Source organism: Aquirufa sp. Wall-65K1 (assembly GCF_054558475.1).
Map to the genome: position 1 here is coordinate 290,080 of NZ_JBPXKD010000002.1, position 183,715 is coordinate 473,794.

Here is a 183,715-nt window from a genome sequence, read left to right on the forward strand (position 1 = left end):
AAGCAGCGTCCATAAAAGCTAGCTATAACCGTTTGTCGCAATATGTTCACTTACTGTCCAATACTGCTGCTTCTACGCCTTTGGATGTTTGGACAAGTTCAACGAATAATATCAAACCCCAAATTGCGGATCAGGTAGCTTTAGGATTTTTTAAGAACTACGGAGAAAGTGGAAATGATTACGAAGCATCTGTAGAGGTATATTACAAGAAAATGCAAAATCAAATCGATTACGCTGACAGAGCTAATTTATTTTTGAATCCTTATTTTGAAAAAGATTTATTATTTGGTGAAGGTAGAGCTTATGGATTGGAGTTTTTTGTGAAAAAGAACGTCGGAAAACTGACAGGTTGGATGAGTTATACCTTAGCTAGAACAGAAAGAAAGATTGATGGTATAAATAACGATGAATGGTATACCAGTCGATATGATCGTACTCATACCTTAAATTTGATAGGGCAATATGCCTTGAGTGATAAATGGTCCTTTGGGGCAAATTTTGCTTATATAACTGGTGTTCCATATTCCATACCAGTTCAAAAATATATATATGAGGGCATAGCCTATCCACAGACTTTACCCGGTACCCGTGGAAATATCCGAGTTCCAGATTATCATCGTTTAGATATTTCGGCTACCAAGAAAAATAAAAAGGGATTATTCGGAAAAGGAACATCTGAATGGGTATTCTCGGTCTATAACTTGTATAATCGCAAGAATCCTTTTTCTGTTTATACCCGTCCTAATGAAACAAATGCAGCTCAAACAGAGGCGGTTCAATTATCCATTATTGGTTCATTCGTTCCAGCGGTAACTTATAACTTCTCGTTCTAATATGAAAAATAAAGCTATTTATATCTTAAGTATTTTATTGACTGTACTACTTAGTTCTTGTGAGGACGTTGTTCAATTAGAAAGTCCAAGGTCCAATAATTACCTGGTAGTAGAAGCAACATTGACTAATCTACCAGGACCTCAAAAAATTATTTTATCTAAGTCGCAAGCTTATTTTGATAATTCTGTGAGTCCAAAAATCAGTGGAGCAGAAGTTAAAGTTAGAGATAACGCAGGTCAAGAATATGTATTCCTGGAGCAAAAAGACCAGGCAGGTACTTATGTTTGGCAACCTAAATCTCCTACGGATATACTAGGTAAAATGGGAATGACCTATCAATTAGCAATCAATTGGTCCAACGAGCAATTTACCGCTTCTGCCACCATGCGACGAGTGCCACTAATTGATTCTTTGTTGTATCAGTTTGATGAGGCTTCAGGAAGACAACGTGGTGATGATAAGCCTAAAGAAGGATATGATGCTCAGTTTTTTGCCAAAGACTTTTTGGGATTAGGTGACTGCTACCGGGTTAAGACCTATAAAAATGGAAAGCTTTTTAATGATCCTTCCAATATTTCTGTCATTTATGATGGTGCATTTCAACAAGGAGCAGCTTCCGATGGATTGGTGTTTAATTTACCAATTCGTAGATCCATCTCCCCTGAGTTGTATGTTGAGAATGATTCCATTAAAGTGGAGTTGTATTCGATTTCCCAGGATCAATATAATTTCTATTCTCAAGCTAGATTGGAATTGAATAATGCAGGATTATTCTCTCGACCAGCAGCCAATATTCCTACGAATATTCAAAATCTAAAAAGTAATTCATCTATTCAAGGTGCAGGATGGTTCGGAGTTTCTGCTGTTAGTGTTATTGCCACTAAAGTTGATCCCAAAAAGGCTAGAAAAGGTTTGAAATAAGCTACTCGAAATTAATGTACAAGGTGACATTATGGGTGTTCAGTCGACTTACTTTGAAATAAGGATTCGTTGAAACAGACGGAGCTGAATACAGGTTTGCCAAACCATGTGAAAATCTAATTTCAGGGGTAAATTTGAAATACTTAAAAAAACTCTCGAAGCCAAAACCATATTCTAATGCAAAATCTACAGTTTGAGCACTTAAAGCAGCACTATTTTTTTTCACATTAGCCTCAACTCCAAACTTCGATCCAGCCAAAACATACATTCGGTGATTCATTCTTCGAATGGATTTGAATTTTAATAAAACCGGTATTTCGAACCAAGTAGATTCTCTTGTGATGTTCAGTTCCTCTTTAGGTTGTATAAAAGTAACTTCTCTGTCATAAAGTGCAATATTCACTCCAGATTTTAATTCCAAAAATCGATTAAAGGAATAATTGGCCAAGCCTCCAATTTGAAATCCAAAATTTCTAGGGGAAATAGAGGGGGATAGACTAGGATCAGCCTCCATGCTGAAATTGGTTGAGCTTAATCCAAAAAGGAATCCAAAGTGTACTCTTTTATCGTCGTAAAACTCATTATTAATACGGATGTATTTATTCCCTTGTGCTAAGGAAAAAAAGCCAATCATACTGAAAATGAAGAGTAGAAAAGGTTTTTTCAATTTTCTATTTTAATTTTTGGCCTAAATAAATGGAGCAAATACCGCCCGTCATAGGAATCCATTGAGTGTTGGTATAGCCCACCCGTTTATAAATATCTAGGAAGTCTTGACCATCCGGAAAGGCTTGAACAGACTCTGGTAAATAAGTATAAGCTGCAGGGTCTTTGGATATCATTCTCCCTAATAGAGGCAAGATAAATTTCGAATAAAAGGCATATAACTGCTTCATAGGGAATTTTCTAGGATTGGAAAATTCTAGTATTAAACAATATCCACCTGGTTTTAGGACACGCAACATATCACTTAAACCCCTTTCTAGGTTTTCATAATTACGCACCCCAAAACTTACCGTTATGGCATCGAAACTCTGATCAGAGAAAGGTAATTTTTCTGAATCACCTAGTTGTAAATGGATTTTATCCTCCAAACCCATTTTTTTGATTTTCTCAATTCCAAAGTCTAACATTCCTTGAGAAATATCCACCCCAATGATTTTTTCTGGCTGAATTTTTAAGGCTTCAATGGCAAAATCACCCGTTCCAGTGGCGATATCGAGTAAGGATTTGATACCCTTATTCTTTAATAAATTAATCGCTTTTTTCCTCCAAATGATATCGATTCCTCCACTAAGTAAATGATTTAAGAAATCATACTTTGGCGAAATGGAATTAAACATTTCTGCTACTTGTTCCTTTTTTCCTTGCGATTGATTTTTGTAGGGTACTACCATTTTTGATTGATTGCTTTATTTCCAAACGTAATTTAATGCCATTTGTTTCTGCAAATTACCAAAATTATTTGGTTAGGCGGCAGCCATTTTGAATACAGCTACCAATATCCACATGAGAGTAAAGCTTATCAGCATGGAAAAATTCACCAATGCACCTGCAATGGAGGTGTCAAAATTTAATTCATCGGAATAGGTAATGAGTGTCATACCTACGGGTAATATGATGCATATTAACATCATATTTCTAAAGTGGGAATCAAAGGGAAGACTGTAAAACAATAATAAACCAATCGATAGCCCCAATAAATAACGTATTCCTAGCACTTGGAATACTTTTAAAAATGATTTTTTGGGAAGTCTAACACTGAAATAAATCCCCATCAGTAATAGCACCAAGGGTTTATTTCCTTGGGCAATTGTATCAACGATACTGGTTAGGAAAACAGGCAATGGGATTTCAGCTACATTGACAATTAAACCTATCACCATGGCTTGAAAAGGGAAAAGCGACATAATGCGCTTAAAAACATGCTTCCACATATTACCTTTTTTTGCTTGGGCAGAAAGATAATTTCCCATGCCATAGGTAAGGATGAAATTGATAAATGAATTGCCAATATCAAACATGGCCGCATACGTTAAGCCTTTCCAACCCCAAATTCCCTCAATCAATGGATAAGCGAATAAACCTAAATTATAACCCGAGCATCCCATGGTTAAGATTCCTCGATATTCGGGACCTTCTTTTTTGAAAATATGAAATCCAACAAAGGAACAAAGTATGGCAAATAATATACAGATCAGTGGTAACCACAAAAGCTCTGAAGTAAATTCTACTTTGATCATGGTGGTGAAAACCAAAGCAGGGAAAGTGGTGTGCATTAAAAACTTTGATATGTTTTTAGCATCATGGGTAGTAACATATCCTAGACTTTTTAAGGTGTAGCCTATGGAAATGACAACTAATGCTGATCCAAAAACAAAATTGGGGGAATTCATGCTTGAATGGGAGGCTTAGGTAAGGATATCCGGAAAGTACTACCCTTATTAATTTCGGTTGATTTCAAAATAAGTTTTCCCTCATGATAGTTTTCCACAATTCGTTTGGCCAGGGTGAGCCCTAAACCCCATCCTCTTTTTTTAGTACTAAAGCCTGGAGAAAATATTTTGGACATATTTTTATTGGAAATACCTTTCCCACTATCCGTAATATCGATATAGATTAGATTGTTCTTGCCTTCTGATAGTACAATTTGTATATCTCCGCTTCCACTCATGGCATCCACTCCATTTTTGCAAATGTTCTCTATTACCCACTCAAAAAGATAGCGATTGACCTTTGCTAGTTGATCCGGCGCCAGCATACTAATCACTTCAATATGTACTTTACTTGATATTCGGTTTTTTAAATATTGCAGGAAAGTGTTAATTAACTCTTCTAAATTTTCCTCTTTCAAAATAGGAGCTGAGCCTATATTAGAAAAACGCGTGGTAATGGTTTCTAGGCGTTGAATATCCTTACTTAATTCAATAACAATGTTGGGATCCACCTTGGGTTCATTTCTTAAAATTTCAACCCAGGCTGTCAGCGATGAGAGGGGAGTACCTAATTGATGAGCAGTTTCTTTTGCCAAACCTACCCATACTCGGTTTTGTTCCGCTCTTCTTGAATAGGAGAAAAAGATATAGCCTAAGAATCCAATAATCAGGACAACAAGTAATTGAGAGAGGGGATAGTACCGTAATAACTTTAACAATTTTGAATTTCCATAATAGATGTATTCTTTCTGAAAACCCATGTCCATTTCAATGGGTTTATTGTTTTCAGCAATAATTTCAGCTAGTTTTTGCTTAAGCATGAGCTGCTTTGCCTCCGTGGGAAGCTGGTTGGGCATGGAGATATTGATGGAATTTAAATGTCCGGATCCATCTTTCCATATCACGGGAATGGTATTGTTCTCATTAATTTTTTTAATTCTTTCGAAAAAGAAATTAATATCCGCATTCTCATCACTGGTCATGACATAGCGGATAGTCTCTGCATATAATTCAATTTGTTGCTTTTCTCTTTCCTCTAATTTGGTAACTAATCCATCAGTAAAGTACAGTGAAAATCCAGCCATGAATACACAAACAGCAAAAAAAGCCACCTTAAGCCAAGTGTCGCGGTTATAAAAGGCTAGAGGTAAGGAGACTTCTTTGAACATGGTATTTTTTTTCGAACCTAAAAAAGGCTATTCATCACAAAATAGTCACCGTTTATCCAAAAATCAAAAAAAAAGTTTCTAAGGTACTATGCAATACAAAGTACCTTACGTAGTTTTGTATCACATTAAAACACAGAAACCGATGGATATTGAAAATGCCAAGGTGCAGATGAGGAAAGGAATTTTGGAATTCTGTATTCTGCAGATTATTTCGCGAGGCGAGGTGTACGCATCCAACATGTTGGAAGAATTAACCTCTGCAAAAATTATGGTCGTGGAGGGAACCTTATATCCTCTGTTAACCCGCTTGAAAAATGCTGGTTTTTTAGATTACAAATGGGTGGAATCCTCCTCAGGCCCGCCGCGTAAATATTACGTATTAACAGAAAAAGGAGGAGAATTTTTAGAAGAACTTCATTTAACATGGGATGAATTACAAGGATCTGTACTTCAGATAACCAATCCCGCCACCCCCAATTCATAAATCTATCATTGTATGAAAAAGACCCTATCAATTAATATCGCAGGGATTATCTTCCACATTGAGGAGGATGCGTTTGCCACATTGGATGCATATATCAAGTCCATCCATGCATACTTCGAGAATTTCGAAGGTTCAAAAGAAATTATTGCTGACATTGAAGCAAGAATAGCCGAGAAATTCTGGGGTATTCGGGAAGATGAAAAAACGGAAGCTATATCCTTGGATCATGTAAATGCCTTAATTGCATCATTAGGTACTGTGGCTGATTTTCAGGCATTGGAAAGCGAAGAGGACAAAAAAGAGAATAGTTCTTCCAGCTCATATTCAAAGCAAACTGAAAACACCATTCCTCAGCAAAAAGTATTTAGAAGAGATTTGTCAAGAAAAATGATTGGTGGTGTAGCTTCAGGTTTGGCTCGCTATCTACATGCTGATCCCATCTGGGTACGTTTGTGTATGATCGTTGGATTTTTTGGACTAATCCCATTGTTTCATGCAGCAAATGTTATTTTCTGGGGCTATATCATTTGTTGGATTGCGATTCCAGGTGAAATAAACCTGGAAGAAGATAAATCCTTTCGCAAATTTTACCGCGACCCAGAAAAGAAGGTAATCGGTGGTGTAATCGCTGGATTTTCAGCTTACACGGGATGGGATTTAGGATTATTGCGAGTTTTAGCTGTTCTATCGGTCTTGTTTTTTGGATCAGGAATTGTGGCCTACCTGGTGATATTAGTGATATCACCAGAGGCTAAAACCCTGACAGATAAAATGGAAATGACCGGTGAGCCGATCACCTTGGAAAACATTGAAAACAACATCAAAAAGAATTTCCAAAAAGAAGGTGAGGCAGAAGAAAGTGCTTTAACTCGTATCTTATTAGTGCCTTTCCGACTAATTGCCGCTTTCTTTGGCGCATTTAAAGGTTTTTTTATTGCCATTCGATGGATTGTTCAAATAGCCTTTGGAATCATTTTAACCGTATTTGGTTTAGGAAGTATCATCGCTTTAATTACGGTTTCGTCGGTAGGATTTTCTGGTTTAGATCATGGACAAGTTCAAATTGCTTTTGGAGAAGCCATTCCCCTATACTTATTAGCAAATGATTTGCCTTCCTGGACTTATTTAGCCTTTATCGCAGCCATTTTGCCTATTTTAGTTTCTATCATTATCTCTGGTATTTCATTATTAGCCAACCGTAAATTTTATAATAGAACCTATAAATACATTGCTACTACTCTTTGCATCATTGGTTGGGTGGGCTTATTTGTAGCCTTGCCTACTGTAGGAAGAAATTTTTCTAGAACAGCTTCTGTGAATCAAGTGAAAGATATTTCCCTTACAGCAAAACCATTTGTCTTTGATGTGAAAAAAGAATCTCAAGAATCTATTTGGGAAAAGATGCTCGGAAGCCGTGAATTGGTTGATGAGATTTTGGATGATGAAGATTTGCATGATTATAACCGTGAAGGTTTTACTCGGGCACAAATCACCATCGAAGGATATTCAGGAACGAGCATTCAAGTCATTGAGTTTTCTAAATCCAACGGTAAAGATCGTTTAGATGCAGAAAAAAATGCCCGAAGTATCAAGTATGATTATGCTGTTCAAGGCGACAAAATTTTGTTCGATAGTCATTTTGGAATTACTAATCAGCGATTCAGAAATCAACGACTTCGTGTGAAGGTATTAATTCCATTTGGACAAAGTTTTGGAATGACCCGTGATTTTGCTACTTACATTGAAAACGAAATTGATGGTGGATATTTCAACGAAAGCAATGGAGACTTATTTGTAGGTTCCATGTGGAATTTTACTCCAGAAAAGGGATTGACTTGTCTTAATCGTGAGCCTATTGAGGATAATAATGAGTCATTCCAGGATGATCGCTCAAATGATGAGCTAGGAGCTAATTTTTCTATCAGTAAGGATTTGGAAAATTTCCAAAGCATTGAAGCCTTGAATACAGAGGGAGCTAGCATTCAAATTGTTCCAGGAGATAAATATGTTATTCGGTTTGAAGGAAATGATAAACCTAGTTTTGTAACGGAAGCCAAAGTGGTCAATGGTGTTTTGAAATTGGACAAAGTTCAATCAGGAGTACAAATTGAAATACAGTCGCCAAAGCTTTCAAAAGTTGAGTTAGGAGGCAATGCCCGAACAGAAATAAAAGGATTCAATCAAGCTAAACTAGAAGTGGTTTTACATGACTTTCATAGTGTGAATGTAGATGGGACTACGGATTTATTGGTGGCATCTACGGACCAAAATGCTGAGCTTATAGCACCTAATTTAATTGTTCAAAAGGCAGTGGTATCACTAAAAGACCAATCTAAAATGGATTTACATGTCATTAAAAATTTGACGGGTAGTAAATCGGCAGATGCACAATTGGTTTACCCGAACATGAATAATCTAAAGGTGATCTTAAAAACACAAAAATAAAATAATGTACATGCAACCTTTTTACTAAAGCGTTCATCTTATCTACATTCCAAAATAATAAACACATGAAAACAAAATTTCAATTATTCATTTTTCTAGGAGCATTATTTATGTCGGTAGTGGCATTGGCATCTCCAGAGGATTTTTCAAAAAAATTCAAAGTATCGGGTTTTCAAAATTTAGACTTAGGTCATGCTTTTGAAATTAAAGTAAGCAAAGGAAGCGCTTATTCCTTGGCCGCATATGGTCGCCAGGAAGACGTTGAAGACTTAGAAGTAGACATCGATGGAAATACCTTGAAGGTATATTATAAGGATAGAAATTGGGGATTTAATTGGGGTAAAAACCGTAAGAGAGTCAAAATCGTAATCACTATGCCTCGTTTAGCTAATGCTGAGTTTTCTGGAGCCTGTAAAGTTGATGTAGAGGGATTTTCAAATGAAGAACAAATGAATTTGGTATTTACGGGTGCCTCCAAAGGTCAATTAACCCAGATTAATGCCGATAAATTAAACCTTGAATTATCCGGTGCATCTAAGCTTAATGTGAGTGGTCGTGCGGGTAAATTAAATGTAGACGCATCTGGTGCAAGTCACTTAGAAGGTAGCAATTTAATGGCTCGTGATACGGATGTAGAGGCCAGTGGAGCAAGTCACGTTAGTATTCAAAGTCAAAAAACCTTACGAGTTGAAGCCTCTGGTGCTTCCAAAGTATCTTACAGGGGTGTACCCAACATTTCAAAAGATTTGTCAGGAGCAGCCTCGATTAACCAAGTAAACTAGTTTTTTTCCCCAGCGGGTATTCTAAAATTCAGTTGATTGCTCGCTGGTGGAACAGGACATGCATATTCCGGGTTGTACGCACAAAACGGAAAGTAAGCCAAATTAAAATCCGCCTTAAGTATTTTACCGTTTAGATTTATTAGGGGTATATCTAAGTACCTACCGCCTCCATAGGTTTCTGTGGGGGCGGTTTTGTCTTTAAACGGAAGAAAAAAGTCCCCATTATCATGTTGATATAATTTCAATCGGACATTTTGCCCATTTATTTGAGCTTTAATATCTCCTATATATATGATTTCTTCCTTCGTACCGTCGCTCATCGGCATGGAAATTTTTTCAACCTGCTTATTTTTTTCTAATTCAAATTCAATTTTCCAAGCGCTCTCGTATGGGAAATAATGTAAACCTATAAAGGATTCTTTATCCTTTATAGGCGAATCTTCTTGTTCTTTCATGGAAATATCTTTTTCTTTTCGATATTTCACGAGGGCCAAAGAATCCTCTTGAGACTTAGTGACCTTATTGGTTTCATTTTTTGGAAGACTGATGAACACCAAGACGATGGCGCCAAGTATAAGAATCAAAATCCATTTATTGAATTTCATAAGATTGGGTGTAATTTTGAATTTAGGCAAAAATATAAAAATTAATTCGATGTTTACAGGCATAGTGGAGGCCATGGGTACCTTAGAGAATCGCTTCGTTCAAGGAACTAATATTGATTTTTGGTTTAGTTCTCCTTTTACTCATGAATTGAAAATAGATCAATCCTTGGCCCATAATGGGGTTTGTCTAACAGTTGTTGAAATTAAAGACAAGCAATATCGAGTAACAGCCATTGAAGAGACCTTGAATAAAACTAATTTAGGAGATTTGACTTTTGGTCAAAAAGTTAATTTGGAGCGTTGTCTTGCTGCTACAGGCCGATTTGATGGTCATATCGTACAAGGACATGTAGATACGAAAGGTATTTGTACCCAAATTATTGCCAAAGAAGGTTCTTGGGAATACTATTTTGATTACCCTCCATCCACAGCGCACATTACGGTTAGCAAAGGTTCAATTTGTGTCAATGGAACTAGTTTAACGGTTGTTCATTCAGGCCAACATGATTTTTCTGTTGCCATCATTCCTTATACCTATGAAAATTCCGTCTTTCATCAATTGAAGGTAGGCGATTCCGTTAATTTAGAATTTGATATTGTCGGAAAATATGTTCAAAAAATGTTAGCTAGCCAATAATCGAGCTATGGCATGATTGACTTGATCAAATCCAAAACGTTGATATGCCGTATCTTTTTGAGCTTGAATTAAATCAAGGCCTAAATTTCCAATACTTCCTAAATGCGTATGGTTGAGATTTCGTTGGCTACCATCAAACTGTTTTTCTTCAATCATTTTACCAATTTGCTGGTATGCTTCCCGGAAAGGAACACCTTGTACCACCAAGCGATTTACTTCTTCCACACTAAAAAGTAAATCGTATTTATCATGATTTAGTAAATCCGATTTCACCTTCATGTGCTCTACTAGGTAATGGGTAATTTCCAAGCCATCTAAGATTTCTTCGATAGCCGGCATTAATAATTCTTTCGTCAATTGAAACTCCCTGTGATAGCCTGAAGGTAAGTTGCTTGTCAATAAGTGTAATTGATTAGGTAGGGCTTTTAATTTATTGGCTTTTCCTCTTAGAAGCTCAGCTACATCTGGATTCTTTTTATGCGGCATGATGGAGCTGCCGGTAGTAAGTGAATCCGGGAGTTCTATAAATCCAAAATTTTGTGAGTTGTATAGGCAAACGTCCATGGCCAATTTACTTAAGGTACTGGCTATTTGGCTAATGGCAGTTAGAAGGTAAAATTCTGTTTTACCTCTAGACAATTGGGCATTGACCACATTGACATGCGGGCTTTCAAAACCTAATAAATCAGTTGTTAATTGGCGATCTAAAGGGAAAGAAGAGCCATATCCAGCGCCAGAACCAAGTGGGTTTTTATTGGCTAGGCGGAAGGCGGCTTCTAACAATTCAACATCTTCCACTAAACTCTCCGCATAAGCGCCAAACCATAATCCAAAGGAAGAGGGCATGGCGATTTGCAAATGGGTATAGCCTGGAAGTAAATCTTTTTTATGCGCTTCACTTTTTTGAAGTAGAAGATTAAAGAGCTTTTCTACTGCTTCGGCAATTTCTTGGATTTCAGCGCGCATGAATAATTTCAGGTCAACCAAAACTTGGTCATTTCTGGAACGTCCCGCATGAATTTTCTTACCTAAATCACCTAGTTTTTTGGTCAATAAGTATTCAATTTGTGAATGAACATCCTCCATTCCTGGTTCAATTTCAAAGTCGCCAGCCTCAATGGAAGCTAAAATGACTTTCAACTCACGACATAAGGGACTTAATTCTTCCTTTTTTAAAAGGCCTACCTCTGCCAACATGGTAATATGGGCCAATGAACCCAATACATCATAACGAGCTAATTGTAAATCATAAATAGGATCATTCCCTATTGTAAATTTTTCAATTTTAGCATCTGTCGTCTGATTTGCTTTTTGCCAAAGTTTTGCCACGTTTCTTATGATTTATGTTGGTATTGAATACTGGTTTCTACTAATAAATTTTGGTAGGTTTGGATACCTTGTTTGATTTCATCCAAGTAAATAAATTCATCAGCCGTATGTGATCTGCCCGAATGCCCCGGTCCGATTTTCACTGATGGACATGCCAATAGTGACTGATCAGAAAGGGTAGGAGAGCCAAAGCTTACAATGCCCAATTTCTTGGCTGCTTGGCAAACAACATGATCTTCATCGATTTGACTAGGTTGTAATCGGATGGATCTTGGTGTTAAAACGGAGCTTAATTCATTTTGTAATATCTTCAAAATTTCCTCTAAGGTATAACATTCATTCACCCGACAGTCGATGGTAAATTCACAGGTGTCTGGAATGACATTATGCTGCTTACCCGCATGAATGATAGTAACCGTCGATTTTACAGGTCCTAATACCGGAGATACTTTTTCAAATTGAAAATTTTCAATTTTCTCAATGTCTTTCATTGCCACATAAATGGCATTAATGCCCTCATTTCTAGCCGCATGGCCAGCTTTTCCATGCGCCACTGCATCAATGACCATAAGTCCTTTTTCCGCAATGGCTAGCTGGCAATCCGTAGGTTCACCCACGACGGCCCAATCAATTTGAGGGAAGTCGGGGGAATTGATTAAAGCTTCAATGCCATTTTTACCTGAAATTTCCTCTTCAGCTGTAGCAGCTATCAGAAGGTTGAAAGGTAAATTTTTCTCTTGATAAAAGGAACAGAATGTTTGAATTAAACAAACTAAACTAGCACCTGCATCATTGGCACCAAGTCCAATTAGTTTACCATCTATTTCTGTAGCCTTCCAAGGGTCAAATGTCCAAGAGGCATTTGCCTTCACTGTATCGTGATGAGAATTTAGTAAAACAGTTGGCTTATTTGGGTCAAAATGGGCATTTTTTGCCCAAACATTATTTAAAAATAAATGGGATTCAATGCCTTTACGCGTGAAAAAATCTTGGATAATTTTAGCCGTACCGGCTTCTTCTTTGCTCAATGATGGACAAGCAATCAATTGAGAAAGTAGCGATTTAGCTTCTAAAAAATCCGATTCTTTATACATTTATGCGCTAATTAAAGTGCCACCGCCAGGGTTTAATACTTGACTGGCATGGCAAAGTTTGACGGTATGGACACCTTGTGAAATGGCTTTTAAAGCATTTTCTAGTTTGGGTATCATTCCCGCAGTCACGATTCCACTCTCTTTTAATTCCAAAAAAGAGTTTTGGTTAATGTGGGAGATGACGGAATTATCATCATCAGGATTACTTAAAACCCCATTTTTTTCGAAGCAATAGGTTAACGTAACCTCGAAAAAATCGCTTAATGCTATGGAAATAGCTTGTGCCATGGTGTCTGCATTGGTATTCAATAAATGCCCTTGTTTATCTGCTGTAATGGGGGCAAAAACGGGGCAATAGCCTTGATGTATAAAAGTACTCAAAGCCTGTGCATTGACATGTTCAATATCTCCTACCCAACCATAGTCAATAGGTGTAGGATTTCTTTTTTTACTTATCACTAATCCAGCATCTGGTCCCGTAAAACCGATGGCGTTCTTATGTTTAGCTTGCAATTGGGCTACCATGGATTTATTGATCCATCCTGCGTACACCATGGTGACTACCCGTAAACTGGCAGAATCTGTGACACGGCGCCCATCAATCATTTGACTGTTAATACCCAATTCTTTAGCCATTTCAGTCGCAATCTTACCTCCACCATGAATCAGTACAATTGCTTCTGGAATGCTTGCTATGTCCGCTAAAAACGCTTCTAATAGGCTAGGGTTATCAATCACATTACCCCCAATTTTAATTACTTGAAGCTTTGGTAAAATATGACTCATAGCATTAGAATAAATAAGGGCTTTCTTTTTTCGCAAGAGATAATAACATCTCTTTTAAAACAGTTTGAGCGGCCCAAACGCGATTTCCCGCCTGCTGAATTACAATTGAATGATCTGAATCTAATACGGCATCTTCTACCACCACATTTCTGCGAACGGGTAGGCAATGCATGAATTTGGCTTGATTGGTCAATTTCATTTTTTCCATCGTTACCATCCAAGCAGGATCCGAGTTCAAAATTTTTCCATATTCTTGGTAGGAAGACCAGTTCTTGGCATAGATGAAATCAGCTCCTTCAAAGGCCTCTTTTGGATCATGGCAAATACGAGCGTTACCACTAAATTCGGGTGCCAATTCGTATCCTTTGGGATGTGCGATGGTAAAATCAACATCTGAATGATTCATCCATTCAGCAAAAGAATTAGGCACACACTGAGGTAAGGCTTTCACATGTGGGGCCCAGGTTAAGACAACTTTTGGTCTTGCTGTTTTTTTATGTTCTTGAATCGTAATTAAATCCGTTAAAGACTGTAATGGATGTCGGGTGGCCGACTCCAAACTTAAAATGGGTCTACCTGTATATTTCATGAATTGATTCAATACCAATTCAGAGTAGTCTTCCTCACGGTTTACTAAGCTAGGGAAGCTTCGCAAACCTACGATGTCACAGTATTGACCAATAACTGCCGCAGCCTCTGACACATGTTCTGCTTTATCACCATTCATGATGACCCCTTCGTTCATTTCTAATTGCCATGAATCAGCTCCTACGTTCATGACCATAACATTCATTCCTAAATTTTGGGCAGCCTTTTGGGTAGATAATCTGGTTCTTAAACTTGAATTAAAGAACAGCAATCCGATGGTTTTATTCTTGCCGATGAAACAATCAGAATGGGGAGCTCTTTTCATTAATAGCGCTTCATTGACCAATTGAGGAATGTTGTAAGCGTCATGGATGGAGGTGAAATGATGCATATGATAGGGTCCTTTGGGACTTTAAGCATTTATAATTCAGTAAAATTACCGAAAAATGCTCGAAAGGAAATAAAATAGGAGAATTATGTTCGATTGACCTGAATGAGCCGTTTCCAAGTGAAAACTTCCATCCCCTCAGGTTGCATTAATTTCTTTTGTCCTGTTTTTACAAAATCATTTTTTAATAGGACGGATTGAGAAGCTAGGTTATCTATGGGAGTCTCGGCGACGAGATAGTGAAGTCCTTGATCCTGACTGGCCCATTGTATGAGGTATTGTAAGGCTTCACTGGCATAGCCATGACCCCTGAATTTTTTATCCAAACAATATCCAACCTCAGTGAAGCCCTGATCGTTAGGAAGTCCAGCCATACCAATTCCCCCTATAGAGCAGGACTTTTCTGTTAGGATTATTTCCCAATTTGTGTACCAAATAAAATCGAAGGGAAATTTTTTAGTCATCGGAAGCCAATAGTCTTGTAAGGCCATTTGGGTTTCTTCTTGAAAAAAAGCTTCTATTTCCCAGGTATTATGTTGTAAACCTATTTGAATTTCTAGGGCATCACGGCCCTGGTCTGCCCAAATTGTCAATAAGGAATGGTCAAGCGGAATTAATTGTAAACGTGGTGTTTTAATAGCAATCATGTTTTATTGACGTTTTGCATCAGTGAAATTGACCTACAAATTATGACTATTGGTCGCAAAAAAGAAATTACTCAATGGAATTACTTCAGTTTTGCATTCGATTTTACAGGTATAAAATCAAAAGCCAATACGTAAAAAAATTATGAAAAAATTATTCGCCCTTATTGCCTTAGTAGTATGTGCTTTACAGCTTAACGCACAGGTTCCTGCTGGAGGACCTGGTGCACCAGCTCGAAGAGAAGCAGCAGCTCCAACTGGAGGAGCATCAGGCGCACCAGTTCGAAGAGATGCAGCAGCAGCTCCAGTGGTAGCAACTCCCAAAGGTTCAGCTAAAATTGTGGGTTATGCCTTAGATTCAACAGACAACAAACCTGTAGAATTTGCCTCAGTGGCTTTAATCAATAAAGCGACCAATAGACCAGTAGATGGTACGGTGGCCGATCAGGTGGGTAAATTTACTTTGACTAAAGTTGCGGTAGGCAGCTATAAAATAGTGATTTCTTTCTTGGGTTATGAAAGCAAGACCATTTTCATGGACATAACCGCCAAAAAAGATGATCATGATTTGGGAGTAATCAAAATGCAGTCTTCTACTAAGATGTTACAGGAAGTAACTGTTGAAGGCCAAAGAGCTATGATTGAAGAAAAAGTTGACCGTACGGTTTACAATGCCGAGCGTGATCAAACCAATCGTGGTGGTGATGCGACAGATGTATTAAAAAAGGTGCCGATGTTATCTGTCGACTTAGACGGAAATCCTTCGCTCCGTGGTTCTACTAATATTAGGGTATTAATTAATAACAAGCCTTCTTCCATCATGGCATCCAATGTGGCTGATGCTTTGAAGCAGATTCCGGCCGATATGATTAAAACGGTTGAGGTTATTACTTCACCTTCCGCTAAATATGATGCTGAAGGATCGGCAGGTATCATCAATATTGTTACCAAGAAAAATACCTTACAAGGTTTAACCTTGGGTTTTGATAGTAGCGTGGGAGTTCGTGGTTCCAATTTATCTTTGAACGGTAATTTCCGCAATAAGACTTGGGGTATGTCATTGGGAGGCTTTGGTCGTTCTCAGTATAATGTGACAGGAAAGTATGAAAATATGCAAACCACTAGAAGCCAAGGAGCAGAAACAATCAATGTTCAAACAGCAGAAAGTAGAACTAATAATTTATTTGGTAATTATCAGATAGGTTTTGATTGGGACATCAATAAGCACAATTCCATCACGGCTTCATCCAGATTTGGAGTAAGAAATGGAAATAACTACCAAGATAACTTGCAGCAGATTCGCAATGGTGTTTTAACTAGTTTGAGAAATACAAATTCTTCGGATATGTCAGGTAATGTGGATTTGAATATTGACTATTCTCATACCTATGATACTCCACAAAAAGAGTTTAGCATTTTGTCCATGTATAGCCGTAGTAATCGTACAAGTGATTTCTATAACGATATCATGAATCCAAATGCCACAATGAGTCAAATCATGAGTTCGATTAAAAATGAGAACTTGGCATATAATGAAGAGGCTACTTTCCAATTGGATTATCAGACACCTATCCTTAAAAATCAAATGATTGAATTTGGAGGAAAAGGTATCATAAGAAATGCATCTTCTGATTATAAGTCATTTATTAACCCAACAGGTAATAATCTAGCGGGTTATAACCAAGTGAATTTGGCTACTTTACCAACCAACGTTTTTGATTATAATCAAAATATTTGGGGTACTTACGCTTCTTATACCTTAACCACTAAAAACAAATGGAGTGTTAAAGCTGGAGCTCGTTATGAGCATACAGATATTTCGGCTAGTTTCTTGAAGAAAGAAGGTCAAAACTTGTCTATTCCTCCTTATGGGGTTTTTGTACCAAGTTTTAATATGTCTAAGACTTTTAAATCAGGAACTTGGAGATTTAGTTATAATAAACGAATTCAGCGTCCATCGGTTCAATTCTTGAATCCAAACGTGAATTCTACTAACCCATTGAACATTTCAACGGGTAATCCAAATTTGGCTCCGGAGTTTACCAATAACTTTGAAATAGGTTATAGTAAGTATATCAAGTCATTTTATATTTCATCTGCAGTATTCGTAAGAAATACGACGGGTGCCATTAACCAAATTCGCCAGGTAATTGGAGATACGGTGAAGACACGTTCGGTGAACATTGGAAATGAAGATGCTTATGGATTGAACTTAAATATCAATGCTAATTTAACCAACCGATTGATGATTGGTGGAGGTGCTGATTTTTCTTATTTGAAATTGGCTAACAATGTACCTGATCCATTATTGAATGCTAAGAATGAAGGCTTAGTTTCTAACTTCCGTATTTTCGGTAACTACAATTTAGGCGGAGGCTGGGGAGCTCAATTGTTCTCTTTCTACCGTGCTAATGAAATACAGTTACAGGGTAAGCGTGGTGGATTTGGAATTTACAGCTTAAGTTTCAAAAAGGATTTCAAGAACAAAAAGGGTAGCGTAGGATTCGGTGCTGAAAACTTCTTCACATCTGAAATGGTCATTCGTAGTGAAACAAATACCCCAGTTATCTCACAAGTAGGATTCAACACCATGCGCAACATGAACTTCAAAGTTAATTTCTCCTACAGAATTGGAAAAATGACATTTGGAGGAACAAAAAGAAAGAAATCCGTAAATAATGATGATCAGAAAGACGGAGGAGGAGATGCAACACCACAGCCAGTACAAGCTCAGCCAATGGGAATGCCAGGTGGAGGAAGAATGGGCGGCGGAGGCGGCGGAATGGGTGGCGGACCTAGATAAGATTTTGTTTTAAAGTAGTTTAGTGCTTAAAGCTGGAAACCGATGGTTTCCAGCTTTTTATGCTTTTATAAATTGAGGTAGTTTATTATACTCGGCTTACTTATTTCTTTCAATGGTATATCCCAATAAATCATGAAGAGAATTCCGATACGGTGATTCTGGGAATTTATGTAAGATATCTCTGGCTTCTTGAGCAAACTCGTGCATTCGTTGGGTGGCATATTCTAATCCACCGGTATTTTTGACAAATTCAATGACTTCACGAATGCTTTTTGGGTTTTCAGAATCGTTTTTGATTAAATGAATAATCCTCTTTTTAGTACTGGAGGTGGTGTGTTGTAAAGAGTAAATTAATGGTAAGGTCATTTTTTTCTCTTTGATATCAATACCTAGTGGTTTACCGATTTCGGCGTCACCATAATCAAAAAGGTCATCTTTAATTTGAAAGGCTACCCCTACACGATCACCAAAGTCACGTGCTATTTGAACATATTCCTCACTAGCCCCCACGGATTGTACACCTACGGCACAACATGCGGAAATGAGTGTGGCTGTTTTTTTTCGAATAATATCAAAATAGATATCCTCCGTAATGTCAAGTTTCCGAGCTTTTTCTATTTGGAGTAATTCCCCTTCAGACATTTCCCTTACCGCTGTTGAAACAGATTTAAGTAGATCAAAATCATCATTTTCAATGGAAAGAAGTAATCCTTTGGAAAGTAAATAATCACCTACTAAAACAGCAATTTTATTTTTCCAAATGGCATTGATGGAAAAAAAACCACGGCGGTAATTAGAATCATCTACTACATCATCGTGCACTAACGTGGCTGTATGTAATAATTCGATTAGTGCTGCTCCTCGATGTGTTTTTTCATTAATTTCACCCATAACTCCCGCAGAAAGAAATACGAACATAGGTCGCATTTGTTTTCCTTTACGTTGGATGATATAATTCATGATGGTATCCAAAAGCATCACTTTGGAACGCATGAATTGGCGAAACTTACCTTCGAAAGCTTTCATCGGTTCCGCTATGGGTACTTGAATGGATGAAAGCGAATAGGACATATTATGTATAGTAGAAGCTTTAGGCTGATTAATTGTGTAAATTTATAACAATTTGGGACAAATAGTCCTTTCAATATTCAAATTTATGAGTAAGATACTGGCATTATCTGGAGGCTCTGTTAAAGGTGCTTTTCAGGCGGGTGTAATTCGGGCATTATTTGAGAGAGGATATAAACCTGAATTGATTTATGGAATTTCAGCGGGAAGTTTAAATGCGGCTTATTTGGTTAATCAATTAGGTCGACAAAAATTGAATGGTGAGCCATTAAATTTTCCTCAAGCTGGCCAGGATTTATGGGATTTTTGGGAAACTAGAATCACTCATCCTGAATGTTTATCTAAACCCTTTAGCTTATGGGAATTGGGATGGACAGCATTGACCAAAAAATTCAGAGGTTTAGTGAGTACCAAGCCTTTGAGAGAATTAGTAGAGTCCGTTCTGGATATCCGTAATTTGAAAGCTAGTCCTATCGAAATGCGTATTGGGGCAGTTAATATTATTGATGGGGGCATTCATTATGTAGACCCTAGTTACGAGCATTTTTATGATTATTTATTGGCTTCCTCAGCCGTACCAATTCTGATGCCTGTTGTCCAAATTAATCAAGAAAAGCGTCGTAGTTTTTTAGACGGAGGATTACGTGATGTGGCACCATTACAAAAGGCGATAAAAGACGGGGGAAAGCATATTGTTTGTATCAGTTGTCATACTCAAACCATCGAAGGAGGCATATTCGAAACAGGAGATTTATTGGCATTGGTAGACCGAGTTATGGACATTGCGGTGAATGAAATTTTGAATGCAGATTTGAAGGAAGCATTATTAATTCAAAATCAGCGTAGTGATTTATCTATTCATTCGATAAGGCCAATTCAACCCATTGCCATTGATATTCAAAACTTTAATAAATTGGATATTCGTCGGATGTTGGAGATTGGTTATGCCATGGGTAAATCAGAAGCGTATTTTTAGGGAAATTTAAATCAGCAAAGTCCTTGAAATAAAAAAAGCTGAACCTAAGGTTCAGCTTTTTTATGCAATAGTTCAGAGATTATACCGACATGATATCTTTCTCTTTATCTAAAAATATTTGATCAATTTTGGCTACAAAGGCATCTGTTAACTTTTGGATGCGTTCTTCTGAGGCTTTGATATCATCTTCAGCCACGCCTTCTCCTTTCATTTTTTTGATGCTATTATTGGCATCTTGGCGAGCATTACGAATATTGATTTTAGCTGTTTCAATTTCTTGTTTTACTCTTTTTACCAAATCTCTTCTACGCTCTTCAGTTAATGGCGGGATAGATAAACGAATCAATTCTCCATCATTCATGGGATTTAAACCAAGGTTTGAGTTACGAATTGCTTTTTCAATTTCCCCAAAAATTCCTTTCTCGAATGGTTTGATGGCGATGGTTCTAGCATCAGGCGTAGTGATGGATGCAGCTCCTGTGATCGGGGTAGGCACACCATAGTACTCAATCATTAATCCATCTAACATACTGGTACTCGCTTTACCGGCTCTAATTTTAGAAAGTTCAATGTTTAAGTGCTTGATTGCACCTTCCATTGTTTCTTGTCCAGCATCTATATAAAATTCTAACTCCTCCATTTAATTTGATTGCTTATTAACTGATTAAGGTTCCTACATCTTTTCCAGAAACGAGGTCACATAAGTTCCCGTTTTTGTTCATGTTAAATACGATGATCGGTAATTTATTTTCTTGGCATAAGGTGAACGCCGTAGTATCCATGATTTTTAAGCCTTTTGAAATAGCTTCAGAAAAACTTAATTGGGTATATCTGGTGGCTGTTGGGTCTTTCTCAGGATCCGCTGTATAGACTCCATCGACGCGCGTTCCTTTTAATACGACATCTGCTTCAATTTCAATAGCACGAAGAGATGCTGTGGAATCTGTGGTGAAATAAGGATTACCTGTTCCAGCTCCAAAAATAACGATTCTACCTTTTTCAAGATGGCGCATGGCTCTTCTTCGGATGAACGGTTCGCACACAGCTTCCACCTTAATGGCTGTCATCATGCGGGTGTACAATCCATGTTTTTCTAAAGAGGCTTGGACAGCCATACCATTGATGACAGTGGCTAGCATTCCCATGTAATCACCTTGAACACGGTCAATACCAGCTTTAGCGGCACTAGCACCACGGAAAATATTTCCTCCTCCAATAACGATGGCTACTTCAACTCCCAAATCGTGGACTTTTTTGATTTCTGCTGCGTATTGATCTAAAATGCTTGGATCAATGACTTCCGTAGGAGTGGAAAGGGCTTCACCAGAAAGTTTTAATAAAATTCGCTTGTATTTGGGTTCTGACATTGGAATATTCGGGTCGATTTAGTGCGCTGCAAATTTAGAAAAAATATTCATCTATCTAGTAGAAATTTGGCTGTTTTGCTCCTTTGCTTCTGCTAATTTCCACCAGGGTAAATAGGGTTTATCGTGATGCTCATAATGGTAGCCAAAGTTATAGCAAGAAATGAATGCCCAAATATGATTTTTGGCTTGGCTTCTGGACTGATGTTTATTCCCAGGATCATGTTCACCACGATGGGGTAAATAGGTACCAAAATAGAATAATTGCAAAGTGGCTAATATAGCAGGGACCTCCCAGATAAGTATGATATTATTCATGGGAAACCAAATTTTCAAGACATTGTAGGTGATCGCCATGGCTAGAATCTGCGTCCAATGCACGTATTGAAACATAAATTTGAACCACCAAATAAAGAAGTTTCCTTGATGTACATCTGGGTCTTCCTTGGTATTCACATAAGCATGATGATGGTGGTGTTTTTTGCGTAAAATCGTATAATTATTGAAGGCAAAAAGAGTCGCACAAAGTCGGCCTATGGCGTGGTTAAGCCGGGGATGTTCTTTAGAAACCACCCCATGAATGGCATCATGGGAACAAATGAAAAGACCTGTATATAAATGGGTTTGGACTAAAATAGCCAAGTAAAACCAAGGGTTTTTGAAATCGAATGGATCTTGAATCCAAAAACCAAGATGTAAACCCCAGAGTAGAATGATCAAGCCTGCACTCATTAGACCAGTATATTTTTTCATAGGGGCATTAAAGACTTTGTCGATGTAAAATTGGTATTTTTATCGAGATCAATGTGTATTTTGGTCAATATTTTCTACAAGTAAACATGAAATCTAGATACTTAACATTGATATTGGCCTTTTGTTTGGCCTATTATTCATATCCAGTATTGGCTCAAAGTACCTATTGTAATCCGATGAATTTAGATTATGGATTCACTCCAATTCCTAATTTTTCGGAAGCCGGCCGTCATAGGGCTACGGCAGATCCAGTTATTACTTATTTTAAGAATAAATATTATTTGTTTTCAACGAATCAGTGGGGTTATTGGTGGAGTCAAGACATGTTGAAATGGAATTTTGTGTCAAGGCGTTTCCTACAACCTTACCATAAAGTTTATGATGAGCTTTGTGCTCCAGCCACCTTTGTTATGGGGGATAGTTTGTATGTGATTGGGTCCACCTATGCCAAAGATTTTACACTTTGGTCGAGTCATTCACCCGAAACAGATACGTGGCGGGAGTCGGTGCATGCTTTTACCGCTGGGGCATGGGATCCAGCCTTTTTTTTAGATGATGATGGTCGGCTTTATTTATACCATGGTTCTAGTAATTTTTATCCCATGTATGGGCAAGAGATTGACCGAAAGACCTTACAGCCGATTGGAGAAAGAAAAGATTTAATCCGATTGAATGATGAATTACATGGTTGGGAAAGGTTCGGGGAATATCAGGATAATACCTTTTTGAAACCCTTTATGGAGGGAGCTTGGATGAATAAATACAAGGGTAAATATTACCTACAATATGGAGCACCTGGTACAGAGTTTTCAGCCTATGGTGATGGGGTTTATACATCGGATAAACCCATGGGACCTTTTACTTATCAATCTCATAATCCATTTTCATTTAAACCAGGAGGATTTACCCGAGGTGCTGGCCACGGGGCAACTTTTGAAGGTCAATATGGTAACTGGTGGCATGTTTCCACCATTACCATTGCAGTAAAAAATAGCTTCGAGCGTCGGTTAGGACTATGGCCTAGCAAATTTGATCAAGATGGGATTTTATATACGGAAACAGCATATGGAGATTATCCGTATAGTATGCCAAAGTCTACATTTGATAAACCTTCCGATTTATTTACTGGCTGGATGCTGTTGAATTATAATAAACCCGTTAAGGTATCTTCTAGCCTAGCAGGTTATGGACCCAATTATGCCGTTGATGAGCAGATGAAGACATATTGGTCTGCCAAAACAGCCAACAAAGGAGAATATATTCAGTCGGATTTAGGCGAAATATCCACCATTAGAGCTATTCAAATTAATTATGCTGATCAAGATGTGGACTCAAGTTTTTTGGGGAAAATACAAGGTATATATCATCAGTATCGTGTTTTTGCCAGTAAGGATGGCAAGACTTGGCAATTAATCATTGACAAATCAAAGAATAAAACGGATGTTCCACATGATTATGTGGAACTAGCTAAACCTTTGGAAGCAAGGTATGTCAAATTGGTAAATGAACATATGGCGGCGGGGAAATTTGCTATTAGTGGTTTGAGGGTATTTGGTAAAGGGCATGGCGCCTTGGCTAAAGAGGTAAAAGATTTTGTGGTTTTACGTGGAGAACATGATAAAAGGTCGGCTTGGTTGAAATGGCGACATGATCCACAGGCAACAGGTTATGTAATTTATTCGGGGATTTCTCCTGATAAATTGTATACCTCGGTACAGGTATTTGGTGCCAATGAATATTATTTTAAATCCATGGATAAAGACAAAACCTATTATTTTCAGATCGAGGCATTCAATGAAAATGGGATTGGAAAACGTGGACCTATCATTAAGTCAGAGTAGAATTTCCTGGCCTACGGAACAGCTAAGGCATTTTTTTGTTTGGCAATAGTGTTTGTGCCAATGAAGGCAGGCTTGAGAGTCGTGCGCATTGTTAATGGCTAAACCTAGCTGAGCATATATGCGCGTGATCAAATTATTTTCTGCTTCCATTTCAAATAACCACCGATAAGCCTTATCGGTATATTTCTTGTCATTCTTGACAAAGGAATAAGCTAGTAATATGGGAATTAGGGCATTGATACAAAGAGAATAAAAGGCAGATTTTCCTAATTGAATACTTCCTTTTTTACTCACTTTACCAAAGTGATAATGTTTTTGCCAATAAGGCGAGGGGCTAATTTCAAATAGGTTTTGAATGACTTTCAAATCTTGAATTTCCAATAATATAGATAATAGGGAACAATTATTTCGAATGATTTCGGCAAATTGAGCCATGCGTATGGTGGGAAAATTTGCAGGCCTTAATCGTAGGAATTTCCAATCGGATGCTTGCAAATATGCCTTCTCCCATTGGTATTTTTTTTTGAGGTGAATGAATTCCCTTCTTAAGTTCCATTGGTATTCATCTTTTATTGGTTCTTCAAGTAGTCCTGCGAGTCCCATCATGGCCGCCTCAATACCTAAAGGTCGATCCCTATTTCTCAAGATCAGTTTTAGCGGTATAGCTTGGGTTAGTCGAAGCATGGGATCCGCATTTAATCCAAATCCAAAGCTTTTCCCCAAGGATTGATAAAATGTTTCTTCCCAATCCTCTTGATTTTTATGCCAAAGTTCCAAAATGGATTCATACTTAATTTGCATGCGTTCTTGAGCACAAAGGTTTAGCATATAGGTTTTTTGTACATGTGAAATTTCAGGGAAAAATTTGTGGCAGGGAATGGAATCAGGTTGATGGATAAAGGATTCTACCATGCTTGTTTCCGGTACACGATGGCATAATTCAAGGGTGGGTATTTCTCGGCCATCTTGGTAATAGATGGCCAGGTCGGCCTTCCAAACCACATGAAGAATGACATTTTCAAATGACGCATCTTGGTCATGCGCATGAGCTAGCCAATCGGAGGCATTGACATGTAATTCTACGGAGCCTATCCAGGCAAAATCATTTAATAGGATGTGTGCTTCTTGGAAATCTGCTCCAGCGTGCTTATTCAAAAATCCTGGATGAATGATTTGAAGGTAGTCTCCTTGTTGGCTTCGTAAATTTTTATGATTAAAAATTTGTTTATTCCAGATTTGACTCAGTATAAGTTCGTTCATAGATTGATTTGGGACAGATGAATAAGTCCGAGCAATCTACATGTCAATTCTAAAAGTTATTTGATAATCAAATCAGCCTTGGTGAATTTGAAAATTTTATCAAGATTTTGAATTATTGACTTGATATACTCCCCAAAGTAAAATGAACATAAACACTATCTGGGACCAATAAATGGTTTCTCCATCAAAAAGTCCCCATGCCACGGCCACTATCGGAATAAGGTAAGTAACCGAACTCGCCACGATGGCACTGGTCCATTTGATTAATTGATTAAACAGCACCATGGCAATGGCCGATCCAAACAAGCCAAGTGCGATAGCTGCTAGTAGAGGCCACATTTGTGCATGATCAGACCAGGGTCTTTGGAAAAAACCCGAGTAGGCTAGCAAGCCTAATGCCAAAGGGCCTATCATCATGAATACTCCAGCAGTAGAAGTCAACGGGTGTAAATCAGCAAATTTTGATTTGACAGTATGCAAATTGATGCCATACAAGAAGGTCGCTAAAATGACCCAAAGGGCATGATAATTAAATTGTAAGGAGAAGCTTTTTCCTGCAACTAATAATCCAATGCATCCAATTAAACCTAAGATGATACCACCTGTTTGTTTTAAGATGAATTTTTGTTGGAACAAAACGATTCCGATGATTAGGGTAAATAAAGGTGTAAAGGCATTTAACATGCCTGATAGAGCACTTGGAAGGTGTTCTCCCGCAATGGAAAAGAGGATGGCAGGTAATAAATTCCCTGTTAGACCAGCTAGCAAGAAGGAAGGCCAATGCTGTTTTTGGATGTATTTTCTTCTTTTGAAAAAGAATGGACAAAAGAACAATGCTGCGGAGGCAATACGTAATGCACCTACCTCCATGGCAGTATAAGTACTAAGGCTTTTTTTTACTAGAATAAAGGAGCTACCCCAAATTAAAGAAATAGCCACGATGGCTAAAATGACCCAAAGGGTAGGTACTTTTTGTGTTGATGTCATGTTTTATGCAGGTGAAATTGCTTGGTAATGTTCCGCAATTTCTTGAAGTGTTAAACTTATTTCCTCGTAAGAATGAGAAGTTACCAATCGACTTCTAAACGGTTTAAAATGGTCCATGCCCCGGAAATAATTGGCATAATGGCGACGCATTTCTACGATACCTCCGTGATTTCCTTTCCATTTGATGGAGAAATCAAGGTGGCTTTGGCATACGCTAATTCGCTCTTCTAAGGTAGGAGGAGCGAGGTGTTCACCGGTTTTAATAAAATGTTTGATTTCATTAAAAATCCAAGGATAACCAATGGTAGCTCGACCAATCATTACCCCATCAACGCCATATCTGTTTTTATATTCCAATGCTTTTTCTGGAGTGTCAATATCTCCATTTCCGAAAATGGGAATTTTTATGCGAGGATTATTTTTGACTTTGGCAATTAATTCCCAATTGGCTTCTCCCTTGTACATTTGAACACGAGTGCGCCCATGAATGCTCAAGGCCTGAATTCCAATGTCTTGAAGTCTTTCAGCTACTTCCTCAATGTTTTTGGTTGATTCATCCCAGCCTAATCGGGTTTTTACAGTAACGGGCAAATGGGTGGAATTTACTACCGCTTTGGTCATAGCGACCATTTTGGGGATATCTTGTAAAAGTGCTGCTCCTGCGCCTTTGCAAGCAACTTGCTTTACAGGACAACCATAATTGATGTCAATTAAATCAGGGCCTGCTTGGGTAGCTATTTCTGTGCAAGAGGCCATGGTTTCAATGGAAGAACCAAAAAGCTGAATACCAATAGGCCGCTCATACTCAAAGATGTCTAGCTTTTGTACGCTTTTTGCAGCATCTCGAATAAGGCCTTCGGAAGAAATAAATTCCGTATACATCAAGTCCGCCCCATTTTCCTTACATACGGCTCGAAACGGTGGGTCTGAAACGTCCTCCATGGGTGCTAAAAGTAGCGGGAAAGAGCTTAATTCGATGTTGCCTATTTTTACCATTCTCATTAAAAATTCAGTAAATTTACGACCATTATGGAAGAAAACTATATTTCTGGGCCAGCACGTTGGTTGGGTCTATTTTCAAAGTTACTTAGCCTATTGGGATTTTTTCTGCTTGGAAGCTTTTTGGGGCAGTTTTTGGGCTTAGTAGCGGTAGTTTTAATTATGGAATTTCCTACTACCAATGTGGTAGAATTTCAAAAGCTGGTATTGAATTTTATGGCTAGTCCCGAGAAATACGATGGTGCATTTAAGGGAATAATGGCCTTACAATGGTTTGTTTCCTTATTTACATTTGTAGGAGGCTCTTGGGCTTATTTGAGATTTATAGAAAAAAAGTCATTATATGAATTAAGTCCACTCGAGGCACCTTCTTGGCGAATATTTTCATGGTCGATTATTGCATTAATTGTTTCTATTCCCATGATGGAGTACATCATTGAATGGAATCAATCGATTATACTTCCGGCAGGTTATGAGGAATTAGAAACATGGATGCGGTCCTCAGAGGATAATATGGCTCGTTTGACCAAGTTTTTATTACATTTTGAGACACCCATGGATTTTTTGACAGCACTTGCTGTCATAGCTGGTATGGCTGCTATTGGAGAGGAATTGTTTTTTCGTGGTGTTTTACAAAATCTCTTGGAGCGATATCTAGTCAATGTTCATGTGGCCGTGTGGCTTTCAGCGGCTATTTTCAGTTTCATCCATTTCCAATTTTATGGATTCCTTCCTAGGATGCTTTTAGGAGCTTTTTTTGGCTATCTGTACATTTGGTTTAGGAATATTTGGTTGCCTATTCTTGCGCATTTTTTCAATAATGCTTGGACATTAACTTTATCATACCTGCATCAAGAAAAGTTGATTGATTTAGATCCTGAACAAGTAGGGGACGTGATTCCTTGGTGGTCTGCGGCCATTTCATTGATGTTTCTTATTTATTATATTCGTTTAATGTATCAACAAAGAGAGGAAATATGATCAAGGATTGGGTTTTGTTGGGTTCTTCTCAAAATGGCATTGATTTAGAGTTGTTGAAGTCGATGCTTGCTGATAGCTATGAAATTCCAGCCGTGGTAATTAACAAGAAAATAAGCCCTTACAATTTAGGGGTATTTGAATTATACGTACACCAAGATCATGTCGATCAGGCTAAATTAGCCATCGCTGAAACCAAGATTTAACATCAACCTATGGGCTTGTCCAATTTGAGTAATTTATGGCAAAGGATTATTGCGGCGGTGATTGCCGTTCCATTTTTGCTATTTTGTATCAATTTTAATGACTATACTTTTTTAGGATTATTCCTGTTGATAGGTGTTTTGGCTCAATTGGAATTTTATAAATTAGTGGGAAGTTTAGAAGGGAATTTACCTTTGACTTTTTATGGAACCTTTTGTGGGGTTATTCTCCATTTACTGACATTTTTTATCGAAAAAGGGATGATAGGCTACCATAATTATTACATTCTATCGCCATTGTTAACCATTATCTTTTTTATCAAGTTGTATAAATCAAATGATGGAAAACCTTTTCAGAATATTGCTTTTACCTTTTTGGGAATAATTTATGTGGCATTGCCCTTTGCCTTATTGACCGTATTGGCTTTTATGAGATCGGGTGCTTATGATGCGAACATTATTATGGGTTGTTTGTTTTTATTATGGGCGAGTGATTCTGGGGCTTATTTTGCTGGAACTTATTTTGGTAAAACTAAATTGTTTGAAAGGGTTTCTCCCAAAAAGTCTTGGGAAGGTTTGGTAGGAGGATTATTGAGTGCTATGTTGGCAGCATATTTTATTTCCATATATTTTACCAATTACCAAGTATGGGAATGGTTTGCCATTGGAGGCATTATTGTAGTAGCAGGGACTTATGGTGATTTAGTAGAATCTTTATTTAAGCGAAGCATTAATATCAAGGATTCTGCAAATACAATTCCTGGGCATGGTGGTTTTTTAGACCGATTTGATGGTTTATTATTATCCATACCATTTATTATTACTTTTTTGAAATTATTTTAAGCTTCATTCGTTTAGGAATGGATCAATTAAAACATAAAAATATTATTTGCAGCTCAATGAAAATTTGCAAACAAGTCATATTGGGACTTTTCTTTTTAGTTGCAGGCCTCAGTCAAGATCTTATGGCTCAAGGCCAAGATAAGACGGTATTATTTCTAGGAAGGGTAGTTACAGCAACCAAAGCTGAAGACTTACCTTTAGCCTATGTATATAATCCAAAGGCAGGTAGAGGGGCTTTGAGTGATAATTTTGGTATGGTGGAAATGTATGTTTTTCCCGGAGATAGTTTGGTGTTTACTTATGTAGGTTATCAAAAAAAATATTACATCATTCCTAAAAATACGGACCAAGTCCATAGAGCAATTATCTCCTTGTCAGAGGAATCAAAGATACTATCTGAAGTAAAAGTTTTTCCGCATAGTTCTGAGGAGGAATTTAAGCAAGCGTTTCTTAATATGCGTTTAAGGGATGAGAAACAAAGGGGTATTTTGGCCAATAATTTGGAACAATCCAAACTCAATGTTTTTGCCTTACAAGCTGGTATGGGAGCTTCCTCAAATTTCAGGAATTTCTCAGATCAAATGGTTGCTGCACAGGCTAACAGAACATTTTATGCAAGTCCTATTTTATCCTTAACAAATCCTTTTGCTTGGATTAATTTCATTCAATCCATCAAAAATGGGGATTTAAAGAAAAAGGAATGGAAAAAAGCCTACGAGTTTTTGCCCAAAGAAAATATTTCAAGACAACAGTTTTTACGCGACTCGAACGCCAAATAGTATTTCACCATCTCAGTTGAACGCCTAGATAGAAAATTCTTTTCTGGTAAAATTCTTGAAAGGAAAATTGGTAATCTTGGTTGTAATTCATGGCTCTAACATTGTCCTTGTTGACTATATTACCGACAGACAAATAAATGATCCATGAAGATTTATCGGTTTTTTGAATGATTTTACTAATCATGGCATCCATCCTCCAATAGGGAGATAAAGTCTTGTTGGCCACGTTTTCAAATTGTGGAATATGGATATTCAAGTCAGGGTCATATGTAGAAGCTACTAGAGATTTATAATAATTTCCCGAGCGGATGATTTGGCTGATACTTACATCAAACCAAGGCCATTTCCATTGTGATTGGGTACGCAAAAAATAGGGAATTTGGAAGGGGGATTTTTGAATAATAGATCCTGTTTGAATTTCACTCCAATGGCTGCCAATGCCAATTTCATGTTTTGATTTCGCCCTTAAAAGACTGTAGTTTAACTCTGTTCCCCATGCTTTTCCTTCATTTAAGACGGATTTTTCTGTTTTATAAAAAGCATTAAAACTCCATTTGGATAATTCTTTTTCATGAATAATATCCCATGATAATTGCTGGGTATTGACCCAGATGTAACCTTTTTCGGTATGGAATAGACTGGCTATTTGCTTGCTCCATGCTAGGTTGGTATAGGTTTTAGAATCGTGAATATACCATCTTGTGTGAAGCTGATGCGAAAAAAGCGATAAATTTTCAGGACTAGAATGAGTGAGTTTAAGGCCAGCGCCTATCCTAAATGAATTCGATATTGAATAGTTACTGCTGATAAAAAGTTCATGTTGTGATAGTTTAGATTTATTGGAATAGGGTATAAAACGTGATTGTGGTCGATAATCAAAGTTATAAAAGGGAATTTTTATTTGGTAATTGGTTTTGGCTTGTAGCCATTGATAACCCATTTTTATAGTCCAACTTTCTTTTGGAAATAATTGAAAATCGATGCCACTGAAAATGTGAATCGATTTAGGTCGGTATACATAATTCCCTGTGCTATCCTGTTGTTCAGACTCATGTAGTCCAAATTTGAAAGTCCATTGAGCACGTTCAAGCAGTTTCGACAGATTGATCGTTTGAACATGTCTAGTTTTTTGATATGTAAATAAACCCTCATAGGAGGGATGCCGAAATAGACTTGCATATTTTTCCGTCATAAATAAATTAAAGAGCTTAATTCTCCAAAGGTTTTTTGTTTGAAAATGGGCATTTATTCCCCAATCACTTTCATTAAAATAGGGCAAATCAAGAAAAGACTTTGGGTTAAGGTGTTTTAATAAAGTACCAAACTGATGATGCCCAAAAACACTTATTCCATTGTTCCCTTTAACCCAAGGAGTCCAATAAAGACCTGCTTGTCCAAGGCTAAGATCTAGTTCGACTTTTGGCTTATTGAATGATTCAATGGTTTGAATTTGAACGACACCGGTGCTCGCATTCATCAGGTCAATTGGAGGGTTACTTGGGAAAATAAGTAAATCTTTAAGCGTATTGATGGGAATAAGGCTAAAAGTTCCTATGCTCGACATTTGGGTGAACTTGACTGGTTCAGGTATGGGAATATCATTGATATAAATTTGGCTTAATTGGGGATTACTGCCACGAAAACTGATGGTGGCAGATTCTCCATAAGGACTAGCAGCAGTGGAGGATTGTACAGCCAATAGGGGATCTGCTTTTGAGGAAGCATTTAATACCAAATCTAAGAAATTTAATTTTTGATTTACAAAATCTTCCGACATAGGAACACTTGCTTTTACTTTAATTTCTGAAAGCGCATTAGGCTTATCTAAGGCAAGTTGAATGTTTTTAAATAGATAATCCGTGATGGGGATTATTCGTTTTTTGTAACCTAGAAGGGATACAATTAATGTATCTGGAAGTCCTTTGTTTAATGGCTTGAATTCAAATGAGCCTGTGGAATCGCTGATTGAGCTGAGTTTATTTTGGATTAAATATATGCTTACATTTTCCAAATAGATTTGGTGGTAGTGGTCAATTATTCTTCCCTTAATTCCAGATTGTGCATTGGTCAGGATTGAAAAAGCTAAAAAACAAAGGAGGAAACTTATTCTTTTCATGGTAGAATACTAATGAAATAGGGAAGGATTATCCAAAGAGCAAGTAGGCAGTAATAGGCTGTAATAAAGCAATAGCTCATTAAGATATAGGCTAGGTAGATATAGTCTTTGGTAAGTAATACTTTAGCTTCCCTTTGAAAGATGGTCGATTTGAATTTTTGAAATGAGCGACTAGCTTCATGAAATAGTGCTGGTTCTTTTAGCCAGTCTGATACTAAAAAATATCCATCTGTTCCGGGGATAAAAGGAATACTATTAAATAGAACACGGAAAGCAATAAAGCCTTGTATGAATTGCCAATGAGATAGCCAGACTTTGTCAAGATTCAAGTTCAAAATAAAATTTATGCCCAAGAATAAGGAAAGGTCTAGTAGGATACCTGCCAATATCACGATTCTTTTATGGGTATTATTTTCCCAGAAATGAAGCGAGTTGGTAGTAATATGAATAAATGGAATGAACCCTAGTACCCAGGAAAATCCTAAATCTGCTACCATTCCACCATATCTCAAGTAGGTGGTATAATGGGCTAGTTCATGTAAAAAGCTTGTAACTAATAAGCCGACAATTAAAAAAGGTAGTAGCATCGAACTTTCACCCCATAATTCGAACGATAGCCATTGCTGAAGAAATTGTGCATTGTTAACTATTGGGTAAATACCCATGGTGAATAGAATTATATTCAGGGAAATAAAGGCATATTGAAAGATAGAATTCTTTGCTAAAACCTCGATCCAAGTATTCTCCAATGGAATTTTGGCAATTTTATAAAATCGTAGATTCCCACTACCAATGAATTCAATGGGTATAGATAGTAGAGAAAATAGTTTAATAACCCCCATTTTCCAAGTTGAAATACCTTGCTTAATCTTCTGATGCTTTTGGTTCAAGTATGCTTCATAGGATTCCTCTGGAATCAGTAATTCGATTTCTAGGGAATACTCTATTAATTGATGTAGGATGTTATTATCTGCCTCATAACTTTGCCTCAAGTAAGCCAATGTTTTATGTTGATCTCGATGCTTGACCAAATGGGATAGTATTTCCCATTCTAATTGACTGATTTGAATAAGACAATCCTTCCAAGAATGCTTAAAAAACAGATCTTCAGAACTTTCCTTCTGATAAATCAGCTTAAAGTCAGGATTAAGTAGGTAGCTCATGTTATTTTCCTAAGGCTAGAGCTAAGAGTGTAATTTGACTTGGATTTTGATAGCCGATTAACTGAGCTAAGGCTTCATCATTGAATCCCCCGATAGCACAACTTCCCAGGTCTAAAGATGCGCTTGCTAAATACATGGCTTGCACTATTTCTCCTGCCTCTAGGATAGCCCAGCGAATGCCTCTGTCTAGGTATTTGAAACAAGATCTCTCTAATTCTGCCCCTAAAACTAAAAATGCACTGGCATGGCTATAATCTATATCATTTTTTTGTTGAGCAAATAGGGTCTTATTTAATGCTTGATTTAGCGATTCTTGATGGTCATAAGCATGCAATAATTTAAGTTTATTGGTAAACAAGTCGTATATAAAGACACCTAAAGGAAGCTCGGTAATATGTTGGTTTATGAGGTACACATCGATAGGGTATAAGCCTCCCCCGGATGGTATATTTCTACGTGGAGGCATTAATAATGATGCGTCAAACCGTTGGGTTATGGTATAGCTCAGCTGAAGAAAATGGGAAAGGTCTTGCAAAGATATTTTGTTGATTTGGTCGTAATTTCTTTGGCTATTTCTTAGGCGATTTAATTGATTCAAGGCTTGCGCCAAAGGAGGTATTTCATCCATTTTCAATAAATCATATTCTTCACAAAATCCCAACTCAATGCTATGCTGACTGATATGGCTCATGAAATAGTCACTGGACATAACCGCATTAAGTCGCTCACTATATTCCTTAGCTTGAAAGCTATAAAGTTTACTTTGTTCCAAAAAATCATAGGAAACATCAGTAATACACGGTTCAAATAATAGGTTTCTGACCTTTGCCATGGTGTTAAAGTTTATACTGAAGAAATAAGGTATTATTCGGAAACTTGGTTTTGGCCTCTTGCAAATAGTGTAATGCTTTAGCCTTTTGATTTTCTTCCTTTAGATATCGAATGAGGAATAAATAGGATTCCGTGATTCCCCATTGTGGTTCCTTCGCGTTTTCAGGTGAGCTTAAAGGGAGTGAAATGGCTTTGCTCAGATTTAATTCTACGATTTTTCTACCTCCATACATTTTTGGGGTATAAAAATCATAAATCGCTAATGCATAATAAGCACGAGGATTTTTGGGATTTAATTCGATGGCTCTTTCGGCTAATTTACCCACCTTTCCGGCTTTAATAGGCAATAAAAAGACATTGGTAAAATTGAGTTTCAAGCCATCTATAAGCGACTGCAAAGCCAGGGTTTCAGAGTTAGATTTGGGTATTTTGCTTAAGTATTTGCTGGCTTCTTCTAGGCATAACTGTGCTTTTTTCTCTTCGGCAGGTATCGATAATTTATAATTGAAATAATCCATATAATGTGCATAGGCATTCCAATACCAATAGTAATAGTCGTTGCTGGGATGGTTATTCATAGAGGATATGATTTTTTGTAAACTATCTTTAGGTGTCTTCCAAGTTATTTTTTGAATATCTTGAATGAAGGATTCTAAATTGCCTTGTGACCAGCAAATGCTTGGTAATAGGAAGGTGACGAGTAAAAAAATGAATCTTGTTTTCATGATTTATGGGAAAGGATGTGGATAGGTAGTAAATAGGTTTTCACCTACTTGTGGATGTAAATTTTTCAAAAAGGGCTGAGTGTGTACTCCGGTGAGTAAATTCCACCCAGGGACAATCACTCGGACTACTTCAAAACCTTGGGATTGTACATCTTCTGTGCTTAAGGGTACGACCAAAATATGACTTAAGCCAAGCTGGTTTACTTCTTCCCAAGCACGAATTTTTTTCTTTGTTTTTTCATTTTTTGGAAAGAAGGTATCCAACAAGGAGGCGGCTTGAAGTATGGGAGATTTTACTCTCCAATGAGGAAAGAGATTATAAAATGCAAAATGCTTGTCAAAACTATTGATGGAAACAAATCCTTCCTGATCTAGTATCCAGTCAGTAGGTTTTTGACTTAATCCAATGGCATATTCAATTCCTTGGTAAGCTTCCAAGCATGCTTTGATGATGGAATCTTCCCGATTAAATCGAGCAGCACAGCCCATGGATTGGAGTATTTGTCCTTTGTACGGGAAAAATAAAACAACCACGTGCGTTTCAATCGGACTAATTGGAGATAAATCAAATAGTTGGATTTGAACTCTCGTATTATCAAATAAATGCTGGATGTTTGGGTTTGGGTAGGCCTTTAATACTGAGCTTTGATTCATTCGTCTAATGCGATGTATCCAATAATCTTGTCGGTACCAAAATTCAGCAAATGCATTTCTTTCAGCGCATTCCAAAAAGCCTCCTATCATGGATTTTTGTAAGTTTTCTCCTGCTGATATTCCTGTGGAAGTTTGAAGAACATAGGACTTTTTTTGATCCCAATCCGTATTATGGGGTAAATGAACAGCGAAGGCTGGTACCAAAATGGACTGTTGGTTCAATATATTTTTACCTTCAATCCAACTAATTTTAGCCTCTTTATTCCAAGGGTGATATGGTAAATCTTCTCCATATTGTTCTGGAAGAAAGGGAATGTAGGATTCAACAGGTAAAATTGATTTGTGCTGACTTTTTAATTCATCTTCCGTGGCAAATACCAAGTCCTTGAAATCTTGATGAGAGGCAGCATATCTTTCTACCCATTCACCTATGGCTGAATTATGAGCCTCAATTTGATTAAAACCAATTCCTGAACCTTGGATCTTGTCAGTATTCGAAGCCAATAAATTGAGATGCGAGGCTTCAACATAGCTTTGAAACAAGCCAGTAGGTAAGCACCTTCTTGTTGGAATTTGGTATTGATTTCCATGGATTAAATCACCTTTAACCCAATTTATTGTTGGATTCTTCATCTTAATTATTGAAAGTCATGGATTGATTCTTCTTGCAGCAAATGGTGCAATGAGGCACTTTTAGGATTTTGCTTTTTTGTATTTCTAATGACTGTCCATTTACATAATAGCTTTGACCCAGCAGAGGAGAATTGGACAAGTTGGAGTAGAAAAATTTTTGAATTTCACGACCCAGGAAATTCACGAAGGCAGCATAATATAATTTATGTTTAAGGGATGGCTTGAAAATATATTCGTGGTTTTGCGCTTTTTGTAGGGACGAAAAAGCTTTGGGATTTTTTAACATCACTTGCTTTCTATCGGCAAAACAATTCAAGCATGGGCTTAACAGATCGGAGGAAATAATAGGACCAATCGTGAAGGACGAACGATCAATTTCTGAATACAGCAGTGGGATTTTTGTTTCATAACTAAGTTGGGCTAATTGCTGGATTTTTTTGCGTTGATTTAAAAGTGAACCTACAAAAAGGATTAAATCGGCATTCTTGAGGGAGTCCTCCTGGATGTATTCTATTTGATTTTCATTTACTTGATTTAGGGAATCAATGAGGTAGGCGGATTGATTAGTTGGGAAGGAATCAATTAATACATGAATTTTAATTTTTTGAATTTGGGCTGATTGTTGGATTAGTTGTTTATCCAACATCCAATCTATTAATTCTTGAAATGAGGCATTATCGTTTTCAAATTGATCTTGGTGGATTTCGAAAATACTTTTTAGCGAATGCTCCTGACTAATTTCTTTAAGAATCTCTTTGATAAGGGAGGATGATTCTCCATTGATTTCTATTAAATTTTGGTCACCATCTAAGATGAATAGAGAATCTGGACCACAAAATATGGCTTGGTGGGGTATCGTAGTTTTCATGTGTGGAAAGGTATTTTATAAAAATGGGTGGAGATAAAAATCTCCACCCATATCAATAATTAGGCAGTTGCTTCTGCAGGTGCATCATTGTTTGATTTGCAACAAGTACAAGTACAGGTACAAGTTGATCCAGCAAGGGCAACTTCGTTTGATCCTCCGAAAGAGGCATCTCTGTTTTCTAAAACAGTTAAAGTCAATTTTAACTTTTTCATTGTGTTTAGGGTTAGGTTGATTGAATTATTTCGAAGGCAATTTCAAAAAAATGCCTTAATTACCCAATGCTTGTCAAGGCATGATGAGCACAATATCAGTTTATAGATAATTTGAAAGGTTAGAATCTGTTTGAGGAGCCCCTAAGGAGGCATATTTGGAAAAGTCGAAGCCGAGTAGATTTCAAAAACTTGGTAAAAATTTAGTCTTGAAAACCAGCAAAAGCTAGCATTCGGCCGGTAATACCTTGCTCTTTTCGATGCGAAAAAAAGTGTTCGTTATGTTCAACCGTACACCAAGGAGATACTTCTATGTGGGAAATCCCTAGACCCTCTAATTGATTTACCTGATGTTTTTTTAAATCTACATGCCATTTTAGGCCAGGTTTTTGTTTACAATCATCAGGAAATTGGGCAGCCACTTCATCCCCAACCTCAAAATGAGTTAAACTAATGCATGGTCCAATATAGGCCAAAATATCTTCAGGTTTGCTTTGGTATTTATCTAATAAAACATGGGCCGTTTTTGTAACTATGCCTAATACGGACCCTTTCCATCCTGCATGGATAGCAGCAGTAATTTTTTGAATGGGGTCGACTATTAATATGGGACAGCAATCCGCTATTCCAACAGCTGAAAATATTTGTTTTTTAGTGCTGATGATGGCATCATATCCACTCAGATAATCTGGACTTTGGCATTCCCAAATTTGATCTTGATGAGTTTGATAAGATCTAGCAAAGTCTTGGGGATTGATACCCAATGATTGACATAGAAGCTTTAAATTTTCCTGAATGATGTGAGGGGAGTCGTCAGTATGTACCCCTAGGTTTAGGGAATGATAGGGAGCTTGACTTTTTCCTCCGTGGCGGGTACTTACACCCGCCACTAAATGAGGAATATGTTTGAAAATTTCCGGTTTAAGATATAAATCGGAATGTTTAATCATCGTAAGATAATCCGTATTGCTTTAATACGTCATCAGGAACACCCTTCCATTCGTTTGGTGTGTTGCCTTTATAGGCTAAATCGTCCAATCCGATTCTAGACGTATAGAATCCTGTGGCTGTTAAATTTCTCATCAAAGAAAAGAAACTAACACCTTGAGAAAACTGCGGCTTAATTTTTTCAGGATAGGCGATGTCCTCGACAATCTCAATACGTTGCTTAGGGGTAATTTCAGTGAATACTTTACTGAAACGACGTTTAGATTCACCATCTAACCATCTTAATCCACCTCGCATAGGTGTTTTAAATTCTGGCTTATCCTTAACAATAAACTCGATAAACTTAGTCACTCCTGCTTGAGAAGCGCTTCCTGATTTACCGTCTGCCGGGATAATAATATCTGATAATATGGTGATCGTCGCTAATTCATGCGCATTTAGGAACTTCTCAGCCATTAATTTGGCATCACGTTCCGCTTCATCTAAGGTTCTACCATTGGGTACTTTAATCGGAGCGACTTTTTTAGGATCGGGTGCCCCTTCTAAAGCCTCCATGGCTTTTACTTGAGGATTCAATGCAGCTAAGCCCAATGAACTTAAGCCGATATTTTTTAAATAATCTCTTCTTTTCATTACAAATTGGCTTTTTTACGTTGATCAATAATATATTCGGAAGTACGCATCGATAAAGCTAAGATGGTCCAAGTGGCATTTTTATCCCCTTGAGACACAAATGGTGCAGCATCAGCTAAGAACAAGTTCTTCACATCATGCGCTTGACAGTTAGAGTTTACCACGGATGTACTAGGATTGTTACCCATACGAGCAGTTCCTACTTCGTGGATGATACGTCCTGGATCAGCTAAACCGTAATTGGAATCAGCACCAGGTTTCTTACCCATCGGCTTTCCACCCATCGCATCGATAATTTGTTCAAATGTATCTTGCATGTGCTTAGCTTGCTTGATTTCGTAATCGCTCCACTTATAGTTGAAACGTAGTACTGGTATACCATATTTGTCCACTACGTTTGGATCAATTTCACAGTAGTTGTCTTCTCTTGGTACAGGTTCTCCACGACCAGCAAAGCTGACATAAGAACCATAGAAGCGACGGTAATCTTCCTTCAAGGTCGCTCCATATCCACCGGCTGCTTTTTTCAAACCATCACGGGTGAAGTTTTCACGTCCATTTAATCCTTCAATACCCCAACCAAAACCATAGCTAGGCATACCCATACCACCACCGTATTCAATATGGTATCCACGAGGGAAATCTAATTTACTGTTATCACCCCACCAAGGAGAGTAGATGTGAGATCCACCCACACCATCTTCATTGTATGTTTTACGATCAAATAAAGCCGGTATAATGGCCGAGCGAGAAGCTCCTGTTGAGTCGTTGATGTATTTACCTACCACTCCACTGGAGTTAGCGATGCCATTCGGGAAGCGAGAGCTTTTTGAGTTTAATAATAAACGTGCCGTTTCTCCTGCAGAGGCCGCTAATACAACAATTTTACCTTTTACTGAGTATTCTTGCAAGGTTCCTGTGTGTACATAAGAAACGCCAGTGGCTAATCCTGAAATTGGATCTGTCATGACTTCTCTGGCCATGGCATAAGGCAATAAGGTTAAATTACCTGTTGCTGCAGCGGGTTTAACTAATACCGAAGATGAAGAGAAGTCGGCATAGGCCTGGCAAGCTCTCGAGCATTGTGCACAATAGAAACATTGTCCACGCTCATTATTTATGGGCTTTGTTAAAATAGATAAACGAGAAGGAATGGTTGGAATACCAATGGCCTTATTCGCCTTTTTAATCATTAATTCGTGCAAACGCGCCTTAGGAGGAGGCAAGAAAATACCATCTGGATTATTTCTCATTCCTTCATTGGTTCCAAAAACACCAATTAAACGGTCTACTTTATCGTAATATGGCTTCATGTCATCGTAGCCAATAGGCCAGTCATCACCTAAACCATCAATACTTTTTCTTTTAAAATCATCTGGACCAAAACGCAAAGAGATACGTCCCCAGTGGTTGGTTCTACCTCCCACCATACGGGATCTAAACCAATCAAATTTGGTTCCCTCTTTACGCGTATAGGGTTCACCATCAATATCCCAGCCACCATAGGCTGCATCAAAATCACCAAATGGGCGAGTGGTGTTTGCACCACGGCGCGGCGATTCATAAGGCCATTTTAATTGGGTAATATTTTTGGGATCAGCTGGGTCATAAGGTTGACCTGCTTCTAATAAACAGACTTTCGCTCCTGCTTTGGTTAACATATGGGCAGCCATACCACCACCAGCACCTGAGCCAACAATCACCACATCAAAAACCTCTTGTTGAGATTTGATGTATATGGAAGAATTAATCATAGTTATGGGTTTCGAAATTATTTGGCAAAATAGGGAAATAATTTTTCAATTTCTAATTTTCTTATCCTGAAAAATAGCTTACCTAAGAATATTGAACGCTAATTTATTTGTCTTCTTTCGGTAGGTTTATTTAACGGAAAATTATCCATTGTTCAGTTTTTGTATTTCGTTAAAAAGCTATTTTTTCTCAACCAAAATACTTTCATTTTTGTTTGGATTTAAGCTTCAAAATTAAGCTGAAGGATGAAATAATTCGGGCAAAATTCTTATTTTTACCTCCCTTATATTATTCTAATTTGGCCAGAAAAGCAGCAGATGGACAAGAGCCTTTAAAAAAAGGTGAAACTCCACTTTCCCGACAATTTAATCAAATCAAAGCCAAGTACCCTGGAGCGATTTTGCTTTTCAGGGTTGGTGATTTTTATGAAACTTTTGGGGAGGATGCAGTCAAGGCTTCAAAAATTTTAGGAATTGTTTTAACGCGTCGTAATAATGGAAATGCGGATGATCATCTGGCAGGTTTTCCTCATCATTCATTAGATGTGTATTTGCCCAAATTGGTTCGGGCAGGACAGCGAGTAGCTATTTGTGATCAACTGGAAAATCCTGCTGAGGCGAAAGGAATAGTCAAACGTGGTGTGACAGAATTAGTTACACCTGGCGTTTCTTTTAATGATCAAGTCTTAGATAACAAAAGAAATAATTACCTGGCCTCCATTGCCTTTCCTTCAACTACCCAAAATCTATTTGGATTGGCCTTACTGGATATTTCCACTGGAGAGTATATGTGCTCTCAGGGGCCATTAGCCTATATTCAAAAGCTGATTCAAAGTTTTTTGCCAGCTGAAATTCTGTATCCCAAAAAATGTAGAAATCAATTTTTGGATTCCTTTGGCGATCAGTTTCATTCTTTTAGTTTAGAAGAATGGATTTTTACACAGGATTTTACCTATCCATTATTAACACAGCATTTTAAAACCCAAAATTTAAAGGGTTTTGGAATTGAAGATATGCCCTTGGGTATCATAGCTGCTGGGGTAATTCTCCATTATTTGGCAGAAACGGAACATAAACAAGTAGCTCATATTTCTTCCATTCAACGCATTGAGGAAGATAAATATGTCTGGCTAGATCGGTTTACCATTCGTAATTTGGAGTTAATTCATCCCTCCCAAGAAGGGGGTGTTCCTTTGATATCCTTAATGGATCAAACGCTCACAGCCATGGGAGCTCGCCTACTACGCAAGTGGATGGTGCTACCCCTTAAACAGCTGGCTGAGATTCAAGATCGGCAATCTGGGGTTGCGGAACTGGTTCAAAACAAGGATTTACTGGATTTATTGCTCAGTTATTTGAAACCAATAGGTGATTTAGAGCGATTGATTTCAAAGGTGGCAGCTAGTAGGATTAATCCCCGAGAGTTGGTTCAATTAAAAAGGGCATTGCAACAAATTCCCTTAATCAAGGAATCATTATGGGATAATAGCCAAGGAAGTTTGAAAAAATGGGCCGAACGGTTAAATCCTTGTGCCCTTTTAGTAGAAAAAATTGAAAACGCCTTGCGTGATGATGCCCCTATGTTAGCACATCAAGGGGGAATAATTAAAACAGGATTTTTGGCAGAATTGGACGAGCTACATTTACTCTCGTCCAACGGGAAAGGATATTTACAAGATTTACAAAAAAGAGAAATAGAACGTACCGGGATATCATCCTTGAAAGTGGCATATAATAAGGTTTTTGGTTATTACCTAGAAGTAACCAATTCCCATAAAGACCGTGTACCACCTGAGTGGATTCGAAAGCAGACGCTAGTAAATGCTGAGCGATACATTACGGATGAACTAAAAATTTACGAAGAGAAAATTCTGACCGCAGAGGATCGTATTTCGCAAATTGAATATGGAATATTTCAAGATTTGATTCGTGAAGCTTTGGATTATCTGGAACTTATTCAAGTGAATGCTCAAGGAATAGCAACCCTGGATGTGTTACAAAGTTTTGCTAGTATAGCCATAAAGCATCAGTATGTGCAACCTGAATTGTTGGAAAATGATACGATTGATATCAAAGAAGGTCGTCATCCTGTCATAGAACAGCAATTACCCGTAGGGGAAAATTATGTTCCCAATGATGTTTATTTGGATAATGAATCTCAGCAAATCATGATGATCACAGGTCCCAATATGGCTGGTAAATCTGCTTTGTTGCGCCAGACCGCATTGATTGTTTTGATGGCACAAATGGGTTCCTTTGTACCTGCCCAGGCAGCTAGCATTGGTTTGGTAGATAAGGTGTTTACACGAGTAGGTGCCTCAGATAATTTATCCAAAGGGGAGTCTACCTTTATGGTCGAAATGACAGAGACGGCAGCTATTTTAAATAATTTATCGAGCAAGTCTTTGGTCCTTTTAGATGAGATAGGAAGGGGTACGTCTACTTACGATGGGGTATCAATGGCTTGGGCCATTGCTGAGCATTTACATAACCATCCAAAGAGTCGGGCTAAAACCCTTTTTGCAACCCACTATCACGAATTGAATCAGTTGTCGGATGATTTTCCTAGAATCAAAAATTTCCATGTTTCTGTCAAGGAAATGGGGAATAAAATCATTTTTCTAAGAAAATTATTACCAGGAGGTTCAGCGCATAGCTTTGGTATTCATGTGGCTCAAATGGCTGGTATGCCTACGGCATTGGTACTTAGGGCCCATGAAATTTTACAACATTTAGAAAAAGATCATATCAAAGAGGATCATGACCAAAAGTTAAAAGATATGCCCAAAGCTAATTATCAATTAAGTCTTTTTGGTGCCGAAATACCAGCAGGCCTAAAAGAGGTTAATGATCAATTGGAAAAATTAGATGTCAACTCGCTATCTCCAATCGAGGCATTATTGAAGTTAAATGAACTCAAGAAAATGATTCATTAGGAATTGTTTATTGAGGTGATTGAATCAATCAAAAATACCTTGATTCCATTAGTTTCTAACGTCCAATCCCCAATTTAATTTATTTCTTAAGGTTTGAAGGAAATCATCACCTGGGATTTTAATTAATCTAGCCGGGAAAGGTGCTTTTTGAACTTCAATACTAAATTGGCTATCCACTACTTTGGATCGCGAATCTATGGAGATAAGGAAATTTTGACTTCGACTACTCACTTCGAATCGTAAATGCGTGTCACTAGAAACTACCAATGGTCGCACATTCAGGTTATGCGGACTCATAGGGGCAATAATAAAAATGTCGGAAGTAGGCATGACCAAAGGCCCTCCTACGGAAAGCGAATAGCCAGTAGAGCCTGTCGCCGTGGACACAATTAAGCCATCTGCCCAATAGGAATTCAAGTAATTGCCATCTACATAGGCCTTTATAACAATCATGGAGGAAGTATCCGTTTTCATGATTCCTACTTCATTGAGGCCAAAGGACTTGTTTTCAAAAAGATCAATCTCGGTTTTTACCGCAACTAGTCCTCGTTCTTCTACCCGATAATTTCCTTCTAATAAAAAGTCTAGCGCTTGAGAAACTTCTTGGGGTGAAATGGTAGCTAAAAACCCTAGCCTACCTGTGTTGATACCTAAAATGGGTATCATTTTGTCTCCAATGTGTGTCAAGGTTTCTAGCAAAGTGCCATCCCCTCCAATACTCCAGGCCATATCTACATGGCTAGGACCTTCCATAGATGAGTAGGAAGGAATATGCTCCACATCAAAGGAATGTGTTAGTAAGTGTGCTTTAAATACATCTGAAAGGGTAATCTGACAATTTTTAGCAATAATGTCAGCCCATAAGTCTACCATTAGGTTTTTGGTATCACCTGTAAAGGATTTTCCATGAATGGCGATTTTTAGACTCAAAACTATGGATTTAAATATTTCAAAAGTAAATCAAATCGAGCTTGATCCACATCCTCTTGATGGCCAAAAGTAAAGGCTTTTTCAACGGCGACCTCATGTCGTTCCAAGCTTTTTACCAATTGAGAAAATTGGTCAGTTTGAACTTGAATAACCCACTCAGGCAAGGCTTGTGGATTTTTCTCAGAGCGATGAAAAAAACTACGCACCATTAGGCCTTTATTTTCTTCAATGATACGGAGTATTACACTCATGGAATCCCGCTGAGCGTGAAAGGAGATGCGTAAAATCCCTCCATTTTTACCAGTAAATCCAGATTGAATAAACATGGTTGAAATTACATCTTGATGAATATAGCCCATCCAATTGCCTTCTTCATTTACTACTGGCAATAAACTAAATCCGGTATTTTCAAAAAGGGGCAAACTAGCTAAAATATCTTCTTCTAATTCTAATTTATCCTGTTGGAAATCTGCTTGAATATCTTTCAATTTAGCCGCTGAGGAAAGGTTTTGGGCTACTTGTAGGGCAGTTATAGTCCCCACCCATTTTTTTCCATCCAATACACTTAGTGCAGGTACTTTATGTGCTTCTATTACCTTTAAAGCCTTTTGAAGGCTATCTTGCAGAGAAAGCGTAGGATAGTCAAAGGACAAATAGGATAGGACTAACATGGTTAAACTTTCGTTTTTTGCAACCATTTATCTAAAATGGCATTGAATTCATCAGGTCTTTCCATCATAGGGGCATGACAACATTTATCAATGAATTGAAGTTCTGAACCTTGAATTAATTGATTGAATTCATGACCTACATGAGGAGGCGTAATCGTATCATTCAATCCCCAAATTAATAGGGTAGGGGTTTTAATACGGACAATATCTTTAGCCATATTATTCCTTTGCGCAGACTTAGCAATGGCAATGATGCGCATTACTTTAGGTATACTATTGGTGATTTCAAAAACCTCATCAACCAACTCTTTGCTAGCTGTTTTAGGGTCATAAAATGTATATTCGACCCTTTCTTTGATGTATTCGTAATTTCCACGTTTGGGATAAGATCCCCCCATGGAATTTTCAAATAATCCAGACGAACCAGTTAGAATCAATCTTTGAACTTTCTCTGGGTGTCTTAGGGTATAAATTAAGGCAACGTGTCCTCCCAAAGAATTGCCAATTAGGCTAAATTTTTCTAACTGTTTGAACTCAACAAATTCTTCTATAAAAACAGTTAAACCCTCACAACCTGCCTCTTTTATAGGCATGTCATGTATGGGCATTAATGGAATTATGATCCTGTAATTGGATTTAAAATGAGATATCACACCTTCCCAGTTACTTAAAGCTCCAAAAAGCCCATGTAACATCAATAATGTTTCCCCTTTACCCTCGTCGATATAGTGATAACCGTTTTCCTCCTTAATTTTGTAATTCATTCCAGGGAATCATTTAATATGCAAAGTAATAAAAAAGACTTTAAACTTTTGTAAGTTCCAAGAGTTTGTTTAAATATAAATTTATCATGAAACCAATCGTTATAATCGGAGCTGGTATTGCAGGCTTACAAGCAGCTAATGTGTTGCATGAAGGTGGAATTCCGTTTGTCTTGCTTGAAAAACAAGCTCATGTAGGGGGTAGGGTACAAAGTGAGCATTTTCAAGGATTTACTTTGGATCATGGCTTTCAAGTTTTACAAACTTCTTACTCGGAGGTGCAGCAAAGTTTACGATTGGCCGATTTGGATTTATCTTATTTTGATTCTGGGGCTTATTTATGGAAAGATAAATCTTGGCTGAGCTTTTTTAGTCCATGGCAACAAACCTTTTCTTTATTCAGAGCCTTAGGTGATGGAATCATTAGCTTGGGTGATTTGGTTAAGTTGGCTCAACTTTGGATGAAAATTCAATTGGATGCGAAGCCTTTGTCTAACAATCCGTTGACAACCCAAGAATACATTGATTCCTTACGTTTTTCGCCGACTTTCCAAGACGGATTTTTGAAGCCTTTTTTCTATGGTATTTTCTTGGATGAATCATTAACTCAGCCTGCCTCATTATTTGTTTTCTATTTGAAACAATTTTTAGAAGGGAAGGCAGCGCTTCCAAAAGGAGGTATGGGAGCTATTTCCAATCAATTGCTACAATCGTTGCCTGCCAGTTCGGTTCGATTGAATACCGAGGTGGAAAGTATAGAGGAAGGAAAGGTCGTTTTGAAAAATGGTGAAACTTTGGAATGTGCAAAGGTTATTTTGGCTGCTAATCCTACGGCTGCTAGCCGCCTTTTAGATATTCCTGTAGATAAGGGGGCTATTCTTCAAAGTAAAACATGCTATTTTTCTGCCGACGAATTTCCTAATGAGGGTAAATTATTGCATCTAATTCCTAAGGCTGAGGAATCAAACATATTGCATTTTGCTTGTCTCAGTAAGGTGAACCCAAGCTATGCACCAGCAGGAAAAGAATTGATTTCTGTTACTACCCTAAAAACAGAGCTAAGCGAGGAAGAGATTAGAAAAGAAATGGCTCGCTTTCTTGGGCAGGAAAAATTAAATTGGAAATTTTTAAAAGCATACTCAATTCCGGAATCTTTGCCTAAACAAGGTTTTTGGAATTTGATTAAGCAGAAAGCCCTTGAAAAGGGAATCGTACTTTCGGGAGATTACACACAATACCCATCTTTGCAAGCGGCTTTTGCATCGGGTCGCTTAGCCGCAGAGTCAGCGATTAGCTGATTTTTGTCAATGTTTCCATTCTAAATAGAAGTATTGGTATATTTGTTATTCCAAAAATCAAACCCAATGAAGAGATATTTTATTTTGTTTGTTGCAATATGCTTTGCTGCCTGCAAATCAGATAACCCTAATTATCAAGAGGAAGCTGCTAATCCTGAGTTTTTGATTCGCTCTGAGGTAATGCTGACAGAAAGTATCATTCATGATATTTTTGCACCGCCGGTTTCTTCAAGAATTTACATGTATGCCAGCATTGCAGGATATGAGGCTGCTTTACATGGGAATAAAGGGTATAAATCTTTAGTTGGTCAACTGAATGGATTTGAAAAAGTAGCGCAACCGAAAGCTGGAGAGGAATACTGTTTTCCAGTGGCCTCTGTTCGAGCTTATTTGGCAGTAGGAAAGAAGTTGACTTTTGCCCAAGAACTTTATGAAGAATTTGATAAGAAATTAGAAGCTGATTATAAGAAAATAGGTATTCCAGAAGATGTGTATGCGCGTTCCATTGCTTTTGGTGATTCTGTAGCCGAATCCATCATGAAATACGCGGCAAAAGATAATTACAAACAAACGAGGGGGTTCAGATTTACCGTGACAAATTTACCTGGGACTTGGACGCCAACACCTCCAGCCTACATTGATGCCGTAGAGCCTTTTTGGACCAAAATTAGACCGGCAGTTTTGGATTCATCTTCTCAATTTAGGGCTCCTGAACCTAGTAAATTTGATATGACTAAGGGTAGCCCTTATTACAAAGAGGTGATGCAATCTTATGAAACAGTGAAGAATTTAACGAATGAACAAAGAGACATTGCTAATTTTTGGGATTGTAATCCTTTCAAAATGAATATCACCGGCCATGCCATGTTTGCTACCAAAAAGATGTCACCCGGAGGCCACTGGTTGGGAATAACGGGTCAGGTTTCTAGGCAGTTGAAAAAGAATTACATAGAAACAGCAGAGGCTTTCGCCTTAACTTCCATTGCTATTTTTGATGGTTTTATTTCTTGTTGGGACGAAAAATATCGATCCATTCGTATTCGACCTGAAACGATTATCAATGCTAGTATAGATAAAACATGGATGCCTGTTTTGCAGACACCTCCATTTCCTGAATACACCTCTGGTCATAGCACCATTTCGCGTTCGGCGGCGGTTGTTTTAACCAAGTTGTTTGGGGAAAATGTAGCCTTTAATGATTCAACTGAGATTCCTTATGGCTTACCACCTAGAAAATTTACTTCTTTCATTCAAGCCGCTGACGAAGCATCCATCAGTCGATTATATGGAGGCATTCACTTTTTACCAGCCTTAGATGAAGGTGCGAAACAAGGACAAAAAGTAGCTACTTGGCTGACACAAAAAATAAAAACCCACTAATGAAAAGCGACATCACATCGAAAGAAGATATTCAAGTTTTTGTCAATGCTTTTTATAAAAGTATGACCTCTGATGATATAGTAGGGCATATTTTTCTTGATGTGATGCATGTGGATTGGGATCATCATTTGCCCAAAATGTATGATTTTTGGGAGATGCTTTTGTTGGATGGCCATGCCTACAAAGGAGCACCCATGCAACCTCATTTGTTAGTGAATCAAATTGTTCCACTCACCAAAGCCCATTTCGAGCAATGGATAGAATTATTTACCAAAACGATAGATTCCTTATTTGAAGGACCCAAGGCAGAGGAAGCTAAAACGAAAGCCTTCAATATCGCTCAAACCTGGGCATATAAATTTGATTATATGAACAAATTGGATAAATAGATAGATTATCAATTTATTTGAGTGATAAATCAGGATTTTTTTGCTTTCTCGGGAGGGGTTTAAACAACGTTGTCAAGGTTTAAAACCTTGACAACGTTGTTCTTGCCTACAATGAAATGTAGATTTTATGCTTATCTAGCCAAACGGCAATGAAACCAATGATTCCAAGTACCACCAAGGAGTTAATTAGTTCAGCAATATTTTCAGTAATATGAATTTTCTCTAAAAAACCACCCGCAAATACAAAGGAGGCTTTATTTAGCCATTGTGGTCCCACGGATTCAAAAAACAAATAAATAAAAATAGAATTTTTGCCAAAAGAAAGTATGTAGTTTGGCGCGGGGATGATGGCCTGACTTCTCTCCCAATTTACATAAAAGGCTGCCATCATTAAGGATATCCATCCCCCAGATGCAAGCGTAAAAGAAAGGGTAGCTGTTCTTTTGATAATGGGGATTCCAGCAAAATCAAGTCCATAACCCACTAAGATTCCTAATAAGCCCAATCCAATTAGTGTTCTAATTACAATTTGATGTGATGAACTTCGGTGGATGATTCGTCCAATTAATGCCCCCCAAATGGTATGTGCAGCCGTAGGAATGCAATTGATGGCAATCCAATGCCCACCACTTAATTTCCCCATGAAGAGCATATCCATATAAGAACCAAAGTTTTTATCCGGGGTATAGGGCTCATTGTAACCGGGAATATCACTAAATACGTATAAGCTGTGGGAAAGCAATAATAACAATAGTGAAGCAGCTATTTGTAAAGGAATTGAAAAACGTAGTAGGAAAAATGCTATGATGGTGGTGACAGATAGCTGTGTTAGCACATTCCACAATTCAAAAACGAGTCTCTCTTTTCCAAGGCAATGTAATCCTGTTCCAAATAAAAATAAAAGTAAAGAACGTTTTAGAACTTTTGGCCATAGAGTTAAATAGGTATCCCCACTGTCTAACCTTTTATAGGTAGAAAAGTACAGGGCTGCCCCAGCTATCATCATAAATCCAGGTTGGATTAAGTCCCAAAAGTGTAAACCCTGCCATTTGACATGGAAAAATTGGGTGATGATAAAATTGTCAGGAAATAGATTGTCCAGATTATGATACAAATCTGTGCTTTCCGCAGCAAGAAGAAAGAGGATAAAGCCTCGGAAATAATCGACGGATGGGATGCGCTTCGTAATCATCGATAGTATTTAAGTGTTTCAAAGGTAAGGTATTTTTTTAAATCTAATTTGTACTTTTGTTATACATTAAATTTTAGCATGATTGTTTCTACTCCCGGTCGGATTTGCTTGTTTGGCGAACATCAAGATTATTTAGGATTACCTGTCATTGCAGCCGCAATTTCGAAACGCATACAAATGAAAGGCCAATTTCGGGCCGACAAAACCGTTCGATTTTCCCTTCCAGACATCCAAGCTGTTGAAGAATTTGAATTAGAATTTCCATTAGTTTACACCAAAGAAAGAGATTATTTCAAAAGTGTTTGCAATGTTCTTCATCGTAAAGGACATTCACTAGCAAAAGGTTTAGAAATAGAAGTTCGGGGCAATATTCCAATTAATTCAGGGACCTCAAGTTCATCTGCACTGATCGTATCATGGGTTAAGTTTCTTTGTGAAATGTATCAAATTCCTGCCACACAGAAGGAAATTGGTGAAATTACCTATGAAGCAGAAGTGTTGGAATTTACAGAGCCAGGAGGAATGATGGACCAGTATTCTACAGCCGTAGGGAATGTGATATTTTTAGAAAGTAGACCCAAGATAGCTATTGAAACCTATTCCCGCGATTTAGGCACTTTCGTGTTAGGAGATTCTCTTGAAGCCAAGGATACACTAAAAATATTAGCCCATGTGAAGTTTGGCATGTTGAGTGGCTTGGAAAAAATTCAGCAGGTGAATCCTGACTTTGATTTGGAAAAAGCTCAGTTGGAGGACTGTTTAGCATATCAAGCCATTTTGACGGAAGCAGAATGGGTTTTACTTCAAGCCAATATCTCAGATCGAGATATTTTATTGGAAGCTAAGGCTATGTTCGAGGGAAAGTCAGAGTGGAGCGATGAAAAATTAGGCGACTTGTTGAATCGACATCAGGTAAACTTACGTGAACATAAAAAAATATCGACTACTAAAATCGATCGAATGATTCAAGCATCGCTAGATGCCGGTGCCTTAGGAGCAAAAATCAATGGTTCTGGGGGAGGAGGCTGTATGTTTGCGTATGCACCCAAACATCCAGAGAAAGTGGTAGAAGCCATTGAAAAGGAGGGAGGAAAGGCCTACATTATTCGTGTAGACGAAGGTACTAAAGTGGAAAAAGAAAGTTTGTTTTATTAATTCAGGAAATGAAAAAAAGATTATTGATTTTAGCTGGAGGCATGGCTTCTCGTATGAAAAAGGCGCTTTCCGAAGGAAGTGATTTGGATCCTAGCTTGGTAGCCCAAGCAAATTCTGTTACCAAAGGAATGATTCAAGTGGGTAAAAATGGGAAGACATTAATCGATTATCAATTATACAATGCTCATTTAGCTGGTATAGAAGAGGTTATGCTGTTGTTGCACCCCACCGATCAAGTAACTCAAGCTTATTGTGAAGATTTGATGTCGCGGGATGCTTGCTGGGGTTTGAAAATCGTGTTTGCTCGTCAGCAAATACCTGCCGATCGAGAAAAACCAGCAGGAACAGCTGATGCAGTGTATCAAGCCTTGATGCAACATGCGGATTGGCAGCAGGGTAGGGTGATCGTGTGCAATTCAGATAACTTATACTCGGTTAATGCCTTAAAAACACTTTGGTCAACTGATCATGCGCAAGCTTTGATTTCGTATCATCGAGATAGCCTTTTATATCCAGCAGAAAGAATTTCGGCCTTTGCTTTAATTCGTACTGATGCAGAAGGACACTTATTAGAGATTATTGAGAAACCTACTGCCCAACAGGCTGATGAGTTAATGGCTCAACAAGGTCGTTTGGGAGTAAGTATGAATATTTTTGTTTTCGAAGCAGCTACCTTTCTGCCATATTTGGCCAAAACGCCTTTCCATCCTGTGAGAAATGAAAAAGAATTACCGACTTCGGTTGCTTTATTTGGAGAAGGAGAGGGTAAAGGATTTTTCGCGATTCCATTGGCTGAAAATGTCCCTGATTTAACATCTAAAGAAGATATTTTAGTGATGCAAAAGTATCTTGAAGATACTTATGGTGATTTTTAATAGAGATTATAGGTGTAAATAGCGTTGATTTGCTGGCATTCTAACTTAGGATGCTGAAATGTTCAAAGCATTCTATATATTTGGAATTAAATGAAGTATTTTAAAGAAAAAATAAGCTTTTGCTAATAAACTTTGATGCTTCATTTAATTCACTCTATCAAATGACCTCATGACTATTGCTATTGTCGTTTTATGTATTTGTCTTTTAGTTTTTTTAATTACATATCAAAAGGTTAATGCTTTTATTGCCTTTTTAATCATCAGTTTAACGACAGGGTATTTACTGGGTTTACCTTTGGGTGATTTGGCAAAATCCGTTCAAAAAGGTATTGGCGACACGCTTGGCTCATTGGTCACCATCATTGTTTTAGGTGCCATGTTAGGGAAGTTGGTGGCGAGCAGTGGAGCAGCACAGCAAATATCAAGTAGCTTGATTCAGGCATTTGGCCAGAAAAATATGGCATGGGGACTCATGCTGACGGGATTTATCATAGGAATACCTCTTTTTTATAATGTTGGTTTTGTTTTGATGATTCCACTTATTTTTTCTTTGGTTCATCAATTTAAATTACACCCTTTGGTTACCGGAATTCCAATGATGGCCTCCTTATCAGTGGCACATGGTTTTCTTCCTCCACATCCATCTCCAGCAGCTTTAGTTGCTCAGTTTGGAGCAAACATGGGGACCACCCTGTTTTATGGAATCATTGTATCCATTCCTGCTATTGTTTTTGCAGGCCCAATATTTTCCAAAACCTTAACTCATTTACCCATTCGTTCGCTAAAAGCATTTCAAGGGGACCCAATCCCTGAATCAAATTTGCCAAGTAGAACTTCTAGCTTCATTACCGCCTTATTTCCTGTATTCCTTTTGGTATTAACCACTTTGGCAGATTTAAAAATCGATAAAAATTCTTCTTTAACTCCATTGATACATTTGATTGCAGATCCTTCCATGGTGATGCTGATTGCTATTTGTGTAGCCACTTATACCTTAGGTTTACGTATGGGTAAAAAAATGGAAGAAGTTATGCTCATATATACGGATGCGGTAAAGGATGTGGCAATGATTCTGTTAATTATTGCTGGTGCCGGATCATTGAAAGAAGTATTATTAGTTTCAGGGGTAAGTAAGGAGATTGCGAGCTACCTACAAACATTACCATTTCCGCCTTTAGTCTTAGGATGGTTGATGGCAGCCATCATACGTGTATGTGTGGGTTCTGCCACCATTGCAGGATTAACCGCAGCTGGAATGATTTATCCGATAGTATCTACAGGTTTAGTTAACCCTAACTTAATGGTTTTGAGTATTGGAGCAGGAAGCCTGATGTTTTCCCATGTCAATGATACTGGGTTTTGGTTATTTAAGGAATATTTTAACTTATCTGTTAAAGAAACCATTGGTTCATGGTCTCTCATGGAAAGTATCGTGTCCATTGTTGGGCTAATCGGGGTGCTTGTCCTCAATCAATTTATTTAATGGAAAATTTGCAATTTTTTAATAATAAATTGAGTAGATTCTAGTTAACTCGGAAAAATTCAAAAACAAATTTTGCCATATAGCTCTTACAGGCGTTTTTTCGCTTGTAGACTTGTCTTTATGCATAATTTTCTTTGGTATCTATTGGAAAATTTATAATTTGCCAACGTTTTCAAATTATTTTTTCATTAAATAAACTAATCAACATGAAAAAACTCTTACTAGTGATGGCACTAGTAACGACTGCGTGCAGTTCGTTACTAGCCCAATCAAGGGTGGTTACCGGTAAAGTAACTGCTTCAGAGGATGGCGCTGCGCTTCCAGGCGTTAGTGTTAGCCTTAAAGGTACCTCGCGTGGTGTAACTACCACAGCTGATGGTTCTTACAAAATCAGTGTTGACAATGGAGCGGCTCTTCAGTTCTCCTTTGTTGGTTACAAAGCTCAAACAATTTCTGTAGGAAGTCAAAGCACGATCAATGTGGTGTTAGTGGCTGATGCAGCGGAATTAAGCGAGGTAGTTGTAACGGCCTTAGGTTTAACACGTACGAAAAACTCATTACCTTATGCTGCACAGCAGGTTAAAGGAGATGAATTGACTCGTGTTAGAACAGGTAATGCATTTTCTGCTTTATCAGGTAGAGTAGCAGGACTTCAAATTATTCAGGGAAATGCGATTGGTGGTTCTACCAACGTCGTTATTCGTGGAAATAAGTCCTTAACTGGTAACAACCAGGCTTTATTTGTAGTAGATGGTGTACCAGTAGATAACACTAACAAAAACACGGGTAACCAACAAACGGGTCGTGGTGGTTATGACTATGGTAATGCGGCAGCAGATATTAACCCAGATGATATCGAGTCTATGACGGTATTGAAAGGTGCAGCTGCAACAGCTCTTTATGGTTCTCGTGCTTCCAATGGTGTCATCATGATTACTTCTAAAAAAGCGAAAAAAGGATTAGGTTTGACAATTAATGCTGGTTTAACAGTAGGAACAATTGATAAATCTACCTTTGCCACTTACCAAAACCAATATGGTGCTGGTTATTCTGATCCATATCAAAAAGATGGTTTCTTATATTTTGACGCCAATGGTGATGGAGTAAAAGATTTAGTTATCAATACAGCAGAAGATGCTTCTTATGGTACTAAGTTCAATCCATCTTTAATGGTTTATCAGTGGGACGCTTTTGATCCAGCTGGTCCAAACTACTTGAAAGCTAGACCATATGTAGCAGCTACTAATACGCCATCTAAATTTTATGAGACGGCTATTTCTAATAACGTTAACGTTCAATTAGATGGAGCTACGGATCAAGGTACTTTCAAATTAGGTTATACACGCAACGATGAGCGTGGTACTTTACCTAACTCTAACGTAACTAAGAACATCATGAATTTAGCTGGTTCTTATAATATCTCTAAAAAAGTTACAGCATCTGCTGCAGCTAACTTCTCAGTGATTGAAGGTAAAGGGCGTTATGGTTCTGGTTATAGTGGTTTGAACGTTAACCAAAACTTCCGTCAGTGGTATCAAACTAACGTTGATATCTTAGAGCAAAAAGAAGCTTATTTCAGAAATCAACAAAACGTAACTTGGAACTGGTCTGATCCATCATCAGCGGCAGGTTTGAAGCCAATCTATACAGATAACTACTATTGGACTCGTTACCAAAACTACCAGAACGATACACGTTCTCGTCTTTTTGGAAATGCGATGGTTAACTACAAAGCAGCTGATTTCTTGAATTTCATGGGTCGTGTGACTGTGGATACTTATAATGAGTTCCAAGAAGAGCGTATTGCGGTTGGTAGCCAAGGCGTTCCAGGATATACCCGTTTTGATCGTACCTTCCAAGAGCTTAACTACGATTTAATGGCAAATTTTGACAAAGAAATCGTAAAAGATTTAAACCTAAAAGCATTAGCTGGTTTGAACTTACGTAAATCTTATATACGTTCGATTTCTGCTGGAACCAATGGCGGTTTAATTGTACCAGGATTATATTCAATTGCCAATTCAAGAGGTACTGTTTCTGCTCCGGGAGAAAGTTATCAACCACGTGAGGTATTTGGTATCTTTGGAGGTTTAACTTTGACATACAAGGATTTCTTAACCTTAGATGGTACTATCCGTCAGGATAAGTCGTCTACTTTGCCAGTGGCAAACAATGCTTACTTATACTATGCTGGTTCAGCTAGCTGGTTATTCTCTCACCACATTGAAGATCTTCCTTGGTTGACTTCAGGTAAATTGAGAATGAACTATGCAACAGTAGGTAATGATGCTCCTTGGGGATCAATCAAGAACGTATATGACAAACCAGATCCATTTGGTTCAACCATTTTGTTCTCTGCTCCATCGACTCAGAACAACCCATTCTTAAAGCCTGAGCAAACTCAAAGTAAGGAGATCGGTTTAGAGATGGCTTTCTTACAGAACCGTTTAGGTTTTGACTTAACGTATTACCACACGAATACATTAGATCAGATCTTACCTGCATCTGTTTCTTCTGCAACAGGTTTCTCAAGTACTTTTGTGAACGCTGGTAATATTGAGAACAAAGGTTTTGAAGTTAGCTTATATGCTAGCCCAATCAAAACAGCTGATTTCTCATGGAATGTTAACGTAAACTGGACTAAGAATACAAGTTTAGTATTGAGCTTGTACAATGATAGCAAGAACTTACAGTTAGCTACTTTCCAAGGTGGTGTTAGCCTAAATGCTTCAGTAGGTCAACCATATGGTATCTTACAAGGCAGAACTTGGAAGACCTTAAATGGTCAGAAATTGGTTAAAGCTAATGGTCGTTATGACTTGACTTCTACTACAACAAACAATATCGGAAACGTAAATCCTGATTGGATTGGTGGTATCAACAACTCATTCAAGTATAAGAATGTGACATTGAACTTCTTGATTGATATGAAGCGTGGTGGTAGTGTATTCTCTTTAGATCAATACTATGGTCAAGCTACGGGTGTTTATCCTGAGTCAGTTGGTAATAATGATAAAGGTAATCCTTCTCGTTCTCCAGTTGCTGAAGGTGGTGGTGTAATCATGCCAGGAGTTTTAGCGGATGGTTCTGCTAATACAATTCGTGTGGAAAATGATTATGGTACATATGGTTATGCTTATAACCCAGCTGCAGCTTTCGTTTACGATGCTAGTTACATCAAGTTAAGAGAAGCAAACATTGTTTACTCTTTACCAAGTTCAGTTGTACGTAAATTAGGAGGTGTTAAAGGAGTTGATCTTTCTATTTTCGGAAGAAACTTGTGGATTATCCAGAAATATGTTCCTTATGCTGATCCAGAGGAAAACCTTTCTGCTGGTAACATCCAAGGAAATCAATCGGGTGCTTATCCAACTACTCGTTCGATTGGATTTAACATCAAATTATTATTCTAATTATCCTAAAATTTGATAAAGATGAAAAAAATATTTTTAGTTTTTGTACCACTTTTGCTCCTTGCATCGGCTTGTACAGAAGATATTTCTCAATTAAATATTGAGACTAAAAGGCCAGCTGCAGTACCTGCACCTACCTTGTTCTCGAACGCAGTTAAGACCATCTCTGGTTCTTTAGCTTCTCCTAGTGTGAATACTAACGTATTCCGTTTTACCGTGAGTCATTGGGCTATGTCAACATATCAAGATGAGGCTCAATATGATTTTGCAACACGTAACATTCCTCAAGGATGGTGGACTACCATGTACCGTGACGTTATCGCGGATTTACGTGAGTCAGCAAAATTGATCAGTGCAGACGCTGCTTTAACTCCAGGTGAGAAAGCGAATAAATTAGCGATTATTGATATCATGGAGGTTTATACCTACAGTATTTTGGTTAATACTTTTGGTAATATTCCTTACTCTGAGTCTTTAAATGCTGCTATTTTATTTCCAAAATACGATGATGCTAAAACCATTTCTACGGATTTAATCAATCGTTTGAATGCAGACATCTCTAAAATCAATACATCGGCTGCTGGTTTTGCATCGGCTGAGGACTTGATTTACAAAGGTTCAGTTTCAAAATGGTTGAAGTTTGCTAATACCCTTCGTATGAAGATTGGTATGATTCAAGCAGATGTAGATGCTAATTTGGCTAAATCTGCGGTGGAAGCTTCTGATGCAGGTGCTATCTCAGCAGCAGCTGACAATGGTTTATTTACCTACATGGCTGCTTCTCCTAACCAAAACCCATTATATGTGGATATCGTTTTGGGAGGTCGTTCAGACTATATCGCTGGTAAAGATTTGATGGATAAATTATTAGGATGGAATGATCCACGTACAAGTGCTTACTTTACTCCAAACAATGCTGGTGTTTATGCTGGTGGAATTGTAGGAAAAGGTAATACTTACGTAGATTTCTCTCGTGCTGGTACTAAAATCATTGATGCTTCTGCTCCATGTGTATTGGCTGATTATGTTGAAACTGAATTCTTACGTGCTGAAGCAAAAGAAAGAGGATTTAATGTAGCTGGTACTGCAGAATCACACTATAATAATGCGATTCGTGCTTCAATCATCTATTGGGGTGGTTCTGCAGCTGATGCTGATGCTTATTTAGCTCAGCCTTCTGTAGCTTATGCTACTGCTGCTGGTGATTGGAAACAAAAAATCGGTACTCAAAAGTGGATTGCTTTGTATAATAGACCATATGATGGATGGGTTGAATTGCGTCGTTTAGACCAACCTAAGATTTCTGCTCCAGTTGGTGCTAAGTCTGGTTTCCCAACTCGTTTAACTTATGCTGCTAATGAGCAAACATTGAACGGAACTAATTATACAGCTGCTGCTTCTGCCATTGGTGGTGACGTAGTTACAACTAAATTGTATTGGGATAAATTCTAGTATAATTTAGATTTTTTCAATAAAAAAAGAGGGCTTTGAAAAAAGCCCTCTTTTTTTTGTTATAAAATTCCTAAAACATTTTTCTTTATAAACGTGTTTAACTAATTTATGAGCGGATTTTTATGCTTTTGAGCGGAAAGTCTTTAACTTATTACTCATTTATCAAACTAAAAAAAATGAAAAAACTACTACTCGTTGGGGTATTAGTGATGACTGTATTCAGTTCACTAATGGCTCAAAACAAACAAGTTACGGGGAAGGTAACCTCATCAGATGATGGGAGTGGATTACCCGGAGTAAGTGTGAGTGCGAAAGGCTCCACTCGTGGAACCACCACTGCTGCCGATGGTTCCTACAGCATTCAAGTGGCAGACGGAGCTTCTCTCGTTTTTAGTTTTGTTGGTTACACTAGCCAAACTATCGCCATCGGAAATCGTTCAGTTGTTGATGTTGCCTTAGCTTCTGACACCAAGCAATTAAGCGAGGTTGTTGTAGTGGGTTATGGTACCAAGAAAAGAACTGAGTTTACTGGTTCTGCTTCTACCATTAAAGCAGCTACCATCGCAGAAAGACCCGTTCAAAGTTTTTCACAAGGATTAACGGGACAGGCTGCTGGTGTGAATATCACACAGCCTAACGGTTTATTAAATAACCCTCCTGTAATTCGTGTACGTGGTCTTAGCTCATTGTCTCTAAGCTCATTCCCATTAGTTGTTATTGACGGTATACCTATCAGTACTGACAACGTTTCGGCTAACTCCACTACGAATAACCCATTGGCGGATATTAACCCATCTGATATTGAGTCCATTGACGTGTTAAAAGATGCGGCATCTGCAGCTATATATGGTTCACGTGCTGGTGCTGGAGTTTTATTGATTACGACTAAGCGTGGTAAATCAGGAAAAGCAAAAGTATCAATTGATTCTTGGGCAGGTGTAAGTGAAGCTGTTCGTTTACCTGACGTTTTAAACGCTCAGCAATATATGGATCATAAGAACATGGCTATCGCCAATGCGTTATTATTGAATCCAAATGCAGTTACTTCCACTCAACGTAACTCAGAAAATAAATCATTTTTACCAAATTACAATCCAGATGGCAGTTTGATTGATACAGATTGGTATAAGGAAGTATATCAAAGAGGTTTTTCTCAAAATCACAATATGACTATTACTGGAGGAAATGATAAGACTACTTATTATTTCTCTGGTGGATACTCAGATCAAGAAGGATTCTTGAGAAGCAACAGTTTCCAACGTCGTTCTGGTCGTTTCAATATGGATCACCAAGCAACAAAATGGTTGAAGTTAACTACTAATTTCAACTACTCGAATACGTATAACAAGGCACCAATGTCAGGTTCAAATGCTGGAGGAGCCTTCAATACATCGGGTTTGGGTCGTATTGCTGTGGCTCAAGTTCCTAACTTACCTGCTTATTTACCAGATGGTTCTTACAATTTGGAAAACAATACGGTTGGTCGTTTAAACAATTTATTACCTGCTCAGTTTCCTAATGCAGCTGTGGTTCGTGATTTAGATAAAATTTCATCTGAAAATACGCGTTTAATCGCCAATTTAGGTGCAGAGATTCGTTTGTTAGAAGGTTTAACGGCTAAGACAAACTATTCTTGGGATCGTAGAAATACGGAAAATATCCGTTTCTTTAACCCATACAATGGTGATGGTTGGTCTACTTCAGGAGATGCCTATAACAATACGGCTCGTTCGGACAACTGGAACTGGATCAATACTTTACAATACAACGTTACTTTAGCAGAAAAGCATAATATCTCAGCCATTGTAGGTTCAGACGTTCAAAAAACCCGTGTGTTAAACTGGGGTGCACAACGTCAAACATTAGCTGATTTCTTCTTTACTGATTTCCAAGGAAACTTTGGTACTAACTTGGCAGCTGGTAATGGAATTTCACAAGTTTCTTATGAGGCATACTTCGCTAACGTGAGTTATAACTTCAAAGGAAAGTATTTCTTAAGCGGTAACCTTCGTCGTGATGGTAATTCAGCTTTATCTGCTGAGAATCGTTGGGGAGATTTTGGTGGTGTGTCTTTAGGTTGGACTGTTTCTGAGGAAGAGTTCTTCAAAAATATGGACTTAGGAAACACTATTTCTTCTTTCCGTTTAAAGGCAAGTTATGGTAAAGTAGGTAACGGTAATGTTCCGAATGCCTATGGTTCCTATTCTACCTTTGGATCAGGTTTATACGGATCTATCCCAACTTTATCATTTAACCAAGCAGGTAACAAGGATTTGAAATGGGAGACTTCAGCTCAAACCAACGTAGGTTTGGATGTTAGTTTCTTAAACGATCGTATTACATTAGAAGCGAACTACTATTATAAGGATATCAACAATTTGATCTTGAACGTGCCTCAAGCACCTTCTAAAGGTATTCCAGGTAACTCGATCTTAGCTAACGTTGGTTCGATGTATAATAAAGGTTTTGAAATTGCTCTAACGGCAACGCCTATCAATACAGGTAAATTCAGCTGGAATACCAACATAAATTTTGCTACCAACGAAAACATGGTAACATCATTGGTAGATGCTAACACACCTATTTTGACAAATACTTCCGGTCTAGAGGCTACTTCTATTACCAAAGTAGGTTACTCAGCAGCTCAAATTTATGGTGTTAAAACGGATGGTGTTAATCCAGCAAATGGTCGCCGTATTTATATTAAGAGAGATGGAACTAAGGTACAATACCAGCATTTAGGTGGTGCATTGGCTTGGACTACCTTAGATGGTAAGGCTACAACTTCTCCATCCTCTGAGCAACAAATCTTAGGAAATACACTTCCTACTTTCTATGGTGGTTTTAATAATACCTTTAAGTATGGAGGTTTCGACTTAGCTTTGAACTTTACATTCTCAGGAGGAAACTACATTTACAATGGTTCTCAAGCGGGTCTACGTGACCAACGTGTATGGAATAACTCGGTTGATGTGTTGAAATCTTGGAAAAAAGAAGGAGATATTACTGAGATTCCACGCGCTGTTTACGGAGATAACGTATCGAATGGATCTTCATTCTTGATTGATGCTAACATCCAAAAAGGAGATTTCTTACGTTTACAAACAGCTACTTTAGGTTATAAAATCCCAGCTGATTTAAGTCGTTTAGGAATTACTAGCTTACGTCTATACGCTCAGGCTACGAACTTATTCCTATTAACACCATACAAAGGTGTTGACCCAGAAATCTCATCCAATGGAGATTCTAACCTAGCTTCTGGTATTGAAAGAAACTCAATCCCTCAAGCTAGAGCGTTCACATTTGGTATTAACATCGGTTTATAATTTTAAAGGATAGATAAAATGAAATTATTCACAAATAAAATTGGATATCTGACCATCGCTTTGGCTTTGACAGTTTCCTCTTGCAGTAAGGATTTTCTTAGTGCAGTTCCTGAATTAGACTTGTCTGATGCGACAGTTTTTAATTCCCCAGCTCGCGTGCTTTCTCAAGTAAATGGTTTATATGGATCAGCTAAAAGTGGTAGCTTATTCGGTGGTCGTTACTTGATCTATAATGATATTCGTGCGGAAGAATTTGTTAACCGTACGACTAACTCCGTAACAGGTTATTCAACGTATCAAGGTAACCAAGATCCATCAGATACTTATTTAGCTGGTTTTTGGATTCAAGGTTACTTGACTATCAACCGTGCTAATTTGTTTTTGGAAGGTCTTGCGGCGAATCCAAATGCAGTATCTTCTACACTGGCGGCTAATTACCGTGGTGAAGCGAAGTTCATTCGTGCTTTGACTTACTTCTCTTTGGTACAATTCTTCGCGAAGCCTTATATCTTAGATAAGGGTGCTTCTGCGGGCTTGCCTTTGCGTCTGAAAGGACAGACTTCCTCTGCGGATAATAATTTAGCTAGAAGTACTGTTGCTCAAGTATATGACCAAATCTTGAAAGATTTGAATGAGGCTGAGACGGAGCTACCTGATAGCTATGCATCGGCTTTATTGAACACAACTCGTGCACATAAAAACACGGCTATTGCTTTGAAAACTCGTGTTTTGTTAGCTAAAGGAGATTATGCAGGTGTAATTACTGAAGCAAATAAAATTGTTTCACCAACAGCTCCATATAGATCTAATACTCGTGTAGCGCATACTTTGCAAGCAGACGTATCTGCTGTGTTCAAAGCACCATACACTACTACTGAGTCGATTTTCTCATTCCCAATGGATGCGACAAACCCTCCGGGTACCCAAAACCAATTGGGCTTCTATTTTAATGCAGGAAACGTGGAGTATTATTTAAATCAAGGTCCAACAGGTATCTATAGTAATCCTCAATTTACTGCTACGGATGATCGTAAGACTAAGTTGACAGTGCCTACTACTACCATTGCGAAGTTTCCTTCGTCAACTAAGTTTAGTGGCGTGTCTCCATTCATCGATTTTGTGCCAAACATCCGTTATGCTGAGGTATTATTGAACCTTGCGGAAGCTGAAGCAGAAGGTGGAAACATCAATCGTGCGATTGATATCTTGAATGCTGTACACAAGCGTTCTGATCCTACTTATGTATTCACTGGATTAGATTCTAAAGCTAATGTGGTAAGGGCAATCTTGACAGAACGTCGTATCGAATTCCTTGCAGAAGGTTTCCGTACTAATGATGTTTTGCGTAGAGGTGACTCAATAAATTCATTCGGTGCTGGAGCGATCATCCCTCCAACGGATCCACGTTATATTTATGGAATTCCATTGATTGAAACTCAAACCAACCCTGGTATTGGTAAGTAATTCATGTGATTTCTACAACAAAGGGCTTGTCATCGACAAGCCCTTTTTTTATACCTCTCCTAAGGTAGTATAATCTTTTAATGAAGTGATTTTTTTTGATATTAAATAGGTCAATAGATGTTTCTTTAATTTTGATGATAATAATTAAACCCTTTAAGGTTTTAATAACCTATTGGTTAAATTAATTTAAATGATTTGATAAGAAGTTATTTGAAGATGTTTCTAGGATTTAATTTATACCAAAGATTCAGAATATATTTATTTAAAAGGCCGAGCCTTTTCCCTGTAGGTATAAAAAAACGCCCCCGATTATTCGGAGGCGTTTGGATTTAAATTTATAAATCAGTCGAATTACCAGATCTTAATTCGATCTTCTGGTTTTTTATACAATTTATCTCCAGGTTTAATGTTAAATGCATTATACCAAGCATCCATATTCACTGGTGCACCAATTGTTCTGTATTGGTTGGGAGAGTGTGGATCAGTTATAATCAGTTGTGCAGCTGTTTCGGGTAGGGTAGTTCCACGCCAAACTTGCGCCCAGGATAAAAAGAATCGCTGATCTGGTGTAAATCCATCAATTTTCTTCTTCGATTTTCCTTGCTCCGTCATTTTGAAGGCTTCATAAGCCATATTTAGCCCACCTAAATCACCAATATTTTCACCCATGGTCAATTTGCCATTGACATGTATGGTATCTAAAATAGTATAGGCATCAAATTGAGCGCCTAAAAGAGCTGTTTTTGCTTTGAACTTATTCAAATCCTCGTCTGTCCACCAATTTCGTAAAGTGCCGTCTTTATCATATTTACTTCCTGAATCATCAAAACCGTGCGACATTTCATGGCCTATAACCGCACCAATACCTCCATAATTTACTGCGTCGTCTGCATTCGGGTCAAAGAATGGGAATTGTAATATACCTGCGGGGAAAACAATCTCATTCATCACCGGACTATAATACGCATTTACGGTAGGAGGGGTCATGCCCCAACGGTTACGATCAACTTTTTTTCCAACTTGACTAACATTTTCTTTAAAGCCCCAAGCGCTGGCATTTCTAAGATTTTGAAAATACTGATCTCCAGAAATTTCTAAACCTTCATAATTTTTCCATTTGTCAGGATAACCAATTTTAGGGGTGAAAGCATGTAATTTATCCAATGCTTTCTGTTTAGTTACATCACTCATCCAATCCAACTTTTGAATTCGGATTTCAAATGCCTTTCTTAGATTCTCAATCAAAACCTTCATACGCTCTTTAGCTTCAGGCTTGAAATATTTTTTAACATACAATTGTCCGAGTAATTCACCAACGGTGCCATCCGTAAGGCTTGACATACGCTGCCAACGGGGTGTTTGTACCTTTTGGCCAGTCAATAATTGACTGAAACTAAAACTTGCTTTTACGAAAGGACTACTCAAATTGGGGGCAGAACCTTTTAAAATAGACCATTGTAAATAAACTTTCCATTGATTAATGGGAGTTTCTTTAACTAGTCGGTTGACCTCTTCAAAAAACTTTGGAGCCGAAACTAGAATAGAGTCTTGTTTAGGAACATTCATTTGAGCAAATAAATCTGTCCAATCGATTTCATTTGTCTTTTGCTGAAATTCATTCCAAGCAAACTTGTTATAGGTTTTATATGGGTCACGCATTTCCACTCTTGACATTTGTGCGTTGGCCAATTGCTTCTCTAAACCAAAAACTATCTCAGCGTTTGCTTTAGCTTGTTCAGATGGATTCCCTACTAATTCAAATAAAGTTTTGATGTAGTTTTTATACACCTCTTGAACTTTAGCACTACGAACATCAGATTTCAGGTAAAAATCACGATCTGGAAGGGTAGTCCCACCTTGGGCCAGTTGAGGTACCATTTTTTCCACATTTTTTCGATCTTGTCCTATTCCAAAACCAAATAATGGAGAACCAATACCTGAAACTCTAAATTGAGCAAGGGCATCTAGCACTTCTTTTTTTGTTGAAATGGCACTTACCTTATCTAAATCCGCTTTAATGGGTGTATAGCCTAATTTTTCTATAATCAGGCTGTCCATGGCCGCCGTATAAAAGTCAGCTACTCGTCTTTCTATACTGCCCAGTGGAAAGCTCTTTTGATTTGACTTTAGGTCCTCTAGTATGGATTTAACAGCATTGATATTAAAATCCCTTAGCTCATTAAAGCTTCCCCACCTAGTTTCTTTAGCAGGGATTGGGTTATTCTTAACCCAAGTACCATTGGCATACTCAGCAAAATCATCACCAGGTTTAACCTTGGTATTCATGTTAGCTTTGTCAATGAATTTGGCTGGGCTTTGAGCTAACAAATGTGCTGAACTCAGCATCATTCCTGATAAAACAATGTATCGGTAAATTGTCTTCATAAGTTGTTTAGTTTGTTTTTAGTTTGTTGATTTTTTTATAAATTCAAGATAAACTCATATAACTTCATCGATGAACAAATTGTTATCATTCTCTTTCATCCTAATTCTTTCAATAGGCTCTACATTGGCTCAACAGCCTATTTTGAAAACCATGAGTCATGAAGCCATGACCTCGCTCAAGCGGGTAGGGGCTCCCAAAATAAGTCCAGATGGTCAATGGGTCATTTATTCCCAACAGGCAGTTTCTTATGAGGCAGAATCCAATACCAGTGACTTGTGGATTGCCTCAACAGATGGAACGCAAGCTCCTAGAAAAATCACCCAAACAAAGGCCGGTGAAGACAATTACTTTTGGCATCCCACGGAGAAGAAAATTTTCTTTACCGCTAAACGTGAAGGAGATGAATCTGCTCAATTATATAGTTTAGATTTTGCGGGCGGAGATGCCCAAAGAGTAAGCAACTTCTCTTTAGGGATTGGAAGTCCACAAATAAGCTCGGATGGAAGTAAAATTTTGTTTTCTTCTCGGGTTTTTCCTGGAGTTTTTAGTGATTCTTTGAATAAAAAACAGTCAGAGGAAAAAAAGAAATTGAAATACAAAGCCAGGGTTTATACTTCTTTCCCCATTCGTTATTGGGATAGCTGGCTAGATGAAAAACAAACCCATGTCTTTTTGTTGGATTTGAAAACCAAAGAGGTTCGTAATTTATTTAGCGAGCTAAGTTTGGTTCAATCCCCAGGATTTCAATTAGGGGCATTTAAATGGTCTCCTGATAACCAATCGGTAGTTTTTATTGCCAGCACCGATTATAATACCACTGCGTATCAATTTTCAACATCTAAGATTTATCAGCTTAATATACAGGGTGGAAAGGAGTCCTTATTAGTAAAGGATTCATGGGATTATTCAAATATCTACTTTTCAAAGGATGGGAAATATGCTTTAGCCACCGGAAGTGTGCATCAGGATAAGATATATCAACTAGACCATTTATTTCGATTCAATTGGCCTGATATGTCAAATAAAACGGAGTTGTTAAGTTCCCTAGATCGTCCCATTAATCAACTAGAAGTATCCACAAAACATTTGATTGCGAGCATTGAGGATCAGGGCGTAGATCGCTTGATTCGAGTGAATTTACAAGATGGGACTTTTCAGCCTGTTTTGGGCGGTCAAAAAGGTTCATTCAATCAGGTTTCCTTATCCCAACAGGAAAATGTTTTTGCATATGCTTACGAGAGTATGGCAAGTCCTTCCGAGGTTTTTGTACATCATGTTGATAAAGAAATAGCCATCTCAAAAGCCAATCAAGCATTCCTTAAAAATTATGATCTGAAAGATGCCGAAGTTTTTTGGACAACAAGTCGAGGAAAGAAAATCAGAAGCTTTTTATTAAAACCAGCCTCCTTTGATCCGAATAAAAAGTATCCTCTTTTCGTATTAATGCACGGTGGCCCAGCCATTTCATTTAAAGATACGTATGGGTATCGATGGAATCCATATATCCTGGCAGGTACCGAGTATGTCATTGTCATGACCGATTATACCGGCTCGGTGGGCTATGGCGAAAAATTTACGCAGGATATCCAGTTTGATCCCTTCAAAGGACCTGGCCAAGAGATATTGGATGCAGCAAATGATGCTATCAAGCGATTTTCCTTTATAGATGGAAGTAGACAAGCCGCCGGAGGAGCAAGTTATGGTGGCCATTTAGCTAATTGGATGCAGGCTACAACCAGTCATTTTAAATGTTTGATTGCACATGCTGGTTTAGTCAATTCTGAAGCGCAATGGGGAACATCTGATGTCATTTGGGGAAGGGAATTGATGAATGGAGGAGCACCTTGGGTACCTACTAAAACTTGGAAGGAACAGAATCCCATGCGATTTGCGGCTAATTTTAAAACGCCTATCCTCTTGACAGTCGGGGAAAATGATTTCCGGGTGCCGATTAATAATACACTTGAAAACTGGAGTATATTGCAGCGACAAAAAGTGCCGAGTAAATTGATTGTTTTTCCAGAAGAAAACCACTGGATTTTAAAGGCTGAAAACTCTCGGTTTCATTATCAAGAAATACGAAATTGGTTAGCTACTTATTTGAAATAAAAACAAAAAGCCCAAGCCATTGATTCAGCTTGGGCTTTTGTTTTGTATATGGAATTCATTAATCAAGCTCAATCATTTTGCCTGTTTTTACTGACTCATCGCAAGCAAATGCAATTTTCAAACTGTTTACGGCATCTGCCACGTGGTCTGTTAAGTCCCAGTTTTGGGTGATGGCATCGTAGAAATACGCTTGCTCTCGATCACATAGACCTTGGTGATCAGGTTCATCCAATAGATTAATCCATTCGTCTTCTTGGGTAAATTCATTTTGAGCATTGATGTCAGCCTTGTGTACCCGAAGTGATTCTGTTTTGGTATGCGATTCTACCGAATCTGATTTTCCTTCTCCTCCCGCCTCCTTAGCCACGATGGAGACAGAGCCTTGAGGTCCAAACACATCTTTGACGAAATAGGCCGTTTGAGAAATCATGGGTCCCCAGCCTGCTTCATACCAACCTACTGAACCATCTTCAAAATGAATTTGCAGCTGGCCATAATTGTAATTACCCGTTGGAATATCGTTGGTTAATCTAGCACCAATAGCCGCTACGCGAACCGGTTTTGAACGAGTCATTTGGCACATCACATCTATATAATGAACCCCACAATCCACAATTGGGCTTAAACTCTTCATCAAATTACGATGGACATCCCACATGTATCCATGACTTTGTTGGTTTAGGTTCATGCGCATAACCAAAGGTTTTCCTAAACCTTTGGCTATATCAATGAATTTAATCCAAGATGGATGATGACGAAGGATATAACCAACCACCAGCTTTTTACCTGTTTGGCGAACTACTTCGGCAACCCTTTCGGCCCCAGCTAATGAATCCGCAATAGGTTTTTCTAAAAAAACATGGCAGCCTGCCTCTAAAGCAGCAATGGAATAAGCCTCGTGTGTATCTGGATAGGTAGAAATACAAACAGCATCCGGTTTAGTGATAGCTAAGGCTTCCAAATAGTCGGAGTATAAATCGTATGCACCGCCTAATTCTTGATTTAATTTTTCTTTGCTGGCTCCCGTAGAAACTAATCCACAAATCTCAAAACCCTCATGCGTATGAAAAGACATGGCATGAGAGGCTCCCATATTTCCACAGCCTACTACTAAAACGCGTAATTTATTTTTTGAACTCATTGCTCTTCCATTTTTTGATAAGTGAAATTAAAAAGAAAGGGGGATAAATAGAAAAGGCCTGTATGCTTTTGTGATTTTCTTACATTTTATTTAAGCGATGACTTGAATTCTGGTCGAACATATTTTATTGTATCAAAATAATACATTAAACTTGTAGCATTAAAACACGAAAATCATGAAAAGAAGACAGTTTATTCAGCAATCAAGCACCCTGTTTGCCTCATCTTTATTTTTATCAAAATCAGGAGCCTTGGATAAGATGCTGACATCCAAGCCTCTAGGCCTTCAATTGTTCACTTTATTCAATGTGATTGATCAAGATGTTCCTGGGAATTTGAAGAAAGTAGCTGATTTAGGAATAAAGGAATTGGAATCTGCCTTTAGTTTTAAGCCTATGTTTTATGGTTATACGGGGAAAGAATTTCGTTCATTGACCAATAATTTAGGATTGAATTGGGTTTCACACCATGTTTTGGGAGCACCCTTCAAACCTCGTCCAGGTTTTGATTCAAGTAAAATGCCCAAATTACTTACCTTGAAAACAGATGCAAGTCAAATTGTTGATAATGCAGCTGAGGCAGGATTGAGCTATTTGGTATGTGCCAATATACCGATAGAGTCTAAATCTGAAGTTTCGGAGTCGGTGGATATATTAGGTAAATCAGCGGAATTAGCCAAGAAAGCGGGCTTAACATTCTGTTATCACAACCACGATGCGGAGTTCAAAGTGATTGATGGCCAAAGGGCTTTTGATGTATTTTCTAGTCAAATCTCAGCTGATTTATTAAAATTTGAATTGGATTTGGGTTGGGCTACCAAAGCTGGAGAGAATATCATTGAATTATTCAAAAAACAGCCAGGTCGTTTCCCTCTTTGTCACATTAAAGACTTTGATACGGATTATAAAAACATTGTTCCGGTAGGACAAGGAATTGTGAACTATGAACCTATCCTTAAAGCTGCTTCCATAGGCGGACTTAAACACTATTTCTTGGAGCATGATATGCCAAAAGATGCATTTGAGAGCATTCGTTTGGGTAAAAGTGCCTTGGATAAAATTTTATAAATACCTAAATATCCCCTAAGAATCCGCCATGATATAAAACTGGTGCACTTGAAAAATAAACTGCCTTTTTCTAATGAAATGTATTTCTTAGACCAAAGGCAGTTTTTTTATTTCTAAGGCAATCTACTGGCACCAGAAATTAATCAAAGATATTGGAATTCAAATGTCGGAATGCTTCCATGGCCCCCATATATTCACACGTTCTTGCCCCAGCTTTGTTAGCATTTAATATAATTTTGGTCCAATCTGCCTGACTTAATTGGCCTAGGTTTTTTACTCGTACTTCATTTAATTGGAATAATACAGCCCCTACAAAGGCATCTCCTGCACCGGTTGTATCTGTGGGTTTAATGGGAATACTGGGAACAATAAAAGTTTCACCGGCTAAGCCTAACAGGGTGCCTTCTTTACCCAATGTAATGGCAAAAACACCCCTGCACCATTGAAGCAACTGCTGGGTAGCTTTTTCTAAGGAATCTGTCTTGGTAATTAGCATGGCTTCTTCATCGCTTAACTTAATAAAGTCGGCCTTTTGAAGGAAAAACAAGGATTGCTCAATAAAACTTTCTTGTTTATCAGAAAATAATAGGTGTCGGTAATTGGGATCAAAACTGATAATTTTCCCTAGTGCCTTGGCCTCTTGAAGTAAATGATAATAGGAGGCTTTCAAGTTTCCATCCAAAAAAGCGGTAGCTGAACCAAAATGAATGATATCTTGCTTATTTAAATCAATCAATTTTATTTCTTCTACCGTCAATTGTGCGTCTGCCCCACGGTTAAAAACAAAGTCCCGCTCTCCATCCAACATAAGCGATACAAAAGCAAATGTGGTAAAATATTGATGGTCTAAATGCACATGCTGGGTATTTACGCCAAAGCTGTTCATGACATCTTGCAATTGCTTTCCAAAGGGATCATTGCCTACTTTGGCACTTAAATAGACTTCTCCACCAAGTGCCGCAATGGCCGCCGCTACATTCGTGGGAGCACCTCCAGGTTTTTTAAGAAAATTTTCTCCAGCCGCTAAAGTGGATCCTTTATCGGTACAAATCATATCAATCAAGGCTTCGCCAATACAGAGTACACTCATAGGGAAATCAGGTTAAGGACTTTCAAAACGAAAAACAATGGAAATGTTTCACTCAATAACAATGACTATGATCGATTGAATAATCTTCCAATGCCAGAACTTGGAAATTGTATCTGTCAAAATCGTCCCAAAGCTTCACTTTTTTTATCGAATGTTAGGTATGCTTATTTAATATTCTTGTGACAAAGGGTGGATCATTAACTCATCGATAACCACGTTCGCAGGCTGATTCATTATAAAATAAATACTGTCTGCCATGTTTTCGCATGTTAACCAAGCTTGATGGCTAGCATCTCCCTGAGGCTCTGGGTGAAACATGGTATCAACCAATCCGGAGTATACGGTGGACACTTTGATTCCGTCTTTTCTCACCTCTTTTCTCAATGCTTCCGTAAAAGCGTGCTGAGCATATTTAGAGGAGCAATAAAGAGATCCACCATCAAACACACGCTTAGCAACGTCCGATGCAATGGAAATGATATGACCTTTTTTGGCAGTTTTCATGCTTGATAATACCGCCTTAGAAAATAGAAATGTTCCTTTTACATTGGTATTGTAAATTTGGTCCCAGTTTTCTACTGTATAACTTTCGGTAGGGCCGAAAACCCCAGAACCGGCATTGTTAATTAGGAAATCAATGCCTTGAAACGTATGCGCTGTTTTTTCTACCGCATAATTTACAAAGCTTTCGTCGGCCACATCGCCCACAAAATATAAAGGCCGGTGACCAATCTCAGCAATGCTTTCTGCAAGATCTTTTAGTTCTCCTTTGCTTCGAGCAATAAGACTTAATTGGAAATTATGTTCTGCCAATAAGAGTGCTAAGGCTTTCCCTATTCCTTTGGAGGCACCCGTGATAATGGCAACAGGAGGTTTTTGTGACATGTTTCTATTTTTTTTCTAAGATAAGGATTTGAAATGATATGCAAATCGCCAAGATTCTTGATTTCGACTTTTTGTTTTGGGCTTATACCGATTGTTGAAATTTATTTGTGAATGTTTTCTTTATTTCAACGAATAGTTACCCGCCACCTTAAATGGATAAGACATTGAAAAGAAAAGATTTTATATGGAAAGCTGGGGCCTCTGTTTTGATGGGACCTGCAGCTATGATAGCTTGTAAATCAGAAGAAACGCTAAGTCCTGCTAGTTCTTCAAATTCTACAAGTAGTTCCAGCTCAAGTTCATCTACCAGTGCATGTAAAGTAGGAGATACTGAAACTGATGGTCCATTTCCCTTGTATAATAAAAGAGACGCTAGTATAACCCATGCGGATATTACGGAAGGGAAAACAGGAATTCCTTTGAATATGACAATTGCCATTAAAAATGTCAACGCTAATTGCGCATTACTTCCTAATGCCAGAGTAGACATTTGGCATTGTGATAAGGATGGATATTATTCTGGATATATAAATTCGGGATATCTCGGAACACAAGATAATACAGCTAAAACATTTTGTAGGGGTATAGCCACCACGGATGCTAATGGAATTGCTAAATTCACAACGATCTACCCAGGTTGGTACCAAGGGCGAGTTACCCATATTCATGCTCAAATTTATGTGAATAATGTGTTAAAACTAACCACGCAAATTGCCTTTCCTGAAGAGATTAATACAGCCGTATATGCTACAGATTTATACAAAATACATGGACAAAATTCCACTAAAAACACAACGGATTTAATCATAAAGGATTCTTTGTCAAATGAATTAGCCAGTGTAAGTTCCAATTCATCGGGTGGATATGATCTGAATCATACCATTTTTATAGCCGTATAATTTAGCAAATCTAAAAATGAGAGGCTCCGGCCTCTTTTTTATGTTCAAAGCTTTTTGTTTGTAATATTTTTGTTTTAACTTGAATTATTCCAACACAAAATTAAAGCTATGAAAAAGGTCAATGACATTTTATCGCAAAGAAAAAGGGACACGATTTCCGTAGGTCCTGATACGCATGTAATTGAAGCATTGAAAATAATGCAAGACCAAAACATTGGTTCCGTAGTTGTGATGGATGGAAACCAGTATTTGGGCATAATGACTGAAAGGGATTATGCACGTAAGGTAATTCTGTTGGGTAAAAGCTCCATTGACGCATCTGTCAAGGAGATTATGTCGACCGATTTACCTCATATTAACCGGGAAACCACCTTGGAAATGTGTATGATTATCGTTTCCGAAAAAAATATTCGTTACCTACCCGTATTGGAAGCCGGACATTTTATTGGAATCATTTCGGTGAATGATTTGATTACAGCCACAATTCAAGACCATTTGGATACGATTGAGCATCTAAAAAATTATATTCAGATGTAAAACTTGGATGTGTGGAGATAAAGCAAGTCGCCTTTTTGATTAATCCTTTTTGTTCCCCAAAAACAAAAGCTTATGCACATTGGGTAGAGGATCAAGTTAATTTGAAAGCTCAAAATTCGATTACATTAACTTTGTTTTTCCAAGATTGGCCTGCTCAATTAGCTGGTTTTGATCAAGTATGGGTGCTTGGGGGCGATGGTACCTATAACTATTTCGCGAATGCCTATTCGGATTGTCAAATTCCCATAGCTTTTTTTAAAGGAGGTACAGGCAATGATTTTTACTGGAAGTTATATGGCGATATTTCCAAAGAGCAGCATTTAGAGGTCATTTTAGGTGCACATATTCAATCCGTGGATGCGGGTACCTGCAATGAACAATTATTTCTAAATGGTGTGGGGATGGGCTTGGAAGGGGAAGTGCTGGAATCGATGAATACCATTCGGGCAATAGGCGGTTTGATAGGTTATTTTTTAGCTGCTATACCCCAGTTGTTTCTTTTTAAATCATTTCATGTTCGGATGAATTTAGATCATGAATGGATAGAGAAACAAGTATTTTTATGCATGGTTTTTAATTCCTCCCGAGCGGGTGGAGGCTTTCATTTTGTACCCAATGCCTCGATCTGGGATAATCAACTGGATGTCTTACTTTGTGAGCCCTTATCCATTTTTAAACGAATTTGGTATCTGCCAAAGATCCAAAAAGGAAAACACGAGGGTATTTCATTTTTACGCTTTGAGAAAGCTAAACAAATTTTCATTTTCGCTGATCGTAAATTAAAAGCCCAAATCGATGGGGAATTAATCATATCAGATCAGTTTGAGTTTCGGATCTTGGCAAATCATTTTCAAGTTATTGTTCCTTGATTTTTATCCCAGATTGCTGAACTCCTTGCTAAATCGTAATATTGCGATGTGATTTATTTTTTACCCATGTTTACAGCCTTAGAAACAACCATTCAAGCAATCCGACAAAGACCTATATCGCAGGAGAGGAAAGAGCAGATTGCTGTTTTAGTGGCATATTTGAGAGATTGCCTAGATCAAGGTAAGCCATTGCGATTAAATTTCATTTGTACCCATAATTCCAGGAGGAGTCAATTTTCACAGATATGGGCTCAAACGGCTGCTGATTATTTTGGTATTCCTTTACAAGCCTATTCTGGCGGCGTGGAGGAAACGGCATTCAATGAACGAGCAGTGGCTTCATTGCAACGATTTGGATTCCAGGTACATCAACAAGGACAAGTGAATCCCGTTTATTTTGTTTTTCATTCAGAGGATAGCCAGCCCATGATGGCATTTTCCAAAATCTTTGACAATCCCATCAATCCCCATCAGCAATTTGCGGCGGTGATGACCTGCTCGCATGCGGATGAAAATTGCCCTTTTATCCCAGGGGCTACAGCTCGCATTCCATTGAGGTATGAAGACCCGAAGCATTATGATGATAGCCCAGACGAAGCTTATCAATACGACGAGCGTTCTGCGCAAATAGCATCTGAATTGTTTTATGCTTTGGAATGTATTAGCTAGTGTGGTCCCTAAAAATGACCCACTTACCCTTTACTTTTTTAAGAAGTAGGGTAAAATGACCACCCACATCACCCAATTTCGGCCTTGATAAATGCCATTTTCCAATTACCCAAGCGGTTTTCGAGGCAGTCACATCCACTTCTAAAATATCAAAGGTTAGTTGGCCCATGGCTTCTTGATTGGGATAGCTTTTATGATATCGAGCTAAGGTGGCATCCCAGCCCTGAGTAATGCCATTTTTCCCAATGAATTTTAAATCTTCTGAGTGATTATAATAGGCCATAAAGCCCGGAATATCTCCTTGGTTCCAAAGTTTATTTTGTGTAGCTAAAACTTCACGGATAGCTTGTTCATCCGTTTTGGATTGAGCAAAACTGCTAAATGAAAGTAAAAGTAGAATAAGTATTCGGCCCATTAGCTTGATTGTTTTTTTTTTGAAAATTAGGAATTTTTAGGAGAATTATGCTTGATTTCTTAGGCTATTTCGGCCTTTGTCTACAAATAGTGCGGGTTGGTAGCAAAAGCACCCTTCCATTTTTTTCATTCGACTTATTGTATCATTTTTGTAAAATGAACAACCTTACATATATGAAACACTTTACTACTGTCAAGTTAGTCCGCCTTTTAATGCTCTCTTGCGTTTCTCTTTGGTCAATCCAAGGAAATGCTCAGGCTCCAGATGAAAACCGATTTGTTAAGTCTGTCTTAACGGAAAAATTAGATGAACCCATGGAAATGGTTTTTTTACCTGATGGTCGAATCTTGTTTGTGGAAAGAAAAGGAGATGTAAAACAATTTAATCCTAGTACCAAGGAAACTAAGGTAATTGGTCATATTATCGTCAATACCAAATACAAGAATCGTGTGGGCGTGGTACGTGAAGCGGAAGAAGGATTAATGGGCATTGCAGTTGATCCAAATTTTAAGGTAAATCATTGGTTGTATTTATACTATGCTCATCCAACTGAAAGCAAGCACATTTTAGCACGTGTGGAATTAAAGGGTGAGGAATTATTGATAGACCAACAAAAAGTAATTTTAGAGGTACCTACCCAGCGTGAAGAGTGCTGCCACACAGGTGGAGGTATGGCTTTTGATAAATCAGGAAATTTATTCTTGACAGTGGGTAATAATACAAGTAATAGTAATTCAGATGGTTATGCGCCAATCGATGAGCGTCAAGGTCAAGCCTATTGGGATGATCAGCGTGGAGCGGCTAATACCAACAACTTATTGGGTAAAATTTTACGAATTCACCCAGAAAAAGATGGGACATATACGATTCCAAAAGGAAATTTATTTCCAGTAGGAACGCCTAAGACTCGCCCAGAAATTTATACCATGGGACATCGTAACCCTTGGAGAGTTAGTGTAGATTCAAAAACAGGATATATTTATTGGGGTGAAGTTGGTCCAGATGCTTCAGTGGATTCTGAAAAAGGGCCACGTGGTTATGATGAATTTAACCAAGCTAAAGGCCCAGGATTTTTTGGTTGGCCTTATTTTATTGGGGATAATAAAGCCTATGCTGACTATAATTTCGAAAATTCTACAGTAGGGCCTCGTTTTAATCCAGCTAAGCCTTTGAACGAATCTCCTAATAACGATGGTTTAAAGGAATTACCTGCAGCACAGAAAGCCTTTATTTGGTATCCATATGGTACATCTGAGGAATTTCCTTTAGTAGGTGCTTCTGGTAGAAGTGCTACCGGTGGTCCAGTTTATCATCGTTCAGATTTTCCTACTACGGCAAAACGCGCATTTCCTTCATATTATGAAGGCAAATGGTTAATTGTTGAGTTCATGCGTGGCTGGATTATGTCAGTTACTTTAGATGAAAATGGAAACTACAAGTCCATGGAGCGTTTCTTGCCAAACCAAAGTTTTGGTAGTGCCATTGATATGAAATTTAGTCCAGATGGCGATTTATATGTATTAGAATATGGTTCTGCTTGGTTCAGAGGAAATGATAATGCTCGATTGGTGAAGATTGAATACCAAGGTGGAAATAGAAAACCATCAGTAGAGGTTAGTGCTGGTAAATTAAGCGGTGCATTACCTTTCAAAACGAAGTTATCTGCTGAAGGTACCAAAGATTATGATGGAGACAAGCTTACTTATACTTGGACAGTTAAAAAACAAGGTAAGTTAGTTAAGACTCTAGCTGGAGAATCACCAGAATTAGCTTTAAATCAGGCTGGTAAGTATCAAGTGACATTAAAAGCAACGGATCCCAAAGGCTTGAGCAATACGGCTTCTTTAGAAGTTCAAGTGGGAAATGAGTCTCCTAATATAGATATCGTTGTTCCGAATGGTAACAAATCATTCTATTTCCCTGGGAAAAAATTAGCTTATCAAGTTCAAGTTGAAGATAAAGAAGATGGTGTTTTAGGCAAAGGCATTGCTCCTGAATCAGTGGCCGCAACGATAGACTATATTGCTTCGGGCTATGATCCTATTGAGATGTCTCAAAGTCACCGTAAGGCAGATAGTGATTTATTTGCTTCTGCAGGTTTGAAATTAATTAACCAAAGTGACTGTAAGTCATGCCACCTTCCTAACGTTCGTTCAGTAGGACCTAGCTACCAAGAAGTGGCAGCTAAATACAAAGGACAAAACGTGGTTGAGCAATTATCTGCTAAAGTGATTTCTGGAGGAATGGGGGTTTGGGGAGAACATGCCATGAGCGCTCACCCACAGATTTCTAAAGCAGATGCTAAATCAATGGTTAATTACATCCTTAGTTTAGGAGACAAGAAGGCAGATAATAATATTCCTTTGGCTGGTGAAATTGATGCGGTAGTTCCAAAGGAGCAGGTGGGTACTAAAGGAGTATTTGTTGTACGTGCTACTTACTTAGATAAGGGAAATAATAAAATTGCTCCGGCTCAATCAGAGAAATGGTTATTATTACGTCATCCTGCATTAGATCCTGAAAAGGCAGATTTACGTTTTGGTATTCAGCAATTAATCACTCCAGCCCGTGCTACCAACATGGTTGGGCAAAATCCTTACATTGCTTACAAGCAATTGGATTTGACGGGTATTAAATCCATGGATGTAAGTGCATCTGCGCAAGCACGTACCAATGCATCTGGTGGTGTGATTGAAATTCGTTTAGATTCTCCAACGGGTACTTTAATTGGAAAAACTACTCTAATTGCTGTCTCACAAGCCACTGGATTTGGACCTCCTCCAGCAGCTGCCAATCCACAGCAAAAAGGTGCTCCATTAGGTACTCCAACTACAGCCCCTGCACCAGGAGCGGGTGCTCCTGCTGGACAAGGTGGTGGACAAAGAAGAATGGGAGGCCCTGCTCCAATCAAAGTAGATATCCAACCAGTCTCTGGAACACACGATGTCTATTTTGTGGCAGTAAATCCTCAAACAGCTCCACAACAAATTGTGGTTCAGATCTCTGGAATAGAAGTGAAGCAATAAGCTCACAATAAATACCACTTAAAGGAGTTTTCTATACGTTAACAGCGCAAGAAAACTCCTTTTTTATGAGTTTATGCGTAGATTTGTCGGCACTTTGTCTTTATTCTTTGTGTAATTATCCGATTATGAAAAAATACATCTTGACTTGGGGAGTGATTATTTTTTGCATCTTTCCTAGCTTAGCTCAAAAAAACATTACAGCCGCTTCTGATGCAAATGCCCCCTTGCATGCCCTTCAACCGGATTACCCTACACCATATATTATTCCTAATGAAGCTCAAATCAAAGCAACCGTAGATAAGGTTTATACCTATTTAGAAAAGGCCACACCTGCTAACTTAATACACAAAGCATCCGGTGAGGCTTGGAATCCATACCAGATTTATTCTGATCAATTAACTTTTGCCAAAGGGGACTTTAGGCCTGTTTCGTATGAATTCGGAGTGACTTACAGTGGTATGCTAGCTTTGGAAAAGGTAAGTGGAGATGCTAAGTTCAAGGAATACGTATTTAAGCGTTTGAGATTTATTTTAGAAACATTACCCAAGGCTTATCAATATACACAGCAAAATCCTGCCAAATCACATGTGTTGAGTGGCTTAATTAATCCCAAAGCTTTGGATGATATTGGAGCCATGTCCATGGCATTTCTGAAAGCTAAACGTGCTGGTTTTGACGGTGATGACTCCTTAATTACGCAAAAAGCATTGAATTTTATTTTGAAGGAAGAACATCGTTTGCCTGATAAAACCTTAGCTCGTATGCGCCCATTACCTAATACCATTTGGTTGGATGATTTGTATATGGCGATACCGGCTTTACTTCAATTTGGAAAAGATTCCGTCAATGTAAAATGCTTTAACGAAGCTGTTTTTCAGTTTGAATCGTATCAAAAAAGAATGTTCAATCCTAACTTAGGTATGTTTATGCATGGCTATTTAGAAGGAGCAGAGGAGCACCCTGAATTTCACTGGGCTAGGGCCAATGGTTGGGCTTTATTAACAAACGCTGAATTGTTGGAACACTTACCGGCCAATCATCCGGCTCGTCCAGCTTTATTAATTCAATTGAAAAAGCATTTGAAGGGCCTATTAGCTCATCAAGATGGGACTGGTTTTTGGCATCAATTATTAGATCGTCCTGATTCATATTTAGAAACTTCAGCAACAGCTATTTATACCTATGTCATAGCAAAAGGAATCAACCAGGGTTGGTTAGATCCAAGAACCTATGGCCCAGCTGCTATTTTAGGATGGCAGGCCGTTAGTTCAAAAGTGAATGCTCAAGGTCAAGTAGATGGTACTTGTGTTGGTACTGGACTGGCTTGGGATCCTGCCTTTTATTTCAATCGTCCTATATCTCCTTTTGCAGCGCATGGATATGGCCCTTTATTGTTAGCCGGAGCAGCCATGTGGGAAATGATGAAAAATCATCCTTTTGAAATCAAAGATTCAGCGATTCATTTGCGGTAGATCTGATGCATGCATGACAATCTGATGCTTGCCTGAAAATCTGATGCATGCATCAGATATACCCCAGCAGTTTTTTTCCTAGGTCGCTTAACTCTGCCACAGCTTGTGTTTTTTCTTTTTCTCTCGGATCGCCAGGAAAGGCATAACCTTCTGGGGCAATTTTATTTTTCCAAGAGTTGATCCTCCAATCTAGTAACAGGTGATTACTAGGTTCGGCGGGCATCATAGAAATGTATTGTGCTACTCGAACTTTATCTTGGGTTAAATTAGGTCTAATACCATGTGCCAACAAACTGTTGAAAATAAGTAAATCCCCTGATTCCATTTTCACTTTGGTCATTTGAAAGCCAGAAGTATCTGGTTTAAAACGGTCTCTATTTTCAGGTTGGCTTAATTTCCAAGTATCATAGGTGCGGTATAGTTCAGGAATACATTGAAAACCTCCCATGTCTTCATCGGTTTGGTCTACTAAAGCTAAGACCCCTTGTACGTTAACTGGTTTAGTTTCTGGATCATAATCCCAATGAATGAAACCTTTAAATGGTTTATCTGGCTGAACTGGAAAATTGAGATTGCATCGATCTATGGTAACCCACAAATCTTCCGTTCCCCAAACGTCCACAAATGCATCATAAACACGTTGGCTTTGTCGATTGGCCCACAATAAGGGATGATTATACATTTCCACCATCCCGGATCCAATCAATTCCTTCATTTGCATGTCTGCCCTTGGTGGAGTATACCAGGTACTTTTATCATTTGGGTCTTTTTCCTCAAACTCCCAAATAGCCTGGGCTGTCTGTGCTGCTTGTTCTTTTGAAATGGCATTTTTGACTACGATATATCCTTCTCTTTTCCAGAAATCAAATTCTTCTTGGCTTAAAGCGCGCAAGGGCTTACCTGATTTTCCATCATTCAATTGACTAATGCTGCTTTTGGCTAGGGAAGGATTTCCAGGAATGTCCAAATGGGCATTCATAGTGGCCATGGATTGGGTGCTTTGGGAATTTGTTTTCATGCTTTGGTTTGCTTTTGTTGTGGCAAGTTAGTTAGATGAATTTCCTGATTTTTAAATGGAATTAACCAATTTTATAACAATATTGATATTTATTGAGTAGTATAGTATTTAATATATCAATTTTGATAAAATGAAAGTGCAATTCGAGGCGGTTCAAATCAAGGAGGAAAGTTCATTTAGAATTTTACAGACTCCTCATCTTCAGGATTTTTACTTATGGCATTCTCATCCTGAATATGAATTACTTTATATAGAGGCAGAATCGGGGCCAAGAAGGGTAGGGAGTCATGTGAGTCAATATCAACAAAGTGATTTGGTATTTATTGGTCCTCATGTGCCTCATTTAAATTTCGATTATGGACTAAAAGTGCCTTATCGGAAAATAGTGGTGCAAATGAAGGAAGACTTTTTAGGAAGGACTTGGTCAGAGGTGCCAGAATTACACGCCATTAAAACATTGTTTGAAATGGCAAAAACGGGGATTGTTTTTGAGGGGGACAAGAAAGAAGCATTGGGTCAACGCTTGATGGCTTTGCCAGATAAATCGCATTTTGATCAGTTCATGGAGATTTTATCCGTTTTTCAGGTATTGGCAAAAGAAATGCGTTGGGTTTATTTGAATGAAACTGCGACCTGGGAAAACCCCACGCAGCGAGACCAACAACGCTGGAGATTGGTTAAAGATTGGGTTGAAAGTCATTATATGAGGCCCATTTCATTGCAGGAAATTTCTGAGCAATGCCATTTATCAAAGGAAGCATTTTGTCGGTATTTTAAAACAAAAACCCAGTTGAGTTTTACGAATTACCTCAATCAGTATCGAATCACTCAGGCAAAAAAAATGTTAGTTAAAGATCTTAGCATCGGAGATATTGCCTTTGCTTGTGGTTTTGATTCCTTATCTTACTTTACTAAAATATTTAAAAGGACTATTGGAGTAAGTCCGAATATGTATAGGAAGATGATGTTTAAGAAGATTAATTGATTTCAGATTTCATTTTTAAAATCAAATTGACCTTTTATTTCCTGAATATATTCAGGGATTGTGATATGAAGGATGTAATCCATGGCTAAGGTTTCATCTTGTAGTTGATCTAGTTTTTCATCCAATAATCTTGAATTGAATTCCATGAACTCATCAAATATTTTCCCAGGTGGGTCTTGTTTGTTTATTTTTAATGTTTCACTAAACCATGAATAGAGGCATTTGAAGAGTTCTTTTGTTTCATTCTTATGAGCCTTGGTGTCAAACCCACTAATGTCTGACAATGCAGGCATGTATTCGTATTTTTCCGCTTCCAAAATCAAAAATTGCTTTGTTTCGAATGTTTTTTTTCCCGAATACCTGAGACCATAATCAATACCAAGTTCAAATGGCATATTCATTCGAGCAAATTCATTTATCGCTCTAGATTTTACTTTTGAAATATCATGAATACTGTATTGGCACTGTTTGATGATTTCAGTAATTTTTAAAATTCTTGATTGACCTGAATCAAAAAATTCAAGAGAAATCCTTGGATTAAATCCATTTTTAAGAATGATAAATAAAGTTGGTTTTAAAAGATTATCAATAAATTCAGCGTCAAACGGACAATTGATAAATATATTCTTTTCATAACCCATACCTATAAATGGGTTTTATAGGAGATTTTTTTCTCTACAATGCCATTTATTTTATGGACATAAAAATCATTTTTTTCAGATTTACTTAATTCTTGGCCAAACTGAATTGCTTTTTCTCGGCTATCGAAATTTCTGACGGCTTTGGATGATCCTAATTTTTTAACTGACCAAGCTCCCGAAAGAGTAGGAACTACATGATTTGGTTTTTTAGTCATATGCTTATCCATTTGAGTCTTAAAATTGCACGTTTTATTTTAATATAAACTTGCGTTAAATCAATAATTGAATCATTATCAAATAATTGATGAGATTCCAACCACCATGTTTTACAACATGTATTTTAGGCTTAAAGAGTAATTTTATCTATAATTAGGCTTTTGAAAGTAAAATAGAGAAATAGATGTTTGATTTAAGTGGAAAGCTTGCATTGGTAACGGGATGCAAAAGAGGTATAGGAAAGGCTATGGCCATCGGCTTAGCTGAGGCTGGTGCGGACATCATTGGTGTTTCAGCCAATTTGGAATTGCAGGGCTCGGAAATAGAGAAAGAAGTGCTTGCTTTAGGTCGTAAATTTAAAGCCTATCAAGCTGATTTTTCTAACCGTGAGTCTTTGTATCAACTTATAAAAAATGTCAGTTTCGACTTCCCAAGAATCGATATTTTAGTTAATAATGCGGGGACTATTTTACGTGATCCTGCTGCCGAACATTCCGATGAATATTGGGATGAAGTATTGGAAGTCAACTTAAGCTCCCAGTTTATTTTAAGTCGAGAAATTGGTCGAATCATGCTGAAACAAGGTTCCGGAAAAATCATTTTTACTGCTTCTTTATTAAGTTTTCAGGGAGGCATCAATGTGCCAGGTTATGCCGCAAGTAAAGGAGGTATAGCCCGTTTGACCATGGCCTTAGCTAACGAGTGGGCCTCCAAAGGTATTAATGTGAATGCCATTGCTCCGGGCTATATTGCCACTGACAATACTGCTGCTCTTAGGGACGATCCTGACCGTAGCACTTCCATCCTTAGTCGAATTCCCGCGGGAAGATGGGGGAGCCCTGATGATTTCAAAGGCCCCTTGGTATTCTTGGCCTCCGAAGCATCAAACTATGTTCATGGAACTATTTTGACAGTAGACGGAGGATGGATGGGAAGATAACATTATATTGTATTTGCTAAATTGTCTTATTCAATTTTAACTCCTTGAAACAAATTACAAACCTATGAGATATGTCTATTTAATTTTGTGTTTCATCAGTACTGGGCTCATGGCTCAGAAAATTGATGTAAACAAACAGTTTGCCTTGGCTGGTCAACAGTACCAACGTATGTTGGCCGATCACCCAGATACGAGTACTACGGTTCATTCAGCCCGTCCGGATGGAACCTATCGAAATATGCCATCCAGCTGGTGGTGTTCTGGTTTCTTTCCAGGAAGCCTTTGGTTTTTATATGAAAAAACGAAAGATCCTCAATGGGAGAAAGCGGCTAGGTTATGGACGGCAGCTGTTAAAAAGGAGCAATTCAATAAAGGAACACATGATTTAGGTTTTATGATGTTTGATTCCTTTGGAAATCAATTACGTTTGACCAAGGATCCTCAGGCCAAGCAGGTTTTGATTCAATCAGCTAAATCCTTGGCAACTCGTTTCGACCCTAAAGTTGGACTGATAAAATCATGGAATAGCTTTAAAGGTGGATTTAAATACCCCGTTATCATTGATAATATGATGAACCTGGAATTGCTTTTTTGGGCTTCACGCGAAACAGGCGATAAGCGATTTCATGACATAGCCATTACCCATGCTGAAAACACAATCAAGCATCATTTCCGACCGGATTACTCCAGCTATCACGTGATTTTATATGATGAAGAGGGAAAGGTACTAGCCAAGAAGCAACATCAAGGTTACCAAGATGAATCTACATGGACCCGTGGACATGCTTGGGCGATTTACGGATTTACCACCATGTACCGAGAGACGAAGAATAAGAAGTACTTGGAATTTGCTCAAAATATTGCAGATTACTATTTGAACCATCCCAATTTACCTGCAGATAAAATTCCATATTGGGATTTCTATGCACCTAATATTCCCAACGAGGAACGAGATGCCTCAGCAGGAGCCATTACAGCTTCGGCATTGTTCGAGTTGAGTACCTATGCTGGTGCCAAGGGTAAACGGTATTTCCAAGATGCTGTCACCATGTTAAGCGCCTTATCTAGCCCGGCTTATAGGGCGGCTTTGGGAGAGAATAATAATTTCTTAATTAAACATTGTGTAGGGGCTAAGTCTCTTAATTCTGAGATAGATGTGCCATTGGTGTATGCCGACTATTATTTTTTAGAAAGTCTTTTACGTTATGAAGCCTTGACTAAAAAAGGTAGAAAATAAACAGCTTGAAGCGAAATCTAGGGAATCCAATGTAAGAATTGGATTCCCTTTTTATTGAAAGTCATTCAGACTTGGTTTTTGTTAGCAATTCTCCCCAAAACACTATTAAGCAATCGCATTAAGATTAGTCAGTTTTTGTTTTAATTCGTACCTTTGTGGCTTCATTTATTTCCAAGCCCCATGTCGATTAAAAAAATTCAATCAGCCTTAATTTCTGTTTATTACAAAGATGGTTTAGCACCGATCATTCAAAAGCTTCATGAAGAAGGAGTGACCTTATATTCAACCGGAGGAACTCAATCCTTTATTGAAGATTTGGGAATTCCCGTGATTGCGGTGGAGGATTTAACCGGATATCCATCCATATTTGGAGGACGTGTGAAAACTTTACACCCTAAGGTTTTTGGAGGTATTTTATACCGTCGTGATAATGCTTCTGATGTGGAAGTAGCTAAACAATACGAGATTCCTGCTTTGGATTTGGTCATGGTGGATTTATATCCATTTGAAGAAACGGTAGCTTCAGGAGCTTCTGATGAAGATATTATTGAGAAAATTGATATTGGAGGAATCTCCTTAATCCGTGGTGCGTCGAAAAATTTTGCCGATGTGTTAATTGTGTCATCAAGAGATCAATATGCTGAGGTTTCTTCCATTTTTGAAGTGAATGGAGCAGGCACTACCTTGGAACAAAGAAGAAGTTTTGCTCAAAAGGCATTTGCTGTTTCCTCCCATTATGATGGTGCCATTCAGCGTTATTTCGCTGGAGAATCTGCTGACTTAGCCAATTATACTACTTTGCCCTCCCATTCCTTGCGTTATGGAGAAAACCCTCACCAGCAAGGTAAATTTTATGGAGATTTAGCGGCTTTGTTTGACAAATTGCATGGTAAAGAATTGTCATACAATAACTTAGTTGACGTAGACGCTTGTTTATCTTTATTAGATGAATTTGAAGAAACAGCCTTTGTTATCATCAAACATATGAATGCTTGTGGCGTGGCAACAGGTAATTCGGTCAAAGAGGCTTATGATAAAGCCTTGGCATGCGATCCGGTATCGGCATTTGGTGGTGTTTTAGCGACTAACCAAGAAGTAGATAAGGCTGCTGCTGAATCCATCAATCCATTGTTTTGTGAAATACTAATTGCTCCATCGTTTACAGAAGAGGCTTTGGCCATATTAAAAACAAAAAAGAATCGAATTCTTTTAAAAAGAAATCAAGTTGAGTTTCCCAAGGTAATGTTTAAGACCCTGTTGAATGGGGTATTGGAACAAGATAAAGATTTAGTGATGGAAGGGGTAGCTGATTTTAAAACGGTTACCACGGTAGCGCCAACGGAGGAGCAAAAAAGAGCTTTGGCTTTTGCCTTGAAAATCTGTAAGCATACCAAATCCAATACCATTGTTTTAGCAAAAGAAGGGCAATTATTGGCCTCTGGAGTGGGTCAAACCTCTCGTGTGGATGCTTTGAAGCAGGCCATAGAAAAAGCCAAAGAATTTGGTTTTGATTTACAGGGTTCGGTGATGGCATCTGATGCTTTTTTCCCATTCCCAGACTGTGTGGAGATTGCTAGTAAAGCAGGTGTGGTGGCTGTTACTCAGCCAGGAGGATCTATCAAGGATCAAGATTCCATTGATTTCTGTAATGCTCATCAAATGGCGATGGTCATGACGGGAATTCGTCATTTCAAACACTAATATCATGTGGATTTTTTCCCTGAAGTATTGCTAGTTTTTCAGGGAAAAAATCCTTATTTTTAAAAAATTAATTCAAGAATTTTTAGAGGACTGTCCTATGGAAATAGGGAGTTCTTCATTTAACCCTTTTACACATCATTATGTCAGAAGCACAAGATTCGGCGGCTCAAGATAGAGCAAATTACGGTGCAGATAATATCCAAGTTTTAGAAGGTTTAGAGGCGGTTCGTAAGCGTCCTTCCATGTACATCGGTGATACCGGATTTAAAGGTCTTCATCACTTGATTTGGGAGGTTGTAGATAACTCCATTGATGAGGCTTTGGCAGGTCATTGTGATTTAATCAAGGTTACGATCAATACAGATAATTCCATCTTGGTAGAAGATAATGGTCGGGGTATTCCTACAGGCATGCACACTAAGGAGAAACGCTCTGCTTTGGAGGTGGTTATGACGGTGTTGCACGCTGGAGGAAAGTTTGATAAGGATACCTACAAAGTTTCTGGTGGTCTCCACGGAGTTGGTGTATCCTGTGTTAATGCTTTGTCTACGGATTTAAAAGTAACAGTTCAAAGAGAGGGAAAGATTTTCCAACAAGAATACAAGATAGGAGTTCCTCAGTATCCAGTAAAGGAAGTGGGAACAACGGACAAAACAGGTACATCTGTATTGTTTAAGCCGGATGCAAGTATTTTTACCGTTACTGAATACAAATATGAAACCGTAGCTGGCCGCTTACGTGAATTGTCCTTTTTAAATGCTGGAATTCGGGTATTTTTAACGGATTTACGTGAATTAGATGAAAATGGCGAGCCAAAATCTGAGGAATTTTTCTCAGAAGGCGGTTTGCGTGAATTTGTGACTTATTTAGATGCTACGCGTGAGCCATTATTTGCTGAGCCTATCTACATGGAAGGTGATAAAAATGGTGTTCCGGTTCAAGTAGCCATGTTATACAATACGTCTTATTCTGAAAATGTGGTTTCATATGTGAACAACATTAATACGATTGAAGGCGGTACTCACGTTGCTGGTTTTAGAGGAGCTTTAACACGCACCTTGAAAAACTATGCCGATAAATCGGGCGCATTAGAAAAGCTTAAGATAGATATTGCCGGAGACGATTTTAGGGAAGGACTAACAGCTGTTATTTCGGTGAAGGTTGCAGAGCCTCAGTTTGAGGGTCAAACAAAAACAAAACTGGGTAATGGAGAGGTGTCTGGTGCTGTTTCTGCAGCCATGTCAGATATGTTGGAATCTTGGTTGGAGGAGCATCCTAAAGAGGCTCGCCAGATTGTAGCCAAGGTGATTTTGGCAGCTCAAGCAAGGCATGCAGCTCGCAAAGCTCGTGAAATGGTTCAAAGAAAAACCGTGCTTGGTTCAAACTCTTTGCCTGGTAAATTAGCTGACTGCTCGGACTCGGATCCTGAGATTTGTGAGTTATACTTGGTCGAGGGAGACTCCGCGGGTGGAACCGCCAAGCAAGGGCGTAATCGTGCTTTCCAAGCTATTTTACCTTTACGTGGAAAGATTTTGAACGTAGAAAAAGCCCAAGAATACCGTATTTATGAGAATGAGGAAATCAAAAACATGATGACCGCTCTTGGGGTATTTTTTGGTAAAGATGGGGATGAGAAAGCCCTGAATATTGATAAATTACGTTACCACAAAATCATCATTATGACGGATGCCGACGTGGACGGAAGCCACATCAGGACTTTGATTTTGACATTCTTCTTCCGTTACATGCGTCCATTGGTGGATAATGGTTATATCTACATTGCTCAACCTCCTTTATACCAAGTGAAAAAAGGACAAAATGTACGTTACGTCTGGACTGAAAATCAACGTGATCAAGCAGTACAAGAATTAGCTGGTGGAGGTAAAGAAGATAATGTCGGAGTTCAACGTTATAAAGGTTTAGGAGAGATGAATGCGGAACAATTGTGGGAAACTACCATGAACCCAGAATCTAGAACCTTAAAGCAAGTAACCATTGATTCAGCGATTGAAGCAGATTTATTGTTCTCCATGTTGATGGGCGATGAAGTAGCTCCACGTAGAGATTTTATTGAAAAGAATGCTAAATACGCCAAAGTCGACGTTTAGGTTATGAAGTTTGATTTTAAGTCTTACCATGTCAGAGCCATTAATGCGGCAGACGAAACTGAGAAGAAAGCCATCAACCAAGAATTAAAGGACTTTTATGCCAGTTTGGACGAGGAGGAAAAGAAAGTTTTTAATGCCGAGCTTCAACGATACCTGCTTCATGAGGTAGGTAGATTAGGCTCAGATTATGAAGCAATTAAGCAATCAAATGCCTAAATTAATAATGGATCATTCGAATAAAGCAACTAAACATAGCGATACAAAAGATTCCTCCACAGGGAATCTTTTGTCATTACTAAAGCCTAAGAATTGGAAGATCAATTTAGTGGCTCCTAGGGATTCTTCTCGCCGAATAGAGAAGGCCATGCAGAAGTCGAAAGACATTATTGCAAAATCTAAATTTATTTCGAGGGATTTATCTTGGTTGAAATTTGATGAACGAGTTTTAGATCAAGCAAGAGATAATCAAAGGACTTTATTTGACCGACTAAAGTTCTTAGCGATTACGGCTTCTAATTTAGATGAGTTTTTTACCATTCGTATTGGTTCATTATATAATTACATTGATTTTGGTAAGGAGCGAACCGACTACTCTGGATTGAGGGAAATTCCTTTCAAACAGACCTTGATTGCAGCTGCACAAGAATTTAGTCTAGAAAAGCATCGTTTATTTATTGAGGAAATACTGCCTCTTTTTCCTGAAAATGGACTTTTGATGGCTAATTTGGATGACCTTAGTTTGGAGGAAATGCAAGAAGTGGAAACCTATTTCCATCGGACCATTTATCCAATGCTCACTCCCATGGTTTTTGACCATACGCATACATTTCCAAGCTTATTGGCCAAAACTTTAATTTTTGGAGTAGTTACCATAGGAAATTCCGACAAGAAAAATCTCGGAAAGCATAAGTCAGAGAAAGATAAAAAGATTTCTTTCGTTCAAATTCCTTTGAATTTGGCCAGATTCTATGTGATTGAACGAGATGACAAAGTGCTTTTTTTGCCGATAGAACAATTAATTCGTCATCATTTACAGGTGCTTTACCGAAATGTTGAAATTGAATCTACTACCTTATTCCGTATCACAAGAAATGGTGATTTTGATGTGGTAGAGCATGAGGATGCAGAAATTGATTTTGTAGATGAGATAAAAAAGAAAATAAAAGATCGTCGTTTGGGCCGTGTGACCAGGGTAGAAGTAGAGAAAGAGCATTCTGAGTATCTTCTTGAAGAAATGTTGAAACGATGGTCCCTAGAGAAATCTGATATATTCATCAAGTCATCCATTTTGGATTTTACCGCATTTTGGCAAATAGTCAAACATCCTGAATTCAAGGGTAAAATGGCTTCCAATCCTTCAGTGGTTCCAGCCTTAGGCTTAAAATCGGTGAAGATTGATGATATTTTTGAGACCATGAAGCGTGGTGATATTTTACTTCATCACCCGTATAATAATTTTGACCCCGTGGTTCAATTACTAGACCAAGCGGCAGATGATCCCAATGTATTGGCCATCAAAATTACCTTGTATCGTATTTCTAAGAATTCTAGAATTTCTCATGCCTTATTACGCGCGGCTGAGCAAGGGAAACACGTATCGGTTTTATTTGAGGTAAAAGCTCGCTTTGATGAGGAAAATAACATTCGTGAAGCGACTAAATTACAAAAGGCGGGTTGTTTTGTGATCTATGGTATTCCTGGGTTAAAAACGCATACTAAACTCTTACAAGTAATTCGTAATGAGGGAAATTACGTGATGAGTTATGCACACCTTTCCTCAGGAAATTATAATGAAGATACCGCCAAGCTTTATACCGATATCGGTTTATTAACTACGGATAGTCGGATTACCCAGGACATCTCTGAGTTTTTCAATGTTATTACAGGACATTCCATGCCAACGCATTACGAGCATTTAATTACGGCTCCTCGTGATATGCGTAATCGTTTATTGGAAATGATTCGAACAGAAATGGAAAACCATCAAAATGGTTTACCTTCTGGTATTTGTTTGAAAATCAATTCATTGCAAGATACGCATACCATGGAAATGCTTTATGAAGCATCCCGGGTGGGAGTTCCTGTATTATTGATTGTCCGAGGAATCTGTTGTTTAAGACCTCAAAGAAAAGGATTGTCAGAGAACATTTATATTAAATCCATTGTAGGTAATTATCTAGAGCATACTCGTATTTACTATTTTCATAATGCAGGCGAACCTAAAGTATATGGAGGTTCGGCTGATGTGATGGTTCGAAGTTTCGATCGTCGAATTGAATCTTTATTTGAATTAGTTAATCCAAGGGCTAAAAATATGGCCATTACCATTTTACTTTGGAATTTAAGAGATACGGTTAATTCTTATGAAATGCAGGAAGATGGATCCTATTGGAAAGTGGAAAGCAACGATCCATTTAATATCCATCAGGCGTTTTATGAAATAAAAGAAGATGATTTGGTGAGCCAATTGCCATTTGATCAATTTACAGTTACATTGGAAGGTAAAATTTAGGCATACATCAACATCAATATATCATTATGGAAAGATTTACGGGGCTATTGGGGATTGTTTTAATTCTAGGAGTTTCATTTTTAATGTCCAATAACCGCAAGGCGATTAATTATCGGACGGTGGGTGTAGGTTTACTATTACAGATTTTTTTAGCGGTTTTTATCCTGAAGACAGATACTGGTCAAGCCATTTTCCAATGGTTAGGTGATTCCATCAATACCTTATTAGGTCAAGCAGATAAGGGTGCACAATTTGTCTTTGGATCATTGGTGAATCGAGATTTGATGTCAAAAGCTTTTGGTTCAGGAAATGATTATATATTCTTTTTTAAAGTGGTTCCCACCATCATTTTTGTGGCTGTGTTGGTCAATATGTTTTACCATTTAGGAATTTTACAACGCGTGGTAGCCGCCATAGGTAAAGTTGTTCATTGGCTGATGGGTGTTAGTGGTGCGGAAGCTTTGTCAAACGTGGCATCTACTTTTGTAGGTCAAGTGGAGGCACAAATTATGATTAAGCCTTATTTGAAAAATATGACGAATAGTGAGCTTATGGCCTCCATGACGGGTAGTTTTGCTTGTATTGCTGGTGGGGTTATGGCGGTATATATTTCTTTGGGTGTTCCTGCAGCCTATTTATTAGCGGCTAGTTTAATGGCTGCTCCGGGAGCTTTGGTGATTTCTAAAATTATATTCCCAGAAACAGAAAAATCTGAAACAGAGGGAGCGGTTAAATTAGAAAAACAAAAATCTCATGCCAATTTAGTGGATGCTATTGCCGCAGGAGCTAGTGAAGGATTGAAAGTAGGATTGAATGTGATAGCTATGTTAATCGGTTTTATTGCATTAATTGCCCTAGTGGATTTAGGATTGGGACATATTGGGAATTGGGTTGGTATGCCCACCTTGTCGATGAATTTATTGCTTGGAAAATTATTTTCTGTTTTTGCCTTTGCCATGGGAGTTCCTTCGGCTGATATCGAAGTTGCTGGTGCATTAATGGGGAAGAAGATGGTGGTAAATGAGTTTGTGGCCTATTTAGATATGATGAAGGTAAAAGATACCTTGGATCCTAAAACCATAGCGATTACCAGTTTTGCATTATGTGGTTTTGCAAATTTTAGTTCAGTCGCTATTCAAATAGGTGGAATCGGTGAATTGGCTCCATCCCGCAGAAGTGATTTAGCAAAACTAGGTTTTAAAGCATTGATTGCCGGAACCCTAGCTAGTTATTTGTCCGCTACCCTAGCAGGTTTATTATTATAGTAAGATGCGCATTGATCCGGAAACCGTCGAACGAATCAAACAAGCGGCCGCAGTTGCGGACGTGGTGGGAGATTATGTGACAGTTAAAAAGAAAGGTGCGAATTATTGGGCTTGTTGTCCATTTCATGGCGAAAAGACTCCATCATTTTCCATTTCTCCTAGCAAAGGAATTTATAAATGTTTTGGTTGTGGTAAGGCAGGTGATTCGGTACGTTTCATCATGGATATTGAGGGTTTAGGTTATGGCGAAGCCTTACGTCATTTGGCCAAAAAATATGGTATCGATATTCAGGAAGAAGAATTGACCGATGATCAAATCCTTCGTCAAAATGAGCGAGAGAGTCTCTTAATTATTTTGGAATATGCCAAAGAGTTTTTCAAAAAGCAGTTATTCGAAACGCCTGAAGGTAAATCAATTGCTATTCCTTATTTCAAGGAAAGAGGATTTTCTGATTCAACTTTACAAACATTTGATTTAGGCTATAGTCCCGAATCATGGGATATATTTTATAAAACGGCTATTAAGCAAGGCTTTAGTCAAGAAATCATTGAAAAAGCGGGTTTAGTTACTCAAAAAAATGACGAGGGTAAAGTATATGATCGCTTTCGAAATCGAGTAATATTCCCCATCCATAGTGTAGCCGGAAAAGTGATTGCTTTTGGGGCTCGAATTTTAAAATCCGATACCAAGAACCAAGCCAAATACCTAAACTCTCCTGAGACAGAAGTTTACCATAAATCAGCTACACTGTATGGTATTTCTCAAGCCAAAAATGAAATTCGAGCTAAAGATATTTGTTATTTAGTTGAAGGATATACCGATGTTATTTCTTTGCATCAAGCCGGGATTAAAAATGTGGTAGCTTCTTCTGGTACTTCGTTGACTGTGGAACAAATCCGACTGATTGGTCGATTTACCCAACATGTAACTGTTTTATATGACGGAGATGCAGCGGGTATAAAAGCAGCCCTGCGAGGAATGGATTTGATTTTGGAAGAAGGATTGCAAGTAAATTTAGTGGTTTTTCCGGAAGGCCAAGATCCAGATAGTTATGTGAGAAAAGTGGGTTTTGAGGCATTTTTGGATTATATCAAATCAGAATCTAAAGATATTATATCCTTTCAAGCCAATTTGTTTTTGAAGGAAGCTGGAGATGATCCATTTAAGCGTGCGGAATTAATAAAAGAAATGGTTCAGAGTATTTCTAAGATTCCAGACGCCATTCAACGCAGTTTATTCGTTCAGAAAACGGCTTCATTGATGCGCTTGGATGAGGATGTATTGTTGGCTGAATTAAATAAAATCCATTTAAAAAATCTGAAACAAAGGGGGGCAGCTGGAGCTTCATCATCGGAATCGATTTCCAACCAACAATGGCAAGAGATTCAGGAAATCATAGAGCCAACAGGTCAAGTTGCTACAGAAACCCAAACCAATTTAGCCTATTATCAAGAATCAGAGTGCATTCGCCTCTTGGTAAGTTTTGGTCATTTGGAGATCAGTCCAACCAAGGCACCGGGTGTAACACTGATGCAGTATTTGATAGAAGAGTTGGAAGGAACGCATTTTCAAACCCCTTTATTTGAGGAGATACTTGAAATTTGTAAAAGTGAGTTTAATCAACATAGATTCCCTGGTCCTGAGTTTTACCTACATCATCAAAATGAAGATATTCAAAAGTTTGCCATCGATATCAGTGCGGGTAAACATAGTTTATCAGATGTTTGGAAAGACAAACATGATATTCGGGTTAAGTCGGAAGATGAAATGCTGGAAGATTTAGCTTTCAAAAATGTATTGCGCTTGCGTAAGGTTTATAATGATCAACATTTACATGAAACCTTAGCTAAAATGGAATCATTTCAAGGGGACCCTGAAGATATGAATGCATTATTGCTGGATTTTATACATTATAAAGAAATACAAAAAAATATTTCCCAGGAATTGGGAACGGTTATTGAAAAATAGCCTTTTCCCCTTAAGGCTGGCAGCGTTTCAAACGCTGACAGCCTTGCCGAAAGCTAGGGAATTTAGATCAAAAAAGACTTCTTGGAATTGATAATTAACTGTGAAAATCAGTTAGTTGGTAATTCTTGGAATAAGATAATTTAATTGTATTTAAAATCGTTCATGCTTTTACAACGCTGTCAAGGTTTGGAACCTTGACAGCGTTAAGCAAAAAAGCTGGTAAAAGCATGAATTGATATTATTCTTATAATCCTAATACACGCTTGTTGAATTCCACATCAGCACCACCACCTGCAAAATCATCAAATACTTTTTCAGTGGCTTTGATAATGTGGTTAGCAATGAATGGAGCACCTTCTGTAGCGCCTTGTACTGGATCTTTGATGCAGCATTCCCATTCTAAAACAGCCCAACCTTCGTATCCGTATTGAGTTAATTTAGAGAATATGCTTTTGAAATCAACTTGGCCGTCTCCTAATGAACGGAATCTACCTGCACGGTTTACCCATGACTGATATCCTCCATAAACTCCTTGTTTACCTGTTGGGTTAAATTCAGCATCCTTTACATGGAACATTTTGATACGTTCATGATAAAAATCAATGTATTGTTTATAATCCATGGCTTGTAATACAAAGTGAGATGGATCATACAATAAATTGGCACGCTTATGTCCTTTAACTGCCTCTAAAAACATTTCATAGGAAACGCCGTCATGTAAATCTTCGCCAGGATGAATTTCGTAACAAAGATCAACCCCACACTCATCAAATTTATTTAGGATAGGTGTCCAGCGACGGGCCAATTCTGCGAATCCTTGCTCTACTAATCCAGCAGGACGCTGCGGCCAAGGATAAACGGTATGCCACATCAATGCGCCAGAGAAAGTAGCATGTGCATGTAAACCTAAATTTTCAGATGCTTTAGCGGCATACATCAATTGTTGAACGGCCCATTCTGTTCTTGCTTTTGGATTACCTTTGACAGAATCCGGAGCAAATCCATCAAACATGATGTCATAAGCCGGATTTACAGCTACTAATTGTCCCTGTAAATGCGTCGAAAGCTCTGTTATTTGCAAGCCCTTGGCGGCTAACATGCCTTTCAATTCGTCGCAATATGTTTTTGATTCAGCTGCTTTCTGTAAATCAATACAGCGTGGATCCCAAGAAGGAATTTGAACTCCTTTATATCCTAATCCCGCAGCCCAGGTGCTTATTCCGTCTAAGGAATTGAATGGAGCCTGGTCACCCATGAATTGGGCTAAAAATATAGCTGGTCCTTTAATGGTTTGCATAGTTATTAAATTTTAACCCACGCTTGTTTGCGGGTACTTTCAAGAATTTTTTCACAAATTAATAATTCACGATACCCATCCGCAAAAGTTGGATAGCTAGGCTTTTCAGGTTGCTTACCTTGCTCAATAGCCGCATAAACTTCCTTGAATAATTGCTTAGAAGTATCTGGGAATCCTTCATTATGTCCTCCAGGGAAAGTCATAATCGCAGATGCTTCTGGATAGGCTAAGGATGGATCTCGCATTAATACTTGATTTGCTTGGTCTCTATTACCTAACCAAACTTCATTGGGCGCTTCTGAATTCCAAGCAAAGGTTTTCTTTGAACCAGAGATCTCTAATTTTAATTGGTTTTTACGCCCAGCAGAAACCTGAGAAACCGTAATGGAACCACGATTTCCATTGTCAAAACGTAATAGTACGTTGGCATGGTCTTCTGTAGTAATATTCACATCCGCATAATCTTCTGGCTGAAGCATCTTACCTGAATATGTTTCAATAGCTTTCAACGGTTTTTTACGTGTAGTATGTACCGTATTAAAATCGGCCATCACTTCTACCGTCTTCAAGCCTGTAATGTACTCAATGATATCCATGAGGTGTGAACCAATATCGGCGATGGCTCTAGAATCTCCTGATTTATCTGGTTCCAAACGCCAGTTGTAATCTGTTTCATAAAACAACCAATCTTGTAAATAAGAACCAATGATAGAATAAACCTCACCAAGATCACCTTTTTCACGCATGGTTTTCATTTGACGTACCAAAGGATAGTAACGTAAATTGAAATGAACAGCATTCACCTTGCCTGACTTGGCAGCTAACTCCACTAATTCTTCTGCCTCATGAAGGTCTTTTGCCAAAGGCTTTTCACATACCACATGTTTTCCAGCTAATAAGGCTGCTTTCGACTGAGAATAGTGTAAGAAGTTTGGTGTACAAATGTGTACACAAGCTATGTCATCCTGCTTCATTAATTCGTCGAATGTATACCAACGGGGAATACCCAATTGTTTTGCCTTAGCTTCAGCTAATTCAATGGTAACTTCACAAAGCGCAGCTACCTCCACATTCGGTAATCGTCTTAATGCCTCAATATGAGCAGGTCCAATAAAACCCGTTCCTACGATTCCAACTTTAATTTTTGTCATGTTATTCTATATTAAATTTCAAATTTGGTCCACTTATTTGTATTGTCTTTAGACGATCTAACTACATTTTCTATGAATGCCATTCCCTTGATTCCCTCATCAATTCCTGGGAAATCATATAAGGGATCTTGTTCTTTACCTTCCCAATGAGCACGAAGTGCAAAAGCGAAATTCCGGTAAATATTAGCAAAGGTTTCTACGTAACCCTCCGGGTGTCCTGCTGGCTGACGGGTATGTGCTTGGGCTTGTGCAGATAAACTACCCACATTGGTCCTTATGGTTCTACTACCTCCATCTCTAGACTTAATGATTAAGGTATTAGGGTCCATTTGATGCCAAACGATACCAGCTTTGGAGCCATATACACGAATGTTTAAATCGTTTTCTTCACCATTGCAAATTTGACTGCAATGTAAAACACCGCGGGCACCATTATTGTAATGAATTAAGATATTTCCATCATCATCTAATTGTCTGCCTTCCACAAAAATGGTTAAATCCGCACATAATTCTTCAATATGTAATCCGGTAATGTATTCAGCTAAATTTTCGGCATGTGTACCAATGTCGCCAATTGCTCCGGCAGCTCCACAACGAGCCGGATCAGTTCTCCAAGCCGCTTGTTTTTGCCCCGTCGCTTCTACCAAATCAATTAACCAACCTTGTGGATATTCCACAATCACTTTGCGGATTTCTCCTAATTCCCCAGAATCGACTAAGTGCTTGGCTTCTTTAATCATCGGATATCCCGTATAATTATGGGTCAATGCAAAAATCAATCCAGTAGCATCTATAATTTTCTTTAACTCCTTAGCTTCTGCCAAGTTTAAGGTAGCAGGCTTATCACAAACCACATGAAATCCATTTTCTAAGGCCATTTTAGCAGCCGGGAAATGTAAGTGGTTGGGCGTTACGATGGATACAAAATCCATGCGTTCACCTTCTGGTAATGTTTTTTCCTTGAGGATCATTTCTTCATATGACCCATAAACTCGACTAGCATCTAAGTATAATGCCTCACCTGTGGCTTTGGACTTTTCAGCACTAGAACTGAATGCTCCACAAACCAATTCTATTTCTCCATCTAATTGAGAACCACGACGGTGCACAGCTCCAATAAATGCTTCTAGACTACCACCAATCATCCCCATGCGGATTTTTCTGCCTTGACGGTTTTTTGCCTGTGTAGAAGAACCTCCCTGAATCATATTTATATTGATTTAGATTTTTTTAAAAAATTGACTCTAAATATACTAATTTGAGCCAATAGCGCTGTAGAATTAATGAAATATTAAAAATATTTTCAATTTAATAGGAAACTTTGAAAATCTTTTCGTTTTTTTGACATGATTTTTCTAATGTTAATTTTTAATTTTTCAAGAAAAAACGTTGTTTCACCCTTTAACTAAATCTAAACAACTATGAGTCAAACCATTAATGCAAATCGCTTGTTCTATGCTAGTTGCTTTGCGCTTATCACAACGGCCTTCTCTTTTAGCATTAGAGCAGGTATTCTAACTCAGTTAGGAGCAGAATTAAACTTAGATACTGTCCAATTAGGACATATCAATCAAATGTGGTTCTTAGGTTTCCCAATATCCATGATTCTTGGTGGGGTTTTCTATTCAGCCATTGGTCCTAAATTGATCATGCAAATTGCTTTGATCGCTCACGCTATTGGTATTTTATTAACTATTTATGCGGTTGATTACAATACCTTATTAATTTCAACTCTTTTAATTGGTTTAGGAAACGGTTGTACAGAAGCCGCTTGTAATCCAATGATCGCCGATTCTTATTCTGGATTGGACTTCAATAGCAAATTGAACCGTTTCCACATGTGGTTCCCAGGTGGTATTGTGATTGGTTCATTGATTTCTAAATTTATGACAGATGCGTCAATGTCATGGCAGGCGCAAATCTGGGTAATCTTAATACCTACAGCTATTTATGCGATATTATTCTACGGTCAAGCTTTCCCTAAGCCTCGTGCTGGTGCTGAAAATGCCTTAGATAGTTTCAAAGCAATGCTAAATCCATTGTATTTATTCATGGCTGCTTGTATGGCATTAACTGCTATTTCTGAATTTGGTCCTCAGCAATGGGTAGGTCCAATCTTGGCGAAAGCTGGTGCAAGCCCAATGCTAATTTTAGCACTTGTAACTGGATTAATGGCTGTTGGTCGTTATTTCGCAGGTCCTATCATTCATAAGTTAAATACAGTAGGGGTACTTTTAGGTTCAGCCATCTTCGGAGTAATTGGTTTATACATGATGTCTACCATGGATGGTTCTATGCTTTATGTAGCAGCTGTATTCTTTGCATTAGGTATTTGCTATTTCTGGCCAAACATGTTAGGTTATGTTAGTGAAACTATGCCTCAAACTGGTGCCCTAGGATTATCTATTTTAGGTGGTATCGGAATGTTCTCTTCTTCTATGTTCCAACCAATCATCGGAGCTTGGATTCAAGAAAATAAAATTGCAGCAGAAGCTACAGGTTTAGCGGGTGATGCTGCTGATTTAGCTGCTGGTCAAGCGACTCTTTCTAATATGTTGATCTTCCCAGCTATTTTAATTGTAGCTTTTGTGGGATTATACTTCTTTGGAAAGAAAGTAAACCATTCTGCATAAATCAGATATTTGAATTAAATTAGGGGGCTTTTATGCCCCCTTTTTTTATGCGTCTACTTTTATTATTGTTTATTGTAGGTCTGTTTTCCTGCCAATCAAATTGGAATTTGGATCCCGTTCATGTCAAAGAATCTTTACAAAAAGGGGCTGACCAATGGACAGAAAATAAAGTACTAGTCTCAACCCGATTGGGGGACTTTGAAATGGAGCTCGATGCCCGTACTCCTTTACACCGCTTGAATTTTATTCGTTTGGTTAAAATGGGCTATTTCGAAGATCGGTATTTTTATCGTATCGTGTATGTGACAGGTATACAAGGAGGAGGGGAGTATCGTGACCGATTGAATTATTTAGTTCCTGCAGAATACATCGATGACCTTAAGCCCGTTCGTGGTAGTTTAGCCATGGCGCGCTATGATGAAGGAAATCCTGAGCAAGCCTCTTCACCAAGTGAATTTTTTATCGTTACTGATACCGAACAAGCAGCAAGGTTTTATAAGAAATACGTGGTATTTGGCAAAGTAACCAAAGGTATGGCGGTGGTTGATTCCATCTTCAATGCCAAATCCTACGATGAAAAACCTGTCATCCCTGTCAAATTTGACATCAAGGTTTTGCCTTAGTCCATTGCCCTAGCGTTTGAAAAATGAAGGCTAAGGCTACCACCATTACACATCCAAGCACATTCAGCCACAAGAATGCCATGAGGTCGATTTTCCAGGCATAGATTACAAAGGCCTCAGCAATAATGGCTGCCCAAAAAACATGAGAACCTTGGGTTTTAGGTAAGTAAAAGGCACATAAAAATACGCCTAATATGGTTCCATAAAACCAAGACCCGAGGATATTCACCACTTCAATCAAGCTACCCATATTGACAGAAAATTGGGCAACTACTAGGCAGAAAATTCCCCAGGCTAACGTAACTATTTTGGAAGACCACCAATAATGTTCATTGCTAGCATGTTGGTTAATGAATCGTTGGTATATGTCCACCATAACCGTGGAGGTTAAAGAACCAAAGGCTGAGGCCATAGAGCCCATGGAGGCTAATAATATCATGGCAATAAGAAAACCCACCAAACCAATGGGTAAGTGGTCTACAATGAAACGAAGGAAAATGTAATTGGTATCCTGACTTTCGGCTTTCAGGTTTTGTGATTTTAGTAATTCTACCGCCTTCTCTTTGACTTGCTTTTGTTTTTCGTGCAAATCCATGATTTGCGATTTCAGTACTGGGATTTTTTCAGCATCTTCTTGAGAAATGGCCTGAATCAAAGCACTTTCTGTTTGCTTTTTTTGGATGAAAATCTGCTTGTTTTCTTGATCAATAGCTTCATGCCCTTTGGCGGAATTCCAATTCAGTTCTGTAGTTTTATTGAAAAATATAGGAGCTTGGTTGAATTGATAGAACACAAATACCAATATGCCCACCAATAAAATAAAAAACTGCATGGGGATTTTCAGAAATCCATTCAGTAATAATCCTTTTTTACTCTCATTGGCAGTATGCCCCGTTAAATAACGTCCAACCTGGCTTTGATCTGTACCAAAATAAGAAAGTTGCAGAAAGAACCCGCCGATGATTCCCGACCAGATTGTATAGCGATTATTGATATCAAATTTCCAATCGATTAGATTGATTTTACCCATTTTGCCTGCTAGCTGCAAGGATTCTTTCATACCTATTTCCTGAGGTAATGCCTGAATGATGTAAATGGCAGCAATAACCATACCGGCTAGGACAACTCCCATTTGTAGTAATTGCGTGTAGGAAATGGTTTTTGAGCCACCGAAAATGCAATAAAAAGTCACAATTGCCGCTGTGATACAATTGGTCCAAGTTAAATCCCAGCCAAGCAGGGTTGAAAGGATAATGGATGGAGCGGCAATGGTGACACCGGTAGAAAGTGCTCTCGGGATAAGGAAGAGAAAACTCGTTAATATGCGAGTTTTGGAATCAAAGCGTTCTTCCAAGAATTGATAAGCAGTGAATATTTTTAATTGATAATACTGAGGAATAAAGGTGACAGATAAGACAATCATGGCAATGGGTAAGCCCAAATAAAATTGCACAAAACGCATGCCGTCTGTGTAAGCTTGACCCGGTACGGATAAAAATGTGATAGCAGAAGCTTGTGTAGCCATCACAGACAATAATATATGGTACCACGGCAGTTCACGGTCTGCCAACAAAAAGCCCTTTAGCGAGTGCTTAGCCTCCCTACCTTTCCAACTCCCATAGAGCACAATTCCGCCAATGGTCAATAGTAAAACTATCCAGTCTAATTGATGCATATTTATCGGAATATGGCGCTAAAAATCTCGAAAAACAGAATGATAAAAACCACGAATAGGCCAAGTAATATATACCAAATTTTCCAATGGCTTGGATGGTGATGTGTTTCTTGTTTCATGGATGAATTGAATTGTTAAAAATAGAACAGAAAAGCTTACAATACTCACAATTTATCTTAAAAGCTGTTAAAATATGCGATTTCCTATTTAAATCTTGAGACGAAATTTTTGACCAAATATAAATTTTCCAAGTGTTTTGGAATACTTAATTTTGCTAATTACCTTTGCACCTCCAAATGCAAGCGGGCGTGGTGGAATTGGTAGACATACCAGACTTAGGATCTGGCGCCGCGAGGCATGGGGGTTCGAGTCCCTCCGCCCGTACCATCGGCAAGCCCTCAAGACCAAAAGGTATTGGGGGCTTTTTTTAATTAAAAAATTTAAATACTTCCATATGAATATTTCGCTCAACCATTCAAATGATTTAGAAGGTCGTTTGACTGTTGTCGTTTCAGCTGCTGATTACCAAGATAAGGTAGAGACTAAATTAAAAGATTACCGCAAGAAAGCGAGTATCAAGGGCTTTCGTCCCGGTATGGTGCCCATGCCATTAATTAAAAAATTGGCAGGACAATCCATTTTAGTGGAAGAAATTAATCATTTGCTTGGCCATGCCGTGAGTGATTACATCAAAGAAAATAAATTAAACCTGGTTGGAGAGCCTATGCCAGCTGTTGATGAAGCAGATGCGATCGACTGGGAAAAAGATACAGAATTCACTTTTCATTATGATTTAGGTTTCCATGGAGAGTTTTCAGTTGATTTAGAAAAAATCAAAACGGTAAACTCCTATGAAATCAAAGCCGATAAAAAGGAAATCGAAGAAACGATAGAGAACTTAAAGAAGCAATTTGGAGAGCAGACTCACCCAGAGTCAGTGGAAGATCGTGATTTAGTATTTGGAACATTTACTCAAGGAGATTGGGTAGAAAAATCAGCTATACCTTTGCATTCCATCAATGATAAATCTAAAAAGATTTTCATTGGAGCTAAAGTAGGTGATACCTTAAAGTTTGCCATAGATAAAGTTTTCAATGATGCTAAATCTTTGGCTTTGGCTACTGGTAAGAAAGAAGAGGAAGTAGGAGATTTGACAGGTGAGGTTTCCTATGTAGTGGAAGACATTACTCGTTCGGTTCCAGCCAACTTAGACCAAGCATTTTTTGATAAGGTTCTAGGTGCAGGTAAAGCTACAGATGAAGCTAGTTTCCGTGAGCAGTTAATTGAAATTGTTCAAGATAATTACAAGCGTGAAGCTAATTATTTATTGCGTATAGACGCTGAAAAAGCATTATTAGACCAAGTGAAAATTGATTTACCTGAGGCTTTTTTACGTAATTGGTTAGTACGTATCAACGAAGGTAAATTTACTCCAGAACAAATTGATCAAGATTTTGATAATGTGAAAAAGGATATCCGTTGGAACTTAATCAAGAACGAAATCGCTGAGAAGTTTGAAGTAAAAGTAGAATACGCAGAGGTAGTTGAAAAAGCAAAAGATATGGTACGTCAGCAATTCGGCGGTTACTTATCGGCTGATCAACCGGGTATTGAAGAAATGATTGAGAAAATTGCCATGGGTTATTTGAGTGATAAATCAAAGTCAGATAATTTCATGAACTTATATAACCAGGCATTTGCAGATAAGGTATCCGCAGTGATTGTTGAAAAAATTCCACATAAAGTTTCTAAAATTGATGTGGATAAATTTAAAGAAATCGCAGCAGCCTTGTAGTCAAGCGTATTTGTTGGAATTTTCAAAGCCCCGTTTTTACGGGGTTTTGTGTGAACTAAGCATTCCAAAATTTGGTTTACCAGCTAATTGCTCGCAATTAATCCGACATTTATTTTAAATTTGAATCTTAAACTAAAAATTATGTATCCCAAGGAATTATCAGGAGACGAGTTTCGCAAATATGCGGTACACCATAAAGGCTTAAACGGTTTAGCAGTAGATCAATACATGAATCAAATGGGAAGCCAAGTGAATCATCGTATTGACGACATGACCCAATACATCATTGAGGAACGCCCGATGCGTTTTGCTCAAATCGACGTGTTTTCACGCTTGATTATGGATCGTATTATTTTCATGGGTGTTCCGGTAGATGATTACATGGCCAACATCATAGTGGCTCAGTTATTATTTATGGAATCGACCGATGCGAAAAAAGATATAGTGATGTACATCAATAGTCCAGGCGGCTCGGTATATGCAGGTTTAGGTATCTATGATACCATGAATTACATCCGTCCGGAAGTGGCCACTGTTTGTACCTCTTTAGCAGCATCTATGGGAGCTGTTTTATTGGCTGGTGGAGCAGCAGGAAAACGTTCTGCCCTAGAACATGCCCGTATCATGATTCACCAACCTTCTGGTGGAGCACAAGGTCAAAGCCGTGATATCGAAATTACAGCTCGTGAAATCGTTAAAATCCGTCAAGAATTGTATGATATTTTGGCAAAGCATTCAGGTAAATCATTTGAAGAGATTGAGCGTGATTCTGACCGCGACTATTGGATGAAGGCAGCTGAGGCGAAGGAGTATGGTTTGATTGATGAAATTTTAACTCGTAACGTGTAAGGATGGCAAATCCCAAAAAGAATAATAATTGTTCATTTTGTGGCCGAAATAAAGCGGAGGTGGGTATTTTGTTGTCGGGAATCGACGGACAAATATGCGACCAATGTTTGCAACAAGGCTATGAGGTAATTAAAGAGGAATTAGGTGCTCCTGTTGCTAATAAAAAGAAGGCTAATCAGCAGTTTGAGTTGGTTAAACCCAAGGATTTAAAGGAACACTTGGACCTTTATGTGATTGGTCAAGAAGAGGCTAAAAAGCACCTTTCCGTAGCGGTTTATAATCACTACAAACGTTTAATGCAGCCAAGTAATGAGGAAGATGTAAAAATCGAAAAGTCAAATATTTTGATGGTAGGTGAAACCGGTACAGGCAAAACCTATTTGGCCCGAACCTTAGCCCAAAAACTTCAAGTTCCTTTTTGTATAGCTGATGCTACCGTTATTACTGAAGCTGGTTATGTTGGAGAGGACGTGGAAACTATTTTGACCCGCTTGCTACAAGCTGCGAATTACGATGTAGCCAAGGCTGAGTGTGGAATTGTATTCATTGATGAAATTGATAAGATTGCCCGTAAATCAGACAATCCCTCCATCACACGTGATGTGTCAGGGGAAGGGGTTCAACAGGCATTATTGAAATTGCTGGAAGGATCCATCGTGAATGTACCCCCGCAAGGAGGGAGAAAACACCCAGATCAAAAAATGATTGCCGTAAATACAGAAAACATTCTTTTCATTTGCGGTGGGGCTTTTGATGGTATCGGTCGACATATCTCCAAGCGTTTGAATGCGCGGCCTATCGGTTTTTCTGGGGATGACACTTTCCATGATTCCTTTGAGAAGGATCAAATCATGAAATATGTGACAGCTCAAGATTTAAAATCATTTGGCTTAATACCCGAACTATTAGGTCGTCTGCCAGTGATTACTTACCTTAACCCACTGGATCAAACAGCCTTATTGGCAATTTTGACAAAGCCAAAAAATGCCCTAGTTAAACAATATGAAAAATTGTTTGATATGGAGGGAGTGAAGTTACATTTCACCGATGAAGCATTGACACACATGGTTGAACAAGCCATGCAGTATAAATTGGGTGCGCGTGGTTTGAGATCCATTATGGAAGCTATCATGACAGATGCCATGTTTGATATTCCTTCTCAAACAAACATTTCAAGTTTTGAAGTGGATTTGGCATATGCAAAATTGAAATTCGAAAAAACGGTGTTCCATCAAATGAAAGTAGTAGCCTAATTATGAAAAGAAGTCTAATCGTTCTCACCTTAACTTTATTCATTGCCTCTTGTTCACATAAAGGCGCGTATTTTGCTGTATATCAGCAAGTCCAGCCCTCGAATAAGGCCATTGTTAACCCTGTTCAAACAGAAGAACCAACTTTGTTGGTTAGCCAATCCAATCAACTTTCAGAAGAAATTGTACCAGTTACAGCAAATACTTCTGAAGAAGCAAAGCTAGTGACTGAATTAAATTCTTTGAATCAGGAAGTGAAATCCATGAAGCACATGGAGAAAAAAGAGTTGGTTCAACATAAAAAAGCGTTCAAAGCGCAGCTTAAGGCTCAAATTAAAGCGTATAAAGCTCAAGCGAAGAAACAAAAGCAAGCCTCTAGTCCATCATCTTGGGATTCCAAAGTGAAGATTGGGGTTATATTATTGATTATCGGTATCATACTTTCCATTTTTGGATTGGGTGCCATTGGGGCTGTTTCAGCTTTCATTGGATTGATATTTGTCCTGTTAGGTCTTTTGCATACGTTTTAATATGAAGGGAATCATCGTCTGTTTACACGGTTTTGGTGAAGATCAACGTGTTTGGGATGATTTCATGCCTTCTTATTCGTGGCCATTTGATTTGATAACACCCGCTTATGCAGGATGGAGCGATTGTCAAAGCATGGCCGATTATGCTCAAAAAATCGCTTTAGGATTACCCAAGGATCAAGCTTGGTTTTTAATAGGTCATTCCATGGGAGGCTACATAGCTTTAGCCTTGGCAGATTTATTTCCCAATCAAGTAAAAGCAGTGGTTATGCTTAATTCCACAGCTATGAATGATTCCATGGAGAAAAAAATAAACCGAAATAAAACCATTGACTTTTTAAATAGAATGGGAACAAAAGCCTTCATTGGGCCTTTTGTTCCCAATTTATTTTCAGCGGATTTTGCCAAGGATAATCCCCTTTTGATTCAAAGTTTAATAGCACGCTACCAAGATATACCTACCTCAGGTCTCGTGTCAGCTTCTGAAGCCATGCGTGACCGCCAGGCTGGTTTGGACCTCTTGGCTTCTACCTCGATTCCATTTTTATTCATTCATGGTGACCAGGATGGTTTAGTTCCTTTGGTGGATGTGGAGCAAGCCGTAAATCTATCTTCCATTCATCATTTAGTTCGCATACCCCATGCTGGGCATCAAGCAGCCTATGAAGCTCCAGATTTAGTACATTTGGCTATTGTATCGTTTATTAACTCCATTCATGTCTAAAATTATCATTGCCCTTGATGGCTTTTCTTCTTGTGGAAAAAGTACTACTGCTAAGCGTGTAGCTGCCCAATTGCATTATGCATTTGTGGATACTGGTGCTATGTATCGAGCAGTTGCACTTTATTTTCACCGAAATCAAGTAGATTGTGCCGATTTAAATGCTGTTGCAAAAGCCTTAGATGAGGTGCATATCACATTTGAATTTAATCCAGAGCGACAAGCGTCAGATACCTATTTGAATGGGGAAAATGTGGAAAATGAGATTCGTAAAATGTACATCTCGGATATTGTAAGCCAGGTAAGTGCCATACCAGCAGTTCGACATGCCATGGTGGCTCAGCAACAAAAAATGGGGAAGAAAAAAGGGGTAGTGATGGATGGCAGGGATGTGGGTACTGTTGTATTTCCTGATGCGGAGGTGAAAATTTTTATGACAGCTGATCCAAAGATTCGGGCACAAAGACGAAAATTGGAATTGATGCAAAAAGGGGAGGATTTACCCATTGAACAAATAATCGAAAACTTGAAAATACGGGATGAAATCGATTCCAATCGGAGTGAGGGTCCTTTAAAACGGGCCGATGATGCCATTGATTTGGATACTTCCTTTAAATCCATGGATGAGCAAGTAGCATTTGTTTTGGAGCAGGTTCGACGTGTTCAGCATGCGGGAAAATAGGCAAAATCTTCCTGTTTTAATTGTTGGTCAAGGTTTAGCTGGCACCATTTTAGCTCATACCCTAGACCAAGCTTCGGTAAATTATTGGGTGATTGATGCGCCCCAAGCTTATTTTACCTCATCTTATGCTGCAGGTGGCATTTTCAATCCTGTAACTGGTCGAAAACTAGAGAAATCTTGGTTGGTAGATGAGCTTTTTAGCTACCTGTTTCCTTTTTATTCGGCATTGGAAAAAAAACTAGGTGTTTCTTTTTTTCATCCTATGCCTTTGTTTCGTCCATTCGCAAACAAAGAAATGAAAACTTGGCTCTTGGATAGAAAAGAGCAAATTCATAATGCGTATTTACGCTGGGAAGAAGCGGGTGTTTGGGTTGAAAAAGCGGGTTGGTTAGATGTAGAAAGTTTATTAATCTGTTCTAAGCAATATTTTCAGTCTAAAAATGTCATTCAAGAAATCACATTAGATCCGGTAAATGATCTGGAATTTACCTCCGAAGGAGTATTTTTTCAGGGTCAAACCTTTGCTTGTGTCATTTTTTGCGAGGGTTTTCATGCCCAGCAACATAATCCATACTTTGGTCATTTAAATTTTTTGCCTGCCAAGGGGGAATTAATGAAAATAAAATCTACAGAGCCTTCTGAGGATTACATTTTAAATAAAAATGGTTTTCTCCTGCCTTTGGGAAATCAAGAATTTAAAGTTGGGGCCACCTACCGTTGGGATGATTTCTCCAACCAAGCGAGTATTTCAGCTCAAATAGACCTTAGGGCTAAGCTAGAAACGTTTGGAATTCAACATTTTGAGGAATTAAATATGTCTACCGGTGTAAGACCGGCTACACAAGATCGTCGGCCATTGGTTGGATTTCATCCGCATTTACCCTTGGCCATATTCAATGGTTTTGGTTCCAAAGGTGTTTCTTTGAGTCCTTATTTCTCGCAAGAGTGGCTAAGGGAATGGAAAGGAGAGGGAGAGATAAATTCAGAAGCATCAATTCGTAGATTTTACCATTTATTTTCCACATAAATCATTAAATTTGGTTTTATTGAATTTGCCTATTAATCTTAAAATTGAATGAAAAGAATATTGCTATTGATTTTGCTGCTTTTTTCCTTCATGCTGCCAGGGCAAGACTTCTATCCAAGTCAAAAGAAATTCGATAAAACGCGTATTCAATATCAAAAATTTGTTTGGAAATTCTTTACCAGTCAAAATTTTGAGGTATACTATTTCGGCAAGAATGAAGCATTAGCCCGAAACACCATTCAAATTTTGGAATCTGAGTTCCCAAGGATTACAGACATTTTAGGCTATAGTCCATTCAATAAAATCAAGCTCTTTGTTTATCCTTCTCATCAAGATTGGATTCAATCGAATACCGGCATTAGTTTAGATAATGCGGAGGAAGCCAAGGCAGAAAACTTTGCCAAATTTAAAGTTGAGATTGCATTTCAAAATAACACCTCGGAGTACAAAAAGGAATTGGTTCGAGAAGTTACCAAGGTGTATGTAAATGATATGCTCTTTGGTGGAAGTATTAAAGATGCGTTGCAAAATTCCCTATTGCTTTCAGTTCCAGAATGGTTTTCAGAGGGGATTGCGTCTTATATCGCTGAGGGAGATTCTCCTGAGATGAATCAATTTATGTATCAAGTGGTACTTAACAACCGAGTGCGTAAACCCAATTTAGCACAAGGAAAAGAATCCATTTGGTTAGGTCATTCCATTTGGGCTTATTTGGTTAAAACCTATGGAAAACAGCCTGTAAGTAATATTTTAAACTTGACCCGCATCATTCGAAACGAACAATCAAGTATTTCAAGTACCATCAAAAAGCCATTCAGTAAGTTTTTGAGGGAGTGGTTTGAGTATTATTTGAACCAATCTAAGCAAGAAGAAGTAAATACGGTGGCATTGAATGGTTTGAAAAATTTGACATCTGTTGATATGTTGAAGGATCAAACTTTAGGTGATTTTAAAATTAGTCCGGATGGGAAATGGCTGGCTTATGTGGTAGAGGAATCAGGTAAATTTCAAGTGACTTTGATGAATTTGAGTAATCAGAAATCACAGAATATCTTTCAAACAGGTTTAAAGGATTCAGAGCGAATTTCAACGGATCGTGGACCATTATTGTCTTGGTCAAAAGCCAATGGTTTATCCATACTTTACAGTGCGGAAGGTAATTCATATCTACAGACGTTTTCAGCTTTAACTGCTAATAAATTTAATCTGCGAGTAGAGTCCAAAAAGAAATTGGTGGATTTAAATTGCTTGGATTTTGAGATGGCGGCAAACGGCCAGCGGATGTTGGTGAGGGCGCTTCGAAACGGGCAGGTAGATGTGGGAATATATGATTTAAGAAGGAATCGATATACGGCTGTAACGCAGGATGCCAATGATGAGATTGAGGCTCATTGGTGGAATAATGGCAATGATGTAGCCTACATTACGGAGAAATATGTTGATACCACCTGGAAGGCAAGCGCTTCCAAAGAAGGGATATATTCCTTGTATCATTGGAAGGCTGATGAACCATCTAACCCGAGCCGTATTTTTGCTCATCGTGGATACATTCATAATCTAAGGCAAGTATCAGATTCTGTTTGGAATTTCCTCAGTGAAGAAACCTCTGGAACCAATCTGATTAGTTTACGCTGGGCAGATACTACTTTCTATCAAAATTCTGCCCGTTCTGGCCCTTGGAGGTCAGCTGAATGGGCGAAAGAGCAGGTCATTATTCGCCAAAACGAAATGCTTACCCAAATGATCAGTAGCTATCCGATCGGTAGTTTACAAAGTTCAGGACAGAGCCGGTGGTATCCCCAATTAAATGAAATATCCAATCTAGATGCGGCCAATCAGGCGGCTAAAGATAGTATAGACAAACCTTTACTTCGTCGGGCAGACCAGCGTCGGGCAAGAATTGAACTGCGTCAACAAAATCAGCGCTTGAGAAGAGATCCGGGTAAGTTGACCGGTCCCGTGAATTATCAAAATTCTTTTGTGGTTAACAAATCAGAAGGGAGTTTTATGGTAGATCCCATTCGGGGATTGGGATATTCATTTGAGGTGAAGATGAATGATCTGTTGGAAAACCATTTAGTTCGAACAGGGATTTTTGTTACATCAAATTTAAGAAATGCAGATTTATGGGCTGAATATGGTTATTTAGCCAATAAAGTTGATTGGTTTGTGCGTTTTGATCGAAAGGTATTAGACCAAGAAAATGAAAGTTTTTCTCAGAAGGTACGTTATAATCGTATCGAAGTAAAAGGTGTTTATCCATTTAATTTATTGAGTAAATTAAGCTTTACAGGATCATTTACGTCCAATCGGGCAATTGACCAATTCAGCTTAAGTACACCGGAAAATTTGGCGACCTACGCTGGAGCTAAATTGGAATATACCTTTGATAATACGGTTCATTTAGATGAAAATCTTCGTACCGGTTTTAGGATGAATCTCTCCGCTGAGTACCAAGCAGGCCTAGCTTTACCACAGAATTTTAGTCGGATTCGTTTGGATATGCGTCGTTATGTGAAGTTGACCAATAGTTTCATTTTAGCTGCCCGTCTTTCTGCCTCCAATGCACTTGGTACTGCAGCCCCACAAACCATGCTGGGTGGGGTGGATAATTGGTTATTTATTCAAAGGGAAGGAAGAAACAAAGAGAACCCTATGGGTACGGCCGGGATTGCTGAGCGCGATGTGTTTATGAGTGATGTAGCTAGTCCATTAAGGGGCTTCAATGTCAATAAATTATCTGGCCAAAGCCATATCTTATTAAATTTAGAATTGCGTGTACCATTGAAATCCTTGATGGGTCCTGATTTTTCTAAGTCAAGATTTATGAATTCATTCCAATTTGCCGGTTTTACGGATATTGGAAGCGCTTGGACAGGATCTAATCCTTTTGCCAGAACAAATGGATTTAATACCAATACGTATGGAGGTAATACCAATCCGTTTTTAGCCACGGTAACTGATTTTAGAAACCCATTCTTGATGGGATATGGATTAGGCGCTAGGGCTTATTTATTAGGCTATTTCATCAAACTGGATTATGCCTTTGGTATGGATAATAAAGAAATAAAAGCACCAGTAACCTATTTATCATTTGGTTACGATTTTTAGTAGATCTTAATTCATGGAAAATTCGAGTGAACTATTGGCTTCCTTAGCTGCTACCCGTCATGCTGCCATCTCTTTGGCCATGTCAAGCAGTGAACAAAAAAATGCTATTTTATCAGATTTAGCTCTTTTATTGGAAGAAAATAAATTGGGAGTCATACAAGCCAATGTGCAGGATTTGGCAAATTATGATGCCAACAATCCCATGCGTGATCGACTTTTATTGACTGAGGAGCGAATTCAATCCTTGGCAGATAGTTTACGTGATATCATGTTATTGCCTGATCCATCAGGTCAGGTTATTCTAGAAAAGCAGTTAAAAAACGGTTTGCATTTACGTAAGTTAGCTGTGCCTTTAGGTGTAGTGGGGGTGATTTATGAATCTAGGCCTAATGTCACAATTGATGTGGCCGCTCTGTGTATTCGCTCGGGTAATGCGGCTGTGTTGAGGGGAGGAACAGATGCCTGGCACAGTAATTCCTTTTTAGTTTCCTTGATTCACCAAGCACTGGAAAAAAATGGTTTTTCCACAGATCTAGTTCGCTTATTGCCAACAGATCGTGCTCATGTAAGTACTTTGTTAACGGCCACTAAAGACATTGATGTAATTATCCCAAGAGGTTCTGATGCCCTAATTCAGCGGGTGCGCAGAGAGTCTTTGGTACCCACGATTGAAACCGGGGCTGGTGTGTGTCATACCTACGTAGCCGAATCAGCTGATTTAGCGAAGGCTGTACCCGTGGTCGTTAATGCCAAAGTTACTAGACCTTCGGTTTGTAATTCCTTAGACACCATTGTGATTCATGCGAGTAAATTGACCCGTTTTTTAAGTTTGATTCAAGATGATTTCATTCGCTATCAGGTTAAAATTCATGCCGATGCTCGTTCCTATGCCTTATTAAAAGCCCAGGCTTATCCTTATTTATTCGAAGCTACGGATGAGGATTTTGGTCGTGAGTTTTTGGATTTTGCCTGTTCCATAAAAGTGGTGGATAGCATGGAGGAGGCCATTTTACATATTTCTACTTTTTCATCTCGACATTCTGAGGCCATTATTTCAGAAGATGCGGAAGAGGCCAATTATTTTTTGCAGGCCATTGATGCCGCAGCTGTCTATTGGAATGCATCCACTCGATTTACGGACGGTGGAGTTTTTGAATTGGGAGCTGAGATTGGTATTTCTACTCAAAAATTACATGCCCGTGGCCCGTTTGCGTTGGAGAAATTAGTTACAGAAAAGTGGGTATTAGTAGGAAATGGTCAGGTGAGGTAAACAGGACCAGGTCATTTATTTGATTTCTATTCACTAAAATATATGTCCATGAAGACCTTACTTGTTTTATTGATTTCTAGTCTGTTTTTTCTTTCATGCCAAAATGAAACTACGCAAGTAGAACAGGCGAATAAGGAACTGATCAACCAGTATTTCAACTTATTTAATCAGCATGATTGGAAGGCCTTGTCGGAGATGTATGCTGATACAGCTGAGTTTAAAGACCCGACGTCAGGGATGAAAGTCCTCAAGAAATCCAAAGCTCAATTCATCGAGGAATATTCAGGTTTACAAGAGCAATTTCCGGATGTACATGATCAGGTAGTGAATGTTTATCCATCGGGTGAGCATCATGTGGTAGTTGAGTTTATTTCTACGGGAACAGGTGCTGATCAAAAGAAATTTGAATTGCCCATAGTTGTCATTTTTCGTCTAGAAAATGGGAAAATCGTAGAGGATTTTACCTATTATGATAATTTTTAGACATCCAAATCTGATGCAAAATATTTTATTATAATAATCAGTGAAAGGCTAGTTAAACCACAAGCAAATCCAATAAAAATGGCATTAGACATTTCCCACTTAAATAGTGTAAATCCAATATTCATGGGGATAATTGAGCTTAAAACAATCAATAAACTATCCTTGGGTGACTTTTTATTGTAAATCAATTTTTGTTGACAAAGAGTACACTTCGATGTTTTCAAGCTATACATAGAAATAAAGGTACTTAATTTAATGGTTGATTTGCAACTTGGACATTTGAGTTTGCTTTTCATGATTATTTGTGATTAGGTCATTGAATTAACGTGCCAAAATAAAAAATAAATTGATTTTATCGACTTCTAATTAGTTACTAATGGCTACCTATATCACTTTATTGCGCGGAATCAATGTTTCTGGTCAAAAAATGATCAAGATGCTTGATTTGAAAGCAATGTTGGAATCTTTGGGCTTGCAAGCAGTTCAGACGTATATTCAAAGTGGTAATGTGGTATTTCAGGATGAGCGATATTCAACATCAGAATTAGTTGGACAGATTCAATCTAAGCTATTCGAAACCTTTGGTTTTGAAGTGGATGTACAAGTATTTAGTGCCTCTGCATGGAAACGGATAGTCTCCAATAATCCATTTATTGGCCAAGAAATGGATGAAAGCCAGTTATATGTCAGTTTATTAGCCTCTGAACCAATGGTAGAGAATATTGAAAAACTCGCCAGCTTTATTTTTCAGGAGGAAAGGTATCAGCTCATAGATCAAACCCTTTATTTATACGTTCCTAATGGCTATGGTAAAGCCAAATTGAATAATAATTTTTTAGAAAGTAAATTGAAAGTACCTATCACGACAAGGAATTGGAGGACCATGTTGGCCTTGGCTAACATGATTTAACTCGATCTAATTTATGGCTTGTTATTAATGTAGCCATTATCAGTTTCTTGGTAATATTCGCTTACTGCTTATCCATGCAGGTTTTTGTCTCCCTTTATTTATTTTTTTGAATTCAAATAATTTTTAACATCAAAAAAATTTCACTTTAGTGAAACTTTTTGTCTAATATATGTGACGAATCAATGAAGAAATATCGGCGTGGTAAAATATTCTCCATTGAATTTCATTTTTTTTTAATATCAATCTGATGAAGTAAAAAAAAAGATTTTATGGACTTTTAGATTAATAGAAGAATTGGAGTGGATACCAATTGAGTATTTTAAAAAATTAGTTTCATCTGATGGGATTTATGAAATCAGGATCCAAGTTGGCTCTGATATTTTTAGAATATTTTGTTTTCAAGATGGTTTTTTCATTGTGGTGACACATGCCATTCAAAAGAAATCTCAAAAAATTCATCAACAGGAAATAATGAAAGCAATTAAAATAAAAGGAATTTATGAAAACGAAAAAGAGTGAATTTATCAGCCTAGATCACTTGGTCGAAACTGAATATGGGAAGTCGGGTCAGGCTAGTAGAGATGAATTTGAACTAGGATATCAGGGTTTTAAACTTGGTTTTTTACTGCATGAGGCTAGAAAGCAACAAGGTTTAACCCAAGAAGAATTAGCGCTGAAAGTTGGTACAACAAAATCCTATATTTCAAAAATTGAAAACGACGTAAAAGAGGTACGGTTATCTACCTTGAAAAAGATTGTGGAAATAGGCTTAGGAGGCCATCTTCACATTTCCATTGACATTTAAAATTCGTAATCCAATCCCATTCTTTGTTTCATCTCCACTAATATAGGATGTTTCTCAGAAAGGTATTCGTATTTGTCTGATTGGGTGTACAATACTTTTTTATCACTTTTTTCTTGAATCAGGATATCTAAGACAATGTCAATTTCAAAGTTTTGTAAAGAAGTCCGTAATTGATTTAGAACTTCCATGCGGATGGATTCATTAAACTGTTGAATTTGTAATTCATTTTCAACTTTTAGATGCAATACCGTGCCAATCAATTCAATCGGGCGATTCATCATCACAAACTTATTGATATCTTGATTAGTCTCATACGCTTTGGCAATGCGCATCCATTCGCGACTGATATCAGCTAATTCAAATGCTTTGTTTTCTGCTCCTGTGGTACTAGCAGTCAATAAGGTAGCTTCTTTTTGTTCCGTTTGCTTTGTTTCAACTAGCTTTTTGGCACTACGTAATCCGGTCGCTTGTATGCTTGGTCGGGATGGATTTGTAGAAGGTCCTGCATGGCTGCTCTCGCTTACTTCTGCGGTTTTTTGGGGTATTTCTTGTTGAATAAGCTCCTCTTTGACAGGAACCATATTTTCCTCCTGTGAAATGGGCTCCTCGGTTAATTTAGTGGCATTCTCAATGGGGGGATTGGCCGAAGCCTCAAGCTTTTTTCCAGCACTGTCCTCCACCACAGGTGTTTGCTTAGGCTTGAAAACGGAATTTAAGTAGTTGATTTTCAACAAACTTAAATCCAAATGCAATCTTGGATTCTTGGCCCCTTTGTAATTTACCTCACATTGTGCACAGATATTCATGGCTGAAAGTAAAAATGAGGTACTTGTCAATTCGGCTTGTTTTTTGAACTTTGCCTTACTTTCCTCACTCATTTCCATCAAAGTCAAAGTCTTCGGGTCCTTAGCGTAAAGTAGTAAACGCAAGTGTTCCATCAGCCCTGAAATGAATTGTAATCCATCAAATCCTTTGCGCATAATCTCTTCTATCAGAAGAAGCACGGCAGTATGATTTTGCTCTAATAAATGATCTGTTAGGCTGAAATAATAGTCGCTATCGAGAATATGTAAATTTTCTAAAACAGCTTTATGACGTAAGGTATTGTCCGTTGAAAAGGTGACATTGAGATCAAACATGGACAAGGCGTCACGCAAACCTCCATCTGCCTTGATGGAAATCAATTCCAAGGCGGCTGGTTCCGCCGTGATTTGCTCTTTTTCGGCAATAGATGCTAAGTGCAAAGCCATATCTTGCCATTTGATGCGGTTGAAATCAAAGATTTGACAACGCGATAAAATAGTTGGCAAGATTTTATGCTTTTCCGTCGTAGCCAAGATGAAAATAGCATAGGAGGGAGGTTCTTCTAAGGTTTTTAGAAAGGCATTAAATGCTTGAGCAGAAAGCATATGTACCTCATCTATGATATAGACCTTATACCGGCCACTTTGAGGTGGATAGCGTACTTGATCAATCAAGCTGCGTATGTCATCTACTGAGTTATTGGAAGCCGCATCTAATTCATGAATGGTCAGCGAAGTATTTTCCTGAAATGATTGGCAAGAAGAACAGGTTCCGCAAGCTTCACCCTCAGGAGTTTGATTTTCGCAATTGATTGTTTTAGCTAAAATACGAGCACAGGTAGTTTTACCAACTCCCCTTGGGCCACAAAATAAGAAAGCTTGGGCTAAGTGATTAGACTTTATCGCATTCTTTAATGTGGTGGTAATATGGTTCTGACCAACCACTGAATCAAACAGGGTGGGACGGTATTTTCGCGCAGAAACAATAAAATTTTCCATACTGCAAGTTACAATTTGAGGTCATAAAACCCAAATTGATTTAAGGGATTCGGAGGGTAGCACTTACCGGGAAATGGTCAGTTGGAAAACGGTTAGCCCAGGTCTCTGAATGCGTTGCATGTTGCTCGCATGTCACGCCATTCTTTACAAAAATATAATCAATTTGGCTATTCTCTCTTTCCTCTTTGAAAGCATTGAAGGTATTCTTAGGCCCATAATGGCCTAGCTTACTGATACTTTCCGAATTCGTTAATCTATCTGGGTTCTTCGTATCCACAAGAATTTGGATAGGTTCATCATCGGGTTTGGCATTGAAGTCTCCCAATAAAATAACGGGGCTATTCTGTGCTATTTCTTTGATTTTGGCTAAGACCAATTTGGCACTTTCTCGGCGTGCTACTTTTCCTAAATGGTCAAAATGCGTATTAAAAACGTAGAATTTCTTTTTTGTTTTTAAGTCCTGAAAATGTCCCCAAGTAACCACCCGTCGACAAGCTGCATCCCAACCAAAACCTACTTTATCGCAGGAATCAGATAACCAAAAAGTCTTTTGTTCTAATACTTTAAATTTCTTGGTATTATAGAATAAAGGAGAAAATTCACCTTCTTCCTTGCCATCATCACGCCCACGGCCAAACCAAGCAAAACCCGGTAACCTTTCGGCAAAATCCTTGATTTGATGAATAAAAGCTTCTTGCATGCCAATAATATCGGCTTGGTGATAGCTAACAAGTTCCGCACAATGATCTTTGCGATTAGCCCATTGATTGACACCATCTGACTTGGTATCCATTCGTATATTAAAGGTCATGGCTTTGATTTGTCCTAAACTACTCTGACTAAAAAGTGCCAAAGTGATTAACACAATAGAAAGCTTTTTGAAAATAGACGCTACTTGAGGCCATACACGGTCGTTTTTCCCATTTGTGATTATTAAATCGGCTCCTTCAAGGTATTGTTCTTGACTAGGTTGGTTTTTTACTAATTTCATATTGTCTTCAAAAGTTAATTGGTTTCGTTTTTGTAGTCGTTCCATGCGCTCTTCTAAAGGGCAATCAACAGCTATTATTTGTGAAATATAAGAAGGTTTATTTTTATTCGTCAACAAAGCAGCCTCGTATAATTTAAAGGGAGCTGCACTGGGTTCTTGAGCCCAAACTTGTAAAGCTTCACGAACGGCGGGGTGAATAATATGGTTTAAAGCCGCCAATAAATCATTATTTGATTTTACTTGGCTACGAATATGGTCTCGGTTATAGTTTCCTTGAGGATCAAAACTTTTTGGGCCAAAAATACCGATGATTTTTTGTTGAATGGCTGGATTTGTTTCTATTAAGTGATGAGCAACTTTGTCGGCTTCGAATATGGGAATGCCTAGACATGAAAAAATCCGACAAATGATTGATTTGCCGGATCCCATTCCGCCTGTGATCCCTAATAAAGGTCGTAGGCTTTTATTCATGAGTTTATTCTTCTGTTAAGCGAGAAGAAGCATCTTTTGAAATAGCTGATTTTTCAAAAACCACGCGTACTCCTTTGCTTGAGTCAATTTCTACTACCAAAGTTTTTTCGCGGATGGAAACGACAGTTCCATGTACTCCACCAATGGTTACTACTTTATCACCTGTTTTTAATTCATCAATGAATTTTTTTGCTTCTTTCGCCTTTTTTTGTTGTGGGCGAATCATGAAAAAATAAAACACGACAAAGATTCCACCAAAAAGGAAGATTTGCATGATTTGAGGATTGTTAGCCATAGTTATTAGTTTATTAATTATTTTTTTCTCTGAATTTCTACTTTAAATGCCACCATATTATCAGATGGCATGGTGTTGCAATAGGCCGTCACCGTTTTTTGAACTTTACCTTCCTTCCCTTTGGAATCAAAACTTACTTTGATAAATCCTTTTTTGCCCGGCATAACTAATTCTTTGCTCCACTTGGGGGTTGTACAGCCGCAAGAAGCATTAACTGTCAAAATTTTCAAGGGCATATTCCCCTCATTTTTAAAATGAAAGGTATAAGATATACTATCGCCTTCGGTTATTTTTCCTAAGTAAACCATAGGCTGGTCAAATTTCATAACAGGGTGCTTTTCAATGGATGGTCTTAATTCCATTGGAATTGATTCCTCCGTTGAATTTCTAGCCTCTTTTTGCTTATTAGTACAAGCGAGGAGGCTACATAAGCACAAGGCAATGAAATACTTCATCTTAAGGCTTTGCTTTAATCTGACTCATCATTTTCTCCACATCCTCCAACAATTTTTCGGCTTTTACTTTGGTGTCATTGACAACCTTTTTGCCTTCAGATTTAGCTAATGTTTCAGGAACTTCTTTCCCTTCCACAATATCATTGATCAATTGTCTCAATTGCTCTCTGTATTTGTTAAGCTGAAAATATAATTTATTTCTTGTATTCTCACCTTTATCAGGGGCATATAAAATTCCGATAATAGCACCTGTGGCAGCTCCTACGACAAATGCCCAAAAGGATTTTGATGATCTACTCATATTATTTGCTAGCTATGTCGATTAATCCTCGACCTGATTTAGTAATTATTTTCTCGTTGATCAACCTCAGTGAAATTACATCTAATATACCATTGATGAATTGACCTGATTTAGGGGTTGAGTAATTTTTAGCTAATTCAATGTACTCGTTAATACTTACTTTAACGGGTATGCTGGAAAATTTAATCATCTCAGTTAAGGCCATTTTCAATAAAATGAAATCAGCCATGGCAAGACGATCAGACTCCCAATTTTTTGTTTGATCCCCAATCCAATGAACCAAATCTTTGTCGTTTTGGATTGTACTTTCAAACAACTCTTCGAAGAAAATTTTATCATCTTCCCACTGAAGAGCTAAGGGCTGTAAACTTAAATCTTCTAAAGCATCCACTTTGAAAGTTTTAGTCGATAAGCTTTTAACTACATCCTTATTAAGATGCCAATTTAAATCTTTTTCTTCAAAATACTCGGTCATACTCGAGTGTTTTAGAATAAATGTTTTTAAAATATAGCGAATCATTTCGATGTCATCATCAAAGCTTTTACCGGCATTGGGTAGGTAGTCAACAAATGTTTGATCCAATAAAATGACATCCAAAAATAATTTCTTGATTCTATTTTCTTCATCTTCGGACCATCCAATATGTTGGTCTTCAAAAGCTTGTTGTAGAGCTTTCCATTTTGGCATGATGGCTAAAACCTTATTTTTACTTAACTGTGAGGTCTTGATTGGATTCTCTAATAAACGTCGGTTTTCATCCCAAACGGCTATGTCAGACAAATGTTGGAGATAAAAAAGGATTTTTAAGTATTGTTTGTAGATGGACTCGACCTCCTTTACCATGTCCTTTTTTAACTTTTCAGCAATTTTCTTGGTATTGTTGAGGTAGGTCTTATAAACCGACTTCGCCGCGGCCATGGATTCAGGGGGGATGCTTTCTTCGCTGGGGATTTCTTGGAAAAACTCGTTTAATTGGATCTCAGCCAATTTCTTTAGGCCTTCTAGTCGGGGAGCTTGTTCTTCCTTTGCGACCATGAGTGATAAATCTGGCTGAAAAATGACAGCTAATTCGTCAAAAGCCAATTGATATTGGGCACGTTCTTGCGTGTTGTAAGCATACAGTTGCTGAAATGCTTTCACCCGAAGTAATCTCCTGTTTACCATCCGAAAATAAAGAGCGTTCTTGTTGTTTGAAACACAAAATTAAGGATTTTAATTGATAAAGATTCTATCTTTGTTAGAAGTAAATTAAGCATGGGCGCACTAAGTCACCTCAATCAATATTTTTGGAAGTATAAATGGCTGCTATTCCTTGGTATCCTGTTTACTTTTTGTTCCAATTTTTTCGGGGTAGTTCCAGCACAATTGGTTCGCTATGCATTGGATTTAGTGACAGAGACCATAGACGTTTATTTTCTATTTAAACAATTCTCCCTTCAAGGCGCCTTTTATGAGGTTTTTGCAGCTACTTTATTCTTTTATGGTGGACTTATTATCTTAATGGCCTTTATCAAAGGTGTCTTTTTGTTCATGGTCCGCCAAACACTCATTGTGATGTCTCGACATATCGAATACGATATGAAGAATGAAATTTACGCCCATTATCAAACCTTACCTTTGTCCTTTTATAGAAAGCAGAACACAGGAGATTTAATGGCCCGTATCTCTGAGGATGTCAGTAAAGTACGTATGTACGTAGGTCCCAGTGTGATGTATGGTTTGAACCTTATTTGTGTGTTTGTTTTGGTAATTTATTATATGTGGCATGTCAATCAAACCTTGATGTGGTACGTGTTATTACCTCTGCCGATACTTTCTGTGAGTATATATTATGTCAATTCCTTGGTCTTAAGAAAATCAGAAGAAATTCAAGCAGGCTTGTCCACGATATCAACCTTTGCCCAGGAGGCCTTTTCAGGGATTCGGGTTTTGAAGTCATTTGTTCGAGAAAAGGAGTCGGTTCAAGCATTTGCTGAGGCATCTGCCAATTACCGCAAGAAGTCTTTAGACTTAGTTCAAGTTGATTCATTATTTACCCCATTAATTTCTTTATTGGTGGGTTTTTCCACGTTGTTGGTGGTTTATGTGGGCTCCCAAGAAGTGATGGCAGGCAGAATCTCGGTGGGGAATATCACCGAGTTTATCATGTACGTATTCATGCTGACTTGGCCCGTGACAGCCTTGGGCTGGACTAGTTCTCAAATTCAGCGAGCTGCAGCTTCACAAGCTCGGATCAATGAATTTTTACAGGTTAAATCAGAATTGGTAACAGGTAAACAAATTCGCCAAAAAATTCAAGGTCGTTGGACCTTTGAGCATGTAGATTTTATGTATCCCGGTACAGATCGACTTGTTTTGAAAGATATTCATCTTGAAATTGAACTAGAGGAGTCGGTAGCCTTATTGGGTACCACTGGTTCAGGAAAAAGTACGATAGCCGCATTAATGGCTCGGTTTTATGATCCTTCGGCGGGTCGAATCTTGTTGGATGGTATCGATTTGAAAGATTGGGATATGGAATGGGTTCGAACTGACTTAGGTTTTGTGCCTCAAGATGTCTTTTTGTTCTCCACAAGCATTGCCGAGAATATTCGTTTTGGGAAGTCGGATTTAAGTCAAGATCAATTGGAGCAAGCCGCCAAATATGCTGATGTATATGAAAACATCATGGAATTTCCTGATCGTTTTGAAACGGTTTTGGGAGAAAGGGGAGTGACTTTATCGGGTGGACAAAAACAACGGGTATCTTTGGCTAGGGCTTTGGCCAAAAATCCAGGAATGCTGGTGCTAGATGATTGCTTATCGGCCGTAGACACGCAAACAGAGCATAAAATATTAAATCACCTGAAACACATCATGGAAGGTAAAACGTGTGTGATTATTTCACACCGGGTATCTTCTGCCAAATTAGCGAAAAGGGTTTTTGTTTTGCATGATGGACAGATCGTAGAACAAGGAACCCACACTACTTTAATGAAGAAGAAGGGTAGTTATTACGAATTATACCAGCAACAATTAAATCAGAAAAAGCAGGAATTAGAGCAAGTTACCACTCAATCGAATTAATTCAATTTCAGCAGTTTTTGCAGCAAATTTAGCTTCAATTAATCGGGTTTCAGCCGCAACTGCATTTCTTTGCACTTCTCTTAATTCATAGGAAGTAGCTATACCTACTTTAAAACGGTCAAAGGCAATATCGATGTTTTGCTTAGCAATGCTGTAATTTTCTGTTTCTAGGTTAATTAAATTCAAAGCATTTTCATAATTCCCATAGGCTCTCTCAATATTCGAAATCAAGTTGTTTTTTAAATCAGCAATTTGCAAATCTGCGATTTCGGCATTGATTTTGGCATTTTGAATTCGACGCTTTTGGTTACTACCATCAAATATGTTGATGGTGGCACGAATACCGTAATTCATGACATCACTACTTCCTTTCGCAACCCCAAATCCAGCTCCGTTATTAACCGTATTGTAGTTGTAGCCTGCTAATAAATCTACCACGGGTTGTTGTTGGCTTTGTAGGCTTTTGATGTCTAATTCCGCTACTTTTTTGTTGAGCAAAGCAGAAATCAAACTAGGGTTTTGTTGAAGAGCTTGATTTTTCAATTCTTCTAATTTCAATTTAGGTAGTAAATCTATCGCCGGAATAACATTGAAATCAGCTAGGTGATCCCTCACTAAAAGCGTATTGAAATTAATTTTAGTACTTAGGAATGATTGCTCCTGAGCTAATAAAAGAGCTTTATCTTCATTGAAATCTACCTGAGCTGAGTAAAAATCTACTTTTGAACCTTGACCAACCTCAAAACGATCCTTTGCAAGTTTAAGTCGGTCATTCGATATTTCTAATCCTTTTTTGAAATTGTTTACTCGTAAATCTTGACGAATGATGTCATAATATGAAGAGCTTATTAAGGCGATTAAATTTTCAATAGTGGCTTCAGTTTGTTTGGCACCCAAGTTTTGTAATTCCTTGAATCGATCTCTCAGGATGAACATGCCTTTTCCATCATATAAGGTCCAAACCATTGCAAGACCTGTATTGGATGAATTTGAATTAACACCTGATTGAACCAAAGGAGGTCGAATTCCACCAAAAAATTCCTGATTTAGGCCCGAAACCGTATAGTTTTTATTGAAGTTACCGGTTATGGTTGGTAAAAATCCAGCATTACCGAGGGTATTGTCGTTAAGAGCTTGTTTTTCTCTTTTCTTGGCAACTTGTATCGAAAAGTGGTTCTGTAATCCTTGTTGAATGGCATCTTCCAAACTCAAGTTTTTTTGAGCTTGGGTTGGAAAAATACTCACGGAAAGTACAAAAAGGAGGCTAAAGCTTAGGCCTGATATCTTCATAGGTAATCTATTTGGCATATATAATTAACAAACATAGTGATTTTGATGCATTTTCCGATACTTATACCACACAAGTACCCATAGCTATTTTGCTCTGTTTTTCCCTATTTTTGTTTTATGCCTACACTCGAAATATCTCAAATCTATATTTATCCCATTAAATCCTTGGGAGCCATATCCCTAAGGGAGGCCCAGGTAGAAATTCAAGGCTTAGTAGGAGATCGCCGATTTATGTTGGTTTCTGCCGATGGAAAGTTTATCACCCAACGCACACGTCCAGATTTAACTCGCTTTCAGTTGAGACTTCGGGATGAAGGTTTTTTAGTTGAGGACAAGCTGACGGGTATAAGTAAATTATTACATCCAAGCGTTGAACTTGGAAATTCAATGTTGGTGGAAATTTGGGAGGATCAATTGGAGGCAAGAATTGTTTTGGAAGATTGGTCAGAATGGTTTAGTCAACTACTGCAAGAGAAAGTCTATTTAGTTCATTTAAGCCATGACTCTCCTCGCCTGATGAAGGAGAAATACCAAACAAGCTTAGCGAAGGATAGTTCATTTGCTGATGCTTTACCCATTTTACTTTGCTCCGAAGCCTCATTTGAGGCATTAGAGAAGCAAATGGAGCAATCTGTAGACCGATTGCGTTTTCGGGCGAATATCATTGTAAAAGGAGCTGCTGCATTTGAGGAAGATACTTGGAGACAAATACGCATTCAAGATATTCAATTATTCGGAGCTAAGCCCTGTGCAAGATGTCAATTGATCACAGTAGATCCGAAAAAGGGCACAATTCAAAAAGAGGTCATGGGGGCACTTTCTCAAATTCGAAAAATAGGCAATAAGGTATATTTTGGTCAGCAATTTGTTCCTGAAAGTTTAGGGAAAATCGCAGTGGGAGAACATATTCAAGTCCTTACCTATCAAGATGCGGCTTATTAAACTTGTTCACTTTTTAAGTTTAGATGTTGTTTTGGGCAGTCTTGCTTTTCAAGCACTTTTGCATCAAATTTTATTGGGAGAAATGCCTACCTGGGCGGAACAAATTTCTTTGGCTTGTTCTGTTTGGGGAATTTACCTCATTGATCGAATGATCGATCGTAAAAAAGAAGCTTCATCTGATGAAAGGCATGTTTTTCAAACGCAACATATTCCCATGATTAAAATTATATTGTTGTTTTTAGGACTGTTGGGTGTTTTTAGCCTTCGAGAATTACCTGTTGGGTTGATTTATTTTGGAATATGTTTGTGCTTAGCCATGTTGATTTATTGGCTTTTGTGGTATTATGGGGTATGGAATAGGATTTTGGGCAGTAAAGAGCTGGCTACAGCTTTCCTCTATACCTTGGGAGTGGGTGCAAGTACGTTTTATAGGATACCAGGCACTATGTGGGCACTTTTCCTTGGGCTGGGCTTATTTCTGCTCGTATTTCAAAATTTAGCGATGTTTACGATGTGGGAACTTAGTCAAAATAATCAAGCTTTGGCCAGCGTATTTTCATGGAAAAGAACTTTAATAGGAGTGGAGGTGCTTTTTTTAGTACTATTACTAGTTGTGTTATTTTATGGAGATAAAAAAATCGCTTTTTTGCCATTTGCCATTACATTTGCCATACAAACTTGGATTCATTATTTTTCAAAAGACAAGCAAGGTTCCCGTATGTGGGGAGAACTAGCTTATTGTAGCCCCATTTTGTATTTCGCCTATGAGTTTTTTTCAAAATAAGGACGCTTACAGCGCATTAAAGTTTCCTGAGTTTCGTGCCTTTATTGTGGGCAATACCTTATTTACGATGGCCCTGTTAATGCAGGAGGTTATTGTATCTTATGAAATATACAAGATTACCCACAACCCTTTGGCCCTGGGTTTAATAGGTCTAGCAGAAGTGATACCTTACATTTCTTTAGCACTTTTTGGGGGCCATTATGCGGATAACCGAGATAAGCGAAAGATTATGCAAATTTCCTTATCGGTCATCATCTTAGGCTCATTTCTTTTGTTGTATTCTAGCCTTCAATTAGACTCTCAAAGTCCTGATGTTCATATCTATACTATTTATTTTGTGATTTTTCTGATTGGACTTTCAAAAGGATTTTTTAGTCCAGCGGCTTCTTCCTTAAATCCCTTTTTGGTTCCCAAAGAAGTATTTGCTAACGCGGCAACTTGGAATAGTTCTTTTTGGCAATTGGGGGCAATTTTAGGGCCTGGTATGGCTGGTTTTCTTTATGCTTATTTAGGTTTAGCCGGTTCTTTGGAAACAGTGATTGTATTTTTATTGGGGGTAATGACTTGTTTGTTTTTTATCAAGAAAAGGCCCGTTCCTCCCAAGGCAAAAACGCATGAATCTATTTGGCAAAGTTTAAAAGAGGGTATCGTTTATGTATTTAAAACAAAGATTATCCTGTATGCCATTTCCTTAGATTTGTTCTCCGTTCTATTTGGAGGAGTGATTGCCATATTGCCCATTTTTGCAGAGGATATTTTGAAAGTGGGAGCGGAGGGATTAGGTATTTTGAGAGCCGCCCCCTCCATAGGTGCCTTATTATCCATGGCTTTTATGATTTATTATCCTCCGCTGGAAAAAGCTTGGCGTAATTTACTGATAGCTATTGCCGGATTTGGGGTGGCCACCCTTGTGTTTGGCATTTCCACCAATTTTTGGTTATCTGTTTTGGCTTTGTTTTTTACCGGCGCATTTGATTCGGTGAGTGTCGTCATCCGACAAACCGTGCTACGTTTTTATACTCCTGATGAAATGCGGGGAAGAGTTTCCTCGGTTAACGGAATATTTGTAAGCTCTTCCAATGAATTGGGTGCTTTTGAATCCGGTTTGATGGCTAAATTATTGGGTACAGTTCCTTCTGTCTTGCTTGGTGCTACAGCTACGCTAGTAATAGTCAGCTTGGTGGCCATCAATTCCAAAGACTTACTGAAATTGAAAGTGGCTAAAAAGATAGAATCTGAGGATTAGCTTATATGGGCTTCTTGGGCTAATCTAGCTTTTTCTTCAGCTTCCTCTTTATCTTTTCTAGCTTTGATTTGCTCTGGCCAATGCTTTAATACTTCTGCAATTTGTTTTTTGCTGTTCTGTGCCCATTGAATGTCTTCAATTTTACGAATGGGTTCCGCATTTTCGCCCAATAAAGCAGGCATGATTTTGAGAAAATAGTCCTTTAATTTTAAATCACCTTTTTTGCTTTTGGAAACTATCAAACTCGCTTCGCAATTGAAGAGAGAAACTAGGCCGTCAGATGTGTTTCCTTCCGAGAAATAAAAATGATCTAAATTATGTATATCAATCAATTCGGTTGAAATTAATTGAGCTCCTTGGTAATGTAATGTTTTGAGTGACCCCTCATTCACCACGACAAATGAAATACGCTGTTTTCCTGATTTCTCGGCAAAGTAATCACCAATGGATTGAAAAATATTACGCTTAGGTAATTGAATCACTCCTATACCAACCCAATGGGAAGGAAGTTCTGAACGAAGAAAAGATAAAGATGTAGGAAGAGAATGGTTCATAGGTATGGCAATTTGAAAACGAAATTAAAGAAAGATTGGCTTTTGTCAAACCTAAATTAAAGTCGGATTTTCGGCTTAGGTAATTCGAAAAACATAGTAAATGGCTGAAACCAAGCATGTATGGTTTCAAAGCCAGATTTATTAAGAGTATAGACAAGGAATTGTCCATTCTTACTGAAATCGATAAGCTGAGCTTGTTTCAATAAATCCAAATGATGAGAAATACTAGGCTTCGTCATGTTGAATTGCTGCGCAATTGTCCCTGCATTTTGAGGGCCATGGGTCAAAAAGCGAAGTATTTCTCTTCGAGTTGGATCATTGATTGCCTTGAATACAATATCCATAATATTTTAAATAATTAAACAAATATTTAAATATAAAGGTAGTATTCCAAATTTTCGATGGAATTATCCTTTGTCTTCCTTTCGATAAGCCTCAATTAATTTTACCTCACCGTCCTTACCAGGATAGAAATTTCCGTGTTCCATTCCCAATACACCAGTATAACCTTTCTTTCTTAGGTGCTTAAAAATGTTGGCATGGTTTACCTCACCTGTGGTAGGTTCTTTTCTGCCTGGATTATCCCCAATCTGCATGTAGGCGATTTCTTCCCAGCATAAATCCATATTTGCAATCATGTTTCCTTCATTGCGCTGCATGTGATACATGTCAAATAAAATCTTACAAGCAGGACTGCCTACAGCTCTGCAAATCATATACGTTTGATCTGAATAGCGTAAGAATAAATCGGGATTATCACTTAATGGCTCTAAAACCATTGTTAAATTATGGGGTTCAAAAATTTCGGCTCCACGTTTTAGGTTATCAATCACATGGCCAGTTTGAATACCTAGTGGTAGTTTACGGCTGAAATTTCCTGGGACAACAGTCATCCATTTGGCATTACAGCGTTTGGCTGTTTCAACCGCCGTTTTACATGCTTTCAAAAACATTTCCGTAGCTTCTTTTTTGCCAGTGGTCATGTGTTGGGTATCAAAAAAGCCATCAAATTTAACCACAAAAACACCCATGGTCATACCTAGTTTAGTCAATGTATCACCGATTTTCGCTTGAAGCTCAGGGCTTTTAGCCATCATATCATTGTCTTCCAAGGCACGAAATCCCATTTCATGCATGAATTTTAATTGGTCTATTTCATCATTTCCAGCATGATTTTTAAACATGCCAAAATGGGGGGCATACTTTAAACTAAAAGGAGGTTCTGCAGCTAGGCTGTGTAATTGACTCGATGAAGCAGCTAAAGTAGGCTGGCTACTTGTAATACCTGCTCCTAATAAGCTTCCGCCCATCATTTGGGCAAAGGAACGACGATCCATGTTTATTTCTTTTTTAAGGTAGTTAAATATTCGACAAGGTTGACTAAATCTGTGGTGCTCATAGCATCAGCTAATCCTTCTGGCATCATGGAATTAGGTAATTGTTTGACTGATTTCAAAGCGGAGGTTTTGAAATTCTGAATGGTACCTCCTGGTAATTTTAAAATGATATCTGTTTCATTTTTTGAACTGATTATTCCTTGATGGCTTTCTCCTGATTTGGTTAAAATTTCATAGGTTTCATAGCCAAAGTTTATTCCTGCATTTGGATGTAAAATCGAAACATACATGCCATCGCGAGATAATTTTGAACCAATCTCAGTCAGTTTAGGGCCAAAATCAATACCTTCTTGGTATACTTGGTGACACATCGAGCATTGGTTTACAAATACCTTAATTCCTGCTTGCGCATTTCCTTTTTGACTCAATAAGGTATTTAAATCAGGATGTTTGGTTTTGGTATTTGTACTACTTCCACCTAGGTAAGAATTAGCTTCCATCCGAACCGCTTTTTTCCAGGTTCTACTTACGCTTTCCACCACGGATGGAATAAATTCGGCACTTACTTTTTTATTTTTTAAGATATCCAGCACAAAATTCTCCCCATTGGCAGAATTGCCTAAACTCCTTGCGGCTTCTTTTCTAATGCTCATAGGCAGGTTTTTCTGATTCATGGCATCAAATAATAGCGATAAAGTACTTGGTTGTCCAATCCAACGAATGGATTCAATGATGGCTTTTTGTTGGTCTTCATTACCTTTTTGGAATGTTTGGGTAATTAGCTCAGCACCACCTGCTAATTTATACATGATGGAGCCCGCTTTTCTGCTTTGTTTGCCAGCCAAAATCATTTGAAGGACTTTTCCTTTCTCTTCCTGCAGCTCATATTTTTCTACTAATTCCAAGTACTCATTTTCTGAGGTCTTAGGAAGTAAATCACGTAATACCTTTTTGGCATCAGGGTTGGAAGATATGAAAGACGGGTTGATATGCCTTAAGCCAACTAGCTGAGCCTCTGTTTGTCCCTGAAAGTTTTTAGCAATTAAATCAATCAGCATGCCTGATTTTTTATCGCTTGGAATAAAATCGAGTGCTCTGAAATAGCGAAGTTTTTGAGATAAATCCTGATTGCTTTTTAATTCATTAAAAATATGGGGTAAAGCTATTTCAGTTCTTGACCTCCATATGACATCTTGGAATGCCAGCGAATTGGCATTAGGAGATGTGGCCAAATAAGCTTGTAATCGGGTATTCCAATGTCCATCGGCTCCTATGCCTAATGCTTCTAAATACCAACGATCTTGACCTTGGTGCTGTTGAGCTAAGAGTGCCCAAATCGCATCTGCTTGTTGATCATGGATATGGCGTAAGGCAATGGCCAGTTCTCTACGAACTTGTGGATTTTCATCTTTAGCCCAAATGGAAGCCCATTCTTTCCATTGATTAAAATTTGACCTTTTGGCCTGACGAATTGCCATCATTCGAATATCTGAATTGGCATCTTTGGCCGCTAAAGTCAAATATTTTTGAGCTTGACTAGTTTTCATTAGCGCCCAGAAAGCACGCGCTTTCATGCGTGGATTCGGATTGTTTTGATAAGAATTTTCTAAGGCAGCTTCAGCGGATTTGCCCCAGCTCATTAATTTTTTAAAAGCTAAGTACCTTTGAGCCAAATTGGGGTTTTCTAAGGCTTTGATGGCATTTTCAGGAGAACTTAGGCTCATGGCTTTTACCTGATAGGCATGTCCTTTGGGAGCAACTCGATAAATTCTACCACGCGTTTGATCCCCAGCTTGATGTCCCCCGACACCCGGATCGTACCAATCTGCTATAAATAAAGATCCATCTGGAGCGGCCGTCACATCTGCTGGTCTAAACCATTGGTCATTTACACCTTCTACCAGGGGCAAGATACTAGCTTCAAAACCAGCACCTTGGGCCTTGACAGGATAACTTCGCACCACATTAGGGCCAGCGTCACAATGTATCATTTGATTTTGGAATGCTTTGGGTAAAAGATTTCCTTCATATAAAATCATTCCTGTTGGCGAGCCTGAGCCTGTTTGCAATAAATTGGGAACCACACCTGGGTCATTTAAGTGCCAATGTCTTCTCGGAATTTCAGGTTCAATATTGGTTCGATTAGCCGACCAGCCTGCGTCACTTATTTCATCGCGATATCCATAGTTCCCATGCTCCATTACAAAATTGATGCGCACTCCTTTGTTCCCGTCATCATCATTATCAGATTGCCAAAGTCCTCCATAAGAATCAACGGCCACTTCGTAATTGTTTCTGAAATTATGACCTAATACTTCTACTTGGGAACCATCTATATTGCAGCGGAAGACCATGCCTTGTTTGTATTTTTTGGGTCCAATGGGGTCTCCATCCTGATCCAATACAGCTTTACCTTGAGCGTCTAATAATTGTCCACCTTCATTTCCAAAGTTGAAATACAGTTTTCCATCAGGGCCAAAAGTAAAAGCATGGGCTCCATGGTCATGTTGCTCTCCTCCAATTCCTTGAAACATCACTTCTTTACGATCCGCTTTTCCATCTCGGTTGTCATCAAACATTTTCCAGATGTAGGGACTTTGCGATACAATGACCATGGAATCCAATACGGCTATGCCCAAAGGAGCATTTAATTCGGGTGATTGGTAGAATATTTTTCTGGAATCTGCTTTCCCATCACCATTGGTATCTTCTAAAATCAATACCCGGTCTCCGAGTGAATTCGTAGGGTTTCCATTGATATTAGGGCGATAGTTATAAGCTTCTACTACCCATACACGGCCTTGTGCATCCACATCGATATTGGTGGGATTTTGAAGCATCGGTTCAGAGGCAAATAAGGTAATCTCTAATTCAGGATGTATTTTTAAGCCTTTTAGGGCATTTTCAGTCTGTCTTTTTTGTGATTCAGTTAAGGAATCTAATAAGGTTTGTCCCCAGCGGGCCGATTGGTTTTTGTAAAAAGAGGATGCAAATAATAAGGCAAAAAGGGAAATTGCCGTTAAAAAAATAGGCTTTTTAGAAGATGTCCAATTCATGAGTTTATGGTTTTCCGTAGAATACCCATAAATTTCAATTAAAACCCTGTAAAATCCTAATGGGCTTATCCTGATTTATGAACGAATTCCCAAAAATTGGTTAATTTTTTTTCGGAAAGCCAAATAAGCTAGAAAGGAATCAGCCGTAAAAACGTGCTCTTTAAAAAGTCTTTTCCAGTCTTCTAGACTCAGTTTTTTAGGTGAATGAGCGCTGGCTTTCCATAAATAGTAACTTCTTTTAAGGAAAGAGTTTTCATTTTCCGTAATTCTAGTTAGCAGCAAATGGTATTCAAATAAAATTGGCTGAATCAAATGTTGGTATTTAGCATGGGTATGTTCATTGATTTTGGAATACATGAATATACGGTTATGTATAAATGCAGCTGATTTATTGCTATCTGTATAACTCATTCCCCCTTCGTTTTTTCGATATACGGACATTGTTTGAGGAAGGTAGGCGATGGGACCTTCCTCCGCAAGAATGACGTATAATGGAATGTCACCACTTTTAGAGTGAAAAAACCAATCGGGAAGTGTTTGTACTAATTTTTTCCTCATCATGACACTGGCGGTTGCCATAAACCAAGCCTCTCTTTCTTTCAATAAATCTGTGGAGTAGATCCAAGGGGCTTGGTCTTCTGGATTAATTAATGTGGGTTTTCTTCCGCTACCATCTTCATAGATGATTTGAGCATTGTGAAAACAGGCAGATGCCTCCGGATGACTATCTAAAAAATCTACTTGCTTTTGGAGTTTATCAGGCGAAGTCCAATAATCGTCACCTTCAATGTGAACGATATATTCCCCTTGGCAATCAAAAAAACAATGAAGAAAATTCACTTTCGCTCCTACATTTTCTGGGCGAATGTAGGCTTTGATTTTATCCGGAAAGCGGTCCGCATAGGATTTAACCAGTGAAGCGGTTTGGTCAGGTGAATGATCTTCACCGATGATAATTTCAAATTCAAAATTGGTTTTTTGCTGTAGAATATTATCCAAACAAGTTTGGATAAAGTCTTCATGCTTGTAGGTAATTAGGCAAACAGAAACTTTGGGATGTTTCGGCGTTTGCGGCTTGCCATAAAGCTGATGGTTCAAATAGCTAAAATCCATTATTTTTCCTCTAAAATGGCATAACCTACCCCGGTTTGACCGAAATGATTTCCATTGTAAAATAGAATAGTTTTTTCTTGATGACGAATCACAAGTGGGTATTCAATCATTTCATAGTCCCAATCTTGTTCATTGTCACTGACATCTATACCCGCCAAACCTTCTTGTCTTTCCCAATGGATTCCATCCTTTGATTCCGCATAATATATTCGATAGGAACGATCACGATTGCTGCGGTAGTCGGTACATGCCCGAGCTGAAAACCACATTTTGAAAACCCCATTTTCAATAAGTACGGTAGGTCTTGAAATTCCCCCTTCTACCTCATCTCGGTAATCGATGGCCACTTGACCTTTTCTATCCCAGTTGATACCATCAATGGATTCGGCATATTTAATATGGTAGCATGGCTCCATTAAATTACCATCAGGAAGCCAATGGGTACAATTTAAGTACCATACTTTATATTTACCTTGATCATATAGAAAACAAGCTGAACCATTGAAAAAGGGTTCAGTAGCAGTTGTACTTATGATTGGCCCTTCGAATTTTTTTTGGAAATGAACACCATCCGAGGAATATGCTAAGCCTAAGGCATTGTGGTAGGGAATGGTATTTCTGACGGTCCATCCAATGTAATATAGCCATTTTTCATCCCCATTTTGCAAAAACCAAGTAGGCATGATGCCGCAATCATCAAAAGTTCCAGGAGCCCCTAAGCTTAATATAGGCTCGGGATGAACATAAAGTACATTGGATAAATTTTGAGAATCTAGATCAATGAAAGAGGCTTGGCAACGCCCCTTAGAATCTCGGGCGGAATAATACAAACGGATGCGGTCCGAGTAATTGGTATCAGCACATACAACATGTGCATATTTTTTTTGATTCCATTCAGATTGCCCGTCTGGACAAAAGATGAGTCCTTGTTTATTCCAACGCATATTATTTCTTTGTTGTCCCGAATTTTCGGGACAACAAAGATACAAAGCTTTATCGGATAGTTGAAAAAGTCGTTGGATGCATGTAGATAGATTCTACTTTATCTACAATTTTTCCGTTCTTTTCTGATTCGTCACGTACTTTAATCCAATTGGGATCTTTTCTGAATTCATCGAAAGAAGCTTTTCCGGCAGCTTCACTATCATGGGCCAACAAGTACACTAATCGAGGTTGTACATTTGGATCTTTTTCAATGGTCTTGAAGTAAGCAATGTTTGTCATACCATGCTTCTTGAACAATTTAGTTGTATGGTTTCTAAAACGAGCCAAGATGTCTTCAATGTGGTTGGGTGTCGCCGTGTAAGTTCTTAATTCAATTGCACGATCTACACTTTTGTGAGAAGGCTTAATTTTTGGACTAAAGTCCGTAGCCATCATAAAAGTACTTTCTACTTTAGCTACGATTTTACCCGATTCTTCTGATTTTCTTGCTACTTCTTTCCACTCTGGATCACGGCCAAAACGCTTCCATGAACTATCACGCTCTACTTGATTTGGGTATGATAAAATGTAATAAAGTGCATTTTTCTCATTGTTATTTGGAATCCAATAGCCCACGTTGGTCATACCATGTTTTTCGAAAATTTTGGTCGTGTGATTGGTGAATCGTTGGATCAAAGCATCTAATCTACCTGGGTGGCAATAGTATACGCGTAATTCGTAATAACGACTATCGGGTTTTTTGGCAATCATCTGTGTGGATACGAATAATAGGAGGAGGGTTAATAATTTTTTCATAGGTAATGATGGGGTAAAATGGATATTGTTTTTGTTTATGTATGGGCTTGGTACTTGGATTTATTAACTTTTCGCGACTCAGATTTGTTAACTTTTCACGACTCAGGGGACTCAGATTTGTCAACTCTTGAAGAGTTGACAAATCTAAACCAAAATCTAAACCAAAATCTAAACCAAAATCTAAACCAAATTCAAACCCAAATAATTTTATAGAGATTATTCTTTAGGCAAAGGTATGATTTGAATTAAGTTTTTTATCCTGCTTTCTGATTATTTTAATCAATGTTCTGGTTTTTAGGCACCTAATCGATTTGAAAGGATTTTATGGACCAAAAGAAAAAGCATTTCTGGTTTGGCAGTTCGCCAATTGGGTATTTGTAATGTTCCTCCAAAATTGATGTAATAATCGATTTTGTATTTATTCCATTCTTTTTCAATGAATTCAGGGAAACACAGTCCCGCAATCCAACCGTCTTCTATTTCCTCAAACCATTCTGCATAATAATCATCTTCCCAAGAACCATGAAAATTAAATACATTTTCACCTACCAAAATAAAATATTTTATTCCAGCGGCCAATAAATGATCGATTACCCCTCGCTTGAGCAACATGATGTCATTGTGCAAGGTGTCATTCCATTCTCCCATTAATTCAATAATACTATACTGTAATCCGTAATCCGTAAATAGTATTTTACAATAAAGCGTTTCCGAATCTATATCATCCCAAAGAGGATGTATGTAATAGCTGTAGATGGTATGGACATATTCTGTACTTGAGTATGTTCTCCCATAAAATGGCGACTTAGGGTCATGGGAAGCATTGTATATCGATTCCCATTGATAGGAAGGTTCTATTTCTTGCATAGCACTCGAAATAACAAAAAAAGGCTTGCGAGAGCAAGCCTTTTTAAACAATCAACCTAATAATTAAAGTTTACGTGCACTCTTGAAATTTCCAGAGAGGTCAAATTCAACTTTATACTTTTTATCAGCCAAACTAATAATGACTTCAATTTCATAGGCTGCACCATCTTTACTAACAGAAACAGCTTTTGTCAAGACCCATCCAGCATATGTTTTATCTAAGTAGGCGATGGCTGCCGAAGGGATTTTGTCTTTAGTGATTTCCGTTACCTGGAAATTTGCAGGGTTTGGATTATCCTTTGGTCCTTTACCTGCATTTGCTACATATTTGAAATCTTTGTCAAACATATATGCCTGAGATACTCCGGCTACACTAACAACTACATGGTAGTGTATGGTTACATTATCTTTTTGCACTGAAATGGCATTTTTTAATGTCCATCCAGCAGCATTTTTATTTAAATAATCTACAATGGCTTGGGGAAGTGTCGTCAGTTCGGTTTTAACAATTTTGACATCATCTTTACTTTCTTCTTCACTAGAAAGTATTTTTCCTGAGGCATCTATTTTTAAATCCCACACTTTACCATCTTTTTCAGCATGAATATGGTAAGTAGCTACTCCGCTTCCATCCAAACGAAGTACCGCATTTTTAAATGTATAAGAACTAATGGCTGATTGAACGGCAGCTGGAAGTTCTGTTAGCGCTAATTTGCTGACAGCCGCTCCCATACCTTTTCCTCCTTTTTCACCTTTTTTACCTTCAATGGTGGAAATCATGGCACCCGTTTCATCAAATAAAATAGAATAAACCGTGGATTCCACTTTAATTTCTACTCGGTAAGTAATAGGAGTACCTGAAGTCTTTTTACCAGCATGTAGGAATGTATAGGTGCTATACTTTTGTTTCAAGTAAGTAGTAATGGCGGCTGGTAATTCAGCTTCGGTAATTTTGGTGAAAGCTTCTTTGATTTCACCCGTTTTATTTAAAACGACTTGCGATTCAGTATTGCTGACAACAATGTTGGCACCATACAGCGAATTACTTTGTAATACATAATAATCTACCTGAGCAGAGGGATAGGTGTTGGTGATAGTTGTTTTAACAGCAGTGGGAATAACATTCTGGCTAACAAAGCCAGTGGCATCTGAGCTAGGATTTAATGCATCCTCTTTTGAGCAGCTTGCTAAACCAAGGCTAGCTACTAGGGCGATTGTAAGCAATTGATTTTTCATAAGTATAAAATTTAATTTGACTGTTAAACGCCTATTGTTTTTGTTTTCGTATCAAAAATATAGCATGTATCGTTACGCTCATGCAACCAATCGACCAATGGGCGCATCTTGACTACCAATCATCACAAATAAATAAATAATTATAGTACCTTGTATTGCAAAGTACTATATGTTTACTACATTTGTCTATCAATCAATAAACATATGAAAAAGAAAGTTGCTGTTCTATTAATACTAGGTGTACTTTTTGCCTCAGATTCTTTTGCTTTAGGTTTCCCACATCGTTTATTTCCTGCCAAAGTGTTAAAGAAGGCAGTAAGTTTCGTTATCCCTAAGGTTCAAAAATAATTTTCGCTTACAGGACGTTTGGCAATTATCCTAAATTTTATCTTAAATTTGGATTGCTATATTTAACGTCAATCCCCATGATTTTATCGTTTATTGATTGGAATCCCGATCCAACTATTTTTGAATTGTTCGGATTTCCAGTTCGTTGGTACGGACTTTGTTTTGCCATGGCTTTTTTAGCGGGCTTTCAAGTATTAAGTTATATTTTTAAAAAGGAGGGGAGACCTGTCGAACAAGCTGATCATTTGTTGATTTATGCCATGGTAGCTACGGTAATCGGTGCACGGGTAGGGCATTATTTCTTCTATGAATTTCCCCTATTACAATCTGACCCCATTCGCTTTTTTACTCAAATGATTATTCCTCCCTATTCAGGTTTGGCATCCCATGGCGCAGGAATTGGATTATTCACAGCATTTTATTTGTATACCAAAAAATATCCAGGTCAGTCTTATTTGTATGTAACCGACCGCGTGGTGCCTACAGTGGCCTTGGGTGGTTTCTTTATACGTATGGGAAACTTAATGAATTCCGAAATTGTGGGAAAGCCTACATCATTGCCTTGGGGTTTTAAATTTTATCGAGATACTGAATTCAATTCCATGGGAAATGCCGAAGTACTTGCAAGGCATCCTTCACAACTCTATGAGGCACTTTCTTGCCTTGTACTTTTCTTTATAATTATGTGGTTTTGGTCCCGAAAAAAGGAAAAAACTCCAGAAGGCCTTATCACGGGTTGGTTTATGATCGTTCTTTTTGCTTTACGTTTCCTTTATGAATTTTTAAAAGAAAACCAGAGCGAATTTGAAAATTACATGACTTTAAATATGGGTCAAATTTTATCTATTCCAGCCATGTTATTTGGTCTAAGCGTTTTACTTTATGCCAAGAAAAAGAATGCGAGCCTGAACTAATTTATCGACTATTCTTGAAGAAGCTGACTTAATTCCATTATGTCAGCTTTTTTTAATGTCGCATGAATCGATGCTCTTCCTATGGCCGGGTCATTCCATTGTGGATAAGAAAACTGATTCATTTTAAATCCATGATTTTCTAATTTCTGTATGATTTTTTCATTCGTGGTACAGAAGGATGGATGGCCTGGCGCCCAAATCACAGAGGATGCAGATAAACTAGATTGAAATAGTATCACGTTTTCAGTCAATATTTCCCTTTGTTCTTCATAGGCTTTCTGGGCGTGCAAACATGCATAACAAAAGGCCAAATTCGGAGGAGAACTACCAATCCATAAGGGATCTTTCTTGATTTCATCTATCAAAGATTGGGAACCCATAATTATGCCCGCAGGTATACCATAAGCCTTGGATAAAGAGGCTGTTTGAAGTAATTGAGCTAAACTATTTATTTGAATATCTTGGACACCAATGCGGTGGGATTCATCGATCAATAGGAATTGCTCTTGATGTAGGTCTTCGGTCCAATTAAAATCAAATAACTCAACAAAAGGCGTTCTGATGCCATCTGTACCTATAATTTTTATCTTTTCCTTGATTCCATGTTGAATCCATGATGTTCGACTTCCATCAAATGGGGAATGTTGAAATGTGGAAATGGCAGGATGGGAATAGGGAGCCAAAGAATAACGGGCACTTGGGTATTGTTTCAATAAAAATTGAAGAGCTATTTGACCAGCTGCAAATCCAGAGGAGCAAAGAGCTGCCGCTTCATGACCTTGTTTTTCAGCCAAAGTATTTTCTAAATCATTCCAAACGGAAAACTGAATATTGTTTTTTCTTGAGCTGCCCCAGTTTTGAGAGAATAGTTCTATCCCTTTTTTTAGTTTCTCATTAAATAAAGGATGTTCCCCAATTCCCAAATAATTTGTGCCTCCTAACCATCGATATGATTTTCCTTCTACCTCAATGATTCGTCCAGGAATGGAATGCGCAAAATGTCTAAAATTAGTCATGCTTTATCAGTTTTGCCCCAGTTCCTCCACCTTTGGCATAGATAACTTGACCATAATCAATGCGTATGCCTTGGGAAATAGTATCTTCCACTAATAAACATCCATCCATATCTACATAATCCAACATAGGTAGTAATTGGGCAATGGCCGAACAGCCAATCGTGGATTCAGTCATACAACCCACCATGATTTTTAAACCTAATTTTCGACCTTGCTGAATCATCCTCAAAGCGGGGGTAATTCCTCCGCATTTCATGAGTTTGATATTGATGCCGTGGAAATAGTCAGCGCAGCGAGAAACATCTGTTTCAACGATGCAGCTTTCATCAGCTATAATGGGCAATACTGATTCTTTTTTCAATATTTTCATACCTTCCCAATCAGTAGCTGGTAGTGGTTGTTCAATAAATTCCACGCCTAATACCTTTAATTTCGGGGCAAATTCCAAAGTCTGCTCGACTGTCCAAGCGGTATTCGCATCAACTCGAAAAACCGCATCGGTTTCTTTTCTTAAGGCTTCGATAATTTCAATATCCTGCTTGGTACCAAGTTTGATTTTATACAGGGGGAATGGCATTTCTTTCATTTTAGAGACCATTACTTCGATACTATCCATGCCTATCGTATAATCGGTGATTGGATTTTTTGAAATATCTAGTCCCCATAATTGGTACAAAGCTTTATCATGCGTTTTTCCCCATAAATCCCAATATGCTACGTCCAATGCACATAAAGCAAAGGGGTGGTCGTCCAACAAATATTGGGACATCATTTTCCAGAAATCATTTGGATGCGGAAGAATATCACTGGGTAAAAAGGATCGAATAAGCTCCAGTTGCTGCTTCATTTTTTCCATGGTCACCCCATAGTAAGGAGTTTCCGTAGCTTCCCCAAAACCACTTTTCCCATGCCAGCTTAATTCTACAATCAGGGTAGGTTGTACATCCCTCGATTCATGCGTAATCGTGAAAGTATGTTTCAAAGGCAAGTCGAAAGTATGTACATGCAATTCCATAGCTACAAAGGGAAATAGATTAATTCATCACTGGGATCGTTTGCTTTTTGCCAAGCCAAAGCATTGGCATGCTGCCAATGCACCAAATCTCCAGAACCATTATGTTTCAATACCACAGCTTCACCCTCCGTGGTCCACTGAATCGGAATCCAATGATCTAAATTGGCCAATGGAGGCTGTAAACCTTTTATTTTAACTTGAGGGAATGGAGTAGTTTGATCTTGTATCCAAGATAAAAAATAAATAGAAAAACACACCAAGGTTGAGATAGGATTTCCTGGAAATGCAAAAATCACTTTTCCATCTTCTCTACTTCCTACCCAAAGCGGCTTACCTGGTTTTTGAGCAATTTTATGAAATTTAGCTTCAAACCCCAATTCCTTTAAAATACCGGGTATATAATCTTTTTTACCTGCCGAAACTCCTCCAGAAAGTAAAATGATATCATTTTTTGTTAGGCTGGCTAGCAAAGAATTTTTAATCAGATTGGGGTCATCTGGTAAATGATGATGTTCCGATGCTATTCCCAAATTTTGTAAGGACGATTGCATCATGATGGAATTAGAACATCTAATCTGATGTTCTAAGGGTTTTGATTCAATAGGAACTAACTCATCACCTGTTGAAAAAACACTAATTTCTCCTAGGCTTTCTATCCACAAATGGGAATATCCGACACTTGCCGCAATGGCAATGTGATTGGCTTTTAACCGAGTTCCTTTTTTTAAAATGACTTGCCCTTGCTGAATATCACTTCCTTGCTGATGAATGAAACTGCCTTTTTCGATGGTTTCATGTTGACAGGAAACCCATTTTTGACCCTCTTTTTCAAAGAATGTTAAATCCTCTACTTTAATGACTGCCACACAGTTTTGAGGTAACGGGGAACCTGTCATAATTTCCCAGGCACCATCTGCATGCATCAGACTTTTTTGTGGTTCACCTGCATAGGCCGTGCCTTCCAATACCCATTCCCTTCGGTTTATATTTCCCAGGGCAATACCATCCATCATGACGCGGTCAAAAGGAGGGAAGTCGCGATCTGCCAATAAATCTTCCATTAAAATACCTCCCAAGCATTGAATTAATGGGCGGTGATTTTTTTGGCGAGGGATTGGTATTTCTTTGAGTATTTGAAAGGCTTCTTGTGGCTTAATCATATCTTTTCTTGTGGCTTAATCTATAAATTTCTAAAAAAATCGCTGAAATGACTCAATAGATGTATTTTTGTTTTCAATTAGCATCATTATGGCAGCAGAATTTTCACATTTGGACTCGCAAAATCAACCTGGTATGGTGGATGTTGGAGCTAAAATAAGTACTACTAGAGAAGCCAAAGCTCAATCCATCGTGTATTTAGGGGCTGAAATCATTCAGCATTTCGAAGCGGCTGGTTGGCAAAATAAAAAAGGAAGTATTCTACAAACGGCCATCATTGCAGGTACTATGGCGGCCAAAAAAACGGGTGATTTAATTCCTCTTTGTCATCCGCTAGGACTTGATGCTTGTAGCTTTGAGATGGATGTTCAATCAGAAGAAATCATCATAACATGTACTTGTCGATTGCATGCCAAAACAGGAGTTGAAATGGAAGCCATGGTAGGAGCTAGTGTGGCTGCATTAACCATTTATGATATGTGTAAATCGGTCTCAAAGGGGCTCGTGATACGTGAAACTAAATTATTGTCGAAGTCTGGCGGCAAATCAGATTTTCAAGCTTAATATGTCATCTCATCACATCATTCGAGATAAGCAAGAACCTGCTTTAATCATAGCCAATGGAGAGGCATGTTCCATAGAAATACTTGAGCAATTACTCGAGTGGTCTCCTACGGTGATTGTCTTGGACGGAGCCTTGGAGCGGGTGATTGAACTGGGTATAAAAGTGGATGTTTGGTTGGGTGATTTTGATCGCTCATTCGCTTCAGGGAAAAATTATGATGATTACCCTTTGAAAAAAATCCATACCCCAGACCAAAATAAAACGGATTTAGAAAAAGCTTTTGATTATTTATTGGAAGAGGGATACCCTGGTGTCAATGTAGTTTGGGCGACAGGAAAACGCATGGATCATACGCTTAATAATTTTCACTCAATGGCTAGTTATGGTCGAAAATTGAAAATTGTCATGATAGATGATTACTCAGTGAGCTATTTGTTACCACCCGTATTTGAAAAGTGGTATCCAGCTGGTACTTCCATTTCCTTGATGCCCATGGCTGAAGCCAAACAAATCTCTAGTTCAGGATTATTGTATGAATTAGATGGCATGGATTTGTGCATCGGCCTTAGAACGGGCTCAAGTAATGTGACCAAAGCAGATGGAATGGTGAAAATAAGCTATGAGAGTGGTCAATTACTCTTGATGGAATGTCACGATTAATCTTCCTTTTTTGAATTTTTTTGCCTCATTTTTTCCTCAGCCGCATTTTGGGCAGCTTGATAAAATACCGGATTAACCTCCAATTCGGGCATGTAATTTTGCGCCACCCAATGTCCTGGATAATTGTGAGGATATTTATATTCTACCCCATAATTCATTTCCTTCATGAGTTTGGTTGGGGCATTTCTCAAGTGCAAGGGAACAGTTAGATTCCCCGTTTTTTCCACAAAGGCCAAAGCCTCATCGATTGCCAAATAAGCTGAATTACTTTTGGGCGAATTAGCTAAATAGATCACGGTTTGAGAAAGAATGATACGGGATTCAGGGTTACCTATGACCCGAATGGATTCAAAACAAGCTTGAGCCAATAATAGGGCATTCGGATTGGCTAATCCAATATCCTCTGAGGCTAGGATTAGCAGTCGCCTGCCAATGAATTCCAAAGATTCTCCCCCTTGGAGCATCCTGGCCAACCAATAGATAGCTGCATTGGCATCGGAGCCTCGAATCGACTTGATGAATGCAGAGATAATATCATAATGTTGCTCTCCGTCTTTGTCGTAAAGCGCTAAGTTTTTTTGTAACCTTTCCGTAACTAAGGCATTAGTAATGTTAAGTTCATTGGAATTAGCCGAGCTAACGAGTAATTCAAACAAATTATACAACTTTCTGCCATCCCCTCCAGAAAAATGATAGAGTGCATCTGTCTCTTCCAAGGTGATTTTTTTCCCCTTAAATAGTGGATCTATCTGGATGGCCTTTTCCAACATTTGGACCATGTGTGATTCCAAAAGAGGTTGAAGTACATATACTTGGCAACGGGAAAGTAAAGCGGATATAACTTCAAAAGAGGGATTTTCTGTGGTGGCCCCGATTAAAGTAACGATTCCTTTTTCTACAGCACCTAATAAAGAGTCTTGTTGGGATTTAGAAAAACGGTGAATCTCATCAATAAAAAGGATGGGCGAATTGGCCTCAAACATCCTATTTTTTTTCGCTAATTCTAAGGTTTCCCTGACCTCTTTCACTCCGGAAGAAACCGCCGATAGCGTGTATATGGTTCTTTTTAAAGCTGTTGCTAACAGAGTAGCTAGGGTAGTTTTTCCCACACCCGGAGGCCCCCAAAGGATACAGGAGGGTAAATGTCCTGCATCAATAGCTCTTCGAAGTGGACCTTGAGGTCCCATCAAATGTTCTTGTCCAATATAATCCTCCAACAAAGAAGGACGCATTCGTTCGGCGAGCGGTTGCATAGTCTTCGAAGTTACGCTTTTTCTATAAAATCGTGGATGACAATTAAGTCACTTCAGATAAATAATCTCAGAAAAGGATAAAAAATTCAATTAGAATTCTAATTTTGAAAGATAAATAAATCTAAATAATTATGAATTCATCGCGTAGATCATTTTTACAGAAAGGAGCTATTGCTTTAGGAGCAGCAGCCTTCACTTCATCGACATGGGAAGCTTTAGCCAATGCCAAAGCAAAGAAAATAGTAGGTGTTCAATTATACTCCATTCGGGAGGATATGAAAACAGACCCAATGGGTACTTTAACAAAATTGGCCGAAATGGGTTACAAATATGTTGAACATGCCAATTACGTCAACCGTAAGTTTTATGGTTGGTCTGCACAAGAATTTAGAAAGCGATTGGACGGTTTAGGATTAAAAATGCCGAGTGGTCATACTGTTATGGGTAAGCAACACTGGGATGAGTCGAAAAAGGAGTTTACGGATTTGTGGAAGTATACAGTAGAAGATGCGGCGGTTTGCGGCCAAGAGATTGTCATCAGCCCATCTTTGGATAAGTCGATACGTACCTCATCGAGTTTATTCAAAACCTACATGGATGTTTTCAATAAGTCGGGTGAGTTATGCCAAAAGTCAGGCATGCGTTTTGGATACCACAACCATGATTTTGAATTTTCTGAGAAATTGGATGGAGTGACTTTGTTTGATTTAATCATGGAGAATACCGATTCAAAATTGGTAGCCCAGCAGCTGGATATAGGTAATATGATCAATGGCGGTGGAGTTCCTGCTGACATTTTAAAGAAATATCCTGGTCGTTTCGTATCCATGCACGTGAAAGATGAGATAGCCGCTGCAGCTGGTCATGGAGAAAAATATGAAAGTACCATTTTGGGTACGGGAATTATTTCTGTTTTGGAGATGGTGAAATTAGGCGAAAAGAAAGGCGGAACGAAGCATTTCATCATTGAGCAGGAATCTTATCAGGGCAAAAAGCCGATTGATTGCGTAAGAGAAGATTTAGAAATTATGAAGAAGTGGGGATACGCATCCTAAAGTAAGAAACATTAAGCTAAGTGATTTTATCATGAAGCTTAGTGATGTTTTTTTGTAAATTGCATCAACTCAATAATCAAGGAAAGAGCCCAGCTCTTTCCTTTTGTTTGCTATAAAAACTCGTATATGAAATCATTATTTACTTTACCAGCCTTATTGCTGATGGGTCCATGGGCTCTAGCGCAAGCTTCTCTGAAGCCCAGTATTAACCAGAAAGCTCAAGTCATTGAATCTAAAACCATTGCTTGGAGAAGGGATTTTCATGAACATCCTGAACTGGGAAATAATGAGGTTCGTACAGCGGGTATTATTGCGGCACATTTAAAATCCTTGGGGATAGAGGTACTAGAAAAAGTAGCAAAAACAGGTGTGGTTGGGATACTCAAAGGAGGAAAACCTGGACCGGTAGTTGCCTTACGGGCAGATATGGATGGTTTACCTGTCACTGAGCGCGGAGACTTAGCATTTAAGTCGAAGGTTACCACAGAATATAATGGCCAAAAAACAGGCATCATGCATGCTTGTGGGCATGATAGTCATATGGCCATATTGATGTCAGTAGCAGAAATTTTAGCCTCGGAAAAGGCTAATTTAGCTGGAACGGTCAAATTTATTTTTCAACCGGCTGAAGAAGGAGTGTATGGAGCGAGAGGAGAGAAAATTGTTTCCGGAGCTGAATTGATGGTTCAAGAGGGTGTCTTAGAAAATCCTAAAGTAGATGCCATATTTGGATTACATATCATGGCAGAAGCAGCTGCAGGAACGATTCAGTATCGTCCAGGAGCCACGATGGCTGCTGTGGACGAGTTGGATATTCAAGTAAAAGGAAAGCAAGCACATGGAGCCTATCCTTGGCAAGGCATAGACCCCATTGTTATTTCTTCCCAGATTATTATGGGATTGCAGACGATAGTTAGTCGGAATGTCAATTTGCCGGAGGACCCGGCCATCGTCACGGTAGGAGCTATTCATAGTGGTATTCGGTATAACATTATACCAGAGAATGCTAGTATGATTGGAACCATTAGGACTTTTGGTACGGAACAAAGAAAATTAGTGCACCAGCGGATTAAGGATATTGCTACGAACATTGCCAAGAGTGGCGGTGCGGAGGTAGATGTGCATATTGGAACGGGATACCCAGCTACAATAAATGATGTAAACTTGGTGGATAAAATGCTTCCTTCACTCATCGCCTTGAATGGTCGTGATAAGGTCTTATTAAAACCTGCTCATACAGGGGCAGAAGATTTTAGTTTTTTTCAAGAAAAGGTACCTGGATTCTTTTTCTTTTTAGGAGGAAGACCTTTGGATAAACTAAATGTGCCCGTAGCAAGTCATCATACCCCTGATTTTCAAATAGATGAGTCAGGTTTTGAGCTTGGAGTAAAGGCTTTGAGCCATTTGGTGGTCGATTATTTTGACCAAGCCATGCCTGCCACTAAAAAGAGTAAGAAATAAAAAATAGGACTGTCCTTATAAAGACTAGGACGGTTTTAACTTGACAAGGTTTAATTTTACTGAAAAAAAGGAGATATGTCCCAAAATTATCAGCATGTATCCTACCTATGGGAGGATTCAAAAGCAGCATCTTTATCTGGAAACGAGGTAGATTTATTTATTTATAGGTCCAATATACTTGGGGCAGATTTAAGAATTACGAACTATGGAGGTGGTAATACCTCGGTTAAAATAAAAGATAAAGATCCTTTAACTGGACAAGAGACGGAGGTAATGTGGATTAAAGGTTCTGGTGGAGACATCGGTACTCTGAAAAAATCGGGATGTGCGGCCTTGTATTTAGATCGTTTATTGAGTTTAGAAAATGTATATCGTGGCTTAGAGCATGAAGATGAGATGGTGGAGTTATTCAACCATTGTATTTTTGACTTAGCTTCTAAGGCACCTTCTATTGATACTCCTTTGCATGGTTTCTTACCATTCAAACACATAGATCACTTACATCCCGATGCGGCAATTGCCATTGCAGCAGCTAAAGATGGTAAGAAAATTACGGAAGAATTATTTGGCGGACAGATTGGATGGGTTGGCTGGCAGCGTCCGGGATTTGATTTAGGTTTACAGTTGCGTGCTTGTTTACAAGAGGCAGCAGCCAAAGGCATTCAGCTTCGTGGAATTATGTTAGGATCCCACGGATTATTTACTTGGGCAGATACCTCATATGATTGTTATTTAAATACACTTGACGTTATTGAAAAGTGTGCTGAATACATTAAGCAAAATGAAGGAAAGACCAGACCTGTTTTTGGAGGGCCAAAAATTTCCTCTTTAGATACAGAAAAGCGTATTTCTCAAGCTAAGGCCATTGCGCCAGTATTGAGAGGCTTCTGCTCTTCTTATGTTCAAATGATTGGACATTTTTCGGATGATGAGCGCGTCCTTCAATTCATTAATTCCAATGATTTGGATGTACTAGCTCCTCTGGGAACATCTTGTCCAGATCACTTCTTGCGTACTAAAATTTCGCCATTGGTTTTGAATTTGAAACCAGATCAAGATTTATCTGATGTAGACGGAATTAAGGCACAAATTCAACCTTTGTTTGAAGCTTATCGTGCCATGTACGCAGAATACCATGCCACATGTGCTCGTCCGAATAGTCCAGCCATGCGTGACCCAAATCCAGTGGTTATTTTATACCCGGGCGTAGGTATGTTTACCTTTGCAAAAGATAAGCAAACTGCTCGTGTGGCCGCTGAATTCTACACCAATGCCATCAATGTGATGCGTGGAGCGGAGGCTATTTCTAAGTATACCTCTTTACCGCGTCAAGAGGCATTTGATATTGAGTATTGGTTATTGGAAGAAGCTAAATTGCAGCGTATGCCAAAACCTAAGAGCATGTCTGGCCGAGTGGCTTTTGTGACAGGTTCAGCAGGTGGAATTGGTAAGGCTATAGCTAAGAAAATGGCTCAAGAAGGAGCATGCGTGGTTATTAACGACGTTAATGCTGAGCGCATGGAAGAGGCAAAGAAAGAATTCACTTCTTTATTTGGTAAAGATTCTGTATCGACTGTCCTGGCAGATGTTACTAGTCAAGAATCCATTGAAAAAGCCTTCGGGGAAGCTTGTTTAGCTTTTGGTGGGGTTGATGTGATTGTCAATAATGCAGGTATCAGTATCTCAAAAGGAATTTTAGAGCATACTCAACAAGATTGGGATCGCTTATTTGATATTTTAGTGAAAGGGCAGTTCTTGGTAAGCCAAGCAGCTGTAGCCATCATGCGTAAGCAAAATTTAGGAGGGGATATTGTTAATATTGTTTCTAAAAATGCATTTGTTGCTGGACCAAATAACGCTGGTTATGGTTCGGCAAAAGCGGCTCAGGCTCATATGACTCGCTTATTGGCAGCGGAATTGGGGCCAGATCGTATTCGTGTGAATACCGTTAATCCAGATGCTGTTATTGCGGATTCTAATATTTGGGCCGGAGGTTGGGCAGAAGGACGTGCCAAGGCTTATGGAATTAAGGTAGAAGAATTACCTGCTTTCTATGCGAAGCGTACGTTATTAAATCAATCTATTTTGCCAGAAGATATTGCCAATGCTTGTTACGCATTTGTTGGCGGATTGTTGCATAAATCTACCGGAAATGCATTGAATGTTGATGGAGGTGTAGCTGCAGGATTTTTACGTTAAATCGGAAAGAATTAGATGTTTGTTGGAGAAAAATTACATGACCACAATGCGCTTCGTTTAGCTGCGCACGAAAGAAGATATACATTTATTAAATCAGAGGTAGCTATTCCATCTGATTTGATATCCAAATTGAAAGATTTTCAGATCGCGATTCCATCTTGGGCCTTAGGCACAGGTGGGACGCGATTTGGTCGTTTTTCAGGGGGTGGTGAACCTCGTAATCTCGAAGAAAAAATTGCTGATGTAGGTTTGCTGCATGCTTTAAACCAAAGCTCAGGCGCTATTTCCTTGCATATTCCATGGGATAGTACCACGAATCCTGCGGCTGTTAAAGCTTTAGCGGCCCAACATGGTTTGGCATTTGATGCAGTTAACTCCAATACTTTTCAAGATCAAGCTAATCAAGCCTTAAGTTATAAATATGGCTCCTTGCAACATGTAGATGCAGCGGTAAGAAAACAGGCTGTTCAGCATAATATTGAGGTGATCCAACAAGGTATTGAATTAGGATCAAAATCTTTGACCGTGTGGTTATCTGATGGTTCTTGCTTTCCAGGACAGTTGAACTTTAGAAAAGCATACGAACGTACCGTCGATAGTTTAAAAGAAATTTATGCCGCATTACCAAGTGATTGGAAGTTGTTTTTAGAATACAAAGCCTATGAGCCTAATTTCTATTCTACTACCGTGGGAGATTGGGGACAATCCTATTCCATGGTGAATAAATTGGGTGAAAAAGCATTTACCTTAGTGGATTTGGGCCATCATTTACCCAATGCCAACATTGAGCAAATAGTTGCTTTACTGTTGATGGAAGGTAAATTGGGTGGTTTTCACTTCAATGATTCTAAATATGGAGATGATGATTTGACCGCAGGCTCTATCAAGCCTTACCAATTGTTCTTGATTTTCAATGAATTAGTGGATGGAATGGATGCCAAAGGTATGAATCATGCCAAAGATTTAGGATGGATGATTGACGCATCGCATAACGTTAAAGATCCTTTGGAGGATTTACTTCAATCGGTGGAAGCCATTCAAATGGCCTATGCACAAGCATTATTGGTAGATCGTTCTGCATTAGAAAAAGCTAGAAATGAAAACGATGTGGTGGCATGCCAGGAAATCTTGCAAACAGCTTTCCGTACGGATGTACGAGCCTTAGTAGCACAAGCTCGATTAGAATTAGGAGGGGCCTTAGATCCTTTGGCTTTATTCCGTGAATTAGGTATTAGAAATCAATTGATACAAAAAAGAGGCGCAAAAACCCAAGCTACGGGATTATAAGATGTCAGTGCTGGAGAAACTTCCCGTTATTGCAATTTTCGATATTGGCAAAACCAATAAGAAGCTATTTCTTTGGGATAAAAACTACCAAATAGTCTTTGAGAAAAGTCAAAATTTTCTAGAAATTCCCGATGAAGATGGTTTCATGGGGGAGGATTTAGCCGCGGTTCAATCCTGGGTATTATCCTCATTTGCTGAAGTTCAGCAAGATTCTCGCTTTGAAATTTTAGCTTTGAATTTTTCTGGATACGGAGCTTCTGTGGTTTTTGTAGATGATCAAGGCAATTCAGTATTGCCATTATATAATTATTTAAAGCCATTTCCCGCAGAGTTAGCGAATCAATTCTATGCTAAATACGGAGGAGAGTCAGAAGTAGCCCGGGCTACGGCTTCGCCCATTTTAGGTAGTTTAAATTCCGGAATGATGGCCTATTGGATGGCTAAGGCTGCCAAAAATCAACATAAAGGAATTCGTTGGGTATTGCATTGGCCCAATTATTTATCCAGTTTATTTACTCATCAATTTTACACGGAATTGACCTCAGTGGGTTGCCATACCCATTTGTGGGATTTTGACCATCAGCGCTACCATACCTGGGTAGAACAAGAAGGTTTGGTGGATATGTTACCACCCACTGTTTTAGCCAATCAGACTTTTCCAATGAGTTCATCCAATCTGCCAGTCGGGGTAGGATTGCATGATTCTTCATCGGCATTGATTCCTTATTTGAAACAATTTAAAGAACCATTTTTATTACTTTCAACGGGTACTTGGTGTATTTCCATGCATCCTTTCAATGCCCAACCATTGACGCCTGTCGAGCTTAAAAATGATGTCTTATCATTTTTACAATATAATGGAAAGCCGGTAAAAGCTGCACGCCTATTTGCTGGCAATGAGCATGAAATTCAATTGAAAAGATTGCAAGCTCATTTTGGAGTAGATAAAAAGGCCCATTTACAGATTCCATATTCGACGCATTTGAATGCTCGATTGAAGTCTCAAATACAAAACAATATGCCTTCCTTGCAGGAAGCCAATGCTGCTTTTTTAGCTAATTCTGGATTCGATGGGCGTGATTTGTCAAGTTTTGAAAATTTTGAACAAGCATACCAGCAGTTTATGGTAGATTTGGTAGTTCAACAAATCTATTCTTTACGATTGTTATTGGACTCTTCCCCAGTAGACCGTATATTGGTAGACGGTGGATTTAGTAAAAATGAAATTTATATGCAGCTTTTGGCCTTTGCCTTTCCTAATGTTGCCATTTATGGAGCTGAAGTAGCTCAGGCGAGTTCATTAGGGGCAGCCTTAGCGATACATTCGTCGTGGAATGATCAAGAAATACCCATTAATTTGGTAAGCCTAAAAAGATATGAAGCATGCGAGTAGCCTTATTTGTTCCCTGTTACATTGATCAATTCTATCCACAAGTTGCTATTGCTAGCTTAGAATTATTGGAGAAATTAGGTTGTGAGGTTGTTGTTCCTGTGAATCAAACTTGCTGCGGACAACCCATGGCTAATTCAGGTTTCGCAAATATTACGGGAGGTTGTGATACCAATTTCTCTGATAATTTTTCCGGATTTGATTACATCGTAGGGCCTTCTGGCTCCTGTGTATTGCATTTGAAGGAGCACCATCCAGATCCAAAAATTAGATCTAGTGTATATGAGATTTGTGAATTTTTGGTGGATGTCTTGCAAGTAAAATCTTTGCCTGCTTATTTTCCTCATAAAGTCGGTTTACATCAAAGTTGCCATGGACAAAGAGGTTTAGGTATTTCTTCCATGACAGAATTAAATGAGAAGCCATTTTCTAAATTGACCTATTTATTAGATTTGGTAAAAGGTTGTGAGTGGAAATATCCGGAGCGCCAGGATGAATGCTGTGGTTTTGGAGGCACATTTTGTGTGACAGAGGAAGCAGTTTCTGTTAAAATGGGGCAAGATAGAATACAAGAGCATCAAGCAAATGAGGTGGAATACATTGTAGGAGCTGATACTTCTTGTTTAATGCACATGGAAGGAATTTTGAAACGTTCCGGATCGAAAGTTGGAGTAAAACACATCGTAGAAATATTGAATGCACATGCTTAGTCACGCGGAAGCTTCTGAGAAATTCATTGCCAATCAGGAAAGAACCGATTGGCATGACGATACCTTGTGGTTTGTGAGATCCAAACGGGATAAGGCAAGTAAATTGCTTCCTGAATGGGAAGCCTTAAGGGAACAAGCTTCCCAGATTAAAGAGCACTTGCTTAGTCATTTGCCTCAATATTTATTGGAGTTTGAAGCCAATGCCCAGGCGAACGGCATTCAGGTTCATTGGGCCAAAGATGCTCATGAACATAATGAAATCGTGTATTCCATCATTCAAAAACATGGAGATAAAGCTTTAGTCAAAAGCAAATCGATGTTGACGGAAGAATGCCATTTAAATGACTTTCTAGAAAAAAAGGGAATAGATGTAGTGGATACTGATTTAGGAGAAAGGATTGTTCAGTTTAGAAATGAGGTTCCTAGTCATATCGTTTTACCCGCCATTCACTTGAAAAAGGAGGATGTTGGAGAAACATTTCATCAGCATTTAGGGACACCCAAAGGAAATAAAGATCCTCAGTTCTTAACGGAAGCGGCTAGAATTCACCTCAGAGAAAAGTTCTTGGGAGCTAAGGTCGCTATAACCGGTGTGAATTTTGCGGTAGCTGAAACAGGTGAATTTGTGGTTTGTACCAATGAGGGTAATGCCGACATGGGCGCACATTTATCTGATGTACATATTGCCTGTATGGGAATTGAAAAAATTATTCCCAAAAGACAAGATTTGGGTGTTTTTCTTCGATTATTGGCACGCAGCGCCACGGGGCAATTGATTACTACGTATTCTAGTCATTTTGCCAAACCCCGGGAAGGACAAGAAATGCACATTGTTTTGGTGGATAATGGACGCTCAAGACAATTGGCTCGTGATGAATTTAGGAATTCCTTGAAGTGTATTCGTTGCGCAGCCTGTTTTAATACCTGTCCTGTCTATCGCCGTAGTGGTGGACATAGTTATCATCAGCCAGTTGCTGGGCCAATCGGTTCAATTTTAGCACCTAATTTTGATAAAAAGTCGAATGCAGACTTACCTTTTGCTAGTACATTGTGTGGTAGCTGTTCCAATGTTTGTCCGGTTAAAATTAATATCCATGAGCAATTATGGTTTTGGCGACAGGATTTAATGAAAGAAGGATTGGCACCTGCAGGAAAAGTTATTGGAATGAAATTGATGGCTTGGTTGATGTCAAGTCCTGCCGTTTTTAGAATGGCTGGGGGAATAGGCAGAAAGGTAATGAGTTGGTTCCCTTTTATGGTGAATAATGGTTTGAATCCTTGGTATAAACAAAGAGAAATGCCAGCTCCACCAAAACAAAGTTTTCAGGAATGGTATAAATCGAATCGATCATGAGCAGTCGGGAAGAAATATTAAAGGCATTACAAGAAGTGCAAGTACCTACCAAAGACTATCCTGGGGCTTTTAGTGCTCAGGTGCATGGAGAGGATACTCTAGCAGATTTTTTGCATTCCATGCAGGTAGTTAGTACCAGCGTAATTCAGGTTGCCAAAGCTGAGGATGCCAGTGTAAAACTAGATGAATATTTCCCCAACATGCAACGTGTCCGTTTACATCCATTAGCTGATGGTTTAAGTTTGGCTGAAATAGACGTCTTGGAAATTGACGGCGATTTTGGCGTGGCAGAAAATGGGGCCATTTGGCTCGATGATTCTATTTTACCTCACCGAGTGGCACCTTTTATTTGTCAGCATTTAGTGATTTATCTTTCTAAAAATAATCTTTTACCTACCCTACAAGAAGCCTATATCAGATTAGGTGATAAGCAAACAGGCTTTGGCGTCTTTTTATCTGGACCATCCAAAACAGCAGATATCGAACAATCCTTGGTGATTGGCGCCCATGGAGCAAGAAGTTTGGTAGTGGTGTTGACCGAATGCTAAACGCTGTCAAGGTTCCGAACCTTGCCAGCGTTGCGTGAAGAAGGAAAATCGAAGTAAAGATCCTTCGGTCAACGATTTTTTTTCCGCATTATTTCATCTATTTATTGATAATCCTTTCAATTGAGGATTATTTTAAATCATATTTTTTCATGATTTCTAATTTTTTGGCATTTGCATTTGGTGCAGCCATTAGGCCGAATTTTTCTTGTAATGCTCTTATTTGCTTGCCTTTTGCCTCTGAGCCATTGGGATATCCATTTTCTGCAGTCAGTTGATGGAATACAATTTCCAGATATTCCTCAAATGGTTGATTAAAATACATATCATAGAACAATAATGGTTTGTCACTGGCATTCCAAAAGGTGTGTTCAATCATTCGTGGTCTTAAATGCCAGCCTCCAGCCTTTATTTGAACTATTTCATCTCCTACAATTACACTTGCTGTTCCATCAATAACATACATTAACTCATCTAATTCTTTGTGTATATGGGGCGCAGGCCCCATTGTTTTGGGAGCCACAGCACACTCTACATTAGAATATGTTCCGTTAGTCATGGAAGACTTAACTCTAACTCTAATATCCATGGAACCTTTATGATCTAAGGGTGGTAATGGATTCAAAAGAAATGGTTTTAATGGGTCTGTGTAACTTGGATTGTGGTCCGAAGATGACCTTGGGATACCAGTTAATGCAGTCAGTATGCCTGATTGAAGGAGGAATTCTTGTCTATTCATGAGATATAAATTATAGAACGTATTTTTCAAATGTAGACAATTTTAGCATTTTTTAATTGATGCTATAAAGTATTTATTATCAAGTGATTAGCTAATTGTTGACCGAATGCTAAACGCTGTCAAGGTTCCGAACCTTGCCAGCGTTGTATGAAGAAGGAAAATCGATCCTTCGGTCAACGATTTTTTTTCCGCATTATTTCATCTATTTATTGATATTGTGCTTGCCATGATTATTGGTTAGGCTAGGCTTTCCATTTTCTTCTTGATAAATTTTCAAAATTCTTATTTCAGTCAAGGAAAAGTAAAATTTCTTCCTCAGGATAAATCCATGATAGTAAAGTCCAAGAAAAAGCTTTTTTTTTTCTATCTTGTCCCAATAAGCTTATTTATCATATGAAAGTCTCTCGGAGAAAATTTATTGGGCAATCCGCATTAGGATTTGCTGCTTTTAGTATTGTTCCACGTCATGTTTTGGGTAAGGGTTATTTAGCCCCAAGCGATCAATTGACCAAGGCCATTGTTGGTACAGGAGGAATGGGTCGTGGGCATATTCCTTATGCAGGCACTAGGGTAGTAGCTCTATGTGATGTGGATAAAAAGAATTTACAATTAGGTTTAAATGAGGTAGAGAAAGGAGTGAAGTCCTTTAGCGACTACCGTGAATTAATTCAATTGCCAGAAGTGGATATCGTCCATGTAGCAACACCTCCACATTGGCATGGTATTATTGCTGCCGATGCTGCCAAAGCCGGTAAAGACGTTTGGTGTGAGAAACCGATGACGCGTACCATAGGCGAAGGAAAAAGATTAACAGAAGCAGTTCAGCAACATGGAAGAATCTTCCGACTAAATACCTGGTTCCGTTTTGAGGGTAATTTTTATGGGATGAACACCACCATCAAGCCAATCAAGAAATTAGTTGATTCAGGTTTATTGGGTTGGCCTTTGAAAGTGACTATTTCTAGGCATACAGGTTTTGATTGGAAATTTTATTGGGTTGGGAAAACTGGTTTAACCCAACAGCCAGTTCCAGCAGAATTGGATTACGATATGTGGTTAGGGCCAGCTCCTTACAAACCATATAATGTTCATCGTACCCACCAGACTTTCCGTGGATATTGGGATTATGATGGAGGTGCATTAGGCGATATGGGACAGCATTATATTGACCCTGTGCAATATTTATTAGGAAAAGATGATACGAGTCCGATTTATGTCGAAGTAGATGCTCCTGTTCAGGATGCTGATGCTGTGGGCACTTTCCGCCGTATTACCTATACTTTCGCTGATGGTTGTCAAATCGTATTAGATGGTGAAGGTAGAGATGAGAATGTGGCTTATATTGAAGGCCCAAAAGGAAAGGTATTCCGTGGTTTTAAGACGGATATTCCTGATTTGGAACGTAAGTTGGCAGAATTCCCTGAGCCTCCTGCTCAGCAAACAGATTTTGTTGATGCCGTGAAAGGAAGAAAAACCTTTGCTTTAAATGATCAAAATGGTCACCGTTCTTGTACCATCGTCAATATGGGTTTAATCGCGATGAGATTAAACAGAAACTTGAAATTCGATCCAGTAAAACAAGAGTTTGTTGGAGATGAAGAGGCCAATCGTTTGATTGATCAACCAATGCGTGCACCATTTACTATGTAATCAAAATGAAAAAATATACTACTTCAATACTTAATTTATTGCTGATTGGTGCACTGGCTCAGGTACCCATGTTAGCGCAAAAACAGCCCACGGCCATTTCCGTAAAGACGGGAGGCAATGAAGCGGATCGTGCGGCTCGAGTACAAGCGAATTTGAAAATTGTTCAAGAATCAACGGATGTAAATACACAGGCTATTGCCATGTTAGCCTTACAACCTATTGCTCGTGCTGAATCCATTCCTGTCATTATTCCATTCTTGCAAAAGAATCATTTGGCTGGACCCGCTGCCCGTTTATTAGTTAAACTGGCACCATTTGGTCAAGATCAAGTGGGCAAAGCACTGATTGCCGCCCTCCAGCAAGGTAATGCGGCTTATCAAAAAGACATGATTCAGGCTTTGACCGATATCAATTATAAAGCTGCAGGATCAGCCATCGAAGCCTTATGGCCCTCGACAGATCAACGTACTAATCAATTGATTTTAAAGGCGATATCGACCCTAGGCTCAGCCAATGCTGCTAAAATTTTAAAAGAGCAAGCGACCAAGGCTAATGGAGCTTATGAGCCAACTCAAGCATTAGAAGCCTATTTGTCTTTTGTTAAAGCTTCCAAAGATGCTAGTGCATTGAGTCAGTTAAATGTAATTTCTTGGCCTGCAGGCTCTCAAATTAAAGTGAGTGAGGTTTTATTGTCGAAATCCAAGGCACCCGTTCCTTATTTATTAGGAGCATTTGCCAAAGCAAACAATAATGAGCTAGAGGCTTATTTGGTTAAGCATTTGATTAAGCATGCCAAAACTAGTGATGCTGGAATTATAGCCGCTGCCTTTGGAAAGTTTTCCGATGCCAAGAAAACTTCTTTTGTACAAGCAGCAGGAAATGCTAAAGTTGCATGGGCATTAACTCAAATTTCAACCGCTGAAGCATCTAAAAATGCTTCTCTTCGTACAGCAGCATCCATTGCTCGATTGAAAATCCAAGGCAATGCAGGTTTAGCTAAAGTTTGGGCTACCGCTGCTGCAACAGAAGTAGATGGAATTGCCGTAGGAGAGGTGGCTAGCAATTTAGCAGCCAATAGCTTTTTTGAAAAAATGCTGGGTTCTTATGCTACACTCAGTGCATCTCAACAAACCATGTTGATTATTTATGCGTCTTACCGTCAATGGCCGGCCATAAAATCACATGTTTGGAATGCAGTTCAGTCAAATGAGGCTACCCGCGCTGCAGCTTATCAAGTATTATACCGATGGGTAAGTGCAGCAGATTTTGATATTATTGCTCAAAAACTTTCGAGTGCTAGTAATGAAAGCGAGGTAAAGCATTTGCAAAATTGCATTACTCAAATTCAAAAGTTAGATCCAAGCGTGGCTACGAAAGTAAATTCTTATGCCCTGAAAGCTAAAAATCAATTGAACTGGGTACCTTTTGTTTCAGAAGCAGAATCATTAGTTTGGTTAGGCGACTTGGTCAAAAAAACCAAGAATTTGGAAGCAATCAAGGCATACGTGAAAAGTAATGGTAAAGCCACGCAGAATGTAACTCAACAAATTTTACGTTATCGTAAGGTGTTGGATTTGACTCAAGATATGGACACGCGTGCTTTGGTGTTTAGAGGTTTGGGTCGTTGCCCAAGTTTATCTGCCATGAGAACCTTGCAAATAGGTTTACAAGAAGCCAATGCCCGTTCAGTCGCTGCCGATGGTTTAGCCACTTTATTTGTTGGGAATCCAGCATTACAAGGTCAAATGACAAAGGCTTGGGTCTTGGAAGCTATGCCTTTCATCTCTTCAGCTGAATTACGAGCTTCTACTCAAAAGGCCATAGATGCCTTAGGAAATAAAGTTGGTTTCTATTCTATGTTCAATGGTAAAGATTTATCTGGCTGGAAAGGATTAGTTGAAAATCCAGTTAAGCGCCGTGCTATGTCAGCTGATAGTTTAGCGATTAAGCAGGTGAAAGCCGATGAAAATATGCGCAAAGGATGGTATGCCAAAGATGATGAATTGCATTTCACAGGTCATGGAGATAACCTATGTTCGGTAAAAGATTACCAAGATTTTGAAATGTATGTAGATTGGAAAATCGAAAAAGCAGGTGATGCGGGTATTTATTTACGTGGAGCCCCTCAGGTTCAAATTTGGGATATTTCTCTTTTAAAAGTAGGAGCCAATGTAGGTTCAGGAGGATTGTATAACAATCAAATCAATGCGAAAAATCCATTAATGGTGGCCGATAACCCAGTGGAAGAATGGAATACATTCTACATCAAAATGGTGGGTGAGCGTGTAACTGTTTACTTAAACGGTGAACTGGTAGTGGATAATACTATTTTAGAAAACTATTGGGATCGTAAAATCCCGATTTTTGTGAAGGATGCGATTGAATTACAGGCTCATGGTAATCACATTGTTTACCGTAATATCTATGTCAAAGAATTAGAGCCTCAACCTTTACAAACTCTTTCTGAAGAGGAAAAAGCACAAGGTTTTGAGCTTTTGTTTGATGGTTCCTCTTTGTTTAAGTGGACAGGAAACACCACGGATTACGTACCAGAAAATGGCAATTTGGTGATCTATCCAAAGCGTGGCGGTAAAGGTAATTTGTTCACCAAAAATGAATATGCCAATTTCCATTTTAAATTTGAATTCCAATTAACTCCTGGAGCAAACAATGGTTTGGGGATTCGTGCCCCATTGACAGGAGATGCTGCCTATGTGGGTATGGAATTACAAATTTTGGATAATACTGCTCCTGTATATGCCAACTTACAGCCATATCAATATCATGGTTCAGTGTATGGCATTATCCCAGCCAAAAAAGGATTCTTAAAACCGGTAGGCGAGTGGAATCAACAAGAAGTAATTGCCGAGGGAAATCACATTAAGGTAATTTTAAATGGAGAGGTAATTTTAGATGGGGATATTGCTGAGGCAACCAAAGGTGGAACCCCAGATCATAAAGAACATCCAGGATTATTTAATCCCAAAGGGCATATTGGCTTTTTAGGTCATGGAAATGAACTGAAATTCCGAAACATTCGAGTGAAAGAGCTTGTTCCAGTAGAAACAAAATCTAAAAAACGTAAATAATATTTCGTTTATCTTTTTAAACCAATTAACAATGGAGTCGATCGAATTACAGATTAATCGTAAAAAGGTGAAAGTGGAGGTAGATCCCAATACACCTTTGCTATGGGTTCTGAGAGATCATTTATCTCTAGTAGGGACCAAGTATGGTTGTGGTATAGCTCAATGTGGCGCTTGCACCGTATGGATTGATGGAGAACCTATGCGTTCTTGCGTGTTGCCTGTTTCTGCCGTTGGGAAATCAGCGGTTACGACCATTGAAGGTTTAAATGAAAAGGCAGAACACCCTGTTCAAGTTGCCTGGGATGAATTAGATGTTCCTCAATGTGGATATTGCCAAGCAGGTCAAATTATGACTGCAGCTGCCCTTTTGAAGAAAAATCCAAAACCTAGCCATGACGATATCGTGGCTGGAATGTCTGGGAATATTTGTCGCTGCGGTACCTACCACCGCATTCATAATGCAGTGAAACGCGCTGCTGAAATTGCTTCTACGTCCACTTCAACCAAAAAGAAATAAAGATGAAAACGACAAGAAGATCATTTATTCAAAAAACGGCTTTATTAAGTGGCGTTTTTTCTTTAGGATTTGACTGGTTTGAATCCAAGGCAAATACAGGGGTCATTCAACAAATGAATCCGGTATTAGATGCCAATCGCTTTAATGCTTTTCTTTCCATCGAAAACACAGGAAAAATTATTTTGTATTCCCCAAACCCAGAGATTGGACAAGGAATCAAAACGGCATTTCCTATCGTGGTGGCAGAAGAACTTGATGTGGATTGGAAGCAAGTGGAAGTGCGTCAAGCAAATTTAGATACTCAATTATTTGAGCGTCAGTTGACTGGAGGAAGTGGGGCTTTGAAGCATTCCTGGGAGCGTTTGCGCAAAGCAGGAGCCACAGCCAGACACATGTTAATTCAAGCTGCAGCTCAGCAATGGGGTGTGGAGGCTAGTACTTGTAAAACCTCCAAAGGATTTGTAATAGGACCCAATAAAGGTCAAAAATTGGCCTATGGAGCATTGGTTGATGCTGCATCTAAATTAGCGGTTCCAGCCGAGGTTAGTTATAAAAGCCGTGCGGATTACCAAATTATTGGAAGCTTTGTCAAAGGTGTCGATAATTACAAAGTCGTGACAGGTAAACCACAATATGGGTTAGACACACAGAAATCGGGGATGGTGGTCGCGCAAATCGTACGCCCTCCAGCTTTTGGTTCTACGCTGGTTTCTTTTGATGCCGCAGAAGTTAAAAAGATGCCAGGAATCATTGATGTGGTTTCTTTCAAAAATAAAGTGGCTGTAGTAGGTAAATCTACTTGGGAGGTCATGCAAGCCAGAAAAAAATTGGCCTGCACCTATTCAGATACGAGTAATTTAGAGAGTGACAGTACGCATAAAAAGTGGTTTGATGAAGGTATGAAGACCGACAAAGCCAAGGTTGAGCGGAAGGACGGTGATTTTCATGCAGCCATAGCTAAAGCAGCTAAAGTAATTGAAGCTACCTATGAATGTCCATTCTTGTCACATACACCTATGGAGCCTATGAACTTCTTTGCGGATGTTCGCCCGGGTTCTGTTTTATTGGCTGGACCCACTCAAGTTCCTCAATCTGCGCAGAAAGCTGTAGCAACACTTTTGGGTGTACCGGAAAATACTGTTCAGGTAGAATTGACTAAAATGGGAGGTGGTTTCGGTCGCCGATTAAATAATGATTATGCCTTAGAAGCTGCCGAGCTCTCAAGTATCATTAAAATGCCTGTTAAAGTCATGTGGACGCGCGAAGATGATATGACTGGAGGTATTTATCGTCCGGCAGTAAGATATCATTTCAAGGCGGGTTTAAATGAGAAAGGTGAAATGACGGCCTTCTACCTACGTGGAGTTGGTTTAAATGCGGGTAATAGTACTAGACAAGATAATTTCCCTGTGGGGGCCATTGACAATGTTCTAATTGAGTCATTCAATTATAATTCTGCCATAACCACGGGTCCTTGGCGTGCACCCATTACCAACTTTTTGGCATCAGCTGAGCAATCATTTTTAGACGAAGTAGCCTTAGCAGCTGGAAAAGATCCAATTCAAATGCGTTTAGAGTGGCTTCAAAAAGTGAAAACGAATCCAGTTGGAAAAATCACATACGAACCCGATCGTTTCATTGAAGTGATTAAGCAAGTAGCTGAAAAGGCTAAATGGGGTAAGAAAGGTCCGAATGTCCACCAAGGATTCAGTGTGTATTTCTCACATCTTTCCTATGTGGCACAAGTTGCAGAGGCCAAAATAGTGGATGGAGAAGCGAAGGTAACACACGTTACTGCCGTGACAGATTGTGGAGAAGTGATCAACCGTTCGGGAGCTGAAAACCAAGTGATTGGGGGAATCATAGATGGTTATGGTCATGCTATGTACAGCAAATTGAGTTTTGATAAGGGAGTTCCTCAGCAAAAGAACTTTGATACATATAAATTGATTCGGGGAAATGAAATTCCAACTGTGGAGGCTCATTTTGTGAATAATGGCATTGCACCTACTGGATTAGGTGAGCCAGCTTTACCTCCTACGGGTGGAGCGGTAGCCAATGCCTTGTTTGCAGCTACCAAGAAACGCTTGTATCGTCAACCTTTTGCAGGTCCCGACAATGCAAATCTCTAAGGCCAGTGGCCCCATTATTTGGTTAACAAATTTACGTGTCATTGCGACTCTAGCAGTGATTTTGATACACTCAGCAGCAAATTTGCTGCTGAGTTTTCATCGTGTTCCTGATGCTTTATGGTGGAATGCCAATGTCTACAATGGCTGCATGCGTTTTGCTGTGCCTATTTTCGTTATGTTAACAGGTGCTTTGGTGCTTGGGAAAGGAGAACCCTACGGGTCTTTTATCGCTAAGTCCTTTCAGAGAATAGTTGTTCCTTTCTTATTTTGGAATATCTTTTTCGTGTATTTCAATTGGGCGGTTCGGTTAAGAGGAAAAGCTTTTCATTCCTTGGAGGAATTAATTCGTTGGATAGGTCAACAATACTTTACCGGAGGTTCATATCACTTTTGGTATGTGTACATGGTCATTGGCTTGTATTTATTTATTCCTATTATCGGAACTTGGATTCGACAGGCTTCAGAACGTCAAATTCAATACTTTTTAGGAATATGGTTGCTGACCATAGTTTTCAATAACCCTCATTTTCCAATTTTAGAATCTCCTGTGCCTTTGCCTTATTTTACTGGCTACCTAGGTTATTTGGTATTGGGTTATTATTTGCGCCATAAAGACTTTGATCATCTAGTTCAAATACGTTTCTGGGCCATTGCCTTATTCGTTATTGGAACAGCTTGGACCTTGTTGGGCACTTATCAATTATCGCTGCGTGATGGGAAATTTTACGGATTGCTTTATGCCAATTTTTCACCTTCCGTAGTATTGTCTACTGCGGGATTATTCTTGTTGTGTAAGTATTTTCCCTTTGAGATTCGCAGGTTAGTTCCTTTGCGAGAATGGATTAGTTCGCATAGCTATGGAATATATTTGGTCCATATTTTGGTCTTATTCTATATCGCTAAAATTGGGATACATTATAAATTGGTACATCCTAGTATAGGAATTCCATTGACAGCCTTTAGTTGTTTGTTGATTTCGGGTACTATTGTTTGGCTATTGAGAAAGATTCCTGGGGGATCAAGGCTAGCTGGATAATCACATACGGAGAATTGCTCCATCTTGCATTTCTATGATGCGTTCTGTCCTAGAAGCGAACTCGTTGTCGTGGGTTACTATAAGCAAAGATTGACCGTAGACATCCGCTAATTCTTTAAAAATATCAAAAACTATTTCACTGTTTTTTTTGTCCAAATTCCCTGTTGGCTCATCACCCATGATGATTAATGGATCATTGATTAATGCTCTAGCAATAGCTACACGTTGCTTTTGACCGCCCGATAATTGGTTGGGCTTTTTTAAAGCTTCGTTTTCGATACCTAGAATTTTCAACTTTTGGTATGCTCTTTCTTTGATTTCCTTAGGAGAATATTTTCCCAATTTTTGCCCGGGTAGCATTATATTTTCCAATACGGAGAACTCATTGAGTAGGTAATGAAATTGGAAAACAAAGCCAATTTTTTCATTCCTTACTACGGCCAATTCCCCTTCATTTTTTCCTTGCATGGAAACCTCGTCGATGATGAGATTTCCCTCATAATCTGTGTCCATCGTGGAAAGGATGTACAAAAGGGTAGATTTTCCACATCCCGACTTACCAATAATCGAGGCAAATTCGCCCTTCATTAAAGTAAATGAAATGTCCTTTAGTACTGGTATGGTGACAGGATCATGAAAGCTTTTGCTTATTCCCTGGGCTTCTAAAATGATTTGGCTCATGCTACTTTCCTCTTATGATGATGACAGGGTCTATTTTACTCGCTTTCCTGGATGGAAAATAACCAGCTAGGTAGGTTGTGATGATAGCAAAAACAGTTCCAATCAAATAATACCTCGGGTTATAGTTTATCGGATAGGTTTTAACTGTCGGCAATGAACTGGTATTGAATGGAATCTGATCAATGATGGCAGATAGGCCAAAGCCTCCTAAAAGGCCTAGTATTCCACCAAATATGCCAATACTTAAGGCTATTAAGATGAAAATACGGTTGACATCTTTTCCTGAAAATCCGATGGCTTTCAAAATGGCGATGGAATCCATTTTTTCGTAAATCATCATATTTAGGATATTGTATATTCCAAAGCCTGCCACTATCAATAATGTAATCCCAACCGCGTAGGATATTAGGCTTCTGACTGAGCTACCTGTTTCAAATTGAGAATTGGCTGTTTGAATATCAATGGCCTGAATTTCATAAATGCGCTGGTATTCTTTGGCTACATCCGGCGCCATTAAAATATCATTTAACTTCACTTGTAAGTCGGTGATGTAATTATTGGATTCTCCCAATAGTTTTTGAGTGGTGGAGATGGAGGCATAGCTTTGAACATTATCCAAATCCTGTAAGCCAGATTGAAAAAATCCGACGACTTTCAGGGAAATTCTTTCTCCTTTGCTGGAGGTGATTTGGACTACATCCCCTATTTGAGCCAACATTTTTTCTGCAGCGCCTTTGCCTAAAATGATGCTGTTGGGTATGTTTTTGAGGTCCATGAAATTGCCTTCTGTGACATAATCATTGAAGAAAAAAAGTTTGTTTTCAGCCTCTGGATCTATTCCATTAATAACTCCAGTAATCTCAATGACCCCCACATTATAAAATACCTGAGCAGTTACTTTAGGAGCTATACCTAGTACCCGAGGATCCGTCTTTAAGTTTTTTATGATGGCGGCACTATTTTGTATTTCTAGCCTTTCGGATTTAGGCTTGATGGAACGAATGAAATTGTATTGATTGGTGTTTTTTGAATGTACATCAATGGGTTGTTGATCAGAAGCTTTGATTTCTTTGTATAATCTCACATGTGGGGTACGGTTCAAAATTAGGCCATCCAATAAATCATTTAGACCCGACATGAAACTTAAGAGCGTAATAAACATGGTGATACTAAAAGTAACCCCAATAGCCGCAACTAAAGTTTGCCTCCATCGTGCTAAAAGTAAAGAAATGGCAATATTTTGAATTAATTTAATGTTCATTTGCCAGGCTTTTTGATTTCATCCTGTGCGCTAAGGCCACCCAATATTTCCACCTTTTTAAAATCTTTTAATCCCGTTTTTACTAAAATGGTATCTCCTGAGGCTTTGATCACTAAGCTGTCTTTGATGAGGTAATTTCTTGGAATTAAAAGCGATTTTTCTTTTTTGAAAAGTATGATATTGGCTTCAAAGGTGACATTCGGAAATAAATTCGCTGGTTTTTGAGTGAATTGAGCTTCCACTAAAAAAGTCTTGCTCCTTTCATTCATGATGGGATAAATTTTACTGACCTTCGCCTCAAATACCTGTCCCTTGTAGGCATCTAATGTTAATAGGACTGGTAATCCCAATTTGACTTTGAATATATCCTCCTCATCCACTTGCATCTGCAAAACGAATTGAGAAGGGTTTCCTACTATGGCCAATGGAGTTTGAGGACTAACGATTTCTCCTTTGGATTTTAACACATCATATACGATGCCATTAACTTTACTTTTGACGGTAAAATCCTCACTCTGTTGTTTTGAAATGGATAAATTCTTTTTGGATTGATTGGCAGTAAACTGAATTTGACGCTTTAATTCTTTCAATTTTAAAATCGAGGACAAATAAGCTGCTTTGGAGTTTTCATACGCTAATTCCCTTTGTTCTAATTCTACTTGAGTGCCTATTTGTTGTTTCCACAAATTCCTTTGACGCACCAAAAGAGTAGAGTCTGTTCTCCATTTATTTTTGGCTAAATCTATAAATAATTCAGCATCATATATCTTGCTTTGATTATTCTTGGAATCAGCAAAATTGGCTGCTAAGGCAGCATTTTCTTGGTTCAATTGCTGAGTTACGTGAGAAATTGCAAGGATGGGATCTCCTATCTTGACGCTATCGCCTTCTTGTACAAATACTTGTTCAATAATTCCATTGACTGGGGCAAAGGCCTGGTATTGGTCCTGACTTTTTAATGTTCCCGAAGCGTAAACAGACTCGGAAATTGGTCCTTCACTGGGAAAAGTAGTTTCTTCATTTTTCTTACAAGCACTTATTGTAAGAAGGAATAGCGATAGATAAATCCATTTCATTCCACAATTTACTAAATAGTTACGGGCTAATTTATGAGAATCATCATAAAAAAAGAGCTTAGTGTTGGCTAAGCTCTTTTCAATGCGGTGTATTAAATGGTCTTCATATCGATAACAAATCGATACTTGACATCTGACTTAATGATTCGCTCATAAGCTTCGTTGATTTGATTCATCGGTATCAATTCGATGTCAGACAAGATGTTATGTTCTGCACAGTAATTCAACATTTCTTGAGTCTCAGCAATGCCACCAATGTTGGAGCCTATGATGCTTCTTCTTTTGGAAATCAAACTGGCAGCCGCAATTCGATGATCTTCTGGAGGAATGCCTACTATCAGCATTTTACCTTCTAATTTTAATAAGTTTAGGAAGGCATTCATGTTGTGGTGCGCTGCCACGGTATTCAATATAAAATCAAAAGAATTGTTAAGTTTTTTCATTTCTTCTTTGTCGGTTGACAAAACAAAATGATGAGCTCCTAATCTTTTGGCATCTGCTTTTTTGGAAGGGGAAGTACTTAACATGGTCACTTCTGCACCCATGGCTACGGCAAATTTTACGCCCATGTGTCCAAGGCCCCCTAAACCTAAAACGGCTATTTTATGTCCTTTTCCTACCCCAGCAAATTTAAGTGGAGAATAGGTCGTGATGCCGGCACATAATAATGGGGCCACTTGAGCTAAATGATCCGTAAATGGGATGTGCAAGGTGTATTTTTCATCGACCACGATGTTGGATGAGTAGCCACCAAATGTGGGCGTTTTACCATCTCTTTCAAACCCATTGTAGGTAGGAGTGAAGTTGTTGTCACAATATTGTTCTTGACCGCCTTGACATGAAGGACAGGTTCTACAGGAGTCTACGAATACACCAACTCCAGCCGTTTGACCTACTTTAAATTGAGTAACCTCAGCACCTACAGCCTTGACTATGCCTACAATTTCATGGCCAGGAACAATCGGGTATACCGATGGACCCCATTCGGAGCGAGCCATATGAATATCTGAATGACAAACACCGCAATATAAAATATCAATGGAAACATCATGAGCGCCTAATTCTCTACGTTCAATTTGCATGGGAGCAATGGCTGAATCTTTATTAACTGCGCCGTAACTTTTTACTGGGTTCATGGGAATATTGTTTTAAAGGGGTATTTAAATTTAATGATGGCTTTAGTTTGGTTTAGTTTTCTTCCTTGTGCTTCCTTAAGCTTGCTTTAGCTTGCTGTAGTTTGCTGTAGCTTGCAGTAGCTTTGTCAAATTTTAAAAATTTGACAAAGCTGTTGTCAAAGCTGTCAAACTGTCAAAGCTATTTTGCTTTTAAACTGATAATCACCTAAACTGTTATGATACTTGAATAAAAACTGATTTTATTACAAATCTAGGTTGAAATTCTCAATGTCTTAACCTGTTTTTAAATATTATCATCAACCTGATTATTTTATTTCACTACTGGAAATGCGACTATGCGCAAACGCGTAAATCCAAAGGGGATCAAGGTGATTTTTTCTGTTTTTTCTTCACTTGGTCCCAAGTAATCCCCATTTCGGGTAGTTACAGGTTGGTAGGCTACTCCCGCATTTGTTTTCCAATCCGGAAGTTTTTTGCCTTCTAAGGTGATTTCCATGGGTGCGCTGGCTTGATTCCAGAGAAAATCCTTCGGGAAGGGCTTTTTAATTAATGTGGCATGTTCTACTGGTTTTTCCACAAATTTCTTCAAGAGGGCAAAGTTCCAGTCACTTTTAGGTAGGATCTCATAATACTCACCTTCTTGTGGATGAACCTGCTTCTGAAATTCTTCTTGAATTTTAAGCGCAAAGATGAGTGGACCATACTCCACAGAACGGGAATTTTTACCCCAATTTTGTGTTCTGATTTTCATGGGAAATTGTAAGGTAACTTGGTCACCAGGGGTCCATTCTCTAGCTATTTTGGTTATTTTACCACCTTTTTCTCGCAAAACTTCTTTTCCATTTACCAGTAAAATGGCTTCTTCACACCAAGATGGAATTCGGAATTCCATAGGGAATGTAACTTTCTTTTCTGGTTGAATCAAAAATTGAATTTGGTCCTCAAAAGGATAATTGGTACGTTCCTCTATCTGAACTTTGATACCTTTGTTCACGGTAGTGCTTAGCTTATTGGGGCCGTAAATCAGAGCGGCAAAGCCTCCTTCCTTAGTTCTATACCAAAGGTGCGACATGTATTTAGGCCAAGCTTGGTGCATGTTGGCCGTGCAGCAAGTATAGCCACTATAGGGTCCGTACACATTATTCATACCTCTCCAAAAGGGCAAAGAAAAGCTGTAAACCCCTCTTTTAACTTCCACTTGATTAGCCATTCCAAAGTACTGTTTCCCATTAAAATCATCCGTTATTTGGGCAGGAAGGGCATTGAATGTCATACGTTCTAAGGCATCCATGTATTCGGTATCCCCAGTAATCGAGATGATTTGTTCCAAAGAAAACATGGTTTCGGTAGTAGCGCATAATTCTGTACCTTGAATGGGATCGTTGCCATGTAAATCTTCATCTCCTGAAAACATACCATGAGGAAGTCCATGCAAGGTCATTAAGTCACGAAAGCCTGTTTTAAGTGCTTGTAAATAATAGGGGTCTTTTTTGGCTTGAGAATAAATCGCAGGTAATTTGATTCCCATACCCACATTAACGGCATGACGGTCCATCCATCGCTGGTCGTTTTGCTGATAGGCCGCCTGAATGGCCCAATCTCTTTTTCCTAATAAATCTGTCCAATTGGTCGTTTGAGAATAAATCAAATCACCCAATTCCAAGAGAAAAGGAGCTTTGGTTTGTCGGTACAGCCAATAGACCACCATCAAATTATCTCCGCCTCTGGATTGTGCCCATTCGGTATATTTTACCAAAGGCGTATTTTTCAAATTCTTTATTTGAAATTGGAAATATTTGGTCATGAATGGAATCACCCTTGGATCTCCACTAACTTGATAATATTGTTGTAAAATTTTTAACATGACCATTCTTGGCCACCAATCGGCAGCTTGGTCACCTGTCTCAGCCATTTTGCCCGTTTCCTTTTCGTATTTGCTGTAGGGCCCAAAGAAACCAGAAGGCCTTTGGTGGGTTAAGGTCCAATGGACATAATTCAGCACTTTTTTGATGAGTACAGAGTCACCACTTAAGTAGGCCGCAGGTAGGGCGCCATCCAACCAATAGGGAGTTTCCTCCCAATCATCTCCTTTTCCTCCTAACCAGCCATTATCTGTTTTAATTTTTTTATGATTTTCATCCAAATGCCCAGTGGAATTTTTAACCATCAAATCTACTTGTTGCTTCAGCCATCCTGTTGGTCGTATGCTTCCCAATGGAATTTCTTCATAAGCTAATGGATTAAGCGCAGATTTTTGAGCTGTCAAAGTTCCATGTATGCCAACTAACAAAAGCAAACAGGCAAGGGAAATGGACGTTTTCATAGGTTCGAGGTTTTGTGTTTATTTAGTCCTATTAAGGCTGTCGTAAATGATAACTCTTAGTCTTGGTAAAGGCGCGAATACCTTGATGGGAAAGCGTAGCACCGAAACCAGAATGCTTGCGACCACTCCAAGGCAACGCAGCACTTACGCGGTCACAGCAATTCCAATAGGCAGTACCTGAATCCATTTGTGCTAAAATGTGCTGGGCTCTACTTTCATTAACACTATACACCGAAGAGGTTAGTCCATAGGCCGTGTCTTTCATTAAGGCAATGGCTTCTTCATCATCTTTGACTTTTTGTATACCAATAATAGGGCCGAAGGATTCTTCTTTCATGACGTCCATTTGGTGATTTACATCCACTAAAACGGTTGGTTCGAAATAGTAACCCTTACCAGGGATGGCTTTGCCTCCTGTTAGTATTTTAGCTCCTAAATCCACGGCTTGCTTTACTTGATTTTCCAAAAGGGCAATTTGTGCTTTTCTAGAAAGGGGGCCTAAATAAACTCCTTCTTCCGTAGGGGTGCCTATTTTCCAGGATTTTACTTCTTTCACAAATTCAGAAACATAGGCATCATATACTTTTTCATGCACATAAATACGTTCTACCGAACAGCAACTTTGTCCATTATTATAAAAAGCGCCATCCGCTGTTCCTGCCGCTATGCCTGCTAAGTCTGTCACTTCATCGGTTACATATAATGGATCTTTACCCCCTAATTCACATTGAACAGGGACCATCTTATGGGCTACTTGCGTGTATATTTTTTGTCCAGTTTGGTAAGACCCTGTAAAATAATAACCATTAAAAGGCATATCTAAAAGGCTTGCACCTACCGCACCTGCTCCGATGGCTAATTGGAATACCTCTTCAGGTACACCAGCTGCATGGAAATATTTGGCAATTTCAATGCCGGTTAAGCTTGCATATTCAGAAGGTTTATACATTACTGCATTTCCGGCTAAAAGAGCCGGAACAAATACATTAGTCCCTACTAAATAGGGATAATTCCAAGCAGATATGTTGCAAATGACCCCCAATGGTTCATAGACAATTTTCTCTAGCATCCCTGAACTATCTGACATGATTTCTTCCTTCAAATAAGCTGTGGCATGTTCACAAAGCCATTGGATTCGGGCTCTTGCCCCATTGATTTCATTGCGTGACTGTTGTAGCGGTTTACCCACTTCAGAACTTAAAATAGCGGCCAGCTCTTCCCTGTTTTCTTCTAAAAGTGCTGAAAATTTGAGCACAATTTTGATGCGTTCGGACAATGATTGGGCAGCCCAAGCCTGTTGACCTGCTTGTAATAAACCAAATTTTTGTGCCAAAGAAGTTGAGGAATCTTCCCTTAATTCTTGAATAACTTGTTCCGTGGCGGGATTAATAACTTGCATAGCTTATAATGAATGAATGATCGCGGATAAAAATGATTGTTTAATGTTTTCAGATAAAGGACTTTTCTCCTTTTCTTCCATGCGTTCTGGATGCCATTGTACACAAAGCATAAAAGCATGATCTTGTTTATGAAGGTATTCCAATGCCTCTGGGCTATTCGTTTCAGGTGCCCAAGCGGAAATCATAAGATTATTACCTAATTGTGCTGGGTCAATAGCTTGATGATGGGCCGAATTGACTTCTCCTTGGCTAAGTCGACTAATGTTCGCTAACAGGCTATCTCCATTAATCTGGATGGAATGTTTTCTATCTGTATTTCCTGCCTTTTTATGTACTCCATTGGCCTCTTCTCCCAAGTCTTGAATGAGCTTTCCTCCTTCGATAACTTGGACAAGTTGCATGCCCCGACAAATCCCCAACAATGCTTTGTGATGAGCTTTGGCATACCTGTAGATGGATCCTTCAAAATAATCTCGTTCGGTTTCAAATTCTTCGGGTTTGTGCGGGTAATCGATTGCCCCTTGGTACAACGAGGTGTCAATATCACAACCTCCACTCAGTACAAATCCATCACATAAAGCGAAATCGGAATCAGTACTTTTTCCAGCTTTCAGTTCAATTAGTTCCACTTTCCCTGCATCTACCTCCGGGTCAAACCAGCGGAGGTAATTCTGGAAATTGGTACTACTATAACTTATGCCCAAACGAATTTTCATTACCTAAAGAGCTTCTAAATACAGGTTTTTAAAATCTTCTCGACTAACAGGTTTTGGGTTGTTAGGGTGAGCAAAGTCGGCAATAGCCAAATCAGCTAAGGTTTCAATATGTTCATCTTTGACCCCCACTTCACGTAATTGATGCGGAATACCAATTTTACTATTTAATTCAAACAGAAAATTCACCACTCCTTGTCCACTTTCATCCTTAATTTCTAAGGTTCGTGCAATGCGACGGAATTTTTCTTCAAAACCTGAAATATTGAATTTCATGCCATAAGGCAAATTGACGGCATTGGCTAATCCATGGTGCGTATCCAATAAAGAGGACATAGGATGTGCCAAAGAATGAACAACGCCTAAACCTTTTTGGAAGGCAACTGCGCCCATTAAAGAGGCAATCAACATATTGCTTTTGGATTCAAGGTCTGGATTTTTGACAGCTTTTTCCATGGATTTAGCAATCAAGGAAATACCTTCCAAGGCAATGCCTTCACACAATGGATGGGACATTTTGGCAATGTAGGCTTCCAAATTATGTGTCAAAGCATCCATACCCGTAGCTGCAGTTACGGCAGGAGGTAAATCCATGGTAAGCATAGGGTCAGCAAAGATGGTTTTAGCCAATAATTTCGGAGAAAAAAGAATCTTTTTTTGATGAGTAATATCATCAGCAATGATGGCACTACGACCTACTTCTGAACCTGTACCTGCCGTAGTAGGGATGGTGATAAAGTGAGGGACTTCGTTGGTAACATAGATGTCTCCACCAATTAAGTCATCGTATTTAAATAAATCTTCTCGATGGTTTACGCGCAAAACCATGGCTCTTGCTACGTCCATTGCGGCACCTCCACCGATTCCTACAATGGAATCCCTTTGGCTAGCGTCATAGGCATCAACACCTAAATAAACGTCTGATTTTACAGGATTTTTATGAATTTGAGAAAAGACCTCCACCGAGATATTTTTCTTTTCGAGCGATTGAATGAAGGATTTAAAAAAATCCAAGCCAGCTACCACTGGGTCAGTCACTACCAAAGGTTTTTGGAGATTATTTTTGATTAAATAATCCGCTACTTCGTTGATAGCACCTGCACCAAAACGGATGGTGGTTGGGAAATTGTACTGTAAAATAGATGAAGACATGTGTTTAAAATATAGGCTTGATTAAATGATTTCAAAATAACGTTTGTATTCCCAGTCGGTCACAGATTTTAAGTGCTGTTGCCATTCCCAAGTTCTTGTCATGGTGAAGTGGGAAACAAATTCTTCGCCAAAAATCTCTTTGGCAATACTTGATTGTTGCATATTTCGGGTAGCATCGATCAAGGTATGGGGAATACTACCATGAGAATAATCTAAATATCCATTTCCTGTGGTAGGATCTTGAAGCGCAAGTTTATGTTTTATGCCATATAAACCAGCTCCCAAACAGGCAGAAATGGCTAAATATGGATTTACATCCGCACCTATAACACGAGTCTCTATACGAGCAGAACTAGCTCCAGCGCTTAATACTCGTAAAGCAACGGTACGGTTATCCAGTCCCCAAGTCAAGGTGGTTGGAGCCCAAGCGCCCTCCACCAGTCTTTTATAACTGTTAATGGTTGGGGCAAACATGGGTAATATATGTGGTAGGCATTGTAAAATACCCGCTAAATAATGTTTTGCAGTTTGGCTTAAATGGTAAGGATCTTGGGCATCGTAAAATAAGTTGGTTGAGCCATCGGCATCCCAAAGACTTTGATGTACGTGTCCACCGCAGCCTGGCAGGTTTTCATCAATTTTTGCCATGAAAGTGGCCATGATTTGATGTTTATAGGCAATTTCCTTTACAGCCGTTTTGAAAAGGACCGCTCTATCCGCTGCCTCCAAAGCACCTGAATGAGCAATAGCCGCTTCATAGGTGCCTGGCCCAGTTTCGGTATGTAATCCTTCAATTGGAACGTTGAAAGCTTTTAGTTGTTCGAATAAATCGTTGAAAAACGGATTATTCAGGGTGGTTCTAAGTACGGAGTAACCAAACATCCCAGGACTTAGGGGCTTTAGGTTTTTATATTGCTTATCCTGGGCCGAATCTGGGGTTTCAGCGAAATTGAACCATTCAAATTCTTGAGCAAAAATGGGATTAAAATCTAAGGCTTTTGCCTCAGATATGATTTTTTTCAGTAATTGCCTTGGACAAACAGAGGATGGACTTCCATCTTGCTCTAAGAAATCTCCCAGTACAAAAGGAAGATTATTCTCCCAGGGAATTTGTCGAAATGTACTCAAATCTAGTTGGGCCGGTGTATCAGGAAAACCGCTATGCCAACCGGTTTTTTTGCCATCACTGTACAAAACATCGGCGGCATCCCATCCAAAAACGACATCACAAAAGGTGGTGCCTTTTTCCAAAATAGACAAGAATTTTTCGGTGGAAATGTATTTGCCACGCAAAATCCCATCGATATCCGTGAAAGCAATTTTTACCTTCGAGGTCGGGTGGGCAGATAAATAGTTTTTTAGTTCGGTAGAGGTCATTTTCTACGTTGAAAATTAGGGTTTATGGGTCAATTTAGGTCCAAAAAATCGATATATGATACTGCTGCTTAGTAAAATCAAAAAATAGATGGCCGCCTGAGTAGGATTATAATACATCATGGATAGCATGGATACGGCTGAGATAATCAAGGCAATCCAAGGGAAATAAGGGAAAAAAGGAGTTTTAAAAGGTCTTTCTAAATGGGGTTCCTTTTTTCTGAGCACTAAAATAGATACCATGGATACGGCATAAAGTGTTAGTGCTCCAAAAACAGAAATGGTGATGATTTCAGCCGTTTTGCCCGTTAATAAAGCTAAAATCCCTAAGGTCATATTGATGAATAAAGCATTGGCTGGGGTTTGGAATTTACGATGAACTCGTCCTAAAAAAGGAGGTGCAGCATGTACTTTGCCTAATTCATAGGTAGATCGACCCGCAGCTAGAATAATGCCATTAAATGAGGCAATCAGGCCAAAAAGACCGACGGAAATTAATAAATGGTACAAGAGGTTGCTATCGCCTACTACCTGTTTTAAGGCTAATGGTAGCGGTGAATCCGATAAAGAGCCGTCGGCTTGGTAGACAATGGATTCCCAACCGTTAACTCCAATGGAACTGAAAAAAGTGAGCATGCACAGGACCACTAAGGTCAAAATAGCTGAACCGAATCCTATCAGAATGGTTTTTTGAGGATTTATCGCCTCTTCAGCCACATTGGCGACCCCCTCAATGCCCAAAAAGAACCAGATGGCAAAGGGAATGGCAGCAAAAAATCCTGACCAGCCATGGGGTAGCGGATTGCTTTGAAGGTGTTTTAATTCAAATGCGGGTAAGGTGATACCTGCAAAAAGCAATAATTCTCCGACAGCCAGAATGGTGATAGTTAATTCGAAGATGGCGGCTGCTTTTACGCCATAGGCATTGAGTGCGGTAAACAGAAAATAGGAGGCTATCGCAATACTGAGTATAGGGATTTGAGGGAAAAACAAATTAAAATACGCACCTATCGCAAAGGCAATGGCCGGTGGAGCAAAGATGAATTCAATGGTTTGGGCCATACCCGCGATAAAGCCCCAAGTAGGTCCTAAGGCTCTGCCTGCATAATCAAAACCACCTCCTGCCTTGGGTATGGCACAGGCTAATTCGGTATAGGAAAAAGTAAATGTGGTATATAGAAGGATAATAAGGAGGGTGGCTAAACCAAGACCTAAGGTTCCTCCTTTTTCTAGTCCAAGATTCCAGCCAAAATACATGCCTGATATGACATATCCGACACCAAGACCCCACAACATGAGTGGGCTTAAGGTTCTTTTTAATCCAGGTTCCTTTTCTGGCATCATTTGATAGGTTTTAGAGGCAATAGCTAATAAGACTTTAAATTAGATAAATATGTCCAAAGCTCAAAATGTCAAAATGAGGCTAGCGACCAAATTACACCGATTTTAATATCAATTTGTTGGACAATATATGTGAATGGAGAATCGTTTCACGCAGGAACCGTTTAACGCTGTCAAGGTTTCAAACCTTGACAGCGTTGCGGCGTGAAGAAAAAAAAGCCCTAAAAACCTGATCAATGTCTTCCTTGAAGGGGTCCCTATCGGTTGTTTTTCATTTTTATCATAAGCTAATTTCTTTAGTATTGTAGCTTGAAAATAGACAGTATGAATACTAAAGTGTTTAAAGATGCCCAAACGGCATTATTTGATGTTTCGTCTGGGGCAAAGGTGATGTTGGGAGGATTCGGTCTGGCTGGAATACCTGAAAATTCGATAGCGGAATTGAGTAGGAAAGGGGTGAAGGATTTGACTTGTATATCCAATGAGGCTGGGGTAGACGATTTTGGTTTAGGGATATTATTGAAAAACAAACAAATTAAATGCATGATTTCCTCTTTTATTGGGGAAAATGAGCTGTTTGAAGAGCAACTTTTATCGGGGGAATTGGAAGTCAAATTAGTTCCACAGGGGACATTAGCTGAGCGTATACGAGCAGCTGGAGCTGGTATTCCTGCATTTTTTACTCCTGCTGGAGTAGGTACGGAGGTGGCTGAGGGTAAAGAGATTCGAGTGTTTCAAGGGAAAGAATACCTTTTAGAAGAAGCACTTTCCGCTGATTTTGCTTTAGTAAAAGCTTGGAAAGGCGATTTGGAAGGGAATTTGGTTTTCCATGGTACTTCCCGAAATTTTAATCCTATGATGGCTCAAGCTGGTAAAATTACCATAGCCGAAGTAGAGGAATTGCTTCCTTTGGGAGCTCTTGATCCAGATGAAGTTCATTTGCCTGGTATTTATGTGAATCGGATTTTTCAAGGAAAGGATTATCAGAAAAGGATTGAGCATCGGACCACCGACAAAGACCTGGCACAAATTGCGGTTTATGATGCTCAAAAGGAAATTATTGCTAAGCGTTTAGCTTTGGAAATTAAGGATGGCGACTATGTGAATTTGGGGATTGGAATTCCTACCATGGTGGCCAATCATATTCCTGCAGGTATGCGAGTCATATTACAATCTGAGAATGGTTTATTGGGTATTGGGCCCTTTCCTCCGGAGGATTTAGTTGATCCCGAAGTAATCAATGCAGGTAAGCAAACGATATCCATGATACCAGGGGCTTCCTTATTTAGCTCGGTAGATAGTTTTGCCATGATTCGGGGGGCTCATATTGATGTTACGATACTAGGAGGGATGGAAGTTTCGGAAAATGGCGATTTAGCTAATTGGAAAATTCCGGGTAAGCAAGTTAAAGGTATGGGCGGTGCTATGGATTTGGTGGCCTCTGCGCCTAATATTATTGTTGCCATGCTTCATCAGAATAAAGATGGTAAATCTAAATTGTTGAAAACATGTGATTTGCCCTTAACAGGTAAATCATGTGTCCGCCGAGTAGTTACCGACCTTGCTGTGATTGATATTCTACCTGAAGGAGGTTTTTTGTTGGTAGAGCGTGCACCAGGTGTAAGTATTGAAAAAATTAAAGCTGCTACGGCGGCAGAATTAATTATTCGAGGTGAAATAAAAGAAATGTCAATAAATTAATTGCATTATTTTTTATTTATTTAAATATTTAATTAGAAAAATGTTTAATTATTTAAATTTTAAATTAAAGAGTGTATTTTTTTATAAAAATGTTGAATTCTGTGAAGTCTGAGATTTTAGTATTTGCGACCAATGCTTCAGTGTTTTTCAAATAAGCGATTCTCGTCGCCTTGAAATTGGTCGTAATCTTTATAAAAAAATAGAATCAAGATTGAGATTTGATTTGTTTTAATCCTGATTTTTAGCAGTGATCGAGTATTTTTTTGCCTTCATTTAGGCTAATTTTTTTGTTCAATTTAGCCAAATCTTGTAAACTTAAGTTTAAATTAATTTCAATCAAGATTTTTATTAATTTTAAATATGATTGAAATAATTATATATAATAATTGTTTTGTTCAATTAAATAGTATCTAATTTGAAATTAAGAACAAAAAATAGAATTAAAGTTCTTGATTTTAAATTTTTTTAATCTATTTTTGTGAAGCATCTTCTTAAATGATGTTTGCTCCCGTGTTCTAAATTTTTACATCATTCCGTGTTCTATAATTTCTCATGATACTAAATCTTTCTTTTCTAGGACTGGTCGTTGCGTTACTGCTCTACATATACCGCGAGGGTAGAGCTTATGCCAAAATCCTTCTAGCTATTTTTTACTTCTTGACAAGTGTTTTTGGTATTGTTCATGACGTTACCAGCACGCCTCGTTCTGAGTTCATGATTTCCTTGTTTGCCATCAATTTTAGTCCCTTGTATTTCCTAATGGGGCCTGTTTTCTTCCTTTTTGTCAAGGTCATAATAGGAAGAGAAAGAATGGTGCAAAAAGACTGGTTGCATGTTATTCCCGCGGTATTATTTTTCATCAACATTTTGCCTCATTTATTCTCTTCTTTTGATGAAAAGCTACTTTTGGCTCACAAAATTGTAGAGAATTCAGAAGCTTTGTATGATGCTCCGTATCTGATAATACCTACTTTTATTCAGTCCATGTCTCGTCCTGTATTCACTATAGGATACTTTATTTACACAGGTTTTTATTTGATTAAACGTTGTCGAATTAAAAACTATTTTGTTACGCACAAAGTCAGTATACTTTGGATTGCGCTTATCATCTTTTTATACATTCTGCTCAATACAGCTGCATTTTTGGTTTTTTTAAACAATTTAGAGCTTAAAAATTCAAATCATAGTTTGTTGAGTCCTACGGTAATGAAGGTTTGTTATGATGTAAAGTATTGGGTTTATTCTTTGCAAAATTTATCCATCCTATTTATCCCTTACGTATTATTTAGTCCTCAATACAAGAAAAAGAAACATAGTACTTCCCGTAGTCAAGGTGATTTAGTGCTTTCAACTTTTGCACCTCCAGTGAAACGTGCAGCCGTTTCTACGTCTTATGAAGTTCCTTATTTTCGTTTGGAAGAAATTGGCCATCAAATAGCTAAATACTGTGCAGATGAGCCATATTTAAGGAGCCGCTTTTCATTGTCTATGATTTCTGAGGATACCAAAATACCTTATTATCAATTGTCTTATTATTTCAATAATCATTTAGGAGTAAGTTTTAATGATTGGAAAAATGAGTTACGTGTTAAGCATATTATTACCTTAATTCAATCAGGAAAAGCCCAGCAGAACACCTTAGAGGCCTTAGCGCATTCTTCTGGCTTTTTATCTAGATCTAATTTTGTGAAAGCATTTAAATACAATACGGGTAAAACGCCATCCGAGTATTTAAAGGATATGAAGAACGGAATTTAAAATTGAGAACAAGTTGCTATAGTTTTTATGTACGTCATTGGCATATTTTTAGTAACTTTCGATTGTTATTTTGTTCCTTTTAATTTGTGTTTTATTCAATAAGCCTATACCCAATTTCATTAGACCAAAGAATATAGGAAAGTCTTAATCTAATGTATTTGTGTTCTATTAGTTAATTTATGCTTCAAAGAATCACTAGTATTCTTTTATTTAGTTCTATTCGAAAATCAATAATTGGCAAATCTGCCTATATGGCTTTTTTGGGCCTATATTTATTTAACCTAAGTTTTGATTCTTTTGCCCAACGTAGCTATTCTCCTTTAGCTCCTTCTTATGCTCAAGCCGCAGTAATACCCTATTCACAAGATGTATTTGTGTCGCAATCGGAAGATAGTTTAGATCTGACTTTTGCTAAAAAAAGGGTATTAAAGGCTAAAAATGGGGTTGATTTTCATTTAAGATCTTTTTTTTCCAAGGCGGATTATCGCGATCAATTATTTAAGTTTTTCCCGGGTAAGCGTAAGCAAATGGATGCATCTTTTGACGAAAGGGCGGTTTCTTTACGAAATCTCGTACTAGGCAATGGCTTATTTGTGCCTATCCATTTTGTGAAATGGGAAAATATGCACGGAGCCATGGCAAGTTATAGTTCCATCGGTCCAGATGGTCGTCCGAGGATATACATGAATAAAGAATATTCAGAAGGCCAGGGGAATTTTGTATATCCAGAAGCAACAGACTCTCAAATGATTTCTTTGCTATTGCAAGAATATGGCCATGCCATGGATGATTATTTGAATGGTTTGGAGGATTCTCCGGGTGATGAGGGGGATTTGTTTGCTACACGATTATTGAAATTAGGCGTAACCGAAAGGTACGTCGAAACTGTTTTGGTTCGAAATGACCATAATAAAATCAAGGTAGATGGAAAAGATATTTATGTAGAAGATTCTGGTGTTTATTTGTTGGAGGCTTGGCCAGCTACGACAGCTTCTGGCGGAGGTACAACTTGGACAACAGGTGCTGCAAAATCAACCAATACTCCATTGCGTTTAGAAACAGCGGTGATTGCTAATGCATGGAACGCAACCGCAGGAGGAGCTGGATCAATTACTGCCGTCTTTTGGGATGGCGGTACGTCCATAGCAGGTACTGTCAATTTTCAAATGACAGCCGCTACACCAGCTAACACCGTTTTAGGCTTTTTGACAGGTGGTGCTGGTACTGCTGGTTATTTATTGGAATTACCCAATTCTACGACCACCTTGACAGCTAGTACAGCCTACACCTTAGCGAATGGTAGTGAAGGAACTACGGTTCAAACTTTTTCTGCTGCCATTGGTACTCAATCTACTTTGGCCTTAACGAATACTTCTAGGATAGCAGGAGTAACAACAACACTTACCGCACGTTCTAAAAATACATCAAATACTTTTGTCAATGGAATTATAGCTACTTTTAGTTCTACAAGTGGTACTGCAGTATTAACAGGTACAAATCCTGTTACAACGGCAAATTCAGGAGGAACTGGCACTGCTACTATTACTGTTTCCGATACTAAAGTAGGTTCTACTGTATTTAATGTTGAATTGAAAAGCACAGGTAATTATTATGTGATAGAAACAGCAACATTAACAGTAACTCCAGGTACGGCCACAAAATTAGCAATAACAGGTAATGGCACTCAAACGGCGGGGGGAAGTCAAACCATCACCCTTACGGCTCAAGATACTTATGGTAATACGGCCACTGCTTACACCGGGGCAAAAAATTTAACATTTTCAGGGGCCGCAAGTTCACCCAATCCTGTTACCAATCCTACCGTACAGAACAGTTCCGCTGCTGATATTAATTTTGGTGCAACCACTGCAGAAACATTTTCTGCCGGTGTAGCAACAGCAATTATGAAATTATACGATGCAGAGACAGCATCTATTTCGGTAACAGATGGTACGATATCCTCATCGGGTGGGGATAATTTATCCGTCGTGGTTAGTCCATCCACCATGACTAAGTTATCTACTAATTTAGCAACTCCCCAAACCAATGGCTCGGCATTTACAGGAACCAATACTTTAACTGCTGAGGATGCTTACGGTAATACGGTAACTTCATTTAATGCTGCTACTAATAACGTGACAGTGACTAATTCTCTGGGAGGAACGGTAAGTGGTTTAGGTACAGGTGCTAACAATGTATTGAATCAGGCGGGAGATTTCACCAGTGGTGTAGCTAATTTGACAAGTGATGGAATGACTTATACGGGAACCAGCGGTACGGGGACCTTTACTTTCACTCCAGCAACTGGTACAGCCATAACCAGCAGTTCCATTGTGGTAAATCCTGGGGCAGCTACTAAACTAGTCATTACTGGAACAGGCACTCAAACCGCAGGAAATAGTCAGAATATAACTTTGACCGCTTATGATGCCAGTGGTAACATTGCCACATCCTATACAGGAGACAAAACCTTAACTTTTTCAGGTGCCAATGCATCCATCAGCCCTGCTACTAATCCAACTGTAACCAATAAAAATGCGGTGGCAATTAATTTTGGTTCAAGCACCCTCATAACATTTACGAATGGAGTTGCATCTTCTGTTCCTATGTCCTTATTTAGAGCTGAATCTGCTACGATTTCTGTCACAGATGGATCTATTAGTTCTACTGGAGGTGATAATTTAAGTGTTACCGTTAGTGCAGCTGCCTTTAATAAATTGGCAGTAAGTTTGGCTAGTCCACAAATCAACGGCACCGCCTTTACCGGGACGAATACCTTGACAGCTCAAGATGCTTATGGAAATACGGTAACAACATTTAGTGCTGCCACCAACAATGTTACGGTAACAACGAGCTTGACAGGAACAGTAAGTGGCTTAGGATCAGGACTTAATCATATATTGAATCAGGCGGGTGATTTTGTCAGCGGGGTGGCTAACTTAACCAGTTTAGGATTAAAATATACAGGAACATCAGGATCAGGAACATTTACCTTTACTCCAACGAGTGGTACAGCTGCAACTAGTTCAAGTATCACGGTCAATGCCGGTGCCGCAACTAAATTTAGTATCACTGGTACAGGTACTCAAACAGCAGGAAATAGTCAATTTATCAATATTTTCGCCCTTGATGCTAGTGGAAATGTGGCCACAACCTACACAGGAGATAAAACTCTAACTTTTTCAGGGGCCACTGCCTCCCCGAATCCTGTGACCAATCCAACCATTACAGATAAGAACTCGGCATTAATAAATTTTGGTACAGGTACAGTCATAACTTTCACCACGGGTGCAGCCATTAATGTTGTTTTGACTGTATATAAAGCAGAATCAGCTACAATAAATGCGAGTGATGGAGCCATTAACTCGAACACAGGCGGAACATTGAATGTGACAGTTGGTTCATCAACGATGACCAGATTAGCGGTAAGCTTAGCTAGTCCGCAGATTAATGGCACAGCCTTTACAGGAACGAATACCTTAACGGCACTAGATGCTTATGGTAATACCGCGACTGGATTTAATGCCTCGACAAACAATGTAACGGTGACTAATTCCTTAGGAGGAACGGTGACAGGTTTAGGATCTGGAGGAACCAATGTATTGAATCAAGCTGGAGACTTTACAAGTGGAGTAGCAAATTTAACCAGTGATGGAATGATTTATACTGGAACCTCGGGAGCAGGAACCTTTACATTCACTCCAGCCACAGGAACTGCGGTGACTAGTTCTAGTGTGACGGTAAGTCCAGGAGCAGCAACGAGATTAGTGGTAACAGGAACAGCAAGCCAAACAGCTGGAGCAACCAATTCGATAACGATTACAGCTAAAGATGCGAGTGGTAATACCGTAACAACATATACTGGCTCCAAGAATTTAACATTCTCAGGAGCAAACAGTTCAACTGCACCAGTTACCACAGCTAAGGTAACGAATAGTTCCGCAGCCGATATAGCTTTTGGATCAACGACAGCATTGACTTTTGCCTCGGGAAGCGTAACAACGAACATGAAATTGTACCGTGCTGAAACAGCATTAGTAGCAGTGACCGATGGTTCGATTTCAGCAGCAGGAGCAGATCGTTTGACAGTGACTGTGAATCCATCGACGATGACGAAACTGGCAGTAAGCTTAGCTAGTCCTCAGATTAATGGCACAGCCTTTACAGGAACGAATACCTTAACGGCGCAAGATGCCTATGGTAATACCGCTACTGGATTCAATGCCTCGACAAACAATGTAACGGTGACTAATTCCCTAGGAGGAACGGTGACAGGTTTAGGATCTGGAGGAACCAATGTATTGAATCAAGCTGGAGACTTTACAAGTGGAGTAGCAAATTTAACCACCGATGGAATCACCTATACGGGAACCTCAGGAGCAGGAACCTTTACATTCACTCCAGCCACAGGAACTGCGGTGACTAGTTCTAGTGTGACGGTAAGTCCAGGTGCTGCAACTAAATTTGTAGTAACTGGTTCAGGCACACAGGTAGCAGGAGTAGCTCAAACGGTGACTATAACGGCACAAGATGCGAGTGGTAATACAGCTACGACGTACACAGGGGCGAAAAGTGTAACATTCTCTGGAGCCTTAGCTTCAATTAATCCTTCGACAACGCCAACAGTAGCGGGCACGAACTTTGGTACGGCGACGAGCTTGACCTTTACAGCGGGTGTGGCTACAGGTTCGATGATTTTATATCGAGCGGAATCGGCTACGGTGAATGCGACAGAAGGAGCAATCAATTCGAATACGGGTGGAACTTTGAATGTGACGGTCAGCGCAGCTGCCTTTAATAAATTGGCAGTAAGTTTGGCTAGTCCACAAATTAATGGAAGCAACTTTACAGGAACGAATACCTTAACGGCACAAGATGCTTTTGGGAATACGGTAACAACCTTTAGTGCTGCCACTACAAATGTGACAGTGACGTCCACT

153 protein-coding genes, 1 tRNA gene and 1 pseudogene (1 of these 155 cut by a window edge) are annotated in these 183,715 nt (G+C 38.6%); 81 read left to right on the top strand and 74 right to left on the bottom strand.

Features of this window, described 5'->3' with window-relative positions:
* Together ACST15_RS04515 and ACST15_RS04520 are read left to right on the top strand one after the other, a co-directional pair.
* A protein-coding gene (locus ACST15_RS04515; RefSeq protein ID WP_459453466.1) for a TonB-dependent receptor crosses the window boundary here: on the top strand, positions 1–833 show its final stretch. 1,543 nt of this gene lie to the left of the window's left edge; only the last 833 of its 2,376 coding nucleotides appear in the window; its start codon lies off the left edge, out of view; its stop codon occupies positions 831–833.
* Between the two features lies 1 nt (position 834).
* A complete protein-coding gene (locus ACST15_RS04520; protein ID WP_459453467.1) occupies positions 835–1,755 on the top strand; it encodes a DUF4249 domain-containing protein in 921 nt (306 codons plus the stop codon).
* 1 nt (position 1,756) lies between these two features.
* Here ACST15_RS04520 and porT read toward each other — a convergent pair whose 3' ends face one another.
* From porT to ACST15_RS04540, 4 genes are all read right to left on the bottom strand, one after another.
* Positions 1,757–2,422 carry a type IX secretion/gliding motility protein PorT/SprT gene (gene porT / locus ACST15_RS04525; RefSeq protein WP_459453468.1) on the bottom strand — a complete coding sequence of 222 codons (666 nt, stop codon included), beginning with the start codon at positions 2,420–2,422 and terminating at the stop codon, positions 1,757–1,759.
* Between the two features lie 4 nt (positions 2,423–2,426).
* Complete coding sequence (gene ubiE, locus ACST15_RS04530; RefSeq protein ID WP_459453469.1) at positions 2,427–3,152, bottom strand: bifunctional demethylmenaquinone methyltransferase/2-methoxy-6-polyprenyl-1,4-benzoquinol methylase UbiE; 726 nt, start codon at positions 3,150–3,152, stop codon at positions 2,427–2,429.
* Positions 3,153–3,224: 72 nt separating this feature from the next.
* On the bottom strand, positions 3,225–4,151 hold the full coding sequence (locus ACST15_RS04535) for an AEC family transporter (RefSeq protein WP_459453470.1): 927 nt from the start codon (positions 4,149–4,151) through the stop codon (positions 3,225–3,227).
* Complete coding sequence (locus ACST15_RS04540) at positions 4,148–5,359, bottom strand: sensor histidine kinase (RefSeq protein WP_459453471.1); 1,212 nt, start codon at positions 5,357–5,359, stop codon at positions 4,148–4,150. Before ACST15_RS04540 ends, ACST15_RS04535 begins: the two co-directional genes overlap by 4 nt.
* Before the next feature lie 142 nt (positions 5,360–5,501).
* Between ACST15_RS04540 and ACST15_RS04545 the strand changes: the two genes are divergently transcribed.
* The 3 genes from ACST15_RS04545 to ACST15_RS04555 all read left to right on the top strand — a co-directional run bounded on the left by ACST15_RS04545 (position 5,502) and on the right by ACST15_RS04555 (position 9,070).
* Positions 5,502–5,843 (top strand): PadR family transcriptional regulator, encoded by a 342-nt coding sequence (locus ACST15_RS04545; RefSeq protein WP_223143286.1) that lies wholly within the window; start codon positions 5,502–5,504, stop codon positions 5,841–5,843.
* A gap of 12 nt (positions 5,844–5,855) precedes the next feature.
* Positions 5,856–8,288: a PspC domain-containing protein gene (locus tag ACST15_RS04550; protein ID WP_459453473.1), complete on the top strand. Its 2,433-nt coding sequence runs from the start codon at positions 5,856–5,858 to the stop codon at positions 8,286–8,288.
* Positions 8,289–8,353: 65 nt separating this feature from the next.
* Positions 8,354–9,070 carry a head GIN domain-containing protein gene (locus ACST15_RS04555; RefSeq protein ID WP_459453474.1) on the top strand — a complete coding sequence of 239 codons (717 nt, stop codon included), beginning with the start codon at positions 8,354–8,356 and terminating at the stop codon, positions 9,068–9,070.
* Here the strand turns inward: ACST15_RS04555 and ACST15_RS04560 are convergent.
* A complete protein-coding gene (locus ACST15_RS04560) occupies positions 9,067–9,525 on the bottom strand; it encodes a DUF1684 domain-containing protein (RefSeq protein ID WP_459453475.1) in 459 nt (152 codons plus the stop codon). The two genes, ACST15_RS04555 and ACST15_RS04560, sit on opposite strands and share 4 nt — an antisense overlap.
* A gap of 199 nt (positions 9,526–9,724) precedes the next feature.
* On the opposite strand from ACST15_RS04560, the gene ACST15_RS04565 reads away from it, so the two are divergent.
* Positions 9,725–10,312 (top strand): riboflavin synthase, encoded by a 588-nt coding sequence (locus tag ACST15_RS04565; protein ID WP_459453476.1) that lies wholly within the window; start codon positions 9,725–9,727, stop codon positions 10,310–10,312.
* Here the strand turns inward: ACST15_RS04565 and argH are convergent.
* The 5 genes from argH to ACST15_RS04590 form a co-directional block, all read right to left on the bottom strand.
* Positions 10,298–11,641 carry an argininosuccinate lyase gene (argH, locus tag ACST15_RS04570; RefSeq protein WP_459453478.1) on the bottom strand — a complete coding sequence of 448 codons (1,344 nt, stop codon included), beginning with the start codon at positions 11,639–11,641 and terminating at the stop codon, positions 10,298–10,300. The two genes, ACST15_RS04565 and argH, sit on opposite strands and share 15 nt — an antisense overlap.
* A gap of 5 nt (positions 11,642–11,646) precedes the next feature.
* Positions 11,647–12,735 (bottom strand): M20 family metallo-hydrolase, encoded by a 1,089-nt coding sequence (locus tag ACST15_RS04575; protein ID WP_459453479.1) that lies wholly within the window; start codon positions 12,733–12,735, stop codon positions 11,647–11,649.
* Positions 12,736–13,521 (bottom strand): acetylglutamate kinase, encoded by a 786-nt coding sequence (argB, locus tag ACST15_RS04580; protein ID WP_459453480.1) that lies wholly within the window; start codon positions 13,519–13,521, stop codon positions 12,736–12,738.
* A 4-nt stretch (positions 13,522–13,525) separates the two neighbouring features.
* Positions 13,526–14,500: an N-acetylornithine carbamoyltransferase gene (locus ACST15_RS04585; protein ID WP_459453481.1), complete on the bottom strand. Its 975-nt coding sequence runs from the start codon at positions 14,498–14,500 to the stop codon at positions 13,526–13,528.
* Positions 14,501–14,583: 83 nt separating this feature from the next.
* The gene (locus ACST15_RS04590) at positions 14,584–15,144 is read right to left on the bottom strand and encodes a GNAT family N-acetyltransferase (RefSeq protein WP_459453482.1); all 561 of its coding nucleotides are present in this window, start codon (positions 15,142–15,144) and stop codon (positions 14,584–14,586) included.
* Between the two features lie 142 nt (positions 15,145–15,286).
* Between ACST15_RS04590 and ACST15_RS04595 the strand changes: the two genes are divergently transcribed.
* On the top strand, positions 15,287–17,944 hold the full coding sequence (locus tag ACST15_RS04595; RefSeq protein WP_459453483.1) for a TonB-dependent receptor domain-containing protein: 2,658 nt from the start codon (positions 15,287–15,289) through the stop codon (positions 17,942–17,944).
* A gap of 96 nt (positions 17,945–18,040) precedes the next feature.
* On the opposite strand, the gene ACST15_RS04600 is transcribed toward ACST15_RS04595, so the two are convergent.
* The gene (locus tag ACST15_RS04600; protein WP_459453484.1) at positions 18,041–19,015 is read right to left on the bottom strand and encodes a polyprenyl synthetase family protein; all 975 of its coding nucleotides are present in this window, start codon (positions 19,013–19,015) and stop codon (positions 18,041–18,043) included.
* An 85-nt stretch (positions 19,016–19,100) separates the two neighbouring features.
* Here ACST15_RS04600 and ACST15_RS04605 point away from each other — a divergent pair, with 85 nt between their 5' ends.
* Entirely contained in the window at positions 19,101–19,988 is an 888-nt protein-coding gene (locus ACST15_RS04605; protein ID WP_459453485.1) for a patatin-like phospholipase family protein, read from the top strand.
* A 79-nt stretch (positions 19,989–20,067) separates the two neighbouring features.
* Here the strand turns inward: ACST15_RS04605 and frr are convergent, their stop codons facing one another.
* Genes frr through ACST15_RS04620 form a run of 3 tightly spaced genes read right to left on the bottom strand, consistent with a single transcriptional unit; the run spans position 20,068 to position 22,105 of the window.
* Positions 20,068–20,628: a ribosome recycling factor gene (gene frr, locus ACST15_RS04610; protein ID WP_459453486.1), complete on the bottom strand. Its 561-nt coding sequence runs from the start codon at positions 20,626–20,628 to the stop codon at positions 20,068–20,070.
* A 16-nt stretch (positions 20,629–20,644) separates the two neighbouring features.
* Positions 20,645–21,355, bottom strand: coding sequence for a UMP kinase (pyrH, locus tag ACST15_RS04615; RefSeq protein WP_459453488.1), 711 nt, complete (start codon positions 21,353–21,355; stop codon positions 20,645–20,647).
* Between the two features lie 51 nt (positions 21,356–21,406).
* Positions 21,407–22,105: a fatty acid desaturase gene (locus ACST15_RS04620; protein WP_459453489.1), complete on the bottom strand. Its 699-nt coding sequence runs from the start codon at positions 22,103–22,105 to the stop codon at positions 21,407–21,409.
* Between the two features lie 86 nt (positions 22,106–22,191).
* Between ACST15_RS04620 and ACST15_RS04625 the strand changes: the two genes are divergently transcribed.
* On the top strand, positions 22,192–23,946 hold the full coding sequence (locus ACST15_RS04625) for a family 43 glycosylhydrolase (RefSeq protein ID WP_459453490.1): 1,755 nt from the start codon (positions 22,192–22,194) through the stop codon (positions 23,944–23,946).
* Here the strand turns inward: ACST15_RS04625 and ACST15_RS04630 are convergent.
* The 3 genes from ACST15_RS04630 to dusB all read right to left on the bottom strand — a co-directional run bounded on the left by ACST15_RS04630 (position 23,938) and on the right by dusB (position 27,189).
* Positions 23,938–25,206 carry a DUF2851 family protein gene (locus tag ACST15_RS04630; RefSeq protein ID WP_459453491.1) on the bottom strand — a complete coding sequence of 423 codons (1,269 nt, stop codon included), beginning with the start codon at positions 25,204–25,206 and terminating at the stop codon, positions 23,938–23,940. The two genes, ACST15_RS04625 and ACST15_RS04630, sit on opposite strands and share 9 nt — an antisense overlap.
* 99 nt (positions 25,207–25,305) lie before the next feature.
* Positions 25,306–26,193: a DMT family transporter gene (locus ACST15_RS04635; protein WP_459453492.1), complete on the bottom strand. Its 888-nt coding sequence runs from the start codon at positions 26,191–26,193 to the stop codon at positions 25,306–25,308.
* A 3-nt stretch (positions 26,194–26,196) separates the two neighbouring features.
* Positions 26,197–27,189 carry a tRNA dihydrouridine synthase DusB gene (gene dusB, locus ACST15_RS04640; protein WP_459453493.1) on the bottom strand — a complete coding sequence of 331 codons (993 nt, stop codon included), beginning with the start codon at positions 27,187–27,189 and terminating at the stop codon, positions 26,197–26,199.
* 33 nt (positions 27,190–27,222) lie between these two features.
* Here dusB and ACST15_RS04645 point away from each other — a divergent pair, with 33 nt between their 5' ends.
* Genes ACST15_RS04645 through ACST15_RS04660 form a run of 4 tightly spaced genes read left to right on the top strand, consistent with a single transcriptional unit; the run spans position 27,223 to position 29,995 of the window.
* Entirely contained in the window at positions 27,223–28,173 is a 951-nt protein-coding gene (locus ACST15_RS04645) for a CPBP family intramembrane glutamic endopeptidase (protein ID WP_459453494.1), read from the top strand.
* Positions 28,170–28,376 carry a putative signal transducing protein gene (locus ACST15_RS04650; RefSeq protein WP_459453495.1) on the top strand — a complete coding sequence of 69 codons (207 nt, stop codon included), beginning with the start codon at positions 28,170–28,172 and terminating at the stop codon, positions 28,374–28,376. Before ACST15_RS04645 ends, ACST15_RS04650 begins: the two co-directional genes overlap by 4 nt.
* A 9-nt stretch (positions 28,377–28,385) precedes the next feature.
* Complete coding sequence (locus ACST15_RS04655; RefSeq protein ID WP_459453496.1) at positions 28,386–29,216, top strand: phosphatidate cytidylyltransferase; 831 nt, start codon at positions 28,386–28,388, stop codon at positions 29,214–29,216.
* A gap of 56 nt (positions 29,217–29,272) precedes the next feature.
* Entirely contained in the window at positions 29,273–29,995 is a 723-nt protein-coding gene (locus ACST15_RS04660) for a peptidase associated/transthyretin-like domain-containing protein (RefSeq protein ID WP_459453497.1), read from the top strand.
* Between the two features lie 4 nt (positions 29,996–29,999).
* On the opposite strand, the gene ACST15_RS04665 is transcribed toward ACST15_RS04660, so the two are convergent.
* From ACST15_RS04665 to ACST15_RS04710, 10 genes are all read right to left on the bottom strand, one after another.
* Positions 30,000–32,111, bottom strand: a complete 2,112-nt coding sequence (locus ACST15_RS04665; RefSeq protein WP_459453498.1) for a carboxypeptidase-like regulatory domain-containing protein — start codon at positions 32,109–32,111, stop codon at positions 30,000–30,002.
* Complete coding sequence (locus ACST15_RS04670) at positions 32,108–33,274, bottom strand: zinc metalloprotease (protein ID WP_459453500.1); 1,167 nt, start codon at positions 33,272–33,274, stop codon at positions 32,108–32,110. The genes ACST15_RS04665 and ACST15_RS04670 overlap by 4 nt, the downstream gene beginning before the upstream one ends.
* Before the next feature lies 1 nt (position 33,275).
* The gene (locus ACST15_RS04675) at positions 33,276–34,106 is read right to left on the bottom strand and encodes a SagB family peptide dehydrogenase (RefSeq protein WP_459453501.1); all 831 of its coding nucleotides are present in this window, start codon (positions 34,104–34,106) and stop codon (positions 33,276–33,278) included.
* Positions 34,107–34,110: 4 nt separating this feature from the next.
* Positions 34,111–34,830, bottom strand: coding sequence for a tetratricopeptide repeat protein (locus ACST15_RS04680; protein ID WP_459453502.1), 720 nt, complete (start codon positions 34,828–34,830; stop codon positions 34,111–34,113).
* A 3-nt stretch (positions 34,831–34,833) separates the two neighbouring features.
* Entirely contained in the window at positions 34,834–36,117 is a 1,284-nt protein-coding gene (locus tag ACST15_RS04685) for a YcaO-like family protein (protein ID WP_459453503.1), read from the bottom strand.
* Between the two features lies 1 nt (position 36,118).
* The gene (locus ACST15_RS04690; RefSeq protein ID WP_459453504.1) at positions 36,119–36,985 is read right to left on the bottom strand and encodes a TOMM precursor leader peptide-binding protein; all 867 of its coding nucleotides are present in this window, start codon (positions 36,983–36,985) and stop codon (positions 36,119–36,121) included.
* Between the two features lie 59 nt (positions 36,986–37,044).
* Positions 37,045–37,197, bottom strand: a complete 153-nt coding sequence (locus ACST15_RS04695) for a hypothetical protein (RefSeq protein WP_161566853.1) — start codon at positions 37,195–37,197, stop codon at positions 37,045–37,047.
* A gap of 200 nt (positions 37,198–37,397) precedes the next feature.
* Positions 37,398–38,144, bottom strand: a complete 747-nt coding sequence (gene pgeF, locus ACST15_RS04700; protein ID WP_459453505.1) for a peptidoglycan editing factor PgeF — start codon at positions 38,142–38,144, stop codon at positions 37,398–37,400.
* Positions 38,137–38,775: a gluconate 2-dehydrogenase subunit 3 family protein gene (locus ACST15_RS04705; protein ID WP_459453506.1), complete on the bottom strand. Its 639-nt coding sequence runs from the start codon at positions 38,773–38,775 to the stop codon at positions 38,137–38,139. The genes pgeF and ACST15_RS04705 overlap by 8 nt, the downstream gene beginning before the upstream one ends.
* Positions 38,775–40,529, bottom strand: coding sequence for a GMC family oxidoreductase (locus ACST15_RS04710; protein ID WP_459453507.1), 1,755 nt, complete (start codon positions 40,527–40,529; stop codon positions 38,775–38,777). The genes ACST15_RS04705 and ACST15_RS04710 overlap by 1 nt, the downstream gene beginning before the upstream one ends.
* A gap of 296 nt (positions 40,530–40,825) precedes the next feature.
* On the opposite strand from ACST15_RS04710, the gene mutS reads away from it, so the two are divergent.
* Positions 40,826–43,462: a DNA mismatch repair protein MutS gene (gene mutS / locus ACST15_RS04715; RefSeq protein WP_459453508.1), complete on the top strand. Its 2,637-nt coding sequence runs from the start codon at positions 40,826–40,828 to the stop codon at positions 43,460–43,462.
* A 48-nt stretch (positions 43,463–43,510) separates the two neighbouring features.
* On the opposite strand, the gene ACST15_RS04720 is transcribed toward mutS, so the two are convergent.
* The 3 genes from ACST15_RS04720 to ACST15_RS04730 are packed head-to-tail and all read right to left on the bottom strand — an operon-like array spanning position 43,511 to position 45,827.
* Positions 43,511–44,392, bottom strand: a complete 882-nt coding sequence (locus ACST15_RS04720) for an NAD kinase (RefSeq protein WP_459453509.1) — start codon at positions 44,390–44,392, stop codon at positions 43,511–43,513.
* Between the two features lie 2 nt (positions 44,393–44,394).
* The gene (locus ACST15_RS04725) at positions 44,395–45,063 is read right to left on the bottom strand and encodes a hypothetical protein (RefSeq protein ID WP_459453510.1); all 669 of its coding nucleotides are present in this window, start codon (positions 45,061–45,063) and stop codon (positions 44,395–44,397) included.
* Between the two features lie 2 nt (positions 45,064–45,065).
* The gene (locus ACST15_RS04730) at positions 45,066–45,827 is read right to left on the bottom strand and encodes an alpha/beta fold hydrolase (RefSeq protein WP_459453511.1); all 762 of its coding nucleotides are present in this window, start codon (positions 45,825–45,827) and stop codon (positions 45,066–45,068) included.
* 86 nt (positions 45,828–45,913) lie between these two features.
* On the opposite strand from ACST15_RS04730, the gene ACST15_RS04735 reads away from it, so the two are divergent.
* The 3 genes from ACST15_RS04735 (at position 45,914) to ACST15_RS04745 (ending at position 48,891) form a co-directional block, all read left to right on the top strand.
* Positions 45,914–47,122 carry an NAD(P)/FAD-dependent oxidoreductase gene (locus ACST15_RS04735; RefSeq protein WP_459453513.1) on the top strand — a complete coding sequence of 403 codons (1,209 nt, stop codon included), beginning with the start codon at positions 45,914–45,916 and terminating at the stop codon, positions 47,120–47,122.
* A gap of 66 nt (positions 47,123–47,188) precedes the next feature.
* Complete coding sequence (locus ACST15_RS04740; protein ID WP_459453514.1) at positions 47,189–48,502, top strand: vanadium-dependent haloperoxidase; 1,314 nt, start codon at positions 47,189–47,191, stop codon at positions 48,500–48,502.
* Positions 48,502–48,891 (top strand): group III truncated hemoglobin, encoded by a 390-nt coding sequence (locus ACST15_RS04745; RefSeq protein WP_459453515.1) that lies wholly within the window; start codon positions 48,502–48,504, stop codon positions 48,889–48,891. The genes ACST15_RS04740 and ACST15_RS04745 overlap by 1 nt, the downstream gene beginning before the upstream one ends.
* A 106-nt stretch (positions 48,892–48,997) precedes the next feature.
* On the opposite strand, the gene ACST15_RS04750 is transcribed toward ACST15_RS04745, so the two are convergent.
* Entirely contained in the window at positions 48,998–50,083 is a 1,086-nt protein-coding gene (locus ACST15_RS04750; protein WP_459453516.1) for a DUF5009 domain-containing protein, read from the bottom strand.
* 78 nt (positions 50,084–50,161) lie between these two features.
* Here ACST15_RS04750 and ACST15_RS04755 point away from each other — a divergent pair, with 78 nt between their 5' ends.
* The 7 genes from ACST15_RS04755 to ACST15_RS04785 all read left to right on the top strand — a co-directional run bounded on the left by ACST15_RS04755 (position 50,162) and on the right by ACST15_RS04785 (position 63,251).
* The gene (locus tag ACST15_RS04755; protein ID WP_459453518.1) at positions 50,162–51,238 is read left to right on the top strand and encodes a GHMP family kinase ATP-binding protein; all 1,077 of its coding nucleotides are present in this window, start codon (positions 50,162–50,164) and stop codon (positions 51,236–51,238) included.
* 8 nt (positions 51,239–51,246) lie between these two features.
* Positions 51,247–52,113 carry a sugar phosphate nucleotidyltransferase gene (locus tag ACST15_RS04760; RefSeq protein ID WP_459453519.1) on the top strand — a complete coding sequence of 289 codons (867 nt, stop codon included), beginning with the start codon at positions 51,247–51,249 and terminating at the stop codon, positions 52,111–52,113.
* 169 nt (positions 52,114–52,282) lie between these two features.
* Complete coding sequence (locus ACST15_RS04765) at positions 52,283–53,596, top strand: gluconate:H+ symporter (RefSeq protein ID WP_459453520.1); 1,314 nt, start codon at positions 52,283–52,285, stop codon at positions 53,594–53,596.
* A 206-nt stretch (positions 53,597–53,802) separates the two neighbouring features.
* The gene (locus tag ACST15_RS04770) at positions 53,803–57,009 is read left to right on the top strand and encodes a SusC/RagA family TonB-linked outer membrane protein (RefSeq protein WP_459453521.1); all 3,207 of its coding nucleotides are present in this window, start codon (positions 53,803–53,805) and stop codon (positions 57,007–57,009) included.
* Between the two features lie 21 nt (positions 57,010–57,030).
* Entirely contained in the window at positions 57,031–58,461 is a 1,431-nt protein-coding gene (locus tag ACST15_RS04775; RefSeq protein ID WP_459453522.1) for a SusD/RagB family nutrient-binding outer membrane lipoprotein, read from the top strand.
* A gap of 176 nt (positions 58,462–58,637) precedes the next feature.
* Complete coding sequence (locus ACST15_RS04780; RefSeq protein WP_459453523.1) at positions 58,638–61,787, top strand: SusC/RagA family TonB-linked outer membrane protein; 3,150 nt, start codon at positions 58,638–58,640, stop codon at positions 61,785–61,787.
* Between the two features lie 18 nt (positions 61,788–61,805).
* On the top strand, positions 61,806–63,251 hold the full coding sequence (locus tag ACST15_RS04785; protein WP_459453525.1) for a RagB/SusD family nutrient uptake outer membrane protein: 1,446 nt from the start codon (positions 61,806–61,808) through the stop codon (positions 63,249–63,251).
* A gap of 351 nt (positions 63,252–63,602) precedes the next feature.
* Here the strand turns inward: ACST15_RS04785 and ACST15_RS04790 are convergent, their stop codons facing one another.
* Positions 63,603–65,636: a M13 family metallopeptidase gene (locus ACST15_RS04790; RefSeq protein WP_459453526.1), complete on the bottom strand. Its 2,034-nt coding sequence runs from the start codon at positions 65,634–65,636 to the stop codon at positions 63,603–63,605.
* Positions 65,637–65,706: 70 nt separating this feature from the next.
* Between ACST15_RS04790 and ACST15_RS04795 the strand changes: the two genes are divergently transcribed.
* Complete coding sequence (locus ACST15_RS04795; RefSeq protein ID WP_459453527.1) at positions 65,707–67,746, top strand: S9 family peptidase; 2,040 nt, start codon at positions 65,707–65,709, stop codon at positions 67,744–67,746.
* A 58-nt stretch (positions 67,747–67,804) separates the two neighbouring features.
* Here ACST15_RS04795 and ACST15_RS04800 read toward each other — a convergent pair whose 3' ends face one another.
* Positions 67,805–68,887: a Gfo/Idh/MocA family protein gene (locus ACST15_RS04800; protein WP_459453528.1), complete on the bottom strand. Its 1,083-nt coding sequence runs from the start codon at positions 68,885–68,887 to the stop codon at positions 67,805–67,807.
* Between the two features lie 175 nt (positions 68,888–69,062).
* Here ACST15_RS04800 and ACST15_RS04805 point away from each other — a divergent pair, with 175 nt between their 5' ends.
* Positions 69,063–69,953, top strand: a complete 891-nt coding sequence (locus ACST15_RS04805; RefSeq protein ID WP_459453529.1) for a sugar phosphate isomerase/epimerase family protein — start codon at positions 69,063–69,065, stop codon at positions 69,951–69,953.
* Positions 69,954–70,092: 139 nt separating this feature from the next.
* On the opposite strand, the gene ACST15_RS04810 is transcribed toward ACST15_RS04805, so the two are convergent.
* The gene (locus tag ACST15_RS04810; protein ID WP_459453530.1) at positions 70,093–71,043 is read right to left on the bottom strand and encodes a carbohydrate kinase family protein; all 951 of its coding nucleotides are present in this window, start codon (positions 71,041–71,043) and stop codon (positions 70,093–70,095) included.
* A 168-nt stretch (positions 71,044–71,211) separates the two neighbouring features.
* Positions 71,212–71,928, bottom strand: a complete 717-nt coding sequence (locus ACST15_RS04815; RefSeq protein ID WP_459453532.1) for an SDR family oxidoreductase — start codon at positions 71,926–71,928, stop codon at positions 71,212–71,214.
* A 164-nt stretch (positions 71,929–72,092) separates the two neighbouring features.
* Between ACST15_RS04815 and ACST15_RS04820 the strand changes: the two genes are divergently transcribed.
* From ACST15_RS04820 to ACST15_RS04835, 4 genes are all read left to right on the top strand, one after another.
* Positions 72,093–72,827 carry a dioxygenase family protein gene (locus ACST15_RS04820; RefSeq protein ID WP_459453533.1) on the top strand — a complete coding sequence of 245 codons (735 nt, stop codon included), beginning with the start codon at positions 72,093–72,095 and terminating at the stop codon, positions 72,825–72,827.
* 108 nt (positions 72,828–72,935) lie between these two features.
* Positions 72,936–73,364, top strand: coding sequence for a CBS domain-containing protein (locus ACST15_RS04825; RefSeq protein WP_459453535.1), 429 nt, complete (start codon positions 72,936–72,938; stop codon positions 73,362–73,364).
* A gap of 11 nt (positions 73,365–73,375) precedes the next feature.
* A complete protein-coding gene (locus tag ACST15_RS04830) occupies positions 73,376–74,233 on the top strand; it encodes a diacylglycerol/lipid kinase family protein (protein WP_459453536.1) in 858 nt (285 codons plus the stop codon).
* 66 nt (positions 74,234–74,299) lie between these two features.
* On the top strand, positions 74,300–74,902 hold the full coding sequence (locus ACST15_RS04835) for a low molecular weight phosphatase family protein (RefSeq protein ID WP_459453537.1): 603 nt from the start codon (positions 74,300–74,302) through the stop codon (positions 74,900–74,902).
* On the opposite strand, the gene ACST15_RS04840 is transcribed toward ACST15_RS04835, so the two are convergent.
* Positions 74,895–75,317 carry a YybH family protein gene (locus ACST15_RS04840; RefSeq protein ID WP_459453538.1) on the bottom strand — a complete coding sequence of 141 codons (423 nt, stop codon included), beginning with the start codon at positions 75,315–75,317 and terminating at the stop codon, positions 74,895–74,897. The two genes, ACST15_RS04835 and ACST15_RS04840, sit on opposite strands and share 8 nt — an antisense overlap.
* Positions 75,318–75,490: 173 nt before the next feature.
* Here ACST15_RS04840 and ACST15_RS04845 point away from each other — a divergent pair, with 173 nt between their 5' ends.
* Together ACST15_RS04845 and ACST15_RS04850 are read left to right on the top strand one after the other, a co-directional pair.
* Positions 75,491–78,343: a PQQ-dependent sugar dehydrogenase gene (locus ACST15_RS04845; protein WP_459453539.1), complete on the top strand. Its 2,853-nt coding sequence runs from the start codon at positions 75,491–75,493 to the stop codon at positions 78,341–78,343.
* A gap of 125 nt (positions 78,344–78,468) precedes the next feature.
* A complete protein-coding gene (locus ACST15_RS04850) occupies positions 78,469–79,815 on the top strand; it encodes a glycoside hydrolase family 88/105 protein (RefSeq protein WP_459453540.1) in 1,347 nt (448 codons plus the stop codon).
* A gap of 52 nt (positions 79,816–79,867) precedes the next feature.
* Here ACST15_RS04850 and ACST15_RS04855 read toward each other — a convergent pair whose 3' ends face one another.
* On the bottom strand, positions 79,868–80,833 hold the full coding sequence (locus ACST15_RS04855; protein ID WP_459453542.1) for a phytanoyl-CoA dioxygenase family protein: 966 nt from the start codon (positions 80,831–80,833) through the stop codon (positions 79,868–79,870).
* A 130-nt stretch (positions 80,834–80,963) separates the two neighbouring features.
* Here ACST15_RS04855 and ACST15_RS04860 point away from each other — a divergent pair, with 130 nt between their 5' ends.
* Positions 80,964–81,818, top strand: a complete 855-nt coding sequence (locus tag ACST15_RS04860) for a helix-turn-helix transcriptional regulator (RefSeq protein WP_459453543.1) — start codon at positions 80,964–80,966, stop codon at positions 81,816–81,818.
* A 2-nt stretch (positions 81,819–81,820) separates the two neighbouring features.
* Here the strand turns inward: ACST15_RS04860 and ACST15_RS04865 are convergent, their stop codons facing one another.
* Together ACST15_RS04865 and ACST15_RS04870 are read right to left on the bottom strand one after the other, a co-directional pair.
* Positions 81,821–82,459 (bottom strand): hypothetical protein, encoded by a 639-nt coding sequence (locus ACST15_RS04865; protein WP_459453544.1) that lies wholly within the window; start codon positions 82,457–82,459, stop codon positions 81,821–81,823.
* Positions 82,460–82,461: 2 nt separating this feature from the next.
* Entirely contained in the window at positions 82,462–82,674 is a 213-nt protein-coding gene (locus tag ACST15_RS04870) for a DUF2188 domain-containing protein (RefSeq protein WP_459453546.1), read from the bottom strand.
* A 185-nt stretch (positions 82,675–82,859) separates the two neighbouring features.
* Here ACST15_RS04870 and kduD point away from each other — a divergent pair, with 185 nt between their 5' ends.
* From kduD to dnaG, 8 genes are all read left to right on the top strand, one after another.
* Positions 82,860–83,615, top strand: a complete 756-nt coding sequence (kduD, locus tag ACST15_RS04875; protein ID WP_459453547.1) for a 2-dehydro-3-deoxy-D-gluconate 5-dehydrogenase KduD — start codon at positions 82,860–82,862, stop codon at positions 83,613–83,615.
* A gap of 109 nt (positions 83,616–83,724) precedes the next feature.
* Complete coding sequence (locus ACST15_RS04880; RefSeq protein WP_459453548.1) at positions 83,725–84,852, top strand: glycoside hydrolase family 88 protein; 1,128 nt, start codon at positions 83,725–83,727, stop codon at positions 84,850–84,852.
* Between the two features lie 180 nt (positions 84,853–85,032).
* Entirely contained in the window at positions 85,033–86,553 is a 1,521-nt protein-coding gene (purH, locus tag ACST15_RS04885; RefSeq protein WP_459453550.1) for a bifunctional phosphoribosylaminoimidazolecarboxamide formyltransferase/IMP cyclohydrolase, read from the top strand.
* 140 nt (positions 86,554–86,693) lie between these two features.
* On the top strand, positions 86,694–88,661 hold the full coding sequence (gene gyrB, locus ACST15_RS04890; protein ID WP_459453551.1) for a DNA topoisomerase (ATP-hydrolyzing) subunit B: 1,968 nt from the start codon (positions 86,694–86,696) through the stop codon (positions 88,659–88,661).
* A 3-nt stretch (positions 88,662–88,664) separates the two neighbouring features.
* A complete protein-coding gene (locus ACST15_RS04895; RefSeq protein WP_459453552.1) occupies positions 88,665–88,877 on the top strand; it encodes a hypothetical protein in 213 nt (70 codons plus the stop codon).
* 7 nt (positions 88,878–88,884) lie between these two features.
* The gene (ppk1, locus tag ACST15_RS04900; protein ID WP_459453554.1) at positions 88,885–91,173 is read left to right on the top strand and encodes a polyphosphate kinase 1; all 2,289 of its coding nucleotides are present in this window, start codon (positions 88,885–88,887) and stop codon (positions 91,171–91,173) included.
* Between the two features lie 26 nt (positions 91,174–91,199).
* Positions 91,200–92,438, top strand: coding sequence for a NupC/NupG family nucleoside CNT transporter (locus ACST15_RS04905; RefSeq protein ID WP_459453555.1), 1,239 nt, complete (start codon positions 91,200–91,202; stop codon positions 92,436–92,438).
* Positions 92,439–92,442: 4 nt separating this feature from the next.
* On the top strand, positions 92,443–94,407 hold the full coding sequence (gene dnaG / locus ACST15_RS04910; RefSeq protein ID WP_459453556.1) for a DNA primase: 1,965 nt from the start codon (positions 92,443–92,445) through the stop codon (positions 94,405–94,407).
* A 244-nt stretch (positions 94,408–94,651) separates the two neighbouring features.
* Here dnaG and ACST15_RS04915 read toward each other — a convergent pair whose 3' ends face one another.
* Genes ACST15_RS04915 through ACST15_RS04925 form a run of 3 tightly spaced genes read right to left on the bottom strand, consistent with a single transcriptional unit; the run spans position 94,652 to position 98,006 of the window.
* A complete protein-coding gene (locus ACST15_RS04915; protein WP_459453557.1) occupies positions 94,652–95,704 on the bottom strand; it encodes a sugar phosphate isomerase/epimerase family protein in 1,053 nt (350 codons plus the stop codon).
* Between the two features lie 5 nt (positions 95,705–95,709).
* Positions 95,710–96,855 (bottom strand): Gfo/Idh/MocA family protein, encoded by a 1,146-nt coding sequence (locus tag ACST15_RS04920; protein WP_459453559.1) that lies wholly within the window; start codon positions 96,853–96,855, stop codon positions 95,710–95,712.
* Between the two features lie 11 nt (positions 96,856–96,866).
* Positions 96,867–98,006, bottom strand: coding sequence for a Gfo/Idh/MocA family protein (locus ACST15_RS04925; protein ID WP_459453647.1), 1,140 nt, complete (start codon positions 98,004–98,006; stop codon positions 96,867–96,869).
* A 270-nt stretch (positions 98,007–98,276) separates the two neighbouring features.
* Here ACST15_RS04925 and ACST15_RS04930 point away from each other — a divergent pair, with 270 nt between their 5' ends.
* A complete protein-coding gene (locus tag ACST15_RS04930; RefSeq protein WP_459453561.1) occupies positions 98,277–99,488 on the top strand; it encodes an MFS transporter in 1,212 nt (403 codons plus the stop codon).
* Positions 99,489–99,520: 32 nt separating this feature from the next.
* The gene (locus ACST15_RS04935; RefSeq protein ID WP_459453562.1) at positions 99,521–100,111 is read left to right on the top strand and encodes a peptidylprolyl isomerase; all 591 of its coding nucleotides are present in this window, start codon (positions 99,521–99,523) and stop codon (positions 100,109–100,111) included.
* On the opposite strand, the gene ACST15_RS04940 is transcribed toward ACST15_RS04935, so the two are convergent.
* Entirely contained in the window at positions 100,095–101,786 is a 1,692-nt protein-coding gene (locus ACST15_RS04940; protein ID WP_459453564.1) for a sodium:solute symporter family protein, read from the bottom strand. The genes ACST15_RS04935 and ACST15_RS04940 overlap by 17 nt on opposite strands.
* Before the next feature lie 302 nt (positions 101,787–102,088).
* Here ACST15_RS04940 and ACST15_RS04945 point away from each other — a divergent pair.
* The 14 genes and pseudogenes from ACST15_RS04945 to ACST15_RS05010 all read left to right on the top strand — a co-directional run bounded on the left by ACST15_RS04945 (position 102,089) and on the right by ACST15_RS05010 (position 115,219).
* Positions 102,089–102,173: transfer RNA gene (locus tag ACST15_RS04945), tRNA-Leu, on the top strand.
* Positions 102,174–102,240: 67 nt separating this feature from the next.
* The gene (locus ACST15_RS04950; protein WP_459453565.1) at positions 102,241–103,581 is read left to right on the top strand and encodes a trigger factor; all 1,341 of its coding nucleotides are present in this window, start codon (positions 102,241–102,243) and stop codon (positions 103,579–103,581) included.
* Positions 103,582–103,722: 141 nt separating this feature from the next.
* Positions 103,723–104,430: a ClpP family protease gene (locus tag ACST15_RS04955; RefSeq protein WP_459453566.1), complete on the top strand. Its 708-nt coding sequence runs from the start codon at positions 103,723–103,725 to the stop codon at positions 104,428–104,430.
* 2 nt (positions 104,431–104,432) lie between these two features.
* Positions 104,433–105,683: an ATP-dependent Clp protease ATP-binding subunit ClpX gene (clpX, locus tag ACST15_RS04960; protein ID WP_459453568.1), complete on the top strand. Its 1,251-nt coding sequence runs from the start codon at positions 104,433–104,435 to the stop codon at positions 105,681–105,683.
* Positions 105,684–105,685: 2 nt separating this feature from the next.
* Positions 105,686–106,210 (top strand): hypothetical protein, encoded by a 525-nt coding sequence (locus ACST15_RS04965; protein ID WP_459453569.1) that lies wholly within the window; start codon positions 105,686–105,688, stop codon positions 106,208–106,210.
* A gap of 1 nt (position 106,211) precedes the next feature.
* Positions 106,212–106,934 (top strand): alpha/beta fold hydrolase, encoded by a 723-nt coding sequence (locus tag ACST15_RS04970; protein ID WP_459453571.1) that lies wholly within the window; start codon positions 106,212–106,214, stop codon positions 106,932–106,934.
* Positions 106,927–107,613 (top strand): (d)CMP kinase, encoded by a 687-nt coding sequence (gene cmk / locus ACST15_RS04975; protein WP_459453573.1) that lies wholly within the window; start codon positions 106,927–106,929, stop codon positions 107,611–107,613. Before ACST15_RS04970 ends, cmk begins: the two co-directional genes overlap by 8 nt.
* Positions 107,600–108,640 (top strand): NAD(P)/FAD-dependent oxidoreductase, encoded by a 1,041-nt coding sequence (locus ACST15_RS04980; RefSeq protein ID WP_459453574.1) that lies wholly within the window; start codon positions 107,600–107,602, stop codon positions 108,638–108,640. The genes cmk and ACST15_RS04980 overlap by 14 nt, the downstream gene beginning before the upstream one ends.
* 48 nt (positions 108,641–108,688) lie before the next feature.
* Positions 108,689–111,751: a hypothetical protein gene (locus ACST15_RS04985; protein WP_459453575.1), complete on the top strand. Its 3,063-nt coding sequence runs from the start codon at positions 108,689–108,691 to the stop codon at positions 111,749–111,751.
* Positions 111,752–111,764: 13 nt separating this feature from the next.
* On the top strand, positions 111,765–113,021 hold the full coding sequence (locus ACST15_RS04990) for a glutamate-5-semialdehyde dehydrogenase (protein ID WP_459453577.1): 1,257 nt from the start codon (positions 111,765–111,767) through the stop codon (positions 113,019–113,021).
* Positions 113,022–113,069: 48 nt separating this feature from the next.
* Complete coding sequence (locus tag ACST15_RS04995) at positions 113,070–113,504, top strand: nuclear transport factor 2 family protein (RefSeq protein ID WP_459453578.1); 435 nt, start codon at positions 113,070–113,072, stop codon at positions 113,502–113,504.
* Positions 113,505–113,880: 376 nt separating this feature from the next.
* Positions 113,881–114,414 carry a DUF1697 domain-containing protein gene (locus tag ACST15_RS05000; RefSeq protein ID WP_459453579.1) on the top strand — a complete coding sequence of 178 codons (534 nt, stop codon included), beginning with the start codon at positions 113,881–113,883 and terminating at the stop codon, positions 114,412–114,414.
* A gap of 255 nt (positions 114,415–114,669) precedes the next feature.
* Positions 114,670–114,933: pseudogene (locus tag ACST15_RS05005) on the top strand (type II toxin-antitoxin system RelE/ParE family toxin); the annotation flags it as partial.
* Complete coding sequence (locus tag ACST15_RS05010; protein WP_459453580.1) at positions 114,914–115,219, top strand: helix-turn-helix domain-containing protein; 306 nt, start codon at positions 114,914–114,916, stop codon at positions 115,217–115,219. The pseudogene ACST15_RS05005 and the gene ACST15_RS05010, both read left to right, overlap by 20 nt.
* Here ACST15_RS05010 and ACST15_RS05015 read toward each other — a convergent pair.
* From ACST15_RS05015 to nusB, 6 genes are read right to left on the bottom strand one after another with little or no spacing between them, the layout of a single operon-like run.
* Positions 115,216–117,021 (bottom strand): DNA polymerase III subunit gamma/tau, encoded by a 1,806-nt coding sequence (locus tag ACST15_RS05015; protein WP_459453582.1) that lies wholly within the window; start codon positions 117,019–117,021, stop codon positions 115,216–115,218. The two genes, ACST15_RS05010 and ACST15_RS05015, sit on opposite strands and share 4 nt — an antisense overlap.
* Positions 117,022–117,061: 40 nt before the next feature.
* Positions 117,062–118,483, bottom strand: a complete 1,422-nt coding sequence (coaE, locus tag ACST15_RS05020) for a dephospho-CoA kinase (RefSeq protein ID WP_459453583.1) — start codon at positions 118,481–118,483, stop codon at positions 117,062–117,064.
* A 4-nt stretch (positions 118,484–118,487) separates the two neighbouring features.
* Positions 118,488–118,778: a preprotein translocase subunit YajC gene (gene yajC, locus ACST15_RS05025; protein ID WP_109323432.1), complete on the bottom strand. Its 291-nt coding sequence runs from the start codon at positions 118,776–118,778 to the stop codon at positions 118,488–118,490.
* 17 nt (positions 118,779–118,795) lie between these two features.
* A complete protein-coding gene (locus ACST15_RS05030) occupies positions 118,796–119,233 on the bottom strand; it encodes a DUF1573 domain-containing protein (RefSeq protein WP_459453584.1) in 438 nt (145 codons plus the stop codon).
* Between the two features lies 1 nt (position 119,234).
* Positions 119,235–119,534, bottom strand: coding sequence for a YtxH domain-containing protein (locus ACST15_RS05035; protein WP_459453586.1), 300 nt, complete (start codon positions 119,532–119,534; stop codon positions 119,235–119,237).
* 1 nt (position 119,535) lies between these two features.
* Entirely contained in the window at positions 119,536–120,675 is a 1,140-nt protein-coding gene (nusB, locus tag ACST15_RS05040; protein ID WP_459453587.1) for a transcription antitermination factor NusB, read from the bottom strand.
* Positions 120,676–120,789: 114 nt separating this feature from the next.
* Between nusB and ACST15_RS05045 the strand changes: the two genes are divergently transcribed.
* Complete coding sequence (locus tag ACST15_RS05045) at positions 120,790–122,601, top strand: ABC transporter ATP-binding protein (protein WP_459453589.1); 1,812 nt, start codon at positions 120,790–120,792, stop codon at positions 122,599–122,601.
* Here the strand turns inward: ACST15_RS05045 and ACST15_RS05050 are convergent.
* The gene (locus ACST15_RS05050) at positions 122,572–123,891 is read right to left on the bottom strand and encodes a TolC family protein (RefSeq protein ID WP_459453590.1); all 1,320 of its coding nucleotides are present in this window, start codon (positions 123,889–123,891) and stop codon (positions 122,572–122,574) included. The genes ACST15_RS05045 and ACST15_RS05050 overlap by 30 nt on opposite strands.
* 117 nt (positions 123,892–124,008) lie before the next feature.
* Between ACST15_RS05050 and ACST15_RS05055 the strand changes: the two genes are divergently transcribed.
* The 3 genes from ACST15_RS05055 to ACST15_RS05065 are packed head-to-tail and all read left to right on the top strand — an operon-like array spanning position 124,009 to position 126,863.
* Entirely contained in the window at positions 124,009–124,833 is an 825-nt protein-coding gene (locus tag ACST15_RS05055) for an MOSC domain-containing protein (protein ID WP_459453591.1), read from the top strand.
* A complete protein-coding gene (locus ACST15_RS05060) occupies positions 124,820–125,617 on the top strand; it encodes a hypothetical protein (protein ID WP_459453592.1) in 798 nt (265 codons plus the stop codon). The genes ACST15_RS05055 and ACST15_RS05060 overlap by 14 nt, the downstream gene beginning before the upstream one ends.
* Positions 125,598–126,863 carry an MFS transporter gene (locus tag ACST15_RS05065; RefSeq protein ID WP_459453593.1) on the top strand — a complete coding sequence of 422 codons (1,266 nt, stop codon included), beginning with the start codon at positions 125,598–125,600 and terminating at the stop codon, positions 126,861–126,863. The genes ACST15_RS05060 and ACST15_RS05065 overlap by 20 nt, the downstream gene beginning before the upstream one ends.
* Here the strand turns inward: ACST15_RS05065 and ACST15_RS05070 are convergent.
* The 9 genes from ACST15_RS05070 to ACST15_RS05110 form a co-directional block, all read right to left on the bottom strand.
* Positions 126,860–127,417 carry a hypothetical protein gene (locus ACST15_RS05070; protein ID WP_459453595.1) on the bottom strand — a complete coding sequence of 186 codons (558 nt, stop codon included), beginning with the start codon at positions 127,415–127,417 and terminating at the stop codon, positions 126,860–126,862. The genes ACST15_RS05065 and ACST15_RS05070 overlap by 4 nt on opposite strands.
* Positions 127,418–127,473: 56 nt before the next feature.
* Positions 127,474–127,761: an autorepressor SdpR family transcription factor gene (locus tag ACST15_RS05075; RefSeq protein ID WP_459453596.1), complete on the bottom strand. Its 288-nt coding sequence runs from the start codon at positions 127,759–127,761 to the stop codon at positions 127,474–127,476.
* 63 nt (positions 127,762–127,824) lie between these two features.
* A complete protein-coding gene (locus ACST15_RS05080; protein ID WP_459453597.1) occupies positions 127,825–128,754 on the bottom strand; it encodes a hydroxypyruvate isomerase family protein in 930 nt (309 codons plus the stop codon).
* Positions 128,755–128,756: 2 nt separating this feature from the next.
* A complete protein-coding gene (locus ACST15_RS05085; protein WP_459453598.1) occupies positions 128,757–131,810 on the bottom strand; it encodes a PVC-type heme-binding CxxCH protein in 3,054 nt (1,017 codons plus the stop codon).
* Between the two features lie 75 nt (positions 131,811–131,885).
* Positions 131,886–132,923: a glycosyltransferase family 2 protein gene (locus ACST15_RS05090; protein WP_459453600.1), complete on the bottom strand. Its 1,038-nt coding sequence runs from the start codon at positions 132,921–132,923 to the stop codon at positions 131,886–131,888.
* Positions 132,923–133,867 (bottom strand): glycoside hydrolase family protein, encoded by a 945-nt coding sequence (locus tag ACST15_RS05095; RefSeq protein WP_459453602.1) that lies wholly within the window; start codon positions 133,865–133,867, stop codon positions 132,923–132,925. The genes ACST15_RS05090 and ACST15_RS05095 overlap by 1 nt, the downstream gene beginning before the upstream one ends.
* A gap of 49 nt (positions 133,868–133,916) precedes the next feature.
* On the bottom strand, positions 133,917–134,663 hold the full coding sequence (locus ACST15_RS05100) for an NIPSNAP family protein (RefSeq protein WP_459453603.1): 747 nt from the start codon (positions 134,661–134,663) through the stop codon (positions 133,917–133,919).
* A gap of 294 nt (positions 134,664–134,957) precedes the next feature.
* Positions 134,958–135,530 carry a hypothetical protein gene (locus ACST15_RS05105; protein ID WP_459453604.1) on the bottom strand — a complete coding sequence of 191 codons (573 nt, stop codon included), beginning with the start codon at positions 135,528–135,530 and terminating at the stop codon, positions 134,958–134,960.
* Between the two features lie 63 nt (positions 135,531–135,593).
* Complete coding sequence (locus ACST15_RS05110; protein ID WP_459453606.1) at positions 135,594–136,766, bottom strand: PepSY-like domain-containing protein; 1,173 nt, start codon at positions 136,764–136,766, stop codon at positions 135,594–135,596.
* A gap of 204 nt (positions 136,767–136,970) precedes the next feature.
* Between ACST15_RS05110 and ACST15_RS05115 the strand changes: the two genes are divergently transcribed.
* A complete protein-coding gene (locus ACST15_RS05115; protein WP_459453608.1) occupies positions 136,971–137,114 on the top strand; it encodes a hypothetical protein in 144 nt (47 codons plus the stop codon).
* A gap of 77 nt (positions 137,115–137,191) precedes the next feature.
* Positions 137,192–138,028 (top strand): prolipoprotein diacylglyceryl transferase, encoded by an 837-nt coding sequence (lgt, locus tag ACST15_RS05120; protein ID WP_459453610.1) that lies wholly within the window; start codon positions 137,192–137,194, stop codon positions 138,026–138,028.
* Between the two features lie 8 nt (positions 138,029–138,036).
* Here the strand turns inward: lgt and ACST15_RS05125 are convergent, their stop codons facing one another.
* From ACST15_RS05125 to ACST15_RS05135, 3 genes are read right to left on the bottom strand one after another with little or no spacing between them, the layout of a single operon-like run.
* On the bottom strand, positions 138,037–139,044 hold the full coding sequence (locus ACST15_RS05125; protein ID WP_459453611.1) for an aminotransferase class I/II-fold pyridoxal phosphate-dependent enzyme: 1,008 nt from the start codon (positions 139,042–139,044) through the stop codon (positions 138,037–138,039).
* Entirely contained in the window at positions 139,037–140,059 is a 1,023-nt protein-coding gene (locus tag ACST15_RS05130; RefSeq protein WP_459453612.1) for a dipeptide epimerase, read from the bottom strand. Before ACST15_RS05130 ends, ACST15_RS05125 begins: the two co-directional genes overlap by 8 nt.
* Before the next feature lie 2 nt (positions 140,060–140,061).
* Positions 140,062–141,219, bottom strand: a complete 1,158-nt coding sequence (locus tag ACST15_RS05135) for a molybdopterin molybdotransferase MoeA (protein WP_459453613.1) — start codon at positions 141,217–141,219, stop codon at positions 140,062–140,064.
* 88 nt (positions 141,220–141,307) lie between these two features.
* Here ACST15_RS05135 and moaC point away from each other — a divergent pair, with 88 nt between their 5' ends.
* Positions 141,308–141,781, top strand: coding sequence for a cyclic pyranopterin monophosphate synthase MoaC (gene moaC / locus ACST15_RS05140; protein WP_459453614.1), 474 nt, complete (start codon positions 141,308–141,310; stop codon positions 141,779–141,781).
* A gap of 1 nt (position 141,782) precedes the next feature.
* Positions 141,783–142,442: a thiamine diphosphokinase gene (locus ACST15_RS05145; protein ID WP_459453615.1), complete on the top strand. Its 660-nt coding sequence runs from the start codon at positions 141,783–141,785 to the stop codon at positions 142,440–142,442.
* Here the strand turns inward: ACST15_RS05145 and ACST15_RS05150 are convergent.
* Positions 142,439–143,695 carry a replication-associated recombination protein A gene (locus ACST15_RS05150; protein WP_459453616.1) on the bottom strand — a complete coding sequence of 419 codons (1,257 nt, stop codon included), beginning with the start codon at positions 143,693–143,695 and terminating at the stop codon, positions 142,439–142,441. The genes ACST15_RS05145 and ACST15_RS05150 overlap by 4 nt on opposite strands.
* Before the next feature lie 131 nt (positions 143,696–143,826).
* Here ACST15_RS05150 and ACST15_RS05155 point away from each other — a divergent pair, with 131 nt between their 5' ends.
* The 8 genes from ACST15_RS05155 to ACST15_RS05190 all read left to right on the top strand — a co-directional run bounded on the left by ACST15_RS05155 (position 143,827) and on the right by ACST15_RS05190 (position 153,699).
* The gene (locus tag ACST15_RS05155; protein WP_459453617.1) at positions 143,827–144,750 is read left to right on the top strand and encodes a sugar phosphate isomerase/epimerase family protein; all 924 of its coding nucleotides are present in this window, start codon (positions 143,827–143,829) and stop codon (positions 144,748–144,750) included.
* A gap of 126 nt (positions 144,751–144,876) precedes the next feature.
* Complete coding sequence (locus tag ACST15_RS05160) at positions 144,877–146,211, top strand: amidohydrolase (RefSeq protein ID WP_459453618.1); 1,335 nt, start codon at positions 144,877–144,879, stop codon at positions 146,209–146,211.
* 75 nt (positions 146,212–146,286) lie between these two features.
* Positions 146,287–148,410 carry a bifunctional aldolase/short-chain dehydrogenase gene (locus ACST15_RS05165; protein WP_459453619.1) on the top strand — a complete coding sequence of 708 codons (2,124 nt, stop codon included), beginning with the start codon at positions 146,287–146,289 and terminating at the stop codon, positions 148,408–148,410.
* Between the two features lie 15 nt (positions 148,411–148,425).
* Positions 148,426–149,697: a TIM barrel protein gene (locus ACST15_RS05170; protein WP_459453620.1), complete on the top strand. Its 1,272-nt coding sequence runs from the start codon at positions 148,426–148,428 to the stop codon at positions 149,695–149,697.
* A gap of 1 nt (position 149,698) precedes the next feature.
* On the top strand, positions 149,699–151,090 hold the full coding sequence (locus ACST15_RS05175; protein WP_459453621.1) for an FGGY-family carbohydrate kinase: 1,392 nt from the start codon (positions 149,699–149,701) through the stop codon (positions 151,088–151,090).
* Positions 151,081–151,797 (top strand): (Fe-S)-binding protein, encoded by a 717-nt coding sequence (locus tag ACST15_RS05180; protein ID WP_459453622.1) that lies wholly within the window; start codon positions 151,081–151,083, stop codon positions 151,795–151,797. The genes ACST15_RS05175 and ACST15_RS05180 overlap by 10 nt, the downstream gene beginning before the upstream one ends.
* Positions 151,784–153,151, top strand: a complete 1,368-nt coding sequence (locus tag ACST15_RS05185) for a lactate utilization protein B (protein ID WP_459453623.1) — start codon at positions 151,784–151,786, stop codon at positions 153,149–153,151. Before ACST15_RS05180 ends, ACST15_RS05185 begins: the two co-directional genes overlap by 14 nt.
* Positions 153,148–153,699 (top strand): LutC/YkgG family protein, encoded by a 552-nt coding sequence (locus ACST15_RS05190; protein WP_459453624.1) that lies wholly within the window; start codon positions 153,148–153,150, stop codon positions 153,697–153,699. The genes ACST15_RS05185 and ACST15_RS05190 overlap by 4 nt, the downstream gene beginning before the upstream one ends.
* A gap of 127 nt (positions 153,700–153,826) precedes the next feature.
* On the opposite strand, the gene ACST15_RS05195 is transcribed toward ACST15_RS05190, so the two are convergent.
* Positions 153,827–154,435: a cupin domain-containing protein gene (locus ACST15_RS05195; RefSeq protein WP_459453625.1), complete on the bottom strand. Its 609-nt coding sequence runs from the start codon at positions 154,433–154,435 to the stop codon at positions 153,827–153,829.
* A gap of 393 nt (positions 154,436–154,828) precedes the next feature.
* On the opposite strand from ACST15_RS05195, the gene ACST15_RS05200 reads away from it, so the two are divergent.
* Genes ACST15_RS05200 through ACST15_RS05220 form a run of 5 tightly spaced genes read left to right on the top strand, consistent with a single transcriptional unit; the run spans position 154,829 to position 162,859 of the window.
* Entirely contained in the window at positions 154,829–156,085 is a 1,257-nt protein-coding gene (locus ACST15_RS05200; protein ID WP_223143974.1) for a Gfo/Idh/MocA family oxidoreductase, read from the top strand.
* Between the two features lie 5 nt (positions 156,086–156,090).
* Positions 156,091–159,174 carry a family 16 glycoside hydrolase gene (locus ACST15_RS05205; protein ID WP_459453626.1) on the top strand — a complete coding sequence of 1,028 codons (3,084 nt, stop codon included), beginning with the start codon at positions 156,091–156,093 and terminating at the stop codon, positions 159,172–159,174.
* Between the two features lie 31 nt (positions 159,175–159,205).
* Positions 159,206–159,691 (top strand): (2Fe-2S)-binding protein, encoded by a 486-nt coding sequence (locus tag ACST15_RS05210; protein ID WP_459453627.1) that lies wholly within the window; start codon positions 159,206–159,208, stop codon positions 159,689–159,691.
* Positions 159,692–159,693: 2 nt separating this feature from the next.
* Positions 159,694–161,823, top strand: a complete 2,130-nt coding sequence (locus tag ACST15_RS05215) for a xanthine dehydrogenase family protein molybdopterin-binding subunit (RefSeq protein ID WP_459453628.1) — start codon at positions 159,694–159,696, stop codon at positions 161,821–161,823.
* The gene (locus tag ACST15_RS05220; RefSeq protein ID WP_459453629.1) at positions 161,810–162,859 is read left to right on the top strand and encodes an acyltransferase; all 1,050 of its coding nucleotides are present in this window, start codon (positions 161,810–161,812) and stop codon (positions 162,857–162,859) included. The genes ACST15_RS05215 and ACST15_RS05220 overlap by 14 nt, the downstream gene beginning before the upstream one ends.
* On the opposite strand, the gene ACST15_RS05225 is transcribed toward ACST15_RS05220, so the two are convergent.
* From ACST15_RS05225 to eat, 10 genes are all read right to left on the bottom strand, one after another.
* Positions 162,860–163,540: an ABC transporter ATP-binding protein gene (locus tag ACST15_RS05225; RefSeq protein WP_459453630.1), complete on the bottom strand. Its 681-nt coding sequence runs from the start codon at positions 163,538–163,540 to the stop codon at positions 162,860–162,862.
* 1 nt (position 163,541) lies between these two features.
* Entirely contained in the window at positions 163,542–164,801 is a 1,260-nt protein-coding gene (locus tag ACST15_RS05230; protein ID WP_459453631.1) for an ABC transporter permease, read from the bottom strand.
* Complete coding sequence (locus tag ACST15_RS05235) at positions 164,798–165,877, bottom strand: efflux RND transporter periplasmic adaptor subunit (RefSeq protein ID WP_459453632.1); 1,080 nt, start codon at positions 165,875–165,877, stop codon at positions 164,798–164,800. Before ACST15_RS05235 ends, ACST15_RS05230 begins: the two co-directional genes overlap by 4 nt.
* A 92-nt stretch (positions 165,878–165,969) precedes the next feature.
* On the bottom strand, positions 165,970–167,013 hold the full coding sequence (locus ACST15_RS05240; RefSeq protein WP_459453633.1) for an NAD(P)-dependent alcohol dehydrogenase: 1,044 nt from the start codon (positions 167,011–167,013) through the stop codon (positions 165,970–165,972).
* Between the two features lie 310 nt (positions 167,014–167,323).
* Positions 167,324–169,336, bottom strand: coding sequence for a beta-L-arabinofuranosidase domain-containing protein (locus tag ACST15_RS05245; RefSeq protein ID WP_459453634.1), 2,013 nt, complete (start codon positions 169,334–169,336; stop codon positions 167,324–167,326).
* 31 nt (positions 169,337–169,367) lie between these two features.
* Positions 169,368–170,735 carry an aldehyde dehydrogenase family protein gene (locus ACST15_RS05250; RefSeq protein WP_459453635.1) on the bottom strand — a complete coding sequence of 456 codons (1,368 nt, stop codon included), beginning with the start codon at positions 170,733–170,735 and terminating at the stop codon, positions 169,368–169,370.
* 3 nt (positions 170,736–170,738) lie between these two features.
* Positions 170,739–171,452 (bottom strand): gamma-glutamyl-gamma-aminobutyrate hydrolase family protein, encoded by a 714-nt coding sequence (locus ACST15_RS05255; RefSeq protein ID WP_459453636.1) that lies wholly within the window; start codon positions 171,450–171,452, stop codon positions 170,739–170,741.
* A gap of 3 nt (positions 171,453–171,455) precedes the next feature.
* The gene (locus tag ACST15_RS05260) at positions 171,456–172,601 is read right to left on the bottom strand and encodes an iron-containing alcohol dehydrogenase (protein ID WP_459453637.1); all 1,146 of its coding nucleotides are present in this window, start codon (positions 172,599–172,601) and stop codon (positions 171,456–171,458) included.
* A gap of 21 nt (positions 172,602–172,622) precedes the next feature.
* Positions 172,623–173,978 carry a glutamine synthetase family protein gene (locus ACST15_RS05265; RefSeq protein ID WP_459453638.1) on the bottom strand — a complete coding sequence of 452 codons (1,356 nt, stop codon included), beginning with the start codon at positions 173,976–173,978 and terminating at the stop codon, positions 172,623–172,625.
* Positions 173,979–173,993: 15 nt separating this feature from the next.
* Positions 173,994–175,319 carry an ethanolamine permease gene (eat, locus tag ACST15_RS05270; RefSeq protein WP_459453639.1) on the bottom strand — a complete coding sequence of 442 codons (1,326 nt, stop codon included), beginning with the start codon at positions 175,317–175,319 and terminating at the stop codon, positions 173,994–173,996.
* 321 nt (positions 175,320–175,640) lie between these two features.
* On the opposite strand from eat, the gene ACST15_RS05275 reads away from it, so the two are divergent.
* The 3 genes from ACST15_RS05275 to ACST15_RS05285 all read left to right on the top strand — a co-directional run.
* Entirely contained in the window at positions 175,641–177,017 is a 1,377-nt protein-coding gene (locus tag ACST15_RS05275; RefSeq protein ID WP_459453640.1) for a 3-oxoacid CoA-transferase, read from the top strand.
* A gap of 552 nt (positions 177,018–177,569) precedes the next feature.
* Complete coding sequence (locus ACST15_RS05280) at positions 177,570–178,775, top strand: helix-turn-helix domain-containing protein (RefSeq protein ID WP_459453641.1); 1,206 nt, start codon at positions 177,570–177,572, stop codon at positions 178,773–178,775.
* 179 nt (positions 178,776–178,954) lie between these two features.
* A partial coding sequence (locus tag ACST15_RS05285) for a beta strand repeat-containing protein (protein ID WP_459453642.1) occupies positions 178,955–183,715 on the top strand: 4,761 nt, incomplete at its 3' end.

Bases quoted from the DNA above. Each gene is read 5' to 3' on its own strand.
- ACST15_RS04725 (WP_459453510.1), bottom strand. From the start codon at position 45,063: ATGTTAGTCCTATCCTATTTGTCCTTTGACTATCCTACGCTTTCTCTG.
- ACST15_RS05150 (WP_459453616.1), bottom strand. From the start codon at position 143,695: ATGCAACCGCTCGCCGAACGAATGCGTCCTTCTTTGTTGGAGGATTAT.
- ACST15_RS04895 (WP_459453552.1), top strand. From the start codon at position 88,665: ATGAAGTTTGATTTTAAGTCTTACCATGTCAGAGCCATTAATGCGGCA.
- ACST15_RS05045 (WP_459453589.1), top strand. From the start codon at position 120,790: ATGGGCGCACTAAGTCACCTCAATCAATATTTTTGGAAGTATAAATGG.
- ACST15_RS04625 (WP_459453490.1), top strand. From the start codon at position 22,192: ATGAAATCTAGATACTTAACATTGATATTGGCCTTTTGTTTGGCCTAT.
- ACST15_RS04770 (WP_459453521.1), top strand. From the start codon at position 53,803: ATGAAAAAACTCTTACTAGTGATGGCACTAGTAACGACTGCGTGCAGT.
- ACST15_RS04600 (WP_459453484.1), bottom strand. From the start codon at position 19,015: ATGTCCTATTCGCTTTCATCCATTCAAGTACCCATAGCGGAACCGATG.
- ACST15_RS04845 (WP_459453539.1), top strand. From the start codon at position 75,491: ATGAAACACTTTACTACTGTCAAGTTAGTCCGCCTTTTAATGCTCTCT.
- ppk1 (WP_459453554.1), top strand. From the start codon at position 88,885: ATGGATCATTCGAATAAAGCAACTAAACATAGCGATACAAAAGATTCC.
- ACST15_RS04605 (WP_459453485.1), top strand. From the start codon at position 19,101: ATGAGTAAGATACTGGCATTATCTGGAGGCTCTGTTAAAGGTGCTTTT.
- ACST15_RS04735 (WP_459453513.1), top strand. From the start codon at position 45,914: ATGAAACCAATCGTTATAATCGGAGCTGGTATTGCAGGCTTACAAGCA.
- ACST15_RS05205 (WP_459453626.1), top strand. From the start codon at position 156,091: ATGAAAAAATATACTACTTCAATACTTAATTTATTGCTGATTGGTGCA.
- ACST15_RS05190 (WP_459453624.1), top strand. From the start codon at position 153,148: ATGAGCAGTCGGGAAGAAATATTAAAGGCATTACAAGAAGTGCAAGTA.
- ACST15_RS04545 (WP_223143286.1), top strand. From the start codon at position 5,502: ATGGATATTGAAAATGCCAAGGTGCAGATGAGGAAAGGAATTTTGGAA.
- ACST15_RS04675 (WP_459453501.1), bottom strand. From the start codon at position 34,106: ATGGCAAAGGTCAGAAACCTATTATTTGAACCGTGTATTACTGATGTT.
- kduD (WP_459453547.1), top strand. From the start codon at position 82,860: ATGTTTGATTTAAGTGGAAAGCTTGCATTGGTAACGGGATGCAAAAGA.
- ACST15_RS04985 (WP_459453575.1), top strand. From the start codon at position 108,689: ATGAAAAGAATATTGCTATTGATTTTGCTGCTTTTTTCCTTCATGCTG.
- ACST15_RS04635 (WP_459453492.1), bottom strand. From the start codon at position 26,193: ATGACATCAACACAAAAAGTACCTACCCTTTGGGTCATTTTAGCCATC.
- ACST15_RS05185 (WP_459453623.1), top strand. From the start codon at position 151,784: ATGCACATGCTTAGTCACGCGGAAGCTTCTGAGAAATTCATTGCCAAT.
- ACST15_RS04535 (WP_459453470.1), bottom strand. From the start codon at position 4,151: ATGAATTCCCCCAATTTTGTTTTTGGATCAGCATTAGTTGTCATTTCC.
- ACST15_RS04995 (WP_459453578.1), top strand. From the start codon at position 113,070: ATGAAGACCTTACTTGTTTTATTGATTTCTAGTCTGTTTTTTCTTTCA.
- ACST15_RS04680 (WP_459453502.1), bottom strand. From the start codon at position 34,830: ATGAAAACAAGATTCATTTTTTTACTCGTCACCTTCCTATTACCAAGC.
- ACST15_RS04850 (WP_459453540.1), top strand. From the start codon at position 78,469: ATGAAAAAATACATCTTGACTTGGGGAGTGATTATTTTTTGCATCTTT.
- ACST15_RS04740 (WP_459453514.1), top strand. From the start codon at position 47,189: ATGAAGAGATATTTTATTTTGTTTGTTGCAATATGCTTTGCTGCCTGC.
- ACST15_RS04800 (WP_459453528.1), bottom strand. From the start codon at position 68,887: ATGAGTTCAAAAAATAAATTACGCGTTTTAGTAGTAGGCTGTGGAAAT.
- ACST15_RS04765 (WP_459453520.1), top strand. From the start codon at position 52,283: ATGACTATTGCTATTGTCGTTTTATGTATTTGTCTTTTAGTTTTTTTA.
- ACST15_RS04935 (WP_459453562.1), top strand. From the start codon at position 99,521: ATGCCCCCTTTTTTTATGCGTCTACTTTTATTATTGTTTATTGTAGGT.
- frr (WP_459453486.1), bottom strand. From the start codon at position 20,628: ATGGAGGAGTTAGAATTTTATATAGATGCTGGACAAGAAACAATGGAA.
- ACST15_RS05155 (WP_459453617.1), top strand. From the start codon at position 143,827: ATGAATTCATCGCGTAGATCATTTTTACAGAAAGGAGCTATTGCTTTA.
- ACST15_RS05240 (WP_459453633.1), bottom strand. From the start codon at position 167,013: ATGAACCCAGTAAAAAGTTACGGCGCAGTTAATAAAGATTCAGCCATT.
- ACST15_RS04780 (WP_459453523.1), top strand. From the start codon at position 58,638: ATGAAAAAACTACTACTCGTTGGGGTATTAGTGATGACTGTATTCAGT.
- clpX (WP_459453568.1), top strand. From the start codon at position 104,433: ATGGCAAATCCCAAAAAGAATAATAATTGTTCATTTTGTGGCCGAAAT.
- ACST15_RS04585 (WP_459453481.1), bottom strand. From the start codon at position 14,500: ATGCATCATTTCACCTCCATCCATGACGCTTACAACATTCCTCAATTG.
- ACST15_RS05280 (WP_459453641.1), top strand. From the start codon at position 177,570: ATGATACTAAATCTTTCTTTTCTAGGACTGGTCGTTGCGTTACTGCTC.
- ACST15_RS04760 (WP_459453519.1), top strand. From the start codon at position 51,247: ATGAAAAAAAGATTATTGATTTTAGCTGGAGGCATGGCTTCTCGTATG.
- ACST15_RS05030 (WP_459453584.1), bottom strand. From the start codon at position 119,233: ATGAAGTATTTCATTGCCTTGTGCTTATGTAGCCTCCTCGCTTGTACT.
- dnaG (WP_459453556.1), top strand. From the start codon at position 92,443: ATGCGCATTGATCCGGAAACCGTCGAACGAATCAAACAAGCGGCCGCA.
- ACST15_RS05060 (WP_459453592.1), top strand. From the start codon at position 124,820: ATGCGGCTTATTAAACTTGTTCACTTTTTAAGTTTAGATGTTGTTTTG.
- gyrB (WP_459453551.1), top strand. From the start codon at position 86,694: ATGTCAGAAGCACAAGATTCGGCGGCTCAAGATAGAGCAAATTACGGT.
- moaC (WP_459453614.1), top strand. From the start codon at position 141,308: ATGGCAGCAGAATTTTCACATTTGGACTCGCAAAATCAACCTGGTATG.
- ACST15_RS04915 (WP_459453557.1), bottom strand. From the start codon at position 95,704: ATGCAAACCATTAAAGGACCAGCTATATTTTTAGCCCAATTCATGGGT.
- ACST15_RS05085 (WP_459453598.1), bottom strand. From the start codon at position 131,810: ATGAATTGGACATCTTCTAAAAAGCCTATTTTTTTAACGGCAATTTCC.
- ACST15_RS05015 (WP_459453582.1), bottom strand. From the start codon at position 117,021: ATGGAAAATTTTATTGTTTCTGCGCGAAAATACCGTCCCACCCTGTTT.
- ACST15_RS05095 (WP_459453602.1), bottom strand. From the start codon at position 133,867: ATGCGTTGGAATAAACAAGGACTCATCTTTTGTCCAGACGGGCAATCT.
- ACST15_RS05175 (WP_459453621.1), top strand. From the start codon at position 149,699: ATGTCAGTGCTGGAGAAACTTCCCGTTATTGCAATTTTCGATATTGGC.
- coaE (WP_459453583.1), bottom strand. From the start codon at position 118,483: ATGAATAAAAGCCTACGACCTTTATTAGGGATCACAGGCGGAATGGGA.
- ACST15_RS04825 (WP_459453535.1), top strand. From the start codon at position 72,936: ATGAAAAAGGTCAATGACATTTTATCGCAAAGAAAAAGGGACACGATT.
- ACST15_RS05035 (WP_459453586.1), bottom strand. From the start codon at position 119,534: ATGAGTAGATCATCAAAATCCTTTTGGGCATTTGTCGTAGGAGCTGCC.
- ACST15_RS04970 (WP_459453571.1), top strand. From the start codon at position 106,212: ATGAAGGGAATCATCGTCTGTTTACACGGTTTTGGTGAAGATCAACGT.
- pyrH (WP_459453488.1), bottom strand. From the start codon at position 21,355: ATGTCAGAACCCAAATACAAGCGAATTTTATTAAAACTTTCTGGTGAA.
- ACST15_RS05230 (WP_459453631.1), bottom strand. From the start codon at position 164,801: ATGAACATTAAATTAATTCAAAATATTGCCATTTCTTTACTTTTAGCA.
- ACST15_RS05130 (WP_459453612.1), bottom strand. From the start codon at position 140,059: ATGGAATTGCATGTACATACTTTCGACTTGCCTTTGAAACATACTTTC.
- ACST15_RS04710 (WP_459453507.1), bottom strand. From the start codon at position 40,529: ATGATTAATTCTTCCATATACATCAAATCTCAACAAGAGGTTTTTGAT.
- ACST15_RS04655 (WP_459453496.1), top strand. From the start codon at position 28,386: ATGGGCTTGTCCAATTTGAGTAATTTATGGCAAAGGATTATTGCGGCG.
- ACST15_RS05235 (WP_459453632.1), bottom strand. From the start codon at position 165,877: ATGAAATGGATTTATCTATCGCTATTCCTTCTTACAATAAGTGCTTGT.
- ACST15_RS04790 (WP_459453526.1), bottom strand. From the start codon at position 65,636: ATGAAGACAATTTACCGATACATTGTTTTATCAGGAATGATGCTGAGT.
- ACST15_RS04805 (WP_459453529.1), top strand. From the start codon at position 69,063: ATGAAAAGAAGACAGTTTATTCAGCAATCAAGCACCCTGTTTGCCTCA.
- ACST15_RS04980 (WP_459453574.1), top strand. From the start codon at position 107,600: ATGCGGGAAAATAGGCAAAATCTTCCTGTTTTAATTGTTGGTCAAGGT.
- ACST15_RS04745 (WP_459453515.1), top strand. From the start codon at position 48,502: ATGAAAAGCGACATCACATCGAAAGAAGATATTCAAGTTTTTGTCAAT.
- ACST15_RS05250 (WP_459453635.1), bottom strand. From the start codon at position 170,735: ATGCAAGTTATTAATCCCGCCACGGAACAAGTTATTCAAGAATTAAGG.
- ACST15_RS05105 (WP_459453604.1), bottom strand. From the start codon at position 135,530: ATGCAAGAAATAGAACCTTCCTATCAATGGGAATCGATATACAATGCT.
- ACST15_RS04565 (WP_459453476.1), top strand. From the start codon at position 9,725: ATGTTTACAGGCATAGTGGAGGCCATGGGTACCTTAGAGAATCGCTTC.
- ACST15_RS05260 (WP_459453637.1), bottom strand. From the start codon at position 172,601: ATGTCTTCATCTATTTTACAGTACAATTTCCCAACCACCATCCGTTTT.
- ACST15_RS05090 (WP_459453600.1), bottom strand. From the start codon at position 132,923: ATGGATTTTAGCTATTTGAACCATCAGCTTTATGGCAAGCCGCAAACG.
- ACST15_RS04590 (WP_459453482.1), bottom strand. From the start codon at position 15,144: ATGATTGCTATTAAAACACCACGTTTACAATTAATTCCGCTTGACCAT.
- ACST15_RS05255 (WP_459453636.1), bottom strand. From the start codon at position 171,452: ATGAAAATTCGTTTGGGCATAAGTTATAGTAGTACCAATTTCCAGAAT.
- ACST15_RS04920 (WP_459453559.1), bottom strand. From the start codon at position 96,855: ATGACAAAAATTAAAGTTGGAATCGTAGGAACGGGTTTTATTGGACCT.
- ACST15_RS05115 (WP_459453608.1), top strand. From the start codon at position 136,971: ATGAAAAAGAAAGTTGCTGTTCTATTAATACTAGGTGTACTTTTTGCC.
- ACST15_RS05275 (WP_459453640.1), top strand. From the start codon at position 175,641: ATGAATACTAAAGTGTTTAAAGATGCCCAAACGGCATTATTTGATGTT.
- ACST15_RS04950 (WP_459453565.1), top strand. From the start codon at position 102,241: ATGAATATTTCGCTCAACCATTCAAATGATTTAGAAGGTCGTTTGACT.
- ACST15_RS05075 (WP_459453596.1), bottom strand. From the start codon at position 127,761: ATGGATATTGTATTCAAGGCAATCAATGATCCAACTCGAAGAGAAATA.
- ACST15_RS05010 (WP_459453580.1), top strand. From the start codon at position 114,914: ATGAAAACGAAAAAGAGTGAATTTATCAGCCTAGATCACTTGGTCGAA.
- ACST15_RS04630 (WP_459453491.1), bottom strand. From the start codon at position 25,206: ATGAACGAACTTATACTGAGTCAAATCTGGAATAAACAAATTTTTAAT.
- ACST15_RS05110 (WP_459453606.1), bottom strand. From the start codon at position 136,766: ATGAAAAATCAATTGCTTACAATCGCCCTAGTAGCTAGCCTTGGTTTA.
- ACST15_RS04595 (WP_459453483.1), top strand. From the start codon at position 15,287: ATGAAAAAATTATTCGCCCTTATTGCCTTAGTAGTATGTGCTTTACAG.
- ACST15_RS04665 (WP_459453498.1), bottom strand. From the start codon at position 32,111: ATGAAAAGAATAAGTTTCCTCCTTTGTTTTTTAGCTTTTTCAATCCTG.
- ACST15_RS04730 (WP_459453511.1), bottom strand. From the start codon at position 45,827: ATGAATTACAAAATTAAGGAGGAAAACGGTTATCACTATATCGACGAG.
- argB (WP_459453480.1), bottom strand. From the start codon at position 13,521: ATGAGTCATATTTTACCAAAGCTTCAAGTAATTAAAATTGGGGGTAAT.
- lgt (WP_459453610.1), top strand. From the start codon at position 137,192: ATGATTTTATCGTTTATTGATTGGAATCCCGATCCAACTATTTTTGAA.
- yajC (WP_109323432.1), bottom strand. From the start codon at position 118,778: ATGGCTAACAATCCTCAAATCATGCAAATCTTCCTTTTTGGTGGAATC.
- ACST15_RS05165 (WP_459453619.1), top strand. From the start codon at position 146,287: ATGTCCCAAAATTATCAGCATGTATCCTACCTATGGGAGGATTCAAAA.
- ACST15_RS04925 (WP_459453647.1), bottom strand. From the start codon at position 98,006: ATGGGGATGATTGGTGGTAGTCTAGAAGCATTTATTGGAGCTGTGCAC.
- ACST15_RS04775 (WP_459453522.1), top strand. From the start codon at position 57,031: ATGAAAAAAATATTTTTAGTTTTTGTACCACTTTTGCTCCTTGCATCG.
- ACST15_RS04785 (WP_459453525.1), top strand. From the start codon at position 61,806: ATGAAATTATTCACAAATAAAATTGGATATCTGACCATCGCTTTGGCT.
- ACST15_RS05055 (WP_459453591.1), top strand. From the start codon at position 124,009: ATGCCTACACTCGAAATATCTCAAATCTATATTTATCCCATTAAATCC.
- ACST15_RS04815 (WP_459453532.1), bottom strand. From the start codon at position 71,928: ATGTCACAAAAACCTCCTGTTGCCATTATCACGGGTGCCTCCAAAGGA.
- ACST15_RS04685 (WP_459453503.1), bottom strand. From the start codon at position 36,117: ATGAAGAATCCAACAATAAATTGGGTTAAAGGTGATTTAATCCATGGA.
- ACST15_RS04860 (WP_459453543.1), top strand. From the start codon at position 80,964: ATGAAAGTGCAATTCGAGGCGGTTCAAATCAAGGAGGAAAGTTCATTT.
- ACST15_RS04955 (WP_459453566.1), top strand. From the start codon at position 103,723: ATGTATCCCAAGGAATTATCAGGAGACGAGTTTCGCAAATATGCGGTA.
- ACST15_RS04520 (WP_459453467.1), top strand. From the start codon at position 835: ATGAAAAATAAAGCTATTTATATCTTAAGTATTTTATTGACTGTACTA.
- ACST15_RS05225 (WP_459453630.1), bottom strand. From the start codon at position 163,540: ATGAGCCAAATCATTTTAGAAGCCCAGGGAATAAGCAAAAGCTTTCAT.
- ACST15_RS04880 (WP_459453548.1), top strand. From the start codon at position 83,725: ATGGCTCAGAAAATTGATGTAAACAAACAGTTTGCCTTGGCTGGTCAA.
- ACST15_RS04670 (WP_459453500.1), bottom strand. From the start codon at position 33,274: ATGAGCTACCTACTTAATCCTGACTTTAAGCTGATTTATCAGAAGGAA.
- dusB (WP_459453493.1), bottom strand. From the start codon at position 27,189: ATGGTAAAAATAGGCAACATCGAATTAAGCTCTTTCCCGCTACTTTTA.
- ACST15_RS04660 (WP_459453497.1), top strand. From the start codon at position 29,273: ATGAAAATTTGCAAACAAGTCATATTGGGACTTTTCTTTTTAGTTGCA.
- purH (WP_459453550.1), top strand. From the start codon at position 85,033: ATGTCGATTAAAAAAATTCAATCAGCCTTAATTTCTGTTTATTACAAA.
- ACST15_RS04905 (WP_459453555.1), top strand. From the start codon at position 91,200: ATGGAAAGATTTACGGGGCTATTGGGGATTGTTTTAATTCTAGGAGTT.
- ACST15_RS05265 (WP_459453638.1), bottom strand. From the start codon at position 173,978: ATGACCTCTACCGAACTAAAAAACTATTTATCTGCCCACCCGACCTCG.
- ACST15_RS05135 (WP_459453613.1), bottom strand. From the start codon at position 141,219: ATGATTAAGCCACAAGAAGCCTTTCAAATACTCAAAGAAATACCAATC.
- ACST15_RS04555 (WP_459453474.1), top strand. From the start codon at position 8,354: ATGAAAACAAAATTTCAATTATTCATTTTTCTAGGAGCATTATTTATG.
- ACST15_RS04865 (WP_459453544.1), bottom strand. From the start codon at position 82,459: ATGGGTTATGAAAAGAATATATTTATCAATTGTCCGTTTGACGCTGAA.
- ACST15_RS05000 (WP_459453579.1), top strand. From the start codon at position 113,881: ATGGCTACCTATATCACTTTATTGCGCGGAATCAATGTTTCTGGTCAA.
- ACST15_RS05160 (WP_459453618.1), top strand. From the start codon at position 144,877: ATGAAATCATTATTTACTTTACCAGCCTTATTGCTGATGGGTCCATGG.
- ACST15_RS05070 (WP_459453595.1), bottom strand. From the start codon at position 127,417: ATGAACCATTCTCTTCCTACATCTTTATCTTTTCTTCGTTCAGAACTT.
- ACST15_RS04840 (WP_459453538.1), bottom strand. From the start codon at position 75,317: ATGGGCCGAATACTTATTCTACTTTTACTTTCATTTAGCAGTTTTGCT.
- ACST15_RS05210 (WP_459453627.1), top strand. From the start codon at position 159,206: ATGGAGTCGATCGAATTACAGATTAATCGTAAAAAGGTGAAAGTGGAG.
- ACST15_RS04855 (WP_459453542.1), bottom strand. From the start codon at position 80,833: ATGAAAACAAATTCCCAAAGCACCCAATCCATGGCCACTATGAATGCC.
- ACST15_RS05080 (WP_459453597.1), bottom strand. From the start codon at position 128,754: ATGGATCGTCGTTCCTTTGCCCAAATGATGGGCGGAAGCTTATTAGGA.
- eat (WP_459453639.1), bottom strand. From the start codon at position 175,319: ATGATGCCAGAAAAGGAACCTGGATTAAAAAGAACCTTAAGCCCACTC.
- ACST15_RS05180 (WP_459453622.1), top strand. From the start codon at position 151,081: ATGCGAGTAGCCTTATTTGTTCCCTGTTACATTGATCAATTCTATCCA.
- ubiE (WP_459453469.1), bottom strand. From the start codon at position 3,152: ATGGTAGTACCCTACAAAAATCAATCGCAAGGAAAAAAGGAACAAGTA.
- cmk (WP_459453573.1), top strand. From the start codon at position 106,927: ATGTCTAAAATTATCATTGCCCTTGATGGCTTTTCTTCTTGTGGAAAA.
- ACST15_RS04810 (WP_459453530.1), bottom strand. From the start codon at position 71,043: ATGAGTGTACTCTGTATTGGCGAAGCCTTGATTGATATGATTTGTACC.
- ACST15_RS04645 (WP_459453494.1), top strand. From the start codon at position 27,223: ATGGAAGAAAACTATATTTCTGGGCCAGCACGTTGGTTGGGTCTATTT.
- ACST15_RS05170 (WP_459453620.1), top strand. From the start codon at position 148,426: ATGTTTGTTGGAGAAAAATTACATGACCACAATGCGCTTCGTTTAGCT.
- ACST15_RS04755 (WP_459453518.1), top strand. From the start codon at position 50,162: ATGATTGTTTCTACTCCCGGTCGGATTTGCTTGTTTGGCGAACATCAA.
- ACST15_RS05195 (WP_459453625.1), bottom strand. From the start codon at position 154,435: ATGAATAGACAAGAATTCCTCCTTCAATCAGGCATACTGACTGCATTA.
- ACST15_RS05220 (WP_459453629.1), top strand. From the start codon at position 161,810: ATGCAAATCTCTAAGGCCAGTGGCCCCATTATTTGGTTAACAAATTTA.
- ACST15_RS05050 (WP_459453590.1), bottom strand. From the start codon at position 123,891: ATGAAGATATCAGGCCTAAGCTTTAGCCTCCTTTTTGTACTTTCCGTG.
- ACST15_RS04835 (WP_459453537.1), top strand. From the start codon at position 74,300: ATGTTTACAGCCTTAGAAACAACCATTCAAGCAATCCGACAAAGACCT.
- ACST15_RS04540 (WP_459453471.1), bottom strand. From the start codon at position 5,359: ATGTTCAAAGAAGTCTCCTTACCTCTAGCCTTTTATAACCGCGACACT.
- ACST15_RS04930 (WP_459453561.1), top strand. From the start codon at position 98,277: ATGAGTCAAACCATTAATGCAAATCGCTTGTTCTATGCTAGTTGCTTT.
- ACST15_RS04575 (WP_459453479.1), bottom strand. From the start codon at position 12,735: ATGTATAAAGAATCGGATTTTTTAGAAGCTAAATCGCTACTTTCTCAA.
- ACST15_RS04550 (WP_459453473.1), top strand. From the start codon at position 5,856: ATGAAAAAGACCCTATCAATTAATATCGCAGGGATTATCTTCCACATT.
- ACST15_RS04695 (WP_161566853.1), bottom strand. From the start codon at position 37,197: ATGAAAAAGTTAAAATTGACTTTAACTGTTTTAGAAAACAGAGATGCC.
- pgeF (WP_459453505.1), bottom strand. From the start codon at position 38,144: ATGATTAAACATTCCGATTTATATCTTAAACCGGAAATTTTCAAACAT.
- ACST15_RS05145 (WP_459453615.1), top strand. From the start codon at position 141,783: ATGTCATCTCATCACATCATTCGAGATAAGCAAGAACCTGCTTTAATC.
- ACST15_RS04940 (WP_459453564.1), bottom strand. From the start codon at position 101,786: ATGCATCAATTAGACTGGATAGTTTTACTATTGACCATTGGCGGAATT.
- ACST15_RS05065 (WP_459453593.1), top strand. From the start codon at position 125,598: ATGAGTTTTTTTCAAAATAAGGACGCTTACAGCGCATTAAAGTTTCCT.
- ACST15_RS05125 (WP_459453611.1), bottom strand. From the start codon at position 139,044: ATGACTAATTTTAGACATTTTGCGCATTCCATTCCTGGACGAATCATT.
- ACST15_RS04965 (WP_459453569.1), top strand. From the start codon at position 105,686: ATGAAAAGAAGTCTAATCGTTCTCACCTTAACTTTATTCATTGCCTCT.
- ACST15_RS04650 (WP_459453495.1), top strand. From the start codon at position 28,170: ATGATCAAGGATTGGGTTTTGTTGGGTTCTTCTCAAAATGGCATTGAT.
- ACST15_RS04990 (WP_459453577.1), top strand. From the start codon at position 111,765: ATGGAAAATTCGAGTGAACTATTGGCTTCCTTAGCTGCTACCCGTCAT.
- ACST15_RS05200 (WP_223143974.1), top strand. From the start codon at position 154,829: ATGAAAGTCTCTCGGAGAAAATTTATTGGGCAATCCGCATTAGGATTT.
- ACST15_RS05215 (WP_459453628.1), top strand. From the start codon at position 159,694: ATGAAAACGACAAGAAGATCATTTATTCAAAAAACGGCTTTATTAAGT.
- ACST15_RS04690 (WP_459453504.1), bottom strand. From the start codon at position 36,985: ATGAAAACTACGATACCCCACCAAGCCATATTTTGTGGTCCAGATTCT.
- ACST15_RS05245 (WP_459453634.1), bottom strand. From the start codon at position 169,336: ATGAAAACGTCCATTTCCCTTGCCTGTTTGCTTTTGTTAGTTGGCATA.
- ACST15_RS04750 (WP_459453516.1), bottom strand. From the start codon at position 50,083: ATGATTACGAAGCGCATCCCATCCGTCGATTATTTCCGAGGCTTTATC.
- ACST15_RS04795 (WP_459453527.1), top strand. From the start codon at position 65,707: ATGAACAAATTGTTATCATTCTCTTTCATCCTAATTCTTTCAATAGGC.
- ACST15_RS04560 (WP_459453475.1), bottom strand. From the start codon at position 9,525: ATGAAAGAACAAGAAGATTCGCCTATAAAGGATAAAGAATCCTTTATA.
- ACST15_RS04705 (WP_459453506.1), bottom strand. From the start codon at position 38,775: ATGAAAAGAAGAGATTATTTAAAAAATATCGGCTTAAGTTCATTGGGC.
- ACST15_RS04620 (WP_459453489.1), bottom strand. From the start codon at position 22,105: ATGAAAAAATATACTGGTCTAATGAGTGCAGGCTTGATCATTCTACTC.
- ACST15_RS05100 (WP_459453603.1), bottom strand. From the start codon at position 134,663: ATGAAAAAATTATTAACCCTCCTCCTATTATTCGTATCCACACAGATG.
- ACST15_RS04870 (WP_459453546.1), bottom strand. From the start codon at position 82,674: ATGACTAAAAAACCAAATCATGTAGTTCCTACTCTTTCGGGAGCTTGG.